Source organism: Williamsia sp. M5A3_1d (assembly GCF_053345315.1).
In genome coordinates this window covers 57,672-288,357 of the sequence record NZ_JBKEZX010000004.1, presented here as the reverse complement: position 1 = coordinate 288,357, position 230,686 = coordinate 57,672, and the positions used below count along the sequence as shown (strand labels likewise).

Here is a 230,686-nt window from a genome sequence, read left to right as displayed (position 1 = left end):
GGAGAACGCCGCGGCGAAGGTCCGGATACAGATCGATTCCGAGGTGGAGGGCAACACCGAGGTCGAGTCGGTGGTGTCGGCGTTGGAGACGCAGTACGACGCGTTCACCTCCTCGCAGACCGAGAAGGCGTCGTTGCTCGCCGCCGACGAGCCGCTGCCCAGCGGCGACGAACTGGGTGCTGAGCTCGAGGCGTTCCTGGCCGATCAGACCGCGTCGGATGACGTCGACACCGACGGCGCCCGCCGTGAGCTGCCCGACGACGGACCCGACAGCAGCGGGAACACCGACAGCAGCGGGGACTCCGCGCCCCCGACCGGAGACGGTGTCTGATCGCCGGACCCGCCACACTCCCCACCCCGGCGTCCGCCGACGCCGACGACCTCTTCGACGCCCTCGGTGAGTGGGTCTCCGCGCGCGGGATCTCGTTCTACCCCGCGCAGGAGGAGGCGTTGATCGAGCTCGCCTCGGGCGCGAACGTGGTCCTGTCGACCCCCACCGGCTCGGGGAAGTCGCTCGTCGCCACCGGCGCCGCGTACTTCGCGCTCGGACGCGGGCAACGCACCTTCTACACCGCTCCGATCAAGGCTCTGGTGAGTGAGAAGTTCTTCGATCTCTGCGCTCAGTTCGGGGCCGAGAAGGTCGGCATGATGACCGGGGACGCCACGGTGAACCCCGGTGCGCCGATCATCTGTGCGACCGCCGAGGTGCTCGCGAACCTCGCGTTGCGCACCGGCGCCGACGCCGACGTCGGACTCGTGGTGATGGACGAGTTCCACTATTACGGCGACACCGAGCGTGGCTGGGCGTGGCAGGTGCCGCTGATCGAGCTGCCGCGCGCACAGTTCCTGCTCATGTCGGCGACGTTGGGCGACGTGAGCTTCTTCGTCGAGGACCTCACCGAGCGCACCGGGCGTCCGACGGCCGACATCAGCGGGACCACCCGACCGGTCCCCCTCGACTACAGCTATGTCCTGACCGCGGTGCACGAGACCATCGAGCGACTCATCGACGCCGACCGCGCACCGGTGTACGTCGTCCACTTCACCCAGCAGTCGGCCGTCGAGCGCGCGCAGGCCCTGCTCAGCGCGAAGATCATCACCCGAGAGCAACGCGACGCGATCGCCGCCGAGATCGGCGACTTCCGCTTCTCCGCCGGCTTCGGTTCCACGCTGTCGAAACTGGTGCGGGCCGGGATCGGCGTGCACCACGCCGGGATGCTGCCCCGCTACCGGCGCCTCGTGGAACGACTCGCACAGCAGGGCCTGCTGCGGGTCGTCGCCGGAACCGACACCCTCGGCGTCGGCATCAACGTCCCCATCCGCACGGTGCTGCTGACCGGTCTGACGAAATACGACGGCGTCCGCACTCGCCACCTGCAGGCGCGCGAGTTCCACCAGATCGTCGGCCGCGCAGGGCGTGCGGGGTACGACGACCGCGGTTACGTGGTGGCCCAGGCGCCCGAACACGATGTCGAGAACGCCCGCGCGACGGCCCGCGCGGGTGACGACCCGAAGAAGCTCAAGAAGATCCAGCGCAAGAAGGCACCCGAGGGCTTCGTGTCGTGGGGCGAGCCCACCTTCGAACGGCTCATCGCCGCCCCGCCCGAGCCGCTGCGGTCGCATTTCCGGGTGTCGACGTCGATGGTGATCGACGTGATCGCCCGTCCCGCCAACTGTTTCACCGCGATGCGCCACCTGCTCGAATGCAACCATGAGCCGCGCGAGCGCCAGCGCCGACACATCCTGCGCGCCATCGAGATCTACCGCGGACTGCTCACCGCCGGACTGGTCGAACCCATCGATCCGTGGACCGCCGAGCCGGAGGACACCCCCGGCGGCAAGACCGTCCGGCTCACCGCCGATCTGCCCGCCAACTTCGCACTGTCGAATCCGTTGTCGTCGTTCGCCATCGCCGCGCTCGAACTGCTCGACCCCGCCGACCCCGGATATGCGCTCGACGCCCTGTCGGTGATCGAGTCGATCGTCGAGGATCCGCGGCAGGTCCTGCGTGCCCAGCGATCGGCCGCCCGTGATGTCGCCATCGCCGAGATGAAGTCCGACGGCATCGAATACGAGGAGCGGATGGAGCTGCTCGAGGAGATCGATCATCCCAAGCCGTTGGCCGACATGCTCGAGGCCGCCTTCGAGATGTACCGGCGCGGTCACCCATGGGTGTCGGGCACCCCGCCGGCGCCGAAGTCGATCGTGCGCGAGATGGTGGAGAGCGCAATGGGTTTCACCGATTTCGTGGGCGCCTACAAACTGGCGCGCAGCGAGGGCGTGGTGCTGCGATACCTCACCGACGTGTACCGATCGGCACGTCACGGACTGCCGACCGCGCTGCACACCCCCGAACTCGACGACCTCGTCGAGTGGCTCGGAGACCTCGTCCGGCGGGTCGACTCCAGCCTCATCGACGAGTGGGAGCAGCTGACCCACCCCGACGACGCCGGCGACGACCGTACGGGTCCCCCGCCGACGGCCGGGCCGAACCTGCGCGCGGTCCGGGTCGGCGTGCGCAACCACATGTTCGCCCTGGTGTCGGCGTTCGCGCGTCGCGACCTGGTGTCGCTGTACCGCAAGCACCCCGACGTCGAGTGGCGTGACGACCTCGACGACTACTTCGACGAGTACGACGAGGTCGGGATGGGGCCCGATGCGCGGAGCCCGCATCTGTTCACCCTCGACACCTCGGAGCAACCGTGGCGCGTACGGCAGACACTCGATGACCCCGAGGGCGATCACGGGTGGGCCATCACCGCTCTCGTCGACCTGCCCGACACCGACTCGGACGGCTCCGACGAAGCGGCGTCCGACGGCCAACCGGTGATCCGCGACGTCGAGGTGATCGCGGGCTGAGCCGGTCTAAGGACCGAGTTCTTGCGAACGAGATTGACAGCGCACTGTCATGATGACAGCATGGTGTCAACACCGTTCACGTCAGGAGTCCTCATGACCACACCCCGCCCCGTCCTCCTCGCCGTCTACGACACGCTCGCCGACTGGGAGTTCGGACTCGCCACCGCGCACATCAACTCCCCCGCCCACCAGACCGACCCCGACCGGTACACCGTGGTCACCGTGGGGCTCACCGACGCGCCCGTGCGGACCATGGGCGGGATGCGGGTCGTCCCCGACATCACCGTCGCCGACATCGACGAATCCGCCACGGCCGCACTGATACTGCCCGGCGCCGAACTCTTCGCCGACGGCTACGGTCACCCGTGGGCCCAGCTCGCCGAGCGGTTCCTCGACACCGGCATACCGGTCGCCGCGATCTGCGGGGCGACCTCCGCGCTCGCCCGTCACGGACTCCTCGACCGACGCGCCCACACCAGCAACGCCGCCGAGTACCTCGACGCGCAACCCGGATACCGGGGCGCCGAGTTCTACGTCGACGACCTCGCGGTGACCGACGGCGACCTGATCACCGCGAGCGGCACGGCGCCGACACACTTCGCACGGGCCGTACTCGGACGGCTCGGTCTCTACCGACCCGAGACCCTCGACGCGTGGTTCGACCTCTACGAGAACCACGACCCGTCGGCCTACCCGCGCCTGATGGCGACACCCGCGTGACACATCCCCAGCGACTCCTGAGCGACACCGCTCTGCTGGCGTTCCGCCTCAACGGCCAGTTCCTCTCCCTGGCCGAGGATCTCGCGGCACCCGCCGGACTGACCGCCACGCGATGGCAGGTGCTCGGCGCGGTGGTCGACGAGCCACTGCCGGTGTCGCAGGTCGCGCGCGACATGGGGATCACCCGGCAGAGCGTGCAGCGCACCGCCGATCTCCTGGCCCGCGACGGCCTGATCGAGTACCTCCCGAACCCGGCGCATCGTCGCGCGAAACTCGTCACCCCCAGCGCCGAGGGCCGGGCCGCGATGGCGCGCATCTCCCCCGCCCATGCCCACGCCGCGGCGCGACTCATCGACGAGCTGGGTGTGGCGCGGTGGCAGTCGATCGTCGACGGGCTCCGCACTTTGTCGGCGGCCCTCGACGCGACCGAGGACCGTCGAGCCTGACCTGATCGGCCGAGACCTTCCCCGGTGGCGTCAGAGCAGTTCGTCGAGCCCGTCGGACATACGGTGGGCGAGTTCGTGGGTCTGCTCGGTGGTCATGACGAACGCGGGCGAGATCTGCAGCGCCCCTGCACCGGCCGCGCGTCCGCTCACCCCGTGGCGGCGCAGCGCCGTGACCGCGGCCGGGCCCTGTGCGGCGTCGGCCAACTGCACCGCCGCCACGGCCCCGACACCGCTGCGCACCTCCGACACCACCGCGTGCCCCGCGAGAGGCTCCAGCGCGGTGTGCAGGTCGGACTCGAGCCTGCGCGCCTCGTCGAGCAGGCCCTCGCGCTCGATGATGTCGAGGTTGGCCATCGCGGCCGCAGCTGCGCCGGCATGGCCGCCGTAGGTGTAGCCGTGGCGCCACCACACACCGCCGGAGTAGAACGGCTCCGCGATGTGGGGTGCCACGAACACCGCGCCCATGGGCACATAGCCCGAGGTGAGCCCCTTCGCGGTGGCCATCATGTCGGGCTGCAGATCGAAACGCTGTGAGGCGAACCACGATCCACCGATGCGCCCGAAACCGGTGACGACCTCGTCGGCGACGAAGAGCACATCGTGGTCGCGGCAGATCTGGCGCACCTCCGACAGATACCCCTCGGGTGGTGGGTAGATGCCACCGGCGCCGATCACGGGTTCGCAGAAGAACGCGGCCACCGAGTCGGGCCCGACGCGTTCGATGAGTCCGAGCAGGCTCTTGGCGTCGTCCCACTCGACGGTGGCCGCATCCTCCATCAGGGTGCCGTAGCCCTCGCGGTTCGGGGGCAGCCCCGACAACGCCGTACCGGCGACGTGCATGCCGTGGTAGGCCTTCGTACGCCCGATGATGAGCTTCTTGTCCGGACGACCCATCTCGTGCCAGTACCGACGGGCGAGCTTCGCCGCGGTGTCGAACGAGTCGCTGCCGCCGGAGGTGAAGAAGACCTTGCTGCCCGCGATCGGCGCGATGGCCCCGAGCCGTTCGGCGAGGTCGATCGTCACCGCGGGCGCGACGTCACCGAATCCGGAGTAGTGCGCGAGCGTCCCGAGTTGGCGTGCGACGGCGTCGGCGATCTCGGTGCGTCCGTGGCCGACGTTGGTGAACCACAGCCCCGCGGTCGAGTCGATGTAGCGGTTGTCGTCGGTGTCCCAGATGTGCACCCCCGAACCCCGCGCGATCGCGAACGGACCGGAGGAGCTGACCGCCCCCATGTCGGCGAACCCGTGCCACAGCGTCGACGTCATGTCGCCCATCATGCCTGTCGGCCGTCGGCACAGCGGGGCCACGTCCCGGACTGCCGCCGCATTCCACGCATACGCGGCGAGGTCCGACCGCGGAAGACGAATATCGTGGGGGTCATCATGTCCCGACCCCCTCGCGCCCGATCGACCGACAGCAGGTCGCCACGTCGGCGTCCACCCGGTCCCCGGGGTCCTCGCCCCGATGCGTCGACCGAGTCGTCTGTGTCGTCCGAAGCGGTCGTCATCGACGAGAACGAGGTGTCGATCGTCGACGCCCACCGCTTACGGCGACGCGTGGCGAGCGCCCGCGACGACCGTTCCCGTCAGCGTCTGTCCGGCTCCGTCGACGCCGCACGCAGCCGTCTGGCGCGCCGGGCCGCTCTCGTTCCCGAGCTGCGCTACCCCGACGAGCTGCCGATTTCGGGCGCGCGCGAAGAGATCGCCGCCGCGATCGCCACCCATCAGGTCGTCGTCGTCGCGGGCGAGACCGGCTCGGGCAAGACCACCCAGCTGCCGAAGATCTGTCTGGGCCTCGGGCGCGGTGTCCGTGGCGCCATCGGGCACACCCAGCCGCGCCGGATCGCCGCGCGGGCGGTCGCGACGCGCATCGCGGAGGAGACCGACACCGAGTTGGGGGCCGCGGTCGGGTTCGCCGTCCGATTCGACGACCGGTCGGGCGCCGACACCCTCGTGAAGGTGATGACCGACGGCATCCTGCTGCGCGAGATCGGACGCGACCCGCTCCTGCTCGCCTACGACACCCTCATCATCGACGAGGCCCACGAGCGCAGCCTCAACATCGATTTCATCCTCGGCTTCCTCAAACAACTGCTGCCCCGTCGACCCGACCTGAAGGTCGTGATCACCTCGGCGACCATCGACCCCGGGCGTTTCGCCGAGCACTTCGCAACTGCGGAGCACCCCGTCCCGGTCATCTCGGTCTCGGGCCGGACCTACCCGGTCGAGATCCGCTACCGACCGCGTGATGCCGCCGACGAGGACGACGATCACGACGACATCGATCAGATCGCCGCGATCGAGGCCGCCGTCGGCGAGCTCACCCGCGCCGGTCCGGGCGACATCCTCGTGTTCCTGGCCACCGAACGCGAGATCCGCGACACCGCCGATGCGTTGCGACGGCGTCTCGACGACCGCGTGGACATCCTGCCGCTGTTCTCGCGGCTGTCGACCGGCGACCAGCAGAAGGTCTTCACCACCTCTGACCGTCGCCGGATCGTGTTGTCCACCAACGTCGCCGAGACCTCACTCACCGTTCCCGGCATCCGCTACGTCGTCGACGTGGGTACCGCGCGCATCTCCCGCTACTCGCTGCGCACCAAGGTGCAACGCCTACCGATCGAACCCGTCTCCCAGGCCAGCGCGCGACAGCGGGCAGGCCGATGTGGGCGCGTCGCCGACGGCATCTGTATCCGCCTGTACTCCGAGGAGGACTTCGAGAATCGTCCGGAGTTCACCGAACCGGAGATCCTGCGCACCAACCTCGCATCGGTCATCCTCACGATGACTGCGCTCAATCTCGGTGACATCACCGATTTCCCGTTCGTCGAGGCTCCCGACGCACGGTCGATCCGCGACGGCATCGGCCTGCTCGAGGAGCTCGGTGCAGTCGACGGCACCGGCACTCGCCGCGGTCTGACCCCGGTCGGTCGCGACATCGCCGACCTTCCCATCGATCCCCGGTGGGCGCGGATGGTGGTCGCCGCGCACGAGAACGGTGCGTTGGCCGAGGTGCTCGTCATCGTCGCGGCCCTGTCGCTGCCCGACGTCCGTGAGCGTCCCACCGAGAAGCGCCAGGCCGCAGACGAGTCCCATGCGCGATTCGCCGTGGCGGGGTCGGATTTCCTCTCGATCCTCTCGCTGTGGCGGCACCTCGAACAGATGCGGGAGGAACTGTCGAACAACCAGTTCCGTAAACGGTGCGAACGCGAGTTCCTGCACTGGCTGCGGATCCGGGAGTGGAGGGAGCTGGTACGTCAGCTCGAACGCATCACCGCCGACAAGGGGTGGAGACCCAACACCTCCGACGCTTCACCCACGGCCGTGCACCAGTCGTTGCTCGCCGGCCTCCTCGGACACATCGGCGTCCGCGACGGTGACACCCGCGAGTTCCTCGGCGCCCGCGGCACCCGGTTCGTGGTGTTCCCGGGGTCACCACTGGCCAAGAAACCGCCCCGATTCGTGATGGCCGGTGAGGTGGTGGAGACCTCGCGGCTGTTCGCCCGCACGGTCGCGGGGATCGAGCCGGAATGGGCCGAGAAGATCGCCGGGCCGCTCGTCAAACGCTCCTACAGCGAACCGCACTGGTCGTCGAAGCGTGGGTCGGCGATGGCGTACGAACGGGTCACCCTCTACGGCGTCCCGCTGGTCGCGCATCGCGCCGTGCCGTTCGGGCGCGTCGATCCGGAGACGTCGCGGGATCTGTTCATCCGGCACGCACTCGTCGAGGGCGACTGGCGCACCCGGCACCCCTTCTTCGACCGCAACCGGGCCCTGCTGGAGGACGCCCGCGACCTCGAGCACCGCGCGCGCCGCGGCGACCTGGTGATCGACGACGACCAACTGTTCGATTTCTACGATCAACGGATCGGCCGCGAGGTCGTGTCGGCGGCACACTTCGACACCTGGTGGAAGTCCGCACGGCGCGAGAACCCCGACCTGCTCGATCTCACCCCCGAGACCGTCGCGGACACCGATGCGGTGTCGGCGACGGAATTCCCCGACCGGTGGCAGCAGGGCGAGGCCCACCTCGATCTGACCTACCAGTTCTCCCCCGGCGCCGAGCGCGACGGGGTCACCGTCCACATCCCGCTGGCGTTGCTGCCGCGGGTGCGTCCCTCGGGTTTCGACTGGTTGGTCCCCGGCCTGCGCACCGAACTGGCCGTGGCGATGGTGCGCAGCCTGCCCAAGTCGGTGCGCCGCCGCCTCGGTCCCGCGGCCGATGTCGGCGCGGCGGCCATGGCGGCGCTGACCCCGCGCAGCGAACCGGTCGCCGTCGGCCTGGCTCGCGAGGTGAGTCGACAGACCGGTGTCGCGGTGTCGCCGAACGATTTCGACCCGAGCACGCTGCCACGCCATCTGCGCATGACCTACGCCGCGGTCGCCGACGACGGATCGGTGGTCGCGACAGCCGAATCGCTGGCCGAGCTGCGCGACGCCATCGGGGGATCGGCACCGTCGGCGCCGAAGGGAGGCGCACAACCGTCCCGTGGTGGCCCGTCGGCTGTCCCGACGCCGCCGCCGATCACCGAGTGGACGACCGCCACCATCGGCACCATCGCTCCATCGGTCGTCGAAACCGTTGCCGGTCAACAGGTCACGAGCCATCCGTGCCTGCTGGTGGTCGACGGCGGTGTCGTGCGGGCGGTCGCGACCACCGCGGCAGAAGCCGACCTGGCGACCCACCGCGCCATCCGACGACTGCTCGAGATCTCGATCCCCGCGCTGAAACCCTCGGCCGCAGGTCAGTTGCCCGTCGCGGCGCGCCTGGCGTTGTCGCAGAGCCCCTATCGCTCGACCGAGGATCTGCTGCGCGACTGCACACGCGCGGCCATCGTCGATCTCACTGGGTCGACCACGCAGGTGCGCGACCCCGCGGCCTTCGCGGCGTTGCGGGCCACCGTCGCCCGCGACGCCCCGGCGGTCGCCCGCGCCGCGCTGGCGACGGCGGCCGACGTGTTGACGCGCGTCGCACCGATCCGCGCCGAGTTCGATCGACTCGGTTCGTCGACGGCCGTCGCCGATGTCACCCGCCAGCTCGACGACCTCGTGTTCGACGGTTTCATCAGCGCCACCGACGCCGACCACCGCACGCGTGTCGCGGTGTATCTCGACGCGATCCTGGTGCGATTGGCCCGGCTTCCTGCCGCAGCCGCGACCGATGCGCGGGCGATGGAGTCGGTCGACCGCGTCCTCGACCGGTGGGCCGAGGTGGTCGAACGGGCGACGCCGGCGCGGCGCGTCACGCTCGGGGAGCAGATCCACTGGATGGTGGAGGAATTGCGCATCGGACTGTTCGCCGAGCGGATCAGACCCGCCTACCCGGTGTCGGAGCAGCGGATCCTACGTGCGATCGACGGTCTCGCCCGAGGCGCCGACGGAGGCGGTGGCGGCGCGCGACGGTGACGACCTCAGGTCGTCGATCTCACGCTGGAAGTCGTCGACCGATTCGAACGACCGGTACACCGAGGCGAAGCGCAGGTAGGCGACCTCGTCGAGTTCGCGCAACGGACCGAGGATGGCCAGACCCACCTCGTTGCTGGGGATCTCGGCCGATCCGGAGGCGCGGACGGCGTCCTCGACCTGCTGGGCCAGCAGGCGCAACCGGTCCTCGTCGACGGCGCGGCCCTGGCAGGCGCGGCGGACTCCGAGCATCACCTTCTCGCGGCTGAACGGCTCGGTGACCCCGTTGCGTTTCACGACGGCGAGCACCGCGCTCTCGACGGTGGTGAACCGGCGGCCGCAGTTCGAGCACGAACGGCGACGACGGATGGCCTGCCCCTCGTCGGCGACACGCGAGTCGACCACCCGGGTGTCCTCGTGTTTGCAGAAGGGGCAGTGCATCGCCGTGTCCTCGAACCTGATCCGCGGGCGACGCGTGTCGAGGGTGGACCTCGAGGCGTCACAGGGCCCGATGTGGACCCACGGTCGCGAGGATACCGACCCCGATCGGCCGTCACACACCGGTCAGTCCCGGTAGAGCGGGGCGAGCAGCGGCTGGCCGGCGGTCAACGCCGATCCGCTCATGTGGTTGAGCTCCTTGATGTCGGCGACGACCGCGGACGTCGCCCGGTCCGGCGCGACGCGCGCCGCGATCTCTCCCAACGACTCGCCGCCACGGACATGGACCACGGAGGTACCCGCGACGGGAGCCGCCGACGACTCGGCGGCAGCCGATCCGCCGAGCACCACAGCCCAGACGGCGACCGCGAGCGCGATGCCGGCCACGATGGCCGCTCCCCATCCGATGGGTGCGGGCCGCCGGGACACCGGTGCGTGGCGACGGCCGTCGGCACAGACCACACCGGCCGGGCGGGCCGCGGCGGGCCGACCCGCGGGGCGGTGACGTACGGGCACGGGGCGCTGCGCCGGACGCGGCGCGCGCTCGACCGTGGCGTCGGCGGGCCGGTGTGCCGTGGTGCTGCTGTGACGCGTGAGAGTCTGATTCATGACGTGCTCCTCATCGACCAGACGTTCGAATGAACGTGTGTTCGATTTGTATCACGCGCCTCCGACAATGTCCCGACACGGTCGAACAAATGTTTGAAAGTTGTTATCTGCTGCACTACTGTCCCAGGTGACAGCAGGTCCGCGCGTTGTCCGAACCGTTCGAACAGATCGGTCGGGAGCGGGCCGCGACAGGAGGGACACCGTGTCCGACACCACCGTCACCACCACCGACTTCGCCGATGGACCGATCAGCGAGGCCGATCTGACGCCTCGGCAGGCGAAGGTCCTCGAGGTCATCCGTGCGTCGGTCCGCGAGCGCGGATATCCCCCGAGCATCCGTGAGATCGGAGACGCGGTCGGCCTCAACTCCACGTCGTCGGTCGCCCACCAGCTCCGCACCCTCGAACGCAAGGGCTTCCTCAAGCGCGATGCGAACCGACCCCGGGCGGTCAACGTGCAGGACGCCGATCCCGGTGACGGCGGCGGCTCGGATGCCCTGTCGTTGCCGACCCCCACCTTCGTCCCGGTGCTCGGTCGCATCGCCGCCGGTGGGCCCATCCTCGCCGAGGAGGCGGTCGAGGAGGTGTTCCCGCTGCCCCGTGAACTCGTGGGTGACGGCGCATTGTTCCTCCTGCGCGTGGTCGGCGAGTCGATGATCGACGCCGCCATCTGCGACGGCGACTGGGTGGTGGTCCGCCAGCAGAACGTGGCCGACAACGGCGACATCGTGGCGGCCATGATCGACGGCGAGGCCACGGTGAAGACGTTCAAGCGCACCGACGGCCACGTCTGGCTGATGCCGCACAACCCGCAGTTCGATCCGATCCCGGGTGACGAGGCGGCGATCCTCGGCAAGGTCGTCACCGTCATGCGACGCCTCTGACCGACCCTCGTCACCCCGCGTACCGCATCTGACTACGCCGCGTGTCACACTGACCACCCGATCGGGGTGGACGACAGGAGACGTGATGGGTGCACAGCGATTGGTCCTCGACGGCGCGGTGGTCGTCGTGACCGGCGCCGCAGGTGGCATCGGGCGTGAGGTCGTCCGTGAGGTGCATCGTCGGGGTGCCCGTGTGGTCGCGCTCGACCTGGTCCAGGCCGCGGTGGACGACGCGGTGCTGGGGCTCGATCCCGATCGTGTCCTCGCGCTTCGAGCCGATGTCACGGTCCCGGCTGATCTCTCGGACGCCGTCGAGCGTGCCGTGGCACGGTGGGGTCGGATCGACGTCGTGTTCGCCAATGCCGGTATCTCCAGCGGAGATTCGGCCGACACCGTCGCCAGCGTGGCGGACGGCGTGTTCGAGCGCGTGATCGGCGTGAACCTCATGGGTGTGTGGAACACGGTTCGGGTGGCGCTGCCCCACGTCATCGATGCCCGGGGCCACGTCCTCATCACGTCGTCGACGTACGCGTACCTGAACGGGATGGTCAATGCGCCCTATGCGGCGTCGAAGGCGGCCGTCGAGCAGATCGGCCGCGCATTGCGCAGCGAGCTCGCGGCCCACGGCGCGACGGCAGGGGTGCTCTATCCCGGGTGGGTCGCGACCCCCATCGCCGATGTCGCCTTCGGCAAGGACGAACTCGCCACCGCTTTGATCAAGCGGGCGTTCCCACGTCCCCTGCTGACTCCCATCAAGCCCCGTCGCGTCGGACTGGCGGTCGCCGACGGCATCGAGTCGCGGTCCCCGCGGATACAGGTGCCGCGTCGATGGATCCCGGTCGCCGCTCTACGCGGGATCGTCAACCCGCTCTCCGATGCTGCGTTGCAGCGGGATTCGACGATGATCGGCCTCGTGCGCGAGGTGGAGGACCGCGCCCGCCGTCGGTGAGGACGGCCGATCGGCCCCGTCCTCGTGTCGCCGGGTCAGTCGTGTAGGGCCGCCGCTGCGGCGACGCGTGCGTCCGCGGGATCCGCGGTCGCCAGCGCTGCCCGCGCCGCGGCCCGGCACTGTTCGGTGCGCACCTGACCCAGCGCCGCACCCACACCCGCGGCGGCCGCCGGTGCGCTCGACAACGATGTGACGCCCATACCCACCAGCACGCAGGCGAGCAGTGGGTCGGCGGCGGCCTCGCCGCACACCCCGACCGGTTTACCGGCCGCCGACCCCGCCGAGGCCACCATGTGGATGAGCGCGAGCACGGCCGGCTGCCACGGGTCGGTGAGGTAGGCGAGTTCGGCCGACATGCGATCGGCCGCCATCGTGTACTGCGTGAGGTCGTTGGTGCCGATCGACACGAAGTCGACCTCGGCGAGGATCGACGGCGCGAGCAGTGCAGCCGAGGGGATCTCGATCATCACGCCGGCGACGAGACCCCGGGCACGCACCTTCGCGGCGAAGTCGCGGGCCTCGGTCGCCGTCGCCACCATCGGGGCCATCACCCACGGTGCCGCACCGGTCGCCTCGGCGGCGGCCGCGACGGCGTCGAGTTGCCGGTCGAGCAGACCCGGGTTGCCGAACGCGACCCGTAGACCGCGTACGCCGAGGGCCGGGTTGGCCTCGGTTCCGTTGTCGGCGAACAGCAGTGGTTTGTCGGAGCCCGCGTCGAGGGTGCGGATCACGATCTTGGCGTCGGACTCCCCCGCGGCGGGCACGAACGCCTCGATGACCTCGCGGTAGAGCGCGGTCTGCTCGGCGGCGTCGGGCTCCGTCGCCCGGTCGAGGAAGGCCAGTTCGGTGCGGAAGAGTCCGATGCCCTGCACCGGGAAGTCGGTGGCCGAGCGGGCGGAGGAACCGTCCTGGACGTTGGCGAGGATCGACACGTCGAGCCCGTCGGCGGTGCGTCCCGGTCCGCTCCATCGCGACACCAGTTCTGCCGCGTCCCGGGAGCGTGCGACGGCGCTGCGAGCGGTGTCGGCGTCGGGGCCGACGGTGACGGTGCCGGCCTCGCCGTCGAGCATCACCGGGGTGCCGGCGGCCACCGAGGTGAGCGCACCGACCGCGACGACGCACGGGATCCCCAACTGACGGGCGATGATCGCGGTGTGGCTGGTGGGGCCGCCCAGGCGCGTGGCCAGGCCCCGCACGAGAGCGGGGTCGAGCCCGGAGGTGTCGGCCGGGGCGAGATCGTCGGCGAAGAGGATGACCTCGTGGTCGGGCTGGGCCAGGCCGGGTTCGGGCTCGCCCGCGAGTTCTGCGAGCACACGGTCGCGGACGTCGAGGAGATCGGTCACGCGCTCGGCCATGAGGCCGCCGAGCTTGGTGAACATGGCGACGAACTGCTCGGTCGCGTCGACCGCGGCGTTGGGCGCGGGCGATCCGGCCCGGATGAGCTTCTCCGCAGAGAAGATCCAGCCGCGGTCCTGCGCGAGCGCGGCGGTGGCCGAGAGGACCTCCGAGGCCACCCCGGTCCCGGCGGAGGCACGTGCGCGCAGACGATCGGCGACGGCCGCCGCGGCGGCGACGAATCGCGCGCACTCCGCCTCGACGTCGGCCGGTGGGGTACCCGGCCCCGGCAGGGCGGGACGCTCGCCCGGCCACATCACCGGCGCGAAGGCCACCCCGGACACCACCGGCGTCCCGGTGAGGACCGTCGGGGCGGCGGGATCGGTGGGCGTGGTCACGTCCACCGGGGAGAGGTCGTTCGCTGTCGCGTGGGGAGCCATGGGGTGCCTATCGATCGTTGCTTCTCGGCCGATCATCCGCCGCGGCGTCCGAACCCGGACCCTCGACGAGGTGATTGTCATTGCGGTGCTGCTGTGTGACTCAAATTACAAGAAAAGCTTGACTTGTCAACACATCCAGGCGTAAACAAAACAATATCAACATTCAAAGCCACACATTCCAACCGAAACGGGGACGCGTGTACGCCGAAGAGCGACAGCAGGCCATCGCCGACCAGGTACTCGCGCACGGTCGCGCGTCGGTGACCGCGCTGGCCGAGGAATTCGATGTCACCAGCGAGACCGTGCGCCGTGATCTCGCGTCGCTCGAGCGGGCCGGGTTCCTGCGTCGCGTGCACGGCGGCGCCGTCCCGGTCGACTCCGTACGGGTCACCGAGCTCGGTGTCGCCGAACGCGCCGACGCCCATCCCGACGAGAAGGAGCGCATCGGCACCGCTGCGTGCCGTTTCGTGCCGTCCGACGGCGGCAGCCTCGTGATCGACGCCGGCACCACCACCGTGCAGGCCGCCGCCCGGCTGCCACGCGACCGCAGCCTGACGGTGTTCACCAACTCGCTGCCCGTCGCGGCGTCGGTCGCCGACCACCCGGGCGCGCAGCTGCACTTCCTCGGCGGACGCATCCGCGGGCTCACCCAGGCCGCGGTCGGTCCCGCGCCCATCACCGCGCTCGCCTCGTACCGCGTCGACGTCGCCTTCATCGGCACCAACGGCATCACCGAACGACACGGGCTGTCGACCCCCGATCCCGACGAGGGTGCGGTGAAGTCGGCGATGATCGCTGCCGCCAACCGTGTCGTCGTACTCGCGGATTCGTCCAAACTCGGCGCCGAGGACATGACCCGGTTCGCCGGCCTCGACGACATCGACGTCCTCATCACCGACGACGGCATCAACCCGGGGTTCTCCGCGGAGCTCTCCGCGCGCGGCGTCGAGGTCGTGATCGCATGATCGTCACCGTCACCGCCAACCCCAGCGTCGATCGCACCATCGTGCTCCCCGGTGCCCTGGTCCGCGGATCGGTCACCCGCGCCGCCGATGCGCGTGTCGAACCGGGCGGCAAGGGTGTGAACGTCTCCCGCGCCGTGCAGATGGCGGGCGCGACCACGACCGCGATCCTGCCCGCACGCGCCGGCGATCCCCTGCTGGTGGGACTCGACTCCGTGGGTCTCGACCACCGCACCGTCGACGTCGCCGTCGACGTCCGCAGCAACCTGACCATCACCGAGCCCGATGGCACCACCACCAAGCTCAACCTGCCCGGTGCCGTGATGTCGCCGGGCGAGCTCGCCGAGATGACCCGCCTCGTCCTCGATTCCGCCACGACCGCGACCTGGGTGGCACTGTGCGGATCGCTGCCGCCGGGAGTGCCGGTCGACTGGTACGCCGACCTCGCCGACCGGTTGTCGTCGCTGTCCTGTCGGGTCGCGGTGGACACCTCCGGCGCCCCGTTGACCGCGGTGCGCGCAGCCATGCCCGCGGTGTCGGTGGATCTGCTCAAGCCCAACAGCGAGGAACTGTGCGAGATCACCGGCGCCGACCTCACCACGCTCGAAGCGGCCGCCGATGCAGGCGATTTCGGTCCCACTCACGACGCTGCGCGAGCCCTACACGATCTCGCCGGGTGCGCGGTGCTCGCGACCCTCGGAGCGGCCGGCGCGATGTTGGTGACCGCAGCCGGCGCCTGGCGCGCCACCCCTCCGCCGATGGTCCCCGTGAGCACCGTCGGTGCCGGTGACGCGACGTTGGCCGGGTACCTGCTCGCGACCCTCGACGACGCCGCCCCGGCCGACGCTTTGCGTCGCGCCGTCGCCTACGGATCGGCGGCGGCCGCACTCGCCGGAACACAACCACCCCGGCCCACCGACCTCGCACTGTCCGCGGTGCGCGTGAGCGAGGTGGCGACACCCCACGCGGTGTGAGGCCTCCGCGCCGCTCCCCTGACCCGACGACCCGCTCTTCGACCAACCCGACACGATCCAGCCTCCACCGTGGAGGCTCCCACCGAGAAAAGGCACAACGATGTCCGACACCCACATCGGCACCGCTCCGACCGGGGCGACCGAATCCGCCGATCCACCGCAGATCATCGAGGCCGCGACCGTCGCCCTCGACGTCGCCGCCGGATCGGACAACAAGGCGGTGATCACCTACCTCGCCGACCTCCTGGTCCGCAGCGGCCGGGCCACCGACGCCGACACGCTCGTGAGTGCAGCGATGGCGCGCGAGGCCCAGTCGGCCACGGGCCTTCCCGGCGGTATCGCGATCCCCCACTGCCGCACCGAATCCTCGGTGCGCGCGAGCCTGGCCTTCGCCCGCCTCGCGCCGCCGGTCGACTTCGGCGCCACTGACGCACCGGCGGATCTGGTGTTCCTCATCTCGGCGCCCGCCTCAGGCGGATCCGAGCACATGAAGCTGCTCAGCGCGCTGGCGCGGGCGCTGGTCCGCCCCGACTTCGTCGCGAAGCTCCGGGCCGCCTCCGACGCCGACGCCGTGGTCGCCCTGGTCTCCGAGGTCGTCACCCCGGCCGCACCCAAGGCCACCCCGGCCCAGACCGCTACCGACCAGACCGGTGTCGCACCGAGCGGTGCCGCATCGTCCGCCGCCGGCACCACTCCCCCCGGCACTGATTCGGCCGCCGCGACCACCGTGGTGGCGATCACCGCCTGCCCGACCGGTATCGCGCACACCTACATGGCCGCTGATGCCCTCACCTACGCCGCACAGCGCGCCGATGTCGACTTCGTCGTCGAGACCCAGGGGTCGTCGAAGACCACCGCCATCGATCCCGCGGTCATCGCCCGGGCCGACGCGGTCATCTTCGCCACCGACGTGGGCGTGAAGGGCCGCGAGCGGTTCGCCGGCAAGCCCGTCATCGAATCGGGCACCAAGCGGGCGATCAACGAGCCCGACACGATGATCGCCGAGGCCGTCGCCGCGGCGAAGAACCCGAACGCCAAGCGCGTCGGCGGATCGGCCGCCGCGGCCGACAGCGGCGCGTCAGCCGGGTCGAGCGAGCTCGGCTGGGGCACCCGCACCCGGCAGATCCTGCTGACCGGCGTCAGCTACATGATCCCGTTCGTCGCCGCGGGCGGCCTGCTCATCGCACTCGGCTTCCTGCTCGGTGGGTACGAGATGGCGCTCAAGCCCGATGGGGCGACCGATCCCCTGGGTGCGACCATCGCGCTGAGCAACAGTCTCACCAACCTGCCCTCGGGCGGCTTCACCCAGTATCTCGGCGGGGTGTTCTTCGAGATCGGTTCTCTCGCGTTCTTCTTCCTCGTCCCCGCGCTCGCGGGGTACATCGCCTTCGCGATCGCCGACCGTCCGGGTCTGGCACCGGGTTTCACTGCCGGATACATCGCCTCGGTGGTCGGCGCCGGCTTCATCGGCGGCCTCGTCGGTGGTCTCATCGCCGGTTTCGTCGCCCTGTGGATCGGCCGGATCCCGTTGCCGCAGTGGGCTCGTGGACTCATGCCTGTCGTGATCATCCCGCTGCTCGCCACCCTGATCACCGGCGCGCTGATGTTCATGGTGCTCGGACGACCGCTCAAGTGGATCACCACCTCGCTGCAGGACGCGCTGTCGTCGATGAGCGGCAGCTCGGTCATCATCCTCGGCATCATCCTCGGACTCATGATGTGTTTCGACCTGGGCGGCCCGGTCAACAAGGCGGCGTACGCCTTCGCGGTGCAGGGGCTCGCGATCGGCGGCTCGGCCGATCTGCGGATCATGGCGACGGTGATGTGCGCGGGCATGGTCCCGCCGCTGGCGATGGCCCTGGCCACCACCATCCGTCCGAAGCTCTTCACCGAACCCGAACGGGAGAACGGCAAGGCGGCCTGGCTGCTCGGTGCGTCGTTCATCTCCGAGGGCGCGATCCCGTTCGCCGCGGCCGACCCGCTGCGGGTCATCCCCTCGATGATGGCCGGTGGCGCCGTCACCGGCGCACTGACCATGGCGTTCGACGTCGGTCTGCGTGCCCCGCACGGCGGGATCTTCGTGTTCTTCGCGATGAGCAACGTTCTGGGCTTCCTCATCTCGCTCGCCGCGGGCACCATCGTGGGAGCCGTCCTCGTGGTCGCGGCCAAGCAGATGCGATCCAAGCCGGTGGTCGCGACCTCCGAGGTCGCGGTCGGCGCTCCCGTCGCAGCCTGATCCACCACGCCTGAACCACTCCCGCACGTCATCCCCACAGAGAAGGAACTGAACATGCCCAGCACCACCATCGCCGTCGGGTCCGCCGTCGGACTGCACGCCCGCCCCGCCACGATCATCGCCGAGGCCGTCGCCGCGGCCGGTTCGGCGGTCACCCTGGCCGTCGAGGGCGGCGAGCCCGTGGACGCCGGCTCGGCGCTCATGATCATGACCCTCGGCGCCGAGAAGGGCACCCAGGTGGTGGTCAGCGCCGACGATCAGGCCACGCTCGACGAGATCGCCGGTCTGGTCGGCAAGGATCTCGACGCCGAGTGAGCGCGAACGTCAGGACCGAATAGTGCGCTGACGTTCTACAACGAGAAACGGCCGGTGGGGATGTCCCCGCCGGCCGTTTCTCGTCTCGTGTCGCCTCAGCGCCAGGCGATGTCGACCAGGTCACCGGCCAGCGCGGCGGGGACCTTCACCCGCATGAACGTGCCGTCGTCGCGGTGCTCGGTCTCGAGGACGTCGCCGTGGGCGTGGATGCGCGAGACGAGATCGCCGCGGGAGTACGGCACGAGTACCGACATCTCCACGTCGTCGCGTCCGACCACGTCGCGCACACGGTCGAACAGCTCGTCGAGCCCCTCGCCGGTGGTCGCCGAGACGAACACGGCGTCCGAGAACTCACCGCGCAGTGCCGCGAGGGTGAGCGGGTCGGCGGCGTCGATCTTGTTGACGACGAGGATCTCCGGCGGTGCGGTCGCCTTCTCGCTGCGCACGACCTCGTCGATCACGGTGCGCACCGTAGAGATCTGCTCCATCGGCAGCGGGTCGGATGCGTCGACGACGTGCAGCACCAGGTCGGCGTCGACGACCTCTTCGAGGGTCGACCGGAAGGCCTCGACCAGCTGCGTCGGCAGGTGTCGCACGAACCCGACGGTGTCGGTGAAGACGACCTCGCGTCCGTCGTCGAGCGTCGCGCGACGGGTCGTCGGGTCGAGGGTCGCGAACAGCGCGTTCTGGACGAGCACCCCGGAGCCGGTCATGGCGTTGATGAGGCTGGATTTTCCGGCGTTGGTGTAGCCGGCGATGGTGATCGCGGGTACCGCCGAGCGGCGACGACCGCTGCGGGACACCGTGCGCGCGGTCTTCATGCCGCGGATCTCACGACGCAGCTTGGCCATCCGCTCGCGGATGCGCCGTCGATCGGTCTCGATCTTCGTCTCACCGGGACCGCGCAGGCCCACGCCGCCGTTGCTGCCCGCCCGACCACCGGCCTGACGCGACATCGACTCACCCCAGCCGCGCAGTCGCGGGATCATGTACTCCATCTGTGCCAACGCGACCTGCGCCTTGCCCTCGCGGGAGGTGGCGTGTTGGGCGAAGATGTCGAGGATCAGGGCGGTGCGGTCGATGACCTTGACCTTCACCACCTTCTCCAGCGCGTTGAGCTGCGCCGGGGTGAGCTCGCCGTCGCAGATCACGGTGTCGGCGCCGGTCGCGAGGACCACCTCACGCAGCTCGTGGGCTTTGCCGGACCCGATGTAGGTCGCCGGATCGGGCCGATCGCGCCGCTGCATGACCGCATCGAGGATCTCCGAGCCCGCCGTCTCGGCCAGTGCGGCCAACTCGGCCATCCGGGCCTGCGCCGTGGACGCACTGCCGTCGGTCCACACCCCGACCAGCACGACCCGCTCGAGGCGGAGCTGCCGGTATTCGACCTCGGTGACGTCGGTGAGCTCGGTCGACAGTCCCGGGACGCGCTGCAACGAGGATCGTTCGTCGAGCTGCAGCTCACCGGTGGTCGGCGTACGCCGCCGGAACTGCTCGGTGATACCCGCCGTGCGGTCCGTCTCGCCGAAGGCCTCGGGCTCGTCGGTGTGGTCGATGGTGTTCGTGTCGGTGAAGAAGGTGTTCTCCTCTGTGTCGTGGTCCGGTGTTGCCGCGCGTTCTGCGCGTGGTGTCAGTGATCCCATGGAGCGGGGTGCCCGCGCATCCGATTTTTCTGTCGGAGAAGCGGTGTCGGGGTCGTCGAGGCGCGGTTCGGCTTCGCGCGAGGACGTCACCGGGCGGCGGTCCGTGGTGCGCTCGAGTACCGCTCCCAGCCCGGGCGCAACGTTCCCGAACCCACCAGAACAGATGGGCCGGTGAGATAGGCGGCGTCGGCCTCGAGGCGGACGGTCACCCGACCTCCCGGTACGTCAACGTCGATGCTGCCCAACTGATTCCCGGTGGACGACAGCAGCGCGGCGGCCGCCGCGGCGACGGTGCCGGTCCCGCAGCTGCGCGTCTCACCGACACCGCGCTCGAGGACCCGCATCGCGACGACGCCGTCATGCGGCGGCGTGATGATCTCGATGTTCACCCCGGCCGGGAACACGTCGGTGTCGAACCGGGCGCCCGAGGCGAGATCGATCGCATCGAGGGCGGCGAGGTCGAGATCGGGTACGACACAGGCGAGATGCGGGTTGCCGACGTCGACGGCGATCCCGGGGACGGTGAGATCGCCGAGCGTGGCCTTGCTCTCGCCGCCGGCGGTGACCGGCCCCATCTCCACGGTGACCGTCGCGGTGGTGGCATCGGCGTCGACGACGTGCACCGCCCGCGCGCCCGCACGTGACCCGACGACGAAGTCGGGTCCGTCCACCAGTCCGGCGGCCACGAGGTGGTGGGCGAACACCCGCACTCCGTTCCCGCACATCTCGGCGATCGACCCGTCGGCGTTGCGATAGTCCATGAACCAGTCGCGGGTTCCGACGCCCGCGGGCAGTTGGTCGAGCGCGCCGGTCACACAAAGCGCGTCGGCACGCGCGACACGCAGCACGCCGTCGGCACCGATGCCGCGACGACGGTCGCACAGCGCCACCACGAGGTCGGCGGTGAGGTCGAGGCGCGCGTCGGGGTCGGGCAGCAACACGAAGTCGTTCTGGGTGCCGTGCCCCTTGAGGAACTCGATGCCCTCGATGTCGACGTCTGCTGCCATAGGCCCAGGTTACCGTCCGTGCCCGTCACCGTCGGAGTCCATTTTCTCCGGGGCCCGTTCTCGTCCGAGGCCCGCTGTCGTCAGGGCCCCTCGATCGCGGGTGCGCCGGGCGCGGTGTCGACCAGGGCCGAGACGGCGTCGAGCACCGAGGGGGCGTCGGCGTCGAACCAGTGGATGCGCGGATCACGCCGGAACCACGAGCGCTGTCGCCGGACGTAGCGTCGGGTGCCGGTGAACGTGAGCTCCCGCGCGGTCTCCATGTCGTGTCGCCCGTCGAGGGCGTCGATGACCTGTGCGTAGCCGATGGCTCGGGGCGCGGTCGTGCCCTCTCGCAGCCCGCGGTCGACGAGCGCGCGTACCTCGTCGACGAGTCCGGAGTCGAACATGGCGTCGGTGCGCCGACGCAGACGCCCGTCGAGGAGGTCGGTGTCGCGGTCGAGGGCGACGATCGTCGTCGACCAGCGCGGGGCCCGACCTATCGGCGGTGCCGACGCGGCGAACGGTTGCCCGGTGATCTCGACGACCTCCAGTGCCCGCACGATGCGGCGTCCGTCGGATTCCAGGATCGATGCCGCGGCCGCCGGGTCGACCTCGGCGAGACGACGGTGCAGCGACTCCACCCCGTCGACGGCGAGCTCGTCTTCGAGCCGCGCCCGCACGGCGGGATCGGTGGCGGGGAAGGTCCAGTCGTCGAGGAGCGACTGGATGTACATCATCGATCCGCCGACGATGATCGGGCGGCGACCGGCGGAGAGGATCGCCTCGACATCGGTGCGGGCGGCGGCCTGGTAGCGGGCGACGGTCGCGGTCTCGGTGACGTCGAGGACGTCGAGTTGATGGTGGGTGATCCCGCGACGCATCCCCGGCGGCACCTTGGCCGTCCCGATGTCCATGCCCCGGTACTGCTGCATCGCATCGATGTTGACGATCTCGCCGTCGTACCGCTGCGCGAGGTCGAGCGCGAGGTCGGACTTGCCGGTGCCGGTGGGACCGATCACCGCGATCGGCGCGACGACGACCTCGTGGGGCCCCGACACCGACGGCACGGTCAGCGTTCCCACCACACGACCTGGTAGCCCACCCCGAACGGTGCCCCGCGATAGAGCGACTCAGAGGTTCGCGGCACGTCGCCGGCCCCGGTCCATGCCGAGGCGGCGACCTGCCACGCCGCGCGGCCGGCGATCCGCATCGATGCGCACTCGCGTTCGTCGAGCCGGTCGAGCGCGTCGGAGTCGGCGGCGGCGAGCGCATCGTCGACGGCGGCCTGCACGGCGGCAGCCCCGTCGAGGAGTCCGGCGGGGGCGCGGTCGGTGAGTCCGGTCGATCCGTCCCCGACGACCAGCAGTCCGATCGCCTGGTCGGATCCGGCGGTGCGGCGACCGAGGCGTCTACCGATATCGGCGCACTCCGCCCCCGGCGTCGACGGATCCACGAGCACCGGCTCGATTCGCACGGCCTCGGCCACCCGGCCGCGCAGCCATCCGGCGATCAGCATCGGGGCAGGCATCGTGTCGCCGTCCGTCTGTGGCGCGGTTCCGGGATCCAGCGACACCGACAGGTCGACGCCGAAACCGGCGAACGTCCCGGTTCGGGGTGTCGGGGATGCGTCGTGTGGGGCGACCCCGATCGCCACCCATGTGCTCGCCCGGTCGGCCAGCCGTCGGCCCACGTCGAGCACGGCGTCGCGGATCGGTGCGACGTCGGCGACCGCTCCGGGACCCGACACCTCCGGGACGATCAGCGGGGCCCCGGGGACGAATGCGACGGCGGTGAGCACGCCACAGACGCTAGTCGACGCGGCCTCGCGCCCCGGTGTCCGCGCACCGTCCGCGGCGTTGACGCGACTGCGCACGAAATCGGCACCCGCCTGCTTAGATGGGTCCACCAGACACCGGGTGGGGATGATGCACCGGGTGGGTCGGACGACAGTGGCAGCCGTGACGCGCGGCAGGGACGAGGTTGTGACGGACATGAGTGAACCGACAGCGGACCGCGCGGACTCCACAGCCGAGCCCGCGGACTCGCCGGGCGTGACCGTCCCGGACCCGACGACTCCCGCAGAGCCGACCTCGACGGCATCCGCGGCGACCGCGGCACCGGTGACCGCGTCGCCCAGCCCCGAACCATCGGTCACGTCGGCGCCGAGCTCACCGTCCCCCGGCACCCCGAAACCCGGTCCGCGCCCGGGCCCCCGGCCCGGTCCCCGCCCCGGCGCACCCCGTCCGGGCGCCGCGAACCCGGTGGCCGCGACGACCGCGGCACCGGTCGTCGAGCATCCGGTGCGGGTGCGACCGGCGAGCGACCCGAAGCTGTTCGGTCGCGTCGACGACGACGGGACGGTGTGGCTGACCGTCGGTGACGAACCGCGACAGATCGGGTCGTGGCAGGCGGGTACCCCTGCCGACGGTCTGGCGCACTACGGCCGACGGTTCGACGACCTCGCCACGGAGGTCGAGATCCTCGAGGAACGGCTCGCGGCGGGAACAGGTGATCCCCGGAAGACGAAGACGGCCGCGGTGGGCCTGCGGGAATCGCTGCCCACGGCCGCGGTCATCGGCGACGTCCCGACGCTCGAGCGTCGGCTGACGGCCATCATCGACGGCGCCGACAGCATCGCCGAACAGCGCACGAAGGAGCGTGACGCCGCCCGTGCCGCGGCCATCGCGCGCAAGGAGACCCTCGCCGCCGAGGCCGAACAGATCGGCGCCGAGACCACGCAGTGGAAACACGCCGGCGATCGACTGCGCGAGATCCTCGACGAGTGGAAGACGATCAAGGGTGTCGACCGCAAGACCGACGACGTTCTGTGGAAGCGCTACGCGAAGGCCCGCGACGCGTTCAATCGCCGTCGTGGTGCGCATTTCGCCGATCTCGACCGCGAGCGCGCGGGCGCGAAAGCCCGCAAGGAAGAGCTGATCGAGCAGGCGCAGGCCCTGTCGGACTCCACCGACTGGGGGCCCACGGCAGGTCGTTTCCGCGACCTGCTGACCGAGTGGAAAGCGGCCGGGCGCGCGCCGCGTGACACCGACGACGCCCTGTGGGAGCGCTTCAAGGCCGCCCAGGACGTGTTCTTCGCGGCCCGGAACGCAGCCAACTCCGAACGTGACGAGGAGTTCGGCGCGAACGCGGCGGCCAAGCGCGCCCTCCTCGACGAAGCGAAGTCGATGGCCGACCCGGCCGAGGATCTCGACGCGGCGCGCGCGCAGTTCCGGTCGTTGCGCGACCGGTGGGACGCCATCGGGAAGGTCCCCCGCGAGCAGATGCAGTCGCTGGAGAAAGGCATGCGCGCCATCGAGAAGCGCATCGCCGACGCCGAGAACTCGCACTGGCAGCGCACCGACCCTGAGGTCAAGGCCCGTGCCGACCAGTTCGCGTCCCGCGTGGCACAACTCGAGGAGCAGGCCGAGAAGGCCGCCGCGCGGGGGAAGGACCGCGAGGCCGCCGACCTGCGAGCCCAGGCCCAGCAGTGGCGCGAGTGGTCACAGGCCGCGCAGAGCGCCGTCTCCGACCTCTAGTCCCCGGCTCGCCCGAGCTTGCGGTCGGGCGAGGTCAGTCGCCGGCGGGGTCGGTGGGCGTGGAGTCGTCGACCGGCCGATCGGTGACGCGGGCCTGCGACGCCCGCTGCTGCAGGGCGCGGGCACGGTCCTCGGCCTCGGTCGCCTCACGACGCCGACCCTCCTCGAGCGCGAGCTGATAGTTGGTGCGCGCCCAGACCACCCGCGCCCAGTGGAACGTGATGACCAGCAACGCGAACCAGCCGAGCACCAGGCCGGCACCGACACCGTGCGGCGGAGCGATCCCGTCGACACCGGGGGTGTTGCGCGACCACCACGCGAGCATGCCCGCGACGCAACCGACCGCCGAGCCGCACAGCGCCACCCACGCGATCACCCAGCGACGGGTCACCAGCGCGAGCATCGAGAACACGATGCCGAAGATCACCAGCAGGTAGATGAACACGCGCGAGGTGATCGTCACCCGCTCCGCCGTCGAGTCGGCCGCGAAGGTGAGCACGTCGATCCCGTTGGCCGAACCGGTGTGCGGAAGGATCATCGCCAGGATCGCCGCGAGCACCGCGACCGCGACCACGACTGCACGACCGCCCGGGTCGATCTCGCCGGCCACCTTGCGTTCGGCTTTGCGGAGGTCTCCCTCAAACGCGGAGAAGGCGTCGCCCCGGTCACCGTCGGTCGATCGTGCATCACTCATGAACCACATCCTCCTCCGCATGACGCGGTGTCGGTACCGCCGGTCGCGTCGGCGATGGTCGGCACCCCCACCGCGGGCATCCCGAGACCCACACCGATCGGCGGGGTCTGTGCTGTGCGTCCGGCCGCGGATGCATCGCCTGCGCGGGTCCGGCGGTGCGAGAGCACACCGTCGTCGGCCACCAGATGGTGCGGTGATGCCCCGGTCACCACGGTCTCGACGACATCGCCCGCACGGATCGCGTCGGGATCGGTCGCCGTGAAGTGCACGAGGCGACCGTCGCGCGCACGACCGGTCCGCCGGTGGCTGGCCGCGCTCTTGCGACCGCTGTCGGCGACCACCAGCAGCTCCACCGGCGTGCCGACCACCCGACGGTTCTCCTGCAGGCAGATCTCGTCCTGCAGGGCCGTCAGCCGCAGATACCGTTCGGTGACAACCTCTTTGGGCACCTGATCGGGCATGGTCGCCGCGGGGGTGCCCGGACGCGGCGAGTACTGGAAGGTGAACGCCGACGCGAAACGGGCGGTGGCGACCATGTCGAGGGTCGCAGCGAAGTCCTCCTCGGTCTCCCCCGGGAACCCGACGATGATGTCGGTGCTGATCGCGGCGTCGGGGATACGGTCGCGCACCTCGTCGAGGATCGACAGGAACCGTGTCCGTCGATAGCTGCGTCGCATCGACCGCAGGACACGGTCGGAACCGGACTGCAGCGGCATGTGCAGCTGCGGGCACACCGCCGGGGTCTCCGCCATCGCGTCGATGACGTCGGTGGTGAACTCGGCCGGGTGCGGTGATGTGAATCGCAGTCGCTCGAGTCCGTCGATGTCGCCGGCCGCGCGCAACAGGTCTGCGAACGCCGAGCGCTGCCTCCCGAGGCCCGGGTCGACGAACGACATGCCGTACGCGTTCACGTTCTGACCGAGCAGCGTCACCTCGAGCACACCCTCGTCCACGAGTGCCTGCACCTCGGCGAGGACGTCGCCGGGTCGCCGGTCGACCTCCTTGCCGCGGAGCGCGGGGACGATGCAGAACGTGCAGGTGTTGTTGCACCCCACCGAGACCGACACCCACCCCGCGTACGACGACTCCCGGCGTGCGGGCAGCGTCGAGGGGAATTCCTTGAGCGAGTCGAGGATCTCGACCTCCGCCGCGGCGTTGTGGCGGGCGCGTTCGAGCAGCACCGGCAGCGACCCCAGGTTGTGGGTGCCGAACACGACGTCGACCCACGGCGCCTTGTCGACGACGGCACCCCGGTCCTTCTGGGCGAGGCATCCACCGACGGCGATCTGCATGTCGGGGCGCTGCTTCTTGATCGGCGCGAGATGCGACAGGTTGCCGTAGAGCTTGTTGTCGGCGTTCTCCCGCACCGCACACGTGTTGAACACCACCAGGTCGGCGTCGGTGTCGTCACTCGCGCGCACGTAACCGGCGTCCTCGAGAACCCCCGAGATGCGCTCGGAATCGTGCACGTTCATCTGACAGCCGTGGGTACGGACCTGGTAACTGCGGGCGACCGGACCGGCGGGCGCGATCGACGGTGAATACGCTTTCATCGCAGTCCAGGGTACGTCCGCGCCCGGGCACAACCGGAATCGGCGACTCGACAACCCCCCGGGGGTCCGTGGGTAAAGATTTCGTTACCCAGGGCCACGCTTTCGGGTCATATCGGGTCACGGTGACCGTAAGGTGCCCTGCATGACCGCTTCGCAATCCGGACCGGCCGCGTCCGCGACCTCGGGCACCACCCCGATGATCTCGCTACACGGTGTCGACAAACACTTCGGTGACCTCCACGTCCTCAAGGACATCAACCTCGATGTGCCGGCGGGACAGGTGGTCGTCGTCCTCGGCCCCTCCGGCTCGGGCAAGTCCACGCTGTGTCGCACGATCAACCGCCTCGAGCCGATCGACAACGGCGAGATCCGCATCGACGGTGAACCGCTGCCGTCGGAGGGGAAGGGACTCGCCGCCCTGCGCGCCGAGGTCGGCATGGTGTTCCAGTCGTTCAACCTCTTCGCCCACAAGACGATCATCGACAACGTCACCCTCGCGCCGATGAAGGTGCGCAAGAAGAGCAAGGACGCCGCACGCGAGCGGGCGATGGAACTCCTCGAACGTGTGGGGATCGCCGCGCAGAAGGACAAGTACCCGGCGCAGCTCTCAGGTGGTCAGCAGCAGCGCGTGGCCATCGCCCGTTCGCTCGCGATGGACCCGAAGGTGATGCTGTTCGACGAGCCGACCTCGGCACTCGACCCGGAGATGGTCAACGAGGTCCTCGACGTCATGGTCTCCCTCGCCAAGGAGGGCATGACGATGCTGGTGGTGACCCACGAGATGGGGTTCGCCCGCAAGGCCGCCGATCGCGTGATCTTCATGGCCGACGGCGCCGTCGTCGAGGACACCGATCCGGAGAGCTTCTTCACCCGCCCGGAGTCCGACCGTGCCCGTGACTTCCTCGGCAAGATCCTGGGGCACTGATGCGGGCATCACACAGACAACTGATGCGGGCATCACACACACGACCGGTGCGGGCACACACACGCCGGCGTCGGTGGTCCACCGTGTTCGCGCTGGCCGTGACGCTGACCGTCACCGCGGCGTCGATGACCGCCTGCGGCAACACCAATCCCCGTGATCTCATCGCGTCGATCAAGGACGGCTCGGTCATCCTCGGCACGAAGTACGACCAGCCCGGACTCGGGCTGCGCGAACCGAACCGCGACTTCACCGGTTTCGACACTTTGGTGTCGCGGTACGTGGTCGATTCGATCGCCGACGACCTCGGCGTGAAACACCCGAAGATCACCTGGCGCGAGACCCCGTCGGCCCAGCGCGAGACGCTCATCGAGAACGGCGAGGTCGACATGATCGCCGCCACCTACTCGATCAACGCCGCGCGCTCCGAACGCGTCGCCTTCGCCGGGCCCTACCTCGTGAACTACCAGGGACTGCTGGTCCGCAAGGACGACGACAGCATCGCGACGCTGACCGACCTCGACAAGGGCAAGAAGCTCTGTTCGGTGACCGGATCGACGTCGGCGCAGAACGTCAAGGCCCAGCTGCCGCGAATCCAGTTGCAGGAGTACGACTCCTACTCCGGATGCGTGGAGGCCCTGCGGTTGAAGAAGATCGACGCGTTGACCACCGACGAGGTCATCCTCGCGGGCTTCGCCAACTTCGACATCTACGACGACCAGTTCAAGATCGTCGACATGACCTACCCCAAGGACGCGTGCGTCACCTCGTCCGGCAAGAAGGTCCTGCGCAAGGAGGGGGCGCCGTTCTCCACCGAGCGGTACGGCATCGGCATGCCGAAGAACTATCCGGCCAACGCCACCGCGGCAAACAAAGCGCTCGAAAAGATGCTCACCCCGGACGGTTCGGGGTCGTCGCCGTGGGAACGCGCTCTGCGTGAGTCCGTCGGTGACGAGGAGGTCAACACCTTGATGAAGCGCGCCGACGCGCCCGACTCGCCGTTCACCTTCACCCCGAAGCCCGGCGATCTGTCGTTCCTCGACTCGAAGTCCACCCCGTGCCCGGCGGGTCTGTCATGAACGAGTTGTGGTCGGACATCGGCCCCGCGTTGTGGCCAGCGTACTGGGTCACCCTCAAGCTCACCTTCTTCGCCGCCATCGGTTCGCTGGTGTGGGGCACGATCCTCGCCGGCATGCGGGTGTCGCCGGTGCCCGTGATGCGGATGTTCGGGACCTGGTACGTCAACATCGTCCGCAACACCCCGCTGACGCTGATCGTCATCTTCTGTTCGATCGGCCTCTACCAGAACCTCGGGCTCACCCTGGCGCCGGAGAACGCCAACTTCATCAAGAACAACAACTTCTGGCTCGCCGTCCTCGGATTCGTGGTCTACACCTCGACATTCGTGTGCGAGACACTGCGGTCCGGCTTCAACACCGTCCCGCTCGGACAGGCCGAGGCGGCCCGGTCGCTGGGTCTCGGTTTCTCGAAGGTCTTCGGGATCATCGTCCTGCCGCAGGCGATCCGGTCGGTCATCGGGCCGATGGGCAGCGTCCTGATCGCGCTGACGAAGAACACCACGATCGCCTCGGCCATCGGTGTCGCCGAGGCGTCGCTGCTGATGAAGGAACAGATCGAGAACCACGCCGACCAGATCGTCGCGATCTTCGCCATCATCGCGGTCGGCTTCATGATCATCACGTTGCTCGAGGGCTACGTGTTCGGCTTCCTCGCGAAGAGATTGGCGGTCCGACGATGAGCGGCAGCGCGACAGTCCTCTACGACGCCCCGGGCCCCAAGGCCAGGCGTCGCTACCAGGCGATCGCCGTCGTGTTCGCCGTGATCCTCATCGCGGCGGTGGCGTTCGTGATCGTGACGCTGGCCGGCAACGAGCAGCTCACCGGCGAGAAGTGGAAGCCGTTCGTCGAGGCCAACACCTGGACCACCTACCTGCTGCCCGGACTGTGGGGCACCTTGAAGGCGGCGGCCCTGTCGATCGTGTTCGCGTTGATCCTCGGTGCCGTCCTGGGCATCGGACGACTCTCGGAACATCGTGCGGTGCGCTGGATCAGCGGTGGAGTGGTCGAGATCTTCCGAGCGATCCCCGTCCTGATCCTGATGATCTTCGCCTACTACCTGTTCGCGCAGTACGCGGTGTTCCCGTCGCAGCAGTTGGCCTTCGCGGCCGTGGTCACCGGGCTCACGCTGTACAACGGCTCGGTGATCGCGGAGATCCTGCGCTCGGGCATCAACTCGTTGCCGTCGGGTCAGCTCGAGGCCGCGAACTCCTTGGGGCTGCGCAAGTCCCAGACCATGCGGATCATCCTGCTCCCCCAGGCCATCACCGCGATGCTCCCCGCCCTGATCTCGCAGATGGTGATCGCGCTCAAGGACAGCGCTCTGGGGTACGCGATCGGCTACATCGAGGTCGTGCGCTCGGGTATCCAGTCCGCCTCGTACTACGGCAACTATCTGCCGGCGCTGGTGGTCGTGGCGATCGTCATGATCATCATCAACTTCGGGTTGTCGGTGTTGGCCACCACGGTCGAGCGGCGTGTACGCGAGGGACGACGCAAGGACACGACGACCGCACCGGTCCAGCTCGACAAACTGCCCGTCTGACGTCGCATGGGTCCAGCTGCGGTCGGCGGTGTCAGTCGGGGTCGGGTAGGTCGTCGAGTGCGGCGCGGACGATCTCGAAGGCATCCGCCGATCCGTAGCCGCGTCGGGCGAGCATGGCGACGAGGCGGCGGGTCCGCCGGTCGCGTTCGTCGCGGTCGGCGATCATGTCCACCGTCCAGCCGCTGACCTTCCGCGCGACGAGATCGGCGGCGCGGAGGCGTTCCTCGTCGGCGTCGATCGTGGCGAGTGCGGCCTCGGCGACCGCCGGATCGACACCCTTGGTGCGCAGCTCGTGCCGCAGGGCGGTGCGCCCGCGACCGCTGTGTTCGTGTCGTGCGCGAACCCACTGCAGGGCGAAATCCGCATCGTCGACGAGTCCGACGGCGGCGAGGCGGTCGAGTACCGAGTCCACCTCCGCTGGCTCGAAATCCTTGCCCAACAGTCGAGTCCGCAGTTCTGATCGGCTCCGGGCGCGCACCCCGAGCAGGCGCAGTGCGCTGTCGTAGGCCGTCGCCTCAGGGCGCGACCCACCGCGTCCCGATGTCTGTTTCTCGGGGCGAGGAGGGGCAGACGACGAACGGGAGAGGATCTCGCGGGTCGCACCCTGCAGGCGCGCCCGGACATCCTCCCCCGTTCGGGAGTCGTGGAACCGATCAGAAGTCAACGGGCGCAGGCGCCACGTCATCGGTCAGGACCGCACCGATGCCGAGCTTCTCCTTGATCTTCTTCTCGATCTCGTCGCGCACATCGATGTTCTCGAGCAGGAACTTGCGGGCGTTCTCCTTGCCCTGGCCGAGCTGGTCCCCCTCGTAGGTGAACCACGATCCGGACTTGCGGATGAAGCCCTCGTTGACGCCGAGGTCGATCAGCGAGCCCTCCTTGCTGATGCCGTGGCCGTAGAGGATGTCGAACTCGGCCTGCTTGAACGGCGGCGACACCTTGTTCTTGACGACCTTCACGCGGGTACGGTTGCCCACCGCGTCGGTGCCGTCCTTGAGGGTCTCGATGCGACGGATGTCGAGGCGCACCGAGGCGTAGAACTTGAGAGCCTTACCGCCCGTGGTGGTCTCGGGCGAGCCGAACATGACGCCGATCTTCTCGCGCAGCTGGTTGATGAAGATGACCGTGGTCCCCGAGTTGCTCATCGCGCCGGTGATCTTGCGCAGCGCCTGGCTCATCAGTCGCGCCTGCAGGCCGACGTGGCTGTCGCCCATCTCGCCCTCGATCTCCGCGCGGGGCACCAGTGCGGCCACCGAGTCGACGACCAGGATGTCGAGAGCGCCGGAACGGATCAGCATGTCCGCGATCTCGAGGGCCTGCTCACCGGTGTCGGGCTGCGACACCAGCAACGCGTCGGTGTCGACACCGAGCTTCTGCGCGTAGTCGGGGTCGAGCGCGTGCTCGGCGTCGATGAAGGCCGCGATGCCACCGTTGGCCTGTGCGTTGGCGACCGCGTGCAGTGCCACGGTCGTCTTACCCGACGATTCCGGGCCGTAGATCTCGACGACGCGGCCGCGGGGGAGACCGCCGATGCCCAGCGCGACATCGAGCGCGATGGAGCCGGTCGGGATGACCTCGATCGGTGCGCGCACCTCGTCGCCCAGGCGCATCACCGAGCCCTTGCCGAAGTTCTTGTCGATCTGCGCGAGTGCGAGGTCGAGTGCCTTCTCGCGATCCTGCGGTGCTGCTGCCATGGGGTTCTCCTGTGTCTTGGGAGGCCGATTCTGTGCGTGTCCACAGGCCGGTGTCCTCGGTGTGCGCCACGCTAGACGGGACCACCGACAACGACATCGATCGTGCGTGCCGCCCTGTGCACCGACGTCATCTGTGGACCGATCCGCTCGATCGGGATCGCCTCGCGTTATCGAACAGGCTCCAGATTAGACGAACATCTGTTCGATGCGGGTATTCGCCGCGCCGACACGCCGTCGGATCGGGTGACGCGTCACCGTGACATCTGGTGACGCGTCACTGTCACATCGGGTGACGCGTCACCAGCGGTCGCGTGGGACGTCGAAATCGCGGCAGTAGGCCTGCCACACCTGCTTCGGGTCGTATCCCGCGTCGACGGCGTCGGCGCCGCTGCGCCCACCGAACTCCGGGAAGACGTGGTCACGCAGCATGGAGTAGGCGGCGGTGGAGCCGAACTCGGTCTCCATCAGTTCGGTGAACTCGGTCAGTCGCATCGCCGACCAGCCTAGCGACGATCCCCCGCAGGATCGTCACGATGTGCGCGGACCACGGCGTGACACACATCCACCGGATCGGTGAGACCGCCCGCGGCGCCGGCCGCCCGTGCGGCGGCCCGGATCGCGGGGTCGTCGAGAACCCGCTCGACCGCGCGACGCAGTGCCGCGGGGGTCAGCGGCCGCACGCAGACACCGACGCCGGCCCGTTCGGCGCGGTTGGCGAGTTCCCACTGATCGCCACCACCCGGGACGGTGACCACCGGCACCCCCGCGGTGAGACATTTGGCGAGCATGCCGTGGCCACCTCCACAGATCGCCACCGACGCCGTCGCCAGCAGCGTGTCCTGGCGGCCGGTCGTGGCGGTCGCCCAGTCGGGCAACGGGATCGACGGTTCGGTGAGTGCCGAGACGACCAGCCGAACCGGTCGGCCGGTCGTGGCCGGATCGAGCGCCTGCAGTGCGGTGGCGACGAGGTCGGCGACACCGGTGTGCGCGGTGGAGGGGGCCACCACGACCAGCGGATCGTCACCGGCCGGGGGTTCGGCGGTGGCATCGGTCGGCTCCCACAGCAGCGGACCGACGACGTGGGCGGAGTCGGGCCAGTCGGGTCGCGGCACCTCCAGCGCAGGCAGTGTCGCGACCAGACGCGCGTCGGGACCGGGATCCTCGGCGGGCAGGCCGACCGACACACGCGCCACCCCGCGCTGCCGTTCACCGAGCCGTCGCGACCGCGCGGTCGCCGCACGCATCAGCGTGTCGCGCAGTCGGCCCCCCACCCCGGTCCCCGGCGCCAATCCGCTGCCGATCGGTGGCAGACCTCGCGACGGCTCGTAGAGCGGGTGCGGCGACAGCTCGATCCAGGGCAGTCCGAGCAGCCGGGCCGACCACCCGCCGCAGACGGTGATCACGTCACACACCACCAGCTCGACCCCGGCCGCCTCGAGCAACGGGGTGAGGGCCGTGGTCATCCGCGCCGCGCGGACACTGAGTCGCGCGCCGGCATCGGTGTCGTCGCCGTCGGAGTCGAGGAGGTCGAGGCCAGGAAGCTCCGCCATCTCCACGGGCGGGAGTTCCTCCGCGCGGGCGGCACGGATGTCGGCCCACCCCGCACCGGTGAAGACGATGACCTCGTCACCCGCCCGTGACAGCCGTTCGGCCAGGGCCATCGCCGGGATCGCATGTCCGGCATCGGGTCCCGCCACGACAGCGATCCGCACCTACGAGCTCCTCAGCTGTCGATCCATCGGTCGTAGCGCCGGTCTAGCGATCGGCGGGCAGACCGGCCGAGGGCTTGTCCGCTCGGGTGAACCACTTGACCGCCGTCACGACCCCCAGGGCCAGCAGGCCGAGGACGGCCAGCGCCGCCAACCCTTTCACGAGCGCCACGATCAACCCGAAGGCCAACCACACCACGACGATCGCCACCGCAATCTTCCACCACATGTCGCGCACCTCTTCCGTTCCGGCGTCCGGGCCGATCGATGCGCCGACCCGTCACCGGTCACGATGCCCCGTCGGCGACGCCGGGTCAGCAGCTCACGACCGAGTCGGGGGAAAGATCCGGGATGACCCCGACACCGCGAGACGAGTTCTCGGGGACACCAGGACCCGGTGGGTCAGGACTGCTCGGGACGCTTGTTCAGATCGGGGGTGGCGGGGTCGATGGCGGGGTTCGACGACGAACCACCGGGCAGGGCCTCGTTCTTCATCCCGGCGCGGATCTGCTCGAGGCGCGAATGACCTGCCATCTGGACCGAGGCCTGCTGGACCTCCATCATGCGACCACCGACGGTGTTGCGGGAGAGCTCAGCCGAGCCGAGAGCGGTGGCGTAGCGACGCTCGATCTTCTCGCGCACCTGCTCGAGATTCGGGGTGTTGCCCGGCGCCGACAGCTCGCTCATCTGCTGCAGCGAGGAGCTGACCTGCTCCTGCATCTTCGCCTGCTCGAGCTGGCTGAGCAGCTTCGTACGTTCGGCGAGCTTCTGCTGCAACATCATCGAGTTCTGCTCGACGGCCTGCTTGGCCTGCGCCGCCGCCTGCAGGGACTGGTCGTGCAGGGTCTTGAGGTCCTCGATGCTCTGCTCGGCGGTGACGAGCTGGGCGGCGAACGCCTCGGCGGCATTGGTGTACTCCCCCGCCTTCGCGGAGTCACCGTTCGACGCGGCCTGATCGGCCAGCGTCAGCGCCTGCCGAGTGTTCGCGTTGAGCTTCTCGACCTCCTCGAGCTGACGATTGAGCTTCATCTCGAGCTGACGCTGGTTGCCGATGACCGCGGCGGCCTGCTGCGACAACGCCTGGTGCTGACGTTGCGCGTCCTCGATGGCCTGCTGGATCTGGATCTTCGGATCGGCACGCTCGTCGATCGTGGCGTTGCCGGCGGCCATCAGGTAGCGCCAGGCCTTCACGAATGGGTTCGGCATCTTTTCCCTGTCGTCGGTGCTCGTACATGGAGTCGTGCCCGGCCGATCTCGCAGGAGTACAGCCGTGCAATGGACACCAATCTAGCCGGTGGCGTCACCGCGAGGGGTGACGTCGGCCCGGCGGGTGGTGCGGGTCAGGCCGCCGACAGCGTGGAGGTGCCCCGGGCGCGGGCGGCACCGGTCGAGTCGGCGGGCGGCGGGATCACGACCTTCGTGTCCTCGGCGATGGTGGTACGACGACGCATCGCGGTGCTGACATCGAGGAGGAGGTCGGCGATCTCCACGTCGAGGGCGTCGCAGATCGCCGAGAGCAACTCGCTCGACGCCTCCTTCTGTCCACGCTCGATCTCGGACAGGTAGCCCAGGCTCACCCGCGCGTCGGTCGAGACCTCACGCAGCGTGCGGCCCTGATCCGTCCGGACCCGCCGCAGACTGCCACCGAGAGCCTCACGAAGTAGTGCTGCCATTGGAGTCCTCCTCACCTACTGACGTACAACGCGCTCACACCCCACGGAAGTTCCCGATCCGGTCGTATCGGCACGCAGCGAGGAGTTCCGACGACCCTAATCGACGTCCGGCGACACCGCCGGTCGGTGATCCGACCGGGATCGTCACGCGGCGCGGCCGGCCGATCGCAGCTGCAGCGCACGCCAGACGTAGTCGAGTCCGGTGAGCACGGTGGCCACGATCGCGGCGACCATCACCGCGACGGCGACCCAGTGCAACGCACCCGGCAGGGGCAGGATGTACAGGCCGATCGCGATCACCTGCAGCAGCGTCTTGAGCTTCCCGCCGCGGCTGGCCGGGATGACCCCGTGTCGGAGCACCCAGAACCTCAGCAGGGTGACGCCGACCTCGCGAGCGATGATCACCGCGGTGATCCACCACGACAGGTCACCGAGGAGCGACAGGCCGATCAGCGCCGCACCGATCAGTGCCTTGTCGGCGATCGGATCGGCCATCTTGCCGAAATCGGTGATCAGGCCCCGGTTGCGAGCGATGCGGCCGTCGTAACGGTCGGTGATCGCCGCGACCGCGAACACGACCCAGGCGGCGATCCGCCAACCCGCTTCGTGGCCGTCACCGACGAAGAGGGCCGCGAGGAACACCGGCACGAGCACGATGCGGAACACCGTGAGGATGTTGGCGATGTTGACGATCGGGACGTTGCTGACCGGGTCGGCGATCGGATCGTCGGCCACCGGCTTGATGGAGTTGCGCAACCGCTCGGCCACCGGCGAATCCTCGCCCGTCGACCGACCGACGATGCCTCGGCGCCGGTCATCGGTGCGTCCTGGATCACCCACGCCCAAGACGATATCGGTCAGACGGGCGCGACCCGAGCGCAGGTCACGCGAGCGCGCCGCGCGAGTGTCGCGGGGCCGCGTGACAGGTCGACGCGACAGGCCCCGCGTCGGCACCGGCGTACTACTGTCTCCCCCATGGCAGCCGACGAGGGGTCCGCCGACATCGCCGGCATCACCGAGGCGGTGTCGGTGACCATCCGCCGGGCTCGGACATCGGACGTCCCGCGCATCAAAGCGGTGATCGACATGTACGCCGGCCGCATCCTCCTCGAGAAGAACCTGGTCACCCTGTACGAGGCGGTCCAGGAGTTCTGGGTCGCCGAGATCGCGGGCGAGGTGGTGGGATGCGGTGCACTGCACGTGCTCTGGGCCGATCTCGGCGAGGTGCGCACGGTGGCGGTCGACCCGGCGTGGGCCGGACACGGCATCGGCCACCGACTGGTCGGCCGGCTCATGGACGTGGCGCGCGATCTGCAACTCACGCGGGTGTTCGTGCTGACGTTCGAGACCCGTTTCTTCGCCCGGCACGGTTTCGCCGAGATCGACGGGACACCGGTCACCTCGGAGGTCTACGAGGAGATGTGCCGGTCGTACGACGCCGGTGTCGCCGAGTTCCTCGACCTGAGCTACGTCAAGCCCAACACCCTGGGCAACACCCGCATGTTGGCCTCCCTCCGCTGATGTCCCCTGATCCGACCCGACCACCCAGGAGCGCACTCCCATGACCGTCTTCGCCGTCGAGTACACCTACGTCGATGCCACCTCCGACACCCGCGACACCCACCGGGCATCGCACCGTGCGTGGCTCGGTGGCCTCGTGGACACCGGCGTGGTGCTCGAGTCGGGTCCCTACCCCGACGGCAGTGGCGCGCTGCTGATCTTCCGGGCCGACGACGCCGACGAGTTGGCGGCGATCCTCACCGACGACCCCTTCCATGCGGCCGACGCCATCACGGCCACCCGCGTGACGGAGTGGAAGCCCCTGTTCGGGCCGTTGGCCGACTGAGACGGGCGAACCCCGCACCACCGACAGGTGATGCGGGGTCCGCGACGGTGCTCGGCGGAGGTCAGGCGCTCGGTATCGAGTCCTGTTCCTTCTTGTCGTTCGATTTCGCCTTGATGAGGCTGGCCACCGTGGTGACCACCAGGACACCGACGATGATGCTCAGCGACAGGCCGGTCGAGATCTCCGGCACCTTGATGTGCTCGCCGCCGTTGAGGAACGGCAGCGTGTTCTCGTGCAATGCGTGCAGCACGAGCTTCACACCGATGAAGCCGAGGATGATCGACAGGCCCCACGACAGGTACACGAGGCGATCGAGCAGGCCGTCGAGCAGGAAGAACAGCTGACGCAGACCCATCAGCGCGAAGGCGTTCGCGGTGAACACGATGTACGGCTCGGTGGTGAGGCCGTAGATGGCGGGGATCGAGTCGAGGGCGAACAGCACGTCGGTGAAGCCGATGACGATGAGGACCATCAGCATCGGGGTGGCGAGGCGCCTGCCGTTGACCTTGGTGAACAGCTTGTCGCCGTTGTAGTCGTCGGTCGTGCGCAGGTACTTCTTGACGAAGCGCATGATCGCGCTGTCGCCTTCGTCCTCGTCGTCCTCCGAGGCGGTGGCCTCGCGGATCAGCTTGACGGCGGTGTAGATGAGGAACGCACCGAACAGGTAGAAGACCCAGCTGTAGGCGTTGATCGCCGCGGCGCCAACGGCGATGAATCCACCGCGCATGACCAGCGCCATCACGATGCCTAGCAACAGCACCTTCTGCTGGTACTCACGGGGAACCGCGAACTTGGCCATGATGATGACGAACACGAAGAGGTTGTCGACCGACAGCGCCTTCTCGGTGATGAAGCCGGCGTAGTACTCACCGCCGTAGGTGCCGCCCCACTGCCACCAGACGTAGCCGCCGAAGATCAGTGCGATGGTGATGTAGACCGCCGACCAGGCCCCGGACTCCTTGAGCGAGGGGGCGTGGGGGGTGCGGACGTGGGCGAAGAAGTCGAAGATGAACAACCCCAGGATCACCACGAGGGTGATGATCCAGGTTGTCGCGGACACGTTCATACGAAAAATCCTCCAGCTGACCGAACACGGGTGCCAGAGGTCTCTCCCGCCGTGTGGTTGACCACTCGGCCGACGTCCCGGAACGACATACGAGCCCGGTGATGGCACCGATTCGATGACGAACGTATTGACGAGATCGCCGCGACAGGGATACTCCCCTCGAAAGCAAAATTTACTTTACCTTTGCCGTGGGGGGCTCGCCATTGTCGCAGGTCAGCGGATTTGTGTTACGGACAATTCAGTCACCGACCGTCGCGCCGTTGATCGAGGCGATCACGCCGGCGAGGTCCTCGGGCTTCACCAGGACCTCCCGCGCCTTGGAGCCCTCGCTGGGGCCGACGACGCCGCGCGTCTCCATCAGGTCCATCAGTCGTCCGGCCTTCGCGAACCCGACGCGCAGCTTGCGCTGCAGCATCGACGTCGACCCGAACTGACTGCTCACCACGAGCTCGATGGCCTGCAGGAGGTCGTCGAGATCGCCGCCGATGTCGCCGTCGATGTCCTTCGAATCCGACACCTTCTGCGCGGTGACACCTTCCTGGTACTGCGGGTCGCCCTGCTCCTTGGCGAACTCGACGACCGCGGAGATCTCCTCGTCGGTGATGAACGCGCCCTGCATGCGGATGGGCCGGTTGGAGCCCATCGGGATGAACAGGCCGTCGCCCATGCCGATCAGCTTCTCGGCGCCGGGCTGATCGAGGATGACTCGCGAGTCGGTCAGCGACGACGTCGCGAACGCCAGACGCGAGGGGACGTTGGTCTTGATCAGACCGGTGACCACGTCGACCGAGGGGCGCTGCGTGGCCAACACCAGATGGATGCCGGCGGCGCGCGCCTTCTGCGTGATGCGGACGATCGCGTCCTCGACGTCCTTCGGCGCGGTCATCATGAGGTCGGCGAGCTCGTCGACGATGGCGAGGATGTAGGGGTAGGGCCGGTACACACGCTCGGAGCCCAGCGGGGTGGTGATCTCGCCGGATCGCACCTTCGCGTTGAAGTCGTCGATGTGTCGCACGCGCGACGCCTTCATGTCCTGATAGCGCTGCTCCATCTCCTCCACCAGCCACGCGAGAGCGGCCGCGGCCTTCCTCGGCTCGGTGATGATGGGGGTGATCAGGTGCGGGATGCCCTCGTACGGCGTGAGTTCCACCATCTTCGGGTCGATGAGGATCATCCGGACGTCGTCGGGCGTCGCACGCGTCAGCAGCGACACCAGCATCGAGTTCACGAAGCTCGACTTGCCCGAACCGGTGGAACCGGCCACCAGGAGGTGCGGCATCTTCGCGAGGTTGGCGCTCACGAAGTCGCCCTCGATGTCCTTGCCGAGCCCGATCACCAATGGATGTGCATCTTTTCGGGTGCTCGGCGACTTCAGGACATCGGCGAGGCGGACCATCTCACGGTCGCTGTTGGGCACCTCGATCCCGACCGCGGACTTGCCGGGGATGGGCGCGAGCAGTCGCACGTTGTCGGTCGCGGCGGCGTAGGCGATGTTGCGGGCCAGCGCGGTGATCTTCTCGACCTTCACGCCCGGGCCGAGTTCGACCTCGTACCGCGTGACCGTCGGTCCCCGCGTGAAACCGGTGACGGCGGCGTCGATCTTGAACTGCTCGAGCACCGCGGTGATGCGGTCGATCATGTCGTCGTTGGAGGCGCTGCCCATCTTCGGCGGATCGCCGTCGATCAGCAGCGAGGCCGGCGGCAGACGGTAGTCGCCGTCGATGGTGCGCTCGACGAGTTCGGTGAAGTCCTCGGCGGCAGGCGGTGCGGGCGCAGCGGCCTTCTTCGGCGTGGCCACACGGCGCGGCTTCGCGACGACCTCGGTGGGACGGGTGGCGAGTGCCTCGGCCGGGTCGACGTCGGTGATGAGCGGCTCGGTGAGGGCCTCGCCGGCGGTGACCCCGGCGGGTCGACGCAGGCGCGTCGTCGGTGCCGGGATGTCGTCGACGTCGTCGGGCGGGTAGTTCTGCCACGGGTCGCCACCGCGACCCACCTCATACCGGGGGTCGTCCCAGTCGTCGGCCGGGTCGTCGAGATCGGTAGGGTCCTCGAGGTCGGAGGGGTCGTAGACATCGTGACGCGCACCGTGCCCCACCCCGAAGTACTCCGACGCGAGCGTGACGACCTCGCGCACGGTCATGCGCACGGCCAGCAGGATCCCGGCGACGATGCAGACGAGAAGGATCGGTACCGACACCCAGGCGGTGAGCCCGGCGGTGAGTGGTCCGGCCGCGGCGAAGCCGAGGAACCCGCCGGCGTCGAGACGGCCGTCGAAATCGACCGGGGCCCCGGCGATCAGATGCCAGATCCCCAGCACCGGCAGACCGATCAACGCGCAGGCGCCGATGTTGCGGCCGCGGCTGCGCGGATCGGGTCCGCGTCGCATCAGTCGGATGGCGACAGCTGTGGCGACGACGGGGACCACCACGGCTGCGGCGCCGACGACCGCCCGCACGACGGTGTCGATGAACGCTCCGACCGGTCCGGCGGCGTGGAACCAGACCCCGACGGCGACCAGGATCGCAACGGCGAGGAGAGCCAGGGCGGCGCCGTCACGGCGGCGCCCCTCATCAGATGACCGATCGAACGGGGCCGGGGCCTCGCGCCGCGGACGGCGGACCGGTGCGTCGTCGAACCCGTCGACCATGTCGTCGTCGCGATCCCCCACGTCGGAGAGGTCGTCGTCGAAGTACTCGTCGGCGTAGGTGCGATCGGGGTCGAAGCGCTCGGGCCCCAGATCGTCGACGTCGACGTCGTCGAGGCCGCGGGGGTGGCGGTCATCGCGCGTGTGCGCGGCTCCCGATCCGACACGGGCGAGTCCACCCACCCCGCGTGCGAGCAGGACCCAGCCGCTCCCCACTCCCCGACCGATCGCGCGGACCACCGAACCGTGCTCCGGGGTCTCCTCCACCACGGTGGCCCGGGTCGCGGCCGATCGCGACCGCGTGGTGCCCGCCGAGGCGGAGGTCGAGCGGGCCGAGGTGCGGTTGGACGATGGGGATCGAGGGCCCGCTGCGCGCCCCTTCGTCGGGGTCTTCGCGCTCGACCTCGACGTGGAGCCACCGGCCTTCTTGGGCGTTCCTGCCTTCTTCGCGGCTCCGCTGCGGGAGGCCGTGCGGGTCGTCGCGGAGGACGTCCCCGCAGCTCGACGCGTCGAGGAACCCGACGAGGTGCGCTTCGCGGCCGCGCGGGAACCACGGGCCGTGGACTTGGAGCTCATGGGCTCACCATAAACCGCATCAACCCCATACGCCTCGTGCACCTCACCGGTCCCACGAAAGGCGTGTCTCTATCGTGACCGAGCTCTGGGCCGACGTCAGAGGCCGCGCTCGGCCGCCTTCACCGCGGCCACCGCGTCGGGGTCGCCGTCGAAGGCCAGATCGACCTGATCGCGCCCGTACACGAACAGGACGAGATCGCCCAGATCTCCGGTGACCGTGACCGACGGACCCGAGCCGGCGGTCAACACCGTCGCGCCGTCGCCCGTGGTCAGCGCGACACGCGCCCCTGCCGAACGCAGTCCCTTCTTCCCGATCAACGTCAGCGGGGCCTTGAGTGCCGACTCGAGCGCGGGATCGAGAACGCGGGGCGTCCACCCCGGGGAGGCACGGCGTACGTCCTCGTGGTGGACGAAGAACTCCGCCGGGTTGGCGAACCGGTCGAGGATCGCGAACGGCGAATACCACGGCGGGCCGGAGGCGAACTGATCGACGAGGCGGTCGTAATCGCGCCGCGCATACGAGTTCTGCACCTGCTCGGTGTAGCCCGCCAGCGGCGGGATCACGATGCCCGCCGACGCGTCGAGCCGCGCCTCACGGACCACCATGTGCGCGGTCAGGTCACGCGCGGTCCAGCCGTCGCAGAGGGTGGGGGCATCGGGTCCGACCGAACGCAGGGTCTCGGCGAGGGCGGTGCGTTCGGTGCGTGCAGCGGTCATCGCCCGAGCCTATCGACTCCGGCGACGCCCGCGACCGCGGTGGTCTCTGCGCTACCGGGGCCGCTTCTCGCGCACCGACAACACGGTCGGCACGATCATGGGGCGACGACGGTAGGTGTCGGCCACCCACTTGCCCACCACACGTCGGATCAGCTGGGCGATCCGGTGGGTGTCGGTGACACCGTCGGCAGCGAGGTCCGACAGCGACGAGTGGACCAGGTCGGCCGCATCCTTCAGTGCCGCCGGGTCGTCGGAGAACCCGCGGCCCGAGACCTCGGGTGGACTGATCAGTCGACCGTCGGCGGCGTCGATCACCACGGTGATGGCGATGAAACCACCCTCGCCGAGAACCAGGCGCTCCGACAGGGTCGACTCCCCGACGTCGCCGACCGACAGACCGTCGACGTAGACGTAACCGACGGGCACGCGACCGACGATGCTCGCGCGGCCGTCGACGAGATCGACGACCACGCCGTCCTCGGCGAGCACCACGCGGTCGGGGGCGACTCCGGTCGCCTCCGCCAGTGCGGCGTTGGCGCGCAGATGCCGCCACTCGCCGTGCACCGGCATCGCGTTCGAGGGCCGCACGGCGTTGTAGAGGTAGAGCAGCTCGCCGGCCGACGCGTGTCCGGAGACGTGCACCTTCGCGCTCTGCTGGGTGACGACCGTGGCACCGCGTTTCGCGAGCCCGTTCACCACCGCGAACACCGAGTTCTCGTTGCCCGGGATCAGAGAGGACGCCAGCACGACGAGATCGTCGGCGCGGATGTTGATCTGCCGGTGTTCGCCGCGCGCCATCCGCGACAGCGCCGACAGCGGCTCGCCCTGCGACCCCGTGGAGACCAGCACCACACGGTGGTCGGGAAGCGATGCGGCCGCATCCATCTCGACAATCACACCGTCGGGCACGCGCAGGTAATCGAGCTCCTGCGCGATCTGCATGTTGCGGACCATCGACCGTCCGACGAAACACACCTTGCGGTCGTGGGCGGCCGCGACATCCACGACCTGCTGGATGCGATGGACGTGGCTGGCGAACGACGCGACGATCACGCGCTGGCGGGCCTTGCCGATCACGGTGTCGAGGACGGTGCCGATGTTGCGTTCGGGCGTCACGAATCCGGGGACCTCGGCATTGGTGGAGTCGACGAGGAACAGGTCGACCCCTTCGTCGCCGAGCCGGCTGAACCCGGCGAGGTCGGTGAGACGACCGTCGAGGGGTAGCTGGTCGAGCTTGATGTCGCCGGTGTGCAGCACCAAGCCTGCGGGGGTCCGGATCGCCACGGCGATCGCATCGGGGATGGAGTGGTTGACCGCGAAGTACTCGAGGTCGAACGGCCCGAAGTTCGACCGCTCCCCCTCGGTGACCTGGACCAGCTTCGGGCGCTGCCGGTGCTCGCGGCACTTCGCCGCCAGCAGGGCGAGGGTGAAACGCGAACCGATCACCGGGATGTCGCCGCGCAGTCGCAACAGGAACGGCACGGCACCGATGTGGTCCTCGTGCCCGTGGGTCAGGACGATCGCCTCGACGTCGTCCATCCGGTCCTCGATGTAGCGGAAGTCCGGGAGGATGAGGTCGACGCCGGGCTGCTGGTCCTCGGGGAACAACACCCCGCAGTCGACGATCAGCAGCTTGCCGTCGTACTCGAACACGGTCATGTTGCGGCCGATCTCGCCGATGCCGCCGAGCGCCACGACCCGTAAACCGCCGCGGGGCAGCTTCTTCGGCAGACCGAGACGGTCGGTGACGTCACCGACGGGCTGCGATGCGACCTGGGGGGAACGGTCGCGACGCGGCTCCGACGCACCGCCGCCACCGGAGTTGCGCGAGTTCTTGCCGCGACGGCGTCCACCGCCCGAGGAGTCCGACGACCGGGCATTGTCCTTGGCGGCGTTGTCCTTGGGCGTGGTGTTCTTGGCCGCGGGGTTCGACGCCTTCGAGGCCTGCCCCGACTTCTGTTGCGGGGGCGCGGTGTTCGTCTGCTCGGGTGCGGCGGCGGCCTTGGGCTGTACGGGCTCGGCAGCCGCCGTGGGCTGCTCGTGGGCCGGCGGGGTCGGGGCCGCGGGTTCCGGCGGGCCGCTGCGACGGGTCGCGGCGCGGCGTCGACGTTTCGGGGCGGTGGGTTCGCCGCTCGGCTGCTCGGGGCCGGTCATGAGAGCACCTGCGCTGCACGCAGATCCGCGATCAGCGATTCGATCTGCGGCCCGGTGGCCGGCATCTGCGGCAGGCGAGGCTCGCCGACGTCGAGTCCGGTGATCCGCAGGGCGGCCTTCACCATCGTCACACCACCGAGTCGACCCATGGCGTTCACCAGCGGTATGAGCGAGAGGTTGATCTCCCGTGCACGAATCATGTCACCCTTTTCCACAGCGTCGAGCAGATCTCTGAGCCGTTCCGGCACCAGGTGGCCGATCACCGAGACGAATCCCGACGCACCCACCGCCAGCCACGGCAGGTTGAGCGCGTCCTCACCGGACAGGTACTGCAGTCCGGCGTCGGCGATGAGCGACGCGGCGGAGTTCAGATCGCCCTTGGCGTCCTTGACGCCCACGATGTTCGGGTGCCGCGCCAGTTCGAGCAGCGTGCGGTGCTCGATCGGCACCACCGAGCGCGGCGGGATGTCGTAGAGCAGTACCGGCAGGTCGGTCGCGTCGGCGATCGCCGTGAAGTGTGCGAGGAGTCCGGTCTGCGGTGGCCGCGAGTAATAGGGCGTCACCACGAGAAGCGCATGCGCGCCGCGCTTGGCCGACTCGACGGCGAAGCGCACGCTCTCGGCGGTGTCGTAGCTGCCCGCCCCCTGCGTGATGCGTGCACGGTCGCCGACCGCGTCGAGCACGGCGCTGAGCAGGTCGAGCTTCTCGGTCACGGTGGTGGTCGGTGATTCCCCGGTGGTACCGGAGATCACGAGTCCGTCGACCCCGCGATCGACGAGATGGGTCGCGAGCTCGACTGCCCGGTCGAGGTCGAGGCTGCCGTCGGCGGCGAAAGGCGTCACCATCGCGACACCCACGGTTCCGAACGGATGCAGCCCGTGCTGCGTCTGGCCGCTGTTCATGGTGGTCAGGCTACCGCCCGGGGGTGCGCCCGAACCGCACAACCCACCCGCGGCCGCGTCGGTCAGCTGTCCACCACGTATGGGGAGGTCGCGACCTCGGTGCCGTCGGCCAGGGTCCCGATCTCGAAATCACCGAACACGGTCGGCGCGACACCGCAGAGCTGCCGCAGACACTCGATCGCGAGCTGCCGGATCTCGACGTCGGCGTGTTCGGTCGCACGCATCCCGACGAAATGACGCCACGCGCGCAGGTTGCCGCTCACCACGATCTTGGTCTCGGTGGCGTTGGGCAGCACCGACCGCGCCGCCTGTCGTGCCTGTTTGCGACGCAGGATTGCGTTGGGCACGTCGGCGAACTTGGCCTCGAGGGCCTCGAGGAGTTCGGTGTAGGCCGCGCGCGCGGCGTCGGTGGCGGTGACGAACAGGTCCTCGAGCTCGGCGTCTCCGCGGATCGCGGGCGGCGGGACCACGTTCGAGTCGTGTTCGGGGACGAACCGCTGCGAGAGCTGGGAGTAGGAGAAGTGTCGATGCCGGATCAGTTCGTGTGTGCACGATCGCGAGATCCCCGTGATGTAGAAGGTGACCGTCGCGTGCTCGAGGAGGGAGAGGTGCCCGACCTCGAGGATGTGGCGCAGGTAGCCGGCGTTGGTGGCCGTTCGCGGGTTGGGCTTGTCCCAGCTCTGGTAGCAGGCCCGGCCTGCGAACTCGACGAGTGCCTCGCCACCGTCGACGTCGGTCGACCACGGGACGTCGGCGGGTGGGTGGAACTCGGTGTGCGCGATCATGTGCACCTGCAACGGAACCAACTGCGACACCTGACTGCACTCCTCTTCGACGGGTCGACCGGCGACTCGATCGGAACCGATTGTCCCGTGCCACGCGACGTCGCCGAACGCGGGTGTCGGTGTTCGCTACTGCAGAGCGCGACGCAGAACGGGAGCGAGGTCGCCACGCGCGTCGGTGTCCACGCCTCCGACCGTCACGTCGTCCATCCCGAGCCACCCCGCCATCGATCGCAGGTCGACCGCGAGATGTTCGGCGACGCGGCCGCGGTCCACCCCGTCCTCGGCGAAGGCACCGAGTACCCGCAGCACACGCGCGGACCGATCGGTCTTGAGGTCCACGCGGGCGGGGATCTCCTCGTCGAGGAGATAGGGGAAGACGTAATACCCGTGCACGCGTTGCGGTTCGGGTACGTAGATCTCGATGCGGTAGTGCATGTCGAACAGGCGATGCAGCCGTGGCCGGAAGAACACCAGCGGGTCGAACGGGGCGAGCAGGGCCGACGCGGTGACCCGACGGGGAGTGCGGGCCGCGGGGTCGAGATATGCGGTGCGGTCCCACCCCGCCACGGTCACCGGCGTCAGTTCGCCGGCGTCGACGAGCTCGGTGACGGCCACGCGCGCGTCGGCGACCGGCAGACGGTAGTAGTCGCGCAGGTCGGTCTCCGTCGCGACGCCGAGCGCACCGATCGACCGGCGGACCAGCTCACGGACGGCGACGTCCCGGTCGATGTCGGTGTTCGCGAGGTACGGACCGACGATGTTCGACGCGAGGTCGTAGTGACGCGCGAAGTTGCCCCGCCGGATCGCGGAGAGATCGCCGGCGGCGAGCATCACCTCGCACGCATGCTTCACCTCGCTGCGATCCCACCAGCTCCCCCGCCGCGGCCGATCGCGGCGCCGGCCGAGCAGCTCTTCGAGCTCACCGCCGGTCGACGGACCCATCTCGGCGAGGACGTCGGCGATCTCGGCGCGTAGCGCGGTGCGTTCGGGCGGCTCGGTCACCGGCTTGCCGTACCGGCCGTGGCGATAGTCGTCCATCCGCCAGCCGAACAGCGGCCAGTCCTCGACCGGGATGAGGGCGGCCTCGTGCGCCCAGTACTCGGCCAACAGACGCGGTGCCCGCGCTGTCGATTCGGCCGCCGCCCGGTCGAGCAGCGCAGGGTCGTAGGGACCGAGCCGACTGAACAACGGCATGTAGTGCGCGCGGACGACGATGTTGACCGAGTCCATCTGCAGGAACCGGATCCGGCCGAGGACCCGCTGCAGGTGCCGACGGGTGACGGCTCCACCGGGTTTCGGGTCGGCGAAACCCTGCGCCGCCAGTGCGATCCGACGCGCTCGCGCGATGGGCAGGGCGGCTGCGTTCACGGTGTGGGCGGCCGCGGTGTCGACACGTCGGGGCGGAGCCGGTGGTCGAGGAACCGGAAGCGCAACCCGCTCGACGATTCCTGCCAGTCCCCCCGTGTGGTGGCCTCCCACCGCGCGGGGTCGATCTCCGGCGCGTGTGCGTCGGCACCGTCGACGTCGACGTCGATCTCGGTGACGTACAGGATGTCAGCGAACTCCATTGCCGCAGTGTAGATCTGGCTGCCACCCATCACCATCACGGTGTCGCCGGGGTCGGCTGCGAGCGCGTCCGCGAGATCGTGGGCGACGACCGCCCCGGGCGACGTCCAGGTCTGGTCGGTGGTCAGCACGACGTTGACCCGGTCGGGTAGCGGCCGGAATCGTTCGGGCAGCGACTCCCAGGTCTTGCGACCCATCACCACGCGGTGTCCGCGGGTGAGATCGCGGAAATGCCGGGCATCTTCGGGGACACGCCACGGGATGGTGTTGTCGCGCCCGATGGCCCGATCGTTGCCCTGCGCCCAGATCAACGCGACCGTCATACCGCCACAGGCGCCTTGATTCCGGGATGGTGCTGGTAGTCGACGACCTCGATGTCGTCGAATTCGTAGTCGAACAACGACTCTCGCGGGGCCAGGCGCAGTGTCGGGTACGGGTACGGGTCACGTGAGAGCTGCAACTTCACCTGCTCGACGTGATTGTCGTAGATGTGGCAGTCGCCGCCGGTCCACACGAACTCGCCGACCTCGAGTCCGGCCTGCGTGGCCATCATGTGGGTCAGCAGGGCGTAGGAGGCGATGTTGAACGGGACCCCCAGGAACAGATCGGCGCTGCGCTGGTAGAGCTGGCACGAGAGTTTGCCGTCGGCGACGTAGAACTGGAAGAAGGCGTGGCACGGCGGCAGTGCCATCTGCGGGATCTCCCCCACGTTCCACGCCGAGACGATGTTGCGACGTGAGTCGGGATCGGACCTCAGCAACGCCAGTGCGTTGGAGATCTGGTCGATGTGCTCGCCCGACGGCGTGGGCCAACTGCGCCACTGCACCCCGTAGACCGGCCCGAGGTCACCGGAGGAGTCGGCCCACTCGTCCCAGATGGTGACGCCGCGCTCCTGCAGCCACCGCACGTTCGAGTCGCCCCGCAGGAACCACAGCAGTTCGTAGAACACCGACTTCACGTGGACCCGCTTGGTGGTGATCAGCGGGAACCCGGCGGCCAGGTCGTAGCGGAGCTGATGGCCGAACAGGCTGCGCGTGCCGGTGCCGGTGCGGTCGGCCTTGGGTGTCCCCTCGGCCAACACCTTCGCCAGCAGGTCCTCGTACGGGGTGTCGATCACGGGTCGAGTCTAGGACTCCTCACCGACGACGGTGCGCAGGCGGCTCAGCTCATCAACTGCGCGGCGACGACCCCGCCGAGCTCACGACACGCTGCGAGCTCGCCGGTATCCGGCTTGTTCGACACGACGACGTGCTCGGAGACCCGGGTCCAGGCGAGGCCCGTGGTGATCGAGTCGATGGCGCGAACGGCCCCCCGGTGCCCTCGTTGCCGTGCAGATAGGCCCCGAACGGACGGCCACGGGTGGCGTCGAGGATCTGGTAGTAGCTGGTGTCGAAGGCGTGTTTATTAGTCTTGAACTCTCTAACTACGAACATGCCCGCGACCAGCGCAATCATCTACACCCGCGCCTCCCGCGACAACGCAAAGGGCCGGTCGGTCGCCGAGCAGGAGGCCGAGTGCCGGGCAGTGTGCGAGCGGGAGGGCTGGCCAGTCGCCGAGGTGATCTGCGACAACGATCGGTCGGCGAGCCGGTATGCCCGCAAAGACCGCCCCGGCTTCGACCGGCTCCGCGAGATCGTCGCCTGGGGCACGTAATCGTATGTTAGGAGGCGTCGCGACTCTCACGTGATCTCGGCGCGCTTATCGGGCTGCGCGATCTGTGTATCGACCGAGGCGTGGCAATGTCGTACGGCGGGCAACTCGTCGACCTCGACGAACCCAAGTTCGTCATCGACGGCATGATGTCCGAGCAGGAGGCCAAGAAGACCCAGGAGCGCATCCTCCGTGCGCACCGGGCCAACCTCGCCGACGGAAAGCCTTACGGACGAGTTCCGTGCGGCTACAAGATCGTTCGTGACCCTGAGACAGGCAAGTCGATCGGCCGGACCCCCGACCCCGACCGTGTTCCCCTCGTTCTGGAGGCCGCGCGGCGAGTGCTCGCCGGGCAATCGTTCGGCTCGGTGGTCCGTTGGATCGAGACGAAAGACCCGATCGGGTGGGACTCGGCGAAGCTGCGTCGCATTCGGCTCAAACGCGACCTACGCCGGGTATCGCACCGTCAGCGCCACCATCGACGGCAAACGCGGCCCTCAGGAAATCCACGGCAAGGGCACATGGGAGCCGATTCTCCCCGACGAGCAACACCATGACCTCGTGGCGCTGTTCGCGGGCCGCAAGACCGGGCCGCGTGGGGTGCCGGTGAAGCACCTGCTGACGGGCATCGCTCGGTGTGCGGTGTGCGGCGAGTACGTCTGGAAGGCGCGCGGCGGCCGACGGAAAGATGGGACCGGGCACGTGGTGTATCAGTGCAAGGAGCACTGTGTCGGCCGAAATATGGCGGCGACCGACGGTGTAGTTCTCGCGGTCGTCGAGGGCATCCTGACCACACCCGAGTCGCTGGCCGCGCTGGCCGAGGTACCGGCATCTGACCCCACCGCCCCGGCACGGTTGGCCCAGCTACGTCGACGCCTGGAGGACGTCGAGAACGAAAGAGCCGAGGGTTGGATGCCGCCGAGTACCGGCGCGCGGGTCGCGACCCGACTGGAGGCGCAGATCGCCGACGCCGAGACTGACGCGACACCGGTGTTCACGGACCCGTTGATCCGAGAACTCGCGACCGCCCCCGACCCGATGGCGATGTGGCAGGAACTACCGCTGGTCGCGAAGCGCGAGTTCATCCGGTCGACCATGACCATCGACCGCGTCGGCCGGGGCCGGTGGCACAAGCCGTCTGACGCGATCACAATCACGCCTCGTCGCCCTGTCGCCGCTCATTAGGTAGCGGAACCGACCATCGCCCTCAGCAGAATATGCTTTCCGGGTGTCGACTCGCCCCGAACTGCCGAAGGTTCTCTACCACTACACCGACACCGCCGGGCTCCTCGGCATCCTCGGCCACCCAGCCAACTTCCCCGGCACCGACGCGGGCGTATTCGCCACCGAGACCGGCGCGACATTCGGGACGCTGTGGGCGACGGACGCTCGGTACCTCAACGATGCGGCCGAGCTGACTTTCGGCGCGGAGATGCTGGCGCAGAAGCTCGAAAACCGCGCCGAGTCGACACCACCGGGCACCGTTCACGATCGGCTCGTGAGCCTCACCGCCGACGTCCGTACCGGCCGGTTCGAGTTCACCATTGGCTCCGCGCCCGAACAGCGTCACCCTCACGTCACGTGCTTCTGCACCTCCGGGAACCTTCTCAGCCAGTGGCGCGGGTACGGCGACGGTGGAGGCGGCTACGCGATCGGGTTCAGTGACACCGCGCTCAACGAGTTCATCACGATCGACTCCCACTTCTTCGAGACGAGCCCCGAGTTCGCGGTCAGCCCGATTGGCCCGCCCGAGAAGGTCTACTACGGGGACGACGACGCGAGCCAGTTCCTCGACGACTGCGCCGACGAGATCGCCGAAGGTGTCGAGGGGATAGAGACCGGCGACAACGACTACACCTACCCCGACGTCTTTCACGGCGTCGCCGCTCGCTGGCTCGCCCAGGTGAAGCACGACGCGTTCAGCGAGGAGGCCGAGTGGCGGTTGATCGTCGACCGGATCAACAAGGCCCAGGACAGCGAGTTTCGCCCCGGATCAATCGGCCTCGTCCCCTATCAGAAACTCCACTTCCCGATCACGCGATCCGGCGAACCCTCAATCGTCAAGATCGTCGTCGGCCCGGGTAGAGAGCGAGAACTGAGGAAGGAGGCGGTGACGCATCTGCTGGAGAAGATCGGCTCCACCGATACCGAGGTCTCGCTGTCTGACGCCCCCTATCGGGGGTAGGGGTCGGGGTGGGCCGCTGCCCAACGAGCGAAAGACTCGTCAACTCCGCGCGCCACGGCGTCCTGCTTATTCTCAGTGCTCATATCTATCTCTCCAATCAGGTTGCAGTGCTGTTGTTTTGAGCGCCCTCGGGCGGCTCCACCTTCGCGAGGGTTACATGCGCAGAGTCGCCAGGGCGGCCCGCGTCATGCCACCGCTCGTACGCCGCGTCGAAGATGTCCCGCGGGATGCCCTGCACGAAGCTCGTGCGAATCTTGGCGGCGGTTGTCTTGCCGTTGATGTCGTCGCAGGCCAGGGCGGCGCACAAATCCTCGATCGCCTTGTTGATGCGCTTCACCCGCACCTCGTCGGTTGCGACCTGGTCGCGGTAGCACTCCTCACGGAATCCCCCTGTGGCGTACCGCCGCGAGGTGAGGGTGCCGAGGTTATCGAGCCGCCCCGCTTTCAGCAGCACCTTCAGGTGGTGGCTGTGTTGGGTCGACTTCTCCGAGAAGGGTCACGGGCAGTGGCCGCCGCTTTCACCTCTCCCGACGTCACGCCCTCGATCGTCTCGAGGCCGCGGACGATCTCGAACACGGCCTCGCCGGTCTCATTAATCTGCTCGGCCACCTCGAACGCATCGAGTGCACGCACCGCGAGCGACGACTTTCGCCCCGCCGACTCCGGCACCTCGACGAGTTCGAACTGGTGCTTGCAGCCAGCCTTGTCGTCCTTCTGCTTGTCGCGCACGATCGTGAGCTTGGGGGTGGTGCCGGATCGATCGACCCGAAGCGACGTCTGCACCGCCCCGAACCATGCCGACGACCCGCGCCCGTGGGTGGTGCCGCGTGCGGTGTGATGGACGGTCAGCACCGCCGCCCCCGTCTCGTAGATCAGCTTGTCGATGTGTCGGATCGCGAGACTCTGATCGGAGGCCTCGTTCTCTCCGAGCCCGGCCGTCGACCGGGCTCGGGTGTCGAGCCCGAGGCGCGAGCGTTTACCCTCGCCTCGATCCGATCCGGCAGCGCTCCCGGTAGCTTCAACGTGACGCCCGCTGCGCTGCTCTAGATCGGCTCGTTGTAGCCGTAGGAGATGGTGACGGTGGCGACCGGCCCCTCAGAGCTATTCAGAACGCTGACGTGCTCCACGTTGGAGTACCAGGCTCCGGGTCGGCCAGCGATTCTCCGCATCACCTCGGCCTCGGCCGCCGCCTCTGCCTCTTCGGTGTCGTGCATGTTGCGCAAGCGAACCTCGATGTTCTCGTGCTCGAACTTGACTGAGCGTGTCTGGGCCATCGCCCGCCTCCTCGTCGTCGTTGCGTATCGCGACGATAGTCCCATCAACCACCGACATACCCGTCAATGTCGGAGTAACGCGGCATGATTGGGCTTATGACCCTCCGGCTAACAGCGGACAACGCACGGCGCTACTGGCACGCGCTCATCGCGAACGTGGCGGCGCTGATCGACGACGCGAACGTGCTACTGGATAACCAGTCTCCTGGCCGCGCACGGTCGCTTCTCGTGTTGGCGCAAGAGGAGTTGGCGCGCGCGAATGCGGTCTTCGAGGCGTCAGTTGGCGCGTGGGAGAGCGGCGGCACGGTCGAACTGTCCTCGCCGCCCGGCAACCCCAAGCACCTCGCCGTCTCGAACAACCACCGCGACAAGATCGCCGCGACCGACGATTTCGCGCTGGACCTCGGCCCATTCTGGGGCGATTACAGCGCGTGGGAGAACGGGGTCGTGCCCGAGCCTGGTCGACTGCCCGCCGAGGTCGATCGCGAGAAGCAAGACGGGTTCTACGTCGCGTCGGCTCCAGGGGCAGGCGGCCGATTCGCATCCCCCCTCGACGTCGAGCGCGCGCCGGTGGCCACCGAGCTGGAGCGGGTCGCTCAGCTCGCCGAGATGGCGCTTATCCGCGACCACACGCGCAAGCAGGCTCTCGGTAATTCCGGTGAGGACAGCGCCCAAGACCTGCACTGGATGCTGTTGCCGTATGCGCATCCGAGATGTGGGCCTACTTCGTAGAGAACATGGAGAGCCGAGCGGCTGACGAACCCGACCAGTAGCGCGACGCCCCGGCCGTGAGCATCAGCCGGGGCGTCCTCGTGGGGGCTACCCAGCCCGCACACCTCAACGGTATCGAGCGGCGGTGCAGTGGCTATTGCGCGTCCCACTCCTCGTAGGTGAAGCGCCGCCGAGGCCGAAACGCCGCGTTCAGCTCCTCGTCGTCAAGGATCGCGTAGTCGTTCTCGATCTGGCGTGCGATGCCCTTGTTGATCCGCGTCAGGGTCCGCTTGATCTCGCACGGTGCGTCGGTTCGGCACACAGCGCACTTACCATCAGTGCCCTCGATCATGTGATCGACGGTGTACCGGACCAGTACCTCACGCCATCGCGTGCGGGCAGCGTAGAGCAGACGCAACCGCTGCTCGGGGTCGCCTGAGGCGACGGGGGAAGCCGCGCCTGTCTCCCACACCGCGATCTCCTCGACGAGTCCTTTGTCGAGGTCCGTCAAAGTCCGTTTCACCCGGCATGGCGCAGCCGCATGACACTTTCCGCACCGCCCCATACCGTCGTCGGTGACGTGGTCCCTCGTCAGATCAACGAGCGCGCGACTCCACTTCGCCAACGACGCCGCTACCTCCTCGATCTTCGCGTCAACGTCAATGGCTGGCCTCGGAAGCGGCGGCTGCTTGATCGCTCGTCTCGGGGTGAACACGATCCTCTTGTCGCGTTCCCGGCGAATATGGTCATCGCGACGATCAACGCTCACGTAGCGCAAGAGCCTGAGCTGGACGGCAGCCGACAGCGGCGTGTCCCATTCTCGCGCATTGACTTTCGCCTTCGCTCGAACAGTGAGGAAGGCGTTTCGGTTGAGGCCGTAATGGCGGCAGAACTCGCGAACAGTCCGAAGCGGTTCATCAGACAAGGGGCAATCCTCCTGGTGCGTCGCCGCGACCAAGACATCACCGACCCAAATTTGACCAACCCCCTGTTGCGGGGCGCAGGCCAACCTCTAGGCTTTAGCGGTATCGCCAAATACGCGTCGAGCCCTGTCGGAGTCCGCTCTGGCAGGGCCTCGGCGTCTCTGGGCAGACCCGGGCGAGCCTGCCGTTCACCATCGTAAACGCCGGTACCGACACACTCCATCACGCCTGTGGATAACTCTGTGTTTCACGCGAATCTTGGGGCTACCCCATCAGCTGTGCGGCGACCGTCGCGCCCAGCTCCCAACACCGCTCCAGGTCCGCCTTCTCGGGCTTGCCCGAGACGATGACGTAGTCGGCGGCCTTCGCCCAACCGAGGCCGGTAGTGATCCGGTCGACGGCGCTCTCCGCGCCCTCGGTCCCCTCGTTGCCGTGCAGGTACACCCCGAACGGGCGGCCCCGCGTCGAGTCGAGAATCTGATAGTAACTCTGATCGAACGCGTGCTTGAGGGCACCTGAAATCGACCCGAGGTTCGCTGGGCTGCCAAGTAGGTACCCGTCAGCCTCCAGGAAGTCGCTCGCCGACACCGACAACGCCGCCCGGCGGACGACCTCGACGCGCTCGATCTCAGGGTCAGTCGCACCGCTGAGCACCGCCTCGAACATCGCCTGGCAGTACGGGGATGGTGTGTGATGGACGATGAGGAGCTGCGTCATGCCGCTGACCTCCGCGAACACGTAGTAGCGGGGTATCCGTGACTTAAACGTTTCAGAACGCCGGCGATGTAGCCGAGGTTCACCGGGCACCCGAGAACGTAGGCGTCGGCGTCGAGGAAGTCCGATGCGCTCACCGCCAACGCCGGGCGGCGGATCACCTCGACGCCGGTGATCTCCGGATCGGTCGCCCCGGCGAGCACCGCCTCGAACATGGCCTGACAGTGCGGCGACGGCGTGTGATGGACGATCAGGAGTCGCGCGGTCACGCGCGCGACTCACCATCGCGATCGGCCTTCTCCTGTGCAACAGCGCGTTTCATCATCTCACGGGCACGGGAGCGGTCGCCGGCGAAGTCGTAGGCGCGGGCGATGCGGTAGGTGTTGCGCCAGTTCTCGGGGTCGGCTTCCCACTCGGTCTTGACCGTTGCGAACAGCTCGTCGGCCGCGTCGCGTTCGAGTCGGCCCGACGGGCGCCGCGGCAGGTCGGAGACGTCGAGTTCACGACCCTCCTCGCGCATCCGTCGGCCCAGGCGCTGATGCGCGATGCCGGCACGCACGGTCGTGAACGCCATCCAGACCCCGAGGAACGGCAGGATCAGCACACCGACGCCCAGCCCGATACCGACCACCGACCCGTCCTCGATCAGCTGGACCCCGCGCACACCGAGCAGCCCGATGTAGAAGGCCAGCAGGATGAGGATCACCACGATGACCGCCACGATCGGCCGTGCGTCGCGGGAGTAGAAGTCGCGCTTGGAGCGCTCGCCCATCACGACGCCCTAGAGGTCGAGAAGATCGTCGAGGCCGACGGTGAGTCCCGGTCGGTCACCGATCTGGCGGACGCCGAGGAGCACGCCCGGGGCGAACGACGTGCGATCGAGGGAATCGTGTCGGATGGTGAGCGTCTCCCCCTCGGTGCCCAGCAGCACCTCCTGGTGTGCGACGAGTCCGGCCAGTCGCACCGAGTGCACGCGGACGCCGTCCACGTCGGCACCGCGGGCGCCCTCGAGTTCGGTCGATGTGGCGTCGGGCATCGCGGGGGCCCCGGCCTGCGCTCGGGCCTCGGCGATGAGTCGCGCGGTGCGGTATGCGGTGCCCGACGGCGCATCGGCCTTGTGCGGGTGGTGCAGCTCGATCACCTCGACGGAGTCGTAGAAGCGGGCCGCGGCGGCGGCGAACCTCATGCTCAGCACCGCACCGATCGCGAAGTTCGGGGCGATGAGAACGCCGACCCCGGGGGCGTCGTCGAGCCATCCGCGGACCTGCGCGAGTCGCTCGTCGTCGAATCCGGTGGTCCCGACGACAGCATGGATGCCGTTGCCGATGAGGAACTCGAGGTTGTCCATCACCACCGACGGATGCGTGAAGTCGACGACCACCTGTGTGCCGGAGTCGACCAGCGCCGACCGATCGTCGTCCTTGTCGACACCGACGGTGAAGGTCAGGTCGTCGGCGGCGGTGACCGCATCGACGATCGCCTGCCCCACCTTGCCGCCACTACCGAACACCCCGACGCGGATCCCGTCACCACCAGCCATGGCGTCCATGATCCCCCACGTGGGTCAGGTCGCCCGCAGCAGGTCCGCGCACTTCTCGGCCATGGCCATCACCGAGATGTTGGGGTTGACGGTGGGGAGTTTCGGCATCGCCGACGCGTCGACCACACGCAGCCGCTGCGTCCCGCGCACACGCAGCTGCGGGTCGAGGACGGCCATCGGATCGGCGTCGGTACCCATCCTCGCCGTCGCCGCCGGGTGATAGACGGTGTTGTGGGTCTTGTGCATGTAGTCGATGAGGTCGTCGTCGGTGACGGCGTCGGGGCCGGGTGCGAGTTCGCGCGCGATCCACGGCCGCAGCGGTTCCTGGGCCGCGATCTCCCGCGCGAGCCGGATGCCGGCGAGCATCACCGTCTCGTCGTGGTGTCCGGCGTCGGTGAAGTAGCGCGGATCGACCCGCGGCCGGTCGCGGAAATCGCGGCTGCGCAGCCGTACCGTCCCCCGGGAGAGGCCCTGCGTGACATTCGGTGTCAGACAGAAACCGTTGTCGGTGGTCGGGTACCCCCACCGCAGGGTGTTCATGTCGAACGGCACGCTGCCGTAATGCATCATCAGGTCCGGTAGACCGAGGGCGTCGGTCTCGGGAGAATGACCGGTGGAGGCGAACAGTCCGATCTCCCACCACTGACTCGACGTGGTGACCATGGGCTGCGCGGCCTCCCAGAACACGAGTCCCTCGACGTGGTCGTCGAGGTTCGAACCCACCCCCGGCGAGTCGACGCGCAGGTCGACACCCATCGCGCGCAGGTGGTCGGCCGGGCCGATCCCCGAGAGCATCAACAGTTTCGGGGTGTCGATGGCGCCGGCGGTCACGATGACCTCACGGTCTGCGCCCACCACGTCGAACCCGGTGAGGTCGGGGCGCTGGTAGCGGGCACCGACGGCGGTGGTGCCCGAACCGTCGTCCCCGTCGAACAGGATCTCCTGCGCCCAACAGCCCGTGCGGACCTCCAGGTTGGGGCGGGTGCCGATGATCGGGTGCAGGTAGGCGTGGGAGGTCGACATCCGCAGGCCGTCCTCGCCGGCGTTGATCTGGAACCAGCCGGCGCCGGTCCGCACCGTCTCACCTCGGTTGAACCCGACGGTCGGCAGCCCGGTTGCGGCGGCGGCATCGAGAAGCGCGGCACCGCAGGGATCCTGGGCGGGGATGTCGCGCAGGCGCACCGGCCCGTCGTGCCCGTGGTCACCCGGGGCGTCGTTGTTCTCCAGGCGCCGGACCAGCGGGTGCACGTCGGCGGCACCCCACCCGGTCAGCCCCATGCGCTCCCACTCGTCGAGACTCTCCGCCGGCGGCCAGAACGCGATACACGAGTTGTGCGACGAACATCCGCCGAGCACCTTGGCCCGGGCGTGCCGCATGAAATCGTTGCCACGCTCCTGCGGTTCGATGGGGTAATCCCAGTCGTATCCCGAGTCCAGCAGGTGCATCCACTCGCTGAGCACCAGGACGTCGTCGGCACCGACATCGGTCGGCCCTGCCTCGATGAGGCAGACGGTCACCTCGGGATCCTCGCTCAGGCGTGCGGCGAGCACGCATCCCGCGGTGCCACCCCCGACGATCACGTAGTCGAATCGGCCTGCGGTGACCGCGTTCTCGTGTAGTGGATCGGCCATGTGGTCAGACTCCCTCGGGTCCGGGGAACGGTTCGGCGGTCACGGCGTCGGACTTCGTCTCCGACGCATGCGATCTCAATGTCCCCATGCCCCGGCTGCCGACGGTGAAGTACCAGATCAACCCGACGCCGCCGATGACACCGATGTAGATGAACGCGGCCCAGGTGTTGTACCAGGGCGCACCGTAGACGGCTTCGCGCGGCCAGGCGAGGTTGATCGCCATCCCGATCCCCCACAGCACGGCGACGATGTTCACCGGGAGGCCCCACCGGCCCATCGAGAAGTATCCGCCCGCCTTGAGATCGGGCGGCGGCCACTGTCCGCGGAATCGCTTGAGCAGCAACGGACCGGTGACCATCAGGTAGGCGATGTAGATCATGATGATGGCCACCGAGGTCAGCAGCAGGAAGATGGTCGGCTGGTTGATGTTGATGACGAGGATCAAAATCGACAGCACGCCGATGAGGACCGACGGGATGACCGGCGCCTGGGTCCGCGGATGCACCTTGGCCAGTTGTTCGCCGAACGGCAACGCGTTGTCGCGGGCCATGGCGAACGTGAGTCGGATCGCCGCGGTGTGCACGGCGAGTGTGCACACGAACACCGCCACCACGATGCACATGAGGAAGATCTTCCCGACGGGCCCGTACATGACGTCGAGCACGATCTGTTGCAGCCCGCCCTGTGCGGCGAGCGCTGGATCGGACAGGTTCGGTGCGGCGAGGATCGCGAACACGAGGATGGCGCCGCCGATCACGAAGGAGGCGAGGATCGCGCGCAGGATGGCCGACGGTGCGGTCTTGCGCGGGTTGACCGTCTCCTCACCGAGCGACGACGCGGTGTCGAAGCCGTACATGACGTACCCCGAGGCCAGCGAGGCGATGAGAAATGCCCCGAGGTATCCCCCGCTCTCGCCTGCGCCGTACCCGTTGGTGGAGAAGAACACCGCGGGGGTGCGGTCGATGTTGAAGGCCAGGATCACCGCGATCAGGACCGCGGCGATGAGTTCGATGAACACGCCCGTGCTGTTGATGATCGACATCAACCGGACGCCGAAGGCGTTGATCGCGGTGGTCGCGAGCACCAGGATCGAGCCCAGCAGAACGGCATTCGACGGTGACACCACGGAGAGGTCGTCGGATCCGATCAGGCGGAACCCACCCCAGATCTTCGGCAGGGTGGAGTCGATCGCCAGGACGACCGCCGACATCGTGACGATCGAGGCGGTGAGCATCATCCAGCCCGAGAACCACCCCACCACCTTGTTGCCCAGGATCTTCGCCCAGTTGTAGACCGACCCTGCGATCGGGTACTTGGCGGCGAGTTCCATGAAACACAAAGCGACAGCGAGCTGTCCGACGAACACGATGGGCCAGCTCCACAGGTATGCCGCGCCCGCCGTGCCGAACCCGAAGTAGAACAGCTGGAAGGTGCCGGTGAGGATGGAGATGTAGCTGACCCCGGCGGCGAAGCTGGCGAACTTGCCGATGCTGCGGTCGAGGCTCTCCTTGTAGCCGAAATGTTCCATCCCGTTGTCGGGATCGATCGGTTTCTCGATGGTCATACCCAGCCCCTCACTCCGATAACCCTCATTGGGGGAACCAACCGGCCGGCGGCGCGGTGGTGTTGGTCCAGATGTGTTTGAGCTCCTGGTATTCGGCGAGCCCCGACGGTCCCAGCTCGCGACCGTTACCGGAGCGTCCGAAGCCGCCCCACTCCGCAGCGGGGGTGTAATAGCCGAAGTCGTTGACCCACACGGTGCCGTGCCGCAGCCCGCGTGCCATCCGTTCACCGCGTGCGGCGTCGGAGGTGCGGACCCCGGCGGCGAGACCGTAGGCGGTGTCGTTGCCCAGTTCGAGGGCGTGGGCCTCGGTGGTGAACCGTTCGACGGTGAGGATCGGGCCGAAGGTCTCCTCCGCGACGATCCGCATCGTGCGGTCGCAGTGGTCGAACACCGTGGGTTCGAAGAAGTATCCGTCGGCCAGCCGCGGCTCGGTCGGCCGACGGCCCCCGGTGACGAGCGTGGCCCCCTCGGCCACGCCCACGGCCACGAAGTCGACGATCTTGTCGAGTTGCTGTGCCGAGACGAGCGGGCCGGTGAGACTGGCCGGATCGACGCCGGGCCCCATCGGGATCCGGCCGGCGCGGTCGGCGACGGCGGCGACGAGGTCGTCGGCGACGGATTCCTCGACGATCAACCGGGTTCCGGCCGAGCAGACCTGACCCGAGTGCAGGAACACGCCCGTGAGGACCTGGTCGACCGTCGCCGACATGGCCTCCGGCGTCGCGCACGCGTCGGCGAAGACGATATGGGGGTTCTTGCCACCGAGTTCGACGAGCACCCGCGTGACGTGTTCGGCGGCCGTTCGGCCGATGACCTTCCCCGTCGCGAGCCCACCGGTGAAGGAGATGAGGTCCACGTCGGGGTCGTCGGTGAGCGCGGGCCCGAGATCGGATCCCGCACCGAGCACGAGATTCACGACACCCGCGGGCACACCGGCCTCCTCGATGAGCCTGGTCAGCTCGATCGTCGACAGCGGGGTGACCTCGCTGGGCTTGAGGACCATCGTCGCCCCGGCCGCCAACGCGGGGGCGATCTTCCACGAGATCTGCAGCAGCGGATAGTTCCAGGGGGCGATCATCACGCACACACCCACCGGTTCGGCGACCACCCGGCTGACCACGGCGGGGTTGCCGACATCGACGAGTCGGTCGGAGGTCGTGGTGACCAGATCGGCGTAGTAGCGGAACACCGACACGACGTCGGTGATGTCGATCCGACTCTCCGCGAGGGTCTTCCCCGTGTCGCGGGTCTCGATCAACGCGAGCGGCTCGATGTCACGCATCAGCAGGTCGGCGATGCGGTCGAGGAGCGCCGACCGGTCGGCGACCGTCGTCGATCGCCACGGCGAATCGTCGAAGGCGGTGCGCGCGGCGACGATCGCCGCACGGACGTCCGCCGGCGACGCCTCGTCGACCGCCCGGATGACCGTGGCGTCGGCCGGATCGATGCAGTCACGGGTGCGACCGGAGGTCGCCGCGGTCCATGCGCCGTCGATGAAGAGGTCACTCACCTCCTCATCCTCACCCGTCGGCGCACATTTCGTTGATCCAATCGTGGAATTGCGCGATGTGGTGCTCGGCGGGTACCAGGACGCCACCGGAGGCGTAAGCGCGCGACGACATCCCCGGTTGTGTGCGCTCGCAGGCGTCGAAATCCTGGACGTTCACGCGGTGGAACAGTTCGACGCCGCCGCGGGTGTCACCGCCGGAGGCGATCACGTCGGGGTGGTAGAGCCAGTCGCACACCACCACCGTGCGGTCGACCGCCGCCGGGAACATGCGGTGCACGATCACGTGGTCGGGGACGAGGTTGACGAACACCGTCGGGTTGATCGTGATCGCGTAGTAGCGACGGTCCTGATCGGCGGACAGATCCGGTAGCGGCGCGAATCCGGACGACCCGTCGACGGTGAATCCGTCGATCGCCCCTCCGAACTCGGCTCCGTGACCGACGTAGTACTGGGCGGCGAGGCCGTCGGCGAACTCCGGCAACACCTCGGTGAGCTCGGGGTGGATCGTCGCGCAGTGATAACACTCCATGAAGTTCTCGACGATCAGTTTCCAGTTCGCCGCGACCTCGTAGGTCTCGCGGTGGGCCAGCGCGAGACCGGCCACCCCGTATCGATCGATCTGATCCGGTGATCCGAGACGTGTTGTCACCGCTTCGATCACGGTGTCGGCGAACGAGGGCGGTTCGTCGGCCAGGCACACCCACAGGTAGCCGAGCCATTCGTGGGAGGCGACGCCGACGAGCCCGTAGCGGGTGCGGTCGATGTCACCGAGACTGCTGAGGTTGGGGGCGGCGACGAGTGCACCGTCGAGCCCGTAGGTCCAGGCGTGGTAGGGACACTGGAGATTTCGTCGTACCGCCCCATCGCTCTCGGTGCAGATCAACGCGCCCCGGTGGCGGCAGCTGTTGAGGAACGCCCGCAGTCCGCCGTCGCGTCCCCGGACCACCAGCACGCTCTCGCGGCCGATGTCCACGGTCGCGAAACGTCCGGGGGCGTCGAGGTCGGCAGTGCGGACCGCGCACATCCACCGGCGTTCGAGAATCGCCTCCTGCTCACGGGTGAAGGCGGCGGTGTCGGTGTAGGCGCTGCCCGGCAGCGTCGCCACGAGGGTGTCGGGGGTCTCCGGAGCGGTCCGGCCGGTGGCGTCGACGGCGGTCATCGGGCACCGGCCGTCGCCACACGGTCGTCGCCACCGGCGGCCACCGCGGCACGGTTCGGGTCGAAGATGCCGATCGGGTGTTCGGTGCGACCGTCGACGACGAGATCGGCGAGGATCTCGCCGACCACCGGGACGAACTTGAAGCCGTGACCGGAGAATCCGCAGGCCACGGTGACCCGCTCGTGCCGGGGATGTCGTGCGATCACGAAATTGTGATCGGGGGTGGTCGAGTACATGCAGGTGGCCGCATCGAGAGCAGGCCCGTCGACACCGGGCAGCAGCTCCTGGACCCGTGTCCGCATCCGCGCGGTCTCGTCGTCGTGCACCACGCGGTCGATGGTCTCCGGCGAGCAGACCTCACCCCGGCGGAAGAAGGCCACCTTCACTCCCCCGTCGGGACCGTCGATCGCCGGGAACCCGTAGATCTGTTCGATGTCGGAGTTCTCCTGGATGTAGATCGGCGCGTCGGTCATCGCCGGGACGGCGCCTGTGGGAGCGGGAGCGGCGACCGGGAACCAGTACATGACCTGACGTTCGATCTCGATGGAGACGCCGAGGTCGGCCAGGATCTCCGGCGCCCACGCTCCCGGGCAGATCACCAGTTCCCGCGCACGCAGCCGTCCCGAGTCGGTGACGACCTCCACATACCCACCGTGATCGGTCCAGGAACGCACCGTCTCACCGAATCGGAGGTCGGCGCCGCCGCGACGCGCGAGGTCGATGTGGGCGGCGACGGTCTCCTCCGGACGCGCGAACCCGGCCAGCGGTTCGTACACGGCCACCTGACCCGCCTCGGGCGCGAACCCCGGGAAGCGGCGGGTGACCTCGTCGGCGTCGAGCACCTCGTGCTCGAGACCCCAGAGCTGCGCGGCGTGCAACGAACCCGACACCGTCGCGGATTCGGGTGGCCCGATGAACAGACCACCGGTGATCCGGTAGACCTCGCGACCGGATTCCCGCGCGAGTTCCTCCCACAGTTCGTAGGCCCGCAGCAGCAGCGGTACGTAGGCGGGGTCCTCGAAGTACGACTGTCGGATGATGCGCGAACCGCCGTGCGACGAGCCGCGATCGTGTGCCGGGGTGAACCGTTCCAGGCCGAGCACCGACACGCCCCGCCGCGTGAGGTGATGAGCCGCAGCCGATCCCATGCCTCCGAGTCCGATGACGATGACGTCGGCATCGACGTCGGGTCCTGCGTCGATCATGATGTCCGTCCTTTCAGGCGGGCGTTCTCCGGGTCGACCGTGGTGGTCGGCGACACGGTGAACGTCGCGGTCGTCGCGAGGTGGTCGACCCGAACCCGGTCACCGACGCGGAGTTCGGGCGCGCCCCAGGCGTAGGCGATGGTGCGCTGCACCGCCGGCGAGAACGCGGCCGACGTCACGTGGCCCACGGTCCCGTCGGGACCGGTGACCGGTTCCCGTCCGAGCAGCACCGTGCCGGGGTCGTCGGCGACGAGTGTGTGCAGGCGTCGCCGCACCGGCCGCTGCATCATCGCCGCGCGTCCGACGAAGTCGTGGTTCTTCGCGACGGCGAACGCCAGTCCCGCTTCGTCGGGAGAGTGCACCGCGGTCATGTCGGTCCCCCACGAGCGGTAGCCCTTCTCGATCCGGAGGGTGTCGAGCGCGCCGCGGCCGGCCCACACGGCGCCGAGAGGTTCTCCCGCGGTGGTGAGTTCGCCGGCGAGGGTGACCGCATCGTCCGCGTCGACGTAGAGCTCCCAGCCGAACTCGCCGACGTAGGACACCCGCATGGCGAGGACCTCGACGTCGGCGATCCGTGTGCGCAGGGTGCGGTAGAACCCGAGCGCGTCGGCGTCGAGGGCGTCGGCGGCGAGAGGGCCCACGAGGGCGAGTGCGGCCGGCCCCCAGACGCCGATACACGCGGTCTCCCTGGTGGTCTCGCGGACCTCGACATCGACACCGTCGCGGCGGGCGACCCGGGCGAGCGACGTCAGACGGGCGAGGTCGAGCGGACCGTTGACACCGATCTGGAACCGGTCTGCGGCGATGCGCGCGACGGTGACGTCACTGAGGATGCCGCCCGACGGATCGAGCATCAGCGCGTAGATGACCGTCCCGACCGCGCGGTCGGGACTGCGGGTGAGTATCGGCGAGAGGAACGATGCGGCGTCGGGGCCGCTGACATCGACCCGCATCAGCGACGTCATGTCGAAGAGCCCGACACCTGCCCGGGTTGCCGCCGCCTCGGCGAGCACGATCGGTGACCAGTGTCGGGTGGAGAAGTCGTCCTCGCGCGTCATCGCGGTGTTCGCCGACCCGATGTTCGCCGTCTTGTGCGTCGGCAGAGCGGCGTTCTCCTCGAACCAGGCCGGTCGCTCCCAGTCGTGGGAGGTGACGAACACCGCACCGCGGTCGCGATGCCCGTCATGCAGCGGACTCACGGTGAGATCGCGCTGGATCGACCGCTGTTCGCGCGGGTGGATGATGTCGTAGACCTCGTCGAAGGCTCGGGCACTCATCGCCGCGACGTGATCGGGCGCGACCTCGCGGGCGGAGAACCGGGCGATGTCACACCCGGCGACACACAGATCGGGGTTGCCGTCGATCATCCAGTGCGCCATGGTGCGTGCCACGCCCGCCGACTGGGTGACCCACACCGCCTCGGCCACCCAGAAGCCGTCGAGCCCCGGATGGGGGCCGAGGACCGGGCCGCCGTCGGGCGTGAAGGAGAAGATGCCGTTGAACCCGTCGGCGACTGCCGCCGACGCCAGATCGGGGAGCACACGTGTCGATTCCGACCACGCCGGGGCGAAATCATCGGCGGTGAACGGCAACATCGACGGCATCGGTTGTTCCCGGGTGTCGCGGTAGAGCCGGTCCATGTCGACGGGCATCGCACGGTGTCCGTAGTAGCCGATACCGATCCGGTCGCCGTGCTGACGGTAGTAGAGGTCGGCATCCTGGTGACGCAGGATCGGTAGTGTCGCAGCGGCTTTGCCCACGCGGTGGTCGGCGAAGGGGCGCAACTCCTGCACCGGCGTGGTCTCGACGTACTGGTGACCCATGGCGACCAGCGGCACGGCGAGATCGACCATCGCACCGATCTCGACACCCCAGAAGCCCGCACACGACACCACCAGGTCGGCGGGGTGCGAGCCGTCGGCGGTCTGCACCCCGGTCACGCGATCGCCGACGGTGGTCACCGCACGCACGACGGTGTCGCCGACGAAACGTGCCCCGGCGGCCTCGGCGCGCCGACGCTGCACCTCCACACAGGACAGTGCATCAGCGAGACCGTCTGCGGGGGTGTGCAATCCACCGAGCACCGTCGTCGGGTCGAGCAGGGGATGCAGCCGGGCGCACTCCGTCGCGTCGACGATCTGCGCGGGCACACCCCACGCACGAGCCCAGCCCGCCTTGCGGTGCAGGTCGGTCATGCGCGCCTCGGTGGTCGCGACCTCCAGTCCACCGACGGGGTTGAAACACAGTCGATCCGTCGTCTGCGACAGGCCGCGGAACTTGTCGATCGTGTACTGCGCGAAACGCGACAGGGTCTCCGACGGGTTGGTCGCGAAGACCAGGCCCGGCGCGTGGCTGCTCGAGCCGCCGGTGGCGGGGAGGGGTCCGCGGTCGAGGACGGTGACGTCGGTCCATCCACGACCGGTGAGTTCGTCGGCCAGCGAGGTGCCGACGATGCCTGCACCGATGATGACCACGCGAGGACCGGGCATGGTCACCTCGTTTCTGTACCGATGCTGCGACGTGGACGCCCATCTGTTGCATCCAACGCAACGCGTTGTCTCCTGTGCAACACATGGTGCGACCGACGGGGCCGCACGTCAACTCGACGCGCGGGACCGGACGGGGTCGGACGAAGGTTCGGTCAGGCGTGGTGACCGAGGCGGACGCTGATCGCGGCGGCGGCGTCGACTGCCTCGGCCGACAGTGTGGGCAGCCGATCGTCGGACATCCGGAACGTCGGCCCGGAGATGCTCAGCGCGGCGACCACGTCGCCCGTGTGATCGCGGATCGGGGCGGCCACCGCGGTGAGCCCCTCTTCGAGCTCCTCGCGCGCCTGCGCCCAACCGCGTCTGCGGACGTCGGCGAGTTCGGCACGCAACGCGTCGAGGTCGGCGATCGTCGAGGGTGTGAACCTTTCCAGCGTCGCGCCGACGGCGGTATCGAGGCGCGGTTCGTCGAGCGCTGCGAGCAGGATCTTCCCGCTGGAAGTGGCGTGCGCCGGACAACTCTGACCGACCCAGGTACGCAACGAGATCCCCGGTGACCCGTTGGCCTCGGTGACGTTGACCGCACGCCCGCTGTCGAGGATCGCGAGGTTGACCGTCTCGCCGACGGCGTCGGCCAACGGGCCGGCGATGTCGCGACTCTCGCGTCCCAGGTCACGGGTGGCCATGGTCGCACCGGCCAGGCGGACGATGGTGAACCCCAGCCGATACTTGCCGCGATCGGCGACCTGCTCGACGAATCCGCGACCCTCCAGCACCGACACCAGCCGCGAGATCGTCGACTTGTGCACGCCGAGGGTGTCGGCGATGTCGGACACGCCGCCCTCCCCGTGTCGAGCCAATATCTCGAGGACCTCGAGCGCGCGATCGACGGACTGGATGGAGGCGGGACGGTTCCGGTCGGGCGAGATGTCGGGCGTGTCGTTGATGTCCATGTCACCTCCCAGCATAGTTGCGGCCGCGAACGGTCCGACACGTCCGATCAGCGCCTGCATCGACGTGCTTTTGTTGCGCACAATGCGCTATGTTGCCCCCAACGCAACGCAGCGCGTCAGAGAATCCGCCGTCTCGAGGTGACCCCATGTCTGTTGTCCACACCCCCACGACCGCCACTGCCCACGGTGTCGGCGCCGCGCTGGAGGTCGCTCTCGCCGACCTCACGGTCGACGTACCGCTGCGCATCGACCCCGCCGATCACCCACCGATCGCGGTGATCCGTACCGCCGAGGGTGTGTTCGCCATCGACGACACCTGTACCCACCAGGACACGTCGTTGTCGGACGGCTGGGTGGAGAACTGCGCGGTCGAATGTCCACTCCACGAGGCGTGCTTCGACCTGCGTACCGGAGAGCCGAGCGGCCCGCCGGCCACACGCGCCGTGGCCACCCACCCGGTTACCGTGACCGACGGTCGAGTCCACATCACCCTCGTCGACCGGTCGCTGCCGATGCCCGAATCTGCCGAGGACATCTCGGGCGCCGCATGATCACCGTGGTGGGCGCGTCACTGGGCGGTCTGACCGCCGCCCGTGAACTGAGGGCCTCCGGCGTCACCGACCCGATCGCGTTCGTCGGCGCGGAGCCCTGGTTGCCCTACGACCGTCCTCCGCTGTCCAAAGACGTACTGCTGGGGCAGCTCCCGAGCGGGGGTGCCCCCGGGACCGGCGTCGATCCGGGACCCACGGGCCTGCTCCTCGACGGCGAGATCGACGCCTACGACTGGCACCTCGGCATCGCCGCCGACGGCCTGACGGTCGATGAGAACGGCATCAGCGTCAAGCGCGGATTCCACCGCGCCGTCGGTCCGGCCGATGCGGTGATCATCGCGACGGGCGCACGCGGCCGAACCCTCATCGGCGCCGAACTCGACGGGGTCCACGTGCTCCGCACCCTCGACGATGCCCGCTGCCTCGCGGCCGACCTCCGGACCGCGCGGCGTGTCGTGATGATCGGAGGCGGATTCATCGGCGCCGAGATCGCCTCCACCGCGCGGGGCCTCGGCGCGGAGGTCACCATCGTGGAGGCGACCGAGATCCCGGGCGCCGCGGTACTCGGTGTCGACGTCGCCCGGTGGTCGCTGTCGCGTCACGCACTCGCCGGTGTCTCGGTGTACACCGGCGCCGCGGTGGAGACCATCGACGGGACCGCCGGCCGGGTCCGGTCGGTCACCCTCGGCGACGGACGTGTCGTCGATGCCGACGTGGTGGTCGTGGGCATCGGCTCCGTCCCCGACACCGACTGGGCGGCCGCATCCGGTATCGCGCTCGACGACGGGTTCGTCACCGACGCCCATGGCGCGACCTCCATGCCGGGGGTCTTCGCCCTCGGCGACTGCGCACGGACCTTCGATCCGATCACCGGAACCCATGTGCGACGCCAGCATTGGAGTTCGGCCGTCGAGCAGGCACGGACCGTCGCACGCCGCATCGCCGGACTCGAACCGCCACCTCGGCGTTCGCCCTACTTCTGGAGCGATCAGTACGGGCACCGACTACAGGTCTGCGGATACATCCCCGTCGGCATGCAGCCCGAGGTCGTGGACGGATCGATGGAACACGGTGCGACCGAGGGGTTCCTCGCCGTTTTCGGTGACCGCGATCAGCCCGCCGCGGTGATAGCCGTCGACCGGCCCCGAGACTTCCTCCGTCTGCGCAAGACGATGGATCGAGTCCTGGTCGGCTCCTCCGGGGCCGTGGCACACGTCTGAGTCGGCCGCCTGCGCACACCTGGCCACGGGTCCTAGAAGACCGGCGCTGCGGCCCGTAGATGTTCGAACACCAGCGACGTGGTGGTTCCCGCGACCTCGGGCCGGGAGTTCAGGCGTTCGACGAACCCTCGCAGCGCCTCGGTATCGGCCACCGCCACATGCAGCAGGTAGTCGTCGGAACCGGCGAGGAAGAAGACGTCGATGATCTCGTCCTGCGCGCCGATCTGGCCGACGAACCGCCGGATCTGACCCCGTGCATCGGATTGGAGGCTGACCGCGACCATGGCGCGCAGGGTCCGCCCGACCGCGGCCGGGTCGATGTCGGCGAAGAAGCCGCGGATCACCCCGAGCTCGATGAGTCGCCGCACGCGACCATGGCACGTCGAGGCCGCGATACCCGCGCGCTCGGCGAGCTCACGATTGGGCATCCGCGCGTCGGCCTGGAGCAACTGCAGCAGCAACCGGTCGGTGTCGTCGAGATCGCGACGGCCGACGACGGTCCGAAGATCCTTCGATTCGGGGCTCATCGTCGCACTCTATCGCGCGTGATCTTCATCTTTTCGGACTTGCAAAGAAACATGTTCGGAAGAATTGAGCAATCACCGAAGGTTGTTCACGCTTGGATCACACACATCGTGGCGACGACGCCGCGCCAGAGCGAACGAAGGACAACGCCATGCGCATCGGGATCCCCCGCGAGATCAAGAACCACGAGTACCGCGTCGCCATGACCCCGGCCGGCGTCGCCGAACTCACGCGACGCGGCCACGAAGTTGTCATCGAAGCCGGCGCGGGCGCCGGGTCGGCGATCTCCGACGTCGACTTCAAGGAGGCCGGCGCGCAGATCCTGGCCACCGCCGAGGCCATCTGGGAGCAGGCCGACCTGGTGGTCAAGGTCAAGGAACCGATCGCCGCGGAGTACGCGCGGATGCGCTCGGGCCAGACGCTGTTCACCTACCTGCACCTCGCGGCGAGCCGTCCCTGCACCGACTCGCTGCTGTCCTCGGGCATCACCTCCATCGCCTACGAGACGGTGCAGGCCCGCGACGGTTCGCTGCCTCTGCTGGCACCCATGAGTGAGGTCGCGGGACGTCTGGCGCCGCAGGTCGGCGCGTACCACCTGATGCGGTCGGCCGGCGGACGCGGCCAACTGATGGGTGGCGTTCCCGGCACCGAACCCGCCGACGTCGTCGTGATCGGCGCCGGGGTCAGCGGGGTGAACGCCGCGACGATCGCGATGGGCATGGGCGCCCAGGTCACCGTGTTCGATCTCGACATCGCCAAACTGCGTGCCGTCGACGCCCGATTCGCAGGGCGGGTGCACACCCGCTACAGCACCGCGCTCGCCGTGGAGGAGGCCGTGAAGAAGGCCGATCTGGTGATCGGCGCAGTGCTGGTCCCCGGGGCCAAGGCACCGGTGGTGGTCTCCAACGGCCTCGTCGCGTCGATGAAGCCCGGATCGGTGCTCGTCGACATCGCCATCGATCAGGGTGGCTGCTTCGAGGACTCGCGTCCGACCACCCACGACGACCCGACCTTCACCGTGCACGACTCGGTGTTCTACTGCGTCGCGAACATGCCCGGCTCGGTCGCGCGCACCTCGACCTCCGCCCTGACCGGCGCCACCCTCCCCTACGTCGTCGCGCTGGCCGAGAAGGGATGGCAGCGCGCATGTTCCGACGACGCGAGCCTTGCCGCGGGGCTGAGCACCCACGCAGGCGCCCTCCTGTCGCCGTCGGTGGGGGCTGCCCTGGACCTGCCGGTGGGCGCGTCACCGCTGCCGGCCTGAGCTCAGTCCTGGTCGCCGATCGGGGCGTAGTGGGAGAGGTTGACCATCCGACGTTGGATCCCCGACACCTCGCGCACCGCCTGCGCCACCAGAGACCGGTCGAGTGGGGAGAGCCTGCGCATAGTGAGCAGGTCGCCTGCCGACTCCCGACGGTCGAGTTGCGCGACCTGATAGGTGATCCGGATCTTCTGCAGCACGTCGAACACCTCGACGAGCACTCCTGCGTTGTCCTCGGTGAGCATCGGGCTCCCGGCGGCGACACGTAGTCGGGAGCGGGTGTCGAGTTCGAGGGACTCCACGCTCAGCGACGCCCAGCGGGCGATGTTCACCAGCGGGGTGAGGGCGTGGGTCTTGATGTCGAACGTCCCGCCTCGGCGCGCCAACACGTCTCGCATCGACCGGATCCGCGCCTTGTGCGACAACGACTCCGCCAGCAACAGGCGCAGGGTTCCCGGATGTGATCGCAGGTCGCCGAAGACCTCGGCCACCCCCGACAGGCCCCGGTCGCCCCAGATGGGCCGGCCGTCGAGCATGAGCGAGGTCATGATCATGCCCTTGTTCTCCAGTGGTGCCGCCAACCACTGGGCCGCCGCCGCCCGCCACTGGGCATGGGTCCGGGCGAACAGCGGCGACGACGCCACCGCCCCGTTGGCGTCGATGGGGAGCCCACAGGCACGGAGGACGTCGTCGACCTCGGCGAAGGCCGACCGGTACACCGCGATCTGTTCGGGGTCGGACACCGATTCGTCGAGAGCGACCGCGCTGTCCACATCGGAACTGAGCACCGCCTCGCGACGTGCGTTGCTGCCCAACGACAGCCACGTCAGCTTGTCGGGGTCGACGTCCTCGTGCCGCTCGAGCACGAGTTCCAACGCCCTGCGCACGACGGCGTCGTGCACGAGGGACAGCATCGCGGTCACCTCGTGTGAGGGCTGCCCGCGGCGGATGAGGTCGGCGACGACGAACGGCATGCGCCCCGCGTGTTCGGTCAACGTCTCCACCGATCGGGCGCGACCGATCTGGTGTCGCAGCGACACGCTGGCGCCGCCCGGTGCCGAGATGAAGTCACCCGGGCCGACCACGCCGACGAGACGTCCACCGGGTTCGGTCACGGGTAGGCAGCCCAGGCCGTGTTCGAGGATCTGCAGCAGCGCATCGGCTGCAGGCGTGCCGGTGACGACCGTGCGTGCACGAGGTGTGACGACCCTGCTGACGGGGATGTCCCCGGAGTGGCCGGCCGCGACCACCCGCGATCGGATGTCGGAGTCGGTGAGGACACCCACGGTCCCGTCGTCCGCCGGGATCACGACGTAGTCACGTCGGCGCTCGGTCATGAGGCGTGCCGCCTCGCTCACCGACATCGTCGGAGTGCCGACCACCGGTGCGGTACGGATCAATTCGTCGACGATGCCACCCCGCGGTCGCACGGGATCGACCCTCCGGGGCAGCCGGAGCTGCCCGGCCAGGAACCGGGCGCCGGCCATGCTCGAGAAGACCGCATGCACCGAGTCGCTGGGTATGCGACATACGCTGCTGGCCGACAGGGCGACCGCCCGTGGGCCTCGCGCGGCGTTGGTCAGCAACGAGAAGTAGCCGAACACCCCGCCCGGCCCGAGGATCTCGTCGGGCTCGCCGTCGAGATGGTCGGGCAGGCTCCACAGACCCACCTCGCCGGTGATCACCACGCCGAGTTCCTCGACGGTGTCGCGGAATCCGTCGAAGATCTCGCCGCCGGCGGCGAACTCGCCGATCGTCGCCCGCGACGCCAGACGGTCGAGCTCCGCGGGAGCGAGCGCGTCGAACGGCGGGTGGAGCCCCAGGAACTGCGCGACCGCGATCATCGGGACATCTTCGCAAGTACACGGCGGCTGCGCCACGCCGCACCGAAAAGAACAAACCGGGCACCGATGTCGGTTTCGTCGGTTTCGGCAACATCAGTTGACCCGCAATGTAATCCGGGCGAAACCCCTCTGCCGCTAGTGTTCAACGCGGTGAACATCCGGCGTACGGAGGGCGACATGAGCACAGACATCGGCACGTCAGGACTCGACGCGGAGCAGGTCGGCTACAAACAGTCGCTCGGGCGGCGCCAGGTGCAGATGATCGCGATCGGCGGCGCGATCGGCACCGGACTGTTCCTCGGTTCGGCCTCGCGCCTCAACGCGAACGGTCCGGCGCTGCTCGTCAGCTACGCCATCGCCGGGCTCGTCGCCTACTTCCTCATGCGCGCCCTCGGCGAACTCGTGCTGCACCGCTCCACCAGCGGCGCCTTCGTCTCCTACATGCGGGAGTTCTTCGGCGAGAAGGCCGCGTACGTGACCGGCTGGATGTACTGGCTCAACTGGGCCCTGACCGGCATCGCCGAGCTGTCGGCGGTCGGGGTGTACGTCAACAACAACTTCCCGTCGATGCCGAACTGGGGTTCGGCACTGATCGCCCTCGTGGTGGTCCTCGCCGTGAACCTGCTCAGCGCGAAGGCATTCGGCGAGTTCGAGTTCTGGGCCTCCATCCTCAAGGTCGGCGCCATCGTCCTGTTCCTCATCGTGGGACTCGTCGTCGTGTTCGGTGCGGTGCACGTCGGCGACCACCAGGCCGGGTTCTCCAACCTCTGGGACAACCCGGGTGGGTTCTGGCCGACCAGCGGCGCCTACAACTGGTACGGACCGATCCTCGTGATGTCGGGCGTGGTGTTCGCCTACGCCGCCATCGAGATGGTCGGTGTCGCGGCCGGCGAGATGGAGGACTCCGACAAGGAGGTCCCCCGCGCGGTGAACGCGGTCATCTTCCGTATCGCGATCTTCTACATCGGCTCCATCCTCCTGCTGTGCGCCATGTTGCCGACGACCTCGTACACGTCGGGGACGAGTCCGTTCGTGACCGTGTTCAACAAGCTCGGATTCGGCTGGATGGGCGACGTGATCCAGGTCGTGCTGATCGTGGCCGCGATGAGCAGCCTCAATTCCGGGCTCTACTCCACCGGCCGCGTGCTGCGTAGCCTCGGGATGAGCAAGCAGGCACCGGGTTTCACCACGAAGATGAGCAACGGCGGTGTGCCCTGGGCGGGTATCGCGATGACCACCGTCGTCTATGTGCTCGGGGTGATCCTCAACGTCCTGGTGCCCGGCCGGGCGTTCGACATCGCGCTCGAGGCCGCATCGCTGGGCATCGTGTTCACCTGGGGCACCATCTTCGCGTGCCAGCTCAAACTGCGATCACTGGTGAACAAGGGAATCATCGAGAAGAGCAAGTTCCAGGCACCCGGCCATCCGTACACGTCCATCTTCGGGCTCGTGTTCCTCGTCGCGGTCATCGTCGGGCTCGGGGTGTCGGGGTGGCTAGACAAGGAGGGTGGCCGCGTCGACTTCTATGTCGTGGTGATCGGGATCCCGTTCATCGCCGCGCTGCTCATCGGCGGATGGTTCCTCATCCGCGACAACGTGAAAGCCAACACCGACGGCAAGATCGAGTCGACCTGGGCGGCGAAGGAGCGGGAGTTCTCCGCCCGGAAGGACTGATCAGGTGGTGAGGGCCCGCACCGATGCGGGCAGGTCGCGTGTGCGCCGGTAGGGACCGACCACCGCGACCGCCGGCGCGGCACCGAGCAGCCGCGCCGCCAACGCCGACACCTGCAGGGTCCGTACCGATTCGATCTGACGCAACGAACGCGCCACCGGTCGCCTGCGCCCGAAATCCAGTTCGGCACTGCCGATTCGGTGCATTCGCGACTGCGTGTCCTCGAGACCCAGCAGCAGCGAACCGCGCAGGGCGCCCTTCGCGCGGGCACATTCGGCGTCGGTGATGCCGTCACGGGCGACGTCGCGGAGGATGTCGATCGCCACCGATGTGACGTCGGCGAGGCGGTCGGGGTTGCAGCCCGCATAGACCGAGAACGTGCCCACGTCGCTGAACGAGTCGACCCCGGAGTACACCGAGTACGCCAGTCCGCGTTCCTCCCGGATCTGTTGGAAAAGACGTGAACTCAGGCCGCCGCCGATCGCGGCGTTGAGCACCGACAGGGCCCAGCGGTCGTCGTCGGCGAGACCCGGGGTGGGTACGCCGAGCATCAGGTGGGTCTGCTCGCTGTCGCGATGGATCAGTTCCAGGCCCGCCCGTGTCGGAGGCCGGTGGCCGCTGCGTCGTGGAGGGGTGGCAGCGACACCCTGCTGGAGGTGCGCTCCGAACGACCGCCGTACCTGGGCCAGGACGTCGCGGTGGGCGACGTTGCCGGCCACGGCCAACACCATCTTGTCGGGGGTGTAGCGGCGGGTGTGGAACGACTGGATCTGCCTGCGCGACATGGCCGCGATCGATTCTGCGGACCCGATCACCGGACGTCCGATCGGGTGATCACCGAACGTGGCGGTCATGAACGCGTCGGCGAGCAGGTCCTCGTGATCGTCGTCGCGCATCGCGATCTCCTCGAGGACCACGTCGCGCTCGGTGTCGACGTCGTCGGACGTGCATCGACCACGCAGCACCACGTCGGCGACCATGTCGATCGCCATGTCGGCGTGCTCGTCGAGGACGTGCGCGTAGAAGCAGGTGTGCTCCTTGGAGGTGAACGCATTCAGTTCTCCGCCGACGGCGTCCATGTCCTGGGCGATCGACGACGCGGTGCGCGTCGGGGTCGCCTTGAACAGCAGGTGTTCGAGGAAATGCGCGGCACCGGCGACGCTGGGCTTCTCGTCGCGTGAGCCGACGCCGACCCACAGGCCGATCGACGCCGATCGGACCCCCGGGATGTGTTCGGTGACAACACGCAGCCCACCGGGGAGAACGCTTCTCCGTACGGAGTCGCGGGTCCCGGTGGGCTGCGTGCGTGTGGTGTCGTTCAGCGCGAGTCTTACTCGGCCGCCGCGGTGTCCGCGGTGGCCGCATCGGACACATCCGAGACCGGCACGAGGCTGATCTTGCCGCGGTCGTCGATGTCGGCGATCTCCACGCGGAGCTTGCCGCCGACGGTCACGACGTCCTCGACCTTGTTGACGCGCTTGCCCTGACCCAGCTTAGAGATGTGGACCAGACCGTCACGGCCGGGGAGCAGCGACACGAACGCGCCGAATGCCGTTGTCTTGACGACGGTTCCGAGGAACCGCTCGCCGACCTTGGGCAGCTGCGGGTTCGCGATCGCGTTGATGCGGTCGATCGCGGCCTGCGCCTTGACGCCATCGGTGGCACCGACGAACACGGTGCCGTCGTCCTCGATGGAGATGTTGGCGCCGGTCTCCTCGGTGATCGCGTTGATGTTCTTGCCCTTGGGCCCGATCAGCTCGCCGATCTTGTCGATCGGCACCTTCACGGTGGTGACGCGAGGAGCGAAGGGGCTCATCTCGTCGGGCTCGTCGATCGCCTCGGCCATCACCTCGAGGATGGTGGTGCGGGCGTCCTTGGCCTGGCTCAGCGCGCCGGCCAACACGGCCGACGGGATGCCGTCGAGCTTGGTGTCGAGCTGCAGGGCCGTTACGAAGTCCTTCGTGCCGGCGACCTTGAAGTCCATGTCACCGAACGCGTCCTCGGCACCGAGGATGTCGGTGAGGGCGACGTAGCGCGTCTCCCCGTCGACCTCGTCGGACACGAGACCCATCGCGATACCCGCCACCGGCGCCTTGAGCGGCACACCGGCGTTGAGCAGCGACATGGTCGACGCACAGACCGACCCCATCGAGGTCGAGCCGTTCGAGGACAGCGCCTCGGAGACCTGACGGATGGCGTACGGGAACTCGTCGACGCTGGGCAGCACCGGCATGAGCGCACGCTCGGCGAGCGCTCCGTGGCCGATCTCGCGACGCTTCGGCGACCCGACACGACCGGTCTCACCGGTCGAGTACGGCGGGAAGTTGTAGTGGTGCATGTAGCGCTTGGAGGTCTCGGGCCCGAGCGAGTCGATCTGCTGCGCCATCTTGACCATGTCGAGGGTGGTGACGCCCATGATCTGGGTCTCGCCACGCTCGAACAGGGCGCTGCCGTGGGCGCGCGGGATCAGTGCGACCTCGGCCGAGAGCGACCGGATGTCGGTGATGCCACGGCCGTCGATGCGGAAGTGATCGGTGAGGATGCGCTGACGCACGAGCTTCTTGGTCAGCGAGCGGTAGGCCGCGCCGATCTCCTTCTCGCGCCCGGCGAACTGCTCGCCGAGCGAGCCGAGGATGTCGCCCTTGAGCTCGTCGGTCTTGTCGTCACGCTCGGTCTTGCCCGCGATGGTCAGGATCTCCGAGAGGCGGTCCTTGCCCGCCGACTCGACGGCGTCGTACACGTCGGACTGGTACGCGGGGAACAGCGGGAACTCGCCGGTGGCCTTGGCGGCCTGCGCGGCGAGCTGCTTCTGCGCCTCGCACAGCGAGCGGATGAACGGCTTCGCGGCCTCGAGGCCCTCGGCGACGATGGCCTCGGTGGGGGCCTGTGCCCCGCCCTCGATGAGCTCGATGACGTTGTCGGTGGCCTCGGCCTCGACCATCATGATCGCGACGTCGGCGGTGTCGCCCTCGCCGACGATGCGGCCGGCGACGACCATGTCGAACACGGCGCCCTCGAGCTGCTCGACGGTCGGGAACGCGACCCACTGGCCGGCCCGGTTGGACTCGGTCGGGATGAGCGCGACGCGCACGCCGCCGACGGGGCCGGAGAACGGCAGACCCGCGAGTTGGGTGGACGCCGACGCGGCGTTGATCGCGACGACGTCGTAGAGGTCGTTGGGATCCAGCGACAGGACGGTGATGACGACCTGGATCTCGTTGCGCAGGCCGTCGACGAAGGACGGGCGCAGCGGCCGGTCGATCAGGCGACAGGTCAGGATCGCGTCGGTCGAGGGGCGGCCCTCGCGACGGAAGAACGACCCGGGGATGCGCCCGGCGGCGTACATCCGCTCCTCGACGTCGATCGTGAGGGGGAAGAAGTCGAACTGGTCCTTGGGGTGCTTCCCGGCGCTGGTCGCCGAGAGCAGCATGTTCTCGTCGTCGAGGTAGGCGACGACGGCGCCGGCGGCCTGCTGCGCGAGGCGGCCGGTCTCGAAGCGGATCGTGCGGGTGCCGAAGGAGCCGTTGTCGATGACGGCGGTCGCCTCGGTGATCTCGTCGTCGTACTCGACGGCCTCGGGCGCGGTGGTGACATCGGTCATGTGTGGATGAATCCTCTCGTTCGATGCGCGCGTGTCATCGCGGCGCAGCGGTGTAGCAGCGCCCGTCCAGACGGACGGGTGCTGTGGGTCGATGCCCGAGAGAAGGATTTCCGAACAGGTGCGGATGTCCGCGAACAACAGGCGGAGGAGGTTCGGCGACGGCCGTCGATCGAAGCGGTCGGAACACTGCGGAGGAGTTCCGCGGGTTCCGGCAGCCACTACCGAAGACCGATCGTCCGAACTCGGGGCACGCGTGAAGCGAAAACCATCTCGTGGCATCGGGTCCATGGCGAGGGTAGCACTGGGCGTCCGTCGACCGGTTCATCGCGTGACCCGACGCGCGACGAGGGGTGAGACGACACGAACCGCGTGTCCGGCTCCGGACACGCGGTTCGTGGGATGTTTCGGTGCGAGCTGCGTCAGCGACGCAGGCCGAGGCGCTCGATCAGCGAGCGGTAGCGGTTGACGTCGACCTTGGCGACGTACTTGAGCAGACGACGGCGGCGGCCGACCATCAGCAGCAGACCGCGACGGCTGTGGTGATCGTGCTTGTGGGTCTTGAGGTGCTCGGTCAGGTCGCTGATGCGCTTGGTGAGCATCGCGATCTGTGCCTCGGGGGATCCGGTGTCGGTCTCGTGCAGGCCGTACTCGGAAAGGATCGACTTCTTCTGATCCGTGGTCAACGCCATGGTGTTCTCCTGTGATGAGAGTTCGCGCGAGGAAGGGGCCCAAGGCCCTGGCGCAGCCGCCGCGAACCGCAGCATGCGCCGATCGGCCAGGCTACCAGCGCATTCGCACCCCACCCAAATCGTCGGGCGCGCTCAGTCCGCCAGCGCCTCGCGGGTCTTGATCACGTCGTCGTCCATCTGTCTGATCAACGGCTCCATGCCCTCGTACTTGACCATCCCGCGGATCCGTCGGACGAAGTCCACCGCGACGTGCTGGCCGTAGAGATCGGCGTGAGTGTCGAGGACGAACGCCTCGACCGTGCGGGTGCGCCCGGAGAACGTGGGGTTCGACCCCACCGAGACCGCCGCGCGGTAGCTCTCCCCCGGCACCACCTGTCCGACGACCGGCCCGGCACCGAGCACCGTGAACCACGCCGCGTAGACGCCGTCGGACGGGATGGCCGAATACATGGGCGGCGCGACGTTGGCGGTCGGATAACCCATCTCGCGACCCCGACCGTCGCCGCGCACCACCACTCCCTCGACCCGATGAGGGCGGCCGAGCGCCTCGGCGGCGGCCTCGACGTCACCCGCGGCGACGCACGAGCGGATGTAGGTGGAGGAGAAGGTGACCGACGGGCGGTCGGTGACACCGGAATCCGGGGCCGCGGCGCCCGCTCCCTCGCCGAGCAGCGAGACGGCGTGGACCTCGAACCCGAACGTGCGGCCCAGCGACGTGAGCACGTCGACCGTGCCCGCGGCCTTCTTGCCGAAGGTGAAGTTGGCACCGACCACGACATCGGCAGCGTGCAGACCCTCGACGAGCACCTCGTGGGCGAAGTCCTTCGGCGACTGCGCGGCGAGCACCGGCGTGAACGGCATGACACAGAAGACGTCGATACCGAGTTCCTCGGCCAGTTCGGCGCGCCGGGTGAGGGTGGAGAGCTGCTGCGGATGGCTGCCCGGACGCACGACCTCGGCCGGATGCGGATCGAAGGTCATCAGGACCGCGGGCACCCCGCGCTTCTTCGCGATCGAGGTTGCGGTGGCGATCAACTGGGCGTGTCCCCGGTGCACGCCGTCGAACACCCCGATGGTCACGACACATCGGCCCCAGCCCGCGGGGATATCGTCCAACCCTCGCCATCGCAGCACGGGGCCAAGCGTACGGGGACGCCCAACTGGGTACCAGACCCGCGTCCGGTCGGGGCACGACAGCGACTCCCGCGAGTGCTCGTCGGTGATCGAGTTGCCCTGCCCTAAGCTCGTGGGGTGCCTTCCACCGGCGGCGAGCCGAGCCGCGACGCCGCGCCCACCGTGACAACGGTCGCGAGCAGCGATGCGCCGACCACCCCCGTGACCGAACTCAGCTCGGTCACGCAGGATTATCTGAAGGTCATCTGGACCGCGCAGGAGTGGTCGTCGACGAAGGTGACCACCAAACTCCTGGCCGAGAAGCTCGCCGTGTCGCCGTCGACGGTGTCGGAGGCCGTACGCAAACTCGCCGACCAGGGCCTGGTGTCGCACGCCCGCTACGGATCGGTGACGCTCACCGAGTCGGGCCGCCGTGCCGCGGTGTCGATGGTGCGCCGTCACCGACTGATCGAGACGTTCCTGGTCCGCGAGCTCGGATACGGCTGGGACGAGGTGCACGACGAGGCCGAGGTGCTCGAGCACGCGATGTCGGACCGGTTCATGGAACGCCTCGACGCGAAATTGGGCCACCCGACGCGAGACCCGCACGGCGACCCGATCCCCGATCCCGACGGCGCGGTCCCGGAGTCGCCCGCGTGTCAGCTGGCCGACGTCCATCCCGGACGGTCGGGCCGGGTCGCGCGGATCGCCGACACCGATCCGGCGATGCTGCGGTACTTCGACTCCGTCGGCATCGCGCTGGACCGTCGCATCGAGGTCGTCGAGCAGCGTCCGTTCGCCGGGACGGTCGCGGTCGCGGTCGACGGTTCCGAACCGATAGACCTCGGCGACATCGCGACCCGGGCCATCTGGCTCGACATCCCGCCGGCTACCTGACCGAGGTTTCGACGCCGGTCAGCGCATCGTCGACGGGCGGACCACCATCACCGACGCCGCCCGTTTGCCCTTCTCCTCGAGCAGTCCGATCGCCCGACCGTGCCGGTCGACCGCCGCGTACACACCGCGCATCCCGATCGGGTCGAGCCACCGTCCGTTGCTCACCGTCTGGGCCTCGACGTCGTCGACGGGCCGGGTCGGGAACGCGAGGGTGACCGCGGCGTCGATGTCGAGAGTCGGCGTGGGAGCCGGATCGTCGACGATCGCCGCCAGCGGCGTGGCCTGCGAAAGGGTGAAGGGGCCGACCGCGGTGCGGCGCAGCGCGGTCAGGTGTCCCCCGACCCCGAGGGCGGCGCCGAGGTCGCGGGCCAACGACCGGATGTAGGTGCCCGAAGAGCAGTCGACCTCGACGTCGACGTCGAACCACTCGTCGTCGATCCGGTGGTCTCCGATGTCGAAGCGCGACACCGTGACCCGGCGCGACGCCAGCGCGAACTCCTCGCCGCTGCGGGCGCGATCGTGCGCGCGTCGGCCGTCGACCTTGATGGCGCTGACCGTCGCCGGGACCTGATCGATCTCACCGACGAAGGCCTCGACCGCCGCGGCGACGGCTGCGATGTCAAGGCCTGAGATGTCGGTCCGTTGGCCGAGCACGCCCTCGCGGTCGTCGGTGTCGGTGCCCGCTCCGAGTCGGATCGTGGCCGAGTACGACTTCGTGGTGAGCGACAGCAGACCGAGCAGTTTGGTGGCGCGCTCGAGACCGAGGACGAGGACCCCCGTCGCCATCGGGTCGAGGGTGCCGGCGTGTCCGACCTTGCGCGTCCGGAACGCTTTGCGGCACTTTGCGACGACGTCGTGGCTCGTCATACCGCCCGGTTTGTCGACCACGACGAGACCCGCGGCGGCGATGTGCGCGTTCTCCGCGCGATCGGGCCCGTCGGGGGACGTGTTCGGGTTCACAGACATATCGAGGTGACCACCAGTCCGTGTTCGATGCGCCAGCGACCGTCGAACGACTTCAGCGGCGGCCCGCCGTCGATCACGGCACCGTCGACGAGCAGTTCGGAGTGGAAGGTTCCCGCCGCGGTGACGCCGCCCCCGGCCGTGTCTCGCTCGAAGGTGATGTGTGCGTCCTCGAAACCCAGCCATCGCTCGGTCAGCGGGAACCACGCCTTGTACGTCGCCTCCTTGGCGCAGAACAGCAGTCGGTCCCAGTGGATGTCGCCCGACCGGGTGGCGAGCACGTCACGTTCGGCAGCGAGGGTGACGTGATCGAGGACTCCGTCGGGCAGTTCGCCGTGGGGTTCGGCGTCGATGCCCACCGACCGGCACTGCAGCTTGTAGGCGACGACCGCGGCGCGGTAGCCGTCGCAGTGGGTGAGGCTGCCGACCACACCGCGCGGCCACAGGGGTTGGCCCTTCTCGCCGCGCAGGATGGGGACCGGTTCCACCCCGAGGGTGCCCAGCGCGCGGCGAGCGAGGCCGCGCGCCGTGGTGAACTCCGACCGCCGTTTCTCGACCGCGCGCGCCACGAGCGAGATCTCGGCGGGCAGCAGTTCGAGGTCGTCGGGGTCGGCGAAGGCCTCGGCCGCCGCGACACCCGGCGCGAGAAGCTCGTCGATCACCGCGGTCCCCCCGTGTCGCGCTCGGCCCGGGCGGCGAGCCTGCGTGCCCGCGCCTCCCGTTTGGCGACGACACTCGCTTTGAAGGCCTCGGCGCGCTCGCGGTAGTCCGGCGGGAGGTCGAAGCGTGCACCGTGCTCGGGCAGGTGTTCCGGACGCAGTCCGCCATCGGGAACGATTTTGCGCAGCAACGGATCCGGGAGCCCGCGACGTTGCCATTCCCGCGGGTACCCGACCGAGACCTCCTCGAAGCGGACGTCGTCGTACCAGGTGGTCCGGGGGATGTGGAGGTGCCCGTAGACGCAGCATGCGGCGTTGTAGCGGGTGTGCCAGTCGTGGGTCAGCTCGCTGCCGCACCACAGTGCGAATTCCGGGTACATCAGGGCGTCGGTCGGTTCACGCCGCAGCGGCCAGTGATTGATGAGAATCGTCCGCTCCGACGGATCGATCGCATCGAGTCGGGTGCGCGTGCGTTCGATCCGGTCTCGCCCCCAGGCGTCGCGCGTGGCGAACGGCTCCGGCGACAGCAGGAACTCGTCGGTGGCGACCACGTCGTGCTCGCGGGCCAGCGCCAGGGCGGCGAACTTGTTGGTCGTGCCCTCGGGTCGGAACGTGTAGTCGTACAACAGGAACATCGGGACCACCCGCACCGGAGGGGTGCCGTCGCCGGGGTCGAACTGCGGATAGATCTCCTCGGGGGTGATGACACCGAGGTCGCGGCAGGCCTGCACGAGGTAGTCGTAACGGGCGACTCCGTGGATCTGCAGGGGGTCCTTGGCGGTGGTGTACAGCTCGTGGTTGCCCGGCACCCACACCACGGTCGCGAACTTGGCCTTGAGTCGCCGCAGCGTCTCGATGATGTCGTCGGTGCGCTCGGCGACGTCTCCGGCGACGATCAGCCAGTCGTCGGGGTGTTCGGGATGGATCCGGTCGAGCACCTCGTCGTTACCGCGGTGGCTGACGTGGAGATCGCTGATCGCCCACAGGGTCGGCACACAGACCTCCTCGTCCTACGCCCTTGTCGTCACGCCTCTGTCGGACGGGGACGATGTCAGAGTCTATCGACGCCTCATCGGATCTCCACGAGGGTCCATCGACCACCGGCCATCCGCACCGAGAGCGCCACGAGGCGGCAGAGCATGAACAGGGCGAGTCCGGTCCAGATACCGGCCAGTCCCCAGTCGAACACCAACGACAGCCAGATGATCGGCAGGAACCCGATGAGCGCACTCGCGACGGTCGTGGTGCGCAGATACGCGGCGTCGCCGCTGCCCAGGAGGACACCGTCGAGGGCGAACACCACACCCGCGACGGGCAGCATGCCGATGAGGAACCACCACGGCGTGTCCAGCGCGGCGAGGACGTCGGTGTCGTCGGTGAAGATCCGCCCCATCGGGGTGCGTGCCACCGCGAACACCGCCGCGACGGCGAGGGCGACACCGACCGAGACGACGGTGACCCGTCGGGCCACGACTCCCGCCGCCCTGACGGCGCGGGCACCCAGCGCGGCGCCGACGAGGGATTGCGCGGCGATGGCCAGTGCGTCGAGGACCAGCGACACGAAGTTCCACAGCTGCAACACCACCTGGTGTGCGGCGAGCGACGCGACCCCGAAGCGCGCGGCGACGCCCGCGGCGGAGAGGAAGCAGACCTGGAACGACAGGCTCCGCACGATGAGGTCGCGTGCCATCGACAACTGCGCGCCGATGACGCGACGACGGGGCGCGAGCAGAGCCGTCCACGGCTCGTCGGGCGCCGACCGTCGGGCCGCGACGACGACCTGTCGCGCGAACAGCACCCCCGCCACCGACTGACCGACGACGTTGGCGACGGCGCTGCCGTGCAGTCCCATCTCGGGGGCGCCGAGCAACCCGTGCACGAGGATCGGGCACAACACGGCACTCAGCCCCAGACCGATCACCACGAAGACGACCGGCCTGCGGGTGTCCTGGACGCCGCGCATCCAGCCGTTGCCGGCCATCGACAGCAGGATGAGCGGGACACCGCAGACGGCGATCCGCAACCATCCGACGGCCTCGGTGTCGACGCCGTCACCGGGCGCGATCAGCCCGACGACGGTGGGGGCGGCGATGGTCATCACCACCGCGATGGCGATGCCGACCCCGACGGCGAGCCAGCTGGCCGCGACACCCTCGGCGATCGCCGCGCGCCGGTCACCCCGACCGAACATGCGGGCCGATCGGGCCGTGGTGCCGTACGACAGGAAGGTGAGCTGGGTGCTGACGACGCCCAGGATCAGCGATCCGACACCGAGCGCGGCCAGGGCGACGGCGCCGAGTCGGCCGACGACGGCGAGATCCTCCATCAGATAGAGGGGTTCGGCCACCAGGACGATCAGTGCCGACGAGGCCAGACGCAGGATGGTTCGCCCCGACGGGGGCGCGGCGGCGGTGTCCGAGCCGGTCACACCGCGGTGAGGAACTTCTCGATGACCTCGTCGGCCGGACCCGACGCGCTGAACCCCGCGGCGTGGGGGTGGCCGCCGCCGCCCTGGGAGCGGGCCAGCGGTACGAGATCGGTGTGCGAGCGTGCACGCATCGACACCGTCCACTCCTGCGGCGCGGCTTCCTTGAAGACCACGGCGACGTCGGCGTCGCCGACGGTGCGCACGAGGTCGATGACGCTCTCGGCCTCGTCCCAGTCGATGGCTGCGCTGCATCGGTGGTCGACCACCGCGTAGACCAGGCCGCTGCCGCCGAAAGCGTCGGGGACGAGCACCGCCGACTGCAGTGCCTCGGAGACCATCGTCAGCCACCCGAACTGGTGGGTGTCGAGCAGCGTGCGGGTCCACCCCTGGCCGTCGACACCGGTCTCGAGGAGGCGGGCCGCGAGCACATGGGAGTTGGGCCGGGCCCACCGGAACGACCCGGTGTCGGTGACGAGCCCTGCGAACAGGCAGGTCGCGATGTCGCGATCGACGGTCAGTTCGGCCTCGTCGAGGATGCCGAGTACGAGTTCGGCGGTGCAGTCGGCGGTGGGGTCGATCAGGTCGATGTCGCCGAACCCTCGGTTGGAGGCGTGGTGGTCGACGACGATCCCGGTGTCGGCGGCGAGGAGGACACCCGCGAGATCACCGAGGCGTTCGGCGCTGGCGCAGTCCATCGCGACGGCGACGGGATGACCGACGAGGTCGTCGGGTTCGACGATGAGCTTGGCGCCGGGGAGCGAGGCCAGCGCGTCGGGGAGCGGCCACGGGCCGGGGAACGCGACCTCCACATCGACCCCGGTCGCATCAAGTGCGAGTGCGAGTGCGAGGCCGCTGCCGATGGTGTCGGCGTCGGGACGGACGTGGCAGAGCACGGTGACCGCGCGGGCGTCGCGCAGGGCCGCAGCGGTGCGAGCCCGTGGCACGGTGAGTGCGTCGGTCGTCTGCCCAGATCCGCTCACACCTGCCCCGCTCACACCTGCCCCGCTCACATCTGTCCCGTCCGCATCGTCGTGCCCGGTACCGACCGGCGGCCTCGGCCGCCGCCCGGCCGCGCCCGTCACCGTCGGTCGGCCGCGTCCGGCCCATCGTAGTCAGCGGGGTCGGCGCCCTGCGGCGAACTCGCGTCCTCGGCCGAGCCGGGTGTGGTCGCCTCGTCGGCGATCGAGACGTCGTCGCGGTAGGGGTCGGGATCCCCGGCCGGGACGGCATCGCGGGCCTGGCGGGCCAGCATCTCGTCGTGCGCACGGGCGCGGGCGACGAGTTCCTCCATGTGCCGTGCGGTGTCGGGAACGGTGTCGAGGACGAATCGCAGCGTCGGGGTGAACCGGACGCCGGTCCCGGCGCCGACCTTGGAGCGCAGGAGACCGGTGGCGCGCGCAAGTCCGGCCGCCGCACCCTCGTAATCGGGTGCGACGTCGAGGGATTCGCCCATCACCGTGTAGTAGATGGTCGCGTCGTGGAGGTCGTTGGTCACCTTCGTGTCGGTGACGGTGACGAAGTTCAGCCGCGGATCCTTGATCTCCGAGCCGATCGCCGAGGCGACGATCGACGAGATCCGCTTGGCCATCCGTCGTGCCCGTGCCGGGTCGGCCATGAGGTCACTCCTTCGCGGTGGTGGGTTGTCCGCCGAGCCCGACGCCCGGGATCCCGTCGGTGCGGGACGCCCGGGCGTCGGGTGGTCGTGCTGTGCAGACGCGATCTAGGTGCGCGCCTTCTCCTGCAACTCGTAGGTCTCGATCACGTCGTCGACCTTGATGTCCGTCGACGACGGAATCGATTAACTACGCGCCTTCTCCTGCAACTCATAGGTCTCGATCACGTCGTCGACCTTGATGTCCGTCGACGACGGGACCGATCAACTACGCGCCTTCTCCTGCAACTCGTAGGTCTCGATCACGTCGTCGACCTTGATGTCGTTGTAGGTGATGGTGAGACCACATTCGTAGCCGTCGCGGACCTCGGTCGCGTCGTCCTTCTCCCGCTTGAGCGACGAGATGGTGAGGTTCTCGGCCACCACCACGTTGTCGCGCAGGAGACGCGCCTTGGCGTTGCGTCGCATGATTCCCGAGGTGACCAGGCAACCGGCGATGTTGCCGACCTTGGACGAGCGGAAGATCGCACGGATGTCCGCACGGCCGAGCTCGACCTCTTCGTAGATCGGCTTGAGCATGCCCTTGAGCGCGCTCTCGATCTCGTCGATCGCCTGGTAGATCACCGTGTAGTACCGGATGTCGACACCCTCGCGGTTGGCCAGCTCGGTGGCCTTGCCCTCCGCCCGGACGTTGAACCCGACGATGATCGCGTCCGACGCCGTCGCGAGGTTGACGTTGGTCTCCGTCACGCCACCGACACCACGGTCGATGACGCGCAGCTGCACCTCGTCGCCGATGTCGATGCCTAGCAGCGCCTCCTCGAGTGCCTCCACGGTGCCCGAGTTGTCACCCTTGAGGATGAGGTTGAGCTGCGACGTCTCCTTGAGGGCGGCGTCGAGATCGTCGAGGCTGATCCGCTTGCGGCTGCGTGCGGCCATCGCGTTGCGCTTGCGCGCATTGCGACGGTCGGCGATCTGGCGGGCGATGCGGTCCTCGTCGACGACGAGGAGGTTGTCGCCGGCGCCGGGCACCGAGGTGAACCCGATGACCTGCACGGGCCGCGACGGTGTCGCCTCGGCCACGTCCTCGCCGTGCTCGTCGACCATGCGACGCACACGTCCGTAGGCGTCGCCGGCGACGATCGAGTCGCCGACCTTGAGCGTTCCGCGCTGCACGAGCACGGTGGCCACCGGGCCACGGCCGCGGTCGAGGTGCGCCTCGATGGCGACACCCTGGGCGTCCATGTCGGGGTTGGCCCGCAGGTCGAGCGACGCGTCCGCGGTGAGCAGGACCGCCTCGAGGAGTGCCTCGATGTTGGTGTTCTCCCGCGCGGAGATGTCGACGAACATCGCGTCGCCGCCGTACTCCTCGGGGATCAGACCGTATTCGGTGAGCTGGCCACGGATCTTCTGCGGATCCGCACCCTCCTTGTCGATCTTGTTGACCGCGACCACGATCGGCACGTCGGCCGCCTGGGCGTGGTTGATCGCCTCCACCGTCTGCGGCATGACGCCGTCGTCGGCCGCGACCACGAGGATCGCGATGTCGGTCGACTTCGCGCCGCGGGCACGCATGGCGGTGAACGCCTCGTGACCCGGGGTGTCGATGAAGGTGATGAGCCGCTCGTCGCCGTTGAGCTCGGTGAGCACCTGGTAGGCACCGATGTGCTGCGTGATGCCGCCGGCCTCACCCTCGCGGACGTTGGCCTTGCGGATCGTGTCGAGCAGTCGGGTCTTGCCGTGGTCGACGTGACCCATCACGGTCACCACCGGCGGACGCTGCTCGAGCTCGTCCTCGCCGCCCTCGTTCTCGCCGTAGGTGAGGTCGAAGCTGTCGAGCAGCTCGCGGTCCTCGTCCTCCGGGCTGACGACCTGCACGACGTAGTTCATCTCGCCGCCGAGCAGCTCGAGCGTCTCGTCGTTCACCGACTCGGTGGCCGTGACCATCTCGCCGAGGTTGAACAGCGCCTGGACCAGCGCGGCCGGGTTGGCGTCGATCTTGTCGGCGAAGTCGACGAGCGACGCGCCGCGGGCGAGACGGATCGTCTCACCGTTGCCACGGGGCAACCGGACGCCACCGACGGCCGGTGCCTGCATCGAGTCGTATTCCTGGCGCTTCTGACGCTTCGACTTGCGTCCCTTGCGGGGCGCTCCGCCGGGACGACCGAAGGCACCTGCGGCACCGCCGCCACGGCCACGACCGCCACCACCGGGACGTCCCCGGAAACCACCGGGAGGTCCACCGGTCGGTGCGCCCGTGGGAGCGCCGCCGCCGCGGTAACCACCGCCACCGCCGCCGGGACGACCGCCCGGACCACCCGGACGTGCGCCGGGACCGCCGGGACGACCGCCCGGGGCGGGACGCGCCGAACGCGACGGCATCGCACCGGGATTCGGACGAGGGGGCATGCTGCCGGGGCTGGGACGGGGTCCGCCTGCGCCGGGAGCCGGACGCGGTCCGCCGGGACCGGCGGCCGGACGACCGGCACCGGGGGCGCCGGGCGCTGCCGGACGGGATGCCGGCGGCCGCGGGGCGGGCGCCGACGAGTACGGATTGTTGCCGACGCGGGGCGCGCGCGGGCCGGGCTTGGGACCGGCCGGCGTACGGGGGCCGGGAGCCGCAGGGGGCGCCTCGGTCGGGGCCGCCGACGCCGCGGCCGGGGCCTGCGGTGCAGGTGCCTCGGCGGCAGGGGTCGCCGCCGCGGGACGCGGTGCCGGGGTCGGTGCGGCCGGGGTGGGTGCCGACGGCGTGGGCGCTGTCGGGGTCGGTGCCGACGGTGTCGGGGCGGCCGGCGCAGGTGCCGCTGCGGCGGCGGCCGAGGCGGGGCTCGGTGCCGACGGCCTGCGGCCACCGGGCTTCGCGCCGGATCCGGGGGACGGCGCGGTGGTGGCCGCACCGTTCTGGGCTGCACCGCTCTGGGTCGTGCTCTTCTGGGCCGCACCGTTCGAACCCGACGGGGTCGACGCGCCTGCGGCGGCCGGGAACGACTCACGCAGTCGACGTGCGACCGGTGCCTCGACGGTGGATGACGCTGATTTGACGAATTCGCCCTGCTCGCTCAATCGAGCCAGGACTTGTTTGCTCGTGACGCCGAGTTCTTTTGCCAACTCGTGCACGCGGGCCTTGCCTGCCACTGCTCTCCTCACTTGGAGGTCGAGCGGGCTGCCCGCTGCGACCTCGGATTACGTTAGAAACGTGCTCATCGTGGGAACTTCACGGTGTGCTCATGTCTTCTGCCACCCGTTCTGCCGAGGACTCGCGTCCTCGGCTCTCGACCGGTCACCGATGTGACCGGCTCGCGCCTTCGGTCGTGATACGACCGTCTGTACTTCGCGTCCGGTCATCCCCGCTGTCGGCCATCTCGCGTTCGAGACGGTCGGCGTCGGCAATGAGTCCGGGCACCCTGAGCGCCGGTGCGAAGGCCTTGCGCCGCACCGCCGCCCGGACGCAGTCCGGACTGTGATGCAGCCAGGCACCGCGTCCCGGCATGGTCGAGGTCCGGTCGATCGTCACGATCGGCGCACCCTGCTCGACTGCTGCCACGACCCGCACGAGATCTGCGGCCGCGGCTCGCGTCCGACAACCGATGCACGTTCGCACGGGACCGATGGTCGTCAGCGCTTTTTCTACCATCGAAGAGTCTACCGCCCGCCGCAAATCGTCGGCGCCACGACACCGCGCCGGGGTGCGCGTCCTCAGGTGCGGTCCGAGGATCCGGCCGCCTCGACCTCGGCGTCGGAGCGGATGTCGATGCGCCATCCGGTCAACCGGGCGGCCAGACGGGCGTTCTGTCCCTCTTTGCCGATCGCCAGCGACAGCTGGTAGTCGGGGACGACGACGCGGGCGGCCTTGGCCACCGGGTCGACCACGGTCACCGACACCACCTTGGACGGCGACAGCGCGTTGCCGACGAACATCGCCGGGTCGGTGTCGAAGTCGATGATGTCGATCTTCTCCCCCGCCAGCTCGCTCATCACGTTCCGCACGCGCTGTCCCATCGGCCCGATGCAGGCGCCTTTGGCGTTGAGACCGGCGACACCGGTGTGCACGGCGATCTTCGAGCGGTGACCCGCCTCCCGTGCGACCGCGACGATCTCGACCGAGCCGTCCTCGATCTCGGGCACCTCGAGGGAGAACAGCTTGCGTACGAGGTTCGGGTGGGTGCGCGAGAGGGTGATCTGGGGGCCGCGGGCCCCGCGGGCCACGCCGACGACGTAGCACTTGATGCGGTCGCCGTGCTTGTAGGTCTCGCCGGGGACCTGTTCGGCCGAGGGCATGACGCCCTCGGTCCCGGTGGCCTCGCTGCCGATGCGGACGATGACCATGCCGCGGGCGTTGGCCCGCGAGTCCTGCTGGACCACGCCGCCCACGATCTGTCCTTCGTGAGCGACGTAGTCGCCGAAGTTCTTCTCGTTCTCCGCGTCGCGCAGACGCTGCAGGATCACCTGGCGTGCCGTCGTCGCGGCGATGCGCCCGAACCCCTCGGGGGTGTCGTCCCATTCGGAGATCAGCTGGTCGTTCTCGTCACGGGTCTGGGCCATCACCCGCACCGCACCGGTCTTGCGGTTCACGTCGATCCGCGCGTGCTGGGCGAAACCGTCGGTGTGGCGGTACGCGGTGATCAAGGCCGTCTCGATGGCGGTGATCACGGTGTCGATCGGGATCCCCTTGTCGGACTCGATCATCCGCAGTGCGGCGATGTCGATGTTCATGCGTGTCCTCTCGTGGCGTCTGGTGCCGCCTCGACGGAGTCGGATTGCGGTTCGGGCTGCAGGGGGTCGTCGGTGTCGGGTCCGGGCTCCTCCCAGACCGCGACCGGGGCGCGCACCTCGGTCTCCTCGGGCAGGCCGCACAGGAGGCGCTCCTCGCGGCCGGCGCGACCGAAGTCGACCTGCACCACCGCCTTGGCGACGTCGGTGACGGGCAGGGTGCGGACGGTGCTGCGACCGCGGTCGGTGACGACGATGTCGACGGTCGACTCGTCATCGGCGAACCGACCGACGCGACCGGTGACGGTGCTCCCGTCGGCGAGGTCGACGACGATCTTGCGACCCTGGGCACGGCGCCAGTGCCGTGGCCGGGTCAGTGGACGGTCGACCCCGGGCGAGGTGACCTCGAGGGTGTAGCGCAGTGCGCCCAGGACGGGTGGGTCGGCGGCGTCGAGCACCTCGGAGACGGCGCGACTGAGGTCGGCGAGCAACTCGAGGTCACCGCCCTGCTCGGAGTCGACGATCACGCGGACCACACTGCGATCGCCGGAGCGGTGGACGATCACGTCGTCGAGGTCGAAGCCCGCGTCACCGACGACCCCGGAGATCATGGCGCCGATCGCCTGGCTGTCATCCGCCATGAGCGCCTCCTCGTCTGAAGTTGTCGCGCAGAGAACCCGCGCGTCGTGCGAGAGGTGAGTTTACCCCGCCGCCAGGGGTGCTCCGGTCCACGTCGGACCGCCGTCGGCACCCCGACACCCGACGCGACCGACGACCGCGCCGCCCGTCGACACCGGCACCCGGCTGGCAGTATGAACGCCTGTGACCGACACCCCAACCCGTCCCCCGCGCGCCCGACCCGCCTCCGACCAGGTCGCGGCACCCCGTGTCGGCGGGGCCGTCGTGTCCCGTCGCGGGCTCCTGCGCACCACCGCGGTGGTCTCGACCGGTGCGGTCCTCGGCGCAGGGGCCCTCGCGGCCTGCGGGAGTGGCGCCGAGGTGACCGAGGACATGCGGATCGCGCAGCAACTGGCGCCGCTGTCGGTCGCGGCGTCGGTCGATGCCGCCGCGGCGACCGCGCTCGCCGCCCGCGCACCCGACCGTGCCGCGGCCCTCGCCGTGATCGCGGCCGAGCGACAGACCCACGCCACGCTCATCAACGACGAGATCGCCCGCCTGTCCCCCGACGTGGCGCGGCCGAGTTCGGCCTCGGGGGTGGTCGCCGATCCGTCGCCGGCCGCCACGACGGGCGCCGATGCCGCGTCACCGACATCCTCGGCGCCGTCGGTCACCGAGGCGGCCGCCGCGGTGACGTCCGTCGACGACCTGCGCGGACGCCTGAGCGATGCCCGGTCGGCCGCTGCGGGCCTCGCCGTGGCCGGTCAGGGATACCGCGCCGGGATGCTGGGCTCGGTCGCCGCCGCGCTGACCGCCGAGATCGAGGTGCAGCTCGCATGAGCGAGGCCACCGACGCCCTGGGTGCCGCCGTCGAGGCGGAGAACGCCGCCGTGTTCGTCTACGGCGTGGCCGTGGCATACGCGGCCGCGTCACGCCGCGACACGATCGCCGACTACACCGCCGAACACCGTTCTCGCCGAGACGAACTCGAAAGCCTGATGCTGGCGGCCAAGGTCACCGCCCCGCTGCCGGCCGCGGGGTACGTCCCGCCGGTGTCGATCACCGACCCGGTGACCGCGATCCGGGCCGTCCTCGCCGCCGAACAGGACTGCGCACGCGCCTACCGTTCGCTGCTCGAACGCGCCGACGACCGCTCGCAGCGACAGACCGGGGTCGATGCGCTCAGCGACTCCGCGCGACGGGCCGCGACCTGGCGTCTGGTGCTGCGGATCTCGCCGGCGACGGTCGCGTCACCGGGCACCCAGAGCTGACCGCACGTCGGCGACGGGCACCTCGCTGACCTCTCCGGTCGCACGGACCCGCACCTCCACGAGGCCGTCGACGAAACCACGACCGACGACGACGATGTAGGGCGTGCCGAGCAACTCGGCGTCCTTGAACTTCACCCCGGGTGAGGCCTTGCGATCGTCCAGCAGCACCTCACGTCCCCAGGAGTCGAGGTCGGCGGCCAGCTCCTGGGCGCCGGTGACGATGGCCGCGTCCTTGGCGTTGGCGATCACGATGTGGACGTCGAACGGCGCCACCGACTCCGGCCAGCACAGCCCCTTCTCGTCGTGGGTCTGCTCGGCGATGACCGCGACCAGCCGCGACACCCCCACGCCGTAGGAGCCCTGGATGAGACGGACGGGCTTGCCGTTCTCACCGAGCACATCGACCTCGAAGGCGTCGGTGTACTTCTGTCCCAGGGAGAAGATGTGCCCGATCTCGATGCCCCGCGCCGAGACCAGCGTGCCGGTGCCGTCGGGGGACGGGTCGCCGTCGCGGATCGCGGCGGCCTCCACCGTGCCGTCGGCGACGAAGTCGCGCCCGGCGACCAGCCCGACGACATGCTTGCCCTTCTCGTCGGCACCGGTGATCCAACTCGTGCCGTCGACGACACGGGGATCGACGAGATACCGGACCCCGTGGGCGATGAGTCCACGCGGACCGATGTAGCCCTTCACCAGGAACGGGTTGGCGACGAAATCGGCCTCGTCGAGCAGTTCGACGGTCGAGGGTTCGAACGACGCCTCGAGCCGCTTCATGTCGACCTCACGGTCACCGGGGACCCCGATGCCGACGATCTCGGGCTCCTTGCCCGGCACCACGACCTTCACCATGACGTTCTTGAGGGTGTCGGCGGCCGTCACGGGCCGGTCGAGGGTCTCGTTGGCCCAGTCGACGAGGGTCGCGATGGTGGGGGTCGATCCGGTCTCGTACACCGCCGCCTCGGGCTGTCCCTCGATGGGGATCGGCGGCGGGCTGGGGGTGACGACGGCCTCGACGTTGGCGGCGTAGCCCGATTCGGGCGAGCGGACGTAGGTGTCCTCCCCCACCTCGCTCTCGGCCAGGAACTCCTCCGACGCACTCCCGCCCATGGCCCCCGACGTGGCGGCGACGATGACGTAGCGGACACCGAGGCGGGCGAAGATCGCCTGGTAGGCCTCACGGTGGGCGGTGTAGGAGGCCTTGGTGCCCGCCTCGTCGAGATCGAACGAGTACGAGTCCTTCATCACGAACTCGCGTCCGCGCAGGATCCCGGCGCGGGGCCGTTCCTCGTCTCGGTACTTCGTCTGGATCTGATACAGCGTGACGGGCAGGTCCTTGTACGACGAGTACTCCCCCTTCACCAGCTGGGCGAAGAGTTCCTCGTGGGTGGGGCCCAGCAGCATGTCGGCACCCCGCCGGTCCTTGAGGCGGAACAGCGCGTCGCCGTACTCGGTCCAGCGGCCTGTCGTCTCGTACGGTTCACGCGGCAGCAGCGCGGGCAGCGAGATCTCCTGCGCGCCGATGCGGTCCATCTCCTCGCGCACGACGTTCTCGACCCGACGCAGCACGCGCAGGCCCAGCGGCAGCCAGCTGTACACGCCGGGCGCGACGCGACGCACGTAACCGGCGCGCACCAACAGCTTGTGGCTCGGCACCTCCGCATCGGCGGGGTCGTCGCGCAGCGTGCGGAGGAACAGGGTCGACATACGGGTGATCACGGGAAGTCAGCCTAGTTGCTCGCGAAGGCGGTGGCGCCTGCCGCTAGCGTGGGCGATCGTGTTGATCATCCTGCCGCCGTCGGAGACCAAGTCCGACGGAGGGCGTGGCGCCCCACTCGATCTCGGCGCCCTGTCGTTTCCCACGTTGACGCCGATCCGGGCGCGCCTCACCGAGGCATTGGTCGATCTCGCCGACGACCCCGAGTCCAGCGCCACCGCACTGGGTCTCGGTCGCACCCAGCTCGACGAGGTCGCGCGCAACGCCGCGCTGTTCACCTCACCGACCCGGCCGGCCATCGAGCGGTACACCGGCGTCCTCTACGACGCCCTCGACGTCGGGGGACTCACCCGAGCATCGAAGGCAAAGGCGCGCGAACGACTCGCGATCGGTTCCGCGTTGTTCGGCGTGGTCCGCGCGGGTGACCCGATCCCCGCGTATCGACTCTCCGCGGGGTCACGACTGCCGGGCGTCGGGACGTTGGCGTCGCAGTGGAAGCCGGACCTGTCGGCCGCGCTCGAGGGCCTCGAGACCGACATGGTCATCGATCTCCGGTCGGGTGGCTATCGGGCGCTGGGGCCGGTCACCGGGTCGATCGAGGTGACGGTCCTGACCGAGGACACCGACGGATCGCGCAGCGTCGTCAGTCACTTCAACAAGCACCACAAGGGTGTGATGGCGCGGACGCTGGTGACCACCCGACGGGCGGTGCGCGACATCTCGTCGCTGGCGTCGGTGGTGGCCGATGGTGGTCAGCGCACCGAGATCGCCTCCGACCGCGAACTGATCATCCTCACCGACTGACCCGAGCCCGTCGGCGGTGAGAAGGTCAGGCGGTGGTCTCGACCGGGCCGCCTTCGTTGGCGGCCTTCTGTGCCAACTGCCCCTCGGCGACCTCGTCGACGGTGAAGCGCATGAACAGCACCACCAGGCCGGTGAGCACCGCGATCCCCGAGGCGCAGATGAACGCGAGACCGTAGCCGTTGGCCAGGGCGTCGAGCTGGGCGGGGTTCATGTCCACGACGGGAGCGGTGGTGCCGCCCAACGACAGGGTCCGCGAGGTGACGATCGCGCCGACGATCACCAGACCGATACCGCCGCCGAGGTTCTGGCCGACCTGCACCATCGCGGTGACGGGGCCGACCTCGTTGACGCCGACGCCGGCGACCGCGGCGAGGGTGAGTGGGATCGATGCCACGCCGACACCGAAACCGATGACGATGACGGGCACGAAGATCGACGGGAAGTAGCTCGGCGACGACGTCGCGATACTGGCCGCGTAGAGACAGCCACCGAGGATGCATGCGCCGCCGACGACGACGATCCACCGGCACTGCACCCGCTGGGCCAGACGCGACGCAAGGAAGGCGCCGACACCGAGGCCGTACGCGAACGGCACCACGGCGAGACCGCTCTGCAGCGGCGTGTACTTGATGATCCCCTGCAGGAACAGGGCGATGTAGACCGCCATCGTCATGAGGATCGCGCCCGACAACAGGATCGACACCAGCGCCGCGACGCGACTGACGTTGCGGAACAGCGAGAACGGGAGGATCGGGTTCACGGCACGGCGTTCGACGAAGACGAACGCGATCCAGGCCGCAATCGCGAGCACGGCGGGGATCAGCACGATCGGGCGCACCCATCCGCCGGGTCCCTCGTTGACGGCGAACACCAGCAGCGATGCGCCCGCGGTCGCGAGGACGGCGCCGGGGACGTCGAGGGCGAGGCGGCTGCCCTGCGACTCGGTGAGGAAGACGACGGCCCCGACGACCACGAGGAGGCCGATCGGGACGTTGATCAGGAAGACCAGCCGCCACGACACCTCGGTGAGCGCGCCACCCACGATGAGTCCGGCGACCGATCCGATGCCGCTCATCGCGGCGTACACCGCGAAAGCCCGGCTCCGGGGTTTGCCGGGGGCGTAGGTGGTGGTCACCAGCGCCATCGCGGTGGGTGCGGCGACGGCCGCCGACGCACCCTGCAGGGCGCGACCGGCCACGAGACTCGCCTCGTCCCAGGCGAGGCCGCACAGCAGTGAGGTGATGGTGAACGCGGCGACGCCGAAGACGAACATCTTCCGCCGCCCGAAGGTGTCGCCGAGGCGGCCACCGAGCAGCATGAGTCCGCCGAAGGCGATGACATAGGCGGTGATGATCCAGTTGCCGCTGGACTCGCTCAGTCCGAGGGCGTCACGGATACGGGGCAGCGCGAGCGCCGCGACCGTGCCGTCGAGCACCACCAGCAGCTGCATGCCGCCGAGCACGAAGATGGGCCAGCCGAAGACACGGGATTGCCCGACGCTCGGCGCACGGGTCGTCGAATCGGCGGTCACGTCCTCCGACGCTACCGGTCGTCGGTCGTGGCGCGGAAATCCGACGGTGACGGGGGCGATCCGGCCGCGTCGTCAGCCACCGACGCGTCCCAGGGTGCCGCTCGCGGCGTCGAAGGCCGCGACCTCGCCGACGACCACGATCGCCGGCGGTTTCACCGCCTGCCCGCGTGCCTCGTCGGCCACGGCGGCGAGGGTGGAGGTGAGCCGGCGTTGCCCGGGCATCGAGCCCTGTTCGATCACGGCGACGGGGGTCCCGGGATCGCGGCCACCGGTGATCAGCGCCTCGGTGAACTGTTCGAGGCGTTCGACGGCCATCATCAACACCAGCGTGCCCCGCAGGCGTCCCAGCGCCGACCAGTCGACCAGCGATTCGGGGTGTCCGGGCGGCAGGTGCCCGGACACGACGACCACCTCGTGGGTGACACCGCGGTGGGTCACGGGGATCCCCGCGGCCGCCGGCGCGGCGATGGCGCTGGTGATGCCGGGCACAACCGTCACCGGTATGCCTGCTTGCACACACGCGGCGAGTTCCTCGAAGCCGCGCCCGTAGACGTAGGGGTCACCGCCCTTGAGACGCACGACGAATTTGCCCGCGCGGGCGTTGTCGACGAGGGCGTCGTTGATGGCCTCCTGCTTCATGGCCCGCCCGTAGGGCACCTTCGCCGCGTCGATGATCTCCACCCACGGGGCGAGTTCGGCCAACAGTGCGGGCGGGGCGAGACGGTCGGCGACGACGACGTCGGCCGCGGCGAGCAGTCGGCGACCACGGACGGTGATCAGCTCCGGGTCTCCCGGTCCGCCGCCGACGAGCGCGACACCCGCGGGGTGGCTGCCCTGCGACGGCGTGCCCAGCGACCCGTCGAGCAGCCCCTGCGCGATCTCCGAACGGATACGGGCGGATCGTCGGTGATCGCCCGACGCCAGGACGCCGATGTTGAGGCGGTCGTGCTGCACCGACGCCGGGGTGACCGCGGTTCCGCGGCGGGCGTCGTCGGCGCGGACGCAGAAGATGTGACGTTCCTCGGCCTCGGCGACGACCTCGGCATTCACCTGCGGGTCGTCGGTGCACGCCAGGGCGTACCAGGCGCCGGCGAGGTCGCCCGGACGGTAGGCGCGGGTGGTGACGGTGATGCCGGGGAACGACTCCACCGTCGGCGTGGGGTCGACGGCGATGACGTGGATGTCGGCGCCGCTCGCGGCGAGGGTGCCCAGGCGTCGCGACACCACCGATCCGCCGCCGATGAGCACGACCCGACGGCCACGCAGATCGAGCCCGACGAGGTAGTGCTCCTCGTCGGGGTGCGCGTCGCGCCCTGTCACGTCAGGGACTGATCCAGGCATGGCAGAACCGTACCGACGTCACCGGCGTGACGATCCTCACCCTCGGCGACCGCCGCGGCCGTCGCGACGAGTCGCGCCACCGAGTCGGGGGCGCCCGCGGGGTGGGTATGCAGATACGACGCGTGCACCGAGCCGCCGGCCACACCGTCGCGGCAGGCGACACCGGCCTTGCGCCAGGCCCAGGCGTGATCGACGGGACCGATCGCCTCGACGGTGCTGCGATGGAACTCGTGTCCGGTGATCCGGTCGCCGGCGGCGAAGAGCACCGAATCGCTCAGCGCGACCGCGTCGCGGTACCCCAGGGTCAGTCTCGGGCCGAAGTGACCGCGCACGTCGACCACACCCGCCATGGTGTGGCCATCGAGATCGTGTGCGAGATAGAGCAATCCAGCACATTCGGCGTGCACCGGACGACCGGCGCGCGCATGCGCGGCGACGTCGGAGAGCATCGGGGTGTTCGCGGCCAGGGCGTGGACGTGTTCCTCGGGGAAACCGCCCCCGATGATCAGGGCGTCGGTGCCCGGGGGCAGTCGGTCGTGCATCGGGTCGACCGTGACGACCTCGGCGCCGGCCGCGGCCAGCATCTCGGTGTGTTCGGCGTAGCCGAAGGTGAAGGCCGCTCCCCCGGCGACGGCGACACGCACCGGTCGGGTGGGTGCGGGCAGACGGAGTCGCCTGCGGGCGTCGGCGATCTCGTCGTCGGCCGACCAGGCGCTCACAGCCCGAGGTGTCCGGGCGCGGGCCGCGGCGACGACGGCGGACAGATCGGCGGTGGCCGCGACGAGCTCCGTCATGGCCGCGACGGCCGTCTGCGCGGCGCCGCCGTGTTCGGCGGCGGGGATGAGCCCCAGATGGCGGGACGGCACCACCAGTTCCGGTGCGCGGCGCAGCACCGCGAACACCGGCAGCCCGACACGATCACACGCCTGTCGCAGGACGTGTTCGTGGCGCGGCGAACCGACGCGGTTGAGGATGACCCCGCAGATGTCGACGTCGGTGTCGAAGCTGCGGAGTCCGTGCAGGATCGCGGCAAGGGTCTGGCTGTGCCCGGAGGCGTCGACGACCAGCACCACCGGGGCACCGAGCAGCGACGCGACATGCGCGGTCGAGCCGTGGGCGTGGCCCTCGGGCATCGCGTCGCCGCCGTCGATGTCGTCGGCGATGCGTCCGTCGAACAGGCCCATGACGCCCTCGACCACCGCGATGTCGCACCCGCGGGAACCGGCGGCGAACAGACCGGGGACGCGGTGGGCGCCGACGAGATTGGGGTCGAGGTTGCGGCCGGGGCGTCCGGCCGCGACCCCGTGGTAGCCGGGGTCGATGTAGTCGGGACCGACCTTGAACGGCGCCACACGGTGGCCGGCACGGGTGAGCGCGCCGATGAGCCCGGTGGCGACGGTGGTCTTGCCGCTGCCCGACGACGGCGCGGCGATCACGATGGCGGGGATCACCATTCGATACCCCGCTGTCCCTTGCGGCCGGCATCCATCGGGTGCTTGGTCTTCGTCATGTCGGTGACGAGGTCGGCAGCGGCGACCAGTGCGGCCGGGGCGCGGCGCCCGGTGATGACGACATGCTGTTTGCCGGGACGCTCCCGCAGCACCTCGAGCACCTCCTCGACATCGATCCATCCCCACCCCAGCGGGTAGGTGAACTCGTCGAGGACGTAGAAGTCGTGGGTCTCGGCGCGCAGGCGGCGGGCGATCTCGGTCCATCCGGCGCGGGCCTGATCGGCGTGATCGGCCTCAGCCTGGTCGCCGTGGCGGATCCACGACCACCCCGACCCCATCTTGTGCCATTCGACGGGGCCGCCCTGTCCGGTGCGGGCGTGCACCTCGCCGAGCGCGGTCATCGCGGTCTCCTCACCGACCTTCCACTTCGCGTTCTTGACGAACTGGAACACCCCGATGTCCATGCCGGCGTTCCACGCGCGCATCGCCATCCCGAAGGCCGCGGTGGATTTGCCCTTGCCGTTCCCGGTGTGGACGGCCAGCAACGCGGTGTTGCGTCGTTGACGTGTGGTCAGTCCGTCGTCGGGGACGACGGCGGGGATTCCCTGCGGCACGCGGGTTCTCCTCTCACGGGTGGGCCGGGCTCGGGCGGTGACGTCTCGCGGTCAGGCGGCGCGGCGTACGGCACCGGCGACGGCGTCGGCGGTGACGTCGTCGACGGTGACATGGGTGGCGTCGAGGTGAACGGCAAGCGTACGCGCCAGGCCGAGTCGGACGATGCCCTGTTCGCAGTCGACGACCACCGAGTCGACGCCGCGACGGCGTAGTCGATCGGCTGCGGTCGCGGCGCGGCCGGTCGCGTCGGGGCCGCTGGTGGCCCGACCGTCGGTGAGCACCACCAACAGGGGGCGGCGACGCGGATCGGTGTGGCGGGCGCGGTCGATCAGCACGGCGGCCTCGGTGAGGCCCTCGGCGAGCGGGGTGCGGCCGCCGGTGCGCACGCCCGACAAGCCGCGCAGGGCGATGCTCACCGATCGGGTCGGCGGGACGACCACCTGCGCCGACGATCCGCGCAGGACCACGACGGCGACCCGGTCGCGTCGCTGGTAGGAGTCGCGCAGCAGCGCCGCGCAGGCTCCGCTGACCGCGTCGAGGCGTCGTCGCGCCGTCATCGATCCCGACAGGTCGACGGCGAACACGACGAGGTTGCCCTCACGCCCGACGCGCACCGCCCCCCGCAGATCGGCTGCGGTGATCGACAGACGTCCGTTCGTGGGGCGGTCGTCCCCGTGGTGGCGACCGGCCGCGGCGAGGACGGTCGCGGTGAGGTGCACACCGGAGTGCAGCGTCTCGGTGGAGGCGATGACCTGGCCGCGTCGGCTGCGTGCGGGTGAGCGTCGCCCGGGGTCGCCGTCACCGACACCGGCGACGCGCATCATGCGGGTGACCCCGGCCCGCAACGTTCCGCGGCGGTCGTCGACGGACAGGTCGGTCGGCGTCGGCGGACCGGACCCCGACGAGGCCGGGGACGGTTCCCGAGGGGCGGCCGACGGATCGGGCGCCTCGGCGGGTGGGCCGGACTGCTGGGTCGGCCCCCCGGGTGCGGGACCGTCGGCGGCCGGCTGCTGCCCTGCGGGCGGTGGTGACCCCCCGGGAGGCGGCGAGCCGGGTCCGGGGTCGGGATCGGGGTCCGGATCGGGATCGCCCTCGGGTGACCCCCCCGGATCGGTCGTCGGCTCGCGGTCGGCCTGTTCGGCGGCGGCGTCCATCGCCGAGTCGAGATCGTCGCGGCTCATGTCGGTGTCGTCGAAGGGGTCGCGCCGACGTCGGTGCGGCAGTGCCAGTTCCACCGCGACGCGGACGTCGGACTCGTCGACCTCGGAGGCACCGCGCCAGGCGGCGTGGGCGCGGGCGGTCCGGGCGACGACGATGTCGCCGCGCAGACCGTCGACGTCGAGGTGGGTGCAGACCGCGGCGATGCGCCGCATCTCCGCGACCGGCAGCGACACCGACTCGACCGCAGCGCGCGCGGCGGCGATGGCCGCGGCGGTCTCGACGTCTCGATCGGCCCACCGCGCCGCGAACCCGGCGGGGTCGGCGTCGTAGTCCATACGTCGGGTGATGACCTCGACACGCTCGTCCACGTCGCGGGGGGCGGTCACGGCGACGGTGAGCCCGAACCGGTCGAGCAGCTGTGGTCTCAGCTCGCCCTCCTCGGGGTTCATCGTCCCGACGAGCACGAACCGCGCGTCGTAGCTGTGGGACACCGAGTCGCGCTCGACGGTGACCCGCCCCATCGCGGCGGCGTCGAGCAACAGGTCAACGAGGTGGTCGGCGAGCAGATTGACCTCGTCGATGTAGAGCACGCCGCCGTCGGCGGACGAGAGCAGTCCGGGGGTGAACGCGGCGTCGCCGTCGCGCAGGATGCGCGCCACGTCGAGGGAGCCGACGACGCGGTCGTCGGTGGCTCCGATCGGCAGTTCCACGACCCGCCCGGCGGCACGTGTCGTCGGGTCGGCCGGGAGCAGCGGTGCCAGCGCACGGACGATGGTCGACTTGGCCGTGCCCTTCTCACCGCGGAGCAGCACGCCCCCGATCCCGGGCGAGATGGCACAGAGGATCAGGGCGAGTTTCAGCGACTCCTGACCGACCACGGCGCTGAACGGGAACGGCGCCCGGAGGGTGTCGGAGGCGGGTTCGGCGGTGCGGTGACGATCGGGATCCGGTTCGGATCGAGGGGTCACAACGGCTGCCAGGGCTCCCCGCCACCGCGGCGCATCGGCACGTGCGGGATCCCGTCGAGCAGGTATTCCTCGCCCTCCGGCGCGAAACCGTGCTTGGCGTACATGTCGACGAGGTAGGTCTGCGCGTGGATGCGGCACGCGTGTGAACCGACCTCGGCGAGTGCGGTGCGCAGCAGACGGGTGGTGTGTCCCTGCCCGCGGTGCGCCCGATCGGTGCAGAGGCGACCGATGCGGAACGATTTCCCGTCCTCGTGCTCCTCGAGCAGACGGAGGGTGCAGACGACCTCGCCGTCCTCCTCGAGCCACAGGTGGCGGGTGTCGGAGGCGAGGTCGAGCCCGTCGAGTTCGGGGTACGGGCACGACTGCTCCACCACGAACACGTCCACGCGTAGTTTCAGGATCTTGTAGAAGGTGGCGATGTCCAGGTCGAGAGCCCAGCTGCGATGCAGCGACGCGGTGGCGGTCATGTGGTCGTGACTATCACACCGACGTGGGGGCCGCCACGCGGCGGTCGGTGCCGGAGACGGGTTGTTCGGCCGGGGTGGACGACAGTTCGAGCACCCTCGACGTCCAGTCCCAGACCTCGCGGAACAGCGACGGCGTCGTGTTCAGCTTCTGGCCGAACGACGGGATCATGTCGGTCAGTGCGGGCTTCCAGCTCTCGAAGTGGCGGGGGAAGCACCGCTCGAGCACGTCGAGCATCGCGGGCACGGCGGTCGATGCGCCCGGCGAGGCACCGAGCAGTCCGGCCATGGTGCCGTCGGCGGAGTTGACCACCGCGGTGCCGAACTCGAGCGCCCCGTTCACCGGCCCCTTCTTGCGGATGACCTGCACACGCTGGCCTGCCGTGATCAGCTCCCAGTCGCCACCCACCGCGCGGGGGACGAACTCCTGCAGGGTCTTGACCCGATCGGCCGGACCGGCCGCGAGCTCGCTGATGAGGTACTTCAGGAGGCCGAACTCCTTCGGCGCGATGCTGGCGATCGGGAACGCGTTGAACGGCGTGATCGATTTCAGCAGGTCGAGATTCGACCCCTCCTTGAGGAACTTCGGCGACCATCCCGCGTAGGGCCCGAACAACAGACCCGGCTTGTGGTTGATCACGCGGGTGTCGAGGTGCGGCACCGACATCGGAGGTGCACCGACCGCGGCACGGCCGTAGACCTTCGCCTGGTGCTCGTCGATGAGTTCGGGGTTGGTGCAGCGGAAGAACGCGCCCGAGACGGGGAATCCGCCGAACTGCCGTGCCTCGGCGATACCCGACTTCTGCAGCAGGTGCAGGGCGCCGCCGCCGGCACCGACGAACACGAACCCGGCGTGGATCTTCTGCTTGCGCTTGGTGCGCAGGTTGACGACCTTGACGATCCAGCTGCCGTCGGACTGCTTGTCGAGATCGGTCACCGCGTGCCCGAAGTTGACCGAGCCGCCCTCGGCGACGGAGTTGAGGAGCTTCTGGGTCAGCGCGCCGAAGTCGACGTCGGTGCCGTTCTCGTACCAGTTGAGGGCGACGGGATCGGCGAAGTCACGCCCGTCCGACATCAACGGCAGCTTCTTGGCGAACAGCGCGTCGTCGTCGATGTACTCCATGTCGGCGAACAGCGTCTGGCTCGCGAGCGCGTCGTAGCGCTTGCGCAGGTAGTCGACGCCGTCCTCGCCGTGACAGAAGCTCACGTGCGGGATCGGGTTGATGAACTCCGAGGGGGTGTCGAGGATCCCCTTCTCGATCGCGTGGGCCCAGAACTGGCGCGACACCTGGAACTGCTCGTTGATCGTGATGGCCTTGGAGATGTCGACGCTGCCGTCGGCGGCCTGCGGGGTGTAGTTCAGCTCACACAGCGCCGAGTGTCCGGTGCCCGCGTTGTTCCACGGGTCACTGCTCTCCGCGGCGGCGGCGTCGAGACGCTCGAACACCGAGATCGACCAGTCGGGCTGCAGTTGCCGGATCAGGGCGCCGAGGGTGGCGCTCATGATCCCGGCGCCGATGAGCACGACATCGGTCTTGGTCGTACCTGGGTTGTCGTGTGTGTTCTTGTCGCCGGCCACGTCCTGCTCAACTCCCTTGTCGTCGACCGCTTCTACCGGTCGGCAGGTTGAATGGTTCCATTCTCCCCCATCAGGATGCCCCGGGAGGAGCCGGTGTGGGAAAAGCCACCGGTGGAAATCCGGTCGCGACGCCGGCTGGGTCGGGGCCGCCACTACAGTCGAGGCGTGGCGCAGACCTGGGAACCCGACGTGCTCGGACCGGAATTCGCGGCACTGACCATCGATCTCGGGCCCGATCCCGACGGGGAGGGCACCGTCACCGCGACACTCGTCCGTCACCTGCGGTCGGAGTCCGACACCGACACCACCGCCGTGCGGCCGTCGGTGCTCTACGTCCACGGCTTCACCGACTACTTCTTCCAGGCGCCGCTCGCCATGGCGTTCGCCGACGCCGGATACGACTTCTACGCCCTCGATCTCCGCAAGTGCGGTCGATCACGACAGCCCCGGCACACCCCGCACTTCATCTCCGATCTCGCGCTCTACGACGCCGAACTCGACGCGGCGCTCGACATCATCGACGCCGCGACCCCGGGCACACCGGTCGTCGTCGCCGCGCACTCCACCGGCGGGTTGATCACCGCCCTGTGGCTCGACCGGCTGCGCGCCACCGATCCGGGTCGTCACAGCCGCATCACCGGACAGGTGCTCAACAGTCCGTGGTTCGACCTGCAGGGTGCGCCGGCCCTGCGCAGCTGGGGAACCGTGCTCGTGCGTGCGGTCGCCCGGGTCGCGCCGTACCGCGTGCTGCCCAACCGACTGCCCGGCGGGTACGGCGAGAGCCTGCACGTCAGTGCCCACGGCGAGTGGGAGTACGACCTCGAGCTCAAGCCGCTCGGCGGTTTCCCCGTCACGTTCGGTTTCCTCGCGGCCGTGCGCCGCGGACACGCCGCGCTGCACCGGGGAATCGACACCGGCGTCCCGTCGTTGGTCCTACGGTCGGCGCGCTCGCTGCTCGGCGGTCCGTACCGCCCCGAGATCGACACCGCCGACACCGTTCTCGACACCGAGCAGATCGCGCGCTGGAGCGGATGCCTGGGCAACCGGGTGACCGCGGTGCCGATCGACGGTGCCCGTCACGACGTGTTCCTCTCCCGCGAGGAGCCGCGGGCGGTCGCCTACGCAGAATTGTCGAGGTGGTTGTCGGAGAACACCGCAACCCTCTCGGTCCGCCGTTCGATCGAACCACCACCCACGGAATCGTCGCGCGCCGCGCGTGACGTCTCGTGACCATCAGGAGCGTGCACATGACAGACGTCGACCTCGCCATCATCGGTTCCGGCAGCGGCAACTCGATCCCCGACGACCGCTTCGACGACTGGTCGATCGCCATCTTCGAGAAGGGGGTCTACGGGGGCACCTGCCTGAACGTGGGCTGCATCCCGACGAAGATGTACGTCTACGCCGGTGAGGTCGCCGAGACCATCCGCGAGTCCGCGCGCTACGGCATCGACAGCCACATCGACGACGTGCGATGGCGCGACATCGTCACCCGCGTGTTCGGCCGTATCGACCCGATCTCGCTGGGCGGCCAGCAGTACCGGGAGGACCGGTGCGACAACATCTCGGTGTTCCACTCCCACGTCCGCTTCGCCGGCACCACCGACGACGGCCGGTACCGCCTGCTGACCGATGCGGGCGACGAGGTGATCGCGCGCAAGGTCGTGATCGCGGCGGGGTCACGCTCGTTCATCCCCGAGGCGATCGCCACGGGCAGCGCCCCGTTCCACACCAACGAGGACGTGATGCGTCTCGCGTCGCTGCCGCGGCGCCTCGTGATCGTCGGCGGCGGATACATCAGCGCCGAGTTCGCCCACGTCTTCGCCTCCCTGGGCACCGAGGTCACCATCGTCGCCCGCGGCGACAAGCTGTTGCGCCATCTCGACGCCGACATCTCCGACCGCTTCACCGAGATCGCGAGCAAGCGGTTCGACGTGCGGTTCGAGACCTCGGTGACCGGTACGAAGATCGGCGACGAGGGTGCGGTGATCGTGGAGTTGTCCGACGGGTCGTCGGTCACCACCGACGCGCTGCTCGTCGCGACCGGCCGGACCCCCAACGGAGACGGTCTGCACCTCGACACGATCGGCGTCTCCCTCGACGACGCCGGGCGCGTGGAGTGCGACGAGTTCGGTCGCACCGCCGCGCAGAACGTGTGGACCCTCGGCGACGTCAGCTCGCCGTATCAGCTCAAGCATGTCGCCAACCACGAGGCGCGGGTGGTCCAGACGAACCTGTTGCGCGACTGGGATGCCGACGACCTCGAGGAGTTCGACCACCGGTTCGTGCCGGCGGCGGTGTTCACCCACCCGCAGATCGCCTCGGTCGGTCTGACCGAGGAGCAGGCCCGCGCCGATGGCCTCGACATCACCGTCAAGGTGCAGGACTACGGCGACGTCGCGTACGGCTGGGCTATGGAGGACACCACCGGCCTGTGCAAGATCATCGCCGAGCGCGGCACCGGCCGGATCCTCGGCGCGCACCTCATCGGCCCGCAGGCGCCGACGGTGATCCAGCCGGTCATCCAGGCCATGCATTTCGGGCTCGACGCCACCTCGATGGCCAAGGGCCAGTACTGGATCCATCCCGCCATGCCCGAGGTGCTCGAGAACGCGCTGCTCGGCCTCGACATCTGACGCCGACCCGGCTCACCCGAGGGTGACGTGGTCGGGTCCGTCTGGATCGATGCCGGCGCGGGCGAACTCGGCCCAGCGGCGGCGTATCCGCGGTCCCAGGTTGGCGAGCGCCGAGCCGGCGTCGGCACCCAGCATCGGTGCGTCCGACCACGCCTGCGGTGTCCCCAGCAGGAACGGGATCTCGATGCTGTGGCAGGACCCGACCGCGGAATCCTCGGCAGCCCAGGTGAACTCGTAGGTGACGGCGCGTCCGCCGGCGGCCCGGTGCGCGGCGGCGAACGCCGTCGCCGGGCCGGAGAACGCGCGTCGCGTCACGATCGCCGTGAGCACTCTGCGCAGGGTCAACCCGACGACCGGAAGGTGCGCGAGCCGGTGGAGTCGGGGGATGGCCTCGACGAACGGACTGCCGTCGTCGGAGGTCCATCCGATGAGGATCTCCACGTCGGGCGCGATCGCCCCACGACGACCGTCGACCTCGGCGAGCGGCGGGAGCGGGTGATCACCGTACCGGGGGCCGAACGCCATCCCCGAGGCGAACCCGAAATCGTTCGCGGCGGCCAGCGCGGCGGTGTGGGCGGCGAGGATGTCGTCGATCGCGAGGCCGCCGGGATCACCGCCGAGCGCCGCGCGGGCGGCGTCGCCCATCGCCGCCGACATGGCCGTCGAGTCGCCGCGCAGGGCCAGCGGCGCGCTCTGCAGCACCGCGCGATGGAACAGTCCCTGCGCGCCGTCGGCGACGAGCAGCGCGGCGATGGAGTCGGCGCCGGCGGAATGACCGAACACCGTGACCGCGCGGGGGTCTCCTCCGAAGGCGCCGATGGAATCGCGCACCCAGCGCAGCGCGGCGATCTGATCGCCCACACCGAGATTGGCGGGCGCGACACCGTCGATCCCGAGAAAGCCGAGTATCCCCAGGCGGTAGGTGACGGTGACCACGACGACGTCGTTCTCCCGGGCCAGCGCATCGGGGTCGTACTTCTCGCTCTCGCCGCCGCCGGAGACGTACGCGCCGCCGTGGAGCCACACCATCACCGGCCGTGGGCGACCGTCGGGTGTCGGCGCCGTCACCGACACGCGCAGGCAGTCCTCGTCGAGATCGAGTCCGGTGAGCATCGGGCCGGTCACCGACTCGATCCGCGACGGCAACTGCGGGCAGGCCGGTCCGCGGCGGGTCGCGTCGACGGTGTCGGTCCACGCCGGCACCGGCACACAGGGTTCGAATCGCCGCGCCTGTGCGTATCGGATACCGCGGGCGTGCACCAGCCCGCCGGTGTGCTCGGTGCGGATCGGTCCCGACGGGGTCTCGACGACGAGGGTGTCGAAGGTCATGCCGTCATCGTGGCATCTGCGACGCGGACTCTCAGGCGTCGGGACCGCCGTGGTCACGCGCGGCGCGGCGTTGCGCCTGTGCGCGTTCGCGGACGGCGCGGCGGAACTCCTCCGCGGCACGGGCCTCGTCGGCGGCCGACCGCGCCGGGGCCACGGTGGGCTTCCCGGTCTGCCCCGCCGGACGGCCGCGCTCGCCGTCCTCGGTGTCATCCTTCGAGGGGCGTCCCAATGCGAACCAGGCGATCGGACCGAGCAGCGGCAGCACCATCGCGCCGAGCACCCACACCATCTTGGGCAACCCGCGCACGGTGCGTCCGTCGGCGACGACTATGTCGACGGCGACCGCGATGATGATGACGGCGTAGATCAGGACGAGGTAGGGCATCCCCAGCACCTCCTGCGCGCGCGTCGAATCGGGTTCATGTGTAACGCGGGCGTCAGAAGGTGGCCGACCGCAGGGCGATCTCGCTGGCCAGGGCGGCCGGCGCGTTCTGCGGGATCCAGTGGTCGATGCCGGGTAGCTCGCAGAAGCGGTAGTCGGAGTACACCATCCGCCCGCTGCCCTCCGCCTGTCCCCGGCCGAGAGCGGTGTCGCCGTCGCTCCACACCACGGTGGTCGGGACCTCGATGGGCGGGCAGGCCAGGTTCGCCTTGATGTCACCGGTGAAGTTCGCCCGGTACCAGTTGATCGCCCCGGTCAGCCCGGAGCGCTCGAGCAGCGGCGCCACCGAGTCGTCGGGCACGATGCTGCGCAGGAACGCGGCGTCGTCGGCGAGGAGCCCGTCCTCGGCCGAGGGATCGATCAGCTTCGGTATGTAAGACGAGCGTTCGCGCTGCTCGTCATCGTCGGCCAGCGCACCCGAGATGGCGCCGGGGTGGCCGACGCTCACCGCGACGAGACCGGTGAGGCGACCGGGATGGCGCCCGGCGAGGTGCCACGCCACCAACGCCCCCCAGTCGTGTCCGACCACCAGCGCGTAGGAGATACCCAGGGCGTCGAGGATTCCGACGGCGTCGTCGACAAGGTGGGGCAGCCGGTACGCGTCGACGTCGGTCGGTCGCGCACCCGGGGAGTAGCCGCGCTGATCGGGCACCACCGTGCGCAGTCCGGAGTCGTGCAGACGGGGCACCACGTCGTCGAAACACCTTCCGCTGCTGGGGAAGCCGTGCAGCAGCAACACGACGGGGCCGGCGGCGGGGCCACCGACCCGGACGGTGAACTCGTGCTCACCGACGGTCACGATCTGCGTGTCGACGTTCATCACCTCGAGCCTACGTGGCGCCCCGCCGTCGCGGAGCCGCCCGCGGGCGCCAGCCCCAGTGTGACCGTCGGCAGGTCGCGCGGCACCCCCGCTGTGAGAAGCGAATCGATCGCCGCGAGGTCGACGTGGTCGGTGATCAGGTCGGCGATCCGGTCGATCTGCGCCATCCGGGCGGCGTCGACATCGGTGTCGGGGGCCACCACGAATCCGGGTTTGCCGACCCTGTCGGCGACCTCGCCGAGCAGTGCGCGCCGTACCACCCCGTTGGCCAGCAGTCCGTGCCAGTGGGTGCCCCACACCGCGCCCACCACGCTGCCCTCGGGCCCGTGTTCGTCGTCGACGATCCAGTGCTCGTGCGGTGTCGGGTGTGTGAGCCGACCGTGGTGGATCTCGTATCCGGTGATCGCCTCCTCCCCGCCGGAGGAGTCGAGGTGGCCGCGGACCTCGCGGACCAGCTTGCTCTCGGCGAACACGATGCCGATGTCGAGTAGCCCGAGTCCGTCGACGACGCCGCCCCCGGACTCGACCGTGTCGTCGATGCGTCGCGCGAGCATCTGGTAGCCGCCGCACACACCGACGATCGGGCGGCCGCGAGCGGCCCGCTCGGTCAGCGCGGTGTCGAGTCCGCGAGCGCGGAGCCAGGCGAGATCGGAGACGGTGGCGCGGGTACCGGGTAGCACCACCAGATCGGCTGCGGCCACCGAGGCCATGTCATCGACCCAGCGGACGTCGACGCCCGGTTCGCACGCGAGCGCCTCGAGGTCGGTCGAGTTCGACAGACGCGGGAGTCGGACGGCGGCAACGGTGAGGCGTTGGGTCCCCAGCGCGGGAGTCGACGGACCGATCGCCCGCCCGATCGGTGACGACAACGAGTCCTCGGCGTCGAGCCACATGTCGTCGGCCCACGGGATCACCCCGAGGGTCGGGCGACCGCACAGCTCCTCGAGCTGACGCAGTCCCGGGTCGAGGATCGACTGCGCGCCGCGGAACTTGTTGATCACGAAGCCGGCGACCCGCGACTGATCGTCCGGCGGGAGGGCGGCGACGCTGCCGAGCAGGTGTGCCAGCACTCCCCCGCGGTCGATGTCGCCGACGACGACCACCGGGATGTCAGCGGCCGCCGCGAGCCCCATGTTGGCGATGTCGGTGGCGCGCAGGTTGATCTCGGCGATCGACCCGGCACCCTCGCATACGACGACGTCGACATCGCGACGCAGCGAATCGAGTTCGGATGCGACGACGTCGGCGAGGGCCGCCCGGCGCGAGTGGTAGTCGGTCGCGGTGATCCACCCGTCGGCGACGCCGCGGACCACGACCTGGGACCGGCGGTCGCTGCCGGGTTTGAGCAGCACCGGGTTGAACCGTGTGGACGGGGCGAGTCCGCAGGCGAACGCCTGCATCCCCTGGGCGCGACCGATCTCACCACCGTCGGCGGTGACGACGGAGTTGTTCGACATGTTCTGCGCCTTGAACGGCGCGACCGAGAGGCCCCGGCGGTGCAGGACACGGCAGAGCCCCGCCACGAGGAGACTCTTGCCCGCATCGGAACTGGTGCCGCCGATCAGAAGTGCACCGCTCACCGGCGCACTACTCCGAGGGCAGGGTGAGGATCTCGGCGCCGCTGTCGGTGACGACCAGGGTGTGCTCGAACTGGGCGGTCCACTTCTTGTCGCGGGTGACCACCGTCCAGTCGTCGTCCCACATGTCCCACGCCAATCCGCCGAGGTTGATCATCGGCTCGATCGTGAACACCATCCCCGGTTCCATCACCGTGTCGACGTTCGGCTGGTCGTAGTGCAGGACGATGAGTCCGTTGTGGAAGGTCTCGCCGATCCCGTGGCCGGTGAAGTCGCGTACCACCGAATAGCCGAATCGGTTCGCGTAGGCCTCGATCACGCGCCCGACGACGTTGAGCTCACGTCCGGGCCGGACGGCCTTGATGGCCCGCATGGTGGCGGTGTGCGTGCGCTCGACGAGGTCGGCGTGTTCCTGACTGACGTCGCCGGCGAGGAAGGTCGCGTTGGTGTCGCCGTGCACGCCGTCGATGTAGGCGGTGACGTCGATGTTGACGATGTCGCCGTCGGAGATGACCGTCGAGTCGGGGATGCCGTGGCAGATCACCTCGTTCAGCGAGGTGCAGCAGGACTTCGGGAACCCGCGATAGCCGAGCGTGGAGGGGTAGGCGCCGTGATCGATCATGTACTCGTGGGCGATCCGGTCGAGCTGATCGGTGGTGACACCCGGCGCGACGGCCTTGCCGGCCTCGGCCAGTGCGTCGGCCGCGATCCGACCCGCGACACGCATCTTCTCGATGGTCTCCGGGGTCTGCACCCACGGCTCGTGGCCCTCGTTCACCGTGGCGCGCCACGCATACTCCGGTCGCGGGATCGACGGCGGCACCGGCAGGGTCGGTGAGACAACCCCGGGCTGCAGAGCAGTGCGTACGGACATGGCGACCATCGTATCGGGCCGGGGGGCGCGGTCGGGTCGCGCTGTCAGTCGAGGAAGTCGGGCGGCAGGGCGGTGAAGAAGTCACGGGTCACCGCGACGGCGTTGTCCGAACTCGCGCCCAGCACCACCAGGGTCGCGAAGGCGAGGTCGCCGCGGTACCCGGCGAACCATGCGTGCGAGCCGCCGGGGACCTCGGCCTCACCGGTCTTGCCGTAGACCTCGCCCTGGTCTTTGATGCGGTCGGCGGTGCCGTCGACGACCACCGCGCGCATCATCGGCCGCAGCTGCCGGATCACCGCGGGGCTGATGGTCGGGTGGGGACCCGACACCGTGGTCGCGCGGTCGAGGATGAGCTGCGGGACCGGGGTGGAGCCGTGGGCCACGGTCGCCGCGACCAGCGCCAGACCGAACGGGCTGGTGAGCACCTTGCCCTGACCGAACCCGTCCTCGGTGCGGGAGATCAGTTCCGGGGCGATCGGTACCGAGCCCGAGTCGACCGGGATGCCGGGCACGTCGTAGCGGGTACCGATCCCCATCGATGCCGCGGCGTTGGCCAGATCCGACGGCCCCATCTCGCTGGCCAGCTTGGCGAAGGTGGTGTTGCACGACTTGGCGAACGCCTGCAGCATCGACACGTCGCCGAGGGAGAAGTTGTCGTAGTTGGGGATGGTGCGCTCCCCGATCGTCACCGCGCCGGGACATCCCACGGTGGTCGTCGGCGTCGACAGGCCCGTGCCGATCGCCGCGGCGGAGGTGACCATCTTGAACGTCGACCCGGGCGGGTACTGACCGATCGTGGCGAGCGGCCCGTTGGCGTCAGCGAGCTTGTTCTGCGCGACGGCCAACAGACGTCCGGTCGACGGTTGGATCACCACCATCATCGTCTGGAACCGCGAGGCGGCGTCGACGGCTCGTTGCGCGGCCTGTTGGACGCTGCGCGACAGGCTGATCGACACCGACGGTGACGGCGCGGGGTCGACCTCGGCGAGGACGCCCGCGGTGGCGCCGTTGGCGTTGAGCGACAACACCCGCCATCCGGCCTTGCCGTCGAGGTCGCTGGCGACCTGCTTCTTGACCTGTCCGAGCAGATCGGGCGCGAAGCCCGGGTCGGTGGGCACGAGATCGGCGAGGTCGGTGCTGTTCACCCCCGGGATGGCGGCGAGGAGGTCGCTGACCTGGTCGAACTGGCCACGATCGAGGGTGGCGACGGAGTAGGTGCCGGTGGTGGCCGTCGCGCCCTCGGCGATCGCCTGCGCACTGACCGTCGGGACGAACCGGCCGATCACCGACGCCAACTGCGTGGCCGAGTCGGCGACCGATCCCGACGCCGCGGCGCTCGACGCGTCGATCCCGACCCGGTAGACCGTTCCCGGGACGAGCACCGACGACCCGTCGGACTCGTTCACCGAACCCACCGGGGCGGGGATCGTCTCCACCGACATCCGTTGTGTCGCCCCGAGATCGGGGTGGATGTCGGTGGAGTCCCACCGGACCTGCCAGCCGGAGTCGGCTCGGGCCATGGCGAGGGTGGCCGTGTACTTCCACGTCTGGGCGCGCGGGAGCGTCCAGGCGTAGGTGACGTCGACCGTGGCGGTGTCGCCGGAGACCTTGGTCCGCCCCGCGGTCGCCTTCATGGCCGACGCCTGCAATCCCGACCAGGCGGCCTCGATGTCGGTCGACGCCTGCTGCGGGGAGTCGGTGCGGGCCGCCGCCTGATCGGTGCGGTGCTCGCCGAACACGTCGAGGAACGACGCCGCGGCCGCGCGGGGCCCGTCGTCGGAATTCGAGCACGCCGTCCCGGCGGCCACGACGACCACGGCCACCGCACCCAGTCGTGCGGCGAGTCGGTGCGATCGAGTCCGGTGCGAAGTGGTCATCGGGACCGAGACTAGGTGTCACTCACGGCGAGATCGTGGTGCCACGCAGCGCATCCACCTGAGAATTCGCCCACGGATGGGGGCGGCCGAGGCGATCCCCCGGGGGTCAGTCGACCAGCACGGTCGCGAACGTGCCGACCTCGGCGAAACCGACCTTCGCGTAGGCGGCACGGGCCGCGGTGTTGAAACCGTTGACGTAGAGGCTCGACATGCGGCCCTCGGCGGCGATCGCGGAGACGACCGCGGCGGTCCCGGAGGCACCGAGTCCCTCCCCGCGGCGGTCGTGGGCAACCCACACGCCCTGGATCTGGCCGACGGTGGACGACATCGAGCCGATCTCGGCCTTGAACACCACCTCGCCGTTCTCGAAGCGGGCGAACGCGCGTCCGGCGCCGATGAGGGAGGCGATACGTCGCCGGTAGGACCGTCCCCCGTCGCCGGCGCGGGGGTCGACACCCACTTCGCCGTGGAACATCTCGATCGCTGCGGGCAGGTAGGCGTCGATCTCGCTGATCCGTACACGGCGGACCGCACGGTCGGGACCCACCGACGGCGGCCCCGACATCGCGAGCAGGGGTTGATCGGCCCGCACCTCGCGCGCGGGACCCCAGTGCGCCTTCGCGTGCTCCCAGAACGCGAGGACGTGATCTGCTCGCCCCACGATCGACGAGCACACACGCGGGTTGCGCGTGGCGCGGGCGGCGAACATCTCCATGTCGGCGGCGTCACCGAGCATCGGGATGAGGTTCGCGCCCGAGAAGCACAGCGACGTCGTCGGTTCGGTGGTGGTCCACAGCTCGCCGCCCAGCAGGCGCGGGGAGACGCCCTGTTCCTCCACGCGCGCGGCCACCATGCACATCGCGACCGGGTCGAGAGCCAGTGCGGCACCGACCGCCTCGGCGTCGCGCGCGCCGAGGGGCTTGTCGCCCAGCAGCTTCAACACGGTCGCTCCCGGCCCGGGCAGTCGTGAATCGACCGGTCGGACGACGGGTCGAGAGGTGGAGACGGTGCGCCTGTCGCAGGCGTCGGTGGGCTATCCGACGCTGACGACCGGCGATCCGGTGGTGGCCCCATCGCCAGTCTCCCCCGAATCGGCGGCAATGCGAAGAGCTTCTTCGATCAGAGTTTCCACGATCTGGGCTTCGGGCACGGTTTTGATGACCTCACCCTTGACGAAGATCTGTCCGCGACCGTTGCCCGAGGCCACGCCCAGGTCGGCCTCGCGGGCCTCGCCGGGACCGTTGACGACGCAGCCCATGACCGCGACGCGCAGCGGTATCTCCATGCCCTCGAGGCCGGCACTCACCTCGTCGGCGAGCTTGTAGACGTCGACCTGTGCGCGGCCGCACGACGGGCAGGACACGATTTCGAGTTTGCGCGGACGCAGGTTGAGCGATTGCAGGATCTGGTCGCCGACCTTGATCTCCTCGGCCGGCGGGGCCGAGAGCGACACGCGGATGGTGTCGCCGATGCCCTCGGACAGCAGGGCACCGAAGGCGACCGCGGACTTGATGGTGCCCTGGAACGCCGGGCCCGCCTCGGTGACGCCGAGGTGCAGTGGGTAGTCCGACTGTGCGGCGAGCTGACGGTAGGCCTCGACCATGATCACCGGGTCGTTGTGCTTCACCGAGATCTTGATGTCGCCGAACCCGTGCTCCTCGAACAGGCTCGCCTCCCACAGCGCCGATTCCACGAGCGCCTCGGGGGTCGCCTTGCCGTACTTCGCGAGCAGTCGCGGGTCGAGCGAACCGGCGTTGACGCCGATACGGATCGGGATGTTCGCATCCTTCGCCGCGAGGGCGACGTCCTTCACCCGGCCGTCGAATTCCTTGATGTTGCCGGGGTTCACGCGCACGGCGGCGCATCCGGCATCGATCGCGGCGAAGATGTAGCGCGGCTGGAAGTGGATGTCGGCGATGACCGGGATCTGACTCTTCTTCGCGATCACGGCGAGGGCGTCGGCGTCCTCCTGCCGGGGGCAGGCCACGCGCACGATGTCGCAGCCCGATGCGGTCAGCTCGGCGATCTGCTGCAGGGTGGAGTTGATGTCGTGGGTCTTGGTGGTACACATCGACTGCACCGAGATCGGGTGGTCGCTGCCGACACCGACCGTGCCGACCTGGATCTGGCGGGTCTTCCGGCGCGGGGCCAAGACCGGCGGGGGTGCCGCGGGCATACCGAGTCCGATGGACATCGGACCGGAGGTGGGATCGCTGGGCATGAGAGTGCCTTCCTAGAAGACCTTGATGGGATTGATGATGTCGGCCGACAGCGTGAGGACCATGTAACAGCCCATCACCGCGAGTACCGCGTACGTCGCCGGCATCAGCTTGAGGTAGTCGACGGGGCCCTTGGCGACCTTGCCGAGTCGTCGACGAAGTGCGTTGCGCCCCTTCTCGTACCCGATGAGGGCCATGTGACCGCCGTCGAGCGGGAGGAGCGGCACCAGGTTGAACAGGCCGAGGAAGAAGTTGATGCTGGCGAGCAGGAAGATGAAGAAGCTCCACGATCCGCGCTCGGCGGCCTGCCCTCCGATGACCGAGGCCCCGTAGACGCTGACCGGGGTGTCGGCGGCGCGTTCGCCGCCGGTCACCGACGTCCACAGCGCGCCGACCTTCTGCGGCAGCGACAGCAGGGCATCCCAGGTACGTGCGATGAGCTGGCCGGTGAACACCACGGCGCCGGGGACCGCGGTCAGTGCCGAGTACTCCTTGATGCCGTTGTCGGACAACGCCACACCGATCGCGCCGACGGTGGCGGTCGAGGTGGTGCCGTCGCCGCTGCGGACCTGCCGCTGTACCTGTGACACCGGGACGGTGAGTGTCTGCTCGCGTCCGTCGCGTTCGATGGTGAGGACGACCGAACCGGTGGCCTTCTGGATGGTCGACACCAGGCCGCTCGAGTTGTCGAATCGGTCGCCGTTCACCATGATCACACGATCACCGGTGCGCAGACCTGCGGCCTGGGCCGGGCTGCCACCCGAGCACGGTGTGAGGTCGCCGTTGGGTTGCACCGACGGGGCCACACACGCCATCGACCCCACCGACACCTCGGTCTTGCCGTTGAGCACCGGTAGTCCCGCGGTCACCGCGAGGATGACGATGAGCACGAAACCGAGGATGAAGTTCTGCATCGGCCCGGCGATCATGACCACGAGCCGTTTCCACGCCTTCTGCCGGTACATCGCGCGGTGTTCGAAGCGCGGGTCGATCTCGTCGTAGGTCGTCATCCCGGCGATGTCGCAGAAGCCGCCCAGCGGGAGCGCCTTGATCCCGTACTCGGTCTCGCCGCGCCGGACCGACCACAGGGTGGGTCCGAAGCCGACGAAGTAGCGGCGCACCAGCATGCCGGTGCGCTGTGCGGCCCACATGTGTCCGCACTCGTGCCAGGCGATCGACAGCAGCAGACCCGCCGCGAACAGCAGCACACCCAGGATGAAACCCACCGCGCTCGTGACCTCCAGTTGTCGTTGTGGCGCCGTCGCCGGGAGTCCCGGCGGTCACCGCGCGTGGCGTGTGACCAGTTCGTGCGCGCGTCGACGCGCCCAGTCGTCGGCCGCGAGGACCTCCTCCACGGTACCCGGGGTCGCGGTCCACTCGTCGGCGTGCGCGAGCACGTCACCGATGACGCCCACGATCCGCGGGAACGCGATGGCGCCCGCGAAGAACCCGTCGGCCGCCGCCTCGTTGGCCGCGTTGAACACCGCCGTCAGCGAGCCGCCGCGGGTACCGGCCGATCGGGCCAGGTCGATGGCCGGGAACACCTCGGAGTCGACGGGTTCGAAGGTCCACGACGACGCCGTCGAGAAATCGCAGGCGGTCGATGCGCCGGGTACCCGTCGCGGCCACCCCAGCGCCAGCGCGATCGGCAGTTTCATCGACGGCGGCGAGGCCTTGGCGACCGTCGCCCCGTCGACGAAGGTCACCATCGAGTGCACGATCGACTGCGGGTGGACGGTGACATCGATGCGGTCGTAGGGCACCCCGAACAGCAGGTGCGCCTCGACGACCTCGAGGGCCTTGTTGACCAGGGTCGCCGAGTTCAGCGTGATCATCGGACCCATCGACCACGTCGGGTGTCTGCCCGCCTGCTCGGGTGTCACCGACTCCAGCTGCTGCGCGGTGAACCCGCGGAAGGGCCCGCCGGACGCGGTCAGCACCAGGCGGTCCACCTCGGCCGCCGTACCCGCCCGCAGGCATTGCGCGATGGCCGAGTGCTCGGAGTCGACGGGGACGATCTGATCGGGCGCGGCCGCGGCGAGGACCAGCGCGCCTCCCGCGACCAGCGACTCCTTGTTCGCCAGGGCGAGCGATGCGCCCGTCGCCAGCGCCGCGAGGGTGGGCCGCAGACCCAGGGACCCGACGACGGCGTTGAGCACGACATCGGCGGACACCGACTCGACGAGGTCGCACATCGCGTCGGGTCCCGAGCGGACCGACGGCCAGCCCATCCGATCGGCCAGCGAGCGTGCGGCCGCGGCGTCGGCCACCGCGACCGCCTCGGCGCCCAGTCGCAGCGTCCGGATCTGCTCGGCGAGGAGATCGATGTTCGACCCGCCCGCACCGACGCCGACGACCGCGAACAGGTCGGGATTCGCGGCGATCACCTCGAGGGCCTGTACACCGATCGAGCCGGTGGAGCCGAGGATCAGGACTCGCCTGACGGTGGGGGCGTCGCTGGGGGTCACCGGCTCATTGTGGTGGGCGGTGATGGGCGTGCCAATGCCGGGCCACGTCGACCCGTCGTGCGATCCACACGCGGTCGTGGGACTGCACGTGGTCGAGGAATCGCTCGAGGGCCGCGATCCGGGCCGGACGGCCGACGATCCGGCAGTGCAGACCGACCGAGAGCATCGCGGGTGCGCCCGCGGTCCCCTCGGCGTAGAGCACGTCGAACGCGTCGCGCAGATGCACGAAGAAGTCCTCGCCGGTCGAGAAACCCGATGACGACGAGAAGCGCATGTCGTTGGTGTCTAGGGTGTACGGCACCACCAGGTGGTGGCCCGCCGCCTCGCCCTCCCCCTCCGAGGCGGGGACCGGCACCCAGTACGGCAGGTCGTCGGCATAGCTGTCGGAGTCGTAGAGGAAACCGCCGTGGGAGATGACCAACGATCGGGTGTTCGGGGAGTCGCGGCCGGTGTACCAGCCGACGGGGGCCTGTCCTGTGATCTCGGTGAGCAGGTCGACCGCCTGCGCCATGTGCGCGCGCTCGACCTCGGGTGCGGTCTCCTGGTAGTTCAGCCACCGCAGCCCGTGTGCGGCGATCTCGTGTCCGCGTTCGACGAATGCTGCGGCGACCTCGGTGTTGCGGGCCATCGCCTGCGCGACGGCGAACACCGTGAGCGGCAGCTCGCGGCGATCGAAGGTGCGCAACACGCGCCACACCCCGGCGCGCGAGCCGTACTCGTAGAGCGACTCCATGCTCATGTGCCGGTCGGGGTACGCCGCCGGCGCAGCCATCTCGGAGAGGAACGTCTCGCTGGCCGGATCGCCGTCGAGGACGTTGTTCTCCGAACCCTCCTCGTAGTTCAGGACGAACTGCACGGCGATGGCCGCGTCGTCCGGCCACCGCGGATGGGGACGGTGTTCCCCGTACCCGACGAGGTCGCGTGGCAGGTTCTCGGACCGGTATCTCGACAGCGACACGCCCGTCATCCTCCCATCGTCGATGCGCCGGTGCACCGAGGCGGGTGCCGACGATATGCTGTGCCTACTACGCGCCATCGTTGACCGCGGCCGACCGTCGCGACACAGGTCACGAGAAGGAGAATCAAAGTGGCAAGCAGCGAGGTCGAGCACGCCGACACCCACTCCCACGAGGTCGAGGTCGTCGATACCGGTTGGGCCCACGAGCCGCCGGACGCCCCCTCGGCCCGCTTCGGGTGGCACGGCGAGAGCCTGCCCGCGATGCGCATCGCCGGCTGGATCAGCGGCATCGCACTGCTGGCCATGATCATCGGCAACCACCAAGGGCACGTCGAGGACCTCTACCTCATCGGCTTCACCGCGGCGCTGTGGTTCGTGTTGCTGCGCGACGTGTACCTGCGTCGCGGCAAGTGGCGTAACTGAGCGTTCCCGGACTCGCTGCCGGTCGTCAGCCCTCGGCCGCCAGCTGACCGCAGGCGGCGGCGATCTCCTGTCCGCGGGTGTCGCGCACGGTGCACGCCACTCCCCCGGCCACGACCCGGCGTACGAACTCCCGCTCCACCGGCTTCGGCGCGGCATCCCATTCGCTGCCGGGCGTCGGGTTCAGCGGGATGACGTTGACGTGCACCAGTTGGCCCAGATGCTTGCGTAGTCGTTTCGCCAGCAGATCGGCACGCCACGGCTGATCGTTGACGTCCTTGATGAGGGCGTACTCGATCGAGACCCGGCGACCGGAGGTGTCGGCGTAATACCGTGCGGCCGATAGGACCTCGTCGACCGACCACCGGTTGTTCACCGGCACGAGCGTGTCTCGCAGTTCGTCGTCGGGGGTGTGCAGCGACACCGCGAGACGTACCTGCCACCCCTCGTCGGCCAGCCGCCGGATCGCCGGGGCCAGACCGACCGTCGAGACGGTCACCGAGCGCTGCGAGATGCCGAGGCCGTCGGGGGCCGGGGAGATGATGCGCGACACGGCATCACGGACCCGGTTGTAGTTCGCGAGTGGTTCGCCCATGCCCATGAACACCACGTTCGACAGTCGGCGGGCGTCCTTGCGACCGCCCGAGAGTTCCCCGTCGGCGACCGCACGTGCCGCCGCGCGGACCTGGTCGACGATCTCGGCGGTCGACAGGTTGCGGTCGAGTCCGCCCTGGCCCGTCGCGCAGAACGGGCACGCCATCCCGCACCCCGCCTGCGACGAGACGCACACCGTGGTGCGATCGGAGTAGCCCATCAGCACCGACTCCAGCATCGTGCCGTCGTGCAGGCGCCACAGGGTCTTCCGCGTGGTGCCGTCGTCGCACGAGATGTGTCGGATCGGGGTCATCAGCGTCGGGAACAACGCCTGTCCCACAGAGGCCCGGACCGCGGCGGGGAGGTCGGTCATCGCCTCCGGATCGGCCTCGAGGCGTCCGTAGTACTGGCGGGCGAGTTGGTCGGCTCGAAAGCCCGGGAGACCGAGCTTCGTGACCGCGTCGGCGCGCTGGTCACGATCGAGATCCGCCAGATGGGTGGGCGGACGCCCTCGCTTGGGGGCGTCGAAGACCAACGGGAGGTCGAGACCGGGCATGGGTCAACGCTCTCGCAGTTCGGGATGGAAATCCAATCCGCGGCGTGTGCCCCGAGACCTGTCGCGGCGCGGGCGTCGGACAGGGGATGATGTGCCCATGACATACAACGAGCCGACCCCGGCCGACCCCACCCCGTCCTCCACGGATCTGCCCGCCGCCGATGCGTCCTCGGGTCCCGATTCCGCCGACAAGCAGGCCGCGGTGAAGCAGGCCCTCAGCGACGTCCAGCACACCCGCACGAAGTCGGCGTGGGTGGGCCTCATCGTCGGCGCCATCGTGCTCATCCTGCTCCTGGTGTTCATCGTGCAGAACCTCGACAGCCAGTCGATCCAGCTGTTCTTCTGGGAGGTCAACCTCCCGCAGGGCGTGAGCCTGCTGATCGCGGCCATCGCCGGCGCGCTCATCACCGCGGTCGTCGGCGGTGCGCGCATGTTCCAGGTGCGTCGCGCGGTCCGCAAGGTCTGATCGCCCGTCGCCGCGCGTCACGTCCGTCGGGCGCGACGCGCGGCGATCGGTGTGTGGCGTGTGGTGCGATCCGGGTCAGAGCAGGGCGCCGAGGATGGCCCACACGACGAACGCCGACGGCAGGATCGAGTCGAGTCGGTCCATGATCCCGCCGTGGCCGGGGAGCAGGGTCCCCATGTCCTTGATGCCGAGATCACGCTTGACCTGTGACTCCACGAGGTCGCCGAGGGTGGCGCACACCACCAGGACCGGTCCGAGGACGAGGCCGATCCACCAGTGGGCGCCGACGAGGTAGGTGACGACGACCACCGCCCCCACCGTGCCGAAGACGAGCGAACCCGCCATGCCCTCCCACGATTTCTTCGGCGAGATGGCGGGCACCATCGGGTGCTTGCCGAAGAGGACGCCGGCTGTGTAGCCGCCCACGTCGGAGCACACGACCACGATCATGAGCGTCAACACGCGCGCCCAGCCGTGGCTCTGCAGCACCATCGCGACGGCGAACGACGCCAGCAGCGGCAGCCACGCGAGGATCAACACCGTCACGGCGAGGTCGCGGAGATAGTTGACCGGTGCAGTGGTCCGCCCCTGCGACAACAGTTTCCAGATCATCGCCACGAGAACGGTCGCCACGAACGACACCAGCGCACCGGTCGCGCCGAAGGGCCACGCGGTCCACATGATCGCCTGGCCGCCGCCGATGAGCGGGATGATCCCCACGTCGTACCCGCCGGCGCGGACCCGCTTGGCCACCTCCCACGTGGCGATCGCGATGGACACCGCCACCACGGGGATCCACACCAGTGGGGCGAAGACCAGGATGAGGATGACGCCGACGCCGAGACCTCCGCCGACGGCGAAGGCCGCGGGCAGGTCGCGCCCGGCCCGGGATTTCTTCTCCGGTTCCCCGGCCGCGGACGGGTCCGGGTGGGACGGGTCGGGCGCGGCCGTCGGCCTCGTTTCGCTCACACCCTGTCCTTCGCTGTCGTCCCCGTCGCCCCGCACCGCTGTCCGCCGTCCGGCGCCCCTCACACCTCGAGCAGTTCGCCCTCTTTGCGCGTCACCAGGTCGTCGACCTGGGCGACGTAGCCCGCCGTGGTCTTGTCGAGGTCCTTCTCGGCGCGGTTGACCTCGTCCTCGCCCGCCTCGCCGTCCTTCTGGATGCGCTTGAGTTCGTCGGCGGCCTTGCGGCGGACGTTGCGGATGGAGATCTTCGCATCCTCACCCTTGGACTTGACCTGCTTCACCAGTTCGCGACGACGCTCCTCGGTCAGCTGCGGGATCGCCACGCGGATGATGTTGCCGTCGTTGGTGGGGTTCACGCCGAGGTCGGAGTTGCGGATGGCGGTCTCGATCGCGTTCAGCGACGACGCCTCGTAGGGCTTGATGATGATCATCCGCGCCTCGGGGGCGGTGATCGAGGAGACCTGCGTGATCGGGGTCATCGCGCCGTAGTAGTCGATGACGATGCGGTTGAACATCGACGGATTCGCACGACCGGTCCGGATCGACCCCATGTCGTCCTTGGCCACGGAGACAGCTTTCTCCATCTTCTCCTCGGCATCGAAGAGTGCTTCGTCGATCACGGTTTCGCCTCCGTTGTGTGCTCGCTGCGGGTCGCGCGATTCCTGCTGCTGTGACTGGTGGTGATCACGTGGTGACCAGGGTTCCGATCTTCTCACCCGCCACCGCACGCGCGATGTTCCCCTCGCGCAACAGGTTGAACACGAGCATCGGCATCTTGTTGTCCATACACAGGCTGAACGCGGTGGAGTCGGCGACGGCGAGGCCCTTCTCGATGACCTCGCGGTGGGTGATCTCGCTGTAGAGCGTCGCGTCGGGGTTCGTGCGCGGGTCGTCGGAATAGACACCGTCGACGGCCTTGGCCATCAGGACGACCTCGGCCTTGATCTCGAGTGCGCGCTGTGCGGCGGTGGTGTCGGTGGAGAAGTACGGCATGCCCATGCCGGCGCCGAAGATCACCACCCGCCCCTTCTCGAGATGGCGCTGGGCCCGCAACGGGATGTACGGCTCGGCCACCTGACCCATGGTGATCGCGGTCTGCACCCGGGTGACCACACCTGACTTCTCGAGGAAGTCCTGCAGCGCAAGGCTGTTCATGACGGTGCCGAGCATGCCCATGTAATCCGAGCGACTGCGCTCGAGTCCGCGCTGCTGGAGTTCGGCACCACGGAAGAAGTTGCCTCCGCCGATCACGACCGCCACCTGCACGCCGCTGCGGACGACCTCGGAGATCTGGGCGGCGACGGTGGAGACCACGTCGGGGTCGAGCCCCACCTTGCCGCCGCCGAACATCTCGCCGCCGAGTTTGAGGACCACGCGACGGAAACCGGGACGTGTCGCCCCGTCGATGGCTCCCCCGTCGATCTCGGTCACATCATGCCTTCCGTTCGGCGCTCATCGGACCGGCGATCCGGACCACCGAGGTGGCGTCGGAGGGGACCGGTTGTCGACAGTGATCCTATGCGTACACGACAGGCCCCGGTGAGCGCGGTGCTCACCGGGGCCTGTCGTGGATCGTGGTCGGGTCGGCTCAGGCCTGTCCGACCTCGAAGCGCGAGAACGCGGTCACGGTGACGCCGGCCTCGTCGAGGACGGCCTTGACCGTCTTCTTCGAATCCTGCACCGACGACTGGTCGATCAGGACGACGTCCTTGTAGAAGCCGTTGACGCGACCCTCGACGATCTTGGGCAGCGCCTGCTCGGGCTTGCCCTCCTCGCGCGCGGTCTTCTCGGCGATGGACCGCTCGTTCTCCACGATGTCGGCGGGGACCTCGTCGCGGGTGGCGTAGCGGGCCTTGAGTGCGGCGACCTGCATGGCGGCACCGCGTGCGGCCTCGGCCGCCTCGGCGCCGTCACCGGTGTACTGCACGAGGACACCGACGGCAGGCGGGAGATCCGACGCACGCTTGTGGAGGTAGCTCGCGACGGGGCCGTCGTAGGAGACGACGCGTCGCAGTTCGAGCTTCTCGCCGATCTTCGCCGACAGCGCGGCGACGGCCTCGGTGACGGTCTGGTCGCCGAGCTTCGCGGCTCCGAGCGACTCCAGATCGGTCGCCTTCTGCTCGGCGGCCGCGGTGACGATCGCGTCGGCGAGCTTCTGGAACTCGTCGTTCTTCGCCACGAAGTCGGTCTCGCAGTTGATCTCGATCATGACGCCGTCGCGGGTGGCGACGAGGCCCTCGGCAGTGGACCGCTCGGCGCGCTTGCCGACGTCCTTCGCGCCCTTGATGCGGAGCTGTTCGACAGCCTTGTCGAAGTCGCCGTCGTTGTCGGCGAGGGCGTTCTTGCAGTCCAGCATTCCCGAGCCCGTGAGCTCGCGGAGCCGCTTGACGTCGGCAGCGGTGTAGTTCGCCATGTGCGGCGAGCCTCCTTCATCGGTGTCGCGACGCCCACGCTCGGGGCGCGTCGTCGCGTCGTGGGGTGTCGGCGCCGTGTGACGTCGACGGTGTTCAGACGCGATTCGGGCGCCGAGCCTGATGGCCCGACGCCCTCGTCGTCGCTCGAGCCCGAGGGCTCGATCGGTCAGGCCTGTGCGGGCGCCTCGTCGGCGGCCGCGGGCGCGGCCTCGGCGGTGGCGGCCGGGGCGGTCGCCTCGGCGGCCGGCGCCTCGGTGCCTGCGGCGGGGGTCGTCGCCTGCGTGAGTAGCTCCTGCTCCCACTCGGCGAGCGGCTCGCCCGCTCCGGCCTCGGGCTTGGCGTCGCCGGCGTTCTGTCCGGCACGTGCCTGGACACCCTCGGCGACCGCAGCCGCGACCACGCGGGTCAGCAGCGCCGCGCTGCGGATGGCGTCGTCGTTGCCCGGGATCGGGTAGTCGACCAGGTCCGGGTCGCAGTTGGTGTCGAGGATCGCGATGACCGGGATGTTGAGCTTGCGGGCCTCGCCGACGGCGATGTGCTCCTTGTTGGTGTCCACGATCCACACGGCCGAGGGCACGCGGGCCATGTCGCGGATACCGCCGAGGGTGCGGTCGAGCTTGGTCATCTCACGCGTGAGCATGAGGATTTCCTTCTTGGTGCGACCCTCGAAACCGCCGGTCTGCTCCATCGTCTCGAGCTCCTTGAGACGCAGGAGACGCTTGTGGACGGTCGAGAAGTTGGTGAGCATGCCACCGAGCCAGCGCTGGTTCACGTACGGCATCCCGACGCGGGTGGCCTCGGCGGCGATCGACTCCTGGGCCTGCTTCTTGGTGCCGACGAACAGGACGGTGCCGCCGTGGGCGACGGTCTCCTTGACGAACTCGTAGGCCTTGTCGATGTAGGTCAGCGTCTGCTGCAGATCGATGATGTAGATGCCGTTGCGATCGGTGAAGATGAATCGCTTCATCTTGGGATTCCAACGACGGGTCTGATGCCCGAAATGAGCGCCGCTGTCGAGCAGCTGCTTCATGGTCACTACAGCCATGTGGGTGTTCTTCTTCCGTGTGCAGTTGGTCGTCGGGAGCGTTGTGCGCCCGACCCTGACGCCTGGGTCCGATCAGAACCGTGCGGATCACCGAGATCCGCCGGACCGCCTGATCGGAGGTGTTCCGGGCGCGAGCCCCGCATGTGCGAGGTGCCACCCGGGTGGTGCAGGCGTGCGAAGTCACCTCACCCGCGAGGGCGAAGTGCGTCGTTCAGTGTACGCACGGGCCGCCCTGCCCACGAAATCATCGATCCGCCGAGGGAACCGCAGGTCGACGGCCACCGTCTGAACCGATGTGAGCACAGATGTCGCCGGAGACGCCCAGGTCGCGACGCACCCCGGTCGGGGTGGGCCGCCCACGGGACACGAGGGGTCGGCGACATCTGTGCTCGTCTCGTCGCGTCGACGGACGACGTCGCCCATCCCGGCGGAGCTGGCGAGGTCGGCGATGATCCTCGTCGCCGTCGTCGCGATGCTCGGTGTCGCGATCGTCGCCGTGCCCGGGCCGTCGCGGGCCGAGGGACTCACCCCGGGTGGCTACGGATGGCCGCTGAGTCCCCGCCCGGCGGTGGTCCGGGGTTTCGATCCCCCGGCTGCGCGCTGGCTCGCGGGGCATCGCGGGGTCGATCTGGCCTCGGCGCCCAGCGCACCGGTCGTCTCGGCCGGTGCGGGTGTCGTCCATTTCGCGGGTGTGGTCGCCGGGAAACCCGTGGTGTCGGTGCTGCACCCGGACGGTGTGCTCACCACCTACGAGCCGGTGACCGCGACGGTGTCGGTGGGTATGTCGGTGGCACGGGGCTCGCCGTTGGGCACCGTCGACGGCGTGCATCCCGGCTGTGTCGCTGCCTGTCTGCACTGGGGTGCGCGGCGGGGCTCGGGGTCGGCGGCCCGGTACCTCAACCCGTTGGCCCTGCTCGGCGTGGTCCGCGTGCGACTGAAACCGGTCGGCGACGTCTCCGCGATCGGACCGGTCGGCCCTCAGGCCCGGGGATGGGCCTGACGGTGGACGGCTCGGAGGCGTTCGACGCCGACATGGGTGTAGAGCTGCGTCGTCGCCAGGGACGAGTGGCCGAGCAGCTCCTGCACGACGCGCAGGTCGGCGCCACCCTCGAGAAGATGTGTCGCCGCCGAGTGACGCAGACCGTGCGGACCGATGTCGGGTGCGCCCTCGACCGCACGGGTGGCCGCGTGGACGACGCTGCGCGCCATCCGCGGGTCGAGTCGCCCACCCTTGGCGCCGAGCAGCAGCGCCGATCCTGATGTCGGGCCCGCGAGTGCCGGACGGCCACGTGCGCGCCACGCGTCGAGCGCGGCGCCCGCGGGTGCGCCGAAGGGCACCGTGCGTTGCTTGTCGCCCTTGCCGATCACGCGTAGCACGCGGCGACCGTCGTCGACGTCGTCGAGATCGAGCCCGCAGAGCTCGCCCACACGGATACCGGTGGCGTAGAGGACCTCGAGGATCGCCCTGTCCCGCAGCATGATCGGGGTCCGCGACGACCGACCCGCCGACGCACCGGTCGCAGCCGGATCGGAGTCGGATCGGTCGGACTCGGATCGGTCGGACTCGGATCGGTCGGACTCGGATCGAACGGACTCGGATCGAACGGACCCTGCCATCACACTGCGCGCCTGATCCGGCGAGAGGACCGCAGGCAGGGTGCGGTGCGCGCGGGGAGCCTGAAGTCGAGTCGCGGCATCGTGGGCCATCACACCCTCGCGGGCGGCCCAGGTGCAGAAGGTCTTCACCGACGACACCTGCCGCGCGATCGTGGTGCGCGCGGCGCCACGCCGTGTCGACTCGGCCAGCCAGGCCCGCAGTACCGCGAGGTCGATCTCGGCGATGGACACCCGTCGCGCTCCGGCGAAGCTGACCAGTGCGCGGACGTCACCGACGTAGGCGCGGATCGTGTGCTCGCTGCTGCCCCGTTCGTAACGCAGGTAGGACTCGAATTCACCGAGTCGGGTCGAGGAGGTGCTCACGACGACCAGCCAACACCGCCCGAGGACCACACCCGGGTCCTGACACGCGCGTCGTGATCAAAGCGTTCCCACCCAGGAGCGCCGTGTCAGGAACCGACGGTCGCGCTCTCCTCGGCCGCCCGCAGCTCGGCCTTCCACGCCCGGAAGCCCTCCTCGGTCCGTCCTCGACGCCAGTACCCCGAGATCGAGGCGCGTCGCGCCGAGACCCCACGCTCGGATCGGATGTAGCGCCGCAGGTTGTGCATCACGGCCTGCGCCTCGCCGTGGATGAACACGTGCGGCTCACCGTCGAGCCACGGTGCATCGCGGACCGCGCGGATCAGCGGCGCGTTGTCACCCGCCACATCGTCGCCGGCGGTGTCGGAGCCTGCGCCCCGATGGACCCAGGTGATGCGGGCGTCGCTCGGTGCGACGAGCGCGATCTCGTCCTCGGGTCCCGCGACCTCGATGAAGGCCTGCACGGTGGCGGCCGGGGGCAGCGACTCGAGGGCGGCGGCCAGGGCGGGGAGTCCCGCCTCGTCGGAGGCGAGCAGGTGCCACGGCGCCTCGGGGTCGGGGCGGTACCCGCTGCCGGGCCCAAGGAATCGCACGACGTCACCGACCTGGGCGGACGCCGCCCAGGGGCCCGCGATGCCCTCGGTGCCATGGACCACGAAGTCGATCGCGATCTCACGGCGTTCGTGGTCGACCGTCCGCACGGTGTACGTCCGCAACACGGGTTGCTGTTCCGGTGTGTACTCGGCGCGGATCCGCTCGAGGTCGTACGGATCGGGGTAGGTCACGCCGGGGACCCCGAAGAGGATCTTCACGTAGGCGTCGGTGTCGTCGCTCGAGGCGAAGTCGGAGAAGCCCGGACCACCGAGGCGGACCCGCATCATGTGCGGGGTGAGCCACTCGGTGCCGGTGACCTCCATGGTGTTCAGTCGCTTGGCCATGACGGCAGCCTACACCCCGAATTAGGACACCCTAAGTAGTCGATGTCCCAACGTTCAGGCCGGCCCCTCGCGCATGCCCCACGGTTGGCCGTATCCGCCCTCGGACTCCGGACGCGCCATCAGTTCGAGGAACGGTGACGCCTCGAACGCCTCGGGGCCGAGCACGCCCGTTCCCGACCATGCCCCGGTGGCGAGCAGTTCGAGCGCGATGACCGGTCCGAGGGCGGTCTGCCAGACGACGCACTGGGTGCCGTATTCGCGCATGGTCCACTCGTTGTCGCTCACGTGGTAGAGGTAGACCTCCCGGGCCGCACCATCTTTCGTCCCGGTGACCCACATCCCCGCGCAGGTCTTCCCGGTCATCACCGGACCGATCGTCGCGGGGTCGGGAAGTGCTGCCGCGACCACGTCACGCGGTGACACCGACACCGGGCCGTCGACCGAACGCACCCGGATCGGTTCGGTCGCATCGAGTCCGAGGGTGTGCAGCGTCTGCAGGACACCGATGAACTCGGCGCCGAGTCCGTACTTGAAGGTGACACGGCGCGCGTCGAGCCATCGGGGCATGAGGAGCACCTCCTCGTGCTCCACGTTCACGCATTCGACCGGCCCGATGCCCTCGGGGAACACGAACGTCTCGGGTTCGGAGAACGGCGCAGTGGTGAACCATCCCCGGTCGCGTTCCCACACCACCGGCGGGTTGAGACATTCCTCGATGGTGGTCCAGATGGAGAACGACGGTGCGAACATCTCGGCGCCGTTCTCGTCGCGGACCACGAGGTTCGCGCCGTCGCGTGTGCCGAGTTCGTCGACGGTGTCGAACAGTTCGTCGCAGGCATGGCGGGCGAAGACGTCGGACAGTCCGGGCTCGACGCCCATGCCGACCAGCGCCAGTCGACCGGCGGACACCCACTCGTCGTGTGCGGCGAACTGCTGCTCCCCCAGCATCACCCCGGTGCGGGTGTGCGGATCGGTCGGGTGCGGGGTGCTCAGACTCATCGCCATGTCGAGGTAGTCGGCGTCGGCGGCGAGGGCGCCGGCGAACACGGTCGGTACGAAAGCCGGTTCCACGGCGTTCATGACGTGCGTCGCCCCGTGCTCGCGCGCGAGAGCGGCCACCGCGTCGGCGTCGGAGGCGTCGACGCGCGCCGCGGTGAACCGCGATGCCACGGTGTCGCCGTGCCGCTCGCCGATCGCGGCCACCGTGCGCTCTGCGCGAGCGAGATCGTAGTCGGCGACGACGAGATGATCGAAGAAGTCCCGACGGGCGGCGATCTTGGCGAGCGCGTCACCCACTCCACCGGCGCCGATCAGGAGGATGCGCATACCCGGGTGTGCCATACCTCAGCCTAGGTGGTCGCGACCGCGCGCCACCGCGATGCTGTTGATCCAGGCGTCCCGCAGTGCCACCCCGGATGCGTACTCGCGCACCACGCGCTCTCCCGACGGCGTACGGAGCACGAGGAAGTGCCCGATCAGTGCGTCGGGGTCGGCGAGGCCGGCGATCGCGATCTGGTGGCGGTAGGTCGTCGCGATCCACCCGATGTCGGTGGGCCCGATCGCCACACGCACGATGCGTCGCGGCTGTCCCACGCTCTCGGCGACCGAGCCCTCGACGTCGAGACCCACGGCGACCTCGCCGTCGGCGACGGCCGCGAGAACGGCGTCCCGCGCAGCCAGCGCGAGCACCGCCTGATCGGCGTCGGGAAGCGGGCTCGGGGTCGAGCCGGCGGCGATTGCGGTGAGGGCGGCGACGGCCTCGGTGGCCTCGGCGCGTGTGAGCACGCCTCGGTCGCTTTCACGCAGGAACAGCTCGAAGGCCTCGTGGTTCGCGTCGGACAGCGGCGCAGGATCGATGACTCACCCCTCCCCTCCCACGTCGTGGACTCGCAGATCCCGACCCTATAGCCGCCGGCCTACAGTCGGTCGTCTCCGTCGCTGGGGCTGTCATCGTGACGGCAGGCTCCATGTCGCACCGTTCGTGACCGCCCGGCCGTGCACCTCCATCCGAGCGAGCGTCGATCGCACGCGGCCGACGTCGATGTCGCACGCGGTCGCGATGTCGGCGAGGGTGAGCCCGCCCCGTCTCCCGATCGCCGCCACGATCCGCGCCTCGAGAGGATCGGCCTCGCCGCGCTCGGCGGGTGTCGACGACAGCGCGTCCGAGCCGTCCGGGGAGACGAGTCGTTCGAGGCCGGCTGCATCGCCGACGAGCGCGGCATCGCCGTCGCTGATCAACGCATGACACCCCACCGACATGGCCGAGGTGGCCGGGCCCGGTACCGCTCCGAGCGGGATGCCGAGCCGACGCGCCCAGGCGGCGGTGTTCTTCGCGCCGCTGCGATGTCCGGCCTCGACGACCACCACCGCCTTCGACAGCGCCGCGACCAGCCGATTGCGGGCCAGGAACCGGTGCCGGGACGCCGACATCCCCGGCGGGTACTCGGTCACGATGGTCCCGACCCGCGCGATCTCGTCGAAGAGCAGTGCGTGGTCGGTCGGATAGTCGATGTCGAGGCCGCACGCCATCACCGCCATGGTGTCACCACCGGCGGCCAGTGCGGCCCGGTGCGCGGCACCGTCGATGCCGTACGCGCCCCCGGAGACGACACAGCGACCGCGGTCGACGAGACCGTTGGTGAGTACCGCGGTCATCCGCGTGCCGTAGCCGGTGGCGGCCCGCGAACCCACCAGCGCCACAGCGCGTTCCGACGCGGCCTCGATCGACCCCGGCCCCCGTTTCCACAGCGCCAGCGGCGGGCCGCCACGTGCGGACGTGTCCGCCGTGCTCAGACCGTGCAACGCCCACGCCGGCCAGTCCTCGTCGTCGGCGGTCATCAACCGCCCGCCGAGTCGGTCGGCGACGAGGAGGTCGCGATCGGGGTCGACGAGATGATGGCGCGAGGCGGTCGATCTCGCCACCGCCTCGTGGCCGTCGGGGAAGCGCCGCGAGCGCACCGCCTGCGCGGCGTCGCGCACCCCGACCGCGTCGACGAGGCGAGCGATCGAGGCCGCCGGGGGTTCGGCGACCGCGGCGAGATACGCCCACGCGCGCAGGTCCCTCGAGTCGATCACCGTCGGCGTCACGGCGTGCGGATCGATGGGGGCCATGACCGTCGCGGGACGCGGCCGCATGTCGGGGTCGGCCCCGACGCCGTCGTCGCTCACGCGTATCCCCTGTCCCGGAACAGCAATGCCTGTGCCACCTCGTCTTCTGTCGGTTGTGCGAGCCCGCCGAGATCGGCCAGTGTCCACGCCAATCGCAAAGCCCGATCGGCCCCACGCGCGGTGACGCGTCCGTCCCGCAGGAACAGCTCGATCGGCCGGATGGCCGAACTCGCGAGCCGGAACCGCTGCCGCAGAGCCGAACCGGGCACCTCGCTGTTGGTCTGCCACCCGTGGTCGGACCAGCGCTCGCGAGCCGTCATGCGGGCGGCCGACACCCGGGCGCGCACGTCGGCGCTGCATTCGCCGGTCGGGTTCATGAGTGCGGTGTTGCCCGGCGGATCCATCCGGACGCGGATGTCGACCCGATCCATCAGCGGTCCCGAGAGCTTCCCGAGATAACGCCGCCGCACCTGGGCGGAACAGACACAGTCGATGTCGGAGGCCGGGGCACACGGACACGGGTTCGCCGACAGGATGAGCTGGAACCGGGCCGGCATCACCGCGACACCGTCGCGGCGCATCACGCGGGTCTCACCGTCCTCGAGCGGTGTCCGCAGCGATTCCAACGCCTTCACCCCGAGTTCGGCGCACTCGTCGAGAAACAGCACGCCTCGGTGCGCCCGTGACACCGCCCCAGGCTTCGCCATCCCGGTACCCCCACCGACGAGGGCGGTCTGCGAGGTGGAGTGGTGCGGGGCGATGAACGGGGGCTCGGTGATCAACGGCCGTCCCGCGGGCAGCGTCCCGGCGATCGAGTGGATCGCGGTCACCTCCAGCTGTTCGGTCTCGCTCAAGGGCGGCAGGATCCCCGGCAACCGTCGGGCGAGCATGGTCTTGCCGATGCCCGGCGGGCCGGTCATGAACAGGTGATGTGCACCCGCGGCGGCGATCTCGAGGGCATACCGCGCCTCGGCCTGACCCACCACGTCGGCGAGGTCGGGTACCTGAGCCGACGCCGCGACCACACCGGCCTCGCACACCGTGTCCAGGGTCCGCTCGCCGGCCAGCCACGCGATGACCTCACGCAGCGTGCTCGCCCCACCGACCTCGACCCCGGGCACCAGCGCCGCCTCGGCCACGTTCACCAACGGCACCACCACCCGCGCGAAGCCGGCGGCCCGCGCCGCGACCACCGACGGCAACACACCCCGCACCCCTCGGATGCGGCCGTCGAGCGCCAGTTCCCCGATGAACACGGTGTCGTCGAGATGGTGGGTCGCGACCAGATCCTTCGCGGCGAGCACCGCCAACGCGATCGCCACATCGTGGTTCGAGCCACCCTTGGGAACCGTCGCCGGCGACAGGTTCAGCGTGATCCTCCCGTCGGGCCACTTGCGGTCACTATTGGTGATCGCCGCACGCACACGGTCTTTCGACTCCCGCAGCGACGCATCCGCCAGACCGACGAGCTGGACTCCGGGCAGGCCCTGACCGATGAACGCCTCGATCTCGACCATCTGCCCCTCGACACCGGCCACCGCCGCCGACCGCGCACGACCGAGCGACATCAGAAGACCCCACGCAAGTGCGACACGGTGCACACCCCGGTGACGTCGATCTGCACCGCGACGACGTCGAAACGGATGGTCGGCCAATGACGCTCCGACTCGGCGAGCCACAGCCCGGCCAGCCGACGCAACCGTCGATACTTCTCCGCCGTCACCGCCTGTGCCGGATCCCCGAACATCGAACCGGTGCGCGTCTTGACCTCGACGATCACCAACGATTCGCCGCCCGCCTCGGTCGGATCGACGGCGATCACATCGATCTCGCCGTACCGACACCGCCAGTTGCGGTCGAGCACCGACCACCCCACCGCGGTCAGGTGCTCGACCGCGGCGTCCTCACCCCGCCGGCCGATCAACTGCCGTCGGTTCGGTCCTCTGCTCTGCGTTGCCACGGGGCAACCATGACCGCCGAACCCGACCGCGCCCGGTGCCGCGACCCCAGATCCCGACCGTTCTGTGCATCAGTGCGTTCCTGTGCACAACCGGGCCGGACCGCAGGCCCGGGGCCTGTCGTGCTCAGTCGTCCAGCGCGCGGGCGAACTGCGGCCAGGAGGCGTGCAGACTGTCCTGCCAGTAGGGCCAGCTGTGGGTTCCGGCGGGCGGGAGGCGGAACGTCGCCGGGATCCCCAACGTCGCCAGGCGGGACTTCAGAGCCACGGTGCACTGCCGGACGGCGGTCTCGATCACCGCGCCGACGCCGATGCGGGATACCAGTTCCCCGACGTCGCCGTCGATCCCCGGCCCGGTGATGGTGTCGTACTGCCCGGGCAGCCCCGTACTCGCCGAGATGAACAGAGACGTGCCGCGGAGTCTGTCGGCATGGATGTAGGGGTCGTTCTCCCGCCAGCGCGGATCGGTCGACACACCCCACAGGTTGTCGGCGTTGCCGCCGCCGCGGGCGACGGTGAGTCGGACGTAGGCCTGACCCATGGTGTCGGCGGTCTTCGCGCAGCCGCTGTAGGCGCCGACCGCGCGGTAGAGCCCGGGGTTCTTCTCCGCCAGCTGCAGGACCGAGGTGCCGGCCATGGAGATACCGGCGAGCGCGTTGCGGCCGTTGCCCCCGAACGTCGCATCCATCAGCGGTGGCAGCTCTCGGGTGAGGTAGGTGGCCCACTTCTGGTGCCCGAGCACCGGGTCGTCGCGGATCCAGTCGGCGAAGTAGCTCGCCGTGCCGCCCATCGGGACCACCACGGTGACGTTCTTGTCGGCGAAGAAGTCGACGATGTCGGTCTGGTCGAACCAGCTGCTGTCGTTGAAGCCGCCCTGGGCGCCGTTGAGGAGATAGAGCGTGGGGTGTGGGACCTCGGGATCGCGGGCCGGTAGTACGCGCACCTGCATGTCCGCCCGCATCGCGGCCGAGCGGACGCGCAGGTATCGGACACCGTGCGGTCCCGGGGAACTGCCGACCACTGTCGCCGAGGTCGTCACCGCGGGAGCCGGAGAGACCGGCGCCGCGATCGCGGACGGCACCGCAGCGGCGCCCAGCCCCACGATCAGGGTGGCGACCACACCGCTGATCAGCGACGACGCCCTGCGTGTGCGCGCTCCGGTGCGCGTCGGCATGCGCCGGTCGGTCACCCTCGCCATCACTCCCCCTGCTCCCACACTCCCCGATGGCCACCACGCGGACACGGTCATGGCGACGGCCACCGCCGGGCGGACGCTCCGGCGACGGTATCCCAGGAGAACACCGGCACTACGATTTGATATCGCGAACTATTCAGTCAGACAGGCACATTGGTGGGCGCTTGGAACACGTCACAAGTTCGACGTCCGATATCGGGAGCGTCGTTGCCTTGCCCACACATCCGACGGTACCTTCCGTGCATTCGAAAGCGACCCCGACGGCTGTCGAGGACTTCTCCGGCCTCGACAGGCGATGACGCCGCCGCCGTCTGCGGTCGGTTCGAACCCCATCGAATCCCTGCCGACCGGCTCGCACGTGGCCGGCGGCATCGCCGGGAGACATCACATGCCGAAGGGAAATCCCATGCCCAGTCCATCACCTGCGCATCGACGACCCTCGACGACGACAGGTGAGCGCGCATGATCAATTTCGGTCTGATCGACGAATGGGAGCCGCGCGGCGGCACCCTCACCAGCTGGACCGCCACCCTCGCCTCGGTGGAGCGTGCCGCGGCGGCCCCCGCGCATCCGGTGCCGGCATCGCACCAGCAGGAGGAGTATCTCCGCGCTGCGGCACGCAACAGCCGTGCCGGGTTCCGGTTCTCCCGACTGTGCCTCATCTCGTTCGACCTCGAAGGCGCACTCGACCGCGATGCCATGACCGCGACGGTCAACGCGTTCATCCGGCGGCACGACACGTTCCTCAGCTGGTTCTCGCACTCCGCGGAGGACGACGCGATCGTGCGACACGTCATCGATCCCGACGTCGTCGATTTCGCGCCGACGACCCATGGTCACCGTGAGCACGCCGCGGAGATCCGCACCCACGTGCAGGACGAGACGCCGGGACCGTTCCACTGGGACTGCTTCACCTTCGGGACCATCGAACGCGAGACCGGGTTCACCGTGTATTTCGCGGTCGACCACCTCAACTCCGACGGCGTCTCGCAGGCACTGGCATGCGTCGATCTGATCGCCCTCTACGGCAACGAGCTCGGCGGCGGCCAGAACCCTCCGGCCACGCCGGGCAGCTACATCGACTACTGCCGCCGCGAACGCGAGGCCACCTCGGTGCTGACCGCCGACTCACCGCAGATCGCCCGGTGGTTGTCGCTGCTCGCCGACAACGGCGGCCGCCTGCCCGCCTTCCCGCTCGATCTCGGTGCCGGCGGCGAGGGCTACACCCGCAGCGCCATCACCACCGTGCGGGTCTACGACGACAACGCGTCCGGCCAGCGCTTCGAGGACGTCTGCCGCGCGCACTGTTCCGGTGTCGCCGCCGGGGTCATGGCCGCCGCCGCGCTCGTCGCACACGAGTTCACCGGCACCGAGCGCTATCTGGGGATGACGCCGAAGAACACCCGGTCCACGGCGAGCGAGTTCACCTCCGTCGGCTGGTTCACCAATCTCATCCCCGTGGTGGTCGATGTCGACGCCGACGCCACCTTCACCTCGATCGTCGGTCCGGCGCAGGAGTCGTTCGCCGCGGGCAAGACGATGTCGGAGGTGTCGTTGCACCGGGTGCTGCAGCTCGTCGACGACGACTCCGACATCGACATCGCGCCGGGATGGGTGGTGCCGATGGTCAGCTACATCGACGTGCGCAAGCTGCCCGGTGCGCAGATGTTCGATCACATCAACGGCGGTGTGTTCGGCAACCGCGGCAGTTCGGAGGAGGTCTACCTCTGGGTCAACCGCTTCCCGGACTACACGGTGATGACGCTGCTCTATCCCGACTCCGATCAGGCACGGGACTCGATCAAGCTCTACATCGACCGGCTCCTCGGTGTCTTCGCCTCGATCGCCACCACCGGCGACTACAGCCCCGCGGCGGCGTCGACCACCCGGTGAGCTCGGTCCCCACCGCCGAGGCGGGCGCGACGTCGGCCGCGCGACATGCGTGGCCGGCGTTTGCCGCGTGCCTGGTGGCGGTGTTCATGCAGATGGTCGACACCACGATCGTCAACATCGCGCTACCGGACCTCACCACCGATCTCGGCGCGTCATCGGCCGATCAACTGCTGGTCCTCACGGTCTACACGCTCGCATTCGCATGCACCCTGATGACCGCGTCGCGGATCGGGGAACGCCTCGGGCGACGACGGGTCTTCATCGCCGCGCTGGCGGGCTTCACCATCGCCTCGCTGCTGTGCGGCACGGCGGCGGGCCCCGGCGAGCTGATCGCGGCGCGCGGGGTACAGGGCGCGTGCGCGGCGTTCGCCTCGGCGCAGACGATCGCCATCATCTCCGCGATCTTCCCCAGGGCGCGACACGGCCTGGTGTTCGGCGTGTACGGCGCCACCGCCGGGGTCGCGGCGATGCTCGGCCCGGTCCTCGGTGGTGTGTTGGTCGGGCTCGACGCCTTCGGACTCGGTTGGCGCACCATCTTCCTGGTCAACCTGCCCTTCGGCGTGATCGCCTGCGTCATCGCCGCGCGGGCGATGCCGCCGGTGCTGGGGACGCTGCGTGAATCCCTCGACCCGGTCGGGGTCGCCCTGTCGACCGTCGGGCTGTTCCTGTTGATCTACCCGCTGTCGACCGGCCGCGAGAAGGGATGGCCGGGGTGGCTGCTGGCGATGCTGGTCGTCTCGGTCGCCGTGCTCGTCGCCTTCGTCCTCCACGAACGCGCACTGCTACGCCGCGGTGGCGCGCCTCTCTTGCGGCTCGACCTGTTCTCCGAACGATCGTTCGCGGTCGGCGCGGTGCTCTCGCTGCTCTTCTTCAGCGTCTTCACCGCGTTCTTCTTCACCGTCTCGATCACGACGCAGTTCGGTCTCGGCTACTCGCCGCTGCACACCGGGCTCATCACGTTGCCGTTCGCGCTGGGCGCGGCCGTCGGCTCGCTGCTGTCGCCACTGGTGGTGACGCGGATCGGTCCGCGGACGCTGACGGTCGGCATGGTGGTGTTCGCGGCGTCGGTCGCGTGGATGGCGATGGTGATCGACCCCGCGCGCCACGACATCGCCGTCGCGACGCTGATCGCACCCCTGGTCCTCGGCGGTCTGGGCACCGGTCTCTTCGTCGCGCCGCTGCAGGCGGTGATCCTGTCCGGCACGACGTCGCGCACGGTCGGTTCGGCGTCGGGCACGATCCCGACGGTCCAGCAGATCGGCGGGTCGGTGGGCCTGGCGATCATCGGGATCGTGTTCTTCGCCCTGGTGGGGTCGTCATCGTCGGCCGGGGCGTCCGCGGGCGCCGACGATCTGCGGGCACGTCTGGGCGACACCGCCGTCCCCGCCGTCGCGCAACCGATCGTCGTGAGCCGGTTCAGCGACTGCGTGTCGCGACAGTTGTCGTCGCCGCGGCCCGAGGTGCCCCCGCCCGGATGCTCGCAGGACCCCGCTGCCGCAGCCGACGCAGGCCCGCAGGCCGCGATCATCCGCCAGGCCGACCCCGCCTTACGACCGGCGGCGCGGGTCGCCGCGGCTCGGGCGTTCCTCGAGGCGTTCTCGACGATCATGTGGATCATCTGCGCCACCGCGGCTGCGGTCGCGGCGATCAGCCTCGCCGTGCCCCGGGCACGGGTGACCGTCGCGGTCGGCACGCCGGCATCAGTCGGGTAGCGCGCCGTCCTCGGGCAGACGCAACTCCGACTTCTCGAGTTCCTCGATGTTGACGTCCTTGAACGTGATCACCCGGACCTGCTTCACGAAACGTGCGGGCCGGTACATGTCCCACACCCAGGCGTCGGACATCCGCAGTTCGAAGTAGACCTCGCCGTCGGCGTTGCGCGGCACCAGATCGACCGCGTTGGCGAGGTAGAACCGCCGTTCGGTCTCCACGACGTAGGTGAACTGCCCGACCACGTCTTTGTACTCGCGGTACAGCGAGAGTTCCATCTCGGTCTCGTACTTCTCGAGATCCTCCGCACTCATGGAGGTCAGCCTAGTCACCCATCTGTGGTCACTCGTCTGCGGCCGTCGTGACGCGGACGCGCTCGCGGACGTTGCGATACGACATCCGGTGCTGACGAGACGGACCGAGGCGGTCGAGGGCCGACATGTGCAGCTCGGTGCTGTAGCCCTTGTGCACCGCGAAGCTGTACCCGGGGAGGTCGTTCTCCATCTCGACCATGATGCGGTCGCGGGTGACCTTCGCGAGAATGCTGGCCGCCGCGATGCATGCGGCGGCACCGTCGCCACCGATCACCGGCAACGACGGGACCGTGAGGCCGGGCACCACGAATCCGTCGGAGAGCACGTATCCCGGCGTCACGTCGAGCGTGGCGACCGCGCGGCGCATGCCCTCGATGTTGGCGACGTGGATCCCGATGCGGTCGACCTCGTCGGCGTCGACGATCACGACGCTGCTCGCCACGGCGTGACGGGTGATCGATCGGTAGAGGGTCTCGCGCATCGCCGGGGCGAGGCGTTTGGAGTCGTCGAGATCGGCGAGCGACACCAGCTGGGTCGGCTTGAGGACACACGCCGCGACGACCAGTGGGCCCGCACACGCACCGCGGCCGGCCTCGTCGACGCCGGCCACCGGTCCCAGACCGCTGTTGTGGAGCGCGAATTCGTAGGTGCGCAGGCTCGCGGCCCGACGGACGGGTGCGCGCGGCGGCCACCGGTTCACGTCGCCACCCCCGCTACTTCTGCGGGTTGTGTGCGCCCACACCACCGATCCGGGAGAACGGATAGATGATGAAGCGCACCTTGCCGCGGATGTCGGAGACCGGGACGGTGCCGTTGAGCTCGTCGGTGATGTGATACCGCGAATCGGCCGAGTCGCCGCGGTTGTCGCCCATCACCCACACGTTGCCCTTGGGAACGGTGACCGGTCCGAAGTCGGGCCCCAGGCAGCTGCTGAGCTCGCCGCTGTCCGACACCACGAGACCGGTGTTGACGGTGGTCGAGTCCTGCTGCTGCAGCGCCTTGTCGACGTAGGGCTCGGTGAGAGGTTTGCCGTTGACGGTGACCCCGACCTTGTCGGCGTTGCGGCACTGCACGGTCTGGCCGCCGACGGCGATGACCCGCTTGACGAGGTCGTTCTCGTCGGGCGGGGCGAACCCGAACCACGACAGGGCGTCCTGCGCGCCGCGCAGGATCGTGTTGTCCGACCGTGGCGAGGTCCAGGTCTCGTCCCACGACTGGGTCGGGGCCTTGAACACGACGAGGTCGCCGGGCGCGGGATCGTTGAACCGGTAGGTGAGCTTGTCGATCACGATGCGGTCGTTGGTGCAGCCGGTGCACCCGTGCAGCGTGTTCTCCATCGACTCCGACGGGATCACGTACTGCCGGCCGATGAAGGTCTGCAGGATCCACGTCAGGACGAGAACGCTGACGATGATGATCGCGGTCTCGCGCAACGCGGACCGCTTACGGCCCGAGCGCTTGGCGTCGCCCGCACTGTCACCCCGAGTTCGCCAGGGGCGGTGGGTGTCCGAGTCGGCGTCGTCCGTCGCGCGGGCGTCGTCGAACCGGTCCTGCGGGCTGTCCTGGCGGGGGGTGTCGGGCACGACGATCAGCCTAGTGGACGAGCCGAGGGAGCCGGGTCGACCGCGAGGTCGGCACCCGGCCCACTGAGCAGCGTCAGCGCTTTTCCTTGATCTTCGCGGCCTTGCCGCGCAGGTCGCGCAGGTAGTACAGCTTGGCGCGACGCACGTCGCCGCGGGTGATCACGTCGACCTTCGCGATGTTCGGGCTGTGGATCGGGAAGGTGCGCTCCACACCGACGCCGAACGACACCTTGCGCACGGTGAAGGTCTCCTGCAGGCCGCCACCCTGGCGACGGATCACGACGCCCTTGAAGACCTGGACACGCTCCTTGGAACCCTCGATGACCTTGACGTGCACGTCGAGGGTGTCGCCGGGCCGGAAGGCCGGGATGTCGTCGCGCATCGACTGCTTGTCGAGAAAGTCCAGGGTGTTCATCTGCGGATCCAATCGGTGGTCATCGTCACTGAGTCAGAGGAACCTGGCGGCCGTCGCCGGGGACGCGGTCCGACCGGTTCGTGATCTAGTCGTGGGGTTCGCCGGACGGTGGGACCGGCTGCATCGACCTCGACGCAGCCGCATCTCCCTCGAACGGCAACCCGACCATTGTGCCAGAGCGCCCCCTCCGGGCGGAAATCGACGACGCGGCCACCGCACCCCCCGTGCCCGCGACCCCGGAGGCGACCGCCGAGCCCGGTGGCGGCGGGGCGGCGTGCACCACCTCGTCGAGGACCGACTCGGCCTCGGAGATGGCGTGCGGGACATCGGGCCTGCCGGCCATGAGGTCCTGCAGGTAGATCTTGGCGCGGATCAGAGGCCGGCGGAGGCGTCGCTCCCGCGACATCGCCCGCTCCATCCGGCGGGGTCGATGGGTGTAGCGTAACCGCGCCCACGGCGATCCCGGGCGGGCCAGTCGCAGGGCGCCCACCAGCAGGAGCGGCCACGCGAAGATGCCGATGAGTCCGGTCCAGATCTTGCCCTTGGCGAGCACGATCGCGGCGAGGAGCAGGCTGACCGCGGCGAGCACGACGGTGATCGCCACCTCTGTCCAGCCGTCGTCGGGTGAGAGCCCCGAGAGCGTGAACAGTTCCAACGGCCGGAACCCGAGCAGCACCATGCCGGTCGCGCCGAGCGCGGCCCACACGGCGTCGATCGAGGCACGCCCCTCCTCGGCCCAGTAGACGTCACGCAGATAGAAGATCAGTGCGAACTCGTCGAGGACCAGGGCCGCACCGATCCCGAAGAAACATGCGAGGACCGAGAGCGTGGTCTGCGAGCCGGTGACCGACACCGCGACGATCGACACGCCCGACACTAGGGACAGCACCACCCCGAAGACCATGTGGTGGACGTGCGTGGCGCCCGTGCTGACGTTGCCGAACCACCACGAGACGTCGGCACGGATGAGTCGCACGCTGACGCGGGTGCACACGAAACCGACGATGAACCCGATGAAGAACAGGAACAGCGGCAGGCGTCCGGCGTCGAGGATGTCGTGGGTGAACCAGTGGTGCACCAGGTCAGGCTAGTCCAGCGGGTGGTCGGAGATGCCGGACTCGGGTACTGCGGTCGGCGGGGTGCTCGTACGCGGACCGGACCCCGATTCGTCGAGCAGATCGGGGCGACGCGCTCGGGTGCGCTCGAGGGACTGCTCGCGACGCCAGCGGGTGATCGCGGCGTGGTCGCCGCCCAGCAGCACCGGCGGCACGGTCAGTCCGCGCCAGTGCTCGGGACGGGTGTAGCTCGGTCCCTCGAGCAGTCCGTCGGAGAACGAATCCTGCTGATGCGACGCCGCGTTGCCCAGCACACCGTCGATGAGGCGCACGATCGCCTCGATCATGGTGATCGCGGCGACCTCGCCGCCGATCAGCACGTAGTCGCCGATGGACAGTTCGCGCACACGGGCACGCCGCGCGACGTCGTCGACGACGCGCTGGTCGATCCCCTCGTAGCGACCGCACGCGAACACCAGGTGCGACTCGTCCCGCAGTTCCTCCGCGACGCGCTGGGTGAAGGGCTCGCCGGCCGGTGTCGGTACCACCAGGACGGCGTCGTCGGGGCACACGTCGTCCAGGCACGGACCCCACACCTGCGGTTTCATGACCATGCCCGGCCCGCCGCCGTAGGGCGAGTCGTCGACGGCGCGATGGACGTCGTGCGTCCAGTCACGGAGGTCGTGCACGTCGACGGCGAGGATGCCGCGGTCGATGGCGCGACCGAGCAGCGCCATCCGGAGCGGATCGAGGTACTCCGGGAAGATCGACACCACGTCGATCCGCATCCGCGGCGACTCCTCGCTCATTCGAGGTCGAGCAATCCGTCCGGCGGGTCGATCTCGATGCCGTCGGTCGTGACCGTGGGGACGATCTCGGTGACGAACGGCACGAGCACCTCGCGGCCCTGCGGGGTGCGGACCACGAGGGTGTCGCCGCCGGGCAGGTGCAGGATCTCGGTGAGCTCGCCCACCGGGTCACCGGCGACGGTGGTCACACCGACGCCGATCAGTTCGTGGTCGTAGAACTCGTCGGGGTCGGAGCCGGAATCGACTGCGGCGGTGTCGATGAGGAACAGCACACCGCGCAGATCGTCGGCGGCACCGCGGTCGTCGACGCCGTCGATGCGCAGAAGCATCCGTCCGCCGTGCTCGCGGGCACCGGAGACGACGAACTCGCGTTCTCCCCCGCCCCTGGGAAGACGCCCGCGCAGGCGGGAGCCGTCGGCGAAGCGGGTGTCGGGGTCGTCGGTGCGTACATCGACGACGACCTCGCCGCGGACGCCGTGAGATTTCACGATGCGTCCGACGACGAGGTCCATCGAATCGGTCTGTCCGGCGATCGGACGATCAGCGATCGGTGTCGACGATGTCGAGCCGCACGCCTCGGCCACCGATACCGGTGACGAGGGTGCGCAGGGCGGTGGCGGTGCGACCGCCACGGCCGATGACCTTGCCCAGATCCTCGGGGTGCACGTGGACCTCGACCATGCGGCCGCGACGACCGGTGATCATGTCCACCGAGACGTCGTCGGGGTTGGCGACGATACCGCGCACGAGGTGCTCGATGGCGTCGGCGACGACTGTGCTCACGCGTCGGTCCCGGCGGCCGGGGTCTCCTCGGCGGCAGCGTCGGCCGCGGGGGCCTCGGCGTCGGCCTTCTTGGCGGCCTTCTTCTTCGGGGTGGTGGCCTCGGCGGCGGGCTCGCTGTCGGCGGCGGCCAACGCCGCGTTGAACAGGTCGAGCTTGCTGGTCTTGGGCTCCTTCACCTTGAGGGTGCCCTCGGCGCCCGGGAGGCCCTTGAACTTCTGCCAGTCACCGGTGACCTTGAGCAGCGCCGCGACGGGCTCGGTGGGCTGTGCGCCCACACCCAGCCAGTACTGCGCGCGCTCGGAGTCGATCTCGATGAGGCTGGGCTCTTCCTTCGGGTGGTACTTGCCGATGGTCTCGATCGCACGGCCGTCGCGACGGGTGCGGGCGTCGGCGACGACGATCCGGTACTGCGGGTTGCGGATCTTGCCGAGGCGGGTGAGCTTGATCTTGACAGCCATGGTTTCTCTCTCATCTGCGGTCACAGTGCAATTCAGCGACCCACCCGGTGTGGTGGGCCCGGTTTTGCGGTTTGTGGTGGTGTGACCGTCGGGCGGTGCGTGACCGGGTCCGACGAACCAGCGGCCCATTCTGCCACGCAGGGGTGGCGGGCACGAAATCTCGCCTGCGGGTGCTCTCTACAGGACGGCGCCGCCGCTGATGACGGCTCGCGGTGCACGCAGCGTCTCGAGGTCGACGCGTGGATCGGCGTCGAGCACGATCAGGTCGGCGCGCTCACCCTCGACGAAGGTGCTCGCCGCAAGCCTGAGCTCGCTCCCGAGAAGCCCGTTCTTGCTCCCGAGAAGCCACTGCCGGGACCCGACGGTGGCGGCGTCGACCACCGCGGCGGCGTCGAGTCCGATGGAGGTGAGCGCGACCATCTCGTCGACGATGCGACCGTGTTCGACGAACCCGCCGGCGTCGGTGCCGGCGTAGATGGCCACACCGGCCTCGGCGGCGTGTGCGAACACTTCCTGCGCGCCGGCGTGCAGCGCCCGCATGTGGGACTGGTACGTCGGGAACCGATCGGCGCCGTCGGCGATGGACGGGAAGTTCTCCACCTGGATGAGCGTCGGTACCAGCGCGATGTCGCGCTGCACCATCGCCGCGATGAGGTCGTCGGTGAGCCCGGTGCCGTGCTCGATGCAGTCGAACCCCGCGGCGATCACGCCGTGCAAGGCGTCCGTGCCGAAGATGTGCGCGGTGATGCGGGCGCCCTCGGAGTGCGCGGCCTGCGCCGCCGCGACGAGCTGGGCATCGGACCACAGCGGGGCGAGGTCGCCGACCTCGCGGTCGATCCAGTCCCCCACCAGCTTCACCCAGCCGTCGCCGTCGCGGGCCTGCCTGCGCACCTCGTCGGCGAGGGTGTCGGGGTCGTCGAGCTCGACGCCGTAACCACGTAGGTAGCGCTTGGTGCGCGCGATGTGACGCCCCGATCGGATGAACCGCGGGCCGAACGGGTCGCCGTCGAGCGGGTGGGTGTCGAGCGGCGACCCGACCTCACGGATCAGCAGTGCCCCGGCGCGTGCGTCGAGTTCGGCGAACCCCCTCGCCTGGTCGAGGGTGACCCCGAGGCCCGGGGCGATGCCGACGTGGTTGTGGGCGTCGACGAGTCCCGAGGTGATCCACCCACCGTCGCAGACGGTGTCGGCACCGGCCACCGGCTCGAAGGTGATCGCCCCGTCGTGAGTCCAGAACTCGACGGCGGTGTCGGTGTCGACGCAGTGTCCACGGAAATGCAGTGCGGCAGAGTGCGGCTCGGGCATCGTCGGTCGGTTCCGAGGCGCGGTCAGCCGCGCTTCTTCGGCTTCTGGAACTGCGAGACGTCGATGCCCTCGAGTCCCGGCGGGAGCTGATCGAGACCGGCGGGCATGTTCGACAGGTCCGGGAACCCGGCGGGCATGCCCGGCATCCCCATCCCGGGCATACCACCGCGCACCTTCGGCGGGGTGGGTCCGCGACCGGTGCCCTTCTTCCCCTTCTTGCCCTTCTTGCTGCGGTTGTTGCGACGGTTCGCGCCGGGCATGCCCATGCGGCCCGACATGGCGGCCATCATCTTGCGCGCCTCGTAGAACCGGTCGACGAGCTGGTTGACCTCGCTCACCGCCACACCGGAGCCGTTGGCGATGCGCAGTCGGCGCGAGGCGTTGATGATCTTCGGGTTGTCGCGTTCGGCGGGGGTCATGCCGCGGATGATCGCCTGCACACGGTCGAGCTGCTTGTCGTCGACCTGGCTCAGAGCGTCCTTCATCTGCCCGGCGCCGGGCAGCATGCCCAGCAGGTTCCCGATGGGGCCCATCTTGCGGATCATCAGCATCTGCTCGAGGAAGTCCTCGAGCGTCAGCTCGCCCTGGGTGATCTTGGCCGCGGCCGCCTCGGCCTGGGTGGCGTCCCAGTGCTCCTCGGCCTGCTCGATGAGGCTCAGGACGTCGCCCATGCCGAGGATGCGGCTGGCCATACGGTCGGGGTGGAAGGTGTCGAACTCCTCGAGCTTCTCGCCCGACGACGCGAACATGATGGGCGCGCCGGTCATCTCGCGGATCGACAGCGCGGCGCCACCGCGGGCGTCGCCGTCGAGCTTGGTCAGCACCACGCCGGTGAAGCCGACACCGGAGGCGAACGCCTCGGCGGTGGTGACCGCGTCCTGACCGATCATGGCGTCGACGACGAACAGGACCTCGTCGGGTTGCACGGCGTCGCGGATACCCGCGGCCTGCGCCATCAGTTCGCTGTCGATGCCGAGGCGACCGGCGGTGTCGACGATGACGATGTCGTGCTGTCGGGCGCGCGCCTCGGCGACACCGGCGCGGGCGACCTCCACCGGATCGGCGGCACTGACGCCCAGCTCCCCCTCGCCACCGACGGAGGTACCCGGGTGCGGCGCGAACACAGGGGTACCCGCACGCTCGCCGACGATCTGCAGCTGGCTCACCGCGCCGGGACGCTGGAGATCACACGCCACCAGCAGCGGGGTGTGGCCCTGCTTTGCCAACCACGCCGAGAGCTTGCCCGCCAGCGTCGTCTTACCGGCGCCCTGCAGACCCGCGAGCATGATGACCGTCGGCGGGGTCTTGGCGTACGCGATCCGCCGGGTCTCGCCACCGAGGATGCCGACGAGCTCCTCGTTGACGATCTTGACGATCTGTTGGGCCGGGTTCAGCGCACCCGACACCTCGGCACCCTTGGCGCGTTCCTTGATGCGGGCGATGAAGCCGCGGACCACCTGAAGTGACACGTCCGCGTCGAGCAGGGCGAGGCGGATCTCCCGGCAGGTGCGGTCGATGTCGGCGTCGGTGAGCTTTCCCTTGCCGCGCAGGTCTTTGAGTGCCCCGGTCAACCGGTCGGACAGCGAATCGAACATGGCCCTACCCTATCGGGACGCCGGCCGCAGTCGTCCCGTCGTCGCTCTCGCGGGGTGGCTCGGGCGGAGGGACCACCGCGAGGACCGCGTCGGCCAGGGTTCGACGCGTCCCGTCGCCGTCCGGCGAGCCGGCGGGCAATCGCAGACAGAACGTGTCGACCACCGTGCCACCCATGGTCGACACCGACGCCCACTCGATCGTCACCCCGTGGGTGTCGAGCACCGCGGCGACCCGGCTGAGTAGCCCGGATCGGTCGGCGGCGCGCAACTCCATCACGATGCGGTCGTGGGCGTCGCTGTCTCCGACGTCGAACCAGAGCACCTTCGGCGGCGCCTGCGCGAACAGGGCGGGCACCGCGACCGGCGCTCCGTCGGGGTCGGTGACCGGCGGCGGGGCCGTGGGGATCGGCGACTCGCGTTCGCGGGCGTCGATGCGGGCGATCACGTCGAGGGTGCCCGCGGTGGCCTGCAGCAACTGCTGTCGCAGCAGACCGGCGTCGGGTGGGTCACCGAAGGCGGGCACCACGACGAACGTGTTGACGATGCTCTCGGCGTACGACTGGACCGCGGCGCTGCGGCAACGCAGACCGTTCAGCGACAACACACCGGCCATCTTCGACAGCAGACCCGGTTGATCGGGCGCGATCATCGTCACCAGGTGGGTGTGCATGCTCCCGGTCGGGACGATGTCGACGTGGACCCCACCGGCCTGGGCCCGGGCGCGTTGGTCGTCGGTCAGCGGGTCCGGGCGGTGCAGCTGCTCACCATCCATGACGCGCAGGCACTTCCGGACCAGGTCGCCGATCAACGACGCCTTCCAGTCCCCCCACACCCCGGGGCCGGTGGCCAGCGAGTCGGCCTCGGCGAGGGCGGCGAGCAGTTCGAGGAGGAGACGGTCGCCGCCGAGGGCGTCGACCACACCCTGGGTCGTGGCGGGGTCGTCGAGATCGCGGCGGGTCGCCGTCGCCGGGAGGAGAAGGTGGTGGCGGACCATGGCCGAGAGCGTCGCGACATCCTGCGGCCACAGCCCGAACCGGTTGCCGATCTGTGTGGCGAGCTCCGCACCCACGATGCTGTGGTCGGCGCCGCGCCCCTTGCCCAGGTCATGGAGCAGGGCACCGAGGACCAGCAGGTCCGGCCGCGACACCCGCGTGGTCATCGTGGAGGCGTACGCGGTGGTCTCGACAAGGTGCCGGTCGACGGTCCAGGTGTGGATGGCGTCGCGCGGCGGGAGGTCACGCACCGCTCCCCACTCGGGTAGCAGCCGACCCCACAGCCCGGTGCGGTCGAGCGCCTCGATCGGCGCCACCATGTGGCGGCCGGTGCCGAGCAAGACCAACAGGTCGCTGAGCGCCTCCGCCGGCCACGGCTCCCGGAGTTCCGGTGCGAAGTCGGCGAGACGGGACAGGGTCGAGGCGCTGATCGGCAGTCCGGTGCGGGCCGACGCCCCGGCCACCCGCAGGATCAGACCGGGATCTTTGCTGGGGATCGCGTTGCGCGCCAACACCACTTCACCGGAGTGTTCGACGACCCCCTCGTCGAGGGGGCGGCGGACCGGCGAGCGACGCAGTTTCGCGAGACCGCGGCGCGGCAGGGCGTTGCCCGCGGTGCGCAGACCCACCTCGACCGAGTAACTGATGGTGCGGGCGCTGTCGCTGATGACCCGGGCGAGGTCGAAGCGGTCGCCGATGCGCAGCGCGGCACCGATCTCGTCGGCGTCCTGGGCGCGGAGTTGTTCGCGCGGTCGGCCGGCGATCCGGTGCAGTTCGGTACGGATGTCGAGCAGCCGGTTGTAGGCCACCTGCAGGCCGGCCCCCGGGGAGTCGGGACGCAGGTTCGCCATGCCGTCGGTGAGCTGGGCGATGGCGAGCGCGCCGAGCATCTGCACGTCGCGGAGTCCTCCGCGTCCGTTCTTGAGATCGGGTTCGGCGCGATGGGCGATGTCACCGCTGCGGCGCCACCGGTCGGAGGCCTGATCGACCAGTTCCGGGAATCGCGTGCGGATGTCGCTGCGCCACTGACGCCGGACACCGCTGATGAGCAGCGCGGTCAGTGATTCGTCACCCGCGATGTGTCGGGCCTCGAGGAGACCGAGTGCAGCGGTCATGTCGGCCGCGGCGACCTGCAGAGCCTGTGGGACGGTGCGGACGCTGTGGTCGAGTTTGATGTGGGCGTCCCAGAGCGGGTACCAGAGCGCGTCGGCGACCTCGGAGACACGGGCGACGTCCATGTCGTCGTGCAGCAGGATCAGGTCGAGATCGGAGTGGGGCAGCAGTTCCTGGCGCCCGAGTCCGCCGACGGCGACGATCGCGAAGCCGCTGTCGGGGCGGACGCCGATCTCGGCGCCCTTGGTGGTGAGCCAGAAGTCGTGGAGGTCGACGAGGATCTGCCGGAGTGCGGGCGCATCGGCCCGCTTGGCGCCGTCGGTGGTGCGCAGGAGTCGACGGCGGGCGTCGACGAGATCGGTTGCCGCGGTGGGTGCGGTCGGGGTCGGGCTGGGCGATCGGGGCGACGACCCGGAAGGCCCCGCGTTCGACGTCGAGTCGGACGCAGGGCCTTCCGTGTGATCGCCGTGCGAATCGTCACCGCTGGTCACGAAGGGCACAGGTGTACGTGGACCTCTACAGCGCGTCGCCGCCACGCTCGCCGGTGCGCACACGCACCACCGAGTCGACCGGCGAGACCCAGACCTTGCCGTCACCGATCTTGCCGGTGCGTGCGGCCTCGACGATCACGTCGACGACCTTGTCCACGGCGGCGTCGTCGACGACGACCTCCACGCGGACCTTCGGCACGAAATCGACCGAATACTCCGCACCGCGGTACACCTCGGTGTGGCCCTTCTGGCGGCCGTAGCCCTGCACCTCGCTGACCGTCATACCCAGGACTCCGGCCTGCTCGAGTCCGGTCTTGACGTCTTCGAGCGTGAACGGCTTGACGATTGCTGTGATCAGTTTCACTGATTCATCCCTCCTTGCCGAGAGCGACGCCGCTCTGGCTGAATGCACTGGTACCGGAGCTGCCACCGAGCGAGGCGAAGTCGTAGGCCGACTCTGCGTGCTGCGATTCGTCGGCGCCTTCGGCTTCACCCTCGGGGTCGATACGGAGTCCGATGGTGAATTTGATGATCAGGGCGATTATGGCAGTTGCGATGGCGGAGTATGCGAGCACGGCGAACGCGCCCACCGCTTGACGCCACAGCTGATCGAATCCGCCGCCGTAGAACAGGCCGTCGACCGCAGCCGGGGCCTGGTGGGTGGCGACCAGTCCGACCAGCAGCGTTCCGATGAGGCCACCGACGAGGTGGACTCCGACGACGTCGAGTGAGTCGTCGAAGCCGAACTTGTACTTCAGCCCGACCGCGAGGGCACAGATCGCGCCGGCGACGACGCCGATGACCAGTGCGCCGAGGACGTTGACCGAGGAACACGACGGGGTGATGGCGACCAGACCGGCGACCACACCCGACGCGCCGCCGAGCGACGTGGCGTGGCCGTCGCGGATGACCTCGACGACGAGCCAGGCGAGCATGGCCGCTGCGGTGGCGACGGTGGTGGTGAGGAAGGTCGAGCCCGCGACACCGTTCGACGCGGTGGCCGAACCGGCGTTGAAGCCGTACCAGCCGAACCACAGTAGACCGGCGCCGAGCATCACGAACGGCAGGTTGTGCGGGCGCATCGGGGTGCCGGGCCAGCCGCGGCGCTTGCCGAGGATGATCGCGAGGACGAGACCCGCGACACCGGCGTTGATGTGGACCGCGGTACCGCCGGCGAAGTCGATCGCCTTGAGCTTGTTGGCGATCCAGCCGCCGGTCTCACCGGTGTATCCGTCGAACGCGAACACCCAGTGCGCGACGGGGAAGTACACGATCGTCGACCAGAGGACGGTGAACGCGGCCCAGGCGCTGAACTTCATGCGGTCGGCGACGGCGCCGGAGATGAGCGCGACCGTGATGATGGCGAACATGAGCTGGAACACCACGAACACCGACAACGGCAGGGTGCCGAAGAGGGGGATGTTCACCGCGTCGGATGCCGCGGTCCCGGTGGCGGGGTCGGCGGCGACCGCGGCCGCGCCGTTGCCGCTGATGACACCCTTGAGCCCGAGGTACTGCCCCGGGTCGCCGATGAGGTTCCCCTTGTCGTCGCCGAAGGCGAAGGAGAAACCGTAGAGCACCCAGAGCACGGTCACGATGCCCATCGCGATGACGCTCATCATGATCATGTTGAGGACGTTCTTGGCGCGCACCATGCCGCCGTAGAAGAACGCCAGACCTGGGGTCATCAGCAACACGAGCGCTGCGCTCGCGAGCATCCAGGCGGTGTCTCCGGTATCCGGGACACCCATTGCGGGGTAAGCCACCCTATTCCTCCTCGATTTTCACCACCACGACATGAGGCCGCGGCTTCGATCTGGGAGAACTTTCCTATCCGGATGTTTCGGTGATGGCTACTGCATGTTTCCCGGACGTGAACGGATCGGCGCCGGATATTTCGGGTATGTATCGGCCCAGTTCAGGAAGTCGTGAGCCGAGGCAAGCGACTGGCCCGATCGGGCAAAACGGACGCCGGTGAGGGCTCAGCCGAGCAGGGCGTCGACGAACGCACCCGGCTCGAACGGCGCCAGGTCGTCGGCCCCCTCACCGAGTCCGACGAGTTTCACCGGCACCCCGAGTTCGTGCTGCACGTGGAAGACGATGCCTCCCTTGGCCGTGCCGTCGAGCTTGGTCAGCACGACACCGGTGATCGAGACGACCTCGGCGAACACCTTCGCCTGCATCATCCCGTTCTGACCCGTGGTCGCGTCGAGGACCAGCAGCACCTCGTCGACCGCGGTCTTCTTCTCGATGACACGCTTGACCTTGCCGAGCTCGTCCATCAGGCCCGTCTTGGTGTGCAGCCGGCCCGCGGTGTCGACCACCACGACGTCGACGCCGTCGGCGACACCGGTGGCGACCGCGTCGAACGCGACCGACGCCGGATCGGCACCCTCGCGCCCCCGGACGGTCTGCGCCCCGACGCGCTCTCCCCACGTCTGCAACTGATCGGCCGCAGCGGCACGGAACGTGTCGGCAGCGCCCAGGAGGACGCGACGACCGTCGGCTACGAGCACCCGTGCGAGCTTGCCGACGGTGGTGGTCTTGCCGGTGCCGTTGACACCGACCACGAGCAGCACCGCGGGCACGTTCGCATGCGGCAGTGCCCGGATCGAGCGGTCGAGGTCGGGCATCAGCTCGGCCATCAGCACCGACCGCAGCAGCGCGCGGACCTCCGCGGCGGTACGGACCGACGACGTCGCGAGGCCGGTGCGCAACGCGTCGACGACGCGGGCGGTGGTGGCGCTGCCGAGGTCGGCCGAGATCAGGGTGTCCTCGATCTCCTCCCAGGAGTCCTCGTCGAGGTCGCCGCCGCCGAGCAGACCCAGCACGCCCTTGCCGAGGGTGCCCTGCGAGCGGGCGAGCCGACCCCGCAGACGGTGCAGCCGACCGTCGACCGGCTCGATGACGTCGAGCGGCGGCGGCGCGGCGAGTGCCGAGGCGTCGGCGGTGTCGATCTCGTCGGGGACAGGCGCGGGGTCGGACGTCTCGACATCGGAGATGTCCGATCCAGGTGTGTCCGATCCAGGTATGTCGAGGTCGGGCAGGGAGACGTTGGTCATCCCCCGCTGCGGTGAGTCACGCGGGACCGACGCGTCGTCGCCGACACCGGGCTGGCCGTCGGTCTCGGTGCGCTCGTAGGTGGTGGCCGGTGGCGTCACCGATGGAGGCGTCGCGGGCTGGGGTGTGACCGGTTCGGGCGGATCGGCGAGACCGGTGCCGCCGCCCTGACTGAAGGTGAAACCGCCGCCCGCCTGATACCCGCCCGAGCGATCGACCTCGCGGGTCGGCGTGTCGGTGGAGGTGCCGTCTCGCAACGAGATCCGGCGTCGACGGGAGATCACGACGCCGATCAGCGCGACCACACCGATCGCGACGATCACGCCGACGACGATGCCGATGATGAGTTCGGTGTTCACCCGAACATTGTGTCAGCTGCCGAGCCTGCGGCCGGAACCGATCACCGTCCGCCGGCACCGGTGACGTCGACCCCGCGAAGCCGCTGGGAGATGACGGTCGTGATGCCGTCGCCCTGCATGCTCACCCCGTACAGCGCGTCGGCGATCTCCATCGTCGGCTTCTGGTGGGTGATCACGATGAGCTGCGACCGTTCCCGGAGCTGTTCGAACAGTCGGATGAGGCGTCGCAGGTTCGTGTCGTCGAGGGCGGCCTCCACCTCGTCCATCACATAGAACGGCGAGGGCCGGGCCCGGAAGATCGCGACGAGCATGGCCACCGCGGTCAGCGACTTCTCGCCGCCGGAGAGCAGTGAGAGCCGCTTGACCTTCTTGCCCGGCGGGCGCGCCTCCACCTCGATACCCGTGGTGAGCATGTCGGTGGGATCGGTGAGCACCAGGCGTCCGTCACCACCGGGGAACAGGGTCTTGAACACCTCGACGAACTCGCGCTCGACGTCGGCGTAGGCCTCGGTGAACACCTGCAGGATCTTCGCGTCGACGTCGTCGACGACGTCGAGGAGGTCGCGGCGTGCGCTGCGCACGTCCTCGAGTTGGGTGGAGAGGAAGGTGTAGCGCTCCTCGAGGGCCGCGAACTCCTCGAGGGCGAGTGGGTTGACCTTGCCCAGCGTGGTGAGGTCCTTCTGGGCACGCTTGGCCCGCGCCTCCTGCGCCGCGCGGTCGAACCGCATGGGCGCCGGCGCCACCACGATCTCCCCACGCTCGACCGCCTGCCGGTACTCAGTCATCTCGAGCTCGGTGGGCGGCAGCTCCACATCGGGGCCGTACTCGGCGAGCAGATCGTCGAGACCGATCGCATGCGTCGAGACGATCTGCTCCTCGAGCTGTTCCACCCGCAGCGACGCCTGGGCGCCGGCGACCTCGTCGGCGTGGAGTCGGTCGCGGAGCCGGTTCAGTTCGCCGGTGAGCTCGGCGACCTGTCGCCGAGCGGTGTCGAGCAGCGCCGCCCGTTCAGTGCGTGCGGTCTCGAGACCGTCGCGGGTCCGCTGCGCGTCGGCGACCGCACCACCCAGGCGGGCGATGATGTCGTCGGCGGCGGTCACCACCACCTGCGCCACCGCGGCCGCGTGGGCCCGGGCGCGGTTCTGTCGTTCGGCGCGGGCGCGGGCGTCGCGTTCGGATTCGGCCGCACGACGCAGGGAGTCGGCTCGGCCCCGCACCGACGCGAGGCGTTCTTCGGCGGTGCGCAACGCCAGCCGCGCCTCGGTCTCGGCGGTCCGCGCCTCGGCGACCGCACCGGCCGCGGCCACCCGTTCACCGTCGGTGTCGAGATCGCTCTCCTCATCGTCCGGGTCGACCTGCGCCGCGCGCAGCCGCTCCTCCATCTCGGCGAGTTCGGCCAGGGCGGTGGTGCGTCCGGATTCGATGGCGCTGCGCTGCGCGGCGAGTCGGGCGGACTCCTCGCGGGCCGCGCGCACGGTCTGCCCCAGGCGTGCCAGCTGCTCGTACACCGCGCCCACGGCCGCATCGGATTCATGCAGCGCCACCAGTGCGTCGTCGGCGGACTGCCGACGGGCCTCCTGCTCGCCGAGAGCACCCGACAACGCCGCGGCGATCTCCTCACCCTGATGCGCGGTGATCACGAGATCGGCTTTGGCGGAGTCGATGTCGGCCTGCAGCTCCAGGGTGGAGGGGCGACGATCGGAGCCGCCGCTGATCCACCCCGGCCCGAGCACGTCGCCGTCGAGGGTCACCACGTGCAGGCGGTCGCCGGTCTCGCGGGCGCGGGCGGCCACGTCGGCGGCGACGGTGTCGCTGTCGGCGACGACGGTGTCGGCGAGCAGGAGATCGACGGCGCCGCGCAGCTGCTCCGGCGCGGTCACGACCTCGGCGGCCCACCGCGCTCCGCCGGGCAGCGAGGGGCCCTGGCGCCGCGGCGCGGTCAACCCACCGAGCAGCAACGCGGCCCGGCCGGCATCGGCGTCCTTCAGGGTGGCGAGCGCCGCGCGGGCGGCGTCGGTGTCGTCGGCGGCGACAGCGTCGGCGGCGGGGCCGAGCGCAGCCGCGATCGCGGCCTCGTAACCGGGCGCGACCTTCACGAGGTCGACCACCGAACCCTGCAGTCCACGAACGTCGTTCGACAGCAGCCAGGCGCCACCGTCCTTGCGTGTCAGGTTCGTCGACAGGGCCTCGATGCGGGCGGTGAGCGACGCGACCCGCTGTTCGGCGGCGCGTTCGGCGGCCTGCAGTTCCGCGACGCGTTCGTTGGCGTGGTTCAGCGCGACGACGGTGCGTTCGTGGTGTTCGTCGAGGCCGCGCTCGGTCGCGTCGAGGTCGCCGACGGTCGCCGCGACGGTGTCGAGTTCGGCCTGCGCTTCGTCGGCACGACGGTCGGCGTCGACGATCGCGGCCGACAGGCGAGCCGCCTCGGCGTCGGTCGATTCCGCGCGGGTGGCGAGGTTGGTGACCTGACCCTCGAGGCGCACCAGTCCCTCGCGCCGGTCGGCGACCGCGCGCACCGCGGCCAGGTGGGCTCTGTCGGCCTGCGCGGCAATCGATTCCGCCGCGGCGAGGGCGGCGCGGGTGGCCTGCAGTGCGTCGTCGGCCTCGGTGACCGCGTGGGCGCGGATCTCCTCCTCCTCGGCTGCGGCGGCGGCCTGTGCATCGAGCTCGTCGGGATCGCGACCGGTGGCGGCCGCAACGACGGGTTCGGCGAGGTGGCGTACCCGCTCGGAGGCGACGCGCCGGGTGGCATCGACCCGCTCGGCCAGTGCCGAGAGCCGGAACCACGCGGCGGCGGCCTGCTGCGCGGCGGGGGCGATGGCGGCGACCTGGGTCTCCAGCTCGGTCATCTCGGCGGTGGCGCGGTCGAGGTCGGCGGCGACGCGGTCGGAGTTCTCCCGGATCAGGCTCTCGGTGGCGGTCTGCTCGGCCATCGCGGCGCGAAGGGTCACCAGGTCGTCGGCGGCCAGACGCAGGCGCGCGTCACGCAGGTCGGCCTGCACGGTCTGGGCGCGCCGGGCGACCTCGGCCTGACGACCCAACGGCTTGAGCTGTCGACGCAGTTCGTCGGTGAGATCGGTCAGACGGGCGAGGTTCGCCTGCATCGACTCGAGCTTGCGGACGGCCTTCTCTTTGCGCTTGCGGTGCTTGAGGACGCCGGCGGCCTCCTCGATGAAGGCGCGACGATCCTCGGGGCGTGATTCGAGGATGGCCGAGAGTCGTCCCTGGCCCACGATGACGTGCATCTCCCGGCCGATTCCGGAGTCGCTGAGCAGTTCCTGCACGTCCATCAGGCGACACGTGCTGCCGTTGATCTCGTACTCGCCAGCGCCGTCGCGGAACATGCGGCGCGTGACCGAGACCTCGGAGTAGTCGATCGGCAGGGCGCCGTCGGAGTTGTCGATGGTGAGGGTGACCTCGGCGCGCCCGAGCGGCGGACGCCCAGAGGTGCCGGCGAAGATGACGTCCTCCATCTTGCCGCCGCGCAGCGCCTTGGCCCCCTGCTCCCCCATCACCCAGGTCAGCGCGTCGACGACGTTGGACTTACCCGATCCGTTCGGTCCGACGACACAGGTGATCCCCGGTTCGAAACGCAGGGTGGTGGCCGACGCGAAGGACTTGAATCCCTTCAGCGTCAGGCTCTTGAGGTGCACGACGGTAGAGATTACCCACGTCGCACACCACCGGTGGACATCCCAGTCGTCGCCGCCCGGCCACCTGGGCGAAACCTCCGCCTCACGTGCCGGTTCGGCTCACCGTTCGGCGAAACCGTCCAGTCCGCCCACGGCGGGCCCGAGGTCGTCGACCACCAGATCGACCCGGCCGGGCGTGGTGTCGCCGCGCAGCAGCGCGAGGAGTTCGCCCACCGCCGCGCGTGGCCCCTCGGCGACCACGAGCACCCGCCCGTCGGGCTGATTGGTGGCGTGACCGACCAACCCGAGCTCGAGGGCACGGCTCCGGGTCCACCAGCGGAAGCCGACGCCCTGGACACGCCCGTGCACCCAGGCAGTGAGCCGGACCGTGTCGGTGTCGCGCGCCTCGCCGGTCACGGTGTCGGCAGGGTCAACGACACCTCGGTGCCCGCCTTGAGGGTGCGGCCCACGGTGCACGAGGCGTCGACCGCTCGCGCCACCACGGTCAGCAGTCGCTGCGCAGTGTCGGCGTCGAGCCCGGACAGGTCGATGTCGAGTTCCTCGTCGAGCCGCGGGTAGACCTCCGCGTCGCGGTCGGCGGCACCGGCGACCCGCACGGTGGCGGCGTAGTCGTCGCCGAGTCTCCGGGCCAGAGGTGCATCCGAGCTCATCCCGGTACACGCGGCGAGCGCGATCTTCAGCAGTTCACCCGGGGTGAACACGCCCTCGACGTCCTCGGACCCGACGAGCACCTGCGCACCGCGCGAGCTGTGTCCGGTGTATCGACGCGTGCCGGTGCGCTCGACCCAGAGCGTCGTGGGGGCGGAGGTGGGATCAGCGGTGGTCATAGCAGCATTGAACACCCCCGCGGCTCCACACATTCCGATCCGGTGGCGCACCGCGGGCCGCTGTCACCGGACGAAGCGGTACCCCATCCCTGCCTCGGTGATGAGGTGGCGTGGGTGGGTGGGGTCGGGTTCCAGTTTGCGTCGCAGGCCGGCGAGATACACACGGAGATAGTGGGTCTGCGAGTCGTAGGAGGGACCCCACACCTCGTGGAGCAGTTCGCGTTGTCCCACGAGCTTGCCCTCGTTGCGCACGAGCATCTCCAACACACCCCACTCGGTCGGGGTGAGGTGGACGTCGGTCCCGTTCCTGGTGACGAGTTTGGCGCGCAGGTCCACGACGAACGATCCGGCGTCGACGACGGGCTCCTCCAGCCCGGGGGCGGGGGCGGTCGCCCGCCGGACCGCCGCCCGCAGTCGGGCCAGCAGCTCCTCCATCCCGAACGGTTTGGTCACGTAGTCGTCGGCGCCGGCGTCGAGCGCCTGCACCTTGTCGCCGGAATCGGTGCGCGCCGAGAGGACGATCACCGGGACCGTCGTCCATCCACGCAGACCCTCGAGGACCTCGAAGCCGTCGATGTCGGGGAGCCCCAGATCCAGGATCACCACCTGGGGGTTGGTCTGGGCGGCCGCGCGCAGGGCGCCGGCACCGGTCGACGCGGTCGTCACGTCGAAACCCCGTGCGTTGAGGTTGATGCGCAGTGCGCGCAGGATCTGCGGTTCGTCGTCGACGACGAGGACCCGTGTGTGTTCGACCGGCTGCAGTGGTGACATCAGTGGCCCCCCTGGGCTCCGCGGGCGAGACGGCGGTCGTCGGAGAGGTCCGGGTCACCCGGCGCTCCGGGCAGGTCGACGACGAGTGTCAGTCCCCCACCGTCGGTGTCGATCGCCTCGAGTCGACCGTCCATCGCCTCGGTGAAACCCTGTGCCACCGACAAACCCAGCCCCACACCCGAACTCGCGTTCTGATCGCCGACGCGATGGAACGCCGCGAACATCTGTTCCCGGTCGGCGGGGGCGATGCCCGCCCCGTGGTCGATCACGCGGATCCGCACGCGGGTCGGGGCGTCGGGATCTGTGACCGCGGTCGAGGTGCCGATGCGCTCGTCGGGTCCGTCGGCGACCACCTCGGCGCACACGGTCACCTCCCCCTCGACGCCGTCGGTGTCACCGTGGCCGTGGCCGCTGTGGCGCAGACCGTTGTCGATGAGGTTGGCCAACACCCGTTCCAGCAGGACGGGATCGGCGTAGACCAGCGTGTCACCGAGTTCGAGTCGCACCCTGGCGAGCTGGCGGGTGTCGTACGCCGACATCCCCACCAGGACGCGCCCGACGACCTCGGTGAGGTAGACGAACTTCATCTGCGGCCGCACCACCCCGGCGGCCAGGCGCGAGGAGTCGAGCAGGTTGCCCACCAGGGCGGTGAGGTGATCGGTCGACTCCTCGATCGTCGCCAGCAGTTCGGCGGTGTCCTCGGCCGAGAACGACACGTCGGTGCTGCGCAGACTCGACGCCGCCGCCTTCACCGCGGCCAACGGGGTCCGCAGATCGTGGCTCACCGCCGAGAGCAGTGCGCGCCGTAACCGGTCGGTCTCGCTGAGCGCCTTGGCGTTCGAGGCCTCCTCGGCGAGCTGGCGCCGTTCCACCGCCGCGGCGGCCTGCGACGCGACAGCGGTCAGCACCCGACGGTCACGGCCGGTGACGACGGGTCCGCGCAACAGCAACGCATACGGCCCCGAGGGCACGGTGCAGACGGTGTCGGCCTGCGCGGGGGCGGTGGCCGGGTCGTCGCCGACGGCGTCGGTGACCACCGGGGCCGACGCGCCGTCGTCGATCCGCACCACCGACACCGACCGCTGATCGAAGGTGGTCCGCACCAGATCGAGGAGGGTGTCGAGGCCCTGTCCGCGCAGAACGGCGCCGGCGAACATCGCGAGCAGCTCGGCCTCCCGCGCCGCGCGGGTGGCCTCCCGCCGTCGTACCGTCGCCGAATCGACCAGCACGGCAACGGCGATCGCGATCAGCAGCATCACCACGATCGTCGACAGGTTCTCCACGCTGTCGATGGTGAAGGTGTAGCGGGGTGCGGTGAAGAAGAAGTTGAGCAGGAGCCCCGAGGTGATCGCGGTGAGCGACGCCGGCCCGACACCACCGAGCATCGAGATCGCCAGGACCACCACGAAGAAGATGGCGGTCTCGCTGGCGAACCCCAGCCACCGGTCGAGGCCGAAGATCGCCGCGGCCGCGACGCACGGGACCACCACCGCCAACACCCAGCTCAGCGGTCGGTGCAGTCGGGTCTCGCGGATGTCGAGCCGGTTGCGTCGGCGCGCCTGTTCATGGGTGACCATGTGGACGTCGATCTTCCCCGACATCCGCACCACGGTCGCCCCGGTCCCCTCGTCGAGGAGTCGTTGCCAGCGGGACCGACGCGAGGTCCCCATCACCAGCTGGGTGGCGTTCACGCCGCGGGCGAAGTCGAGGAGTGTCTCGGGGATGGAATCGCCGACCGCCGTGTGGATCCGGGCGCCGAAACCTGCCGCCAGCTCGGTGAGCGAGGGCATCTCGCCGGAGAGCCTGTCGAGGAGGCCGTCGCCGCGGACCACGTGCACCGCGATCAGCTCCGCGCTCGACCGCGAGGCGATGCGTGAGGCGCGCCGCAGCAGTGTCGCCGATTCGGGACCGCCGGTGACCGCGACGACCACGCGTTCGCGGGTCTCCCAGGTGTCGGTGATGGCGTGTTCGGCGCGGTAGTCGGCGAGGGAGTCGTCGACCCGGTCGGCGAGCCACAGCAGCGCGAGTTCCCTCAGTGCCGTGAGGTTGCCCTGCCGGAAGTAGTTGACCAGTGCGCCCTGGATGCGTTCGCCCGGGTAGACCTTGCCCGCGGCGAGGCGACGCCGCAGCGCCTCGGGCGCGATGTCGACGAGCTCGACCGCGTCGGCGGCCCGCACGATCTCGTCGGGGACCGTCTCGCGCTGGGCGACGCCGGTGATCTGGGCGACGACGTCGTTGAGGCTCTCCAGATGTTGGATGTTGACCGTGGAGAGCACGGAGATGCCGGCGTCGACGATGTCGCGGATGTCCTCCCACCGCTTGGCGTTGCGGCTCCCGGGGGCGTTGCTGTGCGCCAGTTCGTCGACCAGCACCACGTCGGGGGCACGGGCCAACACGGCCTCGAGGTCGAGCTCGGTCAGGATGGTGCCCCGATACTCGACCGTCACCGTCGGGATGACCTCGATGCCCTCGAGCATCCGCGCGGTCCCCGTCCGCCCGTGGGTCTCGACCACCGCGGCGACCACGTCGGCGCCCTCCGCGGCCAGGGTCGCGGCCTGGGCCAGCATCTCGTAGGTCTTGCCCACACCGGGCGCGCATCCCAGGAAGATCTGCAGGGTGCCGCGCCGCTCGGCGCTCTCGGGTCCGGTAGTCACCACACGATCATCGTCGGACGCCGCCACCGGCCGCTACCCGCACTTCGGAGCCGTGGCGCCCAACGCGATGTTGACCTCGAGCACATGGACGCGGGACTGGCCCAGGAACCCGAGTTGACGATCGGAGGTGTGCGCGTCGACGACGGCCTGCACCTGCTGTGGCGTCATGTTGCGCACGCGGGCGATCCGGGGCACCTGCAGCGCCGCGTACGACTCGCTGATGTCGGGATCGAGCCCGGAGCCCGAACCGGTCACCGCATCGACCGGGACCTGCGCCGGGGCGATGCCCTCGCGGGTCGCGATCGCCGCACGGCGTGCCGCGATGTTCTTCGCGAGCAGTTCGCTGTTCGGTCCCTGCTGGCTCGCCGCCGACGCCGACGGGTCACCGGGGGCGAACGGGTCGTCGGCCGACCCGACCACCCGCGAGTGCAGATACGGATCGGGGGTCCCCGCAGGCACCGCGACGTCCACCCCGAGGAGGCGCGACCCGACAACGCACCCCCGGGAGTCGGCGACCTGCGACCCCTCGGCCGAATTCGTGGTCAGGCGCGAGATCCCCCACACCGCAGCGGGATAGGCCACCCCCAGCACAAGGGTCAGACCGATGAGGACGGCGAGGCCGACGAGCGACTGGCGCGCGACATTGCGTATGACGAGCATGTGGTGCTACCCCATTCCCGGGAGAAAGCGGATGACGAGATCGATCAGCCAGATGCCCACGAACGGTGACACGACACCGCCGACGCCGTAGACAGCCAGGTTGCGTCCGAGCAACGTCGAGGCGGAACTCGGTCGGTACCGGACACCTTTGAGCGACAGCGGGATCAACGCGACGATGATGAGCGCGTTGAAGATGACCGCCGAGACGATCGCCGACTGTGCCGAGTGCAGACGCATCACGTTGAGCGAGTCGAGTTGCGGGTAGATGCCACTGAACAGGGCGGGCAGGATCGCGAAGTACTTGGCGAGATCGTTGGCGAGGGAGAACGTGGTGAGTGCTCCGCGGGTGATGAGCAACTGCTTGCCGATCGCGACGACGTCGATGAGTTTGGTCGGGTCGGAGTCGAGATCGACCATGTTCCCGGCCTCCTTGGCCGCCGAGGTCCCGGTGTTCATCGCCAGGCCCACGTCGGCCTGGGCCAGCGCCGGCGCGTCGTTGGTGCCGTCGCCGGTCATCGCGACCAGCCGTCCGCCGGTCTGCTCGGTCTTGATCAGCGCGAGCTTGTCCTCGGGGGTGGCCTCGGCGATGTAGTCGTCGACACCGGCCTCGGCGGCGATCGCCGCGGCGGTGCGCGGGTTGTCGCCGGTGACCATCACCGTCTTGATGCCCATGGCACGCAGCTGCGCGAACCGTTCGGCCATACCGGGTTTCACCACGTCGGACAGGGCGATCACACCGAGGACCCGTACCGGTTCCGATCCGGTCCGGTCGGCCACCAGCAGCGGCGTGCCACCGCCGGCCGCGATCTGATCCACCGCGGAGGTGACCGCCTCGTCGACGGCCGTGCCGCCCTCGCGGGCCCACCGCACCACCGCGTCGGCGGCGCCCTTGCGGATGTGCAGGTCCCCCTCGTCGGGGAGATCGAGACCGCTCATGCGGGTCTGGGCGGTGAAGGCGACGATCGTGGCGGCACCCGGTGCGGGCCGGAGGGTGTCGACGTCCACGCCGTAGCGGTCGCGACACAGGTCGATGATGCTGCGGCCTTCAGGGGTGTCGTCGCCCAGACTCGAACGACATGCCGCACCGGCGATGTCGCCGATCGCCACACCGGGCGCCGGGACGAGGGCGGTGGCCCGGCGGTTGCCGAAGGTGATGGTGCCGGTCTTGTCCATCAACAGTGTGTCGATGTCACCGGCCGCCTCCACCGCGCGCCCCGACATCGCGAGCACGTTGCGTTGGACGAGCCGGTCCATGCCCGCGATGCCGATCGACGACAGCAGGGCACCGATGGTGGTCGGGATGAGGCAGACGAGGAGCGCGATGAGCTTCACCGGATCGGGCGTCGAGCCCGCGTACTGCTGCATGGGTCCGATGGCGACGACCGCGAGCAGGAAGATCACGGTGAGGCTCGCGAGCAGGATGTCCAGCGCGATCTCGTTCGGTGTCTTCTTCCGTGACGCGCCCTCGACGAGGGCGATCATCCGGTCCACGAACGACTCGCCGGGCATGGTGGTGATCTCGACGACGATGCGGTCCGACAGGACCACCGTTCCCCCGGTGACGGCGCACCGGTCGCCGCCGGATTCGCGGATCACCGGGGCCGATTCACCGGTGATCGCCGACTCGTCGACGGTGGCGATGCCCTCGACGACATCGCCGTCACCGGCGATCACCTCACCCGCCTCGACGACGATCCGGTCGCCGACGGTGAGATCCGACCCGGGGACCTCGGTGATCGAGCCGTCGGCCGTGAGACGTCGGGCCATGGTGTCGCGCTTGACCTTCCGCAGGCTGGCGGCCTGGGCCTTGCCGCGCCCCTCCGCGACGGCCTCGGCGAGGTTCGCGAACAGTGACGTGAACCAGAGCCAGAACGCGATGGCCCACGAGAACCACGACGGTTGGTGGATCGCGAGCGCGGTGGTCGCGATGGCCCCGAGGAAGACCACGAACATGACGGGGTTGCGGGCCTGTTCGCGCGGGGTGAGCTTGCGCACCGCGTCGGGCAGCGATCGGAGGAGCTGCGCGGGCGAGAACGCCCCGCTGCCGGCCATGTCGTCGGACACCTCGGGTGCGGCCGCGGTGTCGGGACCGGGATCGGTGATGGTCATGCGAGTGCCTCCGCGATGGGCCCCAGGGCAAGGGCGGGGAAGAAGGTGAGGCCGGCGACGAGGAGCACGGTGCCGGTCACGAGGCCGCCGTACAGCAGTCCGTGGGTGGGCAGGGTCGCCGTCGAGGCGGGTTTGGGCTTCTGCTTCGCGAGGAGACCGGCGAGGGCGAGGGTGAAGATGATCGGCAGGAATCGCCCGAACAGCATGCACACCCCCAGCGACACCTGGAACCAGTCGCTGGTGACCGTGAGGCCGCCGAAGGCGCTGCCGTTGTTGTTGGCGGCCGAGGCGTAGGCGTAGAGCACCTCGGAGAAACCGTGGATCGATCCGGGCGTGCCGGGGTCACCGCTGTTGCCCTGGAAACCGGTGGTCGACGGCAGGATCGCGGTGATCGCCGTTCCGATGAGCACGAGAGCGGGCATCACGAGGATAGACAGAGCGGCCATCGTGATCTCGCGCTGACCGATCTTCTTGCCCAGGAACTCCGGGGTGCGTCCGACGAGCAGACCGCCGACGAAGACCGCGATGATGGCCAGCACGAGGATGCCGTAGAGACCGGTCCCGACGCCGCCGGGGGCGACCTCACCGAGCAGCATGTTCCAGATCACGGCGCCGCCGCTCGCCGCGGAGAAGCTGTCGTGTTGGGCGTTGACGGCGCCGGTCGAGGTCCCGGTGGTCGCGACCGCGTAGAGGACCGAGGCCGGGATGCCGAAACGTTGCTCCTTGCCCTCCATCATCGCGCCGGCCGCGCCCGCCGCGACACCACTCGTGCGTTCCTCGAAGAACCAGGTGACGGCGAGGATGAGGGCGAACAACGCCGCCATCACACCGAGGATGGTGAAACCCTGACGGCGATCGGCGACCATGGTGGCGTAGGTCCGCGTGAGGCACACCGGGATGACGAGGATCGCGATGATCTGGGCGATGTTCGTCAGCGGCGTCGGGTTCTCGAACGGGTGCGCGGAGTTCGTGGCGAGCGAGCCGCCGCCGTTGGTGCCCAGTTCCTTGATCGCCTCCTGCGAGGCGAACGGACCGACCACCGCGTGACCGCTGCCGCCGCCGAGTCCGGTGAAGTCGAAACCCGACTGGAACGACTGCACCACACCCTGGGCGACGAGCAGGATCGCGAACAACACCGACAGCGGCAACAGGATCCGGACGACACCGCGTACGAGGTCGACCCAGAAGTTGCCGATCTCGCCGGTGGTGGTGCGGGCGATGATGCCGCGCACGAGAGCGATCGCGACCGCGAGACCGACGGCGGCCGAGAGGAAGTTCTGCACGGCCAGGCCGCCGGCCTGGGTCAGGTTGCCCATCACGACCTCGGGCGAATACGACTGCCAGTTGGTGTTGGTGACGAACGACACCGCAGTGTTGAACGCCATCGCCCCCGGTACCCCGGGACGACCACCCGACATCGGCAGATGTCCCTGGATGCGTTGCAGCACATAGAGGAAGAGCACACCGACCAACGAGAAGCCGAGGAGCGCGGCGGCATAGCCGACCCAGGTCTGCTGTCGGCCGGCGTCCACGCGCACCACGCGGTAGAAGACGCGTTCGACGGCGAGGTCACGCGCGCCGGTGAAGACGCGGGCCATGTGGTCGCCCAGGGGGACGTACACCAGGGCGAGGACAGCGATGACGACGCCGACCTGGAAGGCGGCGGCGAGTGCGGGGTTCACGTGTGTCAGAACCTCTCCGGGAAGACCAGTGCGACGAGCAGATACAGCGCCACCACCACCGCGGCGACGAGCAGGATGACGTTGACCGTCCCCGAGGCGGTCATCGCGACATCCGCCCCGACACGGCGCGCAGCACCAGTGCACAGGCCAGGAACAACCCGATGATGGTGAGCACGAAGACGAAGTCGGTCACGCGATCTCCTGTCGAACTCCAGGGACCGGACTCGACGTGGTCCGATCCACGAGCCCGATCGTGTCCCATCCGATCCCCCGGATCCGGTGGCGTTAACGGACTTCCGACGCCGCGACCTGGTGTCTTTACGAGATCCCTACGGCGGGTGATGGCGCCTCTGCGCTATGGTTCGGTTCGCTAAGTTCTTGTCGGCGTGCGGGCTCAGGCGCCGCGGGGACGCACCTGGCACTTCGGGCAGCTGAACGAGCTGCGGTTCATGAACTGTTCGCGGCGCATGATGCGTCCGCACCGCCGACAGGGTTGTCCCTCGCGCCCGTAGGCGTTGAGCGACCGCTCGAAGTACCCCGACTGGCCGTTGACGTTGACGTAGAGGGAATCGAACGATGTCCCACCCGACTCCAGTGCCTGCTCCATCACCTCGGTCGCCGCGGCGAGGAGGTCGCCCAGCTTGCGCGGTCCGATCTCGTCGGTCGGTCGCGCGCCGTGGAGCCTGGCGCGCCACAGCGCCTCGTCGGCGTAGATGTTGCCGATGCCGCTGACCACGGTCTGGTCGAGCAGCGCTCGCTTGATCTCGGTGTGCCGACCGCGCCAGGTGGACACCACGGCACGCGGATCGAAGGCGGGGTCGAACGGATCGGGTCCGATGTGGGCGATCGTCGACGGGATGCCGACCCCGGTGTCGGTGTCGGTGTGGGTGTCGAGGAACCAGCCACCGAACGTCCGTTGGTCGACAAATCGCAGTTCCCTGCCGTCGCCGAGGGCCGCCCGCACCCGCAGGTGTGTGGGGTCGGGGGTCGCGGGGTCACAGACGAGCATCTGGCCGCTCATCCCGAGGTGGATGACCAGGGCGACGTCGGGGGCGGCATCGGTCAGCGGGTCGACCGCGTCACGCGACGACGCGGAGGTGTCGATGTCGAGCCAGAGGTATTTGCCGCGTCGCCGCGCGGCGGCGATGCGTGTCCCGGCGAGCACGCCCGCGAGGTCCTCGGCGCCGGGGAGGTGACGACGCACCGCCCGCGGGTGGTGCACGGTGACCGACTCGATCGTGCGGCCGACGGCGTGGGCGTCGAGACCCCGACGCACCACCTCGACCTCGGGGAGCTCAGGCACCGCGCACCCGACCGGCGAGTGCGGGGATCACGAGGCGGGGCCGGCCTTCGACTCCGAGATCACCTGCCATGCCGTGGCGGCCGCCTTCTGCTCGGCCTCCTTCTTCGTCCGGCCCGCGCCGACACCCATCGCCTCGCCTGCGACGACCGCGGTCGCGGTGAACTCCTTGGAGTGATCGGGCCCGGTGGAGGTGATCTCGTACTGCGGGACACCCAGACCGCGCTCCGCGGTCAGCTCCTGCAGCGAGGTCTTCCAGTCCAGCCCGGCGCCGAGCACGGCGGCGCGGTCGAGTGAGGGCGCGAAGAGGGCGCCGACGACGCGCTGGGCGGTCTCGAAGCCGTGGTCGAGGTACACCGCGCCCAGGATCGACTCGGTGCCGTCGGCGAGGATGCTCGCCTTGTCTCGGCCTCCGGTCAGCTCTTCACCACGGCCGAGCAGGATGTGGCGCCCGAGTCCACCCGGGCCGAGTCCGCGCGCGATGTCGGCGAGTGCGTACATGTTGACGACACTGGCGCGGATCTTCGCCAGCTCACCCTCGGGTCGATCGGGATAGGTCAGATAGAGCGTCTCGGTGACCACCACGCCGAGAACCGAGTCGCCGAGGAACTCCAGGCGCTCATTGGTGGGGAGCCCACCGTTCTCATAGGCGTACGAGCGGTGGGTGAGCGCGAGTGTCAGCAGTCCACGCGAGATGCCGACGCCGAGGGCGTCGAGCAGGTCGGTCGGATCGTCGACGAGATCGGGCAGCGCGGGAACCGACTGTGCGCGCAAGGAATCGGCGTCCGGGGAATCGGATGCCTTCGGTGACACGGTGCTCACCCGGTGGGGCCGGCCGGGTCATCGACCGTGTCGCGGTCCGTCGACGCGTCCGGCTCGGCGAACTTCTCGCGCAGCGCTGCCCACTTCGGGTCGATGAACTCGTGACCGTGCTCGGGGTCGGCGGTGTCGAGGCGCACGCCGCACTCCACGCACAGTCCGCCGCAGTCCTCACGGCACAGCGGCGTCATCGGCAGGTCGAGACCGACCGCGTCGATCACCGCCTGCTCGAGGTCGACGCGGTCGTCGACGATGCGATGCACGTCGTCGGCGTCGGTGGTCTGCTCGGTCACGCTGTCGGGGTAGGCGAACAGCTCGGTGAGGAACACGTTGACCGTGCCGTTCACCGGCTCGAGACAGCGTGCGCACTGACCCGCGGTCTCACCGCTGACCGTCCCGGTCACCAGCACGCCCTCGTTCACCGACTCGAGTCGGAGGTCGAGATCGATCTCGCTGTCGGCGGGGATGGCGATGAGGTCGAGACCCAGGCTGTGGTCACAGGTGACCGTGCGATGGATCTGGGTCATCGTGCCGGGACGACGCCCCAGGGAACGGATGTCGAGGACGAACGGGGTGACCGCGGAACTCGATCGAAGACGCTGATCGGACACGGGAGTAGACGATACGCCGAGGCGATGACCATCTCCCACCTCACCCGAGGTGGGAGACGTCGTCAGACCGCGACGCCGGTCGGGTAGTCGTCGCGGACGGCGCGGGGATGCTCGCTGTAGTCGTGCACACCGGCCCCGGTGCGGAGCTGCTGACGGCCACGGTTGACCGAGCGCATCGTGGAGGTGAGCACTTCCTCGAAGTCGGCGAGCTTGTTGTCGACGTAGACGTCGCACTCACCGCGAAGGCGGTCCGATTCGGCGTGGGCGGCGTCGATGATGCGGTCGGCCTCGCTCTTGGCGGCCGCGACGACCTCGGTCTCCGACACCAGTCGCTGCTGCTCGGCGATGCCGTCGGCAACGGACTTCTCATAGCTGGCGTTACCCGACTCGATCATCCGGGCGGCCTCGGCACGGGCCCGGCCGGTCACGGCCTCGAACTCGCGGGCGGCGCCGGCCGCGGTGCGCTGGGCGTCGGCGGTGGCGTCGGTGACCAGTTCGGTGGCGTGGGCCGAGGCCTCTCCCACCATCCGGTCGGCCTGCGACTTGGCCTCCGACAGGATCCGGTCGGCCTCGGCGCGTGCGTGGGCGACCATCGAATCCGACTGCGAGGTCGCCTCGGACACCGCGTTGTCGGCATGCGCCCGCGCATCGCCGATCAGCTTGTCGCGCTGGTCGAGCACGTCCTGGGCGTCGTCGAGTTCGGCGGGGATGGAGTCCTTGACGTCGTCGAGGAGTTCGAGCACATCGCCCCGCGGGACCACGCATCCGGCGGTCATCGGGACCCCGCGCGCCTCCTCGACGATGGCGCCCAGTTCGTCCAGAGCTTCGAATACCCGATACACAGCTACCTCGTTTCTCGGCCGGGACGTGCCCGCCTCGAGTGGTTGGTGTTGTTCCTGTGACTATTGTGCCCATTGGTACGACGAATACCGGGCAGGTGAGCCTCGGTGTGTCGGCGCGTCGCGACCACTACGCGAGCTTGGCGCCCAACGCGGCGAACACCGGCGGCGGGACGAACGCCTCCACGTCGCCGCCGAGTTTCGCGACCTCTTTCACCAGCGAACTCGACACATGGGCCCATCGCGGCTCGGTGAGCATGAAGTAGGTCTCCACGTCGGCGAGGTCACGGTTCATGGTGGCCATCGGCATCTCGTAGGAGAAGTCGACCGATCCCCGCAGACCCTTCACCACCGTCGTCAGGTCGCTCTCGCGGAGGTAGTCCACGAGCAGGCCCTGCCAACGGTCGACGCGGACGTTCGGCAGATGCGCGGTGCACTCGGTGATCAGCGCGACCCGTTCGTCGATGTCGAACAGCCCCGACTTCGACGGGTTCACCGTCACCAACACGACCAACTCGGAGAATCGCGGGGCGCAGCGCTCGATGACGAACAGATGACCGCGGGTGAGCGGATCGAAGGATCCCGGGCAGACGGCTCCAGCCATACCGGTCAAGCTAGCAGTCCCCTGCCGAGGTGAACGATCATCGATCCTCGTCCGGGTGGGCCACACCGCCCAGGTCGACACGGGTCTCGCCGTAGCGCCGGGACCGCTCCGCGGTGAACGCCGACGGCCAGGTGGTCTGCGCCGATCGCGCCGATCGCTCCACCACGACGAGCGCACCCGGCGCGCACCACCCGTTGTCGGCGAGGGCCTGCAGGTGCCCCTCGACGACCTCGGCGTCGACCTCGTAGGGCGGGTCGCAGAATATGACGTCGAAACGGTCGTCGGCCGTGGCGGCGACCATCGTCTCGACCCGTCGTCGTCGGACGTCGACCGCCGCGGCCGAGAACCCGCATCGTGCGGCATTGGAGGCGATGGTCGCCGCCGCCGTCGCGTCGGCCTCCACGAAGACCGCGCGCACCGCGCCCCGCGACAGGGACTCCAGCCCGAGAGCGCCGGAGCCCGCGTACAGGTCGAGAACACGGGTCCCCTCGAGATCGATGCGCGCGTCGAGCATCGCGAACACCGACTCGCGAACACGATCCGACGTGGGTCGGGTGCCGGCCGGAGGCGCCACGATCGGACGCCCCCTGGCCGACCCCGCGATGATCCTCATGGCGGTGATTGTCCTATCCCCTGCGGTGTCCGCGGACCCGGCGTACGTTCGACGCGTCCGGCGGGCACACGGACACGACAGCGACCCCGGAGACCGGCGCCGGGAGGCCTTTCGTGACGGGTATCACAAAGAGCGTCTGTACTGGCCCTTAGAGGCGCTTTCACCAGCAAATATCCGGTTCTGGGTGACATCGGTGTGACCCGTTGTTAACTTTTAAGACGCGATGACCCCTCCACAGACGAGTGCCACCCTGACCACCACACCCGAGGTCTCCTTCCGGGAGCCCGATGTCTCCGACGGCGTTCGACTCTGGGAAATCGCTCGCGACTCCGAGGTCCTCGACCTCAACAGCAGCTACGCCTACGTGCTCTGGTGCCAGGATTACGCGCGCACCAGCATCGTGGCCGAGGTCGACGGGTCCGTGGTGGGGTTCGTGACCGGATACGTCCGGCCACAGGCGCCCGACACCGTGATGGTGTGGCAGGTGGCGGTCGATGCCGACCAGCGTGGTCTCGGCCTCGCCGGTCGCATGCTCACCGCACTCATGGACCGCGTGGAGACCGACTCCATCACGCGGATGCAGACCACCATCAGCCCCGACAACGAGGCGTCGCAGAAGCTGTTCACCTCGTTCGCCGAGCGTCGAGGCATGACGATCACCCGGCGCGACTATTTCGCGCCCGAGGACTTCCCCGACTCGCACGAGCCCGAAGACCTCTACACCATCGCGCCGCGCACGTAGCGGCGACCGTGCCCGATGAGCATCCAGCGCTCCGGGCGCGACTCCATGGCCGAACGGACGATGACGTTCGTCGCGCTACCGGGTACAGCCGTGTCGCCCGGAACGCACCCCGCCGCCGTGCTCACACACCATCGTTGATCTGAGGAACACCATGACCTTTTCTTCCGACATATTCGAGACGCGAGAGTCCGAGGTCCGCAGCTACAGTCGTGGCTGGCCCGCCGTCTTCGAGAAGGCGTCCGGCTCATGGCTCACCGACCGCGAAGGCGTGCGGTACCTCGATTTCTTCGCCGGCGCCGGCGCCCTGAACTACGGGCACAACCACCCCGTTCTCAAAGAGGCCCTGCTCGAGTACATGTCGGGCGACGGGATCACCCACGGTCTCGACATGTCGACTGTGGCCAAAGGCGAGTTCCTGCAGACCTTCCAGGACACGATCCTCATGCCGCGCAACCTCGACTACAAGGTGATGTTCCCCGGCCCGACCGGCACCAACACCGTCGAGGCCGCACTCAAACTGGCCCGTAAGGTGACCGGTCGCGAGGCCATCATCAACTTCACCAACGCCTTCCACGGCATGACGCTGGGCGCCCTGTCGGTGACCGGCAACGCGTTCAAGCGCGCCGGGGCCGGTGTGCCGCTGGTGCACACCACCCCCATGCCGTACGACGACTACTTCGACGGCGACATGAAGGACTTCCGCTGGTTCGAGCAGGTCCTCGGCGACTCCGGCAGCGGATTCAACAAGCCCGCCGGCGTCATCGTCGAGACCGTCCAGGGTGAGGGCGGCGTCAACGTCGCCCGCGCCGAGTGGCTGCGAGGCCTCGCCGACCTGTGCAAGCGACACGAGATCCTGCTCATCGTCGACGACGTCCAGATGGGTTGCGGCCGTACCGGTCCGTTCTTCTCGTTCGAGATCGCCGGCATCACACCCGATATCGTCACGCTGTCGAAGTCGATCGGCGGTTACGGCCTGCCGATGGCGCTGACCCTGTTCAAGCGCGACCTCGACATCTGGAGCCCCGCCGAGCACAACGGCACCTTCCGCGGCAACAACCCGTCGTTCGTGACCGCGAAGGCCGCGATCGACCACTTCTGGTCCGACGACACCTTCGAGAAGGCCACCATCGCGAAGGGCAACCGCATCCACGAGGCGTTCACCGAGCTGTCCGAGAAGTACGACGGTGTGAGCACCCGTGGTCGCGGTATGGCGCAGGGACTCGTATTCGACGTCGCCGAGAACGCCGGCAAGGTGTGCTCGCTCGCGTTCGACGAGCATCTGCTGACCGAGACCGCCGGTCCGTCGGATCAGGTCGTCAAACTGCTTCCGCCGCTGACGATCTCCGATGACGAACTCGAACAGGGACTCGACATCCTCGCGCGGGCGACCGCGAAGGTCGTCTGACCGCCCGAGTCCACGTACCTCCCCGGCCCGACCGGGCCGGAACCTCTACGCCGAAGGAGCGCGTCCATGATCGTCCGCACCACCACCGAGATCACCGACACCGACCGCGACATCGTCGCCGAGAACGGCAACTGGCGTTCCAAGCGGATCATCCTCGGTGGCGACAAGGTCGGGTTCTCGTTGCACGAGACCGTGATCAAGGCCGGCACCGTCAACGAGTTCCACTACGCGAACCACGTCGAGGCCGTGTGGCTCATCTCCGGGGAGGGCACGCTGCTCGACCGTGAGACCGGCCAGGAGTACCCGCTTGGTCCCGACACCATGTACCTGCTCAACGGCCACGAGCGTCACACCGTCACCGCGAAGACCGAACTGCGCATGTACTGCGTCTTCAACCCCCCGGTGGTGGGCAACGAGACCCACGACGAGAACGGCGTGTACCCCCTCGTCACCGTCGAGGACTGAGACCCGCCATGGCACCGACCGGCGACACCACACCGGTCGCCCTGCTGCCCGACCACGACGAGCACCTCACCGCGGCGATCGAATCCGCGGGCGGGGTGCTCGTCGCTTTGGAGGACGCGCACGTGCTGGTGTGGGCGGGCGGCGTCGACGACTTCCCCACCGCGATCCCGGACGCGGTGCGGTGGGTCGCACTCAAACTCGCCGGTGTCGAGGAGTTCATGGCCGCCGGACTCATCGACGATCGTCGGATCTGGACCAATGCCTCGGGCTTCTACGCCGAGAACGTCGCCGAACACGCCCTCGCGCTGCTGCTCGCCGGACTCCGGCAGATCCCCGCGGCCGTGACGTCGCGATGGGACAAGCAGCGCGTCGACACCACCATCCGCTCGCTGCACGGTTCCACCGTGGCCATCATCGGCGCGGGCGGTATCGCCCGGTCGCTGATCCCCCGACTGAGCGCGTGCGGGGCCAACGTCATCGCGGTCAACCGCTCCGGTCGTCACGTCGAGGGAGCCAGCGAGACCCTGCCCGCCGATCGCGTCGACGAGGTGTGGCCGCGCTGCGACCACGTCGTGCTCGCCGCGCCCGCGACGGCGCAGACGCGACACCTGATCGACGCGTCGGTCCTCGCCGCACTCCCCGACCACGCCTGGATCGTCAACGTCGCCCGCGGCAGCCTCATCGACCAGGCGGCGCTGCTCCGTGCCGTACGCGAGGGCGAGATCGCCGGTGCGGCACTCGATGTCACCGACCCCGAGCCGCCGCCGCGCGACGATCCCCTGTTCGACGAGCCGCGCATCATCGTCACCCCGCACGTGGCGAACCCGTCGTCGGGACTCACCCGCACACTGGCCCCGTGGATCGCCGAGAACCTCCGGCGCTTCCGGGCCGGTGACGAACTCCTCTCCACCATCTCCCCCGACAGCACCTACTGATCCCATCGACCTGGCCACGGTCGGTACCGTGGACGGCGATGCGGACGCGGAGCCAGGTCGCCTGGACACCAGGAGAACCCACCGAGATCGACCTCGATCTCGATGGCGCGGTCACGCGGCTGTCCGGACTCGTCGCCGACCGCACCACCGTGATCCTGTCCGGGGCGGGCATGTCCACCGACTCGGGCATCCCCGACTACCGCAGCCCCGATGCCGCTCCGCGTACGCCCATGACCATCGACGCCTTCCTGGCCTCGCGGGACTTCCGCACGCACTACTGGGCGCGCAACCATCTCGGGTGGCGCCACATGGACGCCGCGACGCCCAACCGCGGGCATCTCGCCATCACCGACCTGCAGCGGCTGGGACTCGTGTCCGGGGTGATCACGCAGAACGTCGACATGCTGCACACCAAGGCGGGCAACCATCCCGTGCTCGAACTGCACGGGTGCTACGGCCGTGTCTGCTGCATCGACTGCGGGTGGCAGATCTCGCGACACCGACTGGCGGGCATGCTCGAACCCCTCAACGCCGACTTCACCGCACGCATCCGCAGCCGCGGGGCGATCGAGGTCGCCCCCGATGCCGACGTCGCCGTCGGCGACACCGACGACTTCGTGATGATCGACTGCCCCGCGTGCGGCGGTCCGCTGAAACCGGCCATCGTCTACTTCGGGGAGAGCGTTCCCGCCGATGTCGTGAGGCGCGCGTACGCGATGGTCGACGCCGCCGACACGCTTCTCGTCCTCGGATCGTCGTTGACAGTGATGTCGGGGCTGCGCTTCGTCAAACACGCCAAGCGACAGGGCAAGTCGGTCGCGATCGTCAACCGTGGACGCACCCGCGGCGACAGCCTCGCCGACCTCACCATCGACCACCGCTGCGCCGAGGTCCTCACCGCACTCGTCGAACGGGTCGGTGGGGGCGTCGTGTCAGACCCTTACGCGGACGTCGACTCACACACCGACGAGGTCGTCGGCGTGCACCACCGGACGCCGTAGCCCCGGCGGCAGGTCACCGGTCGACTTCCCCACCATCTCCCCCACCTCGTCGACGTCGTAGGCGATCACACCACGCGCTCGGATCGCGCCCTCGCCGTCGACGACATCGACGACATCGCCCGCGGAGAACCGTCCGTGCGCACCGACAACACCGGCCGGCAACAGCGACTTACGACGCGAGATGGCCACCGCCGCACCATCGTCGACGACGATCCGTCCACGGGTCTCTGCGGCATGGCGTACCCAGAACCGTCGCGCCGACATACGGCTGGCCCGCGCGGCGAACGCGGTCCCGACGGCGGCGTCACCCAGGGCCGCCCCGGCGTCGGCCGCCGCGGCGAGCAGCACCGGCACACCGGCGTCGGCCGCCAGCCGTGCCGCCGACAGCTTCGACGCCATCCCGCCTGTGCCCAGGGCCCCACCCGAGCCCGCGATCACCCCGTCGAGGTCGGCGGGGCCGGCGACCTCGGGGATCAACCGGGCGTCCCCCTTGCGGGGGTCCCCGTCGTAGAGGCCGTCGACGTCGGAGAGGAGGAACAGCGCATCCGCACCCGCGAGATGGGCGACGAGCGCGGCCAGGCGATCGTTGTCGCCGAAGCGGATCTCGTCGGTCGCGACGGTGTCGTTCTCGTTGACGACGGCCACGGCACCGAGTGCCCGGAGGCGATCGAGTGTCCGTTGGGCGTTCGCGTGTTGGGCACGCATCGAGATGTCGTGTGCGGTCAGCAGGACCTGACCGACCGTACGTCCGTGCCGGGCGAACGACGTGCCCCAGGCATGGGCGAGCGCGAGTTGCCCGACGCTGGCCGCGGCCTGTTTGGTGGCGAGGTCGGTCGGTCGGCGCTTGAGACCCAGCGGCGCGATACCGGCGCCGATGGCGCCCGACGACACGACGATGACGTCGGTACCCGCGGCCATCCGCGCCTCGAGGGCGTCGGCCAGACGGTCGAGGCGGTCGAGGTCGAGACCGTCGGCGATGTCGGTGAGAGCCGACGAGCCGATCTTCACCACGATGCTTCGCGCAGAGGCGATCTCGGCGCGAACGGCCGAACGCTCACCGGTGGTCACCGGACTCCCTCAGTTGTCGGTACGGGTCGGATCGGTCTCGTCGTGGGTGCGGTCGACGGGTGTCGGGTCGACGGTGTCGTCGGAACCGATCGACACCCAGCCCGCGCCGATGTCGTCGGCATGATGACGCCGGGCCTTGCGTGCCACCTTGCGGTCGGCGGCGCCGATGCGATCGGGCCGGTCGAGACGGACATCGGTGCCGCGTCCCTGGATCGGGACGTCGGAACCACTGGGCACCTGCGGCTCCCAGTCGAAGGTCACGGCCCCGATGGTGACCGGGGCCCCCGGCTGCGCACCCTGCTTCACGAGCTCGGCCTCGACACCGAGACGGTTCAGCCGGTCCGCGAGGTAGCCGACGGCCTCGTCGTTGTCGAAGGCGGTCTGCTTGATCCAGCGTTCGGGGCGGGTGCCGCGCACGATGAACCCACCGGGTTGGTTCGGGTCGGCGCTCACGCTGAAGCCCGTCTCGTCGACGGCCTTCGGGCGCACGACCGCACGGCGCGGCACCGGCGGCGGGTTCTCGGTGCGGTGGCGGCGCACCAGATCGGCGAGCGCATAGGTCAACTCGTTGAGTCCGGTACGGCTCACCGCGGAGATCGCGTACACGGGCCAGCCGCGTTCCTCGAGCTCGGGACGAACGAGGTCGGCCAGGTCTGCGGCGTCGGGGACGTCGATCTTGTTCAGGATCACCGCCCGGGGGCGGGTCGCGAGATCGGTGAGCCCGTGATCGGAGCTCAGCGCAGGGGTGTACGCGGCGAGTTCGGCCTCGAGGGCGTCGATGTCCGACAGCGGGTCCCGGCCCGGTTCCAGGGTCGCGCAGTCCACCACGTGCGCCAGCACGGCACACCGTTCGAGGTGGCGGAGGAATTCGAGTCCGAGGCCCTTGCCCGCCGAGGCGCCGGGGATGAGGCCGGGGACGTCGGCGATGGTGAACACCTCCGCGCCCGCGGTGACGACACCGAGGTTGGGGGCGAGGGTGGTGAACGGGTAGTCGGCGATCTTCGGCTTCGCGGCCGAGAGCACCGACACCAACGACGACTTACCCGCCGACGGGAAACCGACGAGGCCGACGTCGGCGACGGACTTCAGCTCCAGGACGAGTTCGTTGACCTCGCCCTCCTCGCCCAGGAGGGCGAAGCCGGGCGCGCGGCGCGCACGGGAGGCGAGAGCGGCGTTGCCCAGTCCCCCGCGCCCACCGGCGGCGGCGGCGAAGGTGGTCCCGGCGCCGACGAGATCGGCGAGGATCGTCCCGTCGCGATCGAGGACCACGGTGCCGTCGGGGACGGGCAGCACGAGGTCGTCACCGTGGGCGCCGTCGCGGTTCGATCCGGCGCCGGGACGACCGTTGCCCGCGCGGGCGTGCGGCCGGAAGTGGAAGTCGAGGAGCGTGTGCACCTGCGGATCGACGACAAGGGTCACGTTGCCGCCGTTGCCACCGTTACCGCCGTCGGGACCACCGAGGGGCTTGAACTTCTCGCGGTGCACCGACGAGCAGCCGTGACCGCCGTTGCCCGCCGTTGCGTGGATGGTCACGCGATCGACGAATCTCGACATGTGCCGGCCTTTCTCGGTACTGGAACATTTCCCTCCGCCGGTGCGGCGGAGGTGGAGAACAGCGGTGCAGACGCCACGAGGGGCGGGCCGGGTTCACGATCACCCTGGCCCGCCCCTCGTGGAGCGTGAAGCGTTGTCCGGTCGAAACCCGCGCGTCAGGCCTGCGCGGCGGCCGGCACGATGTTGATGGTCTTGCGACCACGCTTGGCGCCGAACTCCACCGCACCCGCCGACAGGGCGAACAGGGTGTCGTCGCCGCCACGGCCGACGTTCACGCCGGGGTGGAAGTGGGTGCCGCGCTGGCGGACGAGGATCTCGCCTGCGCTGACCTGCTGGCCGCCGAAACGCTTCACGCCGAGGCGCTGGGCGTTGGAGTCACGACCGTTGCGCGAGCTGGACGCGCCCTTCTTGTGTGCCATGTCTGTGGATCCCTTCTGGAGGTCGCGTCGGGTTACTTGATACCGGTGACCTTGAGGACCGTCAGCTTCTGACGGTGCCCTTGGCGCTTGTGGTAGCCGGTCTTGTTCTTGAACTTGTGGATCCGGATCTTGGGGCCCTTGACGTGCTCGACGACCTCACCGGTCACCGAGGCCTTGGCGAGGGCGGCGGCGTCGGTGGTCAGCGTCGAACCGTCCACCACGAGGGTGACCGGAAGCGAGACCGTCGCGCCCACGGCGCCGTCGATCTTCTCGACCTTCACGAGGTCGCCTTCAGCGACCTTGTACTGCTTACCGCCGGTCTTGACGATCGCGTACGTTGCCATCGAAGCACTACCTCTTACTGTCTGTTGTCCGGGCGCGGCGCGGTTTCGCGCGCGCTGTTGGCGTCTGTCTGTCGTGCGGGTGTCACGGTCGCACCGCGTGGGATCCGACATGCCTTCGGTGAGCTCGGTCGCCGTCTGTCGCGGAACGTTCTCCGTGCAGGGGCTTCACGCTGGTTTCGGACACAGCGCCACCATGCTCGCCCTGAGGCGACCGTCCAAGGTTACGGGAGCGCCGACGGCCGGGTCAAACCGCGACACACCCACCTATGGTCACTCGTCGACCGGGGGTCCCGCAGGTCGACCCGCGGCCCGGCGCCGCGGGCGCGTGCGCACCGCGACGGTCGGTTCCTCCGAGGTGGCGGCGGTGATCGTCGTGACCGGGGTGGTCACCGCGACCGTCGCGGCCAGGGTCTGGGCGGTCCCGGCGACGGGCTCGCCGCCTCCGGTCGGCGCGGCCGCGGGTCGACGGGCGGCCCGACGTCGGCGCTTGGGCGCCGCGGTCTCCGGTGCGCCGTCGGCCGGCGGTGTGGTCTCAGATGCGGCGGTCTCGGACACGGCGGTCTCAGGTGTGACGGTCTCGGATGCGGCGGCGACGTCGTCGGCGACCTCCGGGGAGCCGTCGGCTTCCGCAGGGCCGGTCACCTCGACGACGGCGACCTCGGGATCGGTCGCGGTCTCGACGACCGCCTCGACCTCGGGTGCGGCCTGCGCATCCGTGGTGTCGGGGTTCGCGTCGTCGGCCGGCTCGTCTCCGTGGGAGGCCATGGCCCGGAACATCGGGTGTTCGGCGGGACTGTGCGCGGGCTTCGATTCCGTCGACGGTTCGGACTTGCGTTTGCCGCCCCGTCGGGACCGCTTCGAGCCCTCCTGCCGGGGTGCGTCGTCACCCGACTGCACCTCCACCGGATCGGCGTGCACCACGATGCCCCGCCCGTTGCAACAGGTGCACGTCGACGAGAACGCCTCGAGCAGACCGGTTCCCAGCCGCTTGCGGGTCATCTGGACCAGCCCCAGCGACGTGACCTCCGACACCTGGTGCCGGGTCCGATCACGGGAGAGGGCCTCGGTCAGTCGACGCAACACGAGGTCGCGGTTCGACTCCAGCACCATGTCGATGAAGTCGACGATGATCATGCCGCCGATGTCGCGCAGACGCATCTGGCGGACGATCTCCTCGGCGGCCTCGAGGTTGTTGCGGGTGACGGTCTCCTCGAGGTTGCCACCCGACCCGGTGAACTTGCCGGTGTTGACGTCGACGACGGTCATGGCCTCGGTGTGCTCGATGATCAGAGTGCCGCCCGAGGGCAGCCACACCTTGCGCTCGAGCGCCTTGGCGAGCTGTTCGTCGATGCGGTGCACCACGAAGGCGTCCGGCGCGTCGGCGTGCGCCTTCTCGAAGCGTTCGAGTCGCTCCATGAGGTCGGGTGCGACCGCCTCGACGTACCCGTGGACCTGATCCCAGGCCGAGTTGCCGTCGACGATGAGCTTGGTGAAGTCCTCGTTGAACAGGTCGCGGACGACCTTCACGAGCAGATCGGGCTCGGAGTACAGCGCCTGCGGTGCCGAGCCCTTCGAGCCGTTCTTGCCGCCCTTGCCCCCACCGGCCTCGGCGGTGACCTTCTCGATCTGCGCCCACTGACTCTTGAGGCGATCGATGTCGGCGGCGAGTTCCTCGGCACTGACGCCCTCGGACGCGGTGCGGATGATGACACCGGCATCCGACGGGATGAGCTTCGACAGGATCGACTTCAGGCGCTTGCGTTCGGTGTCGGGCAGCTTGCGGCTGATCCCGGTCGACGAACCACCGGGCACGTACACGAGGTAGCGACCGGCCAGGGAGATCTGTGTGGTCAGACGGGCACCCTTGTGTCCCACGGGGTCTTTGCTGACCTGCACGACCACCGGGTCACCCGGCTTGAGGGCCTGCTCGATCTTGCGGCTGCCACCGTCGAGACCGGCAGCATCCCAGTTGACCTCGCCCGCGTACAGCACGCCGTTGCGACCGCGACCGATGTCGACGAATGCGGCCTCCATGCCGGGGAGCACGTTCTGGACGCGGCCCAGGAAGATGTTGCCGACCATCGACGACGAGGTCGAGGTGGTCACGAAGTGTTCGACGAGCACACCGTCCTCGAGGACGGCGACCTGCGTGTAGTCCTCGGTGACGGTGGTCTCGCCGGTGTCGTCGTTGAGGCGGGTGTTGGCCGAACGTTCCCGCACCACCATCACCCGGTCGACGGCCTCACGCCGGGCCAGGAACTCACTCTCGGTGAGGATCGGCGGGCGGCGCCGACCGGCGTCGCGGCCGTCGCGACGACGCTGGCGCTTCGCCTCGAGTCGTGTCGAACCGGAGATGCCCTGTACCTCGTCGCGGTCGCGACTGCGCGACTTGTTGCGCGGCTCCCGCTCGTGGACCACCGTGTTCGGCGGGTCGTCGTTCGTCGAACCGTCGGCCCCGTTCGAGCCGCCGGACCCGTCGGATCCGTCGGCGCCGCCCTTGCGACGGCGGCGTCGGCGACGGCGACGGGTGCCCGAACCCGACTCGTCGTCGGAGTCGTCGCCGTCGGTGTCGCTGTCGGAGTCGTCGTCGGTGGTCGACGCGGAACCGTCTGCGTCGTTCTCGGTCGCGGTCGAGCCGTCGCCGGCCGAGTTCTTGCCTCCCGACCGACGGGAGTTACGCGATCGTCCCGACCCACGGGATCCCGTGGTGTCGGAGTCGTCGGACTGATCGCCTGCGTCGTCCGCGGTGTCACTCGTGTCGTCGTCGTTCGAGTCGCCGACGGTCGCACCGTCGTCAACGTCCGGGCGACCGGAGGTCGTGGCGTCGGCCTCGTTCGCCGAGCCGTCACCCTGGTCGCCGCCGCGCCTGTCATCGCCCGTGTCATCGCTGTTGTGCTCGTCGCTGCTCTGCTCGTCGCCACCCTGGTCGCCACGACCGCGGCCACGGCCTCGGCGTCCGCGACGCCGGCGGCGGTTCGCGCCACCGTCACCGTCGGTGTCGGGGCGATCGTCGGACGCGGTCCGGTCACCGTCGGTGGCCTCGCCTGCGGTCGGAGTGGTGCCGTCGCCGGCTGCCGGGGTGTCGGTGCCGCTCGTGTCGGTGGGCGTCGTGTCGGTGACGGCCGGGGCGGCGTCGGTGTCGGGACGCTCGGAACGCCGTGCGCGTGGGGTGCGCTCCGGCGCCTGCGGCTGCAGGAACAACGGGGTCTGTGCCGCGTCAGGTGCGGACTCGGGCGCGGGAGCCTCGCTGGGGACGACCACCGGTTCCGCTGTCGCGGCCGCCGAGAACAGCGACGGGGTCTGTTCGAAGGCCGACGCCGGCGCCTTGTCGGGCGCGGGCGCCTCGGTTGCGGGAGCGTTCTCGGTTGCGAGAGCCGCATCCGGCTCGCCGCCCTCTGCGGTCTCGGCGACCGGTTCACCGGCGGGTGCCGCCGCCTTGTCGCGGACCTGCACGGCGGCGCTGCGATCGATGCTGGACTGCGGGCTCCGGGCCGCGACGCCCAGCTCGGCGAGGAAGGCGAGCACCTCGCGGCTGGTGATCCCGAGGATCCGGGCCAGTGCGTGCACTCTCATCTTGTGCGGGAACTCCTGCGCCGAGGTCGATTCGTTGTTCTGATCCTCGGAAGCGCCATTGTCGGCCACGTGCTCTCCTAACCCCCGGGCGCATCGTCGTGACGCGGCCTCGCGAGGGTGTGCTCTGTGTATCGGGTCGCGGGCGACCCGAATTCTCTATGGTCTCGCGTGGCAGGACATCGGTTGTGCCGTGTCGCTGTCACGCCTTGGCGGTGATGGCTGCACCGGTGTCCGCACGGTCCACACCGCGATGCGTCGTTGTGATCGACGCCGTCGCGTTGTTGTGATCAACGCCTGTAGCGGGGACCGAGGAATCGGCTGGTCATCGTGTCGTCACCGAACTGTGTCGAGGACAACTCCACGAGTATCCCACACCGGCACGCCACGACCCCGCAGCGGATCGCGCAACGCAGGCCACCTCGACCAGCGGACGCGCCGCGAGGAGGCGCCGCGCGAGAGACACCGCAGCGACCCCCTGACATGAGTCGGCCCGCCGGGGCTGTCGCAGCGGTGCGCGACAGGCGGCGGGCCGAGAGGGCGGTCGGTCAGGTCAGGCCAGGCCCGGGAACCAGAGGGCGATCTCGCGCTGCGCGGACTCGGGCGAGTCCGATCCGTGGACGAGGTTGTTCTGGGTCTCGAGGGCGAAGTCTCCGCGGATGGTGCCGGGTACGGCCTTCTCCACCGGATCGGTGCCGCCGGCGAGCTGCCGGAAGGCCGCGATGGCGCGGGGACCCTCGACCACCGCGGCCACCAACGGTCCGGAGGTGATGAATTCGAGGAGTGACGGGAAGAAGGGTTTCTCCGCGTGTTCTGCGTAGTGGCCTCGCGCCACCTCGTCGCTGACGGTGGTGAGCTGCAGGGCGACCAGCGACAGTCCCTTGCGTTCGATTCTGCTGATGATCTCGCCGACCACTGCCCGGGCTACGCCGTCGGGCTTGATCAGGACCAGTGTCCGTTCAGTCACGTCCGACAGCGTAGCGAGTGGTTCAGTCGCAGAACTCGCCCGCCACCGGGAAGAAGCCGTAGTTGAACAGGTTGCCGTCGGTCGCGCGGGGGTTCACCACCACCTGCACGCAGCCACCTCTCGAGGTGAGTGCCTCGGCGACGGTCGCCTCGAAGCGGTCGGCGAGCGCGAGGTTCGCCGCGCGGTACTGCGCGGGCACGGGGATCGACGCGACGAAACCGGCGAGGTCGATCGAGGCGGCGCGGAGCGTGAGGTCGTGGGTGGCGGTGTACCCGAACTCCGACGGGGCGACCGGGACCGGCGGGCCCGGTGCGACGACCACCTGTGTCGATCCGACCGGAGCCTGAGGTGTCGCGGCCTGCGGCGTGTCGGCACCGGCGGGCGCGACCACCGTCAGACACAGACCGGCGAACACACCTGCGGTGACGGCCGGGAACAGGAGGCGGGGACGGGGCATGAGGCGGTGGGCCTTTCGTCGAGATGGTCTGCAGCGGAGACGGGTGTCATGGCGGTCTGCCGCGCGCGACGACCCCCTACACAGGCATGGTGTCAGTCACCCGGGCCCACGTCTCGGCGACGACACCGATCCGGAGGTCACGAATCGGACACGCCGCCCGGCTCACCGTCGGTGAAGGGTTCCTGGCCGGGCAGTTGCCCCCGCGCCACACGTTTCTCGACGTCGCGCTTGATGTAGGCGATGTAGACCCACACCAGTCCGAAGACGATGCCGACGGCGCAGATCGACCAGTGGAACACCACACCCGCGATGAGGAACACCTGCAGCGCGAGATCGAAGGTCAGAGCCCACGAGCGGCCCTGCAGACCCGCACCGAGGAACATCGCGATCGTCAGCACCACGAGGTAGGTCGTCGAGGCGACGGTCAGTCCCCCACCGACCTTCGCCACGATGGGCAGCGCGAGGACCACCACGATCCCCTCCAGCACGAGGGTTCCCGCCATCACTCCGCGCAGTCCACGCCACGGATCGTTGACCGGCGGGGTGAAACGGGGCTCGCTCACGCGGGGTCCTTTCCGAACAGGGTGCGGGCCGCGCCCGCGGTCACCACCGAACCGGTGATCACCACGCCCGCACCGGAGACATGATCGAGGTCGTCGGCGGAGTCCTCCGCCGCGGCGATGGCGGCCTCCACCGCGTCGGGCAGGAACGGATGGACCGCCACGCGGTCCTCCCCGAAGATCGGCAGCGCCAGATCGGCCAACACCTCGGCCTCCATCGATCGCAGGGAGCCGCTGTGGGTGGTGATGATCGAGTCGACGACCGGTTCCAGTGCGGTGAGCAGCCCCACCGCGTCCTTGTCGGCCATCACGCCGACCACGGCGACGAGCCGTCGGAAGTCGAACTCCTCGGTGAGGCTGCGGGCCAGGGCTGCCGACCCGTGCGGATTGTGCGCGGCATCGAGGAACACCGACGGCGCCGACCGCACACGTTCGAGGCGTCCGGGCGTCGTCACCGATGCGAAACCGGCTCGTACGGCGTCGATGTCGAGCTGCCGATCGGCTCCGGCACCGAAGAACGCCTCGACCGCGGCCAGTGCGATCGCGGCGTTGGAGGCCTGGTGTCCGCCATGGACGGGCAGGAAGATCTCGGAGTACACCCCGCCGAGGCCCTGCAGTTCGAGCAGCTGGCCACCGACAGCGGTACGGCGTTCGAGCACCCGGAACTCCGAACCCTCACGCGCGACGAGGGTTCCGGTCTCCACCGTCCGTGCGAGAAGCACCTTCTCGGCCTCCGGTTCCTGCACGGCGATCACGGTGACGGGATCGACGGGCACGAGGTCATCGGCAGCGCGCTTGATGATCCCCGCCTTCTCCCCCGCGATCGCCGTGATCGTGTCGCCGAGGTAGTCGGCGTGATCCATCGCGATGGGGGTGATGACGGCGACCGACGGTTCGATGACGTTGGTGGCGTCCCAGGTCCCTCCCATACCGGTCTCGACGACCGCGACGTCGACAGGCGCCTCGGCGAACACCGCGTAGGCCATCGCGGTGAGCACCTCGAACTTGCTCATCCGTGGGCCACCCTGGGCCTCGGATGAATCGTCGACCATGGTGATGAAGGGCTCGAGCTCGCGGAACGCGTCGACGTAGCGGCGCGGCGAGATCGGTTGTCCGTCCACCGATATCCGCTCGGTCGCGAGCTGCAGGTGAGGACTGGTGATGCGACCGGTGCGGCGATGCAGGGCGGTCAGCAGGGCGTCGATCATGCGGGTCACCGACGTCTTGCCGTTCGTCCCGGCGATGTGGATCGAGGCGTAGCCACGTTGCGGAGACCCCAGCAGGTCCATCAGCGCGGTCATCCGGGTGAGCGAGGGCTCGATCTTGGTCTCCGGCCACCGGCCGTCGAGTTCGGTCTCGACATCGGCGAACTCGGCGAGGTCCTCCGGCGTCGGGGCCGCGTCGGCGGGCCCCGGCGAGCCCGGACCGCCGGCGTCGATCGTGCTCACGCGCCACCGAGCGACGCGAGTTTCGCGCCGATCCGCTCGACCTCTTCGGTGGCGATGCGCTGGCGCAGCCGGATCTTCTCCACCACCGGGTCGGGCGCCTTGGCCAGGAACTGCTCGTTCGAGAGCTTCGCCGCGGTCTGCGTCAGCTCCTTCTCGGCGGCCGCGAGATCCTTTGCCAGACGGCGCTTCTCCGCCTCGACGTCGATCGCCTCGGAGGTGTCGAGGTCCACGGTGACCGTCATCGTCGACAACCGCACCTCGAGCGTCGCGGTGGCGGTGAACTCCGGTCCCGGCGGGGTGAGCTTCGCCAGCGAGTCGGCGTAGGGCCGTAGGTGTCCGATGCCCGCCGCGTCGATGCCGTCGAGGCGGGTCGGGACACGCTTGTTGTCGGGGATGCCCTGATCGCCGCGGAAGCGGCGGATCTCGGTGATCAGGTGCTGCAGATCGGCGATGTGGCCGGCGGCATCGGCGTCGCGCACCGCGCCGACGGCGGTGGGCCACGGCGCGGTCACCACCGTCGACTCGCCGGTGAGGGTGGTCCACAGGGTCTCTGTCACGAACGGCATCACCGGATGCAGCATCTTCAGGATCGCGTCGAGCACGGTGCCGAGCACCAGGCCGGTCGATCGCACACGGTCATCGTCGACCCGCCCGTCGGCGTCGGCGTAGACCTGCACCTTCGACAGCTCCACGTACCAGTCGCAGAACTCGTCGCGCGCGAAGTGATACAGCGATTCGCACGCTCGCGCGAACTCGTAGGACTCGAACCCCGAGTCGGCGTCGGCGAGCACCTCGTCGAGCCGGTCGAGGATCCAACGGTCGGCGTCGGTGAGGGCCGCGCGGTCGGGCAGCGTCCCCAGGGTCGCGCCGTTCATCAGGGCGAAGCGGGTGGCGTTGAACAGCTTGGTGGTGAAGTTGCGCGACGCCTCGGCATGCCGTTCACCGACCGACAGGTCACCACCGGGCGTCGCCCCGCGGGCCAGCGTGAAGCGCATCGCATCGGCCCCGAACCGGTCGACCCAGTCGAGCGGGTCGATGCCGTTGCCCTTCGACTTCGACATCTTCTTGCCGTGCTCGTCGCGAACGAGACCGTGCAGGAACAGATGTCGGAACGGGACCGGCGCGTCCTGATCGAGCGTCGCTCCGACATAGGTGCCGAACATCATCATGCGGGCGACCCAGAAGAACAGGATGTCGTAGCCGGTGACCAGCACGCTGGTCGGGTAGAACGCGCGCAGGTCGGCGGTGTCGTCCGGCCAGCCCAGCGTCGAGAACGGCCAGAGACCCGAGGAGAACCACGTGTCGAGCACGTCGGGGTCCTGCACGTAGCCCGTGGGCGGGTCCTCGCCGGGCGCGGTGCACACGACCTCGCCGTCGGGCCCGTAGAAGATCGGGATCCGGTGGCCCCACCACAGTTGCCGAGAGATGCACCAGTCGTGCATGTCGTCGACCCAGCCGAACCAGCGCGGCTCCATCGATGCCGGATGGATCTGCGTTGCGCCGCTGCGCACGGCGTCGCCGGCCGCCGTGGCCAGGCTCTTCACCCGCACCCACCACTGCATGCTCAGTCGCGGCTCGATGGGTTCACCGCTGCGCTCGGAGTGCCCGACGCTGTGCAGGTAGGGGCGGACCTCCTTGACGATCCTGCCTTCGGCGGCCAACGCCTCACGCACGGCGACGCGCGCATCGAACCGGTCGAGACCGTCGAAACGTGTTCCGGTGTCGGCGATGTGGCCCGAGGTGTCCATGATCGTCGGCATGGGCAGCCCGTGTCGCTGGCCGAGCGCGAAGTCGTTGGGGTCGTGGGCCGGGGTGATCTTCACCGCGCCGGTGCCGAACTCGGGGTCGACGTAGTCGTCGGCGACCACCGGGATCGAGCGATCGAGGAACGGGTGCGGCAGCTCGGTGCCGACGAGGTGTGCGTAACGCTCGTCGTCGGGGTGCACCGCGATCGCGGTGTCGCCGAGCATGGTCTCCAGTCGCGTCGTCGCCACCACCAGGTGGGGTTCGGAGTCGTCCATGGAGCCGTAGCGGAAGCTCACGAGCTCGCCCTCGACGTCGTCGTAGGACACCTCGATGTCGCTGATGGCGGTCTGCAGCACCGGCGACCAGTTGACCAGTCGCTCGGCGCGGTAGATCAATCCGTCGTCGAACATCCGCTTGAACACCGTGTGCACTGCGCGCGACAGGCCCTCGTCCATCGTGAAACGCTCACGCGACCAGTCGACGCCGTCGCCCAGACGGCGCATCTGCGCTCCGATGTCGCCGCTGATCTCGGCCTTGGCCTGCCACACGCGGTCGATGAACGCCTCACGCCCGAGGTCGGAACGCGTGGTGCCCTCGGCGGCGAGTCTCTTCTCGACCATGGCCTGCATGGCGATGGCGGCGTGGTCCATACCGGGCAGCCACAGCACCTCGAAACCCTGCATCCGACGGCGCCGGGTGAGGGCATCCATCAGCACGTGTTCGAAGGCGTGGCCCATGTGCAGGGACCCGTTGACGTTCGGCGGGGGGATGACGATCGAGAAGGTCGGCTTGCCGCTCGCCGGGTCGGCCGTGAAGAGGCCGTCGTCGATCCATCGCTGATAGATGGAGGACTCGTGGGCGGCGGGTTCCCAGGACTTGGGCAGCCTCTCGGCGGGGGTGGGCGCGTCTGGGAGTTCGGTCACCCCTTGATTCTAGTGACGCCCCTTCTAGGGGATGCTCACGCCTGCCGTGTCGGCGGCGACACCGCTCACGGCGTGGCGCAGCCGGTGCAGATCCTCGGGTGCGTTCACGTTGGTGAGCCAGGCGACATCGCTCACCGCGATGCGGTTGGCGGCGATGGCGTCGAGCGCGGCGAGCATGCGGCGTTCACCGGTGGCCGCCAGGTCGCGGATGCGCCCGGCGCACGCCGTCCGGTAGACGCCGGCGAACGGGTGCACCCGTTGGGAGTCGACGGCGATGGCCGCGTCGTCGCCCTCGCGCAGGCCCAGCAGCAGCTCGTCGACGATCGCCGCCCCGATGAGCGGCATGTCCGTCGCGCACACGAAGGCGATCTCAGCGCCGGCGGCCGCGGCGTCGGCGAGTCCGGCGGCAAGTGCGCCGAGCGGTCCGGCCCCGGCCTGTTCATCGGTGACCCAGTGCGCCTCGGGGCCGCCGGTGCCCTTCAGCGTCCGGTAGGCCGGCGACGACGCCGCGGCGACGACCGACACCGGCGAGCACCGGGTGCCCACCTCGGCGACGATCCGGGCGAGCATCGGCTGCCCCTCCCAGTCCAGACCGGCCTTGTCCGAGCCCATCCGTCGCGACGCTCCACCGGCCAACACCACACCCGCCACATCGGTCATCGGGCCAGTATCGCGTGACGCACCCCGTGCTCGGGGCCACTATGGAGGAATGACTTCCATCGAATCCGATCCCACCGGCGCCGTAGAGGCGACCGAGACCGACGTCGACGAGCCGACGACCACCCGGGTCGGACACCGCAAGTCCTACGCCGCCGGTGTGCCCGCGGTGGCGGTGTCGATGCAGCGCGGACTCACCCAGATGGGTCCGCTGCGCACCGCACGCACCCTGCTCGAGCTCAACCAGCGCGACGGATTCGACTGCCCGGGATGCGCCTGGCCGGAGAAGCCGGGCGGACGCAAGCACGCCGAGTTCTGCGAGAACGGCGCGAAGGCGGTGGCCGAGGAGGCGACCCGGCGCACGGTGACACCGGAGTTCTTCGCCGCGCACAGCGTGGAGTCGCTACGCGATCGCACGGAGTACTGGCTGTCGCAGCAGGGCCGTCTCACCCATCCGATGGTGCTGCGCGAGGGCGACACCCACTACCGGCCGATCGACTGGGACGACGCCTACGCCCTCATCGCCGACGAACTCGCCGCGCAGTCCTCCCCCGACGAGTCGGTGTTTTACACCTCGGGCCGCACCAGCAACGAGGCCGCGTTCACCTACCAGCTGCTCGCCCGCAGCCTCGGGACCAACAACCTGCCGGACTGTTCCAACATGTGCCACGAGTCGTCGGGCCACGCGCTGTCGACCACCATCGGCATCGGCAAGGGGTCGGTGTCGGTGCTCGATGTCGAGAACGCCGACCTCATCGTCATCGCCGGACAGAACCCGGGCACCAACCATCCACGGATGCTGTCGATCCTCGACGCGGCCAAGCGGAAGGGCGCGAAGATCGTCGCGGTCAACCCGCTGCCCGAGGCCGGGTTGATGCGGTTCAAGGATCCGCAGCGCGTCAACGGTGTCGTCGGTTCCGGCACCACCATGGCCGACGAGTTCCTCCAGATCCGTCTCGGCGGCGACATGGCCCTGTTCCGCGGGCTCGCGACACTTCTCCACCGCGCCGAGAAGGCCGCACCGGGAACGGTCTTCGACACCGAGTTCCTCGACACCTACTGCTCGGGTGTCGACGACTACGTCGCGACCCTCGCCCACACCGACATGGACGAGATCGTCGCCGCCACCGGGTTGTCGCTGCGTCAGATCGAGGAGTTCGCCGATCGGTGGGCCTCATCGGAGCGCATCATCGTCTGCTGGGCCATGGGGTTGACCCAGCACGCCCACGCCGTTGCGACCATCGAGGAGGTGACCAACACGCTTCTGCTGCGCGGCATGATCGGTAAGCCCGGCGCCGGCGTCTGCCCGGTGCGCGGACACTCCAACGTGCAGGGTGACCGGACCATGGGGATCTGGGAGCAGATGGACGAGGCCTTCCTCGCCGCGGTCGATGCCGAGTTCGGGATCACCAGCCCCCGCGACCACGGTTGGGACGTGGTCGATTCCATCCGCGCCATGCGCGACGGAAAGGTGTCGATGTTCATGTCGATGGGCGGCAATTTCGTCTCCGCCACCCCCGACACCGCCGTCACCCGCGCCGCACTCGGACGCTGTCGTCTCACCGTGCAGGTGAGCACCAAGCTCAACGCTTCGCATCTCGCCACCGGGTCGACCGCGCTGATCCTGCCGACCCTCGGCCGCACCGACCGCGACATGCGGGCCGGCCGCAAGCAGAAGGTCACCGTCGAGGACTCGATGGGATCGGTGCACCTGTCGCGCGGGTCCCTGACACCGGCGAGCGGAGAGCTGCGCAGCGAGGTCGGCATCATCTGCGAACTGGCCGAGAAGGTGCTCGGGACAAGCCATCCCGTGGACTGGTCGGCGATGGCGAACGACTACGACGTGATCCGCGATCACGTCGCGAACGTGGTGCCCGGTTTCACCGACTTCAACACCCGGGTGCGTCAGCCCGACGGGTTCCTGCTCCCCCACCCGCCGCGCGACGACCGCGAGTTCCCCACCGACAGCGGCAAGGCCGTTCTGACGGTGAATCCGCTGCAATGGCTGCCCACCCCTGCCGGGCGACTGATCCTGCAGACGATGCGCAGCCACGATCAGTACAACACCACCATCTACGGCCACGACGACCGTTACCGGGGGATCAAGGGCAACCGTCGCGTGGTGCTGGTCAACTCCGACGACCTCGCCGAACTCGGTCTGCGCGACGGGCAGTCGGTCTCGATCGTCTCGGAGTTCGAGACCGTTGAGGGTGTCGAGGAACGGCGGGTCGACGGTTTCACCGCCGTGGCCTACTCGACCCCGCGCGGCAACGCCGCCGCCTACTACCCCGAGACCAATCCCCTCGTCCCTCTCGATCACGTGGCCGTGAAGTCGAACACGCCGGTGTCGAAGGGGATCACCGTGCGTTTGATCGCCGCCTGATGGGTCGCGTCACCACCCGGGTACCGGTACGCCGGATCCGCGGGGAGAACGACGCCACGCGACCGGACACGCTCGCCGTCGAGGAGCCCCTCGAGATCCGCGTCGGTGGTCGGGCGTTGACGGTCACCATGCGCACGCCCGGTGCCGACATCGACCTGGTGCACGGATTCCTGTTGTCGGAGGGCCTCATCGGGTCGGTCGACGACATCGCGACCATCCGGTACTGCGACGGTGTGGACGCCGCGGGGGCGAACACCTACAACGTCATCGACGTGACCCCGGCCGACGGCGTGTCGATCGCGCCGCGTCCGCGGGCGTTCGTGTCGAACTCGGCGTGCGGGGTGTGCGGGTCGTCGGCCATCGACGACATCCGTGCGACCTCGCGCTACGACCTGTCCGCCGACGACTCGTCGATCGACATCGACGCACTGGGTGCTCTCCCGGACCGGCTGCGTGCGGCGCAGGCCACGTTCACCGCGACCGGCGGAACGCATGCGGCGGCGCTCTTCGACACCGACGGCACGCTGTTGGTGGTGCGTGAAGACGTCGGGCGTCACAACGCCCTCGACAAGGTGGTCGGCTGGGCCTTGCGGGAGGGACGGATCCCGTTGCGCCACACCGTGGCCATGTTGTCGAGTCGGGTGTCGTTCGAGCTGGTGCAGAAGTCGGTGATGGCGGGGATCCCGATCATCGCGGCGGTCTCGGCACCGTCGTCGCTCGCCGCCCACCTCGGCGCCGAGCTCGACCTCACCGTGGTCGGCTTCCTGCGCGGCGAGTCGATGAACGTCTACTCCGCCCCGCACCGCATCGTCCGGTCCTGACGATCCGTCGCACGGTCGGCGCACACCTCAGAGCAGGTCGTGCGCGGCGATCTCGACGTCGCCCAGGACGTCGGGCAGGTCGAGGGTCTCGCCGCGCACGTGCTGGGCGAGGAAGGCCAGCACCACCCGGTACCAGATGATCGCGTTCTGCGGCTTGAGGATCCAGTGGTTCTCGTCGGGGAAGTAGAGGAACCGGTGGACCGTCGTCCCGTCGTCGGCGGCGGGCAACCCGGATTCCGAGAGCAGCTCGTACCAGAGCCGCAACGACTCACCGACCGGCACGCGATAGTCCTTGTCGCCGTGGATGACGAGCATCGGGGTCACGATGTCGGCGACGTACAGGTGTGGTGAGTTCTCCACCGCCATCTCCGGTGACATCTCCCGCGACCAGTAGTCGGCACCGTCGGTGGTCGGCCCGAACTGATCGAGCGCCCAGAGGCTCGCGTGGGTGACCACGGCGCGGAACCGATCGGTGTGCCCGGCGATCCAGTTCGCCATGTACCCGCCGAACGATCCGCCCATGAGTGCCGATCGCTCGGCGGAGATCCGCGGGTCCGCCTCGGCGGCGTCGGTCACGGCCATGAGATCGGTGTAGGGCTCGAACCCCCAGCTCCCCCAGCCACGCTGGATGAAGTTCTGTCCGTACCCCGTCGACAGGGCCGGGTCGGGCAGCACGACCGCATAACCCGCCGCGACGGCGATCCACGGGTTCCAGCGCCACGACCACGCGTTCCACGACGCCAGCGGTCCGCCGTGCACCCACACCAGCAGCGGTACCTGCGCCTGGTCGCTCGCGCCGTGTGGCAGCGCCAACCACGCCCGTAGTGGCGTGCCGTCGATGGTCTGGGTGCGCAGTTCCTCCACCGTGCCCGGCAGGGCCGGCAGTTCGGCGGGCCCGGGCAGCGGGGTGACCCCACCGCCGGAGATGTCGATGCGCACCGCGTGGGGCGGTTGCGCCGCGGAGCTGCGGAGCGCGAACAGCGTTGCGCCGTCGGGGTGTACGCACACGTCGCTGTAGCAGTGGTCCGAGGACGTGACCGGGCGAACGGGTTCCCGGTCATCGTGATCGGTGGCGTCGACCACGAAGACCTGGCCGCGGCCGTCGTCGTCGGCGGTGACGATCAGTGCCGACCCGTCCGCCGACCACGACACCGAGTTCGGCCATCGATCCCAGTCCGCGGCCGGTTCGGTGATCGCACCGGATGCGAGGTCGAGGATCTCCACGCGGATCACCGGCGCGGTGCTGGGTGTGGTCACCGACTCCGAGAGGTAGGCGACCCGCGTACCGTCCGGCGAGATGGTCGGGGCGTAGAAGTCGTGGTCGGGATCCGAACGCACGGCCACCGGCTCGGACGGCGACCCGGACCGTAGGTCGATGCGCACCAGGGAGGTTCGCGTCGCCGCCTGTGGTGCGCCGGTCCGCCAGGTGGTGACCGCGACGTCGCCGTCGGGTGCGATCGCCACGTTCGCCTCACGCAGCGCCGCACCCGGGCGCGCGATCACCGGTTCCAGACGTCCGTCGTGAGCGGCGTCGAACAGGTGCGGTCGTCCCGGTCCGAGGTCGGCGTCCCAGAGCCGTACGGGATAGCGGTCGTGCAGGATCGCCGACGAGGTCGTCTTGCGTCGACGCTCCCGGATCTCGGCGTCGGCGTCCGGCGTGCGTGCGAGGACATCGGCGAGGACAAGGATCCGGTCACTGCCGCACGCGGTCACGATCTTCTGGACGCCACCAGGGCGCAGTGCGACCCGCTCGGCCTCACCGACCGCGGGCAGACGCCACAGGGCCGACACCGGGTCCCCATCGGACTGGTGCTCGGAGGCGGGGGCGGACTTTCGGAGGAACCACAGCGTCCCGGTGCCGTCGAAGGCGGGTCCGGTGGCACTGTCGGCACCTCGGGTGAGTCTGCGGGCCGGCTGCTCTGCGCTCGGGTCGAGCTCCCAGAGGGCGCTGATGTACTTCGTGGAGGTGTCGTCGAGGGTGGCCACTGTGGTGACCAGTCGGTTGCCGTCGGCCGACATCGTCAGCCCGCTCACACAAGGCAGTGCGATGTAGCGATCGAGGTCGGCGAAGTCTGATTTCTCGGCGTGCGTCACGCCGAGAGACTACGCGGTCTTGTCGCGCCGTTCGTCGCGACGCGGCTTGCGCGGCACAATCGTCGGCAACACGTTGTCGCGCACCGTTTCTCCGGTGACGACCACCTTGGCGACGTCATCGCGACCGGGGATGTCGTACATCACCGGGAGGAGGACCTCCTCCATGATGGCGCGCAGACCACGAGCGCCGGTGCCGCGGTGAATGGCCTGATCTGCCACGGCCTCGAGGGCGTCCGGGGTGAACTCGAGCTCGACGCCGTCCATGTCGAACAGGCGCACGTACTGCTTCACGAGCGCGTTCTTCGGGGTCGAGAGGATCGAGACCAACGACTCCTTGTCGAGGTTGGTCACCGATGCCACCACGGGGAGACGACCGATGAACTCCGGGATGAGCCCGAACTTGATGAGGTCCTCGGGCATGACCTCCGCGAAGGCGTCGACCATCTCGTCGTCGTTCTTCTTGGCGACCTCGGTGCCGAAACCGATGCCGCGCTTGCCGATCCGATCCGACACGATGCGCTCGAGGCCTGCGAACGCACCGGCCACGATGAACAGCACGTTGGTGGTGTCGATCTGGATGAACTCCTGATGCGGGTGCTTGCGACCGCCCTGCGGGGGAACCGATGCCTGCGTGCCCTCGAGGATCTTCAACAGGGCCTGTTGCACACCCTCGCCGCTGACGTCGCGGGTGATCGACGGGTTCTCGCTCTTGCGGGCGATCTTGTCGACCTCGTCTATGTAGATGATGCCGGTCTCGGCGCGCTTCACGTCGTAGTCGGCGGCCTGGATCAGCTTCAGCAGGATGTTCTCGACGTCCTCACCGACGTAGCCCGCCTCGGTGAGCGCGGTCGCGTCGGCGATGGCGAAGGGGACGTTCAGCATCTTCGCGAGGGTCTGCGCCAGGTAGGTCTTGCCGCATCCGGTGGGGCCGAGCATGAGGATGTTCGACTTCGCCAGTTCCACGGCCTCGCCGCCGCGGGAGTCCTTGCGGTCACCGGCCTGAATGCGCTTGTAGTGGTTGTAGACGGCCACCGCCAGGGTCCGCTTGGCGGTGTCCTGACCGATGACGTAGTTCTCGAGGAAGTCGCGGATCTCCGAGGGCTTGGGCAGCTCGTCGAGTTTGACGTCGCTCGACTCGGCGAGCTCCTCCTCGATGATCTCGTTGCACAGGTCGATGCACTCGTCGCAGATGTACACGCCGGGACCCGCGATGAGCTTCTTGACCTGCTTCTGGCTCTTTCCGCAGAACGAGCACTTCAGCAGATCGCCACCATCTCCGATTCGCGCCATCGTGTGCTGTACCTCTTCCTTGTGCACCGGCGCGATGGGCATCGCGCCGGGCGAACCGACCCGGCGTCAGTATGGACGACCGTACCCGCGGACCGACCGAACTTCGACCGATAAACACTTTTGCCACGCGCGCGTCGGCAGACGCCGTCACGGGTGGGGAACACGAGTTCAGCGGTGATCCCAGGAGTACAGGATCACCCTTGCGCGGCCACGCCGGGCGCAACCGCTGCGCGCCCGGCGTGTCGCCCCGATCAGCTGCGGCGCGCCGACTTCTTGCGGTACTCGAAGACCTCGTCGATGATCCCGTATTCCTTGGCCTGGGCCGCGGTGAGGATGTTGTCGCGGTCGGTGTCGCGGCGGATCTTGTCCGAATCCTGGCTGGTGTGGCCGGACAGGATCTCGTCGAGAAGGCGGCGGATGCGCTCGATCTCGGCGGCCTGGATCTCCAGGTCGGACACCTGGCCCTGGTACGAACCACCGGTGCGCGGCTGGTGGATGAGCACCGTGGCGTTGGGCAGCGCTGCGCGCTTGCCCGGGGTGCCCGCGGCCAGCAGGACCGCCGCGGCCGAGGCCGCCTCACCGAGGCAGACCGTGACGATGTCGCAGTGGACGTACTGCATGGTGTCGTAGATCGCCAGCATCGCGGGGACACTGCCGCCGGGTGAGTTGATGTACATCGTGATGTCCCGGTCGGGATCCTGGGACTCGAGCACCAGCAGCTGCGCCATGATGTCGTTCGACACCGTCTCGTCGATCGGCGTGCCGAGGAAGACGATGCGCTCCTCGAACAACTTGGCGTACGGGTTGTACTCCCGCATGCCGTTGGGGGTGTGCTCGATGAACGAGGGCAGGATGTAGCGACTCTGCAGCCCGGCGGCTGCCACGCCTGCGGGACTGGGGGTGGATCCGAACACGTTGCTCATGGTTTCTCCGAGGTTCTTGGGCGGCGGTACGCGCGTGACGTGGATGGAGTCGGGTCGGGGTGGGTCAGGCCCGCGAGATCACGTGGTCGACGAACCCGTACTCCTTCGCCGCCTCTGCGGTGAACCACTTGTCGCGGTCGGCGTCGGCCTCGATCTTCTCGAGCGGCTGCCCGGTGAACTCGGCGTTGAGGCGGTTCATCTCTTTCTTGGTCAGCGCGAACTGCTCAGCCTGGATGGCGATGTCGGCCGCGGTGCCACCGATGCCCGCCGACGGCTGGTGCATCATGATCCGCGCGTGCGGCAGCGCGTGACGCTTGCCCTTGGCGCCGGCGGCGAGGAGGAACTGGCCCATCGAGGCGGCCATACCCATCGCGTACGTCGCGACATCACACTGCGCGAGCTGCATGGTGTCGAAGATCGCCATGCCCGCGGTGACCGACCCGCCGGGCGAGTTGATGTAGAGGTTGATGTCCTTGGTGCTGTCCTCGGCGGCGAGAAGGAGGATCTGGGCGCACAGCCGGTTGGCGATGTCGTCGTCGACCTGGGTGCCGAGGAAGATGATCCGCTCGCGCAGCAGGCGCTCGAAGACCGAGTCGCTCAGGTTCAGGCCGGACATGCCCGAGCTGGCGGTGACACCCGAGCTCATCGCAGGCGTGTGGATCTTCGACTCGGTCACGATTCCTACTTTCGAAAGAGGTCGGGAGAGATCTCGGCGGTCGGCGCGCGAGGCGCCGGACACGAGACCGTTGTGCGGGAGTGCTCTTCGTCGACACTAACGAACAGGGGCGGCACCGAGTCGTCGGAGCCGCCCCTATTCGCTGACAGCGGAACACCTCGGTGGCCGCTGTCGTCGGTGGTCCTAGCTGGTCTCGGACTCTTTCTCGGGGGCGTCACCCTTGTCGGCCTCGGCGCCCTCGGTGACCTCTGCGGTCCCGGGAGTGTCGGCCGCCTCGTCGGCGTCCTCGCCGCCACCGAAGAACTCGGTGGTGTCGACGGTCGCGCCCGTGGTGTCGGTGACCGACACCAGTCCGATGACGCCGGCGAGCGCCTTGCTGCGACGGACGTCGGCGTAGATCGCGCCGACCTGACCGGCCTGCTGCAGCTGTGCGATGAAGTCCTGGGGCGCCATGCCGTACCGCTGGGCCTGGAACATGATCTGCTGGGTCAGCTCGTCCTGGCCGACGACGGTCTCGCGGGCGTCGGCGATCGCGTCGAGCAGCAGCTGCGACCGGACAGATTTCTCGGCACCCTCGCGCGCCTCGGTCTCCCACTCCTCGCGGGTGGTCCCCTGCTGGGCGAGGAACTCGGCGACCTTGTCGTCGTCGTGATCGAAGGCGTGGACGACCTGATGCATCTGGCTCTCGGCCTCGGCGTCGACGACACCCTGGGGCAGCGGGACCTCGACGCTGTCGAGCAGCTTCTCGAGCACGGCGTCGCGGATCGCGCTCGCCTGCTCCATCTTCTTCGACTGGCCGACCCGCTCGGTGAGGTCTGCACGCAGCTCGTCGATGGTGTCGAACTCGCTGGCCATCTGGGCGAAGTCGTCGTCGGCCTCGGGCAGCTCACGCTCCTTGACCGAGTTGACGGTGACGGTCACCTCGGCCTCCTCGCCGCTGTGCTCACCGGCGACGAGCGTGGTGGTGAAGACCTTGTCCTCGCCGGCACTCATACCGACGAGCGCCTCGTCGAGTCCGTCGATGAGCTGGCCCGAACCGACCTCGTGGGACAGGCCGGTGGTGGAGGCCTCTTCGACCTCGGCGCCGTCGACGGTGGCAGCGAGATCGATCGACACGAAGTCGCCGTCCTTGGCGGGGCGCTCGACACCGGTCAGGGTGCCGAAGCGGGCGCGCAGTGCGTCGAACTGTTCGTCGACCGCGGCCTCGTCGACATCGACGGGCTCGACCTCGACCGACAGCGACTCGAAGTCGGGCAGGGCGATGTCGGGACGGACGTCGACCTCGGCGGTGAAGGTGATCGACTTGCCGTACTCGAGCTCGGAGAGGTCGATGTCGGGCTGACCGATCGGGTTGGTCTCGGTCTCGGCGATGGCCTCGGAGTACTTGCCCGGGAGAGCGTCGTTGACGACCTGCGCGAGCACCGAATCGCGGCCCACCCGTGCCTCGATCAGCTTGGCGGGGGCCTTGCCCGGACGGAAGCCGGGGATGCGGATCTGCTGGGCCAACGACTTGTAGGCGCGGGCGAAATCCTTCTCGAGCTCCTCGAACGGGACCTCGACATTGAGTTTCACGCGCGTCGGGCTCAGCTGCTCGACAGTGCTCTTCACGAACTTGACTCCTTGTGTGATGACGGTGGTGGGCGTCTGCGGTACGGGCTCTCCGGGCCAGGGGCCGTCCGGACGCGGTCGCGTCGGGGGTTCTTGCCCGGGGATCCATCTGTCGTCGGGATGACAGGATTCGAACCTGCGACCCTCCGCTCCCAAAGCGGATGCGCTACCAAGCTGCGCCACATCCCGGACTCGCCGGTGTCACAGCGGAGAAGGTCGCTCGCAGTCCTCGCAGACACCGAGCGCAAATACTACGTTGCCGTGGTGCGACCTCGGGAATCGCCTCGTGCGCGCGCGACGACCGCAGACACGACACAGGCGCCGGATCGCGGTGCGATCGGCGCCTGTGTGCGGTTCGGAGCGGGTGACGGGAATCGAACCCGCGTAGCTAGTTTGGAAGACTAGGGCTCTACCATTGAGCTACACCCGCGAGCACACCGCGCCGGATGGGATCGCCACCGGCGCCGCGTGCGGAAGCGACTGTACCGCGTGTGCGTGGCTGATCCGAAATCCCCGACAACGCGATTCGAACCGCCTCGTGTGACCCGCGTCTCCCAACTGTTTCAGCGGCACGATCGGTAACAGTGGCCCCGTGGGCCCCATGACAACACTCTTGTAACGAATCAGACACAGTCCGGGTTGGGTGCAGTCCCCGGTCCGTGTCACCATGGACGAGCGCGTGGGGTCTCGCGCAGTACACCCGTATCCGATCGAAGGACAGGTCTCGAACTCGTGCTGACTCCCAAGTCCACCCGACGTACCCACACCGTGCGCCGCGTGCTCACCGTGCTCATGGGTGTCGTGATCGCGCTCGTGGCGGTCCCGACCGCGGCGATGGCCGCGCCCGCCGCCCCGACACCGACCATCCCCGGCCTGCCGGGTGTGCCCGTGCCGGACTTCCTCAAGCCCCTGCTGCCCGCCCCGCCGGCGCCGCAGGCCACCCCCGAGCCGGCCCCGGTCCCGGCCGAGCCCGCCGAACCCGCACCGCCGGTCCCCACCAAGACCGGCTGGGTCGCGCTCGCCGACGACGCGTCGAAGACGCTCACGGTCTGGCACAACGGCAAGGTCGTGCGCACCATGCCGATCTCGATGGGCTCCAACGACCACCCGACTCCCAACGGCACGTACTTCACCAAGGAGAAGTACCGCGACATGTACATGGACTCCTCCACGTACGGCGTCCCGGTGAACTCCCCCGGTGGTTACCGCACCTACGTCGAGTACGCGATCCGCATGAGCTGGGACGGGATCTTCCTCCACGCCGCGCCGTGGTCGGTGGCCCAGCAGGGCAAGACCAACGTCAGCCACGGGTGCATCAACGTGAGCACCGAGAACGGCAAGTGGGCCTTCGAGAACTTCCCCGAGGGCACCCCGATCGTCGTCCGCGGCACCGTGGGCGGTCAGTACGTGCAGGGCAGCTGACCCTCTCGCTCCACCGACGAGGCCCGACCGTGATCCACGGTCGGGCCTCGTCGCGTTCGCGGGCACCCCTCGGCACGGGTCGAGGTCAGTGGGCCCCGAGTTCGTGTCCGTTGCCCTCACCGGTGACCCGGGAGATCGCGCGCATCTTGTTCACGGCGTCGAGTGCGGCGACCTTGTAGCCCTCGGCCAGGGTCGGATAGTTGAACACCGCGTCGACGAGGTAGTCGACCGTCCCGCCGCACCCCATCACCGTCTGCCCGATGTGCACGAGTTCGGCGGCGTTGCTGCCGAAGACGTGCACGCCGAGCAGGGTGCGATCGTGGGCGTGGACGAGGAGCTTGAGCATCCCGTACGAGTCGCCCATGATCGCCCCGCGGGCGAGTTCGCGATAGCGCGCGACACCCACCTCGAACGGCACGGTGTCGGAGGTCAACTCCTCCTCGGTCTTGCCGACGTAGCTCACCTCGGGGATCGAGTAGATGCCGATGGGCTGAATGCCGGTGCCGTTGCCGATCGGTTCGCCGAAGGCGTGGTAGGCGGCCCGCCGTCCCTGTTCCATCGACGTCGCCGCGAGCGCGGGGAAACCGATCACGTCACCGACGGCATAGATGTGGTCGACCTCGGTCTGGAAGAACTCGTTGACCTCCAGGCGACCGCGGTCGTTGCCGCTGAGCCCGGCCTCCTCGACCCCGAGTTCGTCGGTCACCCCCTGACGGCCCGCGGAGTACAGCACACAGCCCGCGGGGATCTTCTTGCCCGACTCCAGGATGGTGAGCGTGCCCTGAGGGTGCTTCTCCACCGTCTTCACCGACTCCGAGAACCGGAAGGTGACGCCGCGTTCGCGGAGTTGGTACTGCAACGCCTCGACGATCTCGCGGTCGCAGAAATCGAGCATGTGTGGCCGCTTCTCCACCACTGTGACCTTCGTGCCGAGTGCGGCGAACATCGAGGCGTACTCGATGCCGATCACACCCGCACCCACCACCACCATGGACTGCGGTACGTGGTCCATCCCCAGGATCTGATCGGAGTCGACGATGGTGGCGCCGTCGAACTCCACCGTCTCCGGACGCGCGGGGCGGGTGCCGACGGCGATGACGACGTGATCGGCGGTGACGACCTTGCGTTCCCCGTCTGGGCCGTCGACGGCGATCTCGTTCGGTCCGGTGAATCGGGCGTTGCCGATCAGCAGCGCAACGCGATTGCGCGTCAGCTGACTCTGGATGACGTCGATCTCCTTGGCCACCACGTGCTGCGTCCGGGCGGAGAGATCGGCGACGGTGATGTCGGACTTGAGCCGGTACGACTGGCCGTAGAGCTCACGCTGGCTCAGGCCGGTGAGGTAGAGAACCGCCTCGCGCATGGTCTTCGAGGGCACCGTGCCGGTGTTGATGCAGACCCCGCCGACCATGTCGCGGCGTTCGACCACCGCGGCGCGTTTTCCGAGCTTGGCCGCGGCGATCGCCGCCTTCTGGCCCGCCGGGCCCGATCCGATGACGACGAGGTCGTAGTGATCCACAGTTGCACTCCGCTTCGGTGACAGGCGACACGCACAGACCGGCCCAGTGTCACCCAGTTCGGGCGCCGCCACATGTCGTGGACATGAATTCTGACGCCGGGAGTCCTCAGGCGCTGCGCGGCATGTGCCGGTCGGCGGCGAAGGTGGCCTGCACCTGCATCCACTGCGCCAGCACCTCACAGCCGCAGAGTTCCCCGCGACCGGCCAGCGGTTCGGACCCGTAGGCGACATGGCGCCCACCGCGGCGGTTGACGATGGTGATGCCGTGCCACATGATCACCGCGGGCAGATACGCCACGATCTCGACCAGCGCCGTCCGGATCCGGGTGATGTCACGACGCCACTGCCGTGGACGGATCGCCGTGCGTGCCGCGTTCTGGAAGGCGTTGGCGCGCAGGGTCGTACCGATGCGGCGCAGCCAGGCGCCGACGTCCCGCAACGACAGGGCGATGGTCAGGTCGGCGATGTCGCGCACCAGTGAGTCGTCGCTCGCGTTGCAGATCATGTCGTCCGGATCGGCGATCCACATCGTCGCGATGCCCGGCGGCAGGTCGGGCCCGGGGCCGGCGATCCCGAATCCCGCGCATCCGGCGACCGCGCCCGGCGGCTGATGCGGGTCGGCGACGAGGCCGACGCCGAGCACCGCCGAGAGGTCGTGGCCCCGACGTCGTGCGCGGGCCAGCGCGTCGCGGATGACCACACATCCCTGCGAGTACCCGATGAGCATGACCGGGCCGTCGGTGGCCGTCATCGCGGCCTGCATTCTCGCCGAGCCGACGGCGACCGACTCGGCGAAACTCATCCCGTCGCGGTGCGGCACGGGTCCGTAGCTCGACGGGTAGCCCACCCAGCGGCACCGGAACCGGTGGTCGAGGTGTGCGCCGACCTCGGCCAGCAGTCCGGTGAGGTGGGTGCGCGTGTCGTCCGCCCAGGACTCCCCGGTCCCGCCGACGGCGAGGACGGTCACTGTGGTCATGGGTTCGATACTCGACCCAGGACCTGAGAGTTCGCGTCCGTGGACTCTGAGGATTGTCTGGCAGTGCGGGTGCGGGACTGGTTCAGTCGGGCTGACAGGAGGGGCACCAGAAGAGGTTGCGACCCTCCATCACCTCGCCGAGGATCGTGTTCCCGCAGATCCGGCAGGGCTCGCCGCGACGGCGGTACACGTAGCTGCGCGGACGGCCGCGCATACCCGGAGTGCCGTGGTCGTCCTCGGAGCGGATGGTGATGATCTTGCCGCGCCGCACCCCGACATCCATCAGTTCGACGGTGTCGTCCCACATCTTCTGCCAGACACGGTGATCGACCGCGGTACCCGGTCGCATCGGATGGACGTTCGCGCGGAACAGCACCTCGGCGCGGTAGACGTTGCCGATCCCGGCGATGACCTTCTGGTCCATCAGCATCGCGCCGAGCGCGCGACGGGACTTGTGGATCCGCGCGAACGCCTTGTCGGGGTCGGCGTCCTTGCGCAGCGGGTCGGGCCCGAGTCGGGCGACGAGTGCGTCGAGGTCCTCGGGAGTGAACATCTCGCACGCGGTCGGCCCTCGCAGGTCACCACCGTGGTCGTCGCCCTCGATCCGCAGTCGCACCTGCCCCACCGGCGGCGGCATGGGCGCCTTCACATCGGAGAACTTGCCGTAGAGCCCGAGATGGATGTGCACCATGTCGCCCGACTCATAGTGGTGCAGAAGATGTTTGCCCCACGCCTCGGCGCGGGCGAAGCACTGACCGTCGAGACGCTCCGCCTCCTCGGCGAACCGGCCCTGCGGGCTGGACACCGCGAGTTGCTGTCCGCGGTAGCGGCGGTGGTGCAGTCGCGCGAGTCGGTGGATCGTATGGCCCTCGGGCATACGACTCTCAGTTCGCGGGCAGGGCGGGGGCCTGTCCCGTCCGCTCGTAGTCGGCGAGGATGTCGATACGCCGCTGGTGGCGCGGTTCCTCCGACCACGGTGTGGCGAGGAACGCGTCGACGATGGCGAGCGCCTCGTCGGTGGAGTGCATCCGTCCGCCGATTCCGATCAGCTGGGCGTTGTTGTGCTGGCGGGCCAGCTGGGCGGTCTCCACGCTCCAGGCCAGGGCGCAGCGCGCACCCGGGACCTTGTTGGCAGCGATCTGCTCACCGTTGCCACTACCGCCCAACACGATGCCGAGACTGCCGTCGTCGGCGACGGTCGCGAGTGCCGCGGCGACGCAGAACGCCGGGTAGTCGTCCAGGGCGTCGTAGGTGTGAGCTCCGCAGTCGGTCACCTCGTGGCCTGCGGCGGTGAGGTGGTCGAGGATCTGGTTCTTGAGTTCGAAGCCGGCGTGATCGGCCCCCAGGTAGACGCGCATGCGCTACAGCATGCCAGGTCATCGGGGGCCGATCACACGGTGGCCGCGTACGCCTCAGTCGAACTGCGGGCCCTCGTCGCGGCTGCGCTTGAGTTCGAAGAAGTGCGGGTAGCTCGCCAGCGCCACGGCGCCGTCCCACACCCGACCGGCGTCGTCGCCGCGCGGGATACGCGAGAGGACCGGACCGAAGAACGCGACGTTGTTGATGTGGATGGTCGGGGTGCCCACATCGTCACCGACCTTGTCCATGCCCTCGTGGTGGCTTGTGCGGATGGCGTCGTCGAACTCGCCCGAATCGGCCGCCTTCGCCAGTTCGGCGGGGAGTCCGGCGTCGGCCAGCGACGCGGCGATCGCCTTCTCGTAGTCGTCAACCCCGTTGTTGTGGATCTGGGTTCCCATGGCGGTGTACAGCGGGTCGAGGACCTCGTGGCCGTGCGCATCGACCGCGGCCTGCAGCACGCGCACGGGCTTCCACGCCTCCTTGAGCTTCTCGGCGTAGTCGGCCGGGATGTCCTTGCCCTCGTTGAGGACGGCGAGGCTCATGATGTGGAACTCGACGTCGATGTCCCGAACCTTCTCGACCTCGAGAATCCATCGGGAGGTGATCCAGCACCAGGGGCACAGCGGGTCGAGCCAGAAGTCGACGCGGTCGCGGCCGGTGGAGCCGGAGGTCTCGGTGGTCTGCTCTGCGGTGGTGCTCATGACTACTCCTCGCATCGGATGGTGCGCACGTCGGTGTGTGCGTCGATCGTCTCCCTGATGTCAACGGCGAGGGGTGACGCGCATTCCCCACCCCACCATCGCGCCTGCACACCGGGGTGGGAGGGATGATGGGGTAAGTGTGTTGACGACACCGACACCTTCGCACCCTCGCCTCTACCCCGACAGGACGTCCCTTTGAGTGCACCGAACCTGACCCGCGACGACGCGGCACGACGATCGTCGACGATCGCCGTGGAGAACTACACGATCGATCTCGACCTCACCGACGGCGCCGGGAAGCCCGGGACCGAGACCTTCCGCTCGACCTCGACCGTGACGTTCACCGCCGACGCCGGGTCCTCCACCTTCATCGACATCGTCGCGAAGTCGGTGGTGTCGGCGACGCTCAACGGCACCGACATCGACGTCGCCGGTTACGCCGAGGAGGACGGGATCTCCCTGTCCGACCTCGCCGCGCACAACGAGCTCACCGTGGTCGCCGACTGCCTGTACTCGAACACCGGTGAGGGCCTGCACCGCTTCGTCGACCCGACCGACGACTCGGTCTACCTGTACTCGCAGTTCGAGACCGCCGACGCCAAGCGCATGTTCGCCTGCTTCGACCAGCCCGACCTCAAGGCCACCTTCGACATCGCGGTGACGGCCCCGACCGACTGGGAGGTCATCTCCAACGGTGCCACCGCGGAGGCGGCCGACGGCAGACACACCTTCGTCACCACCGAACTGCTCAGCACCTACCTCGTGGCGCTCATCGCGGGCCCGTACGCGAAGTGGACCGACGAATACAGCGACGACCACGGCACGATCCCCCTCGGGGTCTACTGCCGCGCATCGCTGTCGGAGTTCATGGACCCCGAACGCGTGTTCACCGAGACCAAGCAGGGCTTCGAGTTCTATCACCGGAACTTCGGGATCCCCTATGCCTTCGGGAAATACGACCAGCTGTTCGTCCCGGAGTTCAACGCGGGGGCGATGGAGAACGCGGGAGCGGTGACCTACCTGGAGGACTACGTCTTCCGGTCGAAGGTCACCAAGGCGCTCTACGAACGTCGTGCCGAGACGATCCTGCACGAGATGGCGCACATGTGGTTCGGCGACCTCGTCACCATGACGTGGTGGGACGATTTGTGGCTCAACGAGTCCTTCGCGACGTTCGCGTCGGTCCTCTGCCAGTCCGAGGCCACCGAATACACCACGGCCTGGACCACTTTCGCGACGGTCGACAAGTCATGGGCCTACCGTCAGGATCAGCTGCCCTCGACCCACCCGGTCGCCGCCGACATCCCCGACATCGCCGCGGTGGAGGTCAACTTCGACGGCATCACCTACGCCAAGGGCGCGTCGGTGCTCAAGCAGCTCGTCGCCTACGTGGGTCTCGAGGACTTCCTCGCCGGTCTGCGCGACTACTTCGCGGCGCACGAATTCGGCAACGCGACGTTCTCGGACCTGTTGGGAGCGTTGGAGAAGTCGTCCGGCCGCGATCTGTCCGACTGGGGCGATCAGTGGCTGCGCACCACCGGCATCAACGTGCTGCGTGCCGATTTCGACATCGACGAGTCCGGGAAGTTCACCCGGTTCGAGGTCGTGCAGGGCGGCGCCACCCCGGGCGCGGGCGAATTCCGCACCCACCGCATCGCCATCGGCATCTACGACGACGATGCCGACGGAAAGCTCGTGCGGGTCAACCGCGCCGAGATCGACGTCGAGGGCGAGCGCACCGCGGTGCCCGACCTCGTCGGTCTCGATCGCGGCGCGCTGATCCTGGTCAACGACGAGGATCTCACCTATTGCACGGTCGAACTCGACGAACACTCGCTCGAGACCGCGACACGGCGGATCGCCGACATCACCGAGTCACTCCCCCGGACGATGGTCTGGTCGGCGGCGTGGGAGATGACCCGGGGCGCCACCATGCGGGCACGCGACTTCGTCGAGTTGGTGCAGCGCGGCATCGGCGCCGAGACCGAGATCGGCGTGGTGTCCCGTGTGCTGATGCAGGCACAGACCGCGGTGGATCGCTACAGCGACCCGCAGTGGGCCGCGAGCACCGGATGGCCGGCGTTCAGTGCGCGCCTGCTGGAACTGGCGCGCGACGCCGAACCCGGTTCCGATCATCAGCTCGCGTTCGTCGGCGCTCTCCTCGCCGGATCGATCGGCGACGACGTCGTGGCGACGCTGAAGGGACTGCTCGACGGCGACGATCCGGCCGAGCACGGTCTCGGTGGTCTCGTCGTCGACACCGATCTGCGGTGGAGCATCGTGACCGCGTTGGCCACCGCCGGCGCCATCGACGCCGACCCCGAATCGACGCCGGTGATCGACGCCGAGGCGCAGCGCGACAACACCTCGGCCGGCGCCCGCAAGGCCGCGACGGCGAAAGCGGCCCGACCGCTCGCCGAGGCGAAGCAGTGGGCGTGGCAGCAGGCCGTGGAGGACGACACGCTCTCCAACACCTTCGCGCGCTCCGTCATCGGCGGGTTCGCCCGCCCCGGACAGGGCGAGCTTCTTGCCTCGTACGTGTCGAAGTTCTTCGAGGCCGTTCCCGATGTGTGGCGTCGTCGGTCCAGCGAGGTCGCCCAGAGCGTCGTCGTCGGTCTCTACCCCGGCTGGTCGGTGTCCGAGGAGTCGCTCGCGCTGGCCGACGAGTTCCTGTCCGAGGAGCGCCCGCCCGCACTACGTCGTCTGATCCTGGAGGGGCGCGACACGGTCGCCCGCTCGCTGCGGATCCGGGCGTTCGACGCGGGCGACGCCTGACGGTCACCCGGTCACACGACGAACGCCGCGTTCCCCAGAGGGGGACGCGGCGTTCGTGTGTGGAACCGAGGCTGCGGTGTCAGGAACGGGCGACGGCGGTGGCCATCACGCGCAGGGCCGCGATGAGACCGTCGACCATGTCGTTGTTGCGGAACGAGGCGATGGCCGCGGTCACGCCGAGCTGGGCGACGCGGTCGTTGACGCGGTCGGCGACGGCGCTGCCGCTGACGACCACGATGTCGTGGGTGTTGGGCGACACCGCGATGAGAGCGGCGTGTGCGGGCTCTGGGATCTGCGGGAGCACCGCGGTCGCGCCGGCGTAGGGGTCGGTGCCGAGGTCGCCGATGTAGATCGAGAAGCGGACCCGCGCGAGCTCGGTGGCGTGCGAGAGCGCCTCGTCGAGGGCGACGAGCTCGTCGCGCGCGAACGGAGGTGTCGCAGCGGCCGAACCGGGCATGCGGGCGGCCGAGATGCGGCCACTGGTGGTCACGACGGCCCCGAGCGGCAACGCGTCGGGATCGGTCACGACGGGCTTGATCTCACCACTTGCCACTTGCGGACCCTCCGATCAGTTCGTCGGCGCCGAGATCGTGGTGGACGGCCGACAGCGGCGCCGCGTCGGTCGCACTGAGCAGCATCGGCTCGCGCGTCCACTCCTGATCGAGTGTGTACGGCTTCGTCTTCTCGTACTTCGCGCCGAAGGCCCACGCCATCGACACCACGCAACCGATCACGAACACGATGCAGATGATCGTGACGGGAACGCCGATCGCGACTATGAGGTCATCCATCCCAACACCCTTCAGCAGTGGAGCTGTGCCCAGAGGAGCCGTGCTCGCAAGAGCCGTGCTCGAGGAAAATCTAGCCGAACTCCACCATCGCGGCCCATTCGGGTACGACGAGCTGTAGTCGAAGGCGTGGTCATGCCGCCACCGAGGTCAGGCGGCGCCGACGTCGATGTAGCGCGACCAGGCGGGATCGATCTCCTTGACCGTCGCGAGCAGTCGCCAGTGCCGGCCCTTCGGCGGGGTGAGGGAGGCGCGCAGTGTCCACCCGAGCTCCGACAGCAACCGGTCGGCCTTCTTGTGGTTGCAGTTCGCGCAGCAGGCCACGCAGTTCTCCCAGTTGTGCGCTCCGCCGCGACTGCGTGGCACCACGTGATCGATGGTGTTCGCCTTGGCGCCGCAATAACCGCACCGGAAGCGATCGCGGTGCATGAGAGCGGCGCGGGTCATCGGGATCTTCGCCCGGTACGGCACCCGCACGTAGGTGCGCAGACGGATGACCGACGGGATCGGCATGGAGAGGTCGGCGGAGTGGATGGCCGGTCCCATCTCGTCGGTGTGCACCACGTCGGCCCGTTCGCGCAACACCAGGACGACGGCCCGACGAATGGAGATCGCGGTGAGTGGTTCGTAGGTGGCGTTGAGCAGCAGCACCCGGTGTTTTCCCCAGACCGCGGTGGTGGCCACACCGTTCTCGTCGGCCGGGGCGGAGGCGGCATCGGCCCCCGATCCACCGTGGGACCCAGCGACGCGGCCGGACGCACTGGAGACAAGCGCGGTCACCCGCTCTGACTGCTGCTTCCTCATGCGCGTCATCCGACCTCCGGAAGTGGGAACGATCCAGTTCACCACGGAATCGCAGCGAACGCACTGCATTAGGTGGCCCACCCGCTCGGCGGCGCGGCCACTCCCCCATCGACGCAGGTCAGAGGGGTCGGGGATGGGTGAACATCAGGTGTCGCGCAGGGGAGGTAGGCGCCGGGCGTGAGGGCAGTGTGTATCGATGAGGGACACTGGTCGGGTGACCGATGGCGCAACGACGTTCTACGACGCGGTCGGGGGTGCGCAGACCTTCGACGACCTCACCCGGCGGTTCTACGAGGAGGTGGCGCGCGACGAGATCCTGCGGCCGCTGTATCCGGAGGAGGACCTCGTCCCGGCCGAGCGGCGCCTGCGGATGTTCCTCGAGCAGTACTGGGGAGGCCCACGCACCTACTCCGACGAGCGCGGTCATCCGCGTCTGCGGATGCGCCACCAGCCGTTCCGGATCGGCCCTATCGAGCGGGACGCCTGGCTGCGGTGCATGCACACGGCGATCGACTCCATCGGCGCCGACCGCCTCGACGACGAGCACCGCCGCGCGCTCGTGGACTACATGGAGATGGCCGCCCAGTCGATGGTCAACTCGCCGCTGTAGTCGCAGATCCCGTGACCGCGCACCCGTGCGCCACGCCGGTGTGAGCGCGGCCACGCCCGGGCGCGGCGGGGCCGGGGACGCGACCGGCGGTGAGGCAAGATGACAGTCGTGAACGACGAATCGCCGCAGGCCCCGATCGACGACCCCACGCCCGAGGGTGCCGACGGCGTCGCGGCGACCCCCGATGTCGCCGAGGACTCCGCTGCCACCGATGTCGCTGCGGGTCTTGACGTTTCCGTTTCGGCGCACCCCGACGCGGTGTCCAGCGACGACCCGGGCATCCCGCCGTGGTGGGCGTCGGCGGTGTTCTACCAGATCTATCCACGGTCGTTCTCCGACAGCGACGGAGACGGGGTCGGTGACCTCCCGGGTGTGATCGACAAGCTGGGATACCTCGAACTGCTCGGCGTCGACGCCCTGTGGATCAGCCCGGTGATGCGCTCCCCCATGGCCGATCACGGCTACGACGTCTCCGACCCCCGGGACATCGACCCGCTCTTCGGAGGTATCGGCGCGCTCGACGCGTTGGTCGCCGAGGCCCACGCGCGCGACATCAAGGTCACGATGGACCTCGTCCCGAACCACACCAGCGATCAGCACCGGTGGTTCGTGGAGGCGCTGGCCTCCGAACCCGGCAGCGCCGCCCGGGAGCGGTACATCTTCCGCGATGGTCTGGGCGAGGACGGCAGCGAGCCGCCGAACAACTGGCCCAGCATCTTCGGCGGGCCGGCGTGGAGCCGCGTCACCGAACCCGACGGCACGCCGGGCCAGTGGTACCTGCACATCTTCGCCCCCGAGCAGCCCGATCTGAACTGGGAGAACGACGAGGTCTTCGAGGATCTCGCCACCACCCTGAGGTTCTGGCTCGACCGTGGCGTCGACGGTTTCCGCATCGACGTCGCCCACGGGATGGCCAAGCCACCGGGTCTGCCGGACATGCCCGAGGAGTTGCAGACCGGTCTGCTCATCAACGACGACGACGACCCGCGGTTCAACAATCCCGGGGTGCACGCCATCCACCGCCGGATCCGCGAGGTGATGAACTCCTATCCCGACGCCGTCACGGTCGGTGAGATCTGGGTGCGCGACAACGAGCGCTTCGCCGAGTACATCCGACCCGACGAACTGCATCTCGGGTTCAACTTCCGATTGGCCGAGGCCGACTTCACCGCCGACTCCATCCGCGAGGCGATCGAGAACTCGCTCGCCGCAGTGGATTCGGTCCGCGGCAACCCGACGTGGACGCTGTCGAACCACGACGTCGAACGCGAGGTCTCCCGCTACGCGTCCGAGACCACCGAGGCGGTGGGTCTCGACCGGGCGCGGGCGATGGTCATGGTCGAACTCGCCCTGCCGGGAACGGTGTTCCTCTACAACGGATCCGAGCTGGGACTGCCGAACATCGACCTGCCGGAGGAGGCACTGCAGGACCCGGTGTGGGAGCGGTCCGGCCACACCAACCGCGGCCGCGACGGCTGCCGCATCCCGGTGCCGTGGCAGGGCGACACCCCGCCGTACGGCTTCAGCACCACCGAGGACACCTGGCTGCCCATGCCGAAGGACTGGGATGTCCTCACCGCCGAACATCAACTCGAGGACGTCGACTCCACGCTCTCGCTGTACCGACTGGCCATCGAGCTGCGCAAGACGCGTCCGGAGTTCGCGGGCGAGGAGATCGAGTGGTACGGCGCGCCGCCACAGTGCCTTGCGTTCCGCCGCGCGGTCGGACGCCTCGTGTGCGTTCTCAACGCCGGCGACACACCGGTCGGTCTCCCCGCGGGCGAGGTGCTGCTCACCAGCGCGCCGCTCGACGAGGGGCGCCTGGCGCCGAACGCCGCGGCCTGGTTGGTCTGACCCGTCAGGTCGCGGTCAGCGGGATCGGGACCGTGCGCCGGAAGTAGACCGAACCGAAGCGCGCGTCGATGCGCGCCCAGGCCCCGTTGGTGCGGACACGCACCGGCTCGCCGGGGTCGATCGCCGCGATGGGCGACGTCTCGGTGACCATGCGACCGTCGGCGTCGGTCACGAAACCCATTGCGGTGATGGCGAAGACGGCGCGCATCGTCACCGCCACCGCGGTGCCGGTCCACTCCGACGTCGCGTCGGGGGTCACCTCGAGCACCGTCTGGTCGAGCAGCGAGGCCGGGGGTCCCTGCGGACCGCCCTGTGTGCGGGCGACGTCGGCGCCCTCCCGCGACAGCTCGACGATCGCCCGGGCGGGTACGTCGTCGACGTGGACGAACCCCGTTTCGGGGGGCAGGGCGCCCGACTGCCATGCGCTGTCGACAGAGAACCCGGCGTCGATCTCGTGGACGGTCGCGTCGTCTCCGGATGGGACCCGCAGTGCGCTGTGGAGGACGGCGCTGTCGTGGACGATGTCGGGTGCGTCGATCGCGACGCGCACCACTCGCGTCGCGAGGACGTCGAAGGGCGTGTGCACCCACACCCCGACACCGCCGTCGCCGCGGCGTCGGAGGCGGATCGCCGAGGTGGGGTCGAGGCGGTGGGCGCGGGAGACGAACGCGTACAGGTCGTATCGGTCCATCAACTCGTCGACGACGATCACGTCCGACCTCGGTCCGCGGTCACCATCACCGCGCGGTGCGTGCCGCGCGGCGGGCGTCGGTCCGCAGGAAGCTGCGCAGGTAGTCCTTCTCCTCGGCGGTCATCCGCCGCGGTATCTGCGTGTCGACGTCGAACGACACGAGCTGTGTCGACGCGACGACCGCGGGCCTGGACTGCGGATCGGCGTGGGCCGGACGCACCTCGTAGCCGACGGTGAAGTCGACCGCCCGGACGGCCGTGGTGAACATGGTGACCTCGATCGGTGACTGTTCGTGGCGCAGCTGACCCTGGTAGCGGACGTTGAGCTCGGCCACGAGGCAGCCGGTGCGCAGTCCGGCGGTGGGTCGTTCGTCGTAGAACAGCCACGGGATGCGTGCCTCCTCGAGGAGGGTCACCATCCGTGCGTGGTTGATGTGGGCGAAGACGTCCATGTCCGACCAGCGGACGGGCACCGTCACCAGGAACCCGGCGGCGACCCGTCGACCGTCGTCGCCTCCGAGCGACTCGTCGCGCTGCATCTCGATCCCCATGTCAGCGGATCACGCTGCGCAGTTGTCGGGCCGCGACCGAGAGGGTGGCGAGGTCCCAGTGGCCGGACGCCTCGATCTCGGTGAGGGTCGCGCGCGCACGCGCCAGGCGCGATGCGTTGTGCAGCTCCCACTCGGCGATCTTCTCCTGCGGCGTCTCCTCGGGTTCACCCACCGCGAGCACCTCGAGGGTGACCGCCCGGACCACCGCGAACAGGTCGTCGCGCAACGCCAACCGCGCCAGCGACTGCCACCGGTCGCCGCTGTCGAGGGCGGAGACCGCACTGAGCAGCTGCTCCACGTGCAGGTATTCCAGCAACGTGCCGTAGAGCTCGCCCACCTCGTCGACGTCGCGGTCGGATATCTCGGCGGCGTCGACGATGTCGAGCAGGCAGAATCGGTGCAGGCTCGCAGCCACGTCGTCGGCGACGTCGGCGGGGACACCGGCCTGTGTCCATCCCCGGGCCCGGTCGGCGATGTCGGTGCGGGTCGTCTCGCCCAGCCAGTCGGGTAGTCGGGCATCGAGGTCGGCGACGCGGCCCGAGTATCGGGCGATCTCGGCGGCGATCGCGAGCGGCTGCGGCCGGGTGGCGATCAACCATCGCGACGCCCGGAACAGCAGCCGGCGGAGGTAGATGAGCATCTCGTCGATGGCGGCGATCTCACCCTCGGAGCCGACGATGCGCGACCGCAACCGCGCGAGCCCGAAGGTCTCCGACACCACCACGAACGCACGAGCGACGTCTGTCGGCGATGCACCCGCGCTCTCGCCCAGCGCGAACACGTGCTCGACGCCTGCGGTGTCGACGAGATCGTTGACCAGCGTGGTGGTCACGATCTGCCGCCGCAGCGGATGCTTGGCGATACCGGCGGCGTACGGGGTGCGCAACGGTTCGGGGAAGTAGTCGACCAGGCGGTCGTCGAACACGTCGTTGTCGGGTAGGTCACCGTCCAGCAGATCGTCTTTGAGGGCGAGTTTCACGTGCGCCATGAGGGTGGCCAGCTCCGGCGACGTCAGTCCGGTGCGCCGGCCCTCGCGCGCGACGAGGTCCTCGGGGTTGGGCAGCGCCTCCAGGGCGAGGTCCACGCCGTGGTCGGCGGCCAGATGCCCGAGGAGGCGGGCGTGGACGTCACGTGTCTGATCCGACAGCGCACGAGCGGTGCCCAGTTCGGAGTTCTGGGAGATGTTGTCCCACAGCACGAGCCGCCCGACCTCGTCGGTCATCGACTCGAGCAGTCGGTTGCGGTCGTCGGGTTCCAGCGCGCCGGAGGCGACCTGTGAGTCGAGGAGGATCTTGATGTTCACCTCGTGATCGGAGCAGTCGACCCCGGCCGAGTTGTCCATGGCGTCGGTGTTGATCCGGCCGCCGGCCACGTCGAACTCGATACGACCGCGTTCGGTCACCCCGAGGTTGCCGCCCTCGCCGATCACCTTGGCCCGCACCGATGCACCGTCGACGCGGATCGCGTCGTTGGCCTTGTCGCCCACGTCGGCGTTGCCCTCCGCCGACGACTTCACGTAGGTGCCGATGCCGCCGTTCCACAGCAGGTCGACCGGCGCGAGGAGGATCGCGCGCATCAGTTCCGGCGGCGACAGGTGCTCGACGTCGGCGTCCAGGCCGAGGGCGTCGCGGACGGTGTCGGCGATCGGGATGGATCTGCTCTCGCGTGACCACACACCGCCGCCGGAGGAGATCAGCGCGGTGTCGTAGTCGGCCCACGACGATCGTGGGAGCGAGAAGAGCCGCGTCCGTTCGCGGAACGACGAGGCCGCGTCGGGATCGGGGTCGATGAAGATGTGGCGGTGGTCGAACGCGGCGACGAGTCGGATGTGTTCCGACAGCAGCATCCCGTTGCCGAAGACGTCACCACTCATGTCGCCGACACCGACGACCGTGAAGTCGTCGACCGCCACGTCGGTGCCGATCTCGCGGAAGTGACGCTTCACCGATTCCCACGCACCGCGCGCGGTGATGCCCATCGCCTTGTGGTCGTAGCCCACCGAGCCGCCGGAGGCGAACGCGTCGCCGAGCCAGAAGCCGTAGTCGGCGGCGACCGAGTTGGCGATGTCGGAGAACGTGGCGGTCCCCTTGTCCGCGGCGACCACGAGGTAGGTGTCGTCGCCGTCGCGTCGAACGACCCCTTTCGCGGGGATCACCGTGGCGGCGGTCGACCCGTCACCGACGTCGAGGTTGTCGGTCAGATCGAGCAGCGCGGCGATGAATTCGCGGTAGCTCGCGACACCGGCGGCGCGGGTCGCCTCGCGGTCGGCGGCGGGGTCGCCGGTGGGTGCGGGCGGTTGCCGCACCACGAAACCGCCCTTGGCCCCGACCGGGACGATGACGGCGTTCTTCACGGCCTGCGCCTTCACGAGTCCGAGGATCTCGGTGCGGAAGTCCTCGCGGCGGTCCGACCAGCGCAGACCACCTCGCGCGACCGACCCGAACCGCAGGTGCACCCCCTCGACCCGGGGCGAGTAGACGAAGATCTCGTGGAGCGGGCGCGGCTGCGGGGTCTGCGGGATCTCCTGCGGGCGCAGCTTGAACGCCAGTGCCGCACCGGCATCGGGCGAGTAGAAGTTGGTACGCGAGGTCGCCTTCACCACCGACGAGAACGCGGAGATGATGCGGTCCGCGTCGAGGCTGAGGACGTCGGCGGCCAGCTCGTCGAGACGGGAGACCGCGCGGTCCCGGGCATCGGGGGCGGCCCTGTCGGCATCGAGACGGGCCGGGTCGAAGGACGACTCGAAGAGCGCGACGAGGGCGGCGGTGATCTCCGGGTGGTCGCCGAGCACCCCGGTGACATGCCGTGCGCCGGAGGAGAACCCGCACTGCCGCAGGTACCGCGAATAGGCACGCAGCATCACGACCTGACGCCACGTGAGCCCGCACCGGATGACCAGTTCGTTGAAGGGGTCGACGTCGGCGACCCCGGTCCACAGCTGACTGAAGGCGTCGGTGAAGCGGGTGGCGAGGTCCGGGGTCGAACCCGCATCGGGGCTCGGGTCCGGAGGCGACGCGATGGAGACCCCGGCTGCCGGGACGACGGTGAACTCGTAGATCCAGCAACCGATCCCATCCGGCCGGGTGACGGCGAACGGGTGTTCGTCGAGGACCTCGACACCGAGGCTCTGCAACATCGGGAGGATGGCGGTCAGCGACGCCGATCGGCCGCACAGGTACAGCCCGAACGTCCATCGATCGTCGGACCCGCCGCTGTGGGCCCGTAACCGTACGTGGTGCTCACCGTCGGCGAGACCGGCCAGCACCGTCACGTCCGACAGAGCCGCCTGCGGGTCGCGATCGTTCTTGTAGGCCTGGGGTATCGCCGCGGCGTAGGCGCCGACGAGGTCGGCGTCGACGGCGCCACCGGCGATGGCTCGTAGATCGTCGTCCCAGCTGCGTGCGGCCGCGGTGATCTCGGCCTGGATCTCCGCGCGGCGGGGGTCTGCGGCGTCGGCTCCGGCGAGCATCGCGCACGTCGACGGATCCACCCGCATGATCACGTAGACGAACGCCAGTGGTGAATCGCTGATGCGGGCGGTGTACTCGAGCGATCGACCACCGAGGCGCTCCACGAGGAGTGTCTGCATCTGCTCGCGGAGGCGTGTCGTGTAGCGGTCGCGCGGCAGATGGATACGCGCGGTGACGATCCCGGCGTCGGCATCGACGCGTAGATAGACGCGGACCTCACGGCTCGCGATGGCGTCGAGTACGTCGATGAGGGTGCGGCCCAGTTCGGCCGGCTCGGAACCGAAGAGTTCGGCGCGCGAGGAGTTCTGCAGCAGTTCGAGCAATGTCGCGCCGGCGTAGGAGTCGCCACCGACACCCGCCTGCGCGAGAACCGCGCCCGCCACACCGCGGAGCACCGGTACCGCGAGCACATCGGTGTGCAGGGCCGCAGCGGTGAAGACGCCGATGATGAGGTGGACACGTCGGTCCTCGCCGGGTTCGACGACGCGGATTGCAGTGGGGTACTCGGTGCGGATCACACCGGTGGGCAGGTGGATCCGGCCGATAGAGACCGCTGTCGTCGGAACGCGGTCGGGGTCCGGGGGTCGCGGCACCGACGACTGCGTGAACACCCCACGCGGGTGCGACCATTCGGCGTCACCGACGCCGGACTGAAGCGATCCCAGGATCAGGAAGTGGTCGTCGGAGAGCCATGTGAGGAGGTCGGCCTGCTCCGTGCTTCCGGATTCGCGGACCGCGGTGCCCAGCTCCGCCAGGGTCTCACCGATCGCCGGCGCATCCGCATGGACGGCGACGATGCGGTCGAGCACCTCGACGAGTCGCGCACGGACCTCGGTGGCGACGACTCCCGCGTGGGTCGCCGTGACCTGCAGGCCGATCCACGACTCGGTGAGGGTCGGGGTCTCGGCACCGGGGACACCGACGGGGTCGACGGCGGTGAGGGTGCCATCGTCGTCGCGCGCCACCGCGAGGATCGGGTGATCGACCCGGCGCACCGCGAGGCCGACGCGTTCGACGGCCACGACCGCGGCCTCGACCAGCAGGGGTTGGTCGTCGACGACCACGTAGACCGCGGCGACCGAACCCTGCGACTCGACGACCTCGATGAGGGTCTCGCCGGGTTTCCGGACACGCGCGAGCGCGAGATGATCGGCGACGTGGGCGAGCTCCGTGTCGTCGGGCGCGACGTCGTCGGCGGGTGGCCCACCGAGCCGTGAGTAGTACCCGCGCGCGACCGCGGCCGGTGTGATCGTCGACGATGCCGTGCTCATCGGAGCGCTGGTCAGTCCCGGGTGAGCTTGCGGTGGGTGACCGAGTGCGGCCGGGCGGCGTCGGCGCCGAGGCGCTCGATCTTGTTGGCCTCGTAGGCCTCGAAGTTGCCCTCGAACCAGAACCACTGGCCTTCGGACACATTGCCCTCCCACGCGAGGATGTGGGTACAGGTGCGGTCGAGGAACCACCGGTCGTGCGAGATCACCACGGCACAGCCGGGAAACGAGTCGAGCGCGTTCTCCAGCGAGCCGAGGGTCTCCACGTCGAGGTCGTTGGTCGGCTCGTCGAGGAGGATCAGGTTGCCGCCCTCCTTCAGCGTCAACGCGAGGTTGAGGCGGTTGCGCTCACCACCGGAGAGCACCTCGGCCTTCTTCTGCTGATCCGGCCCCTTGAACCCGAACGCGCTCACGTAGGCGCGCGACGGCATCTCGTTCTGACCGACCTCGATGAAGTCGAGTCCCTCGGAGACGACCTCCCAGACGTTCTTCTTCGGGTCGATGTTCGCGCGGTTCTGGTCGACGTAGCTCAGCTTCACCGTCTCGCCGACCTTGACGTTGCCCGAGTCGGGATTCTCGAGGCCCACGATGGTCTTGAACAGCGTGGTCTTGCCGACGCCGTTGGGGCCGATGACGCCGACGATGCCGTTGCGCGGCAACGTGAACGAGAGGTCCTTGATCAGCACGCGACCGTCGAAGCCCTTGTCGAGGTTCTTCACCTCGACCACCACATCGCCCAGGCGCGGCGGCGTGGGGATCTGGATCTCCTCGAAATCGAGCTTGCGCATCTTGTCGGCCTCGGCCGCCATCTCCTCGTACCGCCCGAGGCGTGCCTTGTTCTTGGTCTGGCGGGCCTTCGAACCCGAACGGACCCAGGCCAACTCCTCCTTGAGGCGGCGCTGCAGCTTCTGGTCCTTCTTGCCCTGGACCTCGAGGCGCTCGGCCTTCTTCTCGAGGTAGGTGGAGTAGTTGCCCTCGTAGGGGTGCAGCTTGCCGCGGTCGACCTCGCAGATCCAGCCGGCGACGTGGTCGAGGAAGTACCGGTCGTGGGTGACGGCGAGAACGGCGCCGGCGTAGCTCGCGAGGAACTGCTCGAGCCACAGCACGCTCTCGGCGTCGAGGTGGTTGGTGGGCTCGTCGAGCAGCAGCAGGTCGGGCTTGGACAGGAGCAGCTTGCACAGCGCGACACGACGCTTCTCACCACCCGACAGGTGGGTGACAGGCTCGTCGGCGGGCGGGCAGCGCAAGGCGTCCATCGCTTGCTCGAGCTGGGAGTCGAGGTCCCAGGCGTCGGCGTGGTCGAGCGCCTCCTGCAGCTGACCCATCTCCTCCATGAGCTCGTCGGAGTAGTCGGTCGCCATGAGTTCGGCGATCTCGTTGTAGCGGTCGAGATCCTCCTTGACCTTGCCCATTCCTTCTTCGACGTTCTGGCGGACGGTCTTCTCCTCGTTCAGCACGGGCTCCTGCATGAGGATGCCGACCGAGGCGTTCGGGTCGAGGAAGGCCTCACCGTTGGAGGGCTGATCGATGCCGGCCATGATCTTGAGGATCGACGACTTGCCGGCGCCGTTGGGGCCCACGACGCCGATCTTCGCGCCCGGGTAGAACGACATGGTGACGTCGTCCAGGATCACCTTGTCGCCGTGCGCTTTCCGAACCTTCTTCATCGTGTAGATGAACTCGGCCATGTCTGCCACCTTCCACGCCGCTCGCTGGAGCTGCGGCTTCGTTTCTGCTCGGGGCCCGTCGTGGGTGGGCGTCGATGTCACTGCCACCGCGCACGTCGGCCCACGCCGGGATACCCGTCGGAGTCGTCCACAACCTTAGCGGTCGTGGCGATACGGTCTAGTTCCCCTCGGCCGATGACGCCGACCGGCTCGCGGCCGGCTCCTCGGTGCCCGGGCCACCGGCCGCCGCGTGCCCGGTACGTCCCGACAGACCCGCCAGCATCGCGTTGTACTCGGCGAGCTCGGAGTCGTTGTCGCGGTCCTCGCGACGGTCGAAGCGTTTGGCCATCCGCTGATCCTGGCGGGTCCACTGGATGAACAGCGCCAGAAGCACGATGACCAGGGGTACTTCGCCGGCCGCCCATGCGATGCCTCCGCCGACGCGCTGGTCGGAGAGCAGATCGGTGTTCCAGGGCAGGCGCAGCGCGCTGTAATAACCACGAGCGATCACCGAGTCCTGCGACATCAGGATCACCCCGAAGAACGCGTGGAACGGCAGTGCCGCGAACACCATGGCCACCTTGACCAGCGGCTGCACCTGCCGTGGCGAGGGATCTATGCCGATCACCACCCAGTAGAAGAGGTAACCGCTCACCAGGAAGTGGATGTTCATCACGATGTGGGCCGCGTGATAGGTCGCGACCATGTCGAACAGACCACCCAGGTAGAGAACGTAGAAGCTGCCGACGAACAGCACGAACGCGACCACCGGGTGGGTGAGGAAACGCGACACCGGGCTGTGGAGGCCGGCGAGCAGCCATTCCCGCGGCCCGGGCGGCGCTCCACGACCGGCGGGACTCAGGGCCCGCAGCGCGAGGGTGATCGGTCCGCCGAGCACCAGCAGAACGGGGATCAGCATCGACATCAACATGTGCGCGATCATGTGGATGCTGAACATGCCCATCGAGTAGGCGCCCAGACCCGACGACGTCGTGAACAGCATCAACACGGTCCCGGCGACCCAGCTGATGGTGCGTCCGACCGGCCAGGCGTCGCCACGTCGCCGCAGCCGGAACACCGCTCGCAGGTACACCACGAACAGCGCGACAGCTGCGGTACCGAGGATCAGGTCGACCCGCCACGTCGTGAGCAGCGACGACAGCGTCGGGGCGCCGGGCAGGTTGTAACCCAGTTCGACCTGCTGGATCGACAGCTCAGAGGTGTTGCGCGCCGGGGGCGGGGTGCGGGCCAAGCCGACGGCGAGGCCGAAGGTCACCGCGAACACCACCACCTCAGCGATACCGAACCGGATGAAGGCGCCGCGGTCGTCGGGATCGGCGTCGAGAGCTGCGATCGACCGTCGGCGATGGAGCGCGCCGAATGCTCCGAGCGCGATCAACGCCACGGCCTTGAGAAGGACCACCCGGCCGTAGGTGGTGGTGAACAGTTCGTCGAGGTGGACGCGGATCAACGCGTTGATCACCCCGCTCGCACCGACGACGATGATGCACCACAGCGCCACCCGCGAGAACCGACGTACGGCGAGCGCGGTGTGGGCGCCGAGACCGCGGGCGTAGACGAGGACCGCGAAGAGTCCGCCGAGCCACACCGTGGCCCCGACGATGTGCAGGATCAGACTGTTGGTGGCGTAATCGTGGTCGCCTCCGGCCGACGAGTGCCCGCTGATCGCCAGCGGCATCAGACTCAGCACGCCCATCCCGAGGGCGACGATGGTCCACCACCACCGCAGCGCGACGCGGGCCGCGACGGCGGTGATCACCGCGAAGATCGCCGTCCACAGCCACGACCGCGCGTCGGCGACCTGGTCGAGCGCGTTCATCAGGTTGTTCGGTTCCAGCGACGTGGCCAGCGGTTGACCGGAGACGTTCGACAGCGACAGCGGGATCATGAGGAGCGATGTGACCGCCCACGTCATCGCGCCCGCGGCGGCCCAGCGGATCGCCCGGTAGCCACCGACGTCGAGGACCCCGTCGGCCTGCGGGGGCACGAAGAATGCGGCGAACAACGCCGACCCGATGGCGATCGCGATGGCGATCTCGCCGGTCCCCTGCACCACGGGCATGCCGTAGGTGGTGAGCCATCCCGGGTCGGGGATACCCGCGAGCGCCACCGCCTCCGCGGCGGACACCGCGGTCACGACGATCGCGACGATCACGGCCACCCACGCGACCACCCATGCCAGGGCACCGGCGCCGCTGCGACGTAGATCGAGGGAGTCAGGGGTGGTCACGCTCATGCCGCCGAGTCTATCCGCGCGCCGGTGGGCGCCCGCGCCGTCGACCGGCCGGGGCTCGACCGTCCCCGATACACTTGCCGCGCGCCTCCGTAGCTCAGGTGGATAGAGCAAGAGCCTTCTAATCTCTAGGTCGCAGGTTCGAGTCCTGCCGGGGGCACATCACGACCGTCGGATCGTCAGTCCCGTCATCGCCGAGATCGACCCGACCACCTCGATGACCGCGCCGCCGGGGCGCGTCGGGGCGCCGGCCTTGTCCTTCACGCTCGACATCCCGCTGGTGGCAAGCCCTGTGCGTCGGATCTCCTGATCGGGTCCCAGACGCAGCTTCACCGTCATGGCCGAGACCTGCAGCTGCAGTGTCACCGTCGCCGACGGGATCACCGCGTTCGTGAAGTCGAGGTCGACCGTGCCCATCGTCCCGGTGACCAGGATGTTCGGCGGTGCGTCCCACACCCCTTTGCGACGCACCGTCTCCCAGTTGGCGTCGAACTCCACCGGTCGTGCCGGGGCCGACGGAACCCCGGTCGCCGAGGTGACGGCGGTGTCGGGGAACAACTTCGCGGCGACCGGCAGGTTCTCGAGGACCGACCGGAGATCTCCGCGCGTCCGGGCCTCGTACACACGCCCCGACCGCTCCTCGAACTCGCCGATGTCGATGTATCCGGTCGCGAAGGCGTCGTTGAGGTGCGTGATGGCGCGCTCGCGCTCGGGGTTGCCGACGCGTATCGCGTCGTCGGGCTGTCCGACCATGGGCGCCAGGCTAGTCCGGAACGGACATCTCCGGCGTCGGCCGAAAGGTCGTCATTCCCCGACGCGCCCGTCGATCGCCTCGCGGATGAGATCGGCATGCCCGTTGTGCCGGGCGTACTCCTCGATCAGGTGGACCAGCAACCACCGGACGCTGACGAGCGCCCCGTCACCCCGGGCGATCTGCGCGAGACCGTCGATGCCGATCGCCGCCAGCGCGGTGTCGATCGCCGCGTCGGATTCGGCGACCGCGGCGCGCCACAGCGACCACAGCTTGTCGGGGGTGTCGCGTGCGGCCGAGGTCCAGTCCCAGTCGGGATCGGCCGACCAGTCCACCGACGCCCACGGCTCCTGCCACGTGCGGCCGGCGAGTCGGTGCATGACCCACTGCGTCTCGACGAAGGCGAGGTGTTTGAGCATCCCTCCCAGCGTCATCGACGACGCCGCGACCGTCGCCGCCAACGCCCGGGAATCGAGCCCCTCGCATTTCCAGGCGAACGTCGCCCGTTGATATGCGAGGAAGGCACGCAGCGTGTCGACCTCGTCGGCGTCGAACGCAGGCTCGATGCGGCCGGGGACATCACCATCGGTCATGCGAGCAGCGTAGAGCGTCCGACAGATCGCGTATGCACTTTGTTGCACAGTGTGTCGTTGCGTATTAGGGTTCGGTCATGGCACTGGAGCACGCGATCCTCACCTCGCTCGCCGAGCGACCCGGTACGGGATACGAGATCGGTCGTCAGTTCGAGCGCTCCATCGGCTACTTCTGGTCGGCGACCCACCAGCAGATCTATCGGACGCTCAAGAAGCTGCACGACGACGGGCTCGTCGAGTTCGAGGCTGTCGCCCAGGATTCCCGCCCGGACAAGAAGGTCTACACCCTGTCGCAGGCCGGGCGAGAAGCATTGCGCGAGTGGGTGTCGCATCCTGCACCCATCCCCCGCCTGCGCGACGAGCTCAGTGTGAAGTTGCGTGCGGCAGAGCACGGCGATCTCGACGACCTCATGGCCGAGATCGCACGACACCGCGACACCCACGCCGAGAACCTCCGCCTCTACGAGTCGTTTGCCGAACGCGACGCCGCGTCCGGCGGCGAACGACACGGACGGCGCCTCCACCAGCACCTGGTACTGCGCGGGGGGATTCGCACCGAACGGGGTTTCGTCGAATGGCTCGACGAGGTCCTCGACGCACTCACCGCCGAACGCTCCTTTGATCGCTCACACACCACAGTCCCCGACGAAGTAGAGGTCGCACGATGAACGAGCACTTCCCGAACCTGTTCGAGCCGTTGGCGATCGGACCGATGACGCTGCGCAACCGCATCGTCATGGGTTCCATGCACACCGGCCTCGAGGAGCGAGCCTGGGACACCAGACGCCTCGCGGCCTACTACGCCGAAAGGGCCCGCGGCGGTGTCTCGCTCATCATCACCGGTGGATTCGCGCCCACCCGCACCGGTCTCCTGCTCCCCTTCGGCGGCAAGCTCACCAATCGTCTCGAGGCACGTCGTCACCGCCGCATCACCGGGGGCGTGCACGCCGAGGGCGGCAAGATCGCGATGCAGATCCTGCACGCCGGTCGTTACGGCTACACACCGTTCAAACTCAGTGTGGGATGGGAGAAGTCACCGGTCCACCCGTTCAAGCCGATCAAGATGACCGACTTCATGATCCGGCACGTCATCCGCTCCTACGGACGTTGCGCGGAACTCGCCCGCAAGGGCGGTTACGACGCGGTGGAGATCATGGGCGGCGAAGGCTACCTGCTCAACACATTCCTGTGCCCGCGCACCAACTCCCGCACCGACAAGTGGGGCGGCAATACCGAGAACCGCCAACGCATCGTGCTGGCGATCATCGACGAGATCCGGTCCCGCGTGGGTCCCGACTACCCCGTCATCATGCGTCAGTCCATCGCCGACCTCGTGGAGGGCGGGCAGACCTGGGACGAGATCGCCGGTCTGGCAAGGGCTCTCGAAGCACACGGTGTGAGCGCGATCAACACCGACATCGGTTGGCACGAGGCGAAGGTCCCCACCATCGCGACATCGGTGCCGCGTGCGGCGTTCGTGCGGTTCACCGAGCGCCTGCGCGACGAGGTGACGATCCCGTTGATCGCCTCGAACCGCATCAACACCCCCGAGGTCGCCGAGGAGATCCTCCGACGCGGACGGGTCGACGCCATCTCGATGGCCCGTCCGATGCTCGCCGATCCCGAGTTCTCCAACAAGGCCCGTGACGGCCGCGCCGACGAGATCAACACCTGCATCGGCTGCAACCAGGCCTGCCTCGACCACGCGTTCGTGGGCAAGAAGGTGTCGTGCCTGCTCAATCCGCGCGCCGGTCGCGAGACACTGCTGACTCTGTCCCCGACGCGACTCACCAAGCGGGTCGCGATCATCGGTGCCGGACCGGCCGGCCTGGCGGCCGCGGTCTCATCGGCCGAGCGGGGCCACCGTGTGGACCTCTATGAGGCCGGATCGGCGATCGGCGGGCAGTTCGCCATCGCCGCGAAGATCCCCGGCAAGGAAGAGTTCGCCGAGACGATCCGCTACTACACACGTCGTCTCGAGGTTCTCGGCGTCACCGTGCACCTGTCGACGAAGGCCACGGCCGACGACCTGATCGCCGAACGCTTCGACGAGGTCGTCGTCGCGACCGGCGTGGTCCCGCGCATCCCCGACATCCCCGGCATCGATCACCCGTCGGTGGTCACCTACGCCGACGCTGTGCTCGGCCATCGCGAGATCGGGAAGACCGTGGCGGTCATCGGGGCCGGCGGCATCGGCTTCGACGTGACCGAGTTCCTCACCGTCGAGGACTCCCCCACCCTCGACATCAAGGAGTGGGAGCAGGAATGGGGCGTCACCGACGACCTCACCACCCCCGGATTCGTCACCAGGCCCCGTCCGATCGCCCCGGTGCGGAAGGTCTACATGGTGCAGCGCAAGACCGGCGGGCAGGGCAAGGGACTCGGCCTCACCACCGGCTGGGTGCACCGCGCATCGGTGAAGATGAAAGGCGTCGAGCAGATCTCCGGCGCTCGCTACGACCGCATCGACGACGACGGGCTCCACATCAGCTTCCCCGACTCCGACACCGCCGCCCGGGTCCTCGCCGTCGACACCGTGGTGGTCTGCGCAGGCCAGGAATCGGTCCGCGATCTGCTCGACCCCCTCACCGAGGCCGGTGTGGCCACCCATGTGATCGGCGGTGCCGACGTGGCGGCCGAGCTCGACGCGAAACGAGCCATCCGCCAGGGCACCGAGCTGGCCGCCTCGCTCTAGGGCGACACCGATACCATCGGCTCCCATGGCCCTCCCCACACCCTCCGCGTCCGCCCGCGCCGTCGTCACCGGCGCCTCCTCCGGCATCGGTGAGGCTCTCGCCTGGGAACTCGCCCGTCGCGGCCACTCGCTGATCCTGGTGGCCCGGCGCGGCGAGATCCTCGAGAAGACCGCCGAGGCGATGCGGGCGAAACACGGTATCACCGTCGAGGTGCGCGCGGTCGACCTGTCCGACCTGCGCTCGCTGGAGATACTGTGCGCCGAGCTCGCCGACCGCGAGATCTCGATCCTCTGCAACAACGCGGGCATCGCGACCTTCGGGGCGATCATCGATCTCGACCACGATTACGAGCGGGCACAGTTGCGCCTCAACGCTACCGCGGTCCACGAGCTGACCCTGGCCGTCCTGCCGCAGATGGTGGCGCGCGGCGCAGGCGGCATCCTGATGGTCGGTTCCGCGGCGGGCAACATGCCCATCCCGAACAACGCGACCTACGCCGCGTCGAAGGCGTTCGTGAACACCTTCAGCGAGTCGTTGCGCGGAGAGGTCGCCGCCAAGGGCGTCCACGTGACACTGCTGGCACCCGGCCCGGTGCGCACCGAGGAGCCCTCCCCCGACGAGGCGAGCATCGTCGACAAGATGGTGCCGGGATTCCTGTGGGACGACAGCGCCGGCGTCGCGCGTCTCAGTCTGGACGCGTTGGCGCGCAACAAGATGCGCGTCGTCCCCGGCATGCTGTCGAAGGCGATGTCGGTGGCCGGCGGGTACACCCCGCGCAAGATCGTGGCCCCGATCGTCGGCGGCTTCTACAAGAAGCTCGGCGACTGATCCCTTCCGACGACGCCTGGCTGCAAACGAGGATCGCCGGCTGGGCCGACGTTCCCGCCGGCTGGGCCGACGTTCGCACCGACTGGGCCGACGTTCGCATCGGGTCGGCCCTTGTTCGCTTTGATCGGGCCGTCGTTCGTGTCGTGACGATCGATCATCAAGCGAATCGACGAGCCGATTCAGACTTGCATCGCGTTGCGCCCACTCGACGCGAACAACGGCCCAGTCGGCGTGGTCGTGCTGGACGAGGAACGTCGCTATCGACGCCGCTTGCCCGCCCCGAACAGTGATCGCGTGATCTCGCGCCCCAGGGCACTGCCCGCTGAACGCATGAAACTCTTCACCGCGGGATTGCTGAGCACCTCGGCCACCACACCCGGTTCGTCCTTGGCGGGCTTGGGGGCGGGCGCAGGGGCCGACGGTGCAGGCGTGGCCGGCGCCTCCGGGCTCGGCGCGGGCGCCGCGACCTTCGCGGTCAACAACTCATAGGCCGACTCGCGGTCGATCGACTGCCCGTACTTCGCATGCAGCGGGCTCGCGGTGGCCGCAGACGTGATGGCCGGCTCACCGATCGTGTCCATCAGCGAACGCGGCGGCCGGATCACCGTCCACGCCACGGGAGTCGGCGCCCCACGTTCGGAGAGCACCGTCACGATCGCCTCGCCGATCCCGAGCGAGGTCAAGGCCTTTTCCAGGTCGTAGGCGGTCGACGTGGGGTAGGTGCGCACCGTCTTCGACAGCGCCTTCTGATCGTCAGGGGTGAAGGCGCGCAACGCATGTTGGATACGGGCGCCGAGCTGTGAGAGCACCTCGTTGGGTATGTCGGTGGGCAGCTGCGAGCAGAAAAACACCCCGACGCCCTTCGAGCGGATGAGCTTCACCGTCTGCAGAACCTGCTCGACGAACGCCTTCGAGGAGTCGCTGAACAGTAGGTGCGCCTCGTCGAAGATGAACACCAACTTGGGCTTGTCGATGTCACCGGCCTCGGGCAGGAACTCGAACAGGTCGGCCAGGATCCACATCAGGAACGTGGAGAACAGCGCCGGGCGCGCAGCCTGCTTGCCCAGTTCGAAAAGTGTGATGATGCCCTTGCCGTCGGGGTCGAGACGCAACAGATCGGCAGGCTCGATCTCGGGCTCACCGAAGAAGGTGTCACCGCCGTCGGCCTCGAGGTTGGTCAGGGCCCGCAGGATGACCCCGGCGGTTGCCGTCGAGACCCCGCCGATGCCCTTGAGGTCGGCTTTGCCCTCCTCGCTGGTGAGGTGGGCGATGACCTCGCGAAGGTCTTTCAGGTCGAGAAGCGCGAGGCCCTTCCCGTCGGCCCAGTGGAAGATGAGCCCCAGCGTCGATTCCTGGGTTGCGTTGAGGCCCAACACCTTGCTGAGCAGGATGGGGCCGAAGGAGGTGATGGTCGCGCGGATCGGGACCCCGATGCCCTCGGTGCCGAGGGAGACGAATTCGCACGGGTACGCCGCGGGGGCCCACGCCTCACCGATCTCGCCCGCCCGCTTGGTGATCCGGTCACCGGGTTGTCCGGGCGCCGACAGTCCCGACAGGTCGCCCTTCACGTCCGCCATCACCACTGGAACCCCTGCGGCACTGAGCTGTTCGGCGATCACCTGAAGGCTCTTGGTCTTACCGGTGCCGGTTGCGCCGGCGATGAGCCCGTGCCGGTTCATCATGGCGAGAGGGATGCGCACCTGCGCCGCAGGATCGATGACCCCGTCGACGCTGACCGCGCCGAGTTCGAGCGCCGCACCCTCGAATCGATAGCCCGCCGCGATCTCGGCGGCGGGTGATGGTGCGTCGGTCGCTTCGGTCACAGTGGGGTTCCTCCCGCCCGGCGCACCCTCCGGCGGCGGTGCGCGTCCGCCCAACACCATAGCGCCGTGATCGGGGTTGGCTAAGGTTGTCGAGTGCAGGACAAACTCGTATGGATCGACTGTGAGATGACCGGTCTGCGGCTCGAGAGCGACAAGCTGATCGAGATCGCGGCGCTGGTGACCGACAGTGACCTGAACATCCTCGGTGACGGTGTCGACGTGGTGATCCACGCCGACGACGCCGACCTCGACGCGATGCCCGACGTCGTGAAGAAGATGCACGCCGCCTCAGGCCTCACCGACGAGGTCCGGGCGTCGACGGTGACGGTCCCGGAGGCCGAGAAGATGGTGCTCGACTACGTGCGCAAGCACGTCACCTCATCGGGCGCAGCGCCGCTGGCGGGCAACTCCATCGCCACCGACCGCGGCTTCATCGCCCGCGACATGACGGCGCTCGACACCTACCTGCACTACCGCATGATCGACGTGAGTTCCATCAAGGAGCTCGCCCGGCGCTGGTACCCACGCATCTACTTCGGTCAGCCCGAGAAGGGACTCGCGCACCGCGCGCTGGCCGACATCCGCGAGTCGATCCGTGAGCTGAAGTACTACCGCCAGACCGCGTTCGTCGCCGCGCCCGGCCCCGACACCAGCGTCATCAGCCAGATCGTCATCGATCTCGGCGACGCCTGAGACACGCGCACACAAACCGATTGGTCTTGCCGACACACGACCGGATAGAGTGAGCCCCTGGCTCCGGGTGACCGGAACCTACGGTGGATGTAGTTCAGTTGGTAGAGCACCAGGTTGTGATCCTGGCTGTCGCGGGTTCGAGTCCCGTCATCCACCCCGAACAAGTGGGAGGGCCGATTCGGCCCTCCCACTTTTCGCATCTCCGGGCGTCAGACCACAGGCCGGTCTCCGCTGCGTTGCGCCACATCGCGGCGCCACTCTTCGAAGCTCGACGCCCCACCTGCATGCCGGGGGCCTTCGACCTCGCCCGCCGAGGCCGCCGACGGGGACGGGGCCGGGGACGGGACCGTGTTCGGAGTCGGGGTGGGGGTCGTGCTCGGGGACGAGGTCGACGAGCGCGACCAGGGCGCCCACCAGTTGGCGCGACCCAGTCCGGCGACCAGGGCGGGCGCGAGAACCCCACGCACGATGGTCGCGTCGATGATGATCCCGAGCGCGAGCGCGGTGGCGAGGATCTTGACGTCGGTGGCCGGGACCCTCGACAGCGAGATGAAGGCCAGGAACAGGATCAGTGCCGCCGACGTCACCAACCGTCCGGTTCGGGTGACCCCGGTGACGGTGGCCGAATCGGTGTCGGCCCCTGCGTCGTACTCCTCGCGAATGCGGCTGAGCAGGAACACCTCGTAATCCATCGACAGTCCGAAGAGGAACGCGAACACCGCGATCGGGATCCACACCGTGATCGCACCCGAGGCCTGCTGATCGAACAGGATCTCGGTCCCGAACCCGTCCTGCCAGATGAACACCGTGATCCCGTAGGCCGCGGCCAGCGACACCACGTTGAGCACCAACGCCTTCAACGGCAGGATCACCGATCGCAACGCGCGCGCGAGCAGCGCGAACGTCACCAGCACGATGAGACCGATGATCCACCAGGCATTCCCGTACACCGCCGAGATGAAGTCCGCGTTCTGCGCGGCCGCGCCACCCACGGAGGCGCCGGAACTCTCCGCCGCTGTCCGCACCCTCGCGGCGGCGTCGGCGCCCGCGGTGGTGGAGACGTCGTCGCGTGTCCAGACGTCGACCACCCGTACGTCGCCACTCGCCCACTGATCGGGTCCGATCGCCGCGGCGACACCCGGAACCGATCTGACCGCCGCGAGCACCCGGTCCGGCGATGTGGTGAGGACCTCCACGGGCTTGGTGATCCCGGCGCCCATACCGCTGTCGGTGACCGCCGTGCTGGCCGCGCCGGCGGGACCTCCGCGCGAGGCCAGCGATTCGTTCGTCGGATCCGACAGATTCAGGCCCAACAAGGGCAGCGCGAGCACGATGAGGACCGCCGCGGAGACGATCGTCGAGAGCCAGCGACGCCGGACCACCGCGGTCCCCACGCGATTCCACAGCCGGCTGTCGGGGCTGACGGAACGACGGTGCGGCCATTCCAGACGACGCCCCGCGACGACCAGCAACGCGGGGAGCAGTGTGAGAGACGCCGCCACGCTGATGAGGGGGATCAACAGTCCGGTGAACCCGATCGAGCGCAGGAAGGGCACCGGCAGAGCGATCAATGCAGCGAGGCTGACCGCCACGGTGAGACCGGAGAACAGCACCGAGCGACCGGCCGTGACCACCGCGTGCTGCACGGCGGCAACGTCGTCGAGTCCGTCGCCGCGCGCCTCGCGCCACCGGGTGACGATCAGCAGCGCGTAGTCGATCGCCACGCCCAGTCCGATGAGCGCGAGCAGGTACTGCACGATGAACGACACATCGGTGATGGCGGTGAGACCCCACAGGATCAGGAATGTCGTGAGGATCGACGCGACCGCGACCGCGATGGGCATCAACGCGAGGAAGGAACCGAACACCAGCGCCAACACCACCAGGGCCCCGACACCGCCGAAGATGGTCTCGGCCAGGATGTCGACTCCCCCGCCGCCACCCGCTGACGCCAGCGCGTCGGCGCCGGTGACGGCCACCGGGACCCCGAGCCGAGCCGA

At 69.1% G+C, this 230,686-nt stretch carries 207 protein-coding genes, 4 tRNA genes and 2 pseudogenes (2 of these 213 only partly in view); 56 read left to right on the top strand and 157 right to left on the bottom strand.

Annotated elements, in window-relative coordinates; all coding sequences use genetic code 11:
- The 4 genes from ACLBW1_RS18250 to ACLBW1_RS18235 form a co-directional block, all read left to right on the top strand.
- Positions 1-331 carry the final stretch of a proteasome assembly chaperone family protein gene (locus ACLBW1_RS18250; protein WP_447813222.1) on the top strand. Its footprint begins 698 nt before the window's first position, so the window shows 331 of its 1,029 coding nt (coding positions 699-1,029); the start codon falls outside the window, past its left edge; it ends in the stop codon at positions 329-331.
- Positions 331-2,859 carry a DEAD/DEAH box helicase gene (locus ACLBW1_RS18245; protein ID WP_447813613.1) on the top strand — a complete coding sequence of 843 codons (2,529 nt, stop codon included), beginning with the start codon at positions 331-333 and terminating at the stop codon, positions 2,857-2,859. Before ACLBW1_RS18250 ends, ACLBW1_RS18245 begins: the two co-directional genes overlap by 1 nt.
- A 93-nt stretch (positions 2,860-2,952) precedes the next feature.
- Positions 2,953-3,579 carry a DJ-1/PfpI family protein gene (locus ACLBW1_RS18240; protein ID WP_447813221.1) on the top strand — a complete coding sequence of 209 codons (627 nt, stop codon included), beginning with the start codon at positions 2,953-2,955 and terminating at the stop codon, positions 3,577-3,579.
- A complete protein-coding gene (locus ACLBW1_RS18235) occupies positions 3,576-4,025 on the top strand; it encodes a MarR family winged helix-turn-helix transcriptional regulator (protein WP_447813220.1) in 450 nt (149 codons plus the stop codon). Before ACLBW1_RS18240 ends, ACLBW1_RS18235 begins: the two co-directional genes overlap by 4 nt.
- Positions 4,026-4,055: 30 nt before the next feature.
- Here ACLBW1_RS18235 and ACLBW1_RS18230 read toward each other — a convergent pair whose 3' ends face one another.
- The gene (locus ACLBW1_RS18230) at positions 4,056-5,291 is read right to left on the bottom strand and encodes an aminotransferase family protein (RefSeq protein ID WP_447813219.1); all 1,236 of its coding nucleotides are present in this window, start codon (positions 5,289-5,291) and stop codon (positions 4,056-4,058) included.
- A gap of 117 nt (positions 5,292-5,408) precedes the next feature.
- Here ACLBW1_RS18230 and hrpA point away from each other — a divergent pair, with 117 nt between their 5' ends.
- Positions 5,409-9,431 carry an ATP-dependent RNA helicase HrpA gene (gene hrpA / locus ACLBW1_RS18225; RefSeq protein WP_447813218.1) on the top strand — a complete coding sequence of 1,341 codons (4,023 nt, stop codon included), beginning with the start codon at positions 5,409-5,411 and terminating at the stop codon, positions 9,429-9,431.
- On the opposite strand, the gene nrdR is transcribed toward hrpA, so the two are convergent.
- A complete protein-coding gene (gene nrdR, locus ACLBW1_RS18220) occupies positions 9,369-9,869 on the bottom strand; it encodes a transcriptional regulator NrdR (RefSeq protein WP_447813217.1) in 501 nt (166 codons plus the stop codon). The two genes, hrpA and nrdR, sit on opposite strands and share 63 nt — an antisense overlap.
- 123 nt (positions 9,870-9,992) lie before the next feature.
- Positions 9,993-10,475, bottom strand: coding sequence for a LysM peptidoglycan-binding domain-containing protein (locus tag ACLBW1_RS18215; RefSeq protein ID WP_447813216.1), 483 nt, complete (start codon positions 10,473-10,475; stop codon positions 9,993-9,995).
- A 202-nt stretch (positions 10,476-10,677) separates the two neighbouring features.
- Here ACLBW1_RS18215 and lexA point away from each other — a divergent pair, with 202 nt between their 5' ends.
- Entirely contained in the window at positions 10,678-11,358 is a 681-nt protein-coding gene (lexA, locus tag ACLBW1_RS18210; RefSeq protein WP_045822532.1) for a transcriptional repressor LexA, read from the top strand.
- An 85-nt stretch (positions 11,359-11,443) separates the two neighbouring features.
- Entirely contained in the window at positions 11,444-12,307 is an 864-nt protein-coding gene (locus tag ACLBW1_RS18205; protein ID WP_447813215.1) for an SDR family NAD(P)-dependent oxidoreductase, read from the top strand.
- Between the two features lie 35 nt (positions 12,308-12,342).
- On the opposite strand, the gene ACLBW1_RS18200 is transcribed toward ACLBW1_RS18205, so the two are convergent.
- Positions 12,343-14,040: a phosphoenolpyruvate--protein phosphotransferase gene (locus ACLBW1_RS18200; protein WP_447813214.1), complete on the bottom strand. Its 1,698-nt coding sequence runs from the start codon at positions 14,038-14,040 to the stop codon at positions 12,343-12,345.
- A gap of 239 nt (positions 14,041-14,279) precedes the next feature.
- Between ACLBW1_RS18200 and ACLBW1_RS18195 the strand changes: the two genes are divergently transcribed.
- From ACLBW1_RS18195 to ACLBW1_RS18180, 4 genes are all read left to right on the top strand, one after another.
- On the top strand, positions 14,280-15,047 hold the full coding sequence (locus tag ACLBW1_RS18195; protein WP_447813213.1) for a DeoR/GlpR family DNA-binding transcription regulator: 768 nt from the start codon (positions 14,280-14,282) through the stop codon (positions 15,045-15,047).
- Entirely contained in the window at positions 15,044-16,018 is a 975-nt protein-coding gene (locus tag ACLBW1_RS18190) for a 1-phosphofructokinase family hexose kinase (protein WP_447813212.1), read from the top strand. Before ACLBW1_RS18195 ends, ACLBW1_RS18190 begins: the two co-directional genes overlap by 4 nt.
- A 100-nt stretch (positions 16,019-16,118) precedes the next feature.
- Positions 16,119-18,254: a PTS fructose transporter subunit IIABC gene (locus ACLBW1_RS18185; protein ID WP_447813211.1), complete on the top strand. Its 2,136-nt coding sequence runs from the start codon at positions 16,119-16,121 to the stop codon at positions 18,252-18,254.
- A gap of 54 nt (positions 18,255-18,308) precedes the next feature.
- Complete coding sequence (locus ACLBW1_RS18180) at positions 18,309-18,569, top strand: HPr family phosphocarrier protein (protein ID WP_045822527.1); 261 nt, start codon at positions 18,309-18,311, stop codon at positions 18,567-18,569.
- Positions 18,570-18,664: 95 nt separating this feature from the next.
- On the opposite strand, the gene hflX is transcribed toward ACLBW1_RS18180, so the two are convergent.
- The 4 genes from hflX to ACLBW1_RS18160 all read right to left on the bottom strand — a co-directional run bounded on the left by hflX (position 18,665) and on the right by ACLBW1_RS18160 (position 22,996).
- Positions 18,665-20,212, bottom strand: coding sequence for a GTPase HflX (hflX, locus tag ACLBW1_RS18175; protein ID WP_447813210.1), 1,548 nt, complete (start codon positions 20,210-20,212; stop codon positions 18,665-18,667).
- An 86-nt stretch (positions 20,213-20,298) separates the two neighbouring features.
- Positions 20,299-21,219 carry a diaminopimelate epimerase gene (gene dapF, locus ACLBW1_RS18170; protein ID WP_447813209.1) on the bottom strand — a complete coding sequence of 307 codons (921 nt, stop codon included), beginning with the start codon at positions 21,217-21,219 and terminating at the stop codon, positions 20,299-20,301.
- A gap of 80 nt (positions 21,220-21,299) precedes the next feature.
- Entirely contained in the window at positions 21,300-22,280 is a 981-nt protein-coding gene (gene miaA, locus ACLBW1_RS18165) for a tRNA (adenosine(37)-N6)-dimethylallyltransferase MiaA (protein WP_447813208.1), read from the bottom strand.
- Positions 22,268-22,996 (bottom strand): hypothetical protein, encoded by a 729-nt coding sequence (locus ACLBW1_RS18160; RefSeq protein WP_447813207.1) that lies wholly within the window; start codon positions 22,994-22,996, stop codon positions 22,268-22,270. Before ACLBW1_RS18160 ends, miaA begins: the two co-directional genes overlap by 13 nt.
- Before the next feature lie 193 nt (positions 22,997-23,189).
- Here ACLBW1_RS18160 and ACLBW1_RS18155 point away from each other — a divergent pair, with 193 nt between their 5' ends.
- Positions 23,190-24,734: a DUF349 domain-containing protein gene (locus tag ACLBW1_RS18155; protein ID WP_447813206.1), complete on the top strand. Its 1,545-nt coding sequence runs from the start codon at positions 23,190-23,192 to the stop codon at positions 24,732-24,734.
- Positions 24,735-24,768: 34 nt separating this feature from the next.
- Here ACLBW1_RS18155 and ACLBW1_RS18150 read toward each other — a convergent pair whose 3' ends face one another.
- On the bottom strand, positions 24,769-25,428 hold the full coding sequence (locus ACLBW1_RS18150) for an Rv2732c family membrane protein (protein WP_447813205.1): 660 nt from the start codon (positions 25,426-25,428) through the stop codon (positions 24,769-24,771).
- Positions 25,425-26,981, bottom strand: coding sequence for a tRNA (N6-isopentenyl adenosine(37)-C2)-methylthiotransferase MiaB (gene miaB / locus ACLBW1_RS18145; protein WP_447813204.1), 1,557 nt, complete (start codon positions 26,979-26,981; stop codon positions 25,425-25,427). The genes ACLBW1_RS18150 and miaB overlap by 4 nt, the downstream gene beginning before the upstream one ends.
- Positions 26,982-27,177: 196 nt before the next feature.
- Between miaB and ACLBW1_RS18140 the strand changes: the two genes are divergently transcribed.
- The 4 genes from ACLBW1_RS18140 to ACLBW1_RS18125 are packed head-to-tail and all read left to right on the top strand — an operon-like array spanning position 27,178 to position 30,525.
- Complete coding sequence (locus ACLBW1_RS18140; protein WP_447813612.1) at positions 27,178-27,906, top strand: amino acid ABC transporter ATP-binding protein; 729 nt, start codon at positions 27,178-27,180, stop codon at positions 27,904-27,906.
- Positions 27,907-27,929: 23 nt separating this feature from the next.
- Positions 27,930-28,982: a glutamate ABC transporter substrate-binding protein gene (locus tag ACLBW1_RS18135; RefSeq protein ID WP_447813203.1), complete on the top strand. Its 1,053-nt coding sequence runs from the start codon at positions 27,930-27,932 to the stop codon at positions 28,980-28,982.
- The gene (locus ACLBW1_RS18130) at positions 28,979-29,662 is read left to right on the top strand and encodes an amino acid ABC transporter permease (protein WP_045822520.1); all 684 of its coding nucleotides are present in this window, start codon (positions 28,979-28,981) and stop codon (positions 29,660-29,662) included. The genes ACLBW1_RS18135 and ACLBW1_RS18130 overlap by 4 nt, the downstream gene beginning before the upstream one ends.
- Positions 29,659-30,525 carry an amino acid ABC transporter permease gene (locus tag ACLBW1_RS18125; protein WP_447813202.1) on the top strand — a complete coding sequence of 289 codons (867 nt, stop codon included), beginning with the start codon at positions 29,659-29,661 and terminating at the stop codon, positions 30,523-30,525. The genes ACLBW1_RS18130 and ACLBW1_RS18125 overlap by 4 nt, the downstream gene beginning before the upstream one ends.
- A 31-nt stretch (positions 30,526-30,556) precedes the next feature.
- On the opposite strand, the gene ACLBW1_RS18120 is transcribed toward ACLBW1_RS18125, so the two are convergent.
- Together ACLBW1_RS18120 and recA are read right to left on the bottom strand one after the other, a co-directional pair.
- A complete protein-coding gene (locus tag ACLBW1_RS18120) occupies positions 30,557-31,210 on the bottom strand; it encodes a regulatory protein RecX (RefSeq protein WP_447813201.1) in 654 nt (217 codons plus the stop codon).
- Positions 31,179-32,219, bottom strand: coding sequence for a recombinase RecA (recA, locus tag ACLBW1_RS18115; RefSeq protein WP_434217924.1), 1,041 nt, complete (start codon positions 32,217-32,219; stop codon positions 31,179-31,181). Before recA ends, ACLBW1_RS18120 begins: the two co-directional genes overlap by 32 nt.
- 102 nt (positions 32,220-32,321) lie before the next feature.
- On the opposite strand from recA, the gene ACLBW1_RS18110 reads away from it, so the two are divergent.
- Positions 32,322-32,489: a hypothetical protein gene (locus ACLBW1_RS18110; RefSeq protein ID WP_447813200.1), complete on the top strand. Its 168-nt coding sequence runs from the start codon at positions 32,322-32,324 to the stop codon at positions 32,487-32,489.
- Positions 32,490-32,516: 27 nt separating this feature from the next.
- Here the strand turns inward: ACLBW1_RS18110 and ACLBW1_RS18105 are convergent, their stop codons facing one another.
- From ACLBW1_RS18105 to pgsA, 6 genes are all read right to left on the bottom strand, one after another.
- On the bottom strand, positions 32,517-32,711 hold the full coding sequence (locus ACLBW1_RS18105) for a DUF3046 domain-containing protein (RefSeq protein ID WP_447813199.1): 195 nt from the start codon (positions 32,709-32,711) through the stop codon (positions 32,517-32,519).
- 11 nt (positions 32,712-32,722) lie between these two features.
- A complete protein-coding gene (locus ACLBW1_RS18100; protein WP_447813198.1) occupies positions 32,723-33,931 on the bottom strand; it encodes a glycosyltransferase in 1,209 nt (402 codons plus the stop codon).
- A gap of 43 nt (positions 33,932-33,974) precedes the next feature.
- Positions 33,975-34,157, bottom strand: coding sequence for a hypothetical protein (locus ACLBW1_RS18095; RefSeq protein ID WP_447813197.1), 183 nt, complete (start codon positions 34,155-34,157; stop codon positions 33,975-33,977).
- A gap of 173 nt (positions 34,158-34,330) precedes the next feature.
- Entirely contained in the window at positions 34,331-35,134 is an 804-nt protein-coding gene (locus ACLBW1_RS18090) for a PspA/IM30 family protein (protein ID WP_447813196.1), read from the bottom strand.
- Between the two features lie 134 nt (positions 35,135-35,268).
- On the bottom strand, positions 35,269-35,601 hold the full coding sequence (locus ACLBW1_RS18085) for a helix-turn-helix domain-containing protein (RefSeq protein ID WP_447813195.1): 333 nt from the start codon (positions 35,599-35,601) through the stop codon (positions 35,269-35,271).
- Between the two features lie 144 nt (positions 35,602-35,745).
- Positions 35,746-36,369, bottom strand: a complete 624-nt coding sequence (gene pgsA / locus ACLBW1_RS18080; RefSeq protein WP_447813611.1) for a CDP-diacylglycerol--glycerol-3-phosphate 3-phosphatidyltransferase — start codon at positions 36,367-36,369, stop codon at positions 35,746-35,748.
- A 207-nt stretch (positions 36,370-36,576) separates the two neighbouring features.
- Between pgsA and ACLBW1_RS18075 the strand changes: the two genes are divergently transcribed.
- Entirely contained in the window at positions 36,577-37,122 is a 546-nt protein-coding gene (locus ACLBW1_RS18075) for an amino-acid N-acetyltransferase (RefSeq protein WP_447813194.1), read from the top strand.
- A 40-nt stretch (positions 37,123-37,162) separates the two neighbouring features.
- Positions 37,163-37,447: a YciI family protein gene (locus tag ACLBW1_RS18070; protein WP_447813193.1), complete on the top strand. Its 285-nt coding sequence runs from the start codon at positions 37,163-37,165 to the stop codon at positions 37,445-37,447.
- A gap of 61 nt (positions 37,448-37,508) precedes the next feature.
- On the opposite strand, the gene ACLBW1_RS18065 is transcribed toward ACLBW1_RS18070, so the two are convergent.
- From ACLBW1_RS18065 to ACLBW1_RS18020, 10 genes and pseudogenes are all read right to left on the bottom strand, one after another.
- Positions 37,509-38,513, bottom strand: a complete 1,005-nt coding sequence (locus tag ACLBW1_RS18065) for a TerC family protein (protein WP_447813192.1) — start codon at positions 38,511-38,513, stop codon at positions 37,509-37,511.
- A gap of 238 nt (positions 38,514-38,751) precedes the next feature.
- Positions 38,752-41,733 carry a DNA translocase FtsK 4TM domain-containing protein gene (locus ACLBW1_RS18060; protein WP_447813191.1) on the bottom strand — a complete coding sequence of 994 codons (2,982 nt, stop codon included), beginning with the start codon at positions 41,731-41,733 and terminating at the stop codon, positions 38,752-38,754.
- A gap of 96 nt (positions 41,734-41,829) precedes the next feature.
- Positions 41,830-42,450 carry a TIGR03085 family metal-binding protein gene (locus tag ACLBW1_RS18055; protein ID WP_447813190.1) on the bottom strand — a complete coding sequence of 207 codons (621 nt, stop codon included), beginning with the start codon at positions 42,448-42,450 and terminating at the stop codon, positions 41,830-41,832.
- 51 nt (positions 42,451-42,501) lie between these two features.
- A complete protein-coding gene (locus ACLBW1_RS18050) occupies positions 42,502-44,604 on the bottom strand; it encodes an RNase J family beta-CASP ribonuclease (protein WP_447813189.1) in 2,103 nt (700 codons plus the stop codon).
- Positions 44,601-45,506 carry a 4-hydroxy-tetrahydrodipicolinate synthase gene (gene dapA / locus ACLBW1_RS18045; RefSeq protein WP_447813188.1) on the bottom strand — a complete coding sequence of 302 codons (906 nt, stop codon included), beginning with the start codon at positions 45,504-45,506 and terminating at the stop codon, positions 44,601-44,603. Before dapA ends, ACLBW1_RS18050 begins: the two co-directional genes overlap by 4 nt.
- A 62-nt stretch (positions 45,507-45,568) precedes the next feature.
- Positions 45,569-46,321: an FAD-dependent thymidylate synthase gene (gene thyX, locus ACLBW1_RS18040; protein ID WP_447813187.1), complete on the bottom strand. Its 753-nt coding sequence runs from the start codon at positions 46,319-46,321 to the stop codon at positions 45,569-45,571.
- A 96-nt stretch (positions 46,322-46,417) separates the two neighbouring features.
- Positions 46,418-47,659, bottom strand: coding sequence for a winged helix-turn-helix domain-containing protein (locus ACLBW1_RS18035; protein WP_447813186.1), 1,242 nt, complete (start codon positions 47,657-47,659; stop codon positions 46,418-46,420).
- Positions 47,656-48,180: a dihydrofolate reductase gene (locus ACLBW1_RS18030; RefSeq protein ID WP_447813185.1), complete on the bottom strand. Its 525-nt coding sequence runs from the start codon at positions 48,178-48,180 to the stop codon at positions 47,656-47,658. The genes ACLBW1_RS18035 and ACLBW1_RS18030 overlap by 4 nt, the downstream gene beginning before the upstream one ends.
- Positions 48,177-48,974 (bottom strand): thymidylate synthase, encoded by a 798-nt coding sequence (locus ACLBW1_RS18025; protein WP_447813184.1) that lies wholly within the window; start codon positions 48,972-48,974, stop codon positions 48,177-48,179. The genes ACLBW1_RS18030 and ACLBW1_RS18025 overlap by 4 nt, the downstream gene beginning before the upstream one ends.
- Before the next feature lie 44 nt (positions 48,975-49,018).
- Positions 49,019-49,260, bottom strand: a pseudogene (locus ACLBW1_RS18020) (flavodoxin family protein); the annotation flags it as partial.
- Between the two features lie 28 nt (positions 49,261-49,288).
- Between ACLBW1_RS18020 and ACLBW1_RS18015 the strand changes: the two are divergent.
- The 4 genes from ACLBW1_RS18015 to ACLBW1_RS18000 all read left to right on the top strand — a co-directional run bounded on the left by ACLBW1_RS18015 (position 49,289) and on the right by ACLBW1_RS18000 (position 51,692).
- Positions 49,289-49,510: a recombinase family protein gene (locus ACLBW1_RS18015; RefSeq protein ID WP_447813183.1), complete on the top strand. Its 222-nt coding sequence runs from the start codon at positions 49,289-49,291 to the stop codon at positions 49,508-49,510.
- An 86-nt stretch (positions 49,511-49,596) separates the two neighbouring features.
- On the top strand, positions 49,597-50,064 hold the full coding sequence (locus tag ACLBW1_RS18010) for a hypothetical protein (RefSeq protein WP_447813182.1): 468 nt from the start codon (positions 49,597-49,599) through the stop codon (positions 50,062-50,064).
- A 4-nt stretch (positions 50,065-50,068) separates the two neighbouring features.
- Positions 50,069-50,692: a hypothetical protein gene (locus ACLBW1_RS18005; protein WP_447813181.1), complete on the top strand. Its 624-nt coding sequence runs from the start codon at positions 50,069-50,071 to the stop codon at positions 50,690-50,692.
- A 43-nt stretch (positions 50,693-50,735) separates the two neighbouring features.
- Positions 50,736-51,692, top strand: a complete 957-nt coding sequence (locus tag ACLBW1_RS18000; RefSeq protein WP_447813180.1) for a DUF2971 domain-containing protein — start codon at positions 50,736-50,738, stop codon at positions 51,690-51,692.
- A gap of 97 nt (positions 51,693-51,789) precedes the next feature.
- Here the strand turns inward: ACLBW1_RS18000 and ACLBW1_RS17995 are convergent, their stop codons facing one another.
- The 3 genes from ACLBW1_RS17995 to ACLBW1_RS17985 form a co-directional block, all read right to left on the bottom strand.
- Positions 51,790-52,146, bottom strand: coding sequence for a hypothetical protein (locus ACLBW1_RS17995; RefSeq protein ID WP_447813179.1), 357 nt, complete (start codon positions 52,144-52,146; stop codon positions 51,790-51,792).
- A 2-nt stretch (positions 52,147-52,148) separates the two neighbouring features.
- Positions 52,149-52,421, bottom strand: coding sequence for a hypothetical protein (locus tag ACLBW1_RS17990; RefSeq protein WP_447813178.1), 273 nt, complete (start codon positions 52,419-52,421; stop codon positions 52,149-52,151).
- Positions 52,422-52,735: 314 nt separating this feature from the next.
- Positions 52,736-52,966, bottom strand: coding sequence for a hypothetical protein (locus ACLBW1_RS17985; protein ID WP_447813177.1), 231 nt, complete (start codon positions 52,964-52,966; stop codon positions 52,736-52,738).
- Between the two features lie 96 nt (positions 52,967-53,062).
- Here ACLBW1_RS17985 and ACLBW1_RS17980 point away from each other — a divergent pair, with 96 nt between their 5' ends.
- On the top strand, positions 53,063-53,698 hold the full coding sequence (locus ACLBW1_RS17980) for an AbiV family abortive infection protein (RefSeq protein ID WP_447813176.1): 636 nt from the start codon (positions 53,063-53,065) through the stop codon (positions 53,696-53,698).
- A gap of 133 nt (positions 53,699-53,831) precedes the next feature.
- Here ACLBW1_RS17980 and ACLBW1_RS17975 read toward each other — a convergent pair whose 3' ends face one another.
- The 12 genes and pseudogenes from ACLBW1_RS17975 to ACLBW1_RS17920 form a co-directional block, all read right to left on the bottom strand.
- Entirely contained in the window at positions 53,832-54,602 is a 771-nt protein-coding gene (locus ACLBW1_RS17975; RefSeq protein ID WP_447813175.1) for a hypothetical protein, read from the bottom strand.
- Positions 54,603-54,864: 262 nt separating this feature from the next.
- On the bottom strand, positions 54,865-55,317 hold the full coding sequence (locus tag ACLBW1_RS17970; protein WP_447813174.1) for a flavodoxin family protein: 453 nt from the start codon (positions 55,315-55,317) through the stop codon (positions 54,865-54,867).
- Between the two features lie 50 nt (positions 55,318-55,367).
- Positions 55,368-55,529 (bottom strand): annotated as a pseudogene (locus ACLBW1_RS17965) (flavodoxin family protein); the annotation flags it as partial.
- 50 nt (positions 55,530-55,579) lie between these two features.
- The gene (locus ACLBW1_RS17960; RefSeq protein WP_447813173.1) at positions 55,580-56,086 is read right to left on the bottom strand and encodes a hypothetical protein; all 507 of its coding nucleotides are present in this window, start codon (positions 56,084-56,086) and stop codon (positions 55,580-55,582) included.
- A gap of 9 nt (positions 56,087-56,095) precedes the next feature.
- Positions 56,096-56,854 (bottom strand): 4-hydroxy-tetrahydrodipicolinate reductase, encoded by a 759-nt coding sequence (gene dapB / locus ACLBW1_RS17955; protein WP_447813172.1) that lies wholly within the window; start codon positions 56,852-56,854, stop codon positions 56,096-56,098.
- 24 nt (positions 56,855-56,878) lie between these two features.
- The gene (locus tag ACLBW1_RS17950) at positions 56,879-58,486 is read right to left on the bottom strand and encodes a GMC family oxidoreductase (protein WP_447813171.1); all 1,608 of its coding nucleotides are present in this window, start codon (positions 58,484-58,486) and stop codon (positions 56,879-56,881) included.
- A gap of 4 nt (positions 58,487-58,490) precedes the next feature.
- Positions 58,491-60,050, bottom strand: coding sequence for an APC family permease (locus ACLBW1_RS17945; protein ID WP_447813170.1), 1,560 nt, complete (start codon positions 60,048-60,050; stop codon positions 58,491-58,493).
- Between the two features lie 25 nt (positions 60,051-60,075).
- Positions 60,076-61,560: an aldehyde dehydrogenase family protein gene (locus ACLBW1_RS17940; protein ID WP_447813169.1), complete on the bottom strand. Its 1,485-nt coding sequence runs from the start codon at positions 61,558-61,560 to the stop codon at positions 60,076-60,078.
- 10 nt (positions 61,561-61,570) lie between these two features.
- Positions 61,571-62,719 (bottom strand): aromatic ring-hydroxylating oxygenase subunit alpha, encoded by a 1,149-nt coding sequence (locus tag ACLBW1_RS17935; protein ID WP_447813168.1) that lies wholly within the window; start codon positions 62,717-62,719, stop codon positions 61,571-61,573.
- A complete protein-coding gene (gene solA, locus ACLBW1_RS17930; RefSeq protein ID WP_447813167.1) occupies positions 62,716-63,924 on the bottom strand; it encodes an N-methyl-L-tryptophan oxidase in 1,209 nt (402 codons plus the stop codon). The genes ACLBW1_RS17935 and solA overlap by 4 nt, the downstream gene beginning before the upstream one ends.
- Positions 63,921-66,413 carry a GcvT family protein gene (locus ACLBW1_RS17925; protein ID WP_447813166.1) on the bottom strand — a complete coding sequence of 831 codons (2,493 nt, stop codon included), beginning with the start codon at positions 66,411-66,413 and terminating at the stop codon, positions 63,921-63,923. The genes solA and ACLBW1_RS17925 overlap by 4 nt, the downstream gene beginning before the upstream one ends.
- Before the next feature lie 152 nt (positions 66,414-66,565).
- A complete protein-coding gene (locus tag ACLBW1_RS17920; RefSeq protein ID WP_447813165.1) occupies positions 66,566-67,363 on the bottom strand; it encodes an IclR family transcriptional regulator in 798 nt (265 codons plus the stop codon).
- A 146-nt stretch (positions 67,364-67,509) separates the two neighbouring features.
- Here ACLBW1_RS17920 and ACLBW1_RS17915 point away from each other — a divergent pair, with 146 nt between their 5' ends.
- The gene (locus tag ACLBW1_RS17915; protein ID WP_447813164.1) at positions 67,510-67,914 is read left to right on the top strand and encodes a bifunctional 3-phenylpropionate/cinnamic acid dioxygenase ferredoxin subunit; all 405 of its coding nucleotides are present in this window, start codon (positions 67,510-67,512) and stop codon (positions 67,912-67,914) included.
- Entirely contained in the window at positions 67,911-69,134 is a 1,224-nt protein-coding gene (locus ACLBW1_RS17910; RefSeq protein WP_447813163.1) for an NAD(P)/FAD-dependent oxidoreductase, read from the top strand. The genes ACLBW1_RS17915 and ACLBW1_RS17910 overlap by 4 nt, the downstream gene beginning before the upstream one ends.
- A gap of 32 nt (positions 69,135-69,166) precedes the next feature.
- On the opposite strand, the gene ACLBW1_RS17905 is transcribed toward ACLBW1_RS17910, so the two are convergent.
- Positions 69,167-69,661, bottom strand: a complete 495-nt coding sequence (locus ACLBW1_RS17905; RefSeq protein ID WP_447813162.1) for an Lrp/AsnC family transcriptional regulator — start codon at positions 69,659-69,661, stop codon at positions 69,167-69,169.
- 149 nt (positions 69,662-69,810) lie between these two features.
- Here ACLBW1_RS17905 and ald point away from each other — a divergent pair, with 149 nt between their 5' ends.
- Positions 69,811-70,923 (top strand): alanine dehydrogenase, encoded by a 1,113-nt coding sequence (ald, locus tag ACLBW1_RS17900; protein ID WP_447813161.1) that lies wholly within the window; start codon positions 69,811-69,813, stop codon positions 70,921-70,923.
- Positions 70,924-70,925: 2 nt separating this feature from the next.
- Here the strand turns inward: ald and ACLBW1_RS17895 are convergent, their stop codons facing one another.
- Complete coding sequence (locus ACLBW1_RS17895) at positions 70,926-72,764, bottom strand: DUF294 nucleotidyltransferase-like domain-containing protein (RefSeq protein ID WP_447813160.1); 1,839 nt, start codon at positions 72,762-72,764, stop codon at positions 70,926-70,928.
- A gap of 177 nt (positions 72,765-72,941) precedes the next feature.
- On the opposite strand from ACLBW1_RS17895, the gene ACLBW1_RS17890 reads away from it, so the two are divergent.
- Positions 72,942-74,438, top strand: coding sequence for an amino acid permease (locus ACLBW1_RS17890; protein WP_447813159.1), 1,497 nt, complete (start codon positions 72,942-72,944; stop codon positions 74,436-74,438).
- On the opposite strand, the gene ACLBW1_RS17885 is transcribed toward ACLBW1_RS17890, so the two are convergent.
- The 4 genes from ACLBW1_RS17885 to ACLBW1_RS17870 all read right to left on the bottom strand — a co-directional run bounded on the left by ACLBW1_RS17885 (position 74,439) and on the right by ACLBW1_RS17870 (position 79,860).
- Positions 74,439-75,758, bottom strand: coding sequence for a M16 family metallopeptidase (locus ACLBW1_RS17885; protein WP_447813610.1), 1,320 nt, complete (start codon positions 75,756-75,758; stop codon positions 74,439-74,441).
- 8 nt (positions 75,759-75,766) lie between these two features.
- On the bottom strand, positions 75,767-78,037 hold the full coding sequence (locus tag ACLBW1_RS17880) for a polyribonucleotide nucleotidyltransferase (protein ID WP_447813158.1): 2,271 nt from the start codon (positions 78,035-78,037) through the stop codon (positions 75,767-75,769).
- 419 nt (positions 78,038-78,456) lie between these two features.
- Complete coding sequence (gene rpsO / locus ACLBW1_RS17875; protein ID WP_447813157.1) at positions 78,457-78,726, bottom strand: 30S ribosomal protein S15; 270 nt, start codon at positions 78,724-78,726, stop codon at positions 78,457-78,459.
- A 132-nt stretch (positions 78,727-78,858) separates the two neighbouring features.
- The gene (locus ACLBW1_RS17870) at positions 78,859-79,860 is read right to left on the bottom strand and encodes a bifunctional riboflavin kinase/FAD synthetase (RefSeq protein ID WP_447813156.1); all 1,002 of its coding nucleotides are present in this window, start codon (positions 79,858-79,860) and stop codon (positions 78,859-78,861) included.
- A gap of 162 nt (positions 79,861-80,022) precedes the next feature.
- On the opposite strand from ACLBW1_RS17870, the gene ACLBW1_RS17865 reads away from it, so the two are divergent.
- Positions 80,023-80,736, top strand: coding sequence for a metal-dependent transcriptional regulator (locus tag ACLBW1_RS17865; protein WP_447813609.1), 714 nt, complete (start codon positions 80,023-80,025; stop codon positions 80,734-80,736).
- An 18-nt stretch (positions 80,737-80,754) separates the two neighbouring features.
- On the opposite strand, the gene truB is transcribed toward ACLBW1_RS17865, so the two are convergent.
- The 10 genes from truB to rimP all read right to left on the bottom strand — a co-directional run bounded on the left by truB (position 80,755) and on the right by rimP (position 91,749).
- A complete protein-coding gene (gene truB / locus ACLBW1_RS17860; protein WP_447813155.1) occupies positions 80,755-81,702 on the bottom strand; it encodes a tRNA pseudouridine(55) synthase TruB in 948 nt (315 codons plus the stop codon).
- Positions 81,693-82,361: a 4'-phosphopantetheinyl transferase family protein gene (locus tag ACLBW1_RS17855; RefSeq protein ID WP_447813154.1), complete on the bottom strand. Its 669-nt coding sequence runs from the start codon at positions 82,359-82,361 to the stop codon at positions 81,693-81,695. The genes truB and ACLBW1_RS17855 overlap by 10 nt, the downstream gene beginning before the upstream one ends.
- Entirely contained in the window at positions 82,358-83,353 is a 996-nt protein-coding gene (locus ACLBW1_RS17850) for a metallophosphoesterase family protein (RefSeq protein WP_447813153.1), read from the bottom strand. The genes ACLBW1_RS17855 and ACLBW1_RS17850 overlap by 4 nt, the downstream gene beginning before the upstream one ends.
- A gap of 74 nt (positions 83,354-83,427) precedes the next feature.
- Complete coding sequence (locus tag ACLBW1_RS17845; protein WP_447813152.1) at positions 83,428-84,786, bottom strand: MATE family efflux transporter; 1,359 nt, start codon at positions 84,784-84,786, stop codon at positions 83,428-83,430.
- Positions 84,783-85,766: a DHH family phosphoesterase gene (locus ACLBW1_RS17840; protein WP_447813151.1), complete on the bottom strand. Its 984-nt coding sequence runs from the start codon at positions 85,764-85,766 to the stop codon at positions 84,783-84,785. The genes ACLBW1_RS17845 and ACLBW1_RS17840 overlap by 4 nt, the downstream gene beginning before the upstream one ends.
- Positions 85,767-85,864: 98 nt before the next feature.
- Entirely contained in the window at positions 85,865-86,401 is a 537-nt protein-coding gene (rbfA, locus tag ACLBW1_RS17835; protein ID WP_447813150.1) for a 30S ribosome-binding factor RbfA, read from the bottom strand.
- Positions 86,402-86,662: 261 nt separating this feature from the next.
- The gene (gene infB, locus ACLBW1_RS17830; protein WP_447813149.1) at positions 86,663-89,533 is read right to left on the bottom strand and encodes a translation initiation factor IF-2; all 2,871 of its coding nucleotides are present in this window, start codon (positions 89,531-89,533) and stop codon (positions 86,663-86,665) included.
- 145 nt (positions 89,534-89,678) lie between these two features.
- Entirely contained in the window at positions 89,679-90,032 is a 354-nt protein-coding gene (locus ACLBW1_RS17825; RefSeq protein ID WP_447813148.1) for a YlxR family protein, read from the bottom strand.
- A 62-nt stretch (positions 90,033-90,094) separates the two neighbouring features.
- Positions 90,095-91,111, bottom strand: coding sequence for a transcription termination factor NusA (nusA, locus tag ACLBW1_RS17820; protein ID WP_447813147.1), 1,017 nt, complete (start codon positions 91,109-91,111; stop codon positions 90,095-90,097).
- Complete coding sequence (rimP, locus tag ACLBW1_RS17815) at positions 91,108-91,749, bottom strand: ribosome maturation factor RimP (protein ID WP_447813146.1); 642 nt, start codon at positions 91,747-91,749, stop codon at positions 91,108-91,110. The genes nusA and rimP overlap by 4 nt, the downstream gene beginning before the upstream one ends.
- A gap of 181 nt (positions 91,750-91,930) precedes the next feature.
- Between rimP and ACLBW1_RS17810 the strand changes: the two genes are divergently transcribed.
- Together ACLBW1_RS17810 and ACLBW1_RS17805 are read left to right on the top strand one after the other, a co-directional pair.
- Complete coding sequence (locus ACLBW1_RS17810) at positions 91,931-92,566, top strand: hypothetical protein (RefSeq protein WP_447813145.1); 636 nt, start codon at positions 91,931-91,933, stop codon at positions 92,564-92,566.
- The gene (locus tag ACLBW1_RS17805) at positions 92,563-92,997 is read left to right on the top strand and encodes a ferritin-like domain-containing protein (RefSeq protein ID WP_447813144.1); all 435 of its coding nucleotides are present in this window, start codon (positions 92,563-92,565) and stop codon (positions 92,995-92,997) included. The genes ACLBW1_RS17810 and ACLBW1_RS17805 overlap by 4 nt, the downstream gene beginning before the upstream one ends.
- Here the strand turns inward: ACLBW1_RS17805 and ACLBW1_RS17800 are convergent.
- Positions 92,977-94,701 carry a proline--tRNA ligase gene (locus ACLBW1_RS17800; RefSeq protein ID WP_447813608.1) on the bottom strand — a complete coding sequence of 575 codons (1,725 nt, stop codon included), beginning with the start codon at positions 94,699-94,701 and terminating at the stop codon, positions 92,977-92,979. The genes ACLBW1_RS17805 and ACLBW1_RS17800 overlap by 21 nt on opposite strands.
- 70 nt (positions 94,702-94,771) lie before the next feature.
- Between ACLBW1_RS17800 and yaaA the strand changes: the two genes are divergently transcribed.
- Positions 94,772-95,515 carry a peroxide stress protein YaaA gene (gene yaaA / locus ACLBW1_RS17795; RefSeq protein WP_447813143.1) on the top strand — a complete coding sequence of 248 codons (744 nt, stop codon included), beginning with the start codon at positions 94,772-94,774 and terminating at the stop codon, positions 95,513-95,515.
- A gap of 25 nt (positions 95,516-95,540) precedes the next feature.
- On the opposite strand, the gene ACLBW1_RS17790 is transcribed toward yaaA, so the two are convergent.
- From ACLBW1_RS17790 to mqo, 7 genes are all read right to left on the bottom strand, one after another.
- A complete protein-coding gene (locus ACLBW1_RS17790) occupies positions 95,541-96,965 on the bottom strand; it encodes an MFS transporter (protein WP_447813607.1) in 1,425 nt (474 codons plus the stop codon).
- A gap of 153 nt (positions 96,966-97,118) precedes the next feature.
- The gene (gene cobA / locus ACLBW1_RS17785; protein ID WP_447813142.1) at positions 97,119-98,387 is read right to left on the bottom strand and encodes a uroporphyrinogen-III C-methyltransferase; all 1,269 of its coding nucleotides are present in this window, start codon (positions 98,385-98,387) and stop codon (positions 97,119-97,121) included.
- Complete coding sequence (locus tag ACLBW1_RS17780) at positions 98,363-99,841, bottom strand: cobyrinate a,c-diamide synthase (protein ID WP_447813141.1); 1,479 nt, start codon at positions 99,839-99,841, stop codon at positions 98,363-98,365. The genes cobA and ACLBW1_RS17780 overlap by 25 nt, the downstream gene beginning before the upstream one ends.
- Positions 99,835-100,452 (bottom strand): cob(I)yrinic acid a,c-diamide adenosyltransferase, encoded by a 618-nt coding sequence (gene cobO, locus ACLBW1_RS17775; RefSeq protein ID WP_447813140.1) that lies wholly within the window; start codon positions 100,450-100,452, stop codon positions 99,835-99,837. Before cobO ends, ACLBW1_RS17780 begins: the two co-directional genes overlap by 7 nt.
- 51 nt (positions 100,453-100,503) lie before the next feature.
- On the bottom strand, positions 100,504-102,582 hold the full coding sequence (locus ACLBW1_RS17770) for a VWA domain-containing protein (RefSeq protein WP_447813139.1): 2,079 nt from the start codon (positions 102,580-102,582) through the stop codon (positions 100,504-100,506).
- A complete protein-coding gene (locus ACLBW1_RS17765; protein WP_447813138.1) occupies positions 102,579-103,049 on the bottom strand; it encodes a GNAT family N-acetyltransferase in 471 nt (156 codons plus the stop codon). The genes ACLBW1_RS17770 and ACLBW1_RS17765 overlap by 4 nt, the downstream gene beginning before the upstream one ends.
- A 13-nt stretch (positions 103,050-103,062) precedes the next feature.
- A complete protein-coding gene (gene mqo / locus ACLBW1_RS17760) occupies positions 103,063-104,625 on the bottom strand; it encodes a malate dehydrogenase (quinone) (protein ID WP_447813137.1) in 1,563 nt (520 codons plus the stop codon).
- Positions 104,626-104,790: 165 nt separating this feature from the next.
- Between mqo and ACLBW1_RS17755 the strand changes: the two genes are divergently transcribed.
- Both ACLBW1_RS17755 and mtr read left to right on the top strand, forming a co-directional pair.
- Positions 104,791-105,855 (top strand): alpha/beta hydrolase, encoded by a 1,065-nt coding sequence (locus ACLBW1_RS17755; RefSeq protein WP_447813136.1) that lies wholly within the window; start codon positions 104,791-104,793, stop codon positions 105,853-105,855.
- Positions 105,856-105,872: 17 nt separating this feature from the next.
- Positions 105,873-107,261: a mycothione reductase gene (gene mtr / locus ACLBW1_RS17750; RefSeq protein WP_447813135.1), complete on the top strand. Its 1,389-nt coding sequence runs from the start codon at positions 105,873-105,875 to the stop codon at positions 107,259-107,261.
- 12 nt (positions 107,262-107,273) lie between these two features.
- Here the strand turns inward: mtr and ACLBW1_RS17745 are convergent, their stop codons facing one another.
- The 11 genes from ACLBW1_RS17745 to puuE all read right to left on the bottom strand — a co-directional run bounded on the left by ACLBW1_RS17745 (position 107,274) and on the right by puuE (position 119,834).
- Positions 107,274-108,590, bottom strand: a complete 1,317-nt coding sequence (locus ACLBW1_RS17745; RefSeq protein ID WP_447813134.1) for a carboxylesterase family protein — start codon at positions 108,588-108,590, stop codon at positions 107,274-107,276.
- A 31-nt stretch (positions 108,591-108,621) separates the two neighbouring features.
- Positions 108,622-108,975 carry a PLD nuclease N-terminal domain-containing protein gene (locus ACLBW1_RS17740; RefSeq protein ID WP_447813133.1) on the bottom strand — a complete coding sequence of 118 codons (354 nt, stop codon included), beginning with the start codon at positions 108,973-108,975 and terminating at the stop codon, positions 108,622-108,624.
- A gap of 52 nt (positions 108,976-109,027) precedes the next feature.
- Positions 109,028-109,852 carry an alpha/beta fold hydrolase gene (locus tag ACLBW1_RS17735; RefSeq protein WP_447813132.1) on the bottom strand — a complete coding sequence of 275 codons (825 nt, stop codon included), beginning with the start codon at positions 109,850-109,852 and terminating at the stop codon, positions 109,028-109,030.
- Positions 109,852-111,432 (bottom strand): cobyric acid synthase, encoded by a 1,581-nt coding sequence (locus tag ACLBW1_RS17730; protein WP_447813131.1) that lies wholly within the window; start codon positions 111,430-111,432, stop codon positions 109,852-109,854. The genes ACLBW1_RS17735 and ACLBW1_RS17730 overlap by 1 nt, the downstream gene beginning before the upstream one ends.
- Positions 111,433-111,439: 7 nt before the next feature.
- Positions 111,440-112,303: a type I methionyl aminopeptidase gene (gene map / locus ACLBW1_RS17725; protein ID WP_447813130.1), complete on the bottom strand. Its 864-nt coding sequence runs from the start codon at positions 112,301-112,303 to the stop codon at positions 111,440-111,442.
- 44 nt (positions 112,304-112,347) lie between these two features.
- Positions 112,348-114,180, bottom strand: coding sequence for a penicillin-binding transpeptidase domain-containing protein (locus ACLBW1_RS17720; RefSeq protein WP_447813129.1), 1,833 nt, complete (start codon positions 114,178-114,180; stop codon positions 112,348-112,350).
- Positions 114,181-114,286: 106 nt separating this feature from the next.
- A complete protein-coding gene (locus tag ACLBW1_RS17715) occupies positions 114,287-115,123 on the bottom strand; it encodes a GNAT family N-acetyltransferase (protein ID WP_447813128.1) in 837 nt (278 codons plus the stop codon).
- 90 nt (positions 115,124-115,213) lie between these two features.
- Positions 115,214-116,401 carry a flavodoxin-dependent (E)-4-hydroxy-3-methylbut-2-enyl-diphosphate synthase gene (ispG, locus tag ACLBW1_RS17710; RefSeq protein ID WP_447813127.1) on the bottom strand — a complete coding sequence of 396 codons (1,188 nt, stop codon included), beginning with the start codon at positions 116,399-116,401 and terminating at the stop codon, positions 115,214-115,216.
- A 12-nt stretch (positions 116,402-116,413) separates the two neighbouring features.
- Entirely contained in the window at positions 116,414-117,625 is a 1,212-nt protein-coding gene (locus tag ACLBW1_RS17705; RefSeq protein ID WP_447813126.1) for a M50 family metallopeptidase, read from the bottom strand.
- 54 nt (positions 117,626-117,679) lie between these two features.
- Complete coding sequence (dxr, locus tag ACLBW1_RS17700; RefSeq protein WP_447813125.1) at positions 117,680-118,867, bottom strand: 1-deoxy-D-xylulose-5-phosphate reductoisomerase; 1,188 nt, start codon at positions 118,865-118,867, stop codon at positions 117,680-117,682.
- Positions 118,868-118,871: 4 nt separating this feature from the next.
- The gene (gene puuE, locus ACLBW1_RS17695) at positions 118,872-119,834 is read right to left on the bottom strand and encodes an allantoinase PuuE (protein ID WP_447813124.1); all 963 of its coding nucleotides are present in this window, start codon (positions 119,832-119,834) and stop codon (positions 118,872-118,874) included.
- Between the two features lie 120 nt (positions 119,835-119,954).
- On the opposite strand from puuE, the gene ACLBW1_RS17690 reads away from it, so the two are divergent.
- On the top strand, positions 119,955-120,248 hold the full coding sequence (locus ACLBW1_RS17690; protein ID WP_045822476.1) for a DUF2631 domain-containing protein: 294 nt from the start codon (positions 119,955-119,957) through the stop codon (positions 120,246-120,248).
- 25 nt (positions 120,249-120,273) lie between these two features.
- On the opposite strand, the gene rlmN is transcribed toward ACLBW1_RS17690, so the two are convergent.
- Entirely contained in the window at positions 120,274-121,395 is a 1,122-nt protein-coding gene (gene rlmN, locus ACLBW1_RS17685; RefSeq protein WP_447813123.1) for a 23S rRNA (adenine(2503)-C(2))-methyltransferase RlmN, read from the bottom strand.
- Positions 121,396-121,492: 97 nt separating this feature from the next.
- On the opposite strand from rlmN, the gene ACLBW1_RS17680 reads away from it, so the two are divergent.
- A complete protein-coding gene (locus ACLBW1_RS17680; protein ID WP_447813122.1) occupies positions 121,493-121,861 on the top strand; it encodes a LapA family protein in 369 nt (122 codons plus the stop codon).
- 75 nt (positions 121,862-121,936) lie between these two features.
- On the opposite strand, the gene ACLBW1_RS17675 is transcribed toward ACLBW1_RS17680, so the two are convergent.
- The 5 genes from ACLBW1_RS17675 to rpsB form a co-directional block, all read right to left on the bottom strand.
- Positions 121,937-122,830 (bottom strand): phosphatidate cytidylyltransferase, encoded by an 894-nt coding sequence (locus ACLBW1_RS17675; protein ID WP_447813121.1) that lies wholly within the window; start codon positions 122,828-122,830, stop codon positions 121,937-121,939.
- A gap of 59 nt (positions 122,831-122,889) precedes the next feature.
- On the bottom strand, positions 122,890-123,447 hold the full coding sequence (frr, locus tag ACLBW1_RS17670; RefSeq protein WP_447813120.1) for a ribosome recycling factor: 558 nt from the start codon (positions 123,445-123,447) through the stop codon (positions 122,890-122,892).
- A 64-nt stretch (positions 123,448-123,511) separates the two neighbouring features.
- Positions 123,512-124,249: a UMP kinase gene (pyrH, locus tag ACLBW1_RS17665; protein WP_447813606.1), complete on the bottom strand. Its 738-nt coding sequence runs from the start codon at positions 124,247-124,249 to the stop codon at positions 123,512-123,514.
- Between the two features lie 166 nt (positions 124,250-124,415).
- The gene (gene tsf / locus ACLBW1_RS17660) at positions 124,416-125,240 is read right to left on the bottom strand and encodes a translation elongation factor Ts (protein WP_447813119.1); all 825 of its coding nucleotides are present in this window, start codon (positions 125,238-125,240) and stop codon (positions 124,416-124,418) included.
- A gap of 167 nt (positions 125,241-125,407) precedes the next feature.
- Positions 125,408-126,286, bottom strand: coding sequence for a 30S ribosomal protein S2 (gene rpsB, locus ACLBW1_RS17655; RefSeq protein WP_447813118.1), 879 nt, complete (start codon positions 126,284-126,286; stop codon positions 125,408-125,410).
- 448 nt (positions 126,287-126,734) lie between these two features.
- On the opposite strand from rpsB, the gene ACLBW1_RS17650 reads away from it, so the two are divergent.
- Positions 126,735-127,286 carry a peptidoglycan DD-metalloendopeptidase family protein gene (locus tag ACLBW1_RS17650; protein WP_447813605.1) on the top strand — a complete coding sequence of 184 codons (552 nt, stop codon included), beginning with the start codon at positions 126,735-126,737 and terminating at the stop codon, positions 127,284-127,286.
- Here ACLBW1_RS17650 and ACLBW1_RS17645 read toward each other — a convergent pair.
- The 8 genes from ACLBW1_RS17645 to ACLBW1_RS17610 all read right to left on the bottom strand — a co-directional run bounded on the left by ACLBW1_RS17645 (position 127,265) and on the right by ACLBW1_RS17610 (position 135,440).
- The gene (locus ACLBW1_RS17645; RefSeq protein WP_447813117.1) at positions 127,265-128,266 is read right to left on the bottom strand and encodes a tyrosine recombinase XerC; all 1,002 of its coding nucleotides are present in this window, start codon (positions 128,264-128,266) and stop codon (positions 127,265-127,267) included. The two genes, ACLBW1_RS17650 and ACLBW1_RS17645, sit on opposite strands and share 22 nt — an antisense overlap.
- 86 nt (positions 128,267-128,352) lie before the next feature.
- On the bottom strand, positions 128,353-129,201 hold the full coding sequence (locus ACLBW1_RS17640; protein ID WP_447813116.1) for a siderophore-interacting protein: 849 nt from the start codon (positions 129,199-129,201) through the stop codon (positions 128,353-128,355).
- A gap of 54 nt (positions 129,202-129,255) precedes the next feature.
- On the bottom strand, positions 129,256-130,527 hold the full coding sequence (locus ACLBW1_RS17635; protein WP_447813604.1) for a saccharopine dehydrogenase family protein: 1,272 nt from the start codon (positions 130,525-130,527) through the stop codon (positions 129,256-129,258).
- Between the two features lie 18 nt (positions 130,528-130,545).
- On the bottom strand, positions 130,546-130,986 hold the full coding sequence (locus ACLBW1_RS17630) for a hypothetical protein (RefSeq protein WP_447813115.1): 441 nt from the start codon (positions 130,984-130,986) through the stop codon (positions 130,546-130,548).
- 162 nt (positions 130,987-131,148) lie between these two features.
- Positions 131,149-132,369 carry a DNA-processing protein DprA gene (dprA, locus tag ACLBW1_RS17625; protein ID WP_447813114.1) on the bottom strand — a complete coding sequence of 407 codons (1,221 nt, stop codon included), beginning with the start codon at positions 132,367-132,369 and terminating at the stop codon, positions 131,149-131,151.
- On the bottom strand, positions 132,366-133,877 hold the full coding sequence (locus ACLBW1_RS17620; protein ID WP_447813113.1) for a YifB family Mg chelatase-like AAA ATPase: 1,512 nt from the start codon (positions 133,875-133,877) through the stop codon (positions 132,366-132,368). Before ACLBW1_RS17620 ends, dprA begins: the two co-directional genes overlap by 4 nt.
- Entirely contained in the window at positions 133,877-134,269 is a 393-nt protein-coding gene (locus ACLBW1_RS17615) for a YraN family protein (protein ID WP_447813112.1), read from the bottom strand. Before ACLBW1_RS17615 ends, ACLBW1_RS17620 begins: the two co-directional genes overlap by 1 nt.
- A gap of 124 nt (positions 134,270-134,393) precedes the next feature.
- Positions 134,394-135,440, bottom strand: coding sequence for an alpha/beta hydrolase (locus ACLBW1_RS17610; RefSeq protein WP_447813603.1), 1,047 nt, complete (start codon positions 135,438-135,440; stop codon positions 134,394-134,396).
- 483 nt (positions 135,441-135,923) lie between these two features.
- Here ACLBW1_RS17610 and ACLBW1_RS17605 point away from each other — a divergent pair, with 483 nt between their 5' ends.
- Together ACLBW1_RS17605 and ACLBW1_RS17600 are read left to right on the top strand one after the other, a co-directional pair.
- Positions 135,924-137,354, top strand: coding sequence for a condensation domain-containing protein (locus ACLBW1_RS17605; protein WP_447813111.1), 1,431 nt, complete (start codon positions 135,924-135,926; stop codon positions 137,352-137,354).
- On the top strand, positions 137,351-139,066 hold the full coding sequence (locus ACLBW1_RS17600) for a DHA2 family efflux MFS transporter permease subunit (protein WP_447813110.1): 1,716 nt from the start codon (positions 137,351-137,353) through the stop codon (positions 139,064-139,066). The genes ACLBW1_RS17605 and ACLBW1_RS17600 overlap by 4 nt, the downstream gene beginning before the upstream one ends.
- Here the strand turns inward: ACLBW1_RS17600 and ACLBW1_RS17595 are convergent.
- The 30 genes from ACLBW1_RS17595 to rsmD all read right to left on the bottom strand — a co-directional run bounded on the left by ACLBW1_RS17595 (position 139,055) and on the right by rsmD (position 170,538).
- Complete coding sequence (locus ACLBW1_RS17595; RefSeq protein WP_045822426.1) at positions 139,055-139,378, bottom strand: DUF2469 domain-containing protein; 324 nt, start codon at positions 139,376-139,378, stop codon at positions 139,055-139,057. The two genes, ACLBW1_RS17600 and ACLBW1_RS17595, sit on opposite strands and share 12 nt — an antisense overlap.
- A 28-nt stretch (positions 139,379-139,406) precedes the next feature.
- On the bottom strand, positions 139,407-140,078 hold the full coding sequence (locus ACLBW1_RS17590; protein WP_447813109.1) for a ribonuclease HII: 672 nt from the start codon (positions 140,076-140,078) through the stop codon (positions 139,407-139,409).
- Positions 140,079-140,091: 13 nt separating this feature from the next.
- Positions 140,092-140,961, bottom strand: coding sequence for a signal peptidase I (lepB, locus tag ACLBW1_RS17585; RefSeq protein ID WP_447813108.1), 870 nt, complete (start codon positions 140,959-140,961; stop codon positions 140,092-140,094).
- Between the two features lie 73 nt (positions 140,962-141,034).
- Positions 141,035-141,376: a 50S ribosomal protein L19 gene (gene rplS / locus ACLBW1_RS17580; protein WP_045822423.1), complete on the bottom strand. Its 342-nt coding sequence runs from the start codon at positions 141,374-141,376 to the stop codon at positions 141,035-141,037.
- Between the two features lie 85 nt (positions 141,377-141,461).
- Positions 141,462-142,454 (bottom strand): hypothetical protein, encoded by a 993-nt coding sequence (locus ACLBW1_RS17575; RefSeq protein ID WP_447813107.1) that lies wholly within the window; start codon positions 142,452-142,454, stop codon positions 141,462-141,464.
- Between the two features lie 9 nt (positions 142,455-142,463).
- A complete protein-coding gene (gene trmD, locus ACLBW1_RS17570) occupies positions 142,464-143,219 on the bottom strand; it encodes a tRNA (guanosine(37)-N1)-methyltransferase TrmD (RefSeq protein WP_447813602.1) in 756 nt (251 codons plus the stop codon).
- A gap of 17 nt (positions 143,220-143,236) precedes the next feature.
- On the bottom strand, positions 143,237-143,752 hold the full coding sequence (gene rimM / locus ACLBW1_RS17565; RefSeq protein WP_447813106.1) for a ribosome maturation factor RimM: 516 nt from the start codon (positions 143,750-143,752) through the stop codon (positions 143,237-143,239).
- A 28-nt stretch (positions 143,753-143,780) separates the two neighbouring features.
- Positions 143,781-144,023 (bottom strand): RNA-binding protein, encoded by a 243-nt coding sequence (locus ACLBW1_RS17560; protein ID WP_045822421.1) that lies wholly within the window; start codon positions 144,021-144,023, stop codon positions 143,781-143,783.
- Positions 144,020-144,481 carry a 30S ribosomal protein S16 gene (rpsP, locus tag ACLBW1_RS17555; protein WP_447813105.1) on the bottom strand — a complete coding sequence of 154 codons (462 nt, stop codon included), beginning with the start codon at positions 144,479-144,481 and terminating at the stop codon, positions 144,020-144,022. Before rpsP ends, ACLBW1_RS17560 begins: the two co-directional genes overlap by 4 nt.
- A 177-nt stretch (positions 144,482-144,658) precedes the next feature.
- On the bottom strand, positions 144,659-145,786 hold the full coding sequence (locus tag ACLBW1_RS17550; protein ID WP_447813104.1) for an amidohydrolase family protein: 1,128 nt from the start codon (positions 145,784-145,786) through the stop codon (positions 144,659-144,661).
- Between the two features lie 23 nt (positions 145,787-145,809).
- A complete protein-coding gene (gene ffh, locus ACLBW1_RS17545; protein ID WP_447813103.1) occupies positions 145,810-147,381 on the bottom strand; it encodes a signal recognition particle protein in 1,572 nt (523 codons plus the stop codon).
- A gap of 4 nt (positions 147,382-147,385) precedes the next feature.
- Positions 147,386-149,986, bottom strand: a complete 2,601-nt coding sequence (locus ACLBW1_RS17540) for a [protein-PII] uridylyltransferase (RefSeq protein ID WP_447813102.1) — start codon at positions 149,984-149,986, stop codon at positions 147,386-147,388.
- Positions 149,987-150,002: 16 nt separating this feature from the next.
- The gene (locus ACLBW1_RS17535) at positions 150,003-150,341 is read right to left on the bottom strand and encodes a P-II family nitrogen regulator (protein ID WP_045822416.1); all 339 of its coding nucleotides are present in this window, start codon (positions 150,339-150,341) and stop codon (positions 150,003-150,005) included.
- A gap of 4 nt (positions 150,342-150,345) precedes the next feature.
- Positions 150,346-151,728: an ammonium transporter gene (locus ACLBW1_RS17530; protein ID WP_447813601.1), complete on the bottom strand. Its 1,383-nt coding sequence runs from the start codon at positions 151,726-151,728 to the stop codon at positions 150,346-150,348.
- Positions 151,729-151,959: 231 nt separating this feature from the next.
- A complete protein-coding gene (gene ftsY / locus ACLBW1_RS17525) occupies positions 151,960-153,396 on the bottom strand; it encodes a signal recognition particle-docking protein FtsY (RefSeq protein WP_447813101.1) in 1,437 nt (478 codons plus the stop codon).
- Positions 153,397-153,437: 41 nt separating this feature from the next.
- Entirely contained in the window at positions 153,438-157,049 is a 3,612-nt protein-coding gene (gene smc / locus ACLBW1_RS17520; protein ID WP_447813100.1) for a chromosome segregation protein SMC, read from the bottom strand.
- Between the two features lie 99 nt (positions 157,050-157,148).
- The gene (locus ACLBW1_RS17515) at positions 157,149-157,445 is read right to left on the bottom strand and encodes an acylphosphatase (protein WP_447813099.1); all 297 of its coding nucleotides are present in this window, start codon (positions 157,443-157,445) and stop codon (positions 157,149-157,151) included.
- The gene (locus ACLBW1_RS17510; protein WP_447813098.1) at positions 157,442-157,876 is read right to left on the bottom strand and encodes an OsmC family protein; all 435 of its coding nucleotides are present in this window, start codon (positions 157,874-157,876) and stop codon (positions 157,442-157,444) included. The genes ACLBW1_RS17515 and ACLBW1_RS17510 overlap by 4 nt, the downstream gene beginning before the upstream one ends.
- A gap of 63 nt (positions 157,877-157,939) precedes the next feature.
- Positions 157,940-158,647: a response regulator gene (locus ACLBW1_RS17505; RefSeq protein ID WP_447813097.1), complete on the bottom strand. Its 708-nt coding sequence runs from the start codon at positions 158,645-158,647 to the stop codon at positions 157,940-157,942.
- Positions 158,647-161,301, bottom strand: a complete 2,655-nt coding sequence (locus ACLBW1_RS17500) for a DUF4118 domain-containing protein (RefSeq protein WP_447813096.1) — start codon at positions 161,299-161,301, stop codon at positions 158,647-158,649. Before ACLBW1_RS17500 ends, ACLBW1_RS17505 begins: the two co-directional genes overlap by 1 nt.
- A gap of 33 nt (positions 161,302-161,334) precedes the next feature.
- Positions 161,335-161,961, bottom strand: coding sequence for a potassium-transporting ATPase subunit C (locus ACLBW1_RS17495; RefSeq protein ID WP_447813095.1), 627 nt, complete (start codon positions 161,959-161,961; stop codon positions 161,335-161,337).
- 6 nt (positions 161,962-161,967) lie between these two features.
- Complete coding sequence (gene kdpB, locus ACLBW1_RS17490; RefSeq protein ID WP_447813094.1) at positions 161,968-164,070, bottom strand: potassium-transporting ATPase subunit KdpB; 2,103 nt, start codon at positions 164,068-164,070, stop codon at positions 161,968-161,970.
- Positions 164,067-165,752, bottom strand: a complete 1,686-nt coding sequence (kdpA, locus tag ACLBW1_RS17485) for a potassium-transporting ATPase subunit KdpA (RefSeq protein WP_447813093.1) — start codon at positions 165,750-165,752, stop codon at positions 164,067-164,069. The genes kdpB and kdpA overlap by 4 nt, the downstream gene beginning before the upstream one ends.
- A 5-nt stretch (positions 165,753-165,757) precedes the next feature.
- On the bottom strand, positions 165,758-165,856 hold the full coding sequence (locus tag ACLBW1_RS17480) for a potassium-transporting ATPase subunit F (RefSeq protein WP_447813092.1): 99 nt from the start codon (positions 165,854-165,856) through the stop codon (positions 165,758-165,760).
- 290 nt (positions 165,857-166,146) lie between these two features.
- A complete protein-coding gene (gene mutM, locus ACLBW1_RS17475) occupies positions 166,147-167,055 on the bottom strand; it encodes a bifunctional DNA-formamidopyrimidine glycosylase/DNA-(apurinic or apyrimidinic site) lyase (RefSeq protein WP_447813091.1) in 909 nt (302 codons plus the stop codon).
- 27 nt (positions 167,056-167,082) lie between these two features.
- Complete coding sequence (rnc, locus tag ACLBW1_RS17470; RefSeq protein WP_447813600.1) at positions 167,083-167,826, bottom strand: ribonuclease III; 744 nt, start codon at positions 167,824-167,826, stop codon at positions 167,083-167,085.
- 44 nt (positions 167,827-167,870) lie between these two features.
- A complete protein-coding gene (locus ACLBW1_RS17465; protein ID WP_447813090.1) occupies positions 167,871-168,482 on the bottom strand; it encodes a YceD family protein in 612 nt (203 codons plus the stop codon).
- Between the two features lie 62 nt (positions 168,483-168,544).
- Positions 168,545-169,324, bottom strand: coding sequence for a DivIVA domain-containing protein (locus tag ACLBW1_RS17460; RefSeq protein WP_447813089.1), 780 nt, complete (start codon positions 169,322-169,324; stop codon positions 168,545-168,547).
- Between the two features lie 127 nt (positions 169,325-169,451).
- A complete protein-coding gene (gene coaD / locus ACLBW1_RS17455; protein ID WP_447813088.1) occupies positions 169,452-169,925 on the bottom strand; it encodes a pantetheine-phosphate adenylyltransferase in 474 nt (157 codons plus the stop codon).
- Between the two features lie 37 nt (positions 169,926-169,962).
- Complete coding sequence (rsmD, locus tag ACLBW1_RS17450; protein WP_447813087.1) at positions 169,963-170,538, bottom strand: 16S rRNA (guanine(966)-N(2))-methyltransferase RsmD; 576 nt, start codon at positions 170,536-170,538, stop codon at positions 169,963-169,965.
- 223 nt (positions 170,539-170,761) lie between these two features.
- On the opposite strand from rsmD, the gene ectA reads away from it, so the two are divergent.
- The 5 genes from ectA (at position 170,762) to ACLBW1_RS17425 (ending at position 175,086) form a co-directional block, all read left to right on the top strand.
- Entirely contained in the window at positions 170,762-171,280 is a 519-nt protein-coding gene (ectA, locus tag ACLBW1_RS17445; RefSeq protein ID WP_447813086.1) for a diaminobutyrate acetyltransferase, read from the top strand.
- A gap of 151 nt (positions 171,281-171,431) precedes the next feature.
- Positions 171,432-172,685 carry a diaminobutyrate--2-oxoglutarate transaminase gene (ectB, locus tag ACLBW1_RS17440; RefSeq protein WP_447813085.1) on the top strand — a complete coding sequence of 418 codons (1,254 nt, stop codon included), beginning with the start codon at positions 171,432-171,434 and terminating at the stop codon, positions 172,683-172,685.
- 66 nt (positions 172,686-172,751) lie between these two features.
- Positions 172,752-173,150, top strand: a complete 399-nt coding sequence (locus ACLBW1_RS17435; RefSeq protein WP_447813084.1) for an ectoine synthase — start codon at positions 172,752-172,754, stop codon at positions 173,148-173,150.
- A gap of 8 nt (positions 173,151-173,158) precedes the next feature.
- A complete protein-coding gene (locus ACLBW1_RS17430; protein WP_447813083.1) occupies positions 173,159-174,085 on the top strand; it encodes a D-isomer specific 2-hydroxyacid dehydrogenase family protein in 927 nt (308 codons plus the stop codon).
- 38 nt (positions 174,086-174,123) lie between these two features.
- Complete coding sequence (locus tag ACLBW1_RS17425; RefSeq protein WP_447813082.1) at positions 174,124-175,086, top strand: Sir2 family NAD-dependent protein deacetylase; 963 nt, start codon at positions 174,124-174,126, stop codon at positions 175,084-175,086.
- Here the strand turns inward: ACLBW1_RS17425 and proB are convergent.
- From proB to mobA, 11 genes are all read right to left on the bottom strand, one after another.
- On the bottom strand, positions 175,042-176,154 hold the full coding sequence (proB, locus tag ACLBW1_RS17420; protein WP_447813081.1) for a glutamate 5-kinase: 1,113 nt from the start codon (positions 176,152-176,154) through the stop codon (positions 175,042-175,044). The two genes, ACLBW1_RS17425 and proB, sit on opposite strands and share 45 nt — an antisense overlap.
- 9 nt (positions 176,155-176,163) lie before the next feature.
- Complete coding sequence (gene obgE, locus ACLBW1_RS17415) at positions 176,164-177,708, bottom strand: GTPase ObgE (RefSeq protein WP_447813080.1); 1,545 nt, start codon at positions 177,706-177,708, stop codon at positions 176,164-176,166.
- A gap of 155 nt (positions 177,709-177,863) precedes the next feature.
- Positions 177,864-178,127 carry a 50S ribosomal protein L27 gene (gene rpmA, locus ACLBW1_RS17410; protein ID WP_055789151.1) on the bottom strand — a complete coding sequence of 88 codons (264 nt, stop codon included), beginning with the start codon at positions 178,125-178,127 and terminating at the stop codon, positions 177,864-177,866.
- Between the two features lie 32 nt (positions 178,128-178,159).
- Complete coding sequence (gene rplU, locus ACLBW1_RS17405) at positions 178,160-178,471, bottom strand: 50S ribosomal protein L21 (protein ID WP_045822393.1); 312 nt, start codon at positions 178,469-178,471, stop codon at positions 178,160-178,162.
- A 270-nt stretch (positions 178,472-178,741) separates the two neighbouring features.
- A complete protein-coding gene (locus tag ACLBW1_RS17400) occupies positions 178,742-182,113 on the bottom strand; it encodes a translation initiation factor IF-2 N-terminal domain-containing protein (protein WP_447813079.1) in 3,372 nt (1,123 codons plus the stop codon).
- Between the two features lie 481 nt (positions 182,114-182,594).
- Positions 182,595-183,008, bottom strand: a complete 414-nt coding sequence (gene ndk, locus ACLBW1_RS17395) for a nucleoside-diphosphate kinase (RefSeq protein ID WP_447813078.1) — start codon at positions 183,006-183,008, stop codon at positions 182,595-182,597.
- A 22-nt stretch (positions 183,009-183,030) separates the two neighbouring features.
- Positions 183,031-183,465, bottom strand: coding sequence for a hypothetical protein (locus tag ACLBW1_RS17390; RefSeq protein ID WP_447813077.1), 435 nt, complete (start codon positions 183,463-183,465; stop codon positions 183,031-183,033).
- Positions 183,466-183,602: 137 nt separating this feature from the next.
- Entirely contained in the window at positions 183,603-183,968 is a 366-nt protein-coding gene (locus ACLBW1_RS17385) for a DUF4233 domain-containing protein (RefSeq protein ID WP_447813599.1), read from the bottom strand.
- Positions 183,969-184,024: 56 nt separating this feature from the next.
- Complete coding sequence (gene folC / locus ACLBW1_RS17380; RefSeq protein ID WP_447813598.1) at positions 184,025-185,464, bottom strand: bifunctional tetrahydrofolate synthase/dihydrofolate synthase; 1,440 nt, start codon at positions 185,462-185,464, stop codon at positions 184,025-184,027.
- Positions 185,465-185,469: 5 nt separating this feature from the next.
- Positions 185,470-188,142: a valine--tRNA ligase gene (locus ACLBW1_RS17375; RefSeq protein ID WP_447813076.1), complete on the bottom strand. Its 2,673-nt coding sequence runs from the start codon at positions 188,140-188,142 to the stop codon at positions 185,470-185,472.
- Positions 188,143-188,166: 24 nt separating this feature from the next.
- Positions 188,167-188,802 carry a molybdenum cofactor guanylyltransferase gene (gene mobA, locus ACLBW1_RS17370; protein WP_447813075.1) on the bottom strand — a complete coding sequence of 212 codons (636 nt, stop codon included), beginning with the start codon at positions 188,800-188,802 and terminating at the stop codon, positions 188,167-188,169.
- A gap of 49 nt (positions 188,803-188,851) precedes the next feature.
- On the opposite strand from mobA, the gene ACLBW1_RS17365 reads away from it, so the two are divergent.
- Together ACLBW1_RS17365 and fdhD are read left to right on the top strand one after the other, a co-directional pair.
- Positions 188,852-191,182 (top strand): FdhF/YdeP family oxidoreductase, encoded by a 2,331-nt coding sequence (locus ACLBW1_RS17365; protein ID WP_447813074.1) that lies wholly within the window; start codon positions 188,852-188,854, stop codon positions 191,180-191,182.
- Complete coding sequence (gene fdhD, locus ACLBW1_RS17360) at positions 191,182-192,003, top strand: formate dehydrogenase accessory sulfurtransferase FdhD (RefSeq protein ID WP_447813073.1); 822 nt, start codon at positions 191,182-191,184, stop codon at positions 192,001-192,003. The genes ACLBW1_RS17365 and fdhD overlap by 1 nt, the downstream gene beginning before the upstream one ends.
- A gap of 27 nt (positions 192,004-192,030) precedes the next feature.
- Here fdhD and ACLBW1_RS17355 read toward each other — a convergent pair whose 3' ends face one another.
- The 7 genes from ACLBW1_RS17355 to ACLBW1_RS17325 form a co-directional block, all read right to left on the bottom strand.
- Positions 192,031-194,022, bottom strand: coding sequence for a S9 family peptidase (locus ACLBW1_RS17355; protein ID WP_447813597.1), 1,992 nt, complete (start codon positions 194,020-194,022; stop codon positions 192,031-192,033).
- Positions 194,023-194,106: 84 nt separating this feature from the next.
- Entirely contained in the window at positions 194,107-195,387 is a 1,281-nt protein-coding gene (gene clpX, locus ACLBW1_RS17350) for an ATP-dependent Clp protease ATP-binding subunit ClpX (protein WP_447813596.1), read from the bottom strand.
- A 251-nt stretch (positions 195,388-195,638) separates the two neighbouring features.
- The gene (locus ACLBW1_RS17345) at positions 195,639-196,310 is read right to left on the bottom strand and encodes an ATP-dependent Clp protease proteolytic subunit (RefSeq protein ID WP_434218068.1); all 672 of its coding nucleotides are present in this window, start codon (positions 196,308-196,310) and stop codon (positions 195,639-195,641) included.
- Positions 196,311-196,374: 64 nt separating this feature from the next.
- Positions 196,375-196,986: an ATP-dependent Clp protease proteolytic subunit gene (locus ACLBW1_RS17340; protein WP_045822382.1), complete on the bottom strand. Its 612-nt coding sequence runs from the start codon at positions 196,984-196,986 to the stop codon at positions 196,375-196,377.
- A gap of 183 nt (positions 196,987-197,169) precedes the next feature.
- A complete protein-coding gene (gene tig / locus ACLBW1_RS17335; protein ID WP_447813072.1) occupies positions 197,170-198,594 on the bottom strand; it encodes a trigger factor in 1,425 nt (474 codons plus the stop codon).
- 115 nt (positions 198,595-198,709) lie between these two features.
- A tRNA-Pro gene (locus ACLBW1_RS17330) sits at positions 198,710-198,783 on the bottom strand.
- Between the two features lie 170 nt (positions 198,784-198,953).
- Positions 198,954-199,024: transfer RNA gene (locus ACLBW1_RS17325), tRNA-Gly, on the bottom strand.
- Between the two features lie 302 nt (positions 199,025-199,326).
- On the opposite strand from ACLBW1_RS17325, the gene ACLBW1_RS17320 reads away from it, so the two are divergent.
- Positions 199,327-200,016: a L,D-transpeptidase gene (locus ACLBW1_RS17320; protein WP_447813071.1), complete on the top strand. Its 690-nt coding sequence runs from the start codon at positions 199,327-199,329 to the stop codon at positions 200,014-200,016.
- An 85-nt stretch (positions 200,017-200,101) separates the two neighbouring features.
- On the opposite strand, the gene sthA is transcribed toward ACLBW1_RS17320, so the two are convergent.
- The 5 genes from sthA to ACLBW1_RS17295 form a co-directional block, all read right to left on the bottom strand.
- Positions 200,102-201,535, bottom strand: a complete 1,434-nt coding sequence (gene sthA / locus ACLBW1_RS17315; protein WP_447813070.1) for a Si-specific NAD(P)(+) transhydrogenase — start codon at positions 201,533-201,535, stop codon at positions 200,102-200,104.
- Between the two features lie 106 nt (positions 201,536-201,641).
- Positions 201,642-202,511 carry a PE-PPE domain-containing protein gene (locus tag ACLBW1_RS17310; protein ID WP_447813069.1) on the bottom strand — a complete coding sequence of 290 codons (870 nt, stop codon included), beginning with the start codon at positions 202,509-202,511 and terminating at the stop codon, positions 201,642-201,644.
- Between the two features lie 82 nt (positions 202,512-202,593).
- Positions 202,594-203,388, bottom strand: a complete 795-nt coding sequence (locus ACLBW1_RS17305; protein ID WP_447813068.1) for an Fpg/Nei family DNA glycosylase — start codon at positions 203,386-203,388, stop codon at positions 202,594-202,596.
- Between the two features lie 7 nt (positions 203,389-203,395).
- A complete protein-coding gene (locus ACLBW1_RS17300) occupies positions 203,396-203,869 on the bottom strand; it encodes a ribose-5-phosphate isomerase (protein WP_447813067.1) in 474 nt (157 codons plus the stop codon).
- Positions 203,870-203,923: 54 nt separating this feature from the next.
- Entirely contained in the window at positions 203,924-204,571 is a 648-nt protein-coding gene (locus ACLBW1_RS17295) for a DsbA family oxidoreductase (protein WP_447813066.1), read from the bottom strand.
- Positions 204,572-204,766: 195 nt separating this feature from the next.
- Between ACLBW1_RS17295 and pepN the strand changes: the two genes are divergently transcribed.
- Entirely contained in the window at positions 204,767-207,346 is a 2,580-nt protein-coding gene (gene pepN / locus ACLBW1_RS17290; protein ID WP_447813065.1) for an aminopeptidase N, read from the top strand.
- A 79-nt stretch (positions 207,347-207,425) separates the two neighbouring features.
- On the opposite strand, the gene ACLBW1_RS17285 is transcribed toward pepN, so the two are convergent.
- From ACLBW1_RS17285 to ACLBW1_RS17275, 3 genes are all read right to left on the bottom strand, one after another.
- Positions 207,426-207,899 carry a DUF5130 family protein gene (locus ACLBW1_RS17285; RefSeq protein ID WP_447813064.1) on the bottom strand — a complete coding sequence of 158 codons (474 nt, stop codon included), beginning with the start codon at positions 207,897-207,899 and terminating at the stop codon, positions 207,426-207,428.
- On the bottom strand, positions 207,886-208,137 hold the full coding sequence (gene ctaJ, locus ACLBW1_RS17280) for an aa3-type cytochrome oxidase subunit CtaJ (RefSeq protein WP_447813063.1): 252 nt from the start codon (positions 208,135-208,137) through the stop codon (positions 207,886-207,888). The genes ACLBW1_RS17285 and ctaJ overlap by 14 nt, the downstream gene beginning before the upstream one ends.
- 147 nt (positions 208,138-208,284) lie before the next feature.
- Entirely contained in the window at positions 208,285-208,938 is a 654-nt protein-coding gene (locus ACLBW1_RS17275) for an HNH endonuclease (protein ID WP_447813062.1), read from the bottom strand.
- 214 nt (positions 208,939-209,152) lie between these two features.
- Here ACLBW1_RS17275 and ACLBW1_RS17270 point away from each other — a divergent pair, with 214 nt between their 5' ends.
- On the top strand, positions 209,153-209,548 hold the full coding sequence (locus ACLBW1_RS17270; RefSeq protein ID WP_447813061.1) for a globin: 396 nt from the start codon (positions 209,153-209,155) through the stop codon (positions 209,546-209,548).
- 99 nt (positions 209,549-209,647) lie between these two features.
- Positions 209,648-211,402: a glycoside hydrolase family 13 protein gene (locus tag ACLBW1_RS17265; RefSeq protein ID WP_447813060.1), complete on the top strand. Its 1,755-nt coding sequence runs from the start codon at positions 209,648-209,650 to the stop codon at positions 211,400-211,402.
- A 4-nt stretch (positions 211,403-211,406) separates the two neighbouring features.
- On the opposite strand, the gene ACLBW1_RS17260 is transcribed toward ACLBW1_RS17265, so the two are convergent.
- The 5 genes from ACLBW1_RS17260 to ACLBW1_RS17240 all read right to left on the bottom strand — a co-directional run bounded on the left by ACLBW1_RS17260 (position 211,407) and on the right by ACLBW1_RS17240 (position 221,305).
- The gene (locus ACLBW1_RS17260; protein ID WP_447813595.1) at positions 211,407-212,093 is read right to left on the bottom strand and encodes a hypothetical protein; all 687 of its coding nucleotides are present in this window, start codon (positions 212,091-212,093) and stop codon (positions 211,407-211,409) included.
- 46 nt (positions 212,094-212,139) lie between these two features.
- Positions 212,140-212,631: an acyl-CoA thioesterase gene (locus tag ACLBW1_RS17255; RefSeq protein ID WP_447813594.1), complete on the bottom strand. Its 492-nt coding sequence runs from the start codon at positions 212,629-212,631 to the stop codon at positions 212,140-212,142.
- Positions 212,632-212,644: 13 nt separating this feature from the next.
- Positions 212,645-217,384: an NAD-glutamate dehydrogenase gene (locus ACLBW1_RS17250; RefSeq protein WP_447813059.1), complete on the bottom strand. Its 4,740-nt coding sequence runs from the start codon at positions 217,382-217,384 to the stop codon at positions 212,645-212,647.
- Between the two features lie 11 nt (positions 217,385-217,395).
- Positions 217,396-219,069, bottom strand: a complete 1,674-nt coding sequence (ettA, locus tag ACLBW1_RS17245) for an energy-dependent translational throttle protein EttA (RefSeq protein WP_447813058.1) — start codon at positions 219,067-219,069, stop codon at positions 217,396-217,398.
- 157 nt (positions 219,070-219,226) lie between these two features.
- A complete protein-coding gene (locus ACLBW1_RS17240) occupies positions 219,227-221,305 on the bottom strand; it encodes a cytochrome c oxidase assembly protein (protein WP_447813057.1) in 2,079 nt (692 codons plus the stop codon).
- 83 nt (positions 221,306-221,388) lie between these two features.
- Here ACLBW1_RS17240 and ACLBW1_RS17235 point away from each other — a divergent pair.
- Positions 221,389-221,462: transfer RNA gene (locus ACLBW1_RS17235), tRNA-Arg, on the top strand.
- A 2-nt stretch (positions 221,463-221,464) separates the two neighbouring features.
- Here the strand turns inward: ACLBW1_RS17235 and ACLBW1_RS17230 are convergent.
- Both ACLBW1_RS17230 and ACLBW1_RS17225 read right to left on the bottom strand, forming a co-directional pair.
- Positions 221,465-222,055 carry a DUF1707 SHOCT-like domain-containing protein gene (locus tag ACLBW1_RS17230; protein ID WP_447813056.1) on the bottom strand — a complete coding sequence of 197 codons (591 nt, stop codon included), beginning with the start codon at positions 222,053-222,055 and terminating at the stop codon, positions 221,465-221,467.
- Between the two features lie 51 nt (positions 222,056-222,106).
- Positions 222,107-222,646: a DinB family protein gene (locus tag ACLBW1_RS17225; protein ID WP_447813055.1), complete on the bottom strand. Its 540-nt coding sequence runs from the start codon at positions 222,644-222,646 to the stop codon at positions 222,107-222,109.
- A 77-nt stretch (positions 222,647-222,723) separates the two neighbouring features.
- On the opposite strand from ACLBW1_RS17225, the gene ACLBW1_RS17220 reads away from it, so the two are divergent.
- Genes ACLBW1_RS17220 through cmrA form a run of 3 tightly spaced genes read left to right on the top strand, consistent with a single transcriptional unit; the run spans position 222,724 to position 226,170 of the window.
- Positions 222,724-223,314 carry a PadR family transcriptional regulator gene (locus ACLBW1_RS17220; RefSeq protein ID WP_447813054.1) on the top strand — a complete coding sequence of 197 codons (591 nt, stop codon included), beginning with the start codon at positions 222,724-222,726 and terminating at the stop codon, positions 223,312-223,314.
- Positions 223,311-225,341, top strand: a complete 2,031-nt coding sequence (locus ACLBW1_RS17215) for an oxidoreductase (protein WP_447813053.1) — start codon at positions 223,311-223,313, stop codon at positions 225,339-225,341. Before ACLBW1_RS17220 ends, ACLBW1_RS17215 begins: the two co-directional genes overlap by 4 nt.
- A 25-nt stretch (positions 225,342-225,366) precedes the next feature.
- Positions 225,367-226,170, top strand: a complete 804-nt coding sequence (gene cmrA, locus ACLBW1_RS17210) for a mycolate reductase (RefSeq protein ID WP_447813052.1) — start codon at positions 225,367-225,369, stop codon at positions 226,168-226,170.
- A 257-nt stretch (positions 226,171-226,427) separates the two neighbouring features.
- On the opposite strand, the gene ACLBW1_RS17205 is transcribed toward cmrA, so the two are convergent.
- Positions 226,428-228,053, bottom strand: a complete 1,626-nt coding sequence (locus ACLBW1_RS17205; protein ID WP_447813051.1) for a helicase HerA-like domain-containing protein — start codon at positions 228,051-228,053, stop codon at positions 226,428-226,430.
- Between the two features lie 33 nt (positions 228,054-228,086).
- Here ACLBW1_RS17205 and orn point away from each other — a divergent pair, with 33 nt between their 5' ends.
- Complete coding sequence (gene orn, locus ACLBW1_RS17200) at positions 228,087-228,686, top strand: oligoribonuclease (protein ID WP_447813050.1); 600 nt, start codon at positions 228,087-228,089, stop codon at positions 228,684-228,686.
- 83 nt (positions 228,687-228,769) lie between these two features.
- Positions 228,770-228,842, top strand: a tRNA-His gene (locus tag ACLBW1_RS17195).
- Between the two features lie 53 nt (positions 228,843-228,895).
- On the opposite strand, the gene ACLBW1_RS17190 is transcribed toward ACLBW1_RS17195, so the two are convergent.
- A protein-coding gene (locus tag ACLBW1_RS17190; protein WP_447813049.1) for an MMPL family transporter crosses the window boundary here: on the bottom strand, positions 228,896-230,686 show its 3' portion. It continues 435 nt past the right edge of the window; the window shows 1,791 of its 2,226 coding nt (coding positions 436-2,226); its start codon lies off the right edge, out of view; its stop codon occupies positions 228,896-228,898.

Excerpts from the sequence above, each read along its gene's own strand:
- ACLBW1_RS18240 (WP_447813221.1), top strand. The coding sequence starts at position 2,953 with ATGACCACACCCCGCCCCGTCCTCCTCGCCGTCTACGACACGCTCGCC.
- ACLBW1_RS17275 (WP_447813062.1), bottom strand. The coding sequence starts at position 208,938 with ATGAGGAAGCAGCAGTCAGAGCGGGTGACCGCGCTTGTCTCCAGTGCG.
- ald (WP_447813161.1), top strand. The coding sequence starts at position 69,811 with ATGCGCATCGGGATCCCCCGCGAGATCAAGAACCACGAGTACCGCGTC.
- ACLBW1_RS17890 (WP_447813159.1), top strand. The coding sequence starts at position 72,942 with ATGAGCACAGACATCGGCACGTCAGGACTCGACGCGGAGCAGGTCGGC.
- ACLBW1_RS17895 (WP_447813160.1), bottom strand. The coding sequence starts at position 72,764 with ATGATCGCGGTCGCGCAGTTCCTGGGGCTCCACCCGCCGTTCGACGCG.
- ACLBW1_RS18105 (WP_447813199.1), bottom strand. The coding sequence starts at position 32,711 with ATGCGACTGACCGAGTTCACCGAACTGATGGAGACCGAGTTCGGCTCC.
- dapF (WP_447813209.1), bottom strand. The coding sequence starts at position 21,219 with ATGGCAGCAGACGTCGACATCGAGGGCATCGAGTTCCTCAAGGGGCAC.
- ACLBW1_RS17910 (WP_447813163.1), top strand. The coding sequence starts at position 67,911 with ATGATCACCGTGGTGGGCGCGTCACTGGGCGGTCTGACCGCCGCCCGT.
- ACLBW1_RS17640 (WP_447813116.1), bottom strand. The coding sequence starts at position 129,201 with ATGGCCAAGCGACTGAACACCATGGAGGTCACCGGCACCGAGTGGCTC.
- ACLBW1_RS18050 (WP_447813189.1), bottom strand. The coding sequence starts at position 44,604 with ATGACCGGCCCCGAGCAGCCGAGCGGCGAACCCACCGCCCCGAAACGT.
- ACLBW1_RS17425 (WP_447813082.1), top strand. The coding sequence starts at position 174,124 with ATGCGGACGCGGAGCCAGGTCGCCTGGACACCAGGAGAACCCACCGAG.
- ectB (WP_447813085.1), top strand. The coding sequence starts at position 171,432 with ATGACCTTTTCTTCCGACATATTCGAGACGCGAGAGTCCGAGGTCCGC.
- ACLBW1_RS17825 (WP_447813148.1), bottom strand. The coding sequence starts at position 90,032 with ATGGTAGAAAAAGCGCTGACGACCATCGGTCCCGTGCGAACGTGCATC.
- ACLBW1_RS17595 (WP_045822426.1), bottom strand. The coding sequence starts at position 139,378 with ATGAGTGCGGAGGATCTCGAGAAGTACGAGACCGAGATGGAACTCTCG.
- ACLBW1_RS17550 (WP_447813104.1), bottom strand. The coding sequence starts at position 145,786 with ATGCCCGAGCCGCACTCTGCCGCACTGCATTTCCGTGGACACTGCGTC.
- solA (WP_447813167.1), bottom strand. The coding sequence starts at position 63,924 with ATGATCGACGCAGGACCCGACGTCGATGCCGACGTCATCGTCATCGGA.
- fdhD (WP_447813073.1), top strand. The coding sequence starts at position 191,182 with ATGGGTCGCGTCACCACCCGGGTACCGGTACGCCGGATCCGCGGGGAG.
- trmD (WP_447813602.1), bottom strand. The coding sequence starts at position 143,219 with ATGCGGATCGACGTGGTGTCGATCTTCCCGGAGTACCTCGATCCGCTC.
- recA (WP_434217924.1), bottom strand. The coding sequence starts at position 32,219 with ATGGCAGCAGCACCGCAGGATCGCGAGAAGGCACTCGACCTCGCACTC.
- ACLBW1_RS17225 (WP_447813055.1), bottom strand. The coding sequence starts at position 222,646 with ATGACCGATGGTGATGTCCCCGGCCGCATCGAGCCTGCGTTCGACGCC.
- ACLBW1_RS18205 (WP_447813215.1), top strand. The coding sequence starts at position 11,444 with ATGGGTGCACAGCGATTGGTCCTCGACGGCGCGGTGGTCGTCGTGACC.
- ACLBW1_RS18055 (WP_447813190.1), bottom strand. The coding sequence starts at position 42,450 with ATGACCGCTGCACGCACCGAACGCACCGCCCTCGCCGAGACCCTGCGT.
- ACLBW1_RS17745 (WP_447813134.1), bottom strand. The coding sequence starts at position 108,590 with ATGACCTTCGACACCCTCGTCGTCGAGACCCCGTCGGGACCGATCCGC.
- ACLBW1_RS17920 (WP_447813165.1), bottom strand. The coding sequence starts at position 67,363 with ATGGACATCAACGACACGCCCGACATCTCGCCCGACCGGAACCGTCCC.
- rplU (WP_045822393.1), bottom strand. The coding sequence starts at position 178,471 with ATGGCAACGTACGCGATCGTCAAGACCGGCGGTAAGCAGTACAAGGTC.
- ACLBW1_RS18015 (WP_447813183.1), top strand. The coding sequence starts at position 49,289 with ATGCCCGCGACCAGCGCAATCATCTACACCCGCGCCTCCCGCGACAAC.
- ACLBW1_RS17480 (WP_447813092.1), bottom strand. The coding sequence starts at position 165,856 with ATGACCGCCTCGGGGACGGTCAACGTCATCCTGCTCGTCGCCGCGGTG.
- ACLBW1_RS18095 (WP_447813197.1), bottom strand. The coding sequence starts at position 34,157 with ATGTGGTGGAAGATTGCGGTGGCGATCGTCGTGGTGTGGTTGGCCTTC.
- ACLBW1_RS17495 (WP_447813095.1), bottom strand. The coding sequence starts at position 161,961 with ATGCTCGTCATACGCAATGTCGCGCGCCAGTCGCTCGTCGGCCTCGCC.
- ACLBW1_RS17680 (WP_447813122.1), top strand. The coding sequence starts at position 121,493 with ATGACATACAACGAGCCGACCCCGGCCGACCCCACCCCGTCCTCCACG.
- ettA (WP_447813058.1), bottom strand. The coding sequence starts at position 219,069 with ATGGCCGAGTTCATCTACACGATGAAGAAGGTTCGGAAAGCGCACGGC.
- map (WP_447813130.1), bottom strand. The coding sequence starts at position 112,303 with ATGTCCGTACGCACTGCTCTGCAGCCCGGGGTTGTCTCACCGACCCTG.
- ACLBW1_RS17530 (WP_447813601.1), bottom strand. The coding sequence starts at position 151,728 with ATGGGTGTCCCGGATACCGGAGACACCGCCTGGATGCTCGCGAGCGCA.
- ACLBW1_RS17355 (WP_447813597.1), bottom strand. The coding sequence starts at position 194,022 with ATGTCGGCCGACGGCAACCGACTGGTCACCACAGTGGCCACCCTCGAC.
- ACLBW1_RS17310 (WP_447813069.1), bottom strand. The coding sequence starts at position 202,511 with ATGACCACAGTGACCGTCCTCGCCGTCGGCGGGACCGGGGAGTCCTGG.
- miaB (WP_447813204.1), bottom strand. The coding sequence starts at position 26,981 with ATGAAAGCGTATTCACCGTCGATCGCGCCCGCCGGTCCGGTCGCCCGC.
- ACLBW1_RS17735 (WP_447813132.1), bottom strand. The coding sequence starts at position 109,852 with ATGAACGTCGACACGCAGATCGTGACCGTCGGTGAGCACGAGTTCACC.
- ffh (WP_447813103.1), bottom strand. The coding sequence starts at position 147,381 with ATGTTCGATTCGCTGTCCGACCGGTTGACCGGGGCACTCAAAGACCTG.
- ACLBW1_RS17980 (WP_447813176.1), top strand. The coding sequence starts at position 53,063 with ATGACCCTCCGGCTAACAGCGGACAACGCACGGCGCTACTGGCACGCG.
- ACLBW1_RS17240 (WP_447813057.1), bottom strand. The coding sequence starts at position 221,305 with ATGAGCGTGACCACCCCTGACTCCCTCGATCTACGTCGCAGCGGCGCC.
- ACLBW1_RS17765 (WP_447813138.1), bottom strand. The coding sequence starts at position 103,049 with ATGACCGCCACCGCGTCGCTGCATCGCAGCTGGGCTCTCGACCTGGAC.
- ACLBW1_RS17430 (WP_447813083.1), top strand. The coding sequence starts at position 173,159 with ATGGCACCGACCGGCGACACCACACCGGTCGCCCTGCTGCCCGACCAC.
- ACLBW1_RS18150 (WP_447813205.1), bottom strand. The coding sequence starts at position 25,428 with ATGAGTGATGCACGATCGACCGACGGTGACCGGGGCGACGCCTTCTCC.
- rsmD (WP_447813087.1), bottom strand. The coding sequence starts at position 170,538 with ATGAGGATCATCGCGGGGTCGGCCAGGGGGCGTCCGATCGTGGCGCCT.
- ACLBW1_RS18010 (WP_447813182.1), top strand. The coding sequence starts at position 49,597 with ATGTCGTACGGCGGGCAACTCGTCGACCTCGACGAACCCAAGTTCGTC.
- obgE (WP_447813080.1), bottom strand. The coding sequence starts at position 177,708 with ATGTCGAGATTCGTCGATCGCGTGACCATCCACGCAACGGCGGGCAAC.
- ACLBW1_RS17610 (WP_447813603.1), bottom strand. The coding sequence starts at position 135,440 with ATGCCGACGCGCACCGGAGCGCGCACACGCAGGGCGTCGTCGCTGATC.
- ACLBW1_RS18130 (WP_045822520.1), top strand. The coding sequence starts at position 28,979 with ATGAACGAGTTGTGGTCGGACATCGGCCCCGCGTTGTGGCCAGCGTAC.
- ACLBW1_RS17605 (WP_447813111.1), top strand. The coding sequence starts at position 135,924 with ATGATCAATTTCGGTCTGATCGACGAATGGGAGCCGCGCGGCGGCACC.
- ACLBW1_RS18065 (WP_447813192.1), bottom strand. The coding sequence starts at position 38,513 with ATGAACGTGTCCGCGACAACCTGGATCATCACCCTCGTGGTGATCCTG.
- ACLBW1_RS17960 (WP_447813173.1), bottom strand. The coding sequence starts at position 56,086 with ATGGGCGAGCGCTCCAAGCGCGACTTCTACTCCCGCGACGCACGGCCG.
- ACLBW1_RS17985 (WP_447813177.1), bottom strand. The coding sequence starts at position 52,966 with ATGGCCCAGACACGCTCAGTCAAGTTCGAGCACGAGAACATCGAGGTT.
- ACLBW1_RS17295 (WP_447813066.1), bottom strand. The coding sequence starts at position 204,571 with ATGAGCACCACCGCAGAGCAGACCACCGAGACCTCCGGCTCCACCGGC.
- ctaJ (WP_447813063.1), bottom strand. The coding sequence starts at position 208,137 with ATGGATGACCTCATAGTCGCGATCGGCGTTCCCGTCACGATCATCTGC.
- ACLBW1_RS17205 (WP_447813051.1), bottom strand. The coding sequence starts at position 228,053 with ATGGTGTTGGGCGGACGCGCACCGCCGCCGGAGGGTGCGCCGGGCGGG.
- ACLBW1_RS17880 (WP_447813158.1), bottom strand. The coding sequence starts at position 78,037 with ATGACCGATGTCACCACCGCGCCCGAGGCCGTCGAGTACGACGACGAG.
- ACLBW1_RS17510 (WP_447813098.1), bottom strand. The coding sequence starts at position 157,876 with ATGACCACCGCTGATCCCACCTCCGCCCCCACGACGCTCTGGGTCGAG.
- tsf (WP_447813119.1), bottom strand. The coding sequence starts at position 125,240 with ATGGCGAACTACACCGCTGCCGACGTCAAGCGGCTCCGCGAGCTCACG.
- ACLBW1_RS18070 (WP_447813193.1), top strand. The coding sequence starts at position 37,163 with ATGACCGTCTTCGCCGTCGAGTACACCTACGTCGATGCCACCTCCGAC.
- ispG (WP_447813127.1), bottom strand. The coding sequence starts at position 116,401 with ATGCCCAGCGATCCCACCTCCGGTCCGATGTCCATCGGACTCGGTATG.
- ACLBW1_RS18060 (WP_447813191.1), bottom strand. The coding sequence starts at position 41,733 with ATGAGCTCCAAGTCCACGGCCCGTGGTTCCCGCGCGGCCGCGAAGCGC.
- rpsB (WP_447813118.1), bottom strand. The coding sequence starts at position 126,286 with ATGGCTGTAGTGACCATGAAGCAGCTGCTCGACAGCGGCGCTCATTTC.
- ACLBW1_RS17390 (WP_447813077.1), bottom strand. The coding sequence starts at position 183,465 with ATGCCCCGTCCCCGCCTCCTGTTCCCGGCCGTCACCGCAGGTGTGTTC.
- ACLBW1_RS17800 (WP_447813608.1), bottom strand. The coding sequence starts at position 94,701 with ATGTCGACCCTGTTCCTCCGCACGCTGCGCGACGACCCCGCCGATGCG.
- coaD (WP_447813088.1), bottom strand. The coding sequence starts at position 169,925 with ATGGCTGGAGCCGTCTGCCCGGGATCCTTCGATCCGCTCACCCGCGGT.
- nusA (WP_447813147.1), bottom strand. The coding sequence starts at position 91,111 with ATGAACATCGACATCGCCGCACTGCGGATGATCGAGTCCGACAAGGGG.
- ACLBW1_RS17260 (WP_447813595.1), bottom strand. The coding sequence starts at position 212,093 with ATGGACCGATACGACCTGTACGCGTTCGTCTCCCGCGCCCACCGCCTC.
- truB (WP_447813155.1), bottom strand. The coding sequence starts at position 81,702 with ATGTCTGTGAACCCGAACACGTCCCCCGACGGGCCCGATCGCGCGGAG.
- ACLBW1_RS17345 (WP_434218068.1), bottom strand. The coding sequence starts at position 196,310 with ATGAGCAACGTGTTCGGATCCACCCCCAGTCCCGCAGGCGTGGCAGCC.
- rimP (WP_447813146.1), bottom strand. The coding sequence starts at position 91,749 with ATGGCGGATGACAGCCAGGCGATCGGCGCCATGATCTCCGGGGTCGTC.
- ACLBW1_RS17265 (WP_447813060.1), top strand. The coding sequence starts at position 209,648 with ATGACAGTCGTGAACGACGAATCGCCGCAGGCCCCGATCGACGACCCC.
- ACLBW1_RS18215 (WP_447813216.1), bottom strand. The coding sequence starts at position 10,475 with ATGAATCAGACTCTCACGCGTCACAGCAGCACCACGGCACACCGGCCC.
- ACLBW1_RS17925 (WP_447813166.1), bottom strand. The coding sequence starts at position 66,413 with ATGCCCGGTCCTCGCGTGGTCATCATCGGTGCAGGCATCGTCGGCACC.
- puuE (WP_447813124.1), bottom strand. The coding sequence starts at position 119,834 with ATGACGGGCGTGTCGCTGTCGAGATACCGGTCCGAGAACCTGCCACGC.
- rimM (WP_447813106.1), bottom strand. The coding sequence starts at position 143,752 with ATGGACCTCGTCGTCGGACGCATCGTGAAATCTCACGGCGTCCGCGGC.
- ACLBW1_RS18120 (WP_447813201.1), bottom strand. The coding sequence starts at position 31,210 with ATGACGTGGCGCCTGCGCCCGTTGACTTCTGATCGGTTCCACGACTCC.
- ACLBW1_RS17740 (WP_447813133.1), bottom strand. The coding sequence starts at position 108,975 with ATGCCCTACCTCGTCCTGATCTACGCCGTCATCATCATCGCGGTCGCC.
- ACLBW1_RS18180 (WP_045822527.1), top strand. The coding sequence starts at position 18,309 with ATGCCCAGCACCACCATCGCCGTCGGGTCCGCCGTCGGACTGCACGCC.
- ACLBW1_RS17365 (WP_447813074.1), top strand. The coding sequence starts at position 188,852 with ATGACTTCCATCGAATCCGATCCCACCGGCGCCGTAGAGGCGACCGAG.
- ACLBW1_RS18030 (WP_447813185.1), bottom strand. The coding sequence starts at position 48,180 with ATGACGGTCGCGTTGATCTGGGCGCAGGGCAACGATCGGGCCATCGGG.
- dapA (WP_447813188.1), bottom strand. The coding sequence starts at position 45,506 with ATGAACAGCGGCCAGACGCAGCACGGGCTGCATCCGTTCGGAACCGTG.
- nrdR (WP_447813217.1), bottom strand. The coding sequence starts at position 9,869 with ATGCACTGCCCCTTCTGCAAACACGAGGACACCCGGGTGGTCGACTCG.
- mtr (WP_447813135.1), top strand. The coding sequence starts at position 105,873 with ATGACAGACGTCGACCTCGCCATCATCGGTTCCGGCAGCGGCAACTCG.
- ACLBW1_RS17915 (WP_447813164.1), top strand. The coding sequence starts at position 67,510 with ATGTCTGTTGTCCACACCCCCACGACCGCCACTGCCCACGGTGTCGGC.
- ectA (WP_447813086.1), top strand. The coding sequence starts at position 170,762 with ATGACCCCTCCACAGACGAGTGCCACCCTGACCACCACACCCGAGGTC.
- ACLBW1_RS17435 (WP_447813084.1), top strand. The coding sequence starts at position 172,752 with ATGATCGTCCGCACCACCACCGAGATCACCGACACCGACCGCGACATC.
- kdpB (WP_447813094.1), bottom strand. The coding sequence starts at position 164,070 with ATGACCATCACCGATCCCGGTCCCGACACCGCGGCCGCACCCGAGGTG.
- ACLBW1_RS17790 (WP_447813607.1), bottom strand. The coding sequence starts at position 96,965 with ATGCAGCTGCTGGTGGTGCTCGACGGCACGGTCGCGGCGCTCGCGCTG.
- ACLBW1_RS17780 (WP_447813141.1), bottom strand. The coding sequence starts at position 99,841 with ATGGTGATCCCCGCCATCGTGATCGCCGCGCCGTCGTCGGGCAGCGGC.
- rbfA (WP_447813150.1), bottom strand. The coding sequence starts at position 86,401 with ATGGCCGACCCGGCACGGGCACGACGGATGGCCAAGCGGATCTCGTCG.
- ACLBW1_RS17230 (WP_447813056.1), bottom strand. The coding sequence starts at position 222,055 with ATGGTCGGACAGCCCGACGACGCGATACGCGTCGGCAACCCCGAGCGC.
- ACLBW1_RS17650 (WP_447813605.1), top strand. The coding sequence starts at position 126,735 with ATGATCCTCGTCGCCGTCGTCGCGATGCTCGGTGTCGCGATCGTCGCC.
- ACLBW1_RS17935 (WP_447813168.1), bottom strand. The coding sequence starts at position 62,719 with ATGACCGCCGTCGACGCCACCGGCCGGACCGCTCCGGAGACCCCCGAC.
- rpsP (WP_447813105.1), bottom strand. The coding sequence starts at position 144,481 with ATGGCTGTCAAGATCAAGCTCACCCGCCTCGGCAAGATCCGCAACCCG.
- rpmA (WP_055789151.1), bottom strand. The coding sequence starts at position 178,127 with ATGGCACACAAGAAGGGCGCGTCCAGCTCGCGCAACGGTCGTGACTCC.
- ACLBW1_RS17905 (WP_447813162.1), bottom strand. The coding sequence starts at position 69,661 with ATGAGCCCCGAATCGAAGGATCTTCGGACCGTCGTCGGCCGTCGCGAT.
- ACLBW1_RS18135 (WP_447813203.1), top strand. The coding sequence starts at position 27,930 with ATGCGGGCATCACACACACGACCGGTGCGGGCACACACACGCCGGCGT.
- ACLBW1_RS18075 (WP_447813194.1), top strand. The coding sequence starts at position 36,577 with ATGGCAGCCGACGAGGGGTCCGCCGACATCGCCGGCATCACCGAGGCG.
- hflX (WP_447813210.1), bottom strand. The coding sequence starts at position 20,212 with ATGGGATCACTGACACCACGCGCAGAACGCGCGGCAACACCGGACCAC.
- ACLBW1_RS17620 (WP_447813113.1), bottom strand. The coding sequence starts at position 133,877 with ATGTCGCTCGGTCGTGCGCGGTCGGCGGCGGTGGCCGGTGTCGAGGGG.
- ACLBW1_RS18085 (WP_447813195.1), bottom strand. The coding sequence starts at position 35,601 with ATGGCAGCACTACTTCGTGAGGCTCTCGGTGGCAGTCTGCGGCGGGTC.
- rplS (WP_045822423.1), bottom strand. The coding sequence starts at position 141,376 with ATGAACACCCTGGACTTTCTCGACAAGCAGTCGATGCGCGACGACATC.
- ACLBW1_RS17635 (WP_447813604.1), bottom strand. The coding sequence starts at position 130,527 with ATGCGCATCCTCCTGATCGGCGCCGGTGGAGTGGGTGACGCGCTCGCC.
- ACLBW1_RS18090 (WP_447813196.1), bottom strand. The coding sequence starts at position 35,134 with ATGCCGAACCCATTCGTGAAGGCCTGGCGCTACCTGATGGCCGCCGGC.
- ACLBW1_RS17215 (WP_447813053.1), top strand. The coding sequence starts at position 223,311 with ATGAACGAGCACTTCCCGAACCTGTTCGAGCCGTTGGCGATCGGACCG.
- clpX (WP_447813596.1), bottom strand. The coding sequence starts at position 195,387 with ATGGCGCGAATCGGAGATGGTGGCGATCTGCTGAAGTGCTCGTTCTGC.
- mobA (WP_447813075.1), bottom strand. The coding sequence starts at position 188,802 with ATGACCGATGTGGCGGGTGTGGTGTTGGCCGGTGGAGCGTCGCGACGG.
- ACLBW1_RS17970 (WP_447813174.1), bottom strand. The coding sequence starts at position 55,317 with ATGACGCAGCTCCTCATCGTCCATCACACACCATCCCCGTACTGCCAG.
- ACLBW1_RS17220 (WP_447813054.1), top strand. The coding sequence starts at position 222,724 with ATGGCACTGGAGCACGCGATCCTCACCTCGCTCGCCGAGCGACCCGGT.
- hrpA (WP_447813218.1), top strand. The coding sequence starts at position 5,409 with ATGTCCCGACCCCCTCGCGCCCGATCGACCGACAGCAGGTCGCCACGT.
- ACLBW1_RS17950 (WP_447813171.1), bottom strand. The coding sequence starts at position 58,486 with ATGGCCGATCCACTACACGAGAACGCGGTCACCGCAGGCCGATTCGAC.
- ACLBW1_RS17720 (WP_447813129.1), bottom strand. The coding sequence starts at position 114,180 with ATGACCACTTCGCACCGGACTCGATCGCACCGACTCGCCGCACGACTG.
- ACLBW1_RS18185 (WP_447813211.1), top strand. The coding sequence starts at position 16,119 with ATGTCCGACACCCACATCGGCACCGCTCCGACCGGGGCGACCGAATCC.
- ACLBW1_RS17385 (WP_447813599.1), bottom strand. The coding sequence starts at position 183,968 with ATGGCGGGAACCCTCGTGCTGGAGGGGATCGTGGTGGTCCTCGCGCTG.
- cmrA (WP_447813052.1), top strand. The coding sequence starts at position 225,367 with ATGGCCCTCCCCACACCCTCCGCGTCCGCCCGCGCCGTCGTCACCGGC.
- ACLBW1_RS17945 (WP_447813170.1), bottom strand. The coding sequence starts at position 60,050 with ATGACCATCGAGAAACCGATCGATCCCGACAACGGGATGGAACATTTC.
- ACLBW1_RS18155 (WP_447813206.1), top strand. The coding sequence starts at position 23,190 with ATGAGTGAACCGACAGCGGACCGCGCGGACTCCACAGCCGAGCCCGCG.
- ACLBW1_RS18140 (WP_447813612.1), top strand. The coding sequence starts at position 27,178 with ATGATCTCGCTACACGGTGTCGACAAACACTTCGGTGACCTCCACGTC.
- ACLBW1_RS17305 (WP_447813068.1), bottom strand. The coding sequence starts at position 203,388 with ATGCCCGAGGGCCATACGATCCACCGACTCGCGCGACTGCACCACCGC.
- rlmN (WP_447813123.1), bottom strand. The coding sequence starts at position 121,395 with ATGCCCGGTCTCGACCTCCCGTTGGTCTTCGACGCCCCCAAGCGAGGG.
- ACLBW1_RS17250 (WP_447813059.1), bottom strand. The coding sequence starts at position 217,384 with ATGAGCACGGCATCGTCGACGATCACACCGGCCGCGGTCGCGCGCGGG.
- ACLBW1_RS17255 (WP_447813594.1), bottom strand. The coding sequence starts at position 212,631 with ATGCAGCGCGACGAGTCGCTCGGAGGCGACGACGGTCGACGGGTCGCC.
- ACLBW1_RS18125 (WP_447813202.1), top strand. The coding sequence starts at position 29,659 with ATGAGCGGCAGCGCGACAGTCCTCTACGACGCCCCGGGCCCCAAGGCC.
- ACLBW1_RS18230 (WP_447813219.1), bottom strand. The coding sequence starts at position 5,291 with ATGACGTCGACGCTGTGGCACGGGTTCGCCGACATGGGGGCGGTCAGC.
- rpsO (WP_447813157.1), bottom strand. The coding sequence starts at position 78,726 with ATGGCGTTGACCACGGATCAGAAGAAGTCGATCCTTTCCGAGTACGGC.
- cobA (WP_447813142.1), bottom strand. The coding sequence starts at position 98,387 with ATGCCTGGATCAGTCCCTGACGTGACAGGGCGCGACGCGCACCCCGAC.
- ACLBW1_RS17300 (WP_447813067.1), bottom strand. The coding sequence starts at position 203,869 with ATGCGCGTCTACCTGGGGGCCGATCACGCCGGCTTCGAACTCAAGAAC.
- dapB (WP_447813172.1), bottom strand. The coding sequence starts at position 56,854 with ATGGCTGGTGGTGACGGGATCCGCGTCGGGGTGTTCGGTAGTGGCGGC.
- ACLBW1_RS18190 (WP_447813212.1), top strand. The coding sequence starts at position 15,044 with ATGATCGTCACCGTCACCGCCAACCCCAGCGTCGATCGCACCATCGTG.
- ACLBW1_RS17805 (WP_447813144.1), top strand. The coding sequence starts at position 92,563 with ATGAGCGAGGCCACCGACGCCCTGGGTGCCGCCGTCGAGGCGGAGAAC.
- ACLBW1_RS17505 (WP_447813097.1), bottom strand. The coding sequence starts at position 158,647 with ATGTCACCACTGCAGCCGGTCGAACACACACGGGTCCTCGTCGTCGAC.